Here is a 172231-nt window from a genome sequence, read left to right as displayed (position 1 = left end):
CCGGCCCGCGTGCCCGGCCCCCGTGCCCGGCCCCCGTGCCCGGCCCCCGTGCCCGGCCCCCGTGCCCGGCCCCCGTGCCCGGCCCCCGTGCCCGCCCCGCTGTCGCCCTCGCCCGCCGAAGCGTGCCGCCCGAAATGAAGGGTTGCCCCCTGAGGTGGAGGGTTGCCCCCTGAGAATTTGAGGGGGCAACCCTCCACCTCAGGGGTTATCCCCGCAGGCGGAGGGTTCGCAGCTAACCGGCCGGGACGGGGGGAACCGGCCGGGACGGGGCGGGACCGCGCACGACCGGCATCGGCACCTGACCCGAGCTTGCCCCCTCAAGTAGCCCGAGCTTGCTCCCCGAGTTACCCGAGCTTGCCCCCTCAGCTGGAGGGTTGGCCCCTCAAAATCTCAGGGGGCAACCCTCCACCTCCGGGGCTATCCCCGCAGATGGAGGGTTCGCAGCCGGCCGGCCAGCCGGGCGGGTCCGTGCGGGCCTGGGCATCGTCGTCGGCGACTGACCCGAGCTTGGCCCCGAGTTACCCGAGCTTGCCCCCTCAGGTGGAGGGTTAGCCCCTGAGAATTTGAGGGGGCAACCCTCCACCTCAGGGGATGACCCCCGCGAGTGGAGGGTTCGCAGGCGGGTCGGGGCGGGGCGTGGGGGCAGGTGGGGTGCAGGGTGGAGCGGGCCAGGCGGGGTGGGTGGTGTGCGGGTGCAGGTTGGCGGGCGGGTGCGGCGAGTGCGGGTGCGGCGAGTGCAGGTGTGAGTGTGAGTGCAGGTTGAGTGCGGGTGTGAGTGTGGGTGCGGGTGGTGTGGGTGTGGTGTGGGTGCGGGGTGGGTGGTGTTCGGGGGGATAGGCGATACCGTTGCTGGGGACGAGCGAGGAGGCAGTCATGGTGATGGACGCACTGCGCGGCTACGTACAACTGGCGAATGGGTTGACCGAGGTCACCAAGCAGAAGGCCCAGACGGCTGCGAAAGCGTTGCTGCAGCAGACCGGGGCGGACACGCTGACCACCAGGGTGACCGACCTGGCCGACGAGATCGTTGCCACCAGCAAGAGCAACCGTCAGCTGCTGCAGGCGATCGTGTCGAACGAGGTCGAGGGTGCGGTGGCGCGGCTCGGGTTCGTCCGGGCCGAGGAGGTCGCGGCGCTGACCCGGCGGGTGAAGACGCTGGAGACCGAGCTCGCCGAGGTGCAGGTACCTGTGCCCGCAGCGGCTGGGATGCCGGTGGAGCATGAGGTGCTGGACGCGACCGTGGTCGACGACGCGGCGGAGGCCCCGCACGAGGCGCCCGCGCAGCCGGGCCGGCCGGAGAAGGCGACCGCGAAGAAGGCTGCGGCCAAGAAGACGGCTGGTAAGAAGGCGGCCGCTCCGGTGAAGAAGGCGGCTGCGAAGAAGGCGGTGAAGGCGCCGGCCAAGAAGGCGGCCGCGAAGAAGGTTGCCGCGCAGAAGACGGCGAAGAGGGTCTGACGTGAGCGAGCATCCTGGCGAGCAGTTCCCGTCGGAGGTCGATCCGGACGTGGAGCCTGGGTTCGACCCGTACCGGTCGGAGGAGGCGCCCGCCGACCCCGACTACGACACCGAACCAGGCAGCCAAAGCCAGTCCGAGGGTCACGCCCAGTCCGACAGTCACGGCCAGGCCGAGGGGCACGGGCAGGCTGAGGCCGGGGAGCGGTTGGACCCGGCTGAGGTGGAGTTCGGCCCGGAGTTCGCGCGAGCCCCCGGCGAGGAGCACGAGCACTCCTTCGAGACAGGTGCGGCGGAGGCACAGCACGAAGGCTCGGCGGAGGCGCAGCACGAAGGTGGTGCGGCGGTGGCGCAGCACGAGGGCGAGTTGGCGGACGTGCAGGGGGAGTTCGGTGCTCCGGAGGCGGAGCAGCACGACCAGCGCCTGCACGACGACCAGCAGCGTCAGCAGGACGACGAGCTGCGCCGGCACGACCAGCACGACGTGCACGAGCAGCACGAGCAGCCGCAGCACGACCTGCACGAGCAGCACGAGGAGCCGCAGCACGACGAGCACGACGAGCACGGCGAGTCGCGGCATGGGCAGTATGAGCAGGGTGATGTGGAGCAGGGGGAGGGTGGGCATCCGTTGGTTGAGGAGACTATGGCTCGGCTGGAGGGGCTTCGGGAGCGGGCTGTGGGGGAGCATGCAGAGGTGTACGCCGATCTGCATGAGCGGCTTCAGAGTGCTTTGGTCGAGGCGGATTCCGAGCCGGGCGACCGGGGCTGACGGAAGTACGAGAGCACGCACTGGTGGCCAAGGGAGTCAAGCGATCGCGGCTCGATGCCGAGCTGGTACGGCGTGGACTGGCGCGCTCGCGTGAACATGCGAGCGAGCTGATCGCGGCGGGCAAGGTGAAGGTGTCCGGAACCGTGGCGGGGAAGCCCGCGACCGGTGTCGGCGCGGACGCTCCGATCGTCGTGGACACGTCCGAGCACGCGGACCCGGGGTACGCGAGCCGTGGCGCGCACAAGCTGATCGGTGCGCTCGAAGCGTTCCCGGGCGTGCAGGTGAAGGGCCGCCGTACGCTCGACGCCGGCGCGTCCACCGGCGGGTTCACGGACGTACTGCTCCGCAACGACGCCGCGCACGTGATCGCGGTCGATGTCGGGTACGGGCAACTGGTCTGGGCGTTGCAGACCGATCAACGCGTAACAGTGATGGACCGTACGAACGTCCGTACGCTCACGCTCGACGACATCGGTGCCGAACCGGTCGATCTGGTCGTCAGCGATCTGAGTTTCATCAGCCTCAAACTCGTACTGCCGGCGCTGATCGGGGTCGTGAAACCGGACGGCGATTTGATGCTGATGGTGAAACCGCAGTTCGAGGTGGGCAAGGAGCGGCTCGGCAAGGGCGGGGTCGTACGGGAACCGGAGTTGCGGGCGGATGCGGTTCGCGGCGTGGCCGCCAAAGCGACCGAGCTGGGCTGGGGAATCGCCGGGGTCGCGGCCAGCCCGCTGCCCGGTCCGTCCGGAAATGTCGAATACTTCCTGTGGATACGCCGGGAAGCACCCGCCCTCGATGAGACGATGCTGCAGACTGCGATCGAGACTGGACCGCAATGACCTGCGATCGAGGCTGGACCGCAGTGACCTGCGATCGAGTGTGGACGTCAAGGACCGGGAGGCAGCGTGGTTGAGCACGAGCCGCGGCGCGTGCTGCTGGTCACGCACACCGGCCGGGAGCAGGCCGTCGAGGTGGCGCGGGACGCGCACCGGCTGCTCACCGGTGCCGGGATGCAGGTCCGGCTGCTCGGTGGTGAGGCCGAGGAGCTCAAGCTGGACCCGGTCGAGATCGTCGACGACCCGGAGAAGGCGGCGAACGACGTCGAGCTGATCATGGTGCTCGGCGGCGACGGTTCGATCCTGCGCGGCGCCGAGCTGGCCCGCCCGCACGGGACGCCGGTGCTCGGGGTGAACCTCGGCCACGTCGGCTTCCTGGCCGAGGCCGAGGTGGACGACCTGGAGCGGATCGTCCAGGTGGTGGTGGATCGCAGTTACACGGTCGAGGAGCGGATGACGCTGGCCGTGGAGGTACGGCTGAACGGCGAACCGATCTTCGAGACCTGGGCGCTGAACGAGGCGAGTGTCGAGAAGGCGGCCCGGGAGAAGATGCTCGAGGTGCTGGTCGAGGTGGACGACCGGCCGCTGTCCCGCTGGGGCTGCGACGGGGTGGTGGTCGCGACGCCGACCGGAAGCACCGCGTACGCGTTCTCCGCCGGTGGGCCGATCGTCTGGCCGGAGGTCGAGGCGATCTTGCTGGTGCCGCTGAGCGCGCACGCGTTGTTCTCCCGGCCGATCGTGGTGGCGCCGACGTCGCGGCTGTCGATCGAGCTGGTGCCGTCCTGGCACGGCCGCGGTGTGCTCTGGTGTGACGGCCGGCGGATGGTCGAGGTGCCGCCCGGTGCCGAGATCGAGGTCCGCCGCGGCGCCACGCCGGTCCGGCTGGCCCGGGCGCACGAGAAGCCGTTCACGGATCGCCTGGTGGCGAAGTTCGACCTTCCCGTTCTCGGCTGGCGCGGCGCCGCCGAGCGCAAACGCAACGGCAACGGAAACGGAAACTGACCATGCTCTCGGAGATCCGCATCACCGGGCTGGGCGTGATCGAGGACGCGACACTGGACCTCGACCCGGGCTTCACCGCCGTCACCGGGGAGACCGGTGCCGGTAAGACGATGGTCGTGACGGGCGTGAACATGCTGCTCGGCGGCCGCGCGGACAGTGGTCTGGTGCGGCACGGGACGCGGCGGGCGCGGGTCGAAGGCCGGGCCAGCGCCGTGCCGCGATCGATCGTGCAGCAGGCCGAGGATCGTGGCGGCGAGCTGGACGACGACGAACTGCTGATCGCGCGCGAGCTGTCGTCGGAGGGCCGGTCGCGGGCGTTCCTGGGCGGCGCGTCGGTGCCGGTGTCGGTGCTCGGCGAGGTGTCCGGCGACCTGGTCGCGATCCACGGGCAGGCGGATCAATGGCGGCTGCTGCAGCCGGCCCGGCAGCGCGAGACGCTCGATACCTTTGCCGGTAAGGCGGTTCTCGTTCCGCTGCAGGAGTACGCGGCCGCGTACAAACGGCATCGCGCCGTCGAAGCCGAGCTGACCGAGCTGACCACCCGCGAGCGCGAACGGCTGGCCGAGGCGGATCTGCTGCGCTTCGGTCTGGACGAGGTCGCGAAGGCGGAGCCACTGTCCGGCGAGGACACCGACCTTGCCTCCGAGGAAGCGCGCCTCGCGTACGCGGACGGTCTGCGTACGGCGGCCACCAACGCCGCGGGGGCCCTTGCTTCGGAGGATCTCGACGCGACCAGGCCGGGCGACGTACTCGGACTGCTCGCCCTGGCCAAGCAGGTCCTGGACGGGGAACGCGAACACGACCCGAAGATCGCCGAGCTGGCCGACCGGGCCGGCGAACTCGGCTACCTGGCAGCCGATCTCGCCGGCGAACTGTCCGCGTACGCGACCGATGTGGACACCGATCCGGCCCGGCTGGCGGTGGTGAGTGAACGGCGCGCGTTGCTGAACACGCTGATCCGCAAGTACGGCGACGCGCAGGGCACTGTCGACGAGGTACTGGAATGGGCGAAGCGATCGGCGGCGCGGCTTGCCGAGCTGGACGGCAGTGACGAGCGGGTCGAGCAGCTCACCGCCGAGCTGGCCGAGCTGGACGTGACGCTGACGGAGCTCGGCCGGAAGATGCGGGACGCGCGGATCGAGGCGGCCGAGCGACTCGGTGTCGCGGTGTCGGCGGAACTCACCGGTTTGGCGATGCCGCACGCGACGCTGTCGGTCGAGGTGCACGAGACCGCGGCCGGCCCGTTCGGGATCGACGAGGTCGAGTTCTGCTTCGCGGCGAACCCGGGCAGCCCGGCCCGTCCGTTGCAGAAGGCGGCGTCCGGCGGTGAGTTGTCCCGGGTGATGCTCGCGCTCGAGGTGATCCTGTCCGACACGCATCCCGTGCCCACGTTGGTGTTCGACGAGATCGACGCCGGGATCGGTGGCCGGGCGGCGGTCGAGGTCGGGAAGCGGCTGGCCAAGCTGGCGCAGAAGGCGCAGGTGATCGTGGTGACGCACCTGCCGCAGGTGGCCGCGTTCGCGGACCGTCATGCGGTGGTGCTGAAGAGTGACGACGGATCGGTCACCACCAGCGGCCTGGTCGCCCTGGACGACGACGCCCGGCTGAAGGAACTGTCCCGGATGATGGCCGGCCTGGAGAACTCCGACGCCGCGCAGGCACACGCCGAGGAACTGCTCGCGCTCGCGGCCGAACGCCACCTCAAACCGAAGCGCAAGAAACGCTGACGTCAGCCGCGCTTGATCCCGCCGGATTTGCCGGAGTCGACCCTGCTCCCGGTAACGGGTCGCTCCGAGTTGCCGGCAGGCCGCTCGGAGCCCTCGGAGCTTGCGATCTTCTTCTCCGTCAACGCGATTTTGGCCTCGATGCCCCCGGGGAAGCTCGCGATCAGGGCGGCCTTCCCCGACTCCGCTTCAGGCAGGTTCAGGTCCCGAGCCGCGGCGGCGGCCTCTTGATCGCTCATCAGGTCGACGCTTTCGACATATCGCTGGGCGATCTCTTCGGGTGATGTCTCGGTAGTTTGCTCGGGCCTCGGTGGTCCGGCGGCTGCTGTTTTCGGGTCGGCCAAACCGGTTAATGCGGCCCGCATGGCGCGGATCTCGTCTTGGGACATCGGCGGCGGAGTATCGGTCATCGGACTGCTCCAAGTCGTCGGTGACGTGAGAAACGACCCTAGTGGTCGACGGGTTCGCGCCTGCAGGTTGTCGTCCGAAAGGATGAATTGACGCACAGTCACCGTTGATTCGGTGCGTGAAGGCGGGCCTGGGCGGGTAAATGAGCCAGGAAGGCGCTCTTGACATGGCAGGATGAGGGTGCGATGAAACTGCCCAGCCTGCGGAGAGCACGACCCACTGAACTGCCCGGTGTCACCGGCGTGGTCCGGCTGGATCGGCGTACCAAGAATCTCACCAAACGCCTCAAACCGGGCGAGATCGCGGTCATCGACCACGTCGATCTCGACCGGGTCAGCGCCGAGGCGCTGGTCGACTGCAAGGTCGCCGGGGTGGTGAACGTCGCCGACTCGATCAGCGGCCGCTACCCCAACCTCGGTCCCGAGATCCTGGTCGAGGCCGGGATTCCGCTGGTCGACGGCGTCGGCCGCGAAGTCTTCTCGATCCTGCACGAGGGCGAGCGGGTCCGCCTGGACGAAGGCACCCTGTATCGCGGCCAGGAAGTGGTCGCGAAGGGCATGGACCAGGACAGCCAGTCGGTCGCCGAGCTGATGGACGACGCCCGCTCGGGGCTGTCCACGCAGCTCGAGGCGTTCACCGCGAACACCCTGGAGTACCTGCGGCGGGAGAAGGACCTGCTGCTGGACGGCGTCGGCGTACCCGAGATCCACACGCCGATGGAGGCCAAGCACGTTCTGATCGTGGTTCGCGGGTACGACTATCGCGACGACCTGGTCGCCCTGAAGCCGTACATCCGCGAGTACCGGCCGGTGCTGATCGGTGTCGACGGCGGCGCGGACGCCCTGGTCGAGAACGGCTACGTACCGGACCTGATCGTCGGCGACATGGACTCGGTCAAGGACGAGACGCTGAAGAGTGGCGCCGAGGTGGTCGTGCATGCGTACCGCGACGGCCGCGCGCCCGGTTCGGAGCGGCTGGAGCGGCTGGGCGTCGAGTCGATCGAGTTCCCGGCCACCGGCACCAGCGAGGACGTGGCGATGCTGCTGGCCGACTCCAAGGGTGCCTCGCTGATCGTCGCGGTCGGCACTCACAACTCGCTGGTGGAGTTCCTGGACAAGGGACGCTCCGGGATGGCGAGCACCTTCATCACCCGGTTGCGGGTCGGTGCCAAGCTGGTGGACGCCAAGGGCGTCGGCCGGCTGTACCGCAGCCGGGTCTCGACGTTCCAGGTTGTCGCGCTGATCGTGGCCGGCCTGTTCGCGGTCGGGATGGCGATGATCGCCATTGGCGCCGACGACGTGCTGTGGTCGATCCTGCGGGCGCGCTGGAGCGACTTCGTCTACTGGATCCGGGAGCTCTTCACGTGATCGACTTTCGCTATCACATCGTCTCGATCGTGGCGATCTTCTTCGCCCTGGGCGCCGGTGTGGTGCTCGGCGCCGGCCCGCTGAAGGGCACCGGCAGCGAACTGGTCGCGGCCCAGGCCGACAAGGACCGGCAGCAGCTCGCCGACGCGCGGGCCGAGCTGGTCCAGGTGAAGGCGCTGGACAAGTACCGCGACGACTACGTCGCCAAGGTGACGGCCGGGCTGACCGACGGCAAGCTGAACAACAAGAAGATCACCCTCGTCACCATGCCCAGCGCGGACAGCGACCTGAGCGACTCGGTCCAGAACGAGCTGGAGAAGGCCGGCGGCACGGTCTCCACCAAGGTGTCGCTGGACTCGAAGCTGTTCGACACGGGGCAGCGGCAGCTGGTCGAGTCTCTGGTCCAGCAGCTGGTCTCCCCGGATCTGAACTTCCCGGCGAACAGCACGACGTACCAGCGGGCCGGGCTGTTGCTGGCCCGCGGCGTCGCGGCCAAGGAAGAGGGCAAGAGCGCGGACGCGGACTCCACCAAGGTGATCAGCGGGTTGACCGGCGCGAAGCTGCTGTCGCTGAAGCCGTCGCCGGTGAAGGACCGGTCCAGCCTGATCGTGGTGATCGCGGCCGACCCGCCGTCGCCGGCGCCGGACACGTCCTCGTACACCGACGCGGTCGACTTCATCAAGGGCCTGGACCTGGGCAGTGGCGGGGTCGTGGTGGCGGGTACGCCGGCCAGCGCGGGTGACGGCGGACTGCTCAAGGCCTTGCGGAGTGACTCCGACGCCACCAAGATCGTTTCTTCGGTGGACGTGGCCGATCTTCCCGCCGGCCAGATGACAGTTGTCTTCGCGCTGGCCGAACAGGTCACCGGCAAGGCGGGGCAGTACGGCGCGATCAACGCGAAGAACGGCGTCGCGCCGGCAGCCGTACAGACGAAGGACAACTGACGTGGGAATTCTCAGCGCCGCCCTTTCGGCGGCCGCGACCGCGGGCCTGGAACGGGCCGCGGAACAGCTCCCGAAGGAGAACCGGGAGCCGTTCGAGCGGACCAACCACCGCGGTGAAACGGTGACGCTGCTGGAAGGGCCGGTCGCGGTCCTCGGCGCGCTCGCCGGGGTCGCCGCCTCCCGGGGCAACGGCAAGGTGAAGGCGGCAGCGCTGGTCGCCGGTGCGGTCTCCGGTGCGGTCGGCGCGTACGACGACCTGCGCGGAACCACCCAGGCGAAGGGATTCCGCGGCCATCTCAGTGCGCTGAAGCGTGGTGAGGTGACCAGCGGTGCGGTGAAGATCCTCGGGGTCGGCGCGGCCGGCCTGGCCGCGGCGGCGATGTTGCCGCGCAAGTCGCGTGGAGTGAAGGCGGTTGCCGGAGTCGTCGCCGATGGCGTTCTGATCGCCGGCACTGCGAACCTGACCAACCTGCTGGACCTGCGCCCGGGTCGCGCGCTGAAGGCCGTCACCGCGCTGAACGCTCCGCTCGCGGTCGTCAGCGGGCCTGCCGGTGCTGTCGTCGGTGCCGCCGCCGCGTCCGCGCCCGCCGACTTGGGCGAACGCGCGATGCTCGGCGACTGTGGCGCGAACGGTCTCGGCGCCATCACCGGCACCGCGCTGGCCGCATCGCTGCCGCGCCCGCTGAAAACCCTCGCCCTGGCCGCTGTTGTAGCCCTGAACCTGGCCAGCGAAAAAGTCAGCTTCACCAAGGTGATCGCCGAAACTCCGGCCCTGGACAAGATCGACCAGTGGGGCCGACGACCGAAGTGACAAAGAGGGCATGTGGAGTTCCTGCGCCTACTGCGCGGCACTCGACGGGCACCTCGCCGCGCTGGAGCGAAGGGAACGATGAAACCACATCGACCCCTCCGCTCCAGCACGCCGAGGCACTCCGCCGAGCACCTGCTCGCTACGGCGCAGGAACTCCACATGCCCTCTAGGGGCGGTCGGCTCGCCCGGGCGGCGCTGCTTGTCGCGGTAGTTACCGTCTTTGCGCGGGTTGTGGGTTTCGGCCGGTGGCTGGTGTTTTCGAAGACTGTGGGTGCCGGTTGTCTGGCGGAGGCGTACACGACGGCGAACCAGCTGCCGAACATCCTGTTCGAAGTTGTTGCCGGTGGGGCGCTGGCTGGTGCTGTGATTCCGGTGCTGGCCGGTCCGGTGTCGCGGGGCGATCGGGCGGCGCAAGGGCGGATCGTCGGGGCGTTGCTGTCTTGGTCGTTCGTTCTGTTGGCACCGGTTGCCGTACTGGCGTGGGTGCTGGCCGGGCAGTACACCGACACGATGCTGGACCCGGGTGCGGAGTGCGCCGGGTCGGCCGCGACCGCTACACGGATGCTGGTGATCTTCGTACCGCAGGTGTTCGGCTACGCCGTCGCAGTGATTGCTACGGCCGTTCTCCAGTCCCACAAGCGTTTCGCGGCCGGTGCACTAGCCCCGCTGATCTCCAGCCTCGTCGTCGTCGGTACGTACCTGGTCTTCGCAGCAGTAGCCTCCAACGCCGACACCGCGAACCGTGGTGCCACCGACCTGCTCGCCTGGGGTACTACGGCCGGTGTACTCGCCCTAGCACTCACAGTCCTGGTACCGATGCTCTTCCTGCGCCTGCCGATCAAACCCACCCTGCGCTTGGACCCAGGAGTCGGCCCAGTACTCCGACGGCTCGCACTAGCCGGCCTGGCAGTACTAGTAGCGCAGCAACTCACCTTCATCGTCACCACGTACTTGGCGAACCACCGCGGCGTCGCCGGCAGCATCGCCATCTACACGTGGGCGAACGCGGTCTACCTCCTTCCGTACGCCGTGCTTGCAGTTCCGATCACCACAGCGGTGTTCCCGCGGCTGGCGTCGGCGTTCGAGTCAGGGGAGCGGTTCGACTACTACGCCGCCACCTCCACCCGCGCCGTACTGCTGGCTGGTGGTGCTGGAGCAGCCCTGCTGGTCGGTACGGCCGTACCGGTCGCGAGGATCTTCGCGTACGACCATGGCGCCGTACAGGAAGCCAAAGCCACCTCACTGGGCAATGGACTAATCGCCTTCGCACCAGCAGCTATCGGGTTCGCCGTACTCATGCATGTCGGCCGAGTCCTGTACGCGCGGCACTGTGGTCGTGAGGTGGCTGTAGTGACATCAGCAGCCTGGGTAGTAGTAGCACTGGCTGGTGTGGTGCTGACGTCGTACTGGGATGCCGTACCGGCACTAGCAGCTGCCATGTCGGTTGGCATGGTCCTCGGTGCGGTAGTCCTACTCGGCGTACTGCGAAGGGAAGCAGGACCTGGTGTACTCGCGGGGTCCGGTCGTGCGACGCTTGCCGGGTTGGCCGGCGCCGTACTAGCCGGAGCCGCGGGCTGGGCGGTCGCCCTACCGGCCGGAAACGGCGGTGTGGGCAAGGCACTCGTGTTCGCGGTCCTCTCCGGCCTGGTCACCGTCGTCGTGTACGCCGGTGTCGCCATGGCCCTGGACCGGAACGACACCCGTGCCCTACTACGACGGGAGACGCAATGAGGATCGGGCTGCTGCTCGCGGAGTCGCGGGGCGGGATCGGGCAGCATGTCGCCTCGCTCGTGCCCCGGTTCGTCAGTGCCGGGCATGAGGTGGTCGTGAGTGCTCCGCCGGGAACGGCAGAGCACTTCGACTTTGCGCCGGCGACTGTGGTCACACAGGCCGCTGGGCTGCGAGGGTCCGACATCATCCACGCGCACGGTTACCGCGCGGGCATGACCGCGCTGCGGGACCGGTCGCGGCTGCGCCCCTTGGTGGTCAGTTGGCACAACGCAGTGATCGCACCGGGTCCGCGGGGTCTCGTGATGCGGATGGGGCAGCGGCTGGTTGCCAAGGGCGCCGACCTGACACTGGGCGCTTCCAGCGATCTGGTGGAGCTGGCGAAGAGCCTTGGCGCCCGGAACGCGCAGCTGGCCCCCGTAGCGGCTCCGGCGATGTCACGGGCGCGCGCGGCGCGTGCTGACGTACGCCACGAGCTCGGGCTGGGCAATCAGCCTGTCGTACTCACCGTTGGCCGGCTGGCCCCGCAGAAGGACTATCCGACGTTGCTGTCGGTCGCCGCGCGCGTACACGAGTCAACCCCGAACGCAGTGTTCCTGGTGGTCGGTGACGGTCCGTTGCGGGACAACCTGCAGGCGCGGATCGACGCGGAGCAGTTGCCGGTCCGGCTGCTCGGTCACCGCAGCGATGTGGCTGAGCTGCTCGGGGCGGCCGATGTGTTCCTGCTCACATCACATTGGGAGGCGCGGGCGCTGGTCGTGCAAGAGGCGATGCAGGTCGGCGTACCGGTGGTGGCGACCGCGGTCGGCGGCGTCCCCGAGCTGGTCGACGACAGCGCTGTGCTGGCCTTTCCCGGTGACTCGGACGGGCTCGCGGACGGCGTCCGGGCGGTGCTGGCCGAGCCGGAGACAGCGAACGCTATGCGGACACGTGGCCGGGAGCTGGCCGCCAGATGGATGGACGAGGACGCGGTGGCGAAGAATCTGCTCGACATCTACGCGGGTCTCGTCGCGACCGGTGCTTGACAAGAGGTAGGCTGGAGGCCCGTGGACAGGGCTACGAATTCCCAGCAGACCAAGCACGTATTCGTCACCGGTGGCGTGGCCTCCAGTCTCGGCAAGGGGCTGACGGCGTCCAGCCTCGGCAGTCTGCTGACGGCGCGGGGCATCCGGGTCACCATGCAGAAACTGGATCCGTATCTGAACGTCGATCCAGGCACCATGAACCCGTTCCAGCACGGCGAGGTGTTCGTCACCAACGACGGCGCCGAGACCGACCTGGACATCGGCCACTACGAGCGCTTCCTGGACCGCGATCTCTCCCAGGTCGCGAACGTCACCACCGGCCAGGTGTACTCGAGCGTGATCGCCAAGGAGCGGCGCGGTGAGTACCTGGGCGACACCGTCCAGGTGATCCCGCACATCACCAACGAGATCAAGGAACGGATGCTCGCGATGGCGGGCGCCGATGTCGACGTCGTGCTGCACGAGATCGGCGGCACGGTCGGTGACATCGAGTCGCTGCCGTTCCTGGAGGCGGCCCGGCAGGTCCGGCACGATGTCGGCCGGGACAACGTGTTCTTCCTGCACATCTCGCTGGTGCCGTACATGGCGCCGAGCGGTGAGCTGAAGACCAAGCCGACCCAGCACTCGGTGGCCGCGCTGCGCTCGATCGGTATCCAGCCGGACGCGATCGTCTGCCGCGCCGACCGGCCGATCCCGGACAGCGTGAAGCGGAAGATCTCGCTGATGTGCGACGTCGACGTCGAGGCCGTGGTGGCCGCCGTGGATGCGCCGTCGATCTACGACATCCCGAAGGTGGTGCACGCCGAGGGCCTGGACGCGTACGTCGTGCGCCGGCTGAACCTGCAGTTCCGCGATGTGGACTGGACCCGCTGGGACGAGCTGCTGCGGGTCGTACACCACCCGAAGGACGAGGTCACGGTCGCGCTGGTCGGCAAGTACATCGACCTGCCGGACGCGTACCTCTCGGTCGCCGAGGCGCTGCGCGCGGGCGGGTTCGACAACGACGCCCGGGTGAACCTGCGCTGGATCGCCTCCGACGAGTGCGCCACGCCCGAGGCGGCAGCCCGGCTGCTGGGTGACGTGGACGCGATCTGCATCCCGGGTGGGTTCGGGGTGCGGGGGATCGAGGGCAAGATCGGCGCCATCCGGTACGCGCGCGAGCAGGGCGTACCGATCCTGGGACTGTGTCTTGGCCTGCAGTGCATGGTGATCGAGGTGGCGCGGGACCTGGCCGGGCTGGACCAGGCGGGTTCCACCGAGTTCGACCCGGACGCCGAGCAGCCCGTGATCGCGACGATGGAGGAGCAGAAGCACATCGTCGACGGCGCGGGTGACCTGGGCGGCACGATGCGGCTCGGCCTGTACCCGGCCAACCTGGCCGACGGATCGATCGTCCGCGAGCTGTACGGTGCGCCGTCGGTGCAGGAGCGGCACCGGCACCGCTACGAGGTCAACAACGCGTACCGGGACAAGCTGGAGACCGCCGGGCTGGTGTTCAGCGGGCTGTCGCCGGACAACGAGCTGGTCGAGTTCATCGAGCTGGACCGGTCCGTACACCCGTACTTCGTCGCCACCCAGGCGCACCCGGAGCTGCGATCCCGGCCGACCAAGCCGCACCCGCTATTCTCCGGCCTGGTCGCTGCCGCGCTCGACCGGCAGCGCGAGTCCCGGCTGCCGGTCGAGGACCCGAAGCCGGCCAAGAAGCCCGCAACTACTGAGAAAGCCGCGGAGAAGCCTGCTGCCAAGGCTGAGGCGGTCAAGGCTCGATGAGCGACCATCCTGAGCTGCGGTTCGGTGCCGGGCTGGCGGATCAGCCCGAGCACTGGCCGGTCTCCGCGTCGCAGGTGGTGCATGAGACCGGCCGGGTGATCTCGGTACGGCGCGACACGATCGAGCCGCCGGGTGGGGATTCGTTCGTACGGGATGTGGTTGTGCATCCCGGTGCTGTCGGAGTGGTTGCACTCGACCAGGACAATCGCATGCTGCTCGTACGCCAGTACCGGCATCCGGTCGGCTACAAGCTGCTGGAGGCGCCGGCTGGGCTGCTTGATGTGCAGGGCGAGCAGTACCGGCTGGGCGCGGAGCGGGAGCTGTGGGAGGAGACGGCTACCAAGGCTGCTGACTGGCGGGTTCTGGTAGACGCGTTCACTTCGCCGGGGCTGACCAACGAAGCGGTGCGGATCTTCCTGGCTCGGGACCTGTCGCCTGCTGATGAGGCGTTCGAGCGGGTACACGAGGAAGCGGAGATGGAGACGGTCTGGGCTCCGCTGATCGACGTGGTCGGGGCAGTGCTCGCCGGGCACCTGCAGAACCCGATCCTGGTGATGGGTTCGCTGGCCGCGTGGACCGCGCTGAACGGTCCGGGCTTCGACACCCTCCGCCCCGCCGACGCCCCCTGGCCGGCCAAGGACCTGACCTAGGTCTATCTCATCGTTACCTGCCATGCGGACCAGCTGCCCCGCGGGCTCGCTATCGTCCTTTCACGGTCGGTGACGAGGCAGAGGAGATCGGGTCGTGAGCGAATGGCAGCCGTCGGCTGAGGCGCAGCGGGACATCGAGAAGCTCGTACTGCGGGTCATTGACTGGGGCGAGCTGCCCGTACTCAGGAACTTCGCGGAGGTGTCGTTCGACTCGGAGGCCCCGCCGCAGGGTGCGGTACGGCCGGACGCTTCGATGGTCTTCCCCGAGTGGGTCGGGCAGGCGTTCGAGCCGCCGCAGCAGGCCGCGGAGCTCCGGCGGGCGGCTCACGCGATCACCTTGACCGCGCTGAACAAGCGGATCGAGAAGCTGCCGGAGGGCGAGACGGATGGGCCGGCCCGGCTTCGGCTCGACGAGGTCGATCGTGCCGCCGACCAGTTCGTGAACGACGGGCTGCGGGAGGCGTACTGGGCCGCCAACGGTGACCGGATCTGCCTCCGGCTGAAACCCGAACTCGGCCCCGAGCTGCTGGATGTACCCGACCTTCCGGCCGTCCGGGACGGTGCGCCTGGGCCGGTCGCTCGGGACGCGGCGCTGGCGCTCGCGAGCAGCTACGGGGAAGCGCGAGGTGAATGGCCGGACCTTGCCGTCCGCGAGCTGCTTGAAGCGCCGCGGGACGAGGTGTTCGAAACCGTCGTCGATGGCAAGCTCGCGGCCCAGCTTCGGGACGGCTACACGCCGGAGACGCGGGAAGCACTGTCCGAGCTGCGGGGACGGCTGTCGGCCGAGCTTCGCACCGGATTCGAGCAGCTGTCCCGGGAGCCGGAGCTCGCCCCCGGTACGGCCCACGCGCGCGTCGCCGAGCTGATGAAACCGATCGACGAGTCGGCCCAGACCGTGCGGCTGGCGTTCACAGCAAGGTCCGCGCAGCAGTCGAGCCAGCCGGCAGCAACCGCCGACGCCAAGCCGCGAGACAACAACAAACACCGCTGGACCGGCTTCGGCCGCTGATGCACCCGCAGCGGGTGCATGAACGCCGGCGCCGCTCGAACCACCTGCGGTCGCCCCACGCCACCCGCCGACGCGGTGCGGCGCTGCCTTCGCCGTCAGCTGAGGTGGGCGGTGCCGCCCTCCTGGGCGAGGGTGGTTGCCACCTGGCGGGCGTTGGTGGTGTGTTCGGAGCTTGGGATCGGCGGCAGGATCTCGTTCCAGGCGGCGATCATCGCGCCGCGGAGTTGCATCATGCCGAGGGGGCGGGCGAGGAAGTGGACGTGGAAGTGCTCGCTGCCGTCACCCCAGCGGTTGAAGTGGGTCCGGGCGACGCTGTCGAGGCCCTGGATCGCCTTCGCGACTCGCTGGATGATCACCCCGAGCGTCGCGGTCAGGTCCGGCGGGAGATTGTCCAAGCGGTAGTGCTCCCGCGAGACGAGCATCGCGACCATCGGCACCCCCGCTCGTCTCGCTGCGCGCCCGCAAGATCCACTGCTCGTCGGACCAGATCGCGTTCCCGTACGGGCTGTCGCAGATCCCGCAACCCGCACCGCCCTCGCCGTCGCGGGGCGGTTCGGGAAGCACCGGCTCGGCCAGCGGTACCACCTGCAGTTCACCTTCGAAGGGAAAGAACGGTCCACCGAGAAGTGGTTCGGCGGAGACTCGCTCGCCGTACGGGAGCCGGCGGTGGTACTCGGAAGGCAGATCGGTCATGACCGCACTCTGCCCAGTACGTGGCAGCTGGACAAGCGGCACGGACGTTTCGGGTGTCGTTTCAGCCGTTGACGGGCTGGTGGGGGAGCGGTCACGCTGCGAGGAATCGATTTCCCGCAGGTAGAGCCCGTGAGGTGGACGATGGAGCCGAGGCGGCGGACCGTGGTGCTGGGTGGACTGGGAGTCGCGGCCGGAGTACTGACCGGCGTACCGACGCTGAGTGCGGCTGCGAGCACGGCAGCGCTCACGTGGGTCGGCGCGGGCCCGTTCAAGCATGTGTACGATCCGACGCCGGGCGGCCCGCCGTACGAGTACCTGAACGACCATTGCGTGATCCAGGGCCGCGACGGCACCTGGCACCTGTACGGGATCATCGGCAACTCCGCACCGCCCGGTAGCTTCCCTGGTGGCAACGCGGAGATCCACTTCGCGCATGCGACCGCTCCGGCGCTGGACGGCCCGTGGACCACCCAGCCGTACGCGCTGAGTGTCGACCCGAACTACTTCAACGAAGAGCACCTCTGGGCACCGCATGTCATCGAGAACGCCGGTACGTACTACATGTTCTACGCAGCCGGCGGTAGCGGCTGTGCGATCAACTTGGCGACGTCCACGGACCTGTTCAACTGGACGCGGATTCCACAGGGCCCGGTGTTCCGCGGCCTGGTCGCCCGTGACCCGTTCGTCACGCGCATCGGCAACCAGTGGGTCATGTACTACTGCGAGCTGGCCAACTGGCAGTCGAACCACATCGTCGCAGCACGTACCAGCACGGACCTGATCCACTGGAGTGCACCGCGCACTGTCTTCACGGACCCGAGTACTGACTCCAACGCATCAGTCACCGAGTCCCCGGTGGTGGTGCAGCGCGACGGCACCTACTACCTGTTCATCGGGCCGCGCTTCGGGTACGTCGGTACGGATGTGTTCCGCAGCACCGACCCGTTCAACTTCCAGCTCGCCGGCTACGCCGGTCACGTACCCGCACATGCCATAGAGGTTGTTGGTGATCGCGTCACCGGTGCAGGGTCGTTCCAGCACGGCATCTACCTCGCGGACCTGCAGTGGCGCAGTACGCCGCCGGTCTGGCACAGCCCGGACAACCCTGCTGCCGGAGTGAATCCACAGGGCGCCATAGAACTGTTTGCGCTCGACAACAACCACCGGATCGTCAGACGCGTACTACCTGGCGACTGGGAGTTGTTCAGCGATGAAGTGAGTACGGTGCCAACAGTCGGCCGCAACACCGACGGGCGGTTGGAACTGTTCACAGTCGCCAAGGACCAGGGCCTGCTCCATCGTGTCCAGCGAGCTGACGGTACCTGGGGTGACTGGGAGGTGTTCGGTGGCGCAGCCGGTGCAGCACCGGCCTTGTCACGCAACGCTGATGGCCGCCTGGAGGTGTTCGCACTCGGACCAGCCGGCGCGTACATCACGCACCGCTGGCAGAACGGTGGCGGCTCGTCGAGCTGGAGTGACTGGGAGAGCTTCGGTGGAGCGGCCGGAGCGCCGCCGGTAGTAGGCGTCAACGCCGACGGCCGGATGGAGGTCTTCGCACTCGGTCCGGGCGGGGCGTACGTTGCGCACCGCTGGCAGAACGTACCGAACGGTGGATGGAGCTCCTGGGACACTGGCTTCGGCGGTCCGGCGGCCGCACTCAGTACGGTCAACCGCGACGGGCGCGGGCTGCTCAACGTGTTCGCACTCGCACCGGTGAGTACAGGCGTACACAGGCGAGTCCAGGCAGTACCCAGTGGTGGCTGGGCTGGTTGGCAGCAGGCCGACTCGTGGGCGGATGCGTCCGCACGTACTGCGGTGAACGCGGACGGGCGGTTGGAGATGTTCTGCATCCCGCCTGGCGGTGCACAGATCACCCACCGCTGGCAGACCACTCCAACCAGCGGTGCATGGAGCAACAGCGAGGTGTTCGACTCACAGCCGGTTGCGGCAAGTCCGACTGTCATCGTGGACGCTAGCGGTCGCCAGCACGTCTTCGCCGTTTCACCAGACGGCGTGCTGCGCGAACGTGTCCAGCTAGCGCCCAGCAGTGGCTGGGGCCCTTGGCAAACGTTGCCAGGAGCCCCTGTCCTGCTGCTACCGGTCGGACACCCCAGCTAACCGAGCACAGTTGCCAAAGCCTCGTACCCGGGCAGTAGGTCCATCCCCTCCTTGCCCAGTTGCTGGATCGCGACGTGGTCCGCGCCGGCCTCCAGGTGCGCACGTAGACCGTCCGCGACGTCGACCGCGGAACCATGCAGTACCAGCGCGTCGACCAGCCGGTCGCTACCGCCGTTGGCGAGGTCGTCAGGACCGAACCCGAACCGCTCGAAGTTCCTGGTGTAGTTGCTCAGCTGCAGGTACGACGCCAGCCGGTCCCGCGCCGTCGCCCGGGCGATCTCCGGATCGGTCTCCAGCACCACCATCTGCTCCGGCGCCAGCAGCACCCCGCCGCCGAGAATCCGGCGAGCCTCCTTGGTGTGCTCGGGAACGGTCAGGTACGGCAGCGCGCCGGCCGTCCGCGACCCGGCCAGGTGCATGACCTTCGGCCCGAGCGCGGCCAGTGCCCGGCGGTCCTCCGGTACCTTCGCGTCATCGAGGTCGTCCAGGTACCGCACGATCGTCTCGTACGGCGACCGGTAGTCGTCGTTGCGCTCCCGGTGCCCGATCCCGACGCCGAGCAGGAACCGGCCCGGGTGCTCGTCCTCGAGCCGGTGGTACGACGCCGCCACTTCGGCCGCCGGCGACTTCCAGATGTTCACGATGCTGGTGCCGACGGCAATCGAGTTCGTTGCGGCCAGCAACACCTCGGCGTCGCGCAGGCCGGTGTCCGGCGATGCGCCCAGCCACAGCGCGCCGTACCCCGCCTGCTCCAGCCCCGCCGCCAGCTCCGGACCGAAGTGCTGCGGTCCGTGCCAGACCCCGAACCGTCCCAGTTCCACCGCCACGCCTGCTCCTCTCGTCGACGACCCACACAGCGGGCGCCCCGGGGCGGACGGGTGCCACTACCCAGCATCCCTGACCACTACGACCACCCGTCAATGATCCCTGCCGCGTCAAAGGGCGTCCCCACCAGACCATTCGGCCGAGTGGTCTGGCGGGCTGGGCGGGCCCGAAGCGCTCTCAGGCTTGGTACCGGACCACCTTGACCGCGGGATCGGTCTCGATCCGGACTCGCACGGTCGGTGGCGCCGACACCTCGAGCTCGACGGTGCCCGAACTGCCGCGGGACCAAGCGGCCCGAATCGTTCCGCGGGGCGAGTCGAAGGTGACCGCGGCATCGTTCACGGTGTCCAGCAGCAGCGGCCGGACGACGATCTCCGCCCAGCCGGCCGAGTCCGGTGCCTGCCGGAGCCCGGCGACATCGCCGAGGATCCAGTCGTCGATCACGCCGAGCATGAAGTGGTTCTGCGAGCCGGGCAGGTGGCCCGCGGCCGGACCCGCCCACATCTCGGTCAGCGCGGTGGCGCCGGATTCGACTTGCCCGCCGTAGCCCGGCGCATCGGTCCGGCGGATCATCGCGTCCAGAAGCGCCGCGTTCCCGCTGTCCGTCAGCGCGCGGATGAGGGCCGGCAGGGCGATCTCGCCGACGGTGACAGCCCCGCCCGCGCGGTCGACGGCAGCCAGCAGGCCTTGGGCGATGCTCTCGCGCTCGGCATCGTCGATTCCCTCGGCAGTCCAGGTGAGTGCCCAGCAGGCCTGGCTTCCGGTACCCCATTGCCCGCGACCGTCCCGGAACGCCGAGCTGAACCGCGCCCAGGTCTCGTCGGCACGACGGTGCCAGTCCGTGGCCAGTGCTGTCTCGCCGAGAACGGCCGCCGCGCGTGCCGCCGTACGCAGGGAGGTCGCCCAGCCATGAGTGGCGACCAGATCGCGTGGCGTGCTGTCGTCGAGCTCGATCCAGTCGCCGAGGCCGAAGTCCAGCAACCCGTCGGCTGTCGCTCGCGACCCGAGGTGGTGCAGGTAACGCCCCATCGCCGGCAGGGCGCGTCGCAGTACCGCCGTGTCCGCATAGTGCCGGTAGAGCTGCCACGGAACCTCGATGATCGCCCGGCCCCAGTTCGGATCGTCACGGAAGGCAGTCGAGTCGCCCTTGTGCACGTCGAAGTCGAAGACGATCAGTTCAGGAGCGGTACTCGGGATCAGGCCGGCGCCGGTCTGCGCCTCGATCATGTGCCGGACGGCGTCGGCGAGGTGCGCCTGGACGTCGTAGTTGCGCGCCAGCGGGCCGAAACACAGATACAGCTGCTCGAGCCAGCCGAGCTTCTCGCGGTGCGGGCAGTCGGTGAAGACCGAGTACATGTTGCCCTGCACCGCACGGTCGATCATCCGGTGCAGCCGATCGAGGAAGCGATCGCTGGTGGCGAAACTCCCGGCTGCCGGGTTGTCCGTGCGCAGGACCTCGAATCGGACCGCTGAATCGGGTTCCTGCTCCGACAGGCCCTCGACGTGCCAGTACCGTGCACCGTGATAGACGAAGGCCGGGTGCCAGCTCGCGGTGGTTGCCGCCGGCACCGTGCTGTCCCAGATCGGGCCCCCGGTCGTCACCTGCTGGGGCAAGCCGTCGGAGCCGAGCAACTCGCCCGGCCGGAGCGTGACCGGTGCACCGGGAACGGCAGCCCGCAGGTCGAGCCGTGGCCGGCCGGCCAGGTTCACGCCGAAGTCGATCACCCGGCTGCCGTCGGCGTGCCGCGTAACCGAAGCCGGCCGGACCAGCTCGACCACCCGAATCGGCGGTGCGGACCGCCAGAAGATCCGCTGGTCCCCGGTCGCGACCTCGGCCGCGGGCGACCAGTCGCCGGCTGCTTGCGGGTCGTGATCCTCGCCGCCGAACCAGTGCGCCGTCCGCGTCGGCCCCAGCCTTGCCCGCCAGTGGCTGCCGGAACAGATCGACTGGAGCCGGCCGTCGGCATCGACGAGGTCGAGCCGCGCTCGCGCGTACGGCACATGCCCGGCGGTGAACTTCGTGTACCGGCCGGGGAGCCGAGGCACCCAGGCGATACCGCCACCGAGGCTGAGCCGCAGTTCGTTGCGTCCGGTCCTGATGCGGCCGGTGACGTCCCAGGCGGACGCCGGTACCGAACGGTGCAGAGCGGAGTACCCAGGCTCGAGCTCGGCGTCGATCGCCGGCCGGCCGTTGATCAGCGGCACGACGACCCCCGCGCCGCTCAGATACAGTCGCGCGCTGACGATTTCCGCCGCGACGGTGAACGCGGTCTCGACTTCCGGCAGCGAGGCCGGCCCGGTCCGCGCCGGGTCGAGCCAGGCGGCGTGAGTGATCGCGGCTGAGTCCCACTCCGAGGCGTCCCAGAGTGCGGCCTCGACGGACGCACACACGCTCGGCACCGGCGTGCCGCCGTCGATCGCCGCGACGACGCGCCACCACACCCGCTGCCGGGACCGCAGCGGTTCCACTGGCCAGTCGGCCGTGTGCGCATCGGCCGGCAGGGCGCCGTCGTACAGGTCCGGGAGTCCGTTCGGCTCGGACCCTAGCTGCAGCCGGAGCGAACCAGGCCGCTGACTGCCACGGAACTTCCAGCTGAGGCGGGGTGAGGGATCCGGGACACCGAACGGATCGATGCGGCCAGCAGCGCGCAAGCCGACCGCGACCGGAAGGCGCCGGTTGTCGCGATCCGCGATCATCGGGCCGGCTCCGCCCACACCGTCGAGGCGACCAACCGGATGCCGTCCACCGAGCACAGCGGGGCCGTGGCGTCATTCTTGCGGGACCTGGCCACCGCCGGGAGGTACACCGGTGCCTGCGGGAACAACGGCAGTACCCTCAAGACCAGTTCGGAATCGGCCCGTACCGCCAGGGCGGACAGATCCAGGCTCCACGACGAGCCGTCCCAGAAACGGTCCGCGACCGGAGCGCCGTCCAGCCACAGCTGGGCCGCGTCGCCCGTCCAGTCCACCTGAAGTTCCACCAGATCGCCGTACTCGCCCAACCAGCTGGGCAGCCGCAGAGTCCACTCGGCGGCGTTGGCCAGGAAGTCCTCGTCACGGGGGGCCGATGCCCGCCGGTCGCGGAATCCGTACGTCCGGTAGGTCAGGTCCGGCTTACGGTCGAGCCGCGCCTCGACCGTACCGATTCTCGGCGGTGGACCGATGAGTTCGACCGGTACGGACACGAAACTCCGCAGCGCCGGCTCGTAGCGCTGCACCGCCGGCGGCTCGCTCGCCCGAAGGCGCAGCCTGCCGTCCGCCTCGATCCACAGCGGCGCCTTGCTCAGCAGCAGCTGACGCTCGTCGGGCCGGTCGCTGACCCAGGCGTCATCGGCGTACTCCGCGGCCAGCACCAGGACGTCGATGCTCGCCTCGTCCCGCGCGACCTCGACGACGAAGCCGCGGTTGTCGTCCAGTGCCTGGCCGTCCGCGGCACCGAGGACAGCCTCGTCCGTCAACGCCAGCTGAGGATCGATGCCGCGATCCGCCGTCAGCACCAGCGTCGATCGCGGACCGTCGAGCACGGTCAGCGGCGACGCCGTGGCCCACCGCACGCGGACACCGCCGACCTCCAGGTGTACCGGCCAGCGGGTCACCGTCCCGGCCGGAATGTCCACCGGCACCGGCGGGAAGCTGACGGTTTCGTCGCGGAGCCGGATCTCGAACTGGGCCCCGCGATAGTCGTCGAGCGGGATGTCGGGCTGGTGCCAGCCGATGAAGACGAAGCCGCTCGATCCGTCACTGCGGAGCGCCCAGCGCAAGGTCGTCGCGTCCTCGACTCCGCTCGGAACGAGCTCTGGGAACGACGGCGGCATCTGTGCCAGGGACGAACCGAACGCGGCGAGGGCGGCGTGCTGACGCCGCAACGGCCCCAGGCTCGGCGCGATGCGTCCGGATGCTCCGATCGGCGCATGGAAGTCGTAGTCGAATCTTGGCAGGTCGTTCGGATAGCCGGTCGCATGGCTCTCCTGCAGGCCTTCCGATCCCGGCGGATTGGTGCCGCCGGCAAACATGTAGTACCCCTGCCAGGCCGAACCGCTGCCGAGCGCGTTGCCGGAGATCGCCGCGACGTCGAGCGCGGACGGCCACGGCCGGCGGTGATAGGACCCGGCCATGCCGCCGCCGAGTTCGCAGGTCACGATCGGGAACACCGACGAGGTCGGGGCCGCGCCGTCGGTCACCGAATGCGTACCTTGCTGCGCCCGGACGTCCGCGCCCAGCATCGTGTCGTCCCAGTGGCTGGAGAAGAAGAAGTGCGCGCGGAAACTGTCGTCCCACGGCGCATCGTGTTCCATCCAGAAACCGTCCGGGTAACCGCCGTACACCGGAATGACTTCCTGGCCGGGCAATTGCGCGCTGCCCCAGGCCGATGAGGTCCACAGCGGGGCCGAGAGCCCTGCCTCTCGCAACATCCGCTTCAGGGTGTGGATGTGGTGCGGGCGGTCGACGAGCTCGTTCTCGATCTGGATCGAGACGACCGCCCCGCGCGGGCCACAGTACGGTCCGGCGACCTTTCCGAGGACACCGAACCACTCCTGGACGAGGTCCAGGTACCGCGGATCATCGGTCCGCAGGGTGGCGCCGGAATGCTGGACCCAGTCCGGGAATCCGCCGTAGCGGGCCTCACCGTGAGACCACGGCCCGACCCGCAGGATGACGCCCAGGCCGATTTCGTCGGCCAGCCGGAGGAAAGCGGCGAGATCGCGATTGCCGTCGAACCGCAGCTGCCCGCGTTCCTCCTCGTGGTGGTTCCAGTAGATGTAGGTCGACACCTCGGTGGCTCCGGCCGCGCGCAGCAGCCGAAGCCGCTCGTTCCAGCGCTCTCGGGGAGTGCGGCTGAAGTGCAACTCGGCCGCGACGGGGATCGAGGGCTTACCGTCGACCAGCATCCATCGGCTGGTGACCCGGTAGCGGTCGTGCTGGTCGATCTCGTTGCTCATCGCCGGCAGCAAGTCAGGCTGCTGCCAGTCAGCCGCAGTGGCCCGGAGCGGCTCGCGGTCACGGTTCACGATGACTCCTCAGTGGTTTGGGGGAGCGGATGGTGAGCTGATCACTTGACGGAGCCCAAGGTCATGCCCTCGACGATGCGCCGGCCGAGGACGACGTACACGACGATGGTCGGCACGACCACGATCACGATGCCGGCGAAGAGTCCGCCCCAGTTCGAGGTGTACTGCATCGTGCTGTACAGCCCGAGCAGCGCCCGCGGCAACGTGCCCTGTTTGTCGTCGGTGATGAAGACCAGGGCGAGCAGGGTCTCGTTCCACAGACCGAGGCCGGTGAGCAGCATCGCGGTGGTGAGCCCGGGCCGGGCCAGCGGCCACATGATCTGGCGAAAGGTCCGGAACGGCCCGGCGCCGTCGAGCGCGGCCGCCTCTTCCAGTTCGGTCGGCAGCGACCGGAAGAAGCCGGTCAGCAGGAAGACGGCGAACGGCAAGGACGTCGCGACGTACAAGATGTAGAGGCTGATCCGGCTGTCCCACCAGCCGAAGGTCTGGTACGCGGCGTTGCTGATCGCGTTCATGAAGACGAACAGCGGAACGATGATGATCTGCAGCGGGATGCCGAGCCCCATCGCGAACAGCGTGGTGACCGGCCCGGCGCTGCGCATCCCGGTCCGCGAGAGCGGGTACGCCGCGAGTGCCGCGAGCCCGACCACGGACACCGAACCCAGACCGACGAGCAGGACCGAGTTGAAGAACCCGGCTCCCAGCTTCGACGTCACCCACGCGTTGACGTAGTTGCCGAAGGACCAGACTTCCGGCAGCGCGAACGGCTTGGTGAACACCGCGGACCCGCCGCGGAACGACCCGAGGACCACCCAGCCGAGCAGTGCGACGTTGAACGCGGCCCAGCCCACGACGAAGGCGACGCCGAGCGACCAAAGCACCCGGGGAACGACCGCGGTACGGACAACTCCAGCAGATCTGGTCATCTCAGAACTCCAAGGCTTCGCGACGCATGAAGCGCCGGACGGCCACCACCAGGACAAGCGTCATCAGGACCATCACCACGGCCATTGCGGAACCGAGCCCCATGTCGTACTGCGCCGGCGCGCCTCCGGTGGTCGTCAGGAACACCTCGATGGTCATCGTGCGCGCCTGTGGTGGGGGATTCGCACCGGTGCCGACGAGACCGTAGACGAACTCGAAGATGCGGATCGCGCTGATCATCCAGAGCACCGCGGTGACCGACACCAGGTCCCAGGTGAGCGGCAGGGTGACGTGCAGGAAGGCCCGGAACCGGCCGGCGCCGTCGAGCGCCGCCTGCTCGTAGTAGTAGCCGGGAATCCGGCCGATGGCCGACGCCATCAGCATCACGTAGTACCCGGTCGATCCCCAGATCGTGGCGATCAGGATCATCTTGAAGATCCAGTCCGGGGTCAGCCAGAGCTGGGCAGCCGATCCGAGGCCGGCCAGCCGCAACGTCGCGTTCAGCAATCCGTCCGGCGACAGCAGCAGCCCCAAACCGATGCCGACGGCAATCGGCGACAGCAGGTGCGGCACGAACATGATCGTCCGCAGCACCGGGCCGAGCTTCAGCTCCCGCAGGATCGAGGAGATCAGGAAGGAACAGGCGAAGACGCCGACACCACAGACGATCAGGATGGTGATCGTGTTGGTGAACGCCATCCGGAAGCTCTCGTCGCGCCACATCCGCCGGTAGTTCCCGAACCCGACGAAGACCTGCGGATCACCCATCCCGCGCCACTTCACGAAGCTCACCCAGACCCCGTACAGCGCCGGCACTACGAAGAAGCCGACATAGAACAGCAAGGCGGGGGTGATGAAGGGCCAGTAGATCTTCCGGCGCCCCTGCTCGGCGGGCGAACCGCCGGACCGGACTCGCGCCCGCGGGGCCAATCCCGCGGGACTCGCCATCACTCGACTCATCAGGCCGCGATCCTTCTAGTTGTTCTTGTGGTAGTCGGCGGTTCGCTTCGCGAGGTCCGCCCGGAAGCCGGCCGCGTCGGTCTTGCCCTCGAAGAAGGCGACGACGGCCGGCTGCCAGACGTCGGTGACCCATTTCGGCATCGTGTTGTACAACCCGTCGTTGGTGCCGAAGAAGGCCGTGGCGTTCGCGAACTCCTTGGCGTAGCCGGCCAGGTCCGGTGGCGGGGTGACGTCGGTCCGGGCCGGCATGCTCTTCGCGACGGTGGCGATCCGGGAGAGCTGCTTCTTCGCCAGGAAGTACGCGATGAACTTGTCCGCCGCCTCCTTGTGCAGAGCCTTCTGCGGTACGGCGAAACCGATCGGCCCGGCATCGACCACGCCGGTGCCCTTGTCCTGATCCGAGATGGCCGGAAACGGGAAGGACCGGAACTCGATCAGCTTGCGCACGTCCTTGTGCTGCGAGGTCAGCGACGTCGTCGCTTCTGTCGGCAGCCAGCTGCCCATCAGGATCAGATCGGTCTTGCTGGTCTGATCGGCCCAGGCGCTCTGCTGCGTCGGGAACTTCGTACCGTTGAAGCCGGGTGGGAAGTATCCGCCCTTGATCAGCTGTTGAATCGCTTCAGTCCCACGCTTCCACGCGGGAGTTTCGAAGCCTTGGCCGGACGGGTCCTTGGCGGCGTTGGCGATCGTGCCCGGGCCGCCGGTCCGCATCAGGGCCCACAGCACCCAGTACGCGTCGTAGTCGGCGATGTCACCGTCGAGCGCCACCGGCGTACGCCCGGCCGCCTTCAGCTTGTCGAGAGCTTTGATGAACTCGGCCCAGGTCTTCGGTGGATGCAGGCTGAGCTCGGGCGTGACCTTCTGGTTGTACCAAACCGACGACCCGACCAGGCTGTACGGCGCCAGCCGCGGGCCGTCCGTCCCGGAGACCTCTTTCAGCATCGGCTTGATCAGGGAGTCGCCGACGGTGATGTTCTCGCCCGGGATTTCGGACTTGTAGACGTCGGTCAGGTTCTGCAGATTCGCACTGCCGTAGGAAGTCAGCAGGTCGGTGCCACCGTCCACCAGGTCCGGTGGGTTGCCCGCGGTCAGCCGCGGTATCACCTGCTTGCCGACTTCACGGCCGACCCACTGCGCGTCGACCTGGATGCCGGTTTCGGCGCTGAAGCTGTCGAGTGCCGCCTTGATCGCCTTCTGCTGGCCCTCGCCCTCGGTCCACATCGACCAGTAGACGAGTTTGCCCGCGGCACCGGACTTGGCGTCCTTCGCGCCGCCGCAGCCGGCCAGCCCGACGGCCCCCAGGGCGAGCGCGAGCGCTCCGGATACCGCTCTCAACCTCGTGATGCGCATGGCGAATCCCTTCTCTGAAGGTGCTCCGGCTGCCGACCGGGCATGGGCAGTTTTTGTCCAGTGATGCACAGGAGAGCGTTTTGAAACGTTTTAATCACCGCTTTTGAACAGGTTATTCAGCGCGGCTCTCTCCGGTCAAGAACTTGGCCCGAAAGCGGTCAAGAACCTGGCCCGAAATCGGACGGCCCGCGCGGCAAGGATTCCTGCGCTGTCAGCGGGTCTTTCGATCAGACCATCCGGCCGGGTGGTATGGCCTCTTCGGGCATACACTCGGCAACGACCTGGCAACCACCCCTCGAGCGCCGGGCCGCGGACACAACGACGTGAGCCGCACACCTGGATCGGGAAAGAAGGGCGAGTTGTGAAGGTCGGAGTTCCGAAGGAAGTCAAGAACCACGAGTACCGGGTGGCGATCACCCCGTCCGGCGTGCACGAGTTCGTGCGGACCGGGCACGAGGTTCTGATCGAGCAGGGGGCCGGTGCCGGCTCGCTGATCCCGGACCAGGAGTTCGTCGCCGCGGGGGCGCGGATCGTGCCGGACGCGGATGACGTCTGGGCGGACGCGGAACTGGTGCTGAAGGTGAAGGAGCCGGTGGCGGAGGAGTACCACCGGATGCGCAAGGACCAGGTCCTGTTCACGTACCTGCACCTGGCCGCAAGCCGGGACTGCACCGACGCGCTGCTGCGCTCCGGAATCACCGGCATCGCCTACGAGACCGTGCAGCTTCCGGACGGTTCGCTTCCGTTGCTCGCGCCGATGAGTGAGGTGGCCGGCCGGCTGGCACCGCAGTCCGGTGCGTACCACCTGATGGCGCAGGGCGGCGGCCGTGGCGTGCTGCTCGGCGGTGTCTCCGGCGTACACCCGGCTCGCGTGGTCATTCTTGGCGCCGGCGTGTCCGGGATGAACGCGGCCGCCATCGCGCTCGGGATGCAGGCGCAGGTGCAGCTGTTCGACCGCAACATCGCCCGGCTCCGGCTCGCCGACCAGATCTACCAGGGTCACCTGCTGACGATCGCCTCGAACGCGTACGAGATCGAGCGCGCCGTACTGGAAGCGGATCTGGTCATCGGCGCCGTGCTGGTGGTCGGGGCGAAGGCGCCGAAGCTGGTCACCAACGACATGGTCCGCCGGATGAAGCCGGGCAGTGTGCTGGTCGACATCGCGATCGACCAGGGCGGCTGCTTCGAGGACTCACGCCCGACCACACACGCCGACCCCGTGTACGCGGTGCACAACTCGCTGTTCTACTGCGTCGCGAACATGCCCGGCGCGGTGCCGAACACGTCCACGTACGCGCTCACCAACGTGACGCTGCCGTACGCGATCGAGCTGGCGAACCTGGGCTGGCGGGAGGCGCTGAAGCAGGACCACAGCCTGGCGCTCGGGCTGAACACGTTCGACGGCCACGTCACGTACGGTCCGGTCGCCGAGGCGCACGACCTGTCGCAGCTGAAGCTGGACGAGGTGCTGGTCTGAGCATCGCCCGTGCGGTTGGCGCTTACCTTGACCACCTGACGGTGGAACGCGGCCTGGCCGCCAACACGCTGGCGTCGTACCGGCGCGACCTGCGCCGGTACACCGGCTTCCTCCGTGAAGTGGGGATCGACGAGCTCGGTCCGATCACCGAGGCGGTCATCAGCGACTTCCTGATGCGGCTGCGGGAGGGCGACGCGGACCACCCGCCACTGACCGCGTCCAGCGCTGGGCGGACAGTGGTCGCGGTGCGTGGATTCCACAAGTTCTGCGTCCGCGAAGGGCTGACCGCGGTGGACCCTGCCGCGGCCGTGAAGCCCCCTACGCCGCCGCAGCGACTGCCCAAGGCCCTCTCGGTCGATGAGGTCACGCGAATCCTCGCAGCGGCCGCTGGTGCCGAGTCAGAGCCCGCTGTGCTCGCCACCCGCGACGCGGCCCTGCTGGAGTTCCTGTACGGCACCGGTGCGCGAATCTCCGAAGCGGTCGGGCTGGACGTCGACGACATCGATCTGGACGCCGGGGCGGTGCTCCTGCGCGGCAAGGGCAGCAAAGAGCGGGTCGTACCCGTCGGTTCGTACGCGCGGGAGGCGTTGTCGGCGTACCAGGTCCGTGGCCGGCCTGATCTGGTGTCGCGCGGGCGCGGGACGGCTGCCCTGTTCCTCAATGCGCGCGGTGGGCGGTTGTCGCGGCAGAGTGCATGGACTGTGTTGCGCAGGGCGGCCGGGCGAGCAGGGATCGCGAAAGAGATCTCTCCGCACACGCTGCGTCACTCGTACGCGACGCACCTGCTCGACGGCGGTGCTGATGTCCGGGTGGTGCAGGAGCTGCTTGGGCATGCATCGGTGACGACCACACAGGTGTACACGCTGGTCACTGTCGACAAGCTGCGGGAGGTGTACGCAACGTCGCATCCGCGGGCGCTCTGACCCCTGCGGCCGGAAATACTCGGTGGGTGCCGACCATGCCCCGGGAGTTCATCGACGTCCTGACCAACCGCTTGGCTGACTACAGCGGCCGAGACTGGCGGGAGGTCCGCTCCGTCGTTCGGGACGCGGACGACCGCCTGGCTGTCCGGATGGCCGACCTGATGCTGGACGACGTACGTCAGCATGTCGGGGAGGCACATCGTGAGTACCAGAGCGCTAGGCGACGGTTCGTTGACGCTGTTGGTCCGGAGCTTCGGGCTGTTTCGCCTGGGGTTGGTACCCGGGTGCAGCAGCTGCAGCAGGCGCGAGCTGATGCGGAGCGGGTGTTCGCGATCGCTGTTGATGTTGCTGATCCGGTGGCTGTTGCGGTGGAGGCACCACGGGCCAAGGAAGTGCAGCGGGCGGCACAGGTCGCCGAGGCGCGCGCGGTACTGCGAGGGCTGATACCGGACCGGATGCCGACGGAAGAGCAGGTCGGTGAGTGGCTGACTCAAGCTGAGCAGGGTGGTGACCGTCGGGAGTTCGTTGCCGGTGTCGGGAGTGCTCTGCTGGAGGCGGCCGGGGACGAGAACTACGAGCCGCGTACCAACTCGCCGTCAGCGCGTCGAACGTTGGGGGACGGTGTAGCGCGGGCGTGGGTCCGGCAACGGCTGCCTGAGGTCACGGCCGCGCTTGGCCGGCCGATGGAGCCGGGTGACGAGGACCAGCTGCCGTACGGGTTCCAGGGTGAGATGGCTGACGGGCTGGCCCAGGCGATCAGCGAGCGGACCGGGCGTCCGCACGACGAGGTGCTGGACCGGCTCTGTGCGGCCGGCGACCTGAGCTTGGGGCAAGAAGACGACCAGTGGACGGTCGCCCGTCAGCTACTGGTCCCCGACGCCGCCCTGGAACAAGTCGGCGAACGGGAGCGGGCCCGCGCGACCGCACAGGTCCGCTACCGGATGCTGGACACGTTCATGGAGCACTACGGCTACCCCGACGAACCAGCAACCCTTTCCCCACACCAGGTAGGCGCCGAAATAGCCACCGCAGCCACCACCCGAGCCGAAGAATGGCACATCCACCTCCCCGAACCACCCACCCAACCCGAGCCCACAACCCAGCCCACCCCAGCCCAGACAGCACCGGAGCCGACCGGACTGGAGCCGACAGCACCGGAGCAGGCAGCACCGGAGCAGGCGGTGCCGACTGGGCAGGATCCCGCCCTCGACGCGGCAGTCAAAGCCGCCTTCGTCCCCGGCACCACCCAGCCAACCGGCCGCCCGGCGGCGAACACCCAACCGGCACCGGGAACGTCGGCGCCGGGAACCCCGGCGCGGCCGGCGGCCCGGCAGCCGGGTACGCGGCCCGGGGAGCGCCCCGGCTCCACCCCAGGCCCCCGCGGAGCCTGACGCACCAAGACAACCCGAGCGGCCCGGCCAATGATTCAGCGGCAGCTCGACAGGAGGTGTGGGTCCGGCGCGCACACCCGCACGCTCAGGCGGGCGGGTGGCTGCCCGTAGTGGGCGTATACGTACTGTCGAGCTGCTGAGGGTGGACCCCCGTGCTGGGGGTTGGGGACGGTGTGCGATTATCTGGTGACGGTTGGTTACTCCGGGAGGGTGAGCGGCCTCGTTCGGAGCTTTGTCGACAAACCACCCGACCCCGGTGCGGAGTGGCTGGTTGAGAGTGCTTGAATGCACGCTTACAGTCGCTGGGATCGCCCGTATCGGTTGAAAGGTTTGACGAGTCATGAACGAGTCGACATTCCCGGGCACCGAGAACGAGATGGGCCGCCTGCCGGAGCAGTTTTCCGCCCCGGAGCAGGTCCAGCCGATCAGCGCGCCACCCAGCCCGACCAGCAACCCAGGGATCAGCCCGGAACGACCGGCCCAGCCGCCGGCCCGGGCCCTGCCCGACAACTATGCGGAGATGCCGAAGCCGACGGCCAAGCTCACCGCGGAGGACCTCGCACCCGTGAACGACCCCAACGGTCCGCGTCACAAGATCGGACCGACCGGCCGGCCGCTGCCGGACCTACCGGAACCGTTGCCGCCGACCAAGACCGGACCGGCGCAGGTCATCGCGATGTGCAACCAGAAGGGCGGCGTCGGCAAGACCACCACGACGATCAACCTCGGCGCGGCGATCGCCGAGACCGGTCGCAAGGTGCTGCTGATCGACTTCGACCCGCAGGGGTCCGCGTCGATCGGCCTCGGCGTCCAGCCGCACGACCTCGAGCTGTCGGTGTACAACCTGCTGATGCAGCGCGACATCACCGCCGACGAGGTGATCCAGCCGACCCGGGTGGAGAACCTCGACCTGCTGCCGGCCAACATCGACCTGTCCGCCGCCGAAGTGCAACTGGTCCAGGAGGTCGCCCGCGAGTACACGCTGCAGCGCGTCCTGGACCCGATCATCCCGCTCTACGACGTGATCCTGATCGACTGCGCCCCGTCGCTCGGTCTGCTCACGGTGAACGCGCTGACCGCGTCGAACGGCATCGTGGTACCGCTGGAGTGTGAGTTCTTCGCGCTCCGCGGGCTGGCGATGCTGACCGACACGATCGCCAAGGTCCAGGACCGGCTGAACCCGAAGCTGGAGATCGTCGGCATCCTCGGCACCATGTTCGACGGGCGTACGACGCACGCCCGGGAGGTACTGGACCGGGTGGTCCAGGCCTTCGACGAACGCGTCTTCCACACCGTCATCCGGCGTACCGTGAAATTCCCCGAGACGACTGTCGTCGGCGAACCGATCACCACGTACGCCCCGTCATCGAGCGCGGCCTCCCAGTACCGCGATCTCGCCAAGGAGGTGCTGGCGCGTTGTCCCGCCGGGTGAGCCTGCCAGGTGCCAGTGAACTCTTCGGGGGTGCGGCACCGAAGCAGACCCAACCCGAGAAGCGCACCACCACTGACGGGCCGGCGACCACCGTCCGGTCCCGTACGGCCGTCGTCGACGAACGTAAGTCAAGTGGTCGAATTCGGCACGACACGAAGATCACCGTGTACGTGACCGAAGAAGAGCTGATCGGTTTGGAGAAGACCAGACTCGCGCTCCGCGAGGAGCACGGCCTGAACGCCGACCGGGGCCGGATCGTCCGGGAGGCGATCGACGTGCTGCTCGCCGACTTCGTCGACCACGGACCGGACTCGGTGCTGGTACGGCGGCTGAAGGCGTCGGAGTGACGGTGTCCTCGGACCCGCCCGCCGGCGCCGAGGAGCTCCCGGCAGTTGCCGAGGGCAAGGGGTTCAGTGTCCATCTGGTCAACTTCGAGGGTCCGTTCGACCTGCTGCTGCAGCTGATCAGCAAGCACAAGCTGGACATCACCGAGATCGCGCTGTCGGTCATCACCGACGACTTCATCGCGCACATCAAGGCGCTCGGCTCCGAGTGGGACCTCGACCAGACGTCGGAGTTCCTGCTGATCGCGGCCACGCTGCTCGACCTGAAGGCGGCGCGGTTGCTGCCCAAGGGCGAGGTCGAGGACGACGAGGACCTGGCGTTGCTGGAGGCGCGCGACCTGCTGTTCGCGCGGCTGCTGCAGTACCGGGCGTTCAAGCAGATCGCGGCGCTGGTCAAGGACCGGATGGAGCACGAGTCGCGGCGGTTCCCGCGGGCGGTCGGCGTCGAGCCGCGGTTCGCGGAGCTGTTGCCGGAGGTGCTGCTCGGGATCGATCCGGCCGAGTTGGCGGCGCTGGCCGCGAAGGCGATGGCGCCCAGGAACGACGTACCCCCGGGGGTGTCGCTGGCGCACCTGCACGCGCCGGCCGTCACGGTCCGCGAACAGGCCGAGGTGATTGTCGACCGCCTCCGCCGGCAGCGCAGCGCGACCTTCCGGTCCCTTGTCGCTGATTCACCTGACACTGTCACTACTGTTTGCCGGTTCTTGGCGCTGCTCGAGCTGTTTCGCGAGGCGGCTGTGACGTTCGACCAGGTGACGCCGCTGGGCGAGCTGACCATCCGCTGGACCGGCACCGACGAAGGGGCGATCGCGGTCAGCGACGAGTTCGACGAACTCCTCAAACCGGCTGACGAGTCCGGCGAAGCCCCCCAGGTCTCCGACGACCAAGACTTCCTGGAACCAGGCGAAAGCCACACCGCCCCCGAAGACGATTCCCCGCCAGAAGGCTCGGCGGCACACAGCAGCCGAACAGACGAACCCCGAGCAGACGCCGGCCGTGCAGACGATCCCTCAGCAGGCGCCGGCCGTGCAGACGAACTCCGAGCAGGCGCCGCTGCGGCAAACGTCACTGCAGCGGACTTCACCGCATCCACCCCCGGCCCATCCAGCCCCGGCCCATCCACCACCGACCCAGCCAACTCCGAGACGGCGGACCAGTGACCAACCCCGACCCCACCCCCACACCCGCCGCCCCGGACGAGACAGCCGCGCCAACCACCACCCCCGACGCGACACACACGTCGTCAACCGCCCCCGACGAGGCAGCCGCGCCGACCGCCACCTCCGACGCGACGGACACGTCGTCAACCACCCCGGACGAGACAGTTCTGTCGGCGAGCGCCGCGCCCGGCGAGATAGCTCCGTCGGCAAGCGGCGCGACGGACGAGGCGGGTGAGTTGTCTGGCGATGGGGTGACCGGGGACTCGCCGAACACCTCCGCTGACACCACCGGAGCAAGCGACGCAGGCACCGACGACCTGGCTGAAGCGCCCGACACGGGCGCGGGGGATGAGGTTGAGGGGGCGGCTGTTGTGGAGGGGGAGGGGCAGACTGCTCTGGTGGTGGGGGATGAGGGGGTTGTTGATGACGGGACGATGCGGCGGGCGCTTGAAGCTATTTTGATGGTTACGGATGAGCCGTTGCCGGTGTTGACGTTGGCGCGGGCGGTGGGGCGGCCGGTGGGGGATGTGGCGGAGGCGCTGGCGGGGTTGTCGGCTGAGTACACCGAGCAGGGGCGTGGGTTTGACCTGCGTGAGGTGGGCGGTGGCTGGCGGTACTACACCCGCGCCGAAGCCGCGGCGTACGTCGAACGCTTTGTCCTCGACGGGCAGCAGGCGCGGCTGACCCAGGCGGCGCTGGAGACGCTCGCGGTGGTCGCGTACAAGCAGCCGGTCAGCCGCGCGCGGGTCTCGGCGATCCGGGGCGTGAACGTCGACGGGGTGATGCGTACGCTCGTCGCCCGCGGTCTGGTCGAAGAAGCCGGTGCTGATACCGAATCCCAGGCGACGTTGTACCGCACCAGCACGTACTTCCTGGAACGGATGGGAATGCAGTCCCTCGACGACCTTCCGGAACTCGCTCCGTATCTGCCCGAAATGGACGACATAGAAGAAGAACTGGCCGCCCAAGCACTGCCTGAAGCACCTGCGGACGTCGAGTCCGATCAGACCGAGCCGGACCAGACTGGCGAACAACCGACGCTCACCTCCGAGAGCCCTTCGGCTGAAGGTTCCGACGAGACCCCTGATGACGCACTCGGTGATCCGGCCGGTGAAGCAGCGGGTGATGCAGCTGGTGAAGGGGGAGGGGATGTCCCCCAGGGCGCTGGTTCTGACGGCGATGGCGTCGGTGAAGGCGATGACGCCGCGGCCGGCGGTGGGCTCGCGGACGAGGGCGCGGATTGCGTACGCGGTGACGGCGCGGATGATGTTGCCGAGGACGAGATCGCCGGTGAGGACGGACCCGATGCCGAGCCGGACGCTGGTGTGAGCGACCGCGGGATCGACGGGGATCTGGTTGCTGGGGAGCCGACCGGTGGTGAGGTTGGGGATGCGGTGAGCGTCGCGGAGGACGAGCACAGCGCGGGGCGTACTGCCGGGGTTGATGGGGATTTGATCGAGTCGGCTGGGCGGGTGGATGGGGTGCGGGATGGGGGATGAGGCGCGTGGTTCGGGTGACGGGGTTCGGTTGCAGAAGGTGCTGGCTCGGGCGGGGGTGGCTTCGCGGCGGAATGCGGAGTTGCTGATCGAGGAAGGGCGCGTCGAGGTCGACGGGCGGGTGGTGACCGAGTTCGGGGTGCGGGTCGATCCTGAGGTTGCGGTGATCCGGGTCGACGGGGAGCGGATTCCGCCGGTCAGTGCGAACGTTTACCTGGTACTCAACAAACCACGTGGTGTCGTCACCACGATGTCCGATCCGCAAGGACGCCCGTGCATCACCGACTATGTACAGGATCGCCCGGAGCGGCTGTTCCACATCGGCCGGCTGGACACCGATACGGAAGGGTTGTTGCTGCTCACCAATCACGGTGAGTTCGCGCACCGCCTGGCGCACCCGTCGTACGAGGTGTCCAAAACGTACGTCGCCGAGGTGGACGGCAACGTGAAACCGGCCGCCCTGCGCCGCCTGCTGGACGGCGTCGACCTGGAAGACGGTCCAGCCCGCGCCGACACGGTGAAGGTCGTCTCCACGGTCCCGGGGCGTACGTTGATCGAGATGTCCTTGCACGAGGGCCGCAACCGGATCGTACGCCGGATGTTCGACGCGGTCGGCCACCCGGTGAAGCGGCTGACCCGCACCGCGATCGGCCCCGTACGCCGCGGCAACCTCCACACCGGCGAACTGCGCGACCTCGACCCGAAAGAACTCGGCCAACTGCTGGACTTGGTCGATCTCTGAAACGCTAGCCCCTCAGATGACGGGTTGCCCCCTGAGAATCCGAGGGGGCAACCCGCCATCTGAGGGGCCAACCTACGGCTGCAGGGTGGCTTCCTCGGGGACGACGACCTGGTCGATCATCGTTTGGATGCGGTCGGCCGGGAGTGCTACGGCCATGGCCCAGAAGTAGATGATCAGGCTGAAGACGGCTACCGCGAGGATGTCCCACCAGAGCGGGAACCACGGGTGCTTGAGTGGCCCGAAGTCGCTCAGGTACACGATCAGGCCCATCCCGACCAGGTACACCGGCAGCCACTGCGCGGCGCGGAGGTCGAGTTGCGGGGTGATCGGGTTCAGCTTGAACACCCGGTTGCCGATCAGGATGACGTACCCGATCAGGATCGCGATGCCGAGCTTCCAGTCGGTGTCCCAGCCCGACCACAGGATCAGCAGGTTGGCGACCACGAACGCCAGCGGCGACAGCCAGGTCGCACCGGGCAGCCGGTACGGGCGGTGCGCGGCGGGCAGCCGGTTCCGGAACACGCCGAGGGACAACGGCGCACCGGCGTACATCAGCACGCTCGCGCTGGTGATCAACCCGACCAGCGACCGCCAGCTCGGGAACGGCAGGAAGCAGACGCAGCCGATGACGAACGCGGCGATCAGCCCGACCCACGGTACGCCGCGGCGGTTGGTCCGCTCGAACACCGACGGTACGTACCCGTTGCGGCTCAGCCCGTACGAGACCCGCGAACTGCCCGTGATGTAGATCAGGCCGGTACCACCTGGCGAGATGATCGCGTCCAGGTAGAGGATCGTCGCCAGCCAGCCGAGACTTGCCAGCGTCGCGACCTGTGCGAACGGCCCGGTCAGCGTGGTGAACGCGGCGGTCGCCCAGGTGCCCTTGACCTGGTCGGCCGGCAGTGCGGCCAGGAACACGACCTGCAGCAGGATGTAGATGATCGCGCCGATCACGATCGACCCGATCACCGCCCGCGGGATGTCGCGTTTCGGGTTGCTGCTCTCACCGGCCAGCTGGTCGGCCTGCTCGAACCCGAGCAGGGCGAAGATGATGCCGCTGGTCGACACCGCGCCCAGGATGCCCTTGGCCCCGTACGGGTTGAAGCCGTCGGCCGCGGTGAAGTTGCTGCCGTGGAACTGGGCGATCGCCAGTACGAAGATGGTCAGCAGGGGAATGCCCACCTTCCACCAGGTCGCCACACTGTTGGTCCGGGCCAGCAACCGGATGCTGAGGAAGTTGATCGCCGTGATGGCCGCCATCAGGACGACCGCGACGACGATGCCGCTCCCGGTCAGGACGTGCTGGCCGTTCTTCGTCACCAGCCAGCCGTGACCGAACGAGTAGTGCTGGCCGTAGGTGATCATCGCGAGCACCTCGATCGGCGCCACGGTCGCGGCCTGCAGCCAGGAGAACCAGCCGAACGAGGCGCCGGCGGCACCACCGAACGCGTAGTGCGGGAAGCGCGCGGTGCCGCCGGAGACCGGGTACATCCCGCCCAGCTCGGCGTGCGTCAGCGCCAGGATGGTGATCGCGACACCACCGATGACCCACGAGATGATCGCCGCGGGTCCTGCGGTCGCCAGGGCGCCTTGCGCACCGAACAACCAGCCGGAGCCGATGATCGATCCCTCCGACGCCCAGATCAGCCCGACGAAACCGATGTCGCGCTTCAGTCCGGGCCGGCTCTGCTGTGCGGAGGGTTGTGCAGCGGAAATGGCCATATCCGCACCATCGCGCGGGGCGGCCGGTGGTGCAGTAACGCTGTCTGGAGACCTCACCCCCTGCTAGCAGGTACGGCCCGGTACCGCTGGTGGGCAGTGGATTTTGCGGCCTGCTGCGAGGACGCGACCGGGTCTGGGAACGCATCCTGGCGGGGAGGACAACCCTGCGGCGATCATGAAGGACGCACCGATGCGAACATCATCCAGAGCAGTCGCGCTCACCGGGACCACCCTGGCACTCCTGGCCGGTCTTGTTGCCTGCGGCAACAGCAACAACAACTCGTCGTCGAGTGGCGGCAGTAGCGCGCCACCGGCGAACACGAAGGTCGGCATCCTGCTTCCGGACACGGCGTCCTCGCCGCGCTGGGTGTCCGCGGACCCGAACGAACTCCGCAAGCAGTGCACGGACAACAAGCTGACGTGTTACATCGACAACGCCAACGGCGGCGCGACCACCATGCAGTCGCAGGCCCAGGCGCTGATCAACAAAGGTGTCGGCGTGCTGCTGGTGACGAACCTCGACTCCGGCTCCGGCAAGGCGATCGAGTCGCTGGCCAAGCAGCACAACGTGGTCACGATCGACTACGACCGGCTCACCGCCGGTGGGTCCGCGGCGTACTACGTCTCGTTCGACAACGTGAAGGTCGGTGAGGACCAGGGCAAGGCGCTGACGTCCTGTCCGCAGGTCACGGGCAAGTCGGCGGTCGGGTACGTCGACATCGACGGCGCGCCGACCGACAACAACGCCACCCTGTTCGCGCAGGGGTACAACTCGGTGCTGTCGAAGCAGACCGGCTGGACCAAGCTGGCCGAGCAGACCGGCAACTGGGATCCGGCGACCGCGCAGACCGTGTTCACCACCATGCTCGGCCAGCACCCGACCCTCGGCGCGGTGATGGTGGCGAACGACACCATGGCGCAGTCGGTGATCAACGTACTGAAGTCGCAGAACCTGGCCGGCAAGGTGGCGGTGTCCGGACAGGACGCGACCGCGGGCGGTCTGGGCAACGTGATGGAAGGCACCCAGTGCTTCACGATCTACAAGCCGGTCGCCGGTGAGGCGGACGTCGCGATCAAGCTGGCCGGCGAGATCCTGTCCGGCCAGAAGCCGACCGCTCCGGCGACGATCAAGGACCCGACGACCGGGCGCGAGGTTCCTTCGTACCTGGCGTCGCCGACCGTGATCACGAAGAAGAACGTGGCGCTGCCGGTGACGGACGGGTACGAGACCGCGGCGTCGGTGTGTCCGACGCCCGCGCTGCGCAAGCTGTGCACCGAGAACGGTATCCACACGCCGTGAGAACGCTCGAACTGCAGGGCATCGGCAAGTCGTTCGGTCCGGTCGTGGCGCTGAAGTCGGTGGACTTCGGCGCCGAGGCCGGTGACGTGACCGCTCTGGTCGGGGACAACGGGGCGGGCAAGTCGACGCTGGTCAAGTGCATCGGTGGCATCCACCGGATCGACACCGGCGAGGTCCTGATCGACGGTACGGCGCAGCACCTGCACGAACCGCGGGACGCGGCGCATCTCGGGATCGAGATCGTCCACCAGGACCTGGCGTTGTGCGACAACCTCGATGTCGTCGGCAACATGTTCCTCGGTCGGGAACGCGTCGGCCGGCTGCACACGCTGGACGAGAACGCGATGGAGCAGATGGCCCGCGAGACCCTGACGTCGCTGTCGGTCCGGACGGTCCGTTCGGTCCGGCAGAAGGTGGCCAGCCTGTCCGGTGGCCAGCGGCAGACGGTCGCGATCGCCAAGTCCGTGCTGTGGAGTTCGAAGATCGTGATCCTGGACGAGCCGACCGCGGCCCTCGGGGTGGCGCAGACCGAACAGGTGCTGGAACTGGTCCGCCGGCTCGCCGATCGCGGCGTGGCGGTGGTGCTGGTGTCGCACAACATGAACGACGTGATGCAGGTCGCCGACTCGATCGCAGTGCTGTTCCTGGGCCGGATGGCCACCCAGGTCCGGCGGTCCGACGTGACCCAGACGCAGGTCGTCGAGCTGATCACCTCCGGCCGGTCGGGTGACCTCGGTCTGCCGGGGGCCGAGTCGATCGGAGCATCGGCGTGAACGCGGTCCTGACCGAGAAGGCACCCCAGCATCAGCCGGCCCCGAGTGCGCTGGCCGAGTACCTCCGGGAGTACGTGGCGCGGCTGCGCGGCGGCGAGCTGGGCTCGGCGCCGGCGGTGGTCGGGCTGATCGTGATCACGGCGTTCTTCGCGATCGTGCACCAGGGCTTCCTGAGCGCGTACAACCTCGAGGCGCTGGTGATCCAGGCGGCGCCGATCATCGTGATGGCGATGGGCCTGGTCTTCGTCCTGCTGCTGGGCGAGATCGACCTGTCCGCGGGGACGACCGGCGGGTTGTGCTCGGCGATCATGGCGGTGCTGCTGCTGCGGCACGGCTGGCTCTGGTGGCTGGCGATCCTGGCTGCGCTGGCCGCGGGGCTGGCGATCGGCTTCGTGATGGGGTGGCTGCGGTCAAGGGCGGGCATCCCGTCCTTCGTGATCACGCTGGCGACCTTCCTCGCGTTCCAGGGGGCGACCCTGATCCTGGTCGGTGGTCAAGGCTCGGTGATCCTGCCGGCCGGGTCGCCGCTGATCAACCTGGAGAACAGCTTCGTGCCGTTGTGGCTGGGCTGGACCCTGCTCGGCGTGTTCGTCCTGGGGTATGCCGCGGTGAAACTGGGTGATGCGCAGGCCCGGCGCCGTAACGGACTGACCGCGACCCCGGTCGTGGTGATCGTTTCGAAGGTGCTCGGGGTGGCTGTTCTCGGGGCCGCGTTCACCTACGAGATGGGGAAGAACCGGAACCTGATCACCAACGCGTTCTTCAGCAGCAAGGCACAGGGCGAGCCGTGGGTGGTCGTCCTGCTGATGGTGTTGTTCGTGGTCTGGCATTTCGTGCTCAGCCGGACCCGGTACGGGCGGCATGTCTATGCCGTCGGGGGGAACGAGGAGGCGTCGCGGCGCGGTGGGGTCGCGGTCTCGCGGATCCGGATCTCGGTGTTCGTGATCTGCTCCGGGATGGCGGCCGTGTCCGGCCTCGTCGCGGCGTCCCTCCTGCAGTCGGTGCAGTCGAACGCCGGCGCCGGCAACACGCTGCTGCTGGCGGTCGGTGCCGCGGTGATCGGCGGTACCTCGCTGTTCGGCGGCCGTGGGCGGATGATCGACGCCGTACTCGGTGGCCTGGTGGTCGCGGTGATCATCAACGGGATGAGTGACCTGATCCAGGGTTCGAACTCGTCCGGCTACGAGTGGGTCGTCACCGGTGCCGTACTGCTGCTGGCGGCCGGGTTCGACGCGGTGGTCCGGCGCGGCAAGACTCTCTGATCAGCTGCCGGCTGGGGGTCAGTCGCCGGGGTCAGCCGTTGGTGAGCAACCGGCGGATGGCTCCGGCGGACAGGCTTGTCTTGGCGACGAAACCGATCGCGGGACTGGCGGCGATCAGGTCCGCGTAGTCCTGCTCGGCGTGACTGGAGATCAGGATCATCGGCGCCGACGTACCGGCCGCGTACAACCTGGTGATCAGCTCGAAACCGCTCTCACCGCCGAGGTCGATGTCGACGAGGACGACGTCCGGCCGCAGGTGCTGGACCAGGTCGGTGGCTTCGGCGGTACTGGTCGCCGTACCGACCACGGTCACGCCTTCGCGTACCAGCAGCCCGCGTGCCGCGTTCAGGAAGCGGCGGCTGTCGTCGACGATCACGCACCGCATGGCACCAGCATCGCAGCGCTTGGCGCCTCGTACATTCCTGCTGCCTGTACTGCTGCTGCAGTACCCGCGGTACTACAGTGCGATCGGCAACGAGACGGACAGCGTGGTGCCTTGTCCGGAAGGGCTTTCGACCACCAGCGTGCCGCCGAGCGCGGCCACCCGGTCGTCGAGTCCGACCAGCCCGGAGCCCTTCGCCGGGTCCGCGCCGCCGGTCCCGTCATCGCGTACGGACAACAGCAATCGATCAGTCGTCAAACGCACAACGACGTGGACGACGGACGCATCGGCGTGCTTTGCCGTGTTGGTGAGTGCTTCGGACACGACGTAGTACGCGGCGGCCTCGATCGGTGCCGGGAGCCGGGCGCCGACGTCGATCCGGACCTCGACCGGCACCTTGGACCGGCGCGCGAGCATCCGCACGGCCGGTCCGATCCCGCCTTGGGACAGGATCGCGGGATGGATGCCGCGGGCAAGCTCCCGGACCTCGTCGAGGGTCGCGGTCAGGCCGTTGGCGACGTCGTCCAGTTCCTCGGCCTGTCCGTTCAGGCTGCCGGCCTGGATCGCGCGGACGTCCAGCGCCAGCGAGACCAGCCGCTGCTGGATGCCGTCGTGCAGGTCGCGTTCGATCCGCCGCCGGGTCTCGTCGGACGACCGGACGATCCGGGCCCGGGACGCGGCCAGGTCGGCACTCGCCGCCCCGAGCGAACCGGCCATCGTGTTGAACGTCCGCTCCAGCGTACGGATCTCGCCGACGCCGGTCTCGGGGACCCGGACGGCGAGGTCGCCCGCGGCCAGCCGGTTCGCCATCTCGGCCGTGACCCGGACCGGGCGGACGATCGCGCGGGTCAGGTACACCGCGAAGCCGAGCACGAGGACGACGGTGCCGGCCAGCCCCATCACCGCTGCCACCACTGCCCGGTTGGCGATCATGTCGGTCTTCTGCTGCTGGGTCGTGGACAACTGCTGCTCGGACCTGATCAAGGTGTCCAGCACCGAACCGATGGCCGCGATCCGGTTGGTGCCCTCGGCCGTCACCGCCACGGACCTCGCCGAGTCTGGGTCCTGCCGGGCCGCTTCGATCGCAGGCAGCGAGTAGTCCAGCAGGTACGACGTGATGCGCTGGTTGGCCTCGTGCGCCTGGGCGACCTGGTCGGGGTTGTCGGCCACCAGCCGTTCCAGCGTCGACGTCTGTGCAGGCAGCTGAACCGCCGCGTCGCGCCACGGCTGCAGGAGCTTCTCCTGGCCGGTGATGACGAAGTCACGCTGTCCGGTGGCCAGATCGCTCACCAGGCTCTCCACCTGATGCGCGTTGGCGAGCACGATTCCGGTGTGCTGAGTCTGCTGCTCCGAGGTACGCAGCCCCTGCACCGAGATCAGCAGCACCACAAACCCCGATCCGACGAGCACCATCAGCAGCCCGCTCGCGGTCACCACTCGCCGCGAGACTCCGCCTCTTGCCCCGAAGCTGACGGTCACTGGCGTCCGCCTAGGAACATCAGCACGGCCAGTACGCGCCGGTGGTCGTCGTCGGTCTCCGGGAGGTCCAGCTTGGTGAGAATGCTACGGACGTGCTTCTCCACTGTTCCTTCGGTAACCCACAAGCGGCGAGCCACACCGGCGTTGGAGCGACCCTCCGCGACTAGCGACAGCACCTGTCGCTCGCGCTCGCTCAGTGCGGACAGCGGGTCGTTGCGGTGTTGCGTGTCGACCAGTTCCTGCACCACCGCCGGATCGACCACCGAGCCACCTCGTGCAACACGGCGCAGACTCTCCAGGAACTCCTCGACATCCGTGACCCGGCTCTTGAGCAGGTACCCCACACCATGCCCGGCCCCCATCAGTTGCAGGGCATGCTCCACCTCTACGTGCGCCGACAGCAGTAGTACCGCTGTCTCTGGGTACTCGCGGCGGATCACGTCCGCGGTGTCGAGTCCTTCGGTGGCATGTCCTGGTGGCATCCGGATGTCGACGATGACCAGGTCAGGCGCCTGTTCGCGGACCATCTCCAGCAGTTCGGGGCCGTCGCCTGCCGTACCGAGCACGCTGAAACCGGACCGGTCCAACAGGCTGGCCAGACCTTCACGCAGCAGTACGTCGTCGTCCGCTATCGCCACTCGGGTCCGGCTCACGTCCTACCCCCGCAGTGCAAGTTCCGCATGCCTGATGAATTCCAGTGTGGCACCGGATGTCCACCAGGCAATGACGGTCACTTGCTGTACAGCTTCGGTGCCTTTGGGTTCAGAAAGAACTCGCGGATCAGGCGCCGTACGGTGTGGCTCGCGTGTGGTGCAGTACCGACCAGCTTGGTGCGGGCGGCCGTAGTCATCAGGCCGGCGTGCTGCAGTTGCGGAGCGAAGGCGGCGTAGTCGGTCCAGATCCAGTGGTTCGCACGCGAGAGCTGTACACGGCGCACTGGTCCACCATGCGCCATCAGAGCAGACCAGGTCCGGTCAAACCGTGCATCCCGGAAGCCGTCCGTACCTGCTAGCAGCAGTGGTTTCTCGGTACCGTGCTGGGCGATCGGGTAGAGCTCACCGTCCAGCGTGTCCAGGTAGCCCTCCAAGTTGATCGCCGCTCGTACCAGCGGGTGCTCCAGCGCCACCGCAGCTGTCGCACCGCCGGCTGAGTGTCCGTAGCAACCCACCCGGCGGAGGTCGATCGGTAGGTGCAAATCGGACAGGTGGTCGAGTACGAACCGCAGGTCCGCGAAGCGCGTGTCCATCATGATGCGGGACTGCACTGGGTCCGTCTGTACATCCGGTGCGATCTCGATGACCCGCAGCCGCCCGTCCGGGAACACGACCTCGCTGGCTTCACCAGGGTGGTCGACTGTCACGACTATGAAGCCGTGACTGGCCAGGTCTTCGGCCACTGATGTGCCGATGGTGCGTGGGTCTGCTCCGCCTGGGCTGTAGAGCAGCGTGGGCCGGCGGCCGGGTGCAGCGGGTGCATCTACGTACGAGTGGGTCAGTGTGGCTGCCCAGTTCACTCCACTGGTTGGGAGCTCCGGGTGGAGCAGTCCGGCGTCCAAGCCCTTGAACACCTCCGCCCCGGCTGGTGCGAGTTGGGGACCGCGACAGTGGCCGCGTACGCCTGATGCTGGGTAGAAGACGGTGAGTGCGAGCTCTCGGGTCGCGGCACCGTTCCACGGGTCCTTGCGGTCGGTGTCGGTAAGTGCGCGGGTGGTGGTACCGACACGCCAGGGACCGGTCGGAGCCGGTAGCCGCAGCTTCAGATCAGTGGTCGCGGCCGAGGCCTGCAGGGGAATGGCGGCGGCCACTGCGCCGGCGGTTGTGGTGAGGAAGGTGCGTCGTCTCATGTGCCGACGCTGACAGGCTCCGGCGGCTCGGTCAGCAGGTGTGACCGCATCTCCACCTGGAGTTCAAGCCCCGGGTGGAGAGCATCAAAGGGGTAACGCCGGGGACGGCGCGCCTGAGACAGGGGACGGTTGTCGGAGGGGCGCCGTAGTGTGGGTGATGTGAACCGGCGAATCTTCGGTCTGGAGAACGAGTACGGCGTCACCTGTACGTTCCGCGGGCAGCGGCGACTGACCCCGGACGAGGTGGCGCGGTATCTGTTTCGGCGGGTCGTGTCCTGGGGGCGGAGCAGCAACGTGTTCCTCCGCAACGGGGCCCGGCTCTACCTCGACGTGGGCTCCCACCCGGAGTACGCGACCGGTGAGTGCGACTCGGTCACCGACCTGATCGCGCACGACAAGGCCGGTGAGCGGATCCTCGAGGGACTGCTGGTCGACGCGCAGAAGCGGCTGCACGACGAAGGCATCTTCGGCGACGTCTACCTGTTCAAGAACAACACCGACTCGGCCGGCAACAGCTACGGCTGCCACGAGAACTACCTGGTCTCGCGGCACGGCGACTTCGCCAAGCTCGCCGACGTGCTGATCCCGTTCCTGGTCACCCGGCAGCTGATCTGCGGCGCCGGCAAGGTGCTGCAGACGCCGCGCGGTGCCGTGTACTCGGTGTCGCAGCGGGCCGAGCACATCTGGGAAGGGGTCTCCAGCGCGACCACCCGGTCCCGGCCGATCATCAACACCCGCGACGAGCCGCACGCGGACGCCGAGCGGTTCCGCCGGCTGCACGTGATCGTCGGCGACTCGAACATGTCCGAGACCACCATGCTGCTCAAGGTGGCCAGCACCGACTTGGTGCTGCGGATGATCGAGGCCGGCATCGTGATGCGCGACCTGACCCTGGACAACCCGATCCGGGCGATCCGCGAGATCAGCCACGACATGACCGGCCGCCGCGAGGTCCGGCTGGCGAACGGGCGCGAGGCGTCGGCGCTGGACATCCAGACCGAGTACCTGACCAAGGCGCGCGACTTCGTCGACCGCCGCGAGCTGGGCACACCGGCCGTCGAGCGGGCGCTGTCGTTGTGGGAGCGGACGCTGAAGGCGATCGAGTCCGGCGACCTGACCGGGATCGAGCGCGAGATCGACTGGGTGATCAAGTACCGGCTGATCGAGCGGTACCGCGCGCAGAACAACCTCGGCCTGGCGTCGCCGCGGGTGGCGCAGCTCGACCTGGCGTACCACGACATCCACCGGCCGCGCGGGCTGTACTACCTGCTCGAGCGGAAGGGCGCCGTCACGCGGGTCGTCGACGACCTGCGGGTGTTCGAGGCCAAGTCGGTGCCGCCACAGACGACGCGGGCACGGCTGCGCGGCGAGTTCATCAAGCGCGCCCAGGAGCGCCGTCGCGACTTCACCGTCGACTGGGTCCACCTCAAACTGAACGACCAGGCCCAGCGCACCGTCCTCTGCAAGGACCCCTTCAAGTCCCACGACGAACGAGTCGAAAAGCTCATCTCCAGCATGTAGGGCGTACGGGTTAGCCCATCTGACGGGGACCGCGGACAGCTGGTCAGCTGTTTACGGTCCCCGTGGTCTGTTCGCGGTCCGGCAACTCGTCGCGGTCACTGTGTGCTGCCCTTTGGGTGGGAGGGGTGTCCGGTTGTGGCCAGGGTGATTGCAAGTGCACGTAGGGCGACGTCTTGTCGCAGTTGTGCGCATTGGCGAATACTCGATTGCAGGCCCGGCGGATCAGTTCAGGGGATCCGCCGGATGACATGAAACGATTCATTCTCCGGAAGGACGTCAACCATGACCTTGGAACCGACCGAGGCAGGCCGCTCGGACGCGCTGAGTCGCCGGAAGCTCCTGCAGCTGACCGGGGCAGGCGCAGGGGCGATGGCACTGGGTTCGCTGACCGCCGCCACCGCGTACGCAGGCGGAGCCGACGCACCTACTACCGGCGGAGCCGACCCCACCACCGCCAGCACTACCGCCCGGACAGGGCCGGCCGGGCCCACGCCGGAGCTGCTCAGCGGATCGACCTTCCCGGTCGGGCTGTGGGTGCCGCCGCCGGCGGAGCAGACGACGCTTGCGCGCTACCGGGAGGTGACCGACGCGGGGTTCACCTTCGCGACCTCCGTCGAGCAGCCGCAGACCGCGGAGTTTCAGGGCCGGGTGCTGCGGCTCGCCGAGCAGGCCGGGCTCAGCTGGCTCGCCACCGACGAACGACTCGTCAACATCTACAACCAGCAGCCGCCGGAGCAGTGGGGCCGGGTGGTCGACTCGGTGGTCGCGGACTACCGGCGGTACCCGGCGTGGGCCGGCTTCTACCTGTGGGACGAGCCCAACGCCGGCGTCTTCCCCAACCTCGGAAAGGTGGCCGCGCAGATCCGCCGCGCCGCGCCGACGAAGCTGCCGTACGTCAACCTGTTCCCGACCTATGCGAACGCGCAGCAGCTGGGCGCGCCGACGTACGAGGCCTATCTCGATCGCTACGTCGACGAGGCCGACCCGCAGTACATCTCCTACGACCACTACTCCGTGCTGAAGCCGGATGGCACCACCCCGGACTTCTTCATCAACCTGGCGGCGGTCCGGAACAAGTCCCTGGCCAGCGGGCTGCCGACCTGGGCGTTCATCCTCAGCTGCGAGCACAACCGGTACCGGTTGCCGAGCGAGGCCGATCTGTTCTGGCAGATCAACGTGAACCTCGCGTACGGGGCGAAGGGCATCCAGTACTTCACGTACTGGACGCCGAAGTACGACGAGTACATCGAGGCGCTGATCAGCAAGGCCGGCGAGCGTACGCCGCTCTACTACTCGGCGCAGAAGATCAACCGTACTCATCTGGCCACCGTCGGCGCCGAACTGCTGCCGCTGGTTTCGGAGACTGTCACGCACGCGAACGAGCCGGACCTGCCGGCCGGTGCGGCGGGCTTCACCGCGGACGCCTGGATCGCCGGCGCCCAGGGTTCGGCTGTCATCGTGAGCCGGTTCCGTGCCGGACACGGCAACCAACCCCACCGCTGGCTACTGGTGACGAACCGCAGCTACTCCGCGGCGGCGACCTCATCCCTGACCTTGGGCGCCGGTGTGCGAGCGGCTGAGTTCAAGCCGGCGTCACGCGAATACACCCCTGTCCGTACGAGCGGAGGCAACCTTCCGGTGCAGCTGGCTCCTGGCATGGCGAGGCTCTTCCGCCTGACGAAGCCGCGCTGACCGCGTTCGAGCCTGCCGGCGCAATCGTGACGCGCGCCGGCAGGTGACTGTACGTGGTGTGACGCAACGGTGACGCGACCGCCCAGCCTCCCGGTTGAACCCGCAAGCTAGGCTGGCCCGCGTTGTTGACCGGAGAGGCAAGCGGCGCATCGCGCGCCGGGATGGTTCGAGGTGCTGGTTCGTGCGCAAGTTGTTGAGTCTGGCCGTGGTCGCGGCGCTGGGGGCGTCCCTGGTGGCGTGCGGGTCGAGCAAGAAGGACGATTTCGGCGCCGCCGGGATCAAGGTGACCGCGGACTTCGGGCAGAAGCCGACCATCACGCACCGCGACGGTGACCCGGACACGCAGCTCGTCTCCGAGGTGCTGAAGCAGGGCGACGGGCCCGAGGTGAAGAAGGGCGAGCTGCTCACCGCGAACTACATCGGCCAGATCTGGCGCGACGGCAAGGTCTTCGACAACTCGTACGACCGCGGCGCGCCGTCGTCGTTCCCGATCGGCGTCGGTGGCGTCATCTCCGGCTGGGACGAGGGCCTGGTCGGCAAGAAGATCGGCAGCCGGGTGCTGCTCTCGATCCCGTCCGACAAGGGCTACAAGTCGGCCGGCAACGAGAAGGCCGGGATCAAGGGCGACGACACGCTGATCTTCGTCGTCGACCTGGTCGGCGCGGCCGCGAACAACACGCCGCTGGACGCGAACCCGGTGACCCCGTCGACCCCGACCAAGATCAAGGTCAGCGGCCCGCTGAACGCCGAGCCGAAGGTGACCGTGGACGCCGGCACCAAGCCGCCGGCGAAGCCGGGCAAGCCGGTCGTGTTCGCGCTCGGCAAGGGCAAGCCGATCGAGAAGGGCAGCCAGCTGGTCGGCCGCTACGTCGTGTACGACTACGCCGGCAAGAAGCAGGCCAGCACCTGGGACGGTCAGCCGGCCGCCAACGGTCAGCCCGCGCAGCCGGGCGCCCCGACCGACCAGCTCCAGGTCGGCCCGAGCCCGACCGGTCAGACCGGCTCGCTGGACGGCCTGGCCGGCATCCCGGTCGGCAGCCGCGTCCTGGTCGAGCTCCCGCCGTCGAAGGACCAGGCCGGCAAGGCGATCAACGCCTTCGCCGTGATCGACATCCTGAACGCGTTCCCGGCCCCGAAGCAGACCGGGCAGTAACTCCGAACACCCCGAAGGACCGGCTCCACGACAGGAGCCGGTCCTTTGGTCTGTCTCAGCGGGTGCGCCGGACGGCGCGGTGGCTGAACCAGCGGTTGGCGTCGGGCTGGAAGCTGAGCAGGATCGCGGTGATCACCGCGGTGAGGTGTACGCAGCGGATGACCGCGAAGGCGATGAACGACGCGGACCAGTGCACGGTGCCGAAGTCGCCGTTGTGCAGTAGCCAGTCGACCGGCCCGACCAGCAACGAGGCGATCCCGACCGTACCGAGCAGTCCGGCCAGCAACCAACGGGCCCATGCCACACCGGGCCGGAAATACCGGTCGACGACGACGAACAGTCCGCCGTACACGATCGCGCGGAAGGCGAGCTGGAAGAGCAGTCCGAAGACCGGTGTGCCGTCACCGATCGCTCCGAGCGCACCGAGAACCGATTCGGCCACCCCGGCGCCGATGGCGGTGAACCAGAGCGTGATCGCGCCGCGTACGGCCAGCGGGGGCTCTGGCCGGACTACGTCGTGGATCGTCAGGTGGCGGTGCTTGGTGCTGGTCATACCACTACTGTCGCCGCGCGCGCCCCCCAGATCAGGAGTGCTGCGACCCCACTCCAGGTAGAGCTGGATCTACCGCTCAGCCGGGCCGAACCTACCGCTCGAGGCTGGTCGAGCGGCGCTGCGGGCGAGGTGCGGCGGTTTGCTGGGGGATGGTTTCCGGGGTGGTGCGCGCGAGGATCGACTGGTTGGCGGCGACGTGCTCGTTGAAGGCGCGTTGGCCGGCTACGTACGCCATCACGTCGATGTCCTCGGGGAGTTTGACGGCTGCGTCGAAGATGCGGGCGTGGGCGGTGACCAGCAGGGTCCGGATCATCGCGTCGCCGCCGCGGACGTACTCCGGTCCCTGGTACAGGTAGTACTCGGCAGTGGTGAAGGCGAGTTGCGCGTCCGGATCGTCGACCAGGTCGGTGCGTCCGGCCGCGCGCTGGTTTTCCAGGTCGGCGAGCAGTCCGAACGCCTCACGTTGCAGAACAGAGCGGTCGGCGTCGAGGCCGGTGAGAGTGCAGTAGAAGCCGTCGACGGGTTTGGTCATCCCGTACTCACGGGCAGCCGCGCCGCCGCGGAGTAGCAGATTGCCGGGCATGGTGGCGCCGTCCGGCAGCGTGACCCGGTTCTGGAGCACTTCGAAGGCCGGCGCTTCATAGGCGAACCGGTTCTCGATCAGCTCGCCCAGCCGTGCGGACTGGCGGCTGGCGGGCGTCTCGGTGCCGGGTAGCAGCTCCCCGCGCTCGGGACGCATCTGGCTGCCTTCGCTGAGCAGTCCGCGCCCGAAGGAGTCCCGGATGGTGTCGTCCGCGATGCGCCGGCGGAACCATTCGGGCTCGGAGTTCGGACGTCTTCCTTCCGGCCGGTTGGCCAGCTCGTAGCGCCATTGCGCCAGGTCCCGGTAGAGCTGCAGGAACGCCATCGGCCGCATCGCCGGCTGCAGCCCGTCGAGGGTGCTGCCCAGCCGGCCGAGCGCTTGATTGGCCGCCGCGGCCTGGAGGTCGGCGAAGCGGGCCTGCTGGTCCCACTCGGCCGGATTGTTCGCCCGCTTGATCCGGGTCGGCATCGGGAAGCTGGCCGCGGTGATGATCATGGGCGGTCGATCAGGGCGGCTGCGTGGCGGCCGGCTGCGGCGGCGGCCTCGAAGTACGCGCGGTCTTCGTCCAGGCTGCGGCCCATCGTGGAGAGTTTCACTGGAGCCTCGCGCATCGCCTCGTACAAGCCGTCCACTCCGACGCGTACTACCCGGTGCCGCAGCTTCAGCGGCTCGGCAGCGTCCCGTACCGCGTCACCGAAGTCGCCAGGCAGGTCCGGTACGACGATGTCGGCCGGCTGCAGTGCCACCCGCCCGTACGCGGTCAGACTGTGGTGGGAGATCCCACGGTGGCGTGGACGTGGATCCGCCTCGGAGATGCGCAGTGATGCGACCGCGCGGCCGCCCAGGGTGCCAACCGCGTTGACCGCCTCGCCGGACTGCACTCCTGAGAAGCCCCAGCGCGTACCAGTACCCAGATTGCCCGGCCCCTGGGTGATGACAACAACCTCAGCCGCCAGTACCTGTACCGCGGTCAGCAGCCCGGTGTGCACAGTCACTGCCTCACGGTCGCCGCCGTACGCCTGGCCAACCGTGACTGTCCCGCTGAGCCAACCAGCGTCCCGCAGCGTCGCCACACTGCGGGAGAACGCTAGCGGCAGTGCACCGCCATCCGTCATCACATAGACGACCCGCGTACCCGGCCTGGCTTCGTACACGCCGGCAAGGACAGCTGGGAGAGCGGAGTGCAGATCTGCCACAACCACGGGCGTACCGAACAGGTCATCCGCATCACGCAGTACGTCATGGTCCGGCGAGTCCTGTTCGTCAGCACCGAGCACCATCGCCTGCAGCGGCGTGTACCGCGCCTTCACCAGGTGACCGTGCTCCGGCGGGTCCTCCGGAAGCCGGTCCGGTACGGCCACCACCAACGCGTACCCACCGGTGCCGAGACCGCGGTCCAGCGCGCCGACGTTGAGCAGCACTCGGTCACCGGCCACCGGCGTACCCACCAGCTCCGGGTACGCCAGGGCGCGTACGCTCTGCGCACCGACCGTCACGGTCAGTTCGACCGCCCCGGACCAGCTCCGTCCGACCGAATCCACCACACCGTCACGCCAACGAATCACACCGAGACCCTAGGGCATCTCGACCCGGGTCGAACCCGTGTTCGAAGTTTCCGTACGGAAAGGCGGGTTTTGGCCGCTCTGAGGCCGTAAGGTGGTCGGGTGTCGGCGCGGAAGAGTGAGCGGCTGCTCAACGTGGTCATCTGCCTCCTGGTCGCGCGCACCTATGTGACCAAGGAGCGGATTCGCGAGGTCGTCGAGGGGTACGCGGGCCAGACCGACGACGCCTTCGAGAAGATGTTCGAGCGGGACAAGGACGAGCTCCGCGACCTCGGCATCCCGATCGAGATGGGCACGATCGACAAGTTCTTCTCCGACGAGGTCGGCTACCGCATCCGCCGGGACGTGTTCGAGCTGCCCGAGGTGCAGCTGGAACCGGACGAGGCGGCCGTGCTGGGCGTCGCCGCGCGAGTCTGGCAGCATGCCGGTCTGTCCGAGGCGACCACCTCTGCGGTGCTCAAGTTGAAGGCAGCCGGCATCCAGACCGACCAGTCCGCGCTGAGCGCGATCGAGCCACACGTCGGCGCGTCCGAGCCGGCTTTCGACCCACTCTGGGCCGCAGTGGTGGCTCGGCAGGCGGTCCGGTTCCAGCACGTGCGCAGTGGCGCGTCGGAGCCGACCACGCGGACGCTGGAGCCCTGGGGGATCGTGTCCTGGCACGGGCGCTGGTACGTGGTCGGTCGCGACCGCGACCGGCAGGCGACGCGCATGTTCCGGATGTCGCGCATCGGTGGGGCCGTGAAGACAGTGGGGGAGCCGGGCGCGTTCGCGGTCCCCGAAGGCACCGATCTGCGCTCGCTGGTCACGGAGCTGGCTCCGCCGCGCCCGACCTCCGAGGCGAAGGTAAGGGCGCGTACGGGGTCCTGTGTGAGCCTGCGCCGCCGCGCCAACGCCATCGAGGCGTACGAGGAAGGCTGGGACCTGCTGCACGTGCCGTACGCGGACTCGTCCGTGCTGGCGGAGGAGATCGCGTCGTACGGGCCTGATGCGGTTGTCGAAGGACCAGGGGACGTACTGGACGGAGTGCTGTGGCGGTTGCGGACGGTGGCAGGCGCATGAGCAATGCACGTGACCAGGTGCAGCGTCTGCTGGCCCTGGTGCCGTACTTGCGGGAGAACGACGGCGCCCGGGTCGAGGATGTCGCGAAGGAGTTCGGCGTCCGGCCGAAGCAGATCATCGCCGACCTGAAGGTGCTGTGGTTCTGCGGTCTGCCCGGCGCGCAGATGGGCGATCTGATCGAGATCGACATCGAGGCCGCCGAGGGCGACGGCGTCATCCACATCAACAACGCCGACTACCTGGCCCGGCCGTTGCGGCTCGCCGCCGACGAGGCACTGGCGCTGCTGACCGCGCTGCGTACGCTGCGCGAGGTGACCGCCGACGCCGACCGGAACGCGGTCGACCGGGCAATTGCCAAGCTGGAGCGCGCGGCCGGCGAGGCCGCTGCGGCGAGCGAGGGCGCGGCTGCGCACGTACACGTCGAGCCGGCCCCGCCGGAGATCGCCGAGACAGTGAACCGCGGCCTGGCGACGAAGCGCCGGCTGCACCTGACGTACGACGTGCCGTCGCGTGACGAGACCACCGAGCGCGACGTGGACCCGATGCGGCTCGTCGTGTCGGACGGGCGTACGTATCTGGAGGCATGGTGCCGCCTGGCCGAGGATGTACGGCTGTTCCGCCTGGACCGCATCGCCGCGGTCAAGCTGCTCGACCTGCCCAGCGAGCCGTCACCTGACGCCACGCCGCGCGACCTGTCGAACGGCATGTTCCAGCCGTCCGAGCAGGACCTCCTGGCCACGCTCCGGCTGGCCCCACCCGCCCGCTGGGTCGCCGAGTACTACCCGAACGAGTCGGTCGAAGAAGGCCCGGAAAACTCGCTCATCGTCAAGCTCCGCGTCGCCGACACCGCCTGGCTACAACGCCTGGTCCTCCGCCTCGGCGGCGCCGCCACCGTCCTCGACCCACCCGGCCTCACCACCCAGATAGCAGCTACAGCCCGCGAGGCACTGTCCGCGTACGACGACTAGCCCTGGCTGAGCTGTTTCTCCAAGGGGGAGCGGAAGCGCGGTGTTACGCGTACGCCGGCCAGCCACGTGGTCCAGCGGGCCGCCTCTGCCTCGACCATGGACTTGGCGTCCGCGCCGACGTCCTCCAGCAACTGGTAGCGGACCTCGCCGGACTCCGGCTGGCCCCAGCCGCCGATGATCTGCCCGTTGAACCAGATGGACGGACCGATGTTGCCGGTGGTGTCGAACAGCTTCGGCTTGTGCGTACCTAGGTACCAGTCGCGGTCCTTCCATCCCATCGGCGTCGGGTCCAGCGCGGGCAGGAACGCAACCCACGGCTCCACCGGTACCTCAGGCGCTTCGTCGCCTGGCAGTACGTAGCCCACCTGTCCGTCCAGATCGACCTCTACTGCTTCTACCGCCACCAGGGCCTTCTTGGTCTGTCCACCAGTCCAGCCGGACCACCACTGCAGGTCAGCTGCCGTTCCCGGGCCAAAGGACGCCAGCCAGGCGCGTGCAAGTAGTACCCGCGCCTCTTCCGCCATCGGCTTGTTGCCGAGGCCGCCGGCCAGCCAGTCCTCCGCCGGCGACCACTGGTGCTGGCCACTCAGCCAGGTACCCATCGGCCTGCCGCGGACGATCCGCCCGTCCGCGGCCAGCTGGAACAGCACGCGGCTCGTTACGTACGGCTGCGCGGCGTACGTCTTCCCAGTAGCAATGCTCAGCCGCGTACGCAGCCGTGGCTCGTCCGCAGAGAGCTCCTGTGCAGTCGCAGACCCACGGAGCGCCAGTGCGGTCGCTGTGGACTCCTCTACCGCAGCCAGCCATCTCCCGGACGCTTCCGCATCATCCGCGATCCCAGCCTCGGTCAGGTGCTTCACCAAGAGCTTCCGCTGCTTCACCGCGATGTCGTCCGTACACGCCGCCTGCACCACGGGCGCGAACGGCGTCGGTACTACGAACACCGTCCGCCGCATGCCGAGCATCCGGATCAGCGTACGGTCGTCGTAAAGTGCACGCTCCGTACCCGCAACGTCACTCCCTGGCACCCGTGCGGCCACGCTCAGATGTACCGTCGCCGGATCGGTGGCGTGCAGTGCCACCAGCGCAGTCGCCGCCTCGACCGGATCGGCCGCCTGGCAGCCCGCCCCGAGCAGATGCCGCCGGCCGAGCCGCGCCCGCCGTTCCCCGACCCCGATCCGCACCATCCATGACCCCTTGCCTCGCCCCAGCACCGCTGCCGCAGCGGCTGATTCTCCCGCCGGGACACCCTGGCGGACACTCGGTTTTACCATCACGTTCCGGCACCGTTGTCCACAGAGACATACCGCGGGCCGTGGGGGACCGGCTGGAACCAGCTAGGCTCCTGGGTATGTACTGGTTCCTGCTCTTCCTCGCGGTGGTGGCGGTGTGGCTCCTGGTCCTCGCCCTGCTCGCGCTGAAGTTGTGGGGTCAGGGCAAGGCACTGACGCGTGAGTTGGTCGCCGCCCAGTCCAAGCTGGCAGCAGCGCAGTCCACGGCCGGGTCTGGACAGACCCGTGAAGACGGCTGATTCCCGGCGTAGTATGCGGCCACGAACTCAGGCTTGAGCCCCGAGTTGATGGTGGCAGTGTTTGATGGTGAAAGGGAGATCGACATGGCAGCACCGCTCCTCGGTATGCCCCAGGGCGCAGAGTGGCTCGTCATCCTCGCGATCGTCGTGCTGCTGTTCGGATCGGCCAAGCTGCCGGCCCTGGTGAAGCAGCTGGGCAAGTCGAAGAAGATCTGGGAAGAAGAGGTCGGCCCCCGGAAGAAGGACGGGGAACTGACCGAGGAGGCCTCGCAGCCGCCGGCCCAGGTCCAGCAGCCGGTCCAGCAGGCCCAGCCGGCGCAGCAGAACCAGGCCAACGGCCAGGCGCCGGGCGACGGCCTGCCGCCGACGCACACGGCCAACTGAACAGAACGCCCCACCTGTGTCGATGGTGAAGTTCGGGCGGCGGAAGGACAAGCAGGAGCGCCGCCCGAGGGACCCAGAGGGTCGGATGACCCTGCGCGAGCACATCGTCGAGCTCCGGAACCGGTTGCTCATCAGTGTGCTCGCGATAGTGGTGTGCACGGTCGCGGCCTGGTTCGTGTACAACCACGCGCTCGCCATCCTCAAGGACCCGTTCGAGACCGCGGTCCGGCCGATCGCGGAGAGCCGGGGCCTGAAACCGCAGCTCACCTTCCAGGGCGTCGGCGACCCGCTGACGTTCAAGCTCAAGGTGTCGGCGCTGCTCGGTCTGGTGGCGGCCGGCCCGATCTGGCTGTACCAGCTCTGGGCGTTCATCGCACCCGGCCTGCACCGCAGCGAGAAGAAATGGGCGTACCTGTTCGCCGCCATCGCCACCCCGCTGTTCGCCACCGGGATCGCGCTCGGCTACTGGACGCTGCCCAAGGGCATCTCGATCCTGCTGGGCTTCACGCCGGACCAGGTGCAGAACCTGGTCGAGCTCGGCAAGTACCTCGACTTCGTCATCCGTACGCTGCTGGTGTTCGGGATCGCGTTCCTGATCCCGCTGGTGGTCGTGCTGCTGAACATGGTCGGTGTGGTGCCGGCCAGTGCGCTGGGCAAGTTCCGGCCGTACATCATCCTGGTGATCTTCGTCTTCGCCGCGGTGGCGACGCCGTCCGGTGACCCGTTCACGATGTGTCTGCTGGCGATCCCGATGACGGTGCTGTTCCTGGCCTCCGAGGTGATCGCGCGGCTGAACGACCGGCGCCGCGCCCGCCGCAACGAAGAGCTGCTGGCCGACTGACGTGAGCAGCCGGATCGCGCTGGTGGTCAACCCCACCAGCGGCCGGGGCCTGGGTGCCCGGATCGCGCCGCTGGTGCGGGAGCGGCTGGCCGCGGCCGGCCTGACCGTCGACGTCCACACCACCACCTGCGCCGAGGACGTCGGCCGGATCGCCACCGAGGTGGTCGCCTCCGGAGCCGACGCGGTCACGCTGATCGGCGGCGACGGCACCATCCATCTGGGCGCCCAGGTGCTGGCGAACTCGGGCATGCCGTTCGGCGTGATCCCGGCCGGCACCGGCAACGACTTCGCCCGCGGCCTCGGCCTCCCGCTCAAGGACCCGGCCGCCGCGGCCGACTTGGTGGTGGCCGGCCGGACCCGCACCATCGACCTCGCGGTCGCGAAGGACGAGTTCATCACCACGGTGGTGGCCGGCGGGTTCGACTCGCTCGTCAACAAGCGCGCGAACGCGATGTCCTGGCCGAAGGGCAACGCCCGGTACACGGTCGCCACCCTGGCCGAGCTGCGGACCTTCACCCCGCTCGAGTACGTGGTCACCGTCGACGGCACGGTGATCGAGACCAAGGCGATGCTGGTCGCGGTCGGTACCGGCGCGACGTACGGCGGCGGACTGCAGATCTGCGCCGGCGCCGAGCTCGACGACGGGCTGCTGGACGTGACGATCATCGAGCCGGTGTCCCGGCTGACGCTGCTGCAGATGTTCCCGAAGCTGTCCAAGGGCACGCACGTCGGGCACCCGAAGTTGCGGACCCTGCGCGGCCGATCGGTCCGGATCGAGGCAGCCGGCATCACCGCGTACGCCGATGGTGAGCCGCTGGGCGCGCTGCCGGTCGACATCGGCATCGCCCCGGGCGCGCTGACCGTCTTCGCCTGAACCTCTCGACTGAACCCCTCTCGCCTGGCCTGTCGCTCGAACCGGCCGTGGTGGTGTTCGGAAGTGTTCTCCGGGCCGGCCGCCGGGTTGGGATGAAACATTCATGGCCGAGGTATTTCCAGGTGTGTTCCTGGTCTGATAGGAAAGCTTCCTAACAGTTCATTCCCCTCGGACGCCCCTCGGAGGACGTAATGGAGAACCACCCCACCCGCCGGACCGCACTGCTGCTCGGCCTGTCCCTCGCCGCCGTCCCGGCGGCCGGCCTGGCCGTCTCCCGGTTCGCGCCGGCCGACGCCGCGGTCGGCAAGCTGACCGCGACCGGACTGACTGCGACCGGCCTGGCTGCGACCGGTCTGGACGATCCCGCGAAGAAGGAGATCGCGATGGAGATCGTCTGCAGCGCGGAGAACTCGTCGCTGGACTGGAAGGCGCAGTACAAGTACATCGAGGACATCGACGACGGCCGCGGCTACACCGCGGGCATCATCGGGTTCTGCTCCGGTACGGGTGACATGCTCGACCTGGTCGAGTTGTACGCGAACCGGAAGCCGAACAACGTACTGCAGAAGTATCTGCCCGCCTTGCGCAAGGTGAACGGCACCGACTCGCACAAGGGTCTCGACCCGAACTACACCAAGGACTGGAAGGCCGCCGCCAAGGATTCGGCCTTCCAGCAGTGCCAGAACGACGAGCGCGACCGGGTGTACTTCAACCCGGCGGTGAAGCAGGGCAAGTCCGACGGTCTGCGCGCGCTCGGGCAGTTCTGCTACTACGACGCGATCGTGATGCACGGCGACGGTGGCGACCCGACCAGCTTCGGCGGGATCCGCAAGCGTGCGCTGGGCAAGGCGAAGCCGCCGTCGCAGGGCGGAAACGAGACCACGTACCTGAACGCGTTCCTGGACGCGCGGGTGTGGGCGATGAAACAGGAGGAGGCGCACAGCGACACCAGCCGGGTGGACACCGCGCAGCGGGTCTGGCTGCGCAACGGCAACTTCGACCTGAAGACGCCGCTGGACTGGAAGGTGTACGGGGACCCGTACCACATCGGCTAGCTGCTGGTCTTCGGGTCGGTGGCGGTTTTCGGCTCGGTGCGGTCTGTTCGGTGATCGGTTTCGGCGCGCTGTCGCAGCATCGACAGCGATGTGGCCAAGTGTTCGATCACTCCGGCGGGCAGCACCGAGCCGATCCACGTCCGCAGCTCGGCCTCGACTGTCGGGGTGGCCGCGGCGAGGATCTCGGCGCCGGCCGGCGTCAGCTCGAGCAGGGACGAACGGCGGTCGTCGGGGTTCGCGATGCGCTGAATCCGGCCGGCCGCCTCCAGCCGGTCGACCGCTTTGCTGGTCGCGCCGACCGTGATCGCCACCTCGCGGGCGAGATCGAACACCCGCGCGGTGTCCCGGGACGCGATGAAGCGAAGGAACTCGAACTGCCCGAGCGGAAGGTCGTGCTCGGCCTTCAGCCGGGCGTCCAGCACGTTGTAGAGCCGGGTTTCGAGCCGGACCAGGTCCGTGAACAATGCTGTGAGATCAGTCACGGAATTAGATTCCTAGGAATGTAGTTGGAGAGAAGCATATTCCTTGGAATCTATCAGCTGGGAGCCGGACGATGAGTGTTGAACAACGAGCGGCAGCACGCGGCATGCTGCAGAAGGGCGAGACCGGCTTGCCGGCGGAAGCGCAGCGGGCCGGGTTCGACGAGTTGTTCGCCGAGCGGCCGCTGGGCGCGGACGTGACGCTCGCCGAAAGGACGCTGGGCGGCGTACGCGCGCTGGACGTCCGAGTCGAGGGCGCGAACTCCGCAGGCGTGATCCTCTACCTGCACGGCGGGGGCTATGTGGTCGGGTCCGCACGAACCGGAGCGAACTTGGCGGCGCCGTTGTCGCGTCTCAGCGGTGTCCCGGCCGTGTCGCTGGACTACCGGTTGGCGCCGGAGCATCAGTTCCCGGCTGGTATCCACGATGCGCTGGCTGCGTACCGGGAACTGGTCGACAGCGGGCAGAACGTGGTGATCGCCGCCGACTCGGCCGGTGGCGGACTGGCGCTGGCGACACTGCTGTCCGCGAGGGCGGAAGGGCTGCCGATGCCTGCGGGAGTGGTGCTGTTTTCGCCGTGGGCCGATGCGGCGTTGACCGGGCCGAGCATCGATACGCGGGGTGAGTACGACCCGCTGTTCAACCGGCCGATCATGGAGGAGTACGCCGCGATGTACTTGGGCGGAGCCGATGCGGCGGACGAGCTGGCCAGTCCGCTCGGTGCGGACCTGAAGGGGCTGCCGCCGCTGCTGGTCCAGGTGGGCTCGGCGGAGGTCCTGCTGGATGACGCGCTGCGTCTGGTGGCTCGTGCCGCTGAGCAGGAGGTGGACGTCAGCCTGGATGTGGTGGCGGGTGCGCCGCATGTGTTCCAGTACTTCGCGGGCTTCCTGCCGGAGGCCGATGAGGCGCTGGAGCGCGCCGCGACGTTCATCAAGCACCGGTTGGCGTCTGTTTTGTAGGTGGCTTCGCATAGATTGGGGCGCATGAGCACCCCGTCCGAGAAATATGCCGTGTTCCGCTCGGACCAGGAGCATCCCGCCGTGAAGGAGTTCCGGGGGCTCTACGACTTCGAGCTGGACGAGTTCCAGCTCCGCGCCTGTGCCGCCCTCGAGGACGGGCACCAGGTGCTGGTCGCAGCGCCCACCGGCTCCGGGAAGACGCTGGTCGGTGAGTTCGCCGTCCACCTGGCGCTGGAGCGCGGCCAGAAGTGCTTCTACACGACTCCGATCAAGGCGCTGAGCAACCAGAAGTACGGCGACCTGGTCAGCCGGTACGGCGCCGACAAGGTCGGACTGCTCACGGGCGACAACTCGGTGAACTCCGAGGCACCGATCGTGGTGATGACCACCGAGGTGCTGCGGAACATGCTGTACGCCGGATCGCAGACGCTGCTCGGTCTCTCGTACGTCGTGATGGACGAGGTGCACTACCTGGCCGACCGCTCCCGCGGTGCGGTGTGGGAAGAGGTGCTGATCCACCTGCCGGACTCGGTGTCGGTGGTCTCGCTGTCCGCGACGGTGAGCAACGCGGAGGAGTTCGGCGACTGGCTGGAGACTGTGCGCGGCAACACCGTGGTCGTGCTGGAGGAGAAGCGGCCGGTGCCGCTGTTCCAGCACGTGATGGTCGGGAAGCGGCTGCACGATCTGTTCGCCGGCGAGGCGCCGACCGCTCGGGTCGGCGCGCCGTCGCAGTCGGGCAACCCGTCTCGGTCAGGGAATCCGTCTCGGTCGGGGAATCCGGCGAAATCGGGGAATCCGGCGAAGTCGGGCGACAAGGCTGATCTCAAGGACCTGGTCAACCCGCAGCTGGTCCGGATCGCGCGGGACGACAACCGGATCTTCCGGGACGATTCGCGCAAGCCCCGGCGGCGCCGTGACCTGCCGAAGGGCCGGCCCGCCAAAACGCACTTCACGCCGTACCGGTCGGATGTGGTCGAGGAGCTGGACGCCGGGGCGTTGCTGCCGGCGATCTACTTCATCTTCTCCCGCAAGGGCTGTGAGGACGCGGTCGTGCAGTGCCTGCGGTCCGGGCTGCGATTGACCAAGCCGTCCGAGCGGGACGAGATCAAGCGGGTGGTCGCCGAGCGTACGGCCGATCTCCCCGACGAGGACCTCGGCGTCCTCGGGTACCACGACTTCGCCGAGGCGCTGTCGCGCGGGATCGCGGCGCACCACGCCGGCATGCTCGCCGCCTTCAAGGAGGTCGTCGAGGAACTGTTCGCGCGCGGCCTGATCAAGGTGGTCTTCGCCACCGAGACGCTTGCCCTGGGCATCAACATGCCGGCGCGTACGGTCGTACTGGAGAAGCTGTCCAAGTGGAACGGCGAGGCGCACGTCGACATCACGCCGGGCGAGTACACGCAGCTCACCGGCCGGGCCGGGCGGCGCGGTATCGACGTCGAAGGGCATGCGGTCGTGCTCTGGCAGCCCGGCTTCGATCCGCGGGAGGTCGCGGGGCTCGCGTCGACCCGTACGTATCCGCTGCGGTCGTCGTTCTCGCCGTCGTACAACATGGCCGTGAACCTCGTCCGCCAGGTCGGGCGGACGCGGGCGCGGGACATGCTCGAGTTGTCGTTCGCGCAGTTCCAGTCCGACCAGGCCGTGGTCGGGCTCGCGCGGCAGGTGCAGCGGAACACCGAGGCGCTGGAGGGGTACAAGGAGTCGATCGACTGTCACCTCGGCGATTTCCTCGAGTACGCCGCACTGCGCCGCCGGATCGGCGACCGCGAGGCGTCCGGATCGAAGCGACGCAAACTCGACCGCCGGATCGAGGCGCAGGAGTCGATCGAGAAGCTGCGCACCGGTGACATCATCCGGATTCCGGCCGGGCGGAGCGCGGGTTGGGCCTTGGTGCTCGATCCGGGTATGCGGTCCGAGCGGGAAGGGCCGCGGCCGACCGTACTGACGCTGGACCGGCAGGTGCGGAAGCTGTCGATGGTCGATTTCCCGGCGCCGGTCGAGTCGATCGGGGTGCTGCGGATTCCGAAGAAGTTCAATCCGCGTAATCCGCAACAGCGGCGCGAGCTGGCTCAAGTACTGCGGACCCGGACCGACCTGCTCGGCGAGGACGGACCGCCGTCGTCGCGGACGCGCAGCCGGGACGCGGTCAGTCACGCGGACGATCCGGAGCTGCAGGAGATGCGGGCGCAGTTGCGCGCCCATCCGTGCCACGGCTGCTCGGACCGGGAAGACCATGCGCGCTGGGCGGAGCGGTACTTCAGGCTGGACCGCGAGAACCGCGACGTACAGCGGAAGATCGAGCAGCGGACGAACACCATCGCCCGCCAGTTCGACCGGGTCTGCCAAGTGCTGGACGCGCTGCACTACCTCGACGGTGACAAGACCACCGAAGCCGGCGACCGGCTGTCCCGCATCTACACCGAGCTCGACCTGGTCGCGGCCGAATGCCTGCGCGTGGGCGTGTTCGACGACCTCACCGTGCCCGAGCTGGCCGCCTGCCTGGCCGCGTTGGTGTACGAGTCCCGGTCGAAGGATGAGCCGACTTCACCCCGGCTGCCGCGCGGTGACGTACGCATCGCACTGGAACGCATGGGAACGATCTGGCGCGACCTGTCCGGCCTCGAACGCGACATGCGCGTCGACTTCCTCCGTTCCATGGACCTCAACTTCTGCTGGCCGGCTTTCCGCTGGGCCTCCGGCGCCTCCCTCGCCGAAATCCTCTACGAATCCGACCTCGCCGCCGGCGACTTTGTCCGCTGGGTCAAACAACTCATAGACCTCACCGAACAAATAGCCGACGCCGCCGGCCCCACCCCCCTCCGCACCACCGCCCGCGCAGTAGTAACCGAAATCCGCCGAGGCGTAATCGCCTACGCCACCGTCGTCGACTAACAGCCCCACCTCCGACCAAAGGACACCGCTCCGCGGCGGCAGTCTTTCGGCCGCCTCCGGCGGCGCGCGCAACCGCGCTTTCGTGCACCGTCCGGCCGTCGACAACTGTGCAACCGAGGGAGGTACGACGGTGAGTTCGCGAGGTGAGGTGCCGGTTCGACAGCTTGGACAAGCCCTCGAAGACGCCGAGGTTATTTGGGAGTACCACCAGCTGGGGCACGAATTGACGCCCGTTGATGCGGCTGTCGGGCTCGGAAGCCATGACCTGGGTGTTGCTGACTATGCGGCCGAGTTGTACCGCAGGGAGTATTTTCCGGTCCTTGTCTTCAGTGGTGGGAACAGTCCGACGACGAAAGACCGGTTCCCCCGTGGTGAGGCAGTGCACTACAAGGAGCGGGCCCTGTCACTGGGTGTTCCAGAAGGTGCGATCTTGACGGAAACGGCTGCCGCGAATACAGGCCAGAACATCGCGTTGTCGCGGGACGTACTCGAGAACAACGGTGTCACACCTCAGCGCGTGATGCTGATCTCGAAGCCGTACATGGAACGGCGGGCGTACGCGACTTGCCGGAAACTGTGGCCGGGCGTCGAGGTTGTTTGCGCGTCCGAGCCCTTGAAGTTCGACGACTACATTTCGAGCATCGGGGACGCGAAATTGGTGGTCGACATGGTGGTTGGTGACTTGCAGCGTGTGGTCGAGTATCCGAAGCGAGGCTTTGCGGTGGAGCAAGAGGTTCCGGTGGACGTGCTGGCTGCGTTTGAGCGTCTGGTTGATGCGGGCTTCACCTCGCGGCTGATGGACTAGGCCGTAGGTCTACGGGCTGTAGTCGGTTGGGGACAGGGTTGGGGTGTCGGTGGGAGTAGACCTCTTGGGTGAAAGACTTTCGGGTGTTGACCCCGGTTTGAGGAGACGTGTTCGTGGAGTTGCGGCGGCGGGACTTTGGGAAGTTGGCGTTGGCTACGGGTGGGGTGGCCGCGGTGGGGACGGGGGTGGGGTACAAGCTCAGTCGGCCGGCTGATGCGGCGTCCACCTGGAAGACGACGGGGACGGCGGTGTCTTCGCTGGCTGGGTTCGACAGTCAGATGAAGTCGTTCATGCAGGCGCGGGGGATCACCGGTGGGCAGGTCGCGGTGACGTACAAGGGGCGGCTGGTGCTGGCCCGTGGGTACAGCACGTCGACCGCGCTGACCGTCCAGCCGACATCCTTGTTCCGCGTTGCCAGCGTGTCGAAGTCGTTCACTGCCGCCGCGATCCTGAAATTGGTCCAGGACGGCAAGCTGACGATGGGGACGAAGGTGACCAGCGTCCTCGACATCAAGCCGCCGGCCGGGCAGACCCGGGACTCGCGCTGGACGTCGATCACGATGTGGAACCTGCTGCAGCATCTCGGCGGCTGGGACAGTGCGCTGTCGGGGGACCCGCTGTTCAAGGACGCCACGATTTCCAAGGCGCTCGGCGTACCGATGGAGCTGCACCACGCCGACCTGATCAAGTACATGGCCGGCCAGAAGCTCAATTACGCGCCGGGTACGAAGGTCGCCTACTCGAACTTCGGGTACCTGCTGGCCGGCCGCGTGATCGAGAAGGTCAGCGGGATGAGCTACCAGACGTACGTGCAGCAGAAGCTGCTCGCCCCGTTGAAGATCAAGCGGATGGCGTCCGCCTGGACCATCGCGAAGCACACCGGCGAGATCTCGTACGAGTCGCAGTACAAGGGCAAGACCGTACTGAACAACTCCGGTGCGACCGTCGCGGCGCCGTACGGGACGTTCAGCATGGGGCTGCACGACGCGAACGGCGGCTGGCTCGCCAGTGCGCCGGACCTGGTGCGCTGGGCGAAGATGTTCGACGCCTCGTCCAGCGTGCTGAACAGCACGTCGTTGGGCCGCGTCTGGGCGAAGCCGTCGACCGGAGTCTCCAACGGCTGGTACTACGGTCTCGGCTGGGCGGTACGCCCGGTGTCCGGCGGTACCGGCCGCAACATGTGGCACTTCGGCAGTCTGCCCGGCAACTACAGCCTGCTGGTGCGTACGTACAACGGCCTCAGCTGGGCGGCGCTCTTCAATCGGCGCGATGACGCGAGCGGCAAGTCGTACACCGACATCGACGGCGCGCTGTGGACCGCGGCCAACGGCGTGAAGAGCTGGCCGACCCACGACCTGTTCTCCAAGTACTTTTGACAGATCTAGAACATCAGCGCGCGGAAGTGCGGGTTGTCGATCTGCGCCTCGCCGGCCATCTCGGCGAGGACTTCGCGCAGGGTGTCGATCGCTTCGTCGCCGAGGCGGCGGCGGAGGCGGCGTTCGTAGCTGTGGTGAAAACGGCGGGCGGTGCTCAGCGCCGCCTCGCCGCGCGCCGTCAGGTGTAGCAGCCGGGCGCGCGCGTCGCTCGGGTCCGTGCGGCGCTCGACGTACCCGCGGCGTTCCAGGTCGTCGATGATCTGGCCGGCGCCCTGTTTGCTGATTTCGAGGCGCTCGGCGAGTGCGCTGACCGTGGTCGGTCCGTCGCCGAGCGTACGAAACACGAAGCCGTCCGACCGGCCCTGGTCGTCGTACCCCTGACTGGCCGTGTACGCGCGCAGCTCGCGGACGAACTCCTGGTCCGCGAGCAGCAGCAGTATGCCCAGATCCGGCTTGCCCGATCGTGTCATGCCAGTCATGATAGTCAAGCTGACTTGGTCAAGTCAGCTTGTCTAAATTGGGAGGGCGACAATGCAGGTGATTCATGCGGCCGACGCGCCGCGGTTCCGGCTGCCGGGGGTCGAGTTCACCGGACTGGCCGCGCCGAGCCGGGGTTCGGCCGGGTTGTGTACCTGGCGGCTGACCGTCGACGCCGGGCATGGGGGCGACGCGCCGCACACGCTCGACCGGGACGAGATCTTCATGGTGATCAGCGGCACCGTCCAGCTCAGCCCGGACGGCGACAAACTCGGCCCGGGCGACGCGGTGGTGGTTCAGGCCGGGGAGCCGATCGCGCTCACCAACCTCGGTGACGGCCCGGCGGAGCTGTACGTGGCGATCACCGCCGGCTTCACCGGATACCTGGCCGACGGCACCGCGATCCAGCCTCCCTGGGCGCAGTAGCGCGTACGCGCTAGGTTGAGGGGAGGATCGAGTTCGGGAGGGGTGGACGGCGTGGACGGTGTGGACAGGGTGCCGGAGATCGTGCAGTTCGGGGCGCGGCCGTACGTCGCGCTGCGGGGCAAGGTCGCGATGGACGGGATCAGTGCGTTCGCGGACCGGTTGCGGGAGGTGATCGACTGGCTCGCGGCCAGGGAGATCGCGCCGAACGACGCGCCTTTCTTCAAGTACGACGAAGTGGACATGGAGTCCGAGCTGGTGATGGAGATCGGATTCCCGGTCGACGACGTACACACCGGCGAGGGCGAGATTGTCACGGGCGTGATCCCGGCCGGGCGGTACGTGACCGTCACGCACCACGGCCACCCGGACGGCCTGCGGGACGCGACCCACGACCTGCTGGTCTGGGCGGACGAGCAGGGCCTGGAGTGGGACGCCGACGGCGACCGCTGGGTGGCGCGGCTGGAGGTCTACCGCTCCGACCCGCGCGAGGTCCCGGACCTGAACGACTGGGACACCGACCTCCAATTCAAGCTGAAGGATTAAGGGCGTGGGATCGGGAGACACGCCCTAGTGCCGACCGTTCTCGCGGGGGTCGCGCGGCTGGGTCCGGAGCGGATTCGGGCGGTGGCGTCGCCGTTGATCGAGTTGGGGTGTGCGCTGCACGTTCTGGCTGAGCCGGAGCACCACGATCGGGTCGCGTGGGCGGATGCGGCGCCGCTGTCGCCTGCGTTGCGTACGGAGTTGGCGCAATGGAGCTGGACCGTACGTGCGGTGCGGGCGACGTTCTTCGCGACGTCGGCCGCTACCGGCGTACCAGCTTGGGCTGATGAACTTGCCGGCTTGCGGTCGCGCCCGCCGGAGGAGGTGGCGGCCGAGCTGGTACGGCCGTTGCGCGGGCGTCCGTTGAACAGCCGATCGGTTGATACGGATGCCGTACTGCACTGGGCTCGAAGTCGCGGGCGTTCCGTGGCGGCGCTGGTCGAGTCGTTGCTGACTGATCCTGCTGAGCCGGTGCGGCGGTTCGTCGATTTGCTGGATGCGTGCTGGCAGGAGTGGTTCGGGGCGGTGTGGGAGGAGTCGCGGGACGCGTTGGCGGCGCGGGGTCGGCACGATCGCGATTTGGCGCTGCGCGATGGTGCGGGGGCGATGTTGCGGTCGTTGGACGGGTCGATCGGCGTACGGGATCACGACAGCGTGGTGATCGAGAAGGTCCAGAGCAAGCGGATCGATGTCAGTACGCGCTCGCTTTTGCTTGTCCCGAGCAACTACATCGCGCCGCATCTGTTCATCGGGGAGATTCCTGGGGCGCCGGTGACGATCATTTATCCGGTCGATGGGCGTACGGCGGTGGTGCCGACCGCGCAGCAGATCCGGGCGCGGCTGGATGCTCTTGCGTCGCCGGATCGGTTGCAGGTGTGCCGGGCGGTGGCGAGCGAGCCGCGTACGGCGGGCGAGATCGCGGCGCTGTGGGGGCTGCAGTCGACGCAGGTCACTCGCCATTTGCGGGCGCTCACCCGAGCCGGTCTGGTCACCGCCGAACGCCAGGGCCGCTTCGTCGCCTACCGCTTGAACAACCAGGCCCTAACCGCCCTGGGAACAGACCTGCTGACACTGATCATGCGCTGACAGTTGGTCGGGGAGAGAGAAGGAAGGGAAAGAAGGGAGGGGAAAAGGGGTGATCAGGCGCTGACAGCTGTTGGTTCGGGTCGGAGGAGGGTGCGGAGGGAGCGGGCTGCGGTGAAGCCGGCGCGGTTGGCGCCGATGGTGCTGGCGGAGGGGCCGTAGCCGACCAGGTGGAGGTGGGGGTCGGCGGCGGTTGCGGTGCCGTTCATGCGGATGCCGCCGGATGGTTCGCGGAGGTGCAGCGGCGCGAGGTGCGCGAGGTCAGCGCGGAATCCGGTCGCCCAGAGAATGGTGTCGACCTTCAGCACCCGCCCGCCGCCGGCATTCGCTGAACCCAGCTCCGAGGACCATTCGACGCCTTCAGGGATGATGCGGGTGAACATCGGGAGTCTGGTGTACACGCCGCGCTCCGCCGCCTCCTGTTCTTGCGGCCGTAGATGCAGCCCGGTCACGCTGACCACGCTGCGAGGCGGCAGACCGGCACGGACCCGTTCCTCGACCCGTGCGACCACCTGCCGCCCGTACTCAGGCGTGAAATCCTCCCCAGTACGCCACTCCGGTGGCCGGCGAGTGACCCAAGTTGTCGAAGCAACCGCGGAGATCTCCGCCAGCAACTGCACCGCCGACGCCCCACCGCCGACAACCAGCACCTGTTGCCCGGCCAGCTCGGCCGCACCCCGATAATCGGCCGTATGCAACTGCCGCCCGCGGAAGGTCTCGATCCCCGGATACCAAGGAATGAACGGACGATCCCATGTACCGGTCGCATTCACCAGCGCGGCAGTCTCGTACGCGCCGACTGAAGTCTGCACCAAGAACCCGCCATCGATCCGTCGCACACTCTCCACCGATACGGGCCGCACTACGGGCAACTCGAACCGCCGCTCGTAGTCCGCGAAGTACCCCGGTACGAACGCATTCGCCCGCTCCGGACCAGCGCTCACGGGCACCGGCACACCGGGCAGGTTCGCGATCCCGTGCACGTCGTGCATCGTCAGCGAGTTCCACCGGTGCTGCCACGCTCCACCCGGCGCAGGGTTCCGATCCAGCACGACCACCTCGTCGTACGCCCGGAACCCCATCCGCACCAGGTGATACGCGGCCGACAACCCCGCCTGCCCAGCACCGATCACGACAACGTCAAGCACACCACCCTCAACACCGAACCACTGCCAACTCTTCCCCGCCTTGAGAAGCCACCGCGCGTTTTCAGGCCGCGGAAACGCGCGGTGGGTTCTCAAAGCCGGGGATGCTTACGCGCGCCGCTGGCCGGACTTGCCGCCGAGCACGGACGCGATCAGGGTGATGACCACGGCGGCGGCGAGCGCGATCAGGCCGCCGGTGGTGAGGGTGCGGTCGGCGATCGGTAGTGACGGAAGGGACATCCGGTGCAGTACGTCGTACTGCGAGCCGGCCAGCCAGCCGATGCCCGCGACGATCGCGGTGACGATGACCCCGATCAGCCAGACGCCGAACCCGTGCCGTACGCCGCCGGTACGCGCCAACCGCCCCGCGACGTACCCACCGTTGTAGTAGGCGATCGCCAGGATCAGCAGCAGCACCGCGCCGGACGCGATCCCGATCGTCCCGGCGGTGCCGGCGTTGCCGGTGACGTCGTTCCAGTTGAAGGTCGCCGCGTAGTCGACCGCCGCCGCGATCGCGCCGACGATTCCGGTCAGTAGGGCGACCAGTCCGATCGCTACGAGCCAGCCGAAGAACGTCGCGCCCCGGGCGCCACGGTCCTCCACGAGCTCAGTCGGTAGTACAGGGCGCTCATCGGCGTGTACTTCGGCCGGGCGCCGATCGACAATCGTGTCTTCCTGAGTCATGTCAGCTTCTCCTCACCGGACAAGCCCCGTGTACCTCCCCGGTACCCGGCGGGAAACCACCCCGGCCCTGCTCAGAGCAGTTCGTCGATCCGATCGTGGTACCGGCGGCCCGACTTGCCGCCGATGATCGCCGCCAGCAGCGTGAACAGCAGGAGAGCGCCGGCAGCGGCCGCGGCACCGAGGGTGAGGGTGCTGTTGGAGAGCGCCACGTCCGGCCGGTTGAGCTCGCCGACCAGGTCGTACTGGTGGTCCAGCAGGAAGCCGGTGCCGCCGGCGATCGCGCCGACCAGGAGCGCGATCACCCACACCCCGAAGCCCTGCCGGCCGCCGTCGAACCGTGCCAGCCGGCCGGCCACGTATCCACCGGCGTAGAAGGCGATCGTGAGCATCAGGATGCCGACGCCGGCCGCGGTGAGCGAGGCCGCGCCGGGCTGTGCCTTCGCGTCGGCGGTGCTGTAGTCGAGGATCTGGGCGGTACCGAACGCGGCAGCGGACACCGCCGCGAGCAGCAGCACCGACATCGCGATCGCGATCAGCCAGCCGAAGAACGCCGCCCCGAACTTGAACCCGCGGTACGACAGCAACTCCGGCTCGAGGTCAGCGTCCTGCTGCGGCGGGTTCGGCCGCACCGGACCGCGCACCGCGCCTGACTCGTCCAGGCCCGACTCGTCCGGGTCGATCGCGATCGTGCTCATCGCCCGGCTCGCCGCCGCCCGCGCCTCTTCGTAACGCTGCGTGCTGGTGGCATCACCAACGGGCGTCACCATGGTCGCGTCACCGGCAGGCGTGGTCATGGTGGCGGTGCTGCCGGGTTCGCCGGGGTACTGCTGGCTCATGTCCGCAGGCTCCTCACTGGTCGGGCTTCGCGCGATCCCTACCCGTCCGGGGCCCGGCTGACACGGGCGAGGAACGGATTTAACCGGCTCCTGGGCTGGTATCACCGACCGTCGCCGGGTAGCGGCGCGGAGTGAAGACCAGCGGGCCGGCCGGGCGGGGCACGGTTCGGGTCTGGGACGAGCCGACCAGCAGCAGGCAGCGCATGTCAACCGTTGCCGGGTCGAGTTCGGCCAGTGTTGTCACGGTGATCGCTTCCGCCGGCCCACCGACATCCCGCCCGACGACGACCGGCGTTTCCGGGGCGCGGTGCTCCAGTAGCAGGTCCCGGGTCGCGGCGACCTGCCAGGTCCGGGACTTCGACGCCGGGTTGTAGATCGCGATGGCGAGGTCTGCCGCGGCGGCTGCGGTCAGCCGCTGGGCGATCACGTCCCACGGCTTGAGCCGGTCCGACAGCGACAACACGCAGTAGTCATGCCCGAGCGGCGCCCCGACGCGGCTGGCGACGGCCTGTGCGGCGGTCATCCCAGGCAGTACGCGGACGGTGACCTCGGCGTACTCCGGGGCCGACGCCACTTCCGTGACCGCACTGGCCATCGCGAACACGCCCGGATCGCCGGACGACACGACCACCACGGCTGAACCTTTGCGGGCCAGGTCGAGCGCGAACGCGGCCCGCTCCGACTCGACCCGGTTGTCCGAGCCGTGCTTGCGCTGCCGGGCGCGGTCCGGGAGCCGGTCGACGTACGTGGTGTAGCCGATCACGTCGTCGGCACCGGCGATCGCGGCGCGGACCTCCGGCGTCATCCACTCCGGCCCGGCCGGTCCGAGACCCACAACGGTGACCGATCCCTCTGCCACGGAGCGTGGTGCCGGCGGCGTGAAGGTGTTGTTGATCGGGCTGGGCAGCAGGGCGAGCGAGAAGTACGGGACCTCGTCCGGGTCGACGTCCGCGAGTGGGGCGGTGCGCTGGGCGTCGGTGGTCGCGCGTTCGACGTACCAGGCCTCGTCGGCCCGGCCGGCCAGTTCGAAGGCTTCGCGGACATTGCCGAACGTACGCCCGAGCTTCATCACCGCGGCCGCGTCGGTCGAGCGCAGGCGGTCCGCGAGTACGTCCGGCGGGAGCGTGCCGGGCAGCACGGTGAGGATCTCGTCGCGCTCGCACAACGGCCGGCCGAGGACCGCGGCGGCGGCGCTGACGGAGGTCACGCCGGGGACGACCTCGCACGGGTACCGGTCGGCGAGGCGTTTGTGCATGTGCATGTACGAGCCGTAGAACAGCGGATCGCCTTCCGCGAGCACGACCACGTCACGTCCCGCGTCGAGATGCGCGGCCAGGCGGGCGGCGCAGTCGGCGTAGAAGTCGTCCATCGCGCCTTGGTAACCACCGGGATGGTCGGTGGTCTCGGTGGTCAGCGGGTAGACGAGGTGCTCCTCGACCTGCCCAGGCGTCAGGTACGGGGCCGCGACCGATCGCGCGATACTGCGTCCGTGGCGCGCACTGTGGAACGCGATCACGTCCGCGGCGCCGATCAACCGCGCCGCCTTGACCGTCACCAACTCCGGGTCACCGGGGCCGAGCCCGACGCCCCACAACCGGCCGCTCACTCTTCCTCACTCGCGATCGCGTTGATGGCGGCGGCCGTGATCGCACTGCCGCCGCGGCGCCCGCGAACGACCAGGTACTCCAGGCCGAGTTGGTTCGCGGCGAGGGCCTCCTTGGACTCGGCGGCGCCGATGAAGCCGACCGGGATGCCGAGGACCGCAGCTGGGCGGGGTGCGCCGGCGGCGATCAACTCGAGCAGCCGGAAGAGTGTGGTCGGAGCGTTGCCGATGGCAACAACCGAGCCTTCGAGGTGGTCGAGCCAGAGGTCGACGGCGGCGGCGCTGCGGGTGGTTCGGTGCTGCTGCGCGAGGGCCGGGGTGCGAGGGTCCTGCAGTGTGCAGATCACTTCGTTGTCCGCCGGCAGCCGACGGCGGGTGACCCCGGCGGCGACCATCTGTGCGTCACAGAGGATCGGCGCGCCGTTCTGCAGCGCGGCGCGAGCGTTCTTCACCACGGTGGGCGACCAGGCCAGATCGGCGACCAGGTCGGTCATCCCGCACGCGTGAATCATCCGAACGGCTACTTGTGCCACGTCCGCCGGCAGCCCGTCCAGCGCCGCCTCGCTCCGGATCGTCGCAAACGACCGGCGATAGATCTCCGCGCCGTCCCGCACGTACTCGTCACTCACAACCGTTCCCCGTTCACCAGGTATCCGTCGGGTCCAGCAAGCACATCCACAAAGTCTCCAGCGGGTTTGCCGCAGCGTCGCTCACAGCCGGACAGGTGTACGCGCCGGCCGCGCCGCGTGAGCTGGGGGAGTAGGCGGGCGGCATCGCCCCGGACATCCGCCAGCGCCTTCGCGCACCCCGGTTGACCGGCACAGGCCGTGACACCTTCCCAGACCGAGTCCGGTGCGATCACCAACCCCACGTCCACCAGCCCGGCGTCATCCGGCCGCACGTCCTCTAGTCCAGTGCGGTCCGTAGGAACCACTACCGAGCGCCAGGGCGTCACCCTCACTTCACCGCCGACCTGGCTGAGCGCAGCGGCCTGCTCCTGCGTCAAACTCCCCAGCGGCACCGTCACAACCAGAGCCGCGCCGTGCACCCCAGCCGTCAGCCGCGTGGACTCGACTGGCGGCAGCTCCTCCGCCTCCAGCCCCAGCCGCTCGAGTATGAGCTGCGCGCCGTCCGGTACCTCCGCGATCCGCCACTCCTGGTCGCGGACAGCCAGAAACGCCTCCGCAGCAGCCAGCATCAGGTCAGGTACGTCGGTCCACTGCACCCGCACAGCACGAGCCCCGAGGATCAGCAGGGCAGTCCGGTCGTCCAATGCGCGCACGGCGACATCGGCGCGTACGTCGGCCAGATCGCCCCGCCCGTCATCCAGTGCGAACAGGAACCGTCCAGGTAGTGCAGCCAGCGCAGGGCGGTCGCACAGTGCCTGGTCAAGTGCAGTCGCTACCGGGAGTACGTCGTACGCCGACTGTCCGTCCAGGCCGGAGAGCGGTGAGGCCAGGATGTTCCGCACGCGTTCGTGGGGGAGGGATGGGAGCAGTCCGGCCGCGTAGAGCCGATCCGAGAGCTCTCGCGGACCGTCAGGACCTAGTGCACGGAGCTGTACGTTGCCGCGCGAGGTGAGTTCCAGACGTCCATCACCTAGGTCAGCGGCGGCTAGTCGTAGTACGTCCAGCTGCGAGCAGGTCAGCCGGCCTCCTGGTACCCGCACCCGTGCGAGCCCGCCATCAACCGCCTGGTGCACTGCCAGCACACCAGGGCATCGGTCGGCCTCTGTTCTCGCCACAGCGGTGATGCTACGTGCCCGGAACCTGCTGTGTTCTGGACCACAGCAGGACCGCGACCGCCAGCACCGCACAGACTCCACCGGCCACCATCACGACCTGCACCGACCACGCGTCCACCACGAGCCCACCAAGCAGTGCGCCGGCCGACAGCACCGCCTGGAAGGAGGAGGTGAACCACACCGTCGCTGCCTCAGGCGACTCCGGTGTAGCCCGCGCGAACATGCTCATCGAACAGACCGGTACGCCGCCGTACCCGAGTCCCCAAACGACCAGCAACAACAACGCACCGCCCGTACTGCGCCCAACGACCGGCATCAGCAACGTCGCAGTGGCGATCAGCGCCGCGCAGGTGGTGAACGTGCTGATCAGCCGCCGCCCCGCGTACAGACCAGCGACGACGTTGCCGATCAGCCCGGCCGCACCGTAGACCAGCAGGAACAGCCCAATCAGCTCCGGGCGTACTACGTCGCGCAAGAACGGTGTGACGTACGTGTACGTGGCGAAATGCGCCGTGACGACCAGGCAAGTGACGATGAGCGCATTGCGGCTGCCACGAAGCGCCTTGCCGAGTACGGATGCCCGGGTGACCTGGAGCGGCGGTAGCGGTTGCACCGTCGTACGGAGCGCCACGAGGGCGATGACCGCGAGTACACCAAGGGCAGCGAACGACGTACGCCAGCCGACGAGCTCACCGACGAACGTCCCAGCCGGTACGCCGAGCACTGAACCGAGCGGCACTGCGGAGAAGATGACAGCAGTCGCCCGCGTCGCCGCCCGCTCCGGGACCAGTCGGCCGGCTAGACCGGCGCCGATCGACCAGAAACCTCCGATGGTCAGTCCGACGAGGAACCTGGCGATCAGCTCGAACCAGAAGACCGGTGCGACGGCTGCAAGGAAGCCGGCGGCGGCCAGCAGGACCATGAGTGCGCAGAGCATCAGCCGGCGGTCCAGACGGGCTGTCGCGAGGGTGACGACCGGTGCGGCGACTGCCGCGACCAGGCCGGGCATGGTCATCAGCCAGCCGGTCCGGCCGGGGGTGAGCGCGAAGTCGGCGCCGATCGGGGTGAGCAGGCCGATCGGAAGGATCTCGGTGGTGACGATCGCGAAGATGCCCAGCGTCACCGCGCCCACCCCGAACCAGCGAACGGCCGGCGGTGTCAGAACTGTCATGCCTCCAGGCAACCGCCCGAGGCCGCCACCGGCTCGCGGTTTCGCGACACTGCGATCGGCGGCGACCAACGCGTCGCTTTTCCGCGAACTGATCGACGGCGGCCGTGGCGAGTGACCCGTTACGAACCTAGACCCGCCCAGAAGTCGCACTGGTGTTCAGTGCTGAGGTTGACCGGGTGGATGCCACTCTGGTCGGTCGGTGCGAGTGACAGGCCGCTGATCGACCGCTGGCCGGTGGGGGACCAGTGCGGGCGGTCCGGGCCGTTCGGGTTGCCGGTGCGGGCGAACGTCGTCCAATAGTCGATCATCTGGTTCGACAGCTTCTGCTGCGTCGCGGACAGCGGTACGTCGTACCCACCCAGCCGGAACAGGTACGGCAGTTCGGTGGCATGTGCGGCGCCCTGACCAGGCCCTGCGATCGGTGAGTGCTTGTCGGCGAACTCATACGCGTACACCGGCACTCGGCCGGCCGCGTGCTGATCTGTCGCGACCTGGGTGCACGACCAGATCCGGTCCGTCGTGACCGCGCTCCACGCCGCGGTCGGTGACGCGTACCGGGACAGCGGATAGTGCTGCAGGACCTTGGCGGCCTTCTTCGGACCGACCATGTCCGCGACGAGCTTCGGGTAGTCCTTGATCTCGCCGAACGCGGGCATCCAGCCGTCTGCCTCGTCGTGGTTGTTCCCGGAGATGATCGGCACCCGGTGGAACAGACCGGCCTTCATCGCCTTGGCCGGGCTGTACGGCGCCACCGCGGTACCGCCGTACCCGATCTGGGTGAACTGGAGCATGTCGTCAACCAGCGCGCCGGCCTTCGCGGACCGGAGGCACTGGAGCGTCGACTGACCCGGCTTGCAGCCCAGCTCCGTCTTCTTGCCTGCGGCCCACTCCTTGCCGTTCGCCTCTACCCGGCTGACCGGAACGAACGGCGAGTCCGCCTGCTGACCCGGGTACTGGCTGTTGTCGGCCCAGTTGAACGCGCAGGAGCCGCTCTGCATGATCGCCTTCGAGAACAGCCCGGTGGCGGTCGGAGAGGTCAGTTGGGCGCACACGCTCATGCCACCGGCGGACTCACCCGCGACCGTCACGTTCCGCGGGTCACCGCCGAACGCGCGGGCGTTGCGCTGCACCCAGCGCAGTGCCGCCTGCTGGTCCTGCAGGCCGAATGTGCCGGAGCCCGGCAGCCCTGGGTACCCGAAGAAGCCGAAGATGCCGAGCCGGTAGTTGACCGTCACCACCACCACGTCACCGCGGGCGGCGAACTTGGACGCCTCGTAGCTGCTGCCGGCGCCGGAGAAGAATCCGCCACCGGGAATCCACACCACGACCGCCCGGGGCTTGACGGACGGCTTGGCGGGCGTCGTCACGTTCAAGTACAGGCAGTCCTCGGCGTCCGACCCCTTCGGCGCCTCGGGGTTCGGTTGCTGCGGGCAAACATTCCCGAGCGCGGACGCCCGTACACCACTCCACGCCCGCGCGGCCTGCGGCGCCTTCCACCGCAAGGCCCCGACCGGCGGCGCCGCATAAGGAATCCCGTCGTACACAAGGGATTTCCCGACAGCCTTACCCGCCACCAGCCCTTTATCAGTAAGCACAGGTCCCGGCTGTGCGACACCCGGTTGCGCGGCCTCGCCGGCCCCGGCCCCCACCACCAACAACCCAACCGGAACCACCACGGCCGCGACCATCGCCAACAGTCTCTTAGTCATACCCCGCAGCCTCGCCCACCCGAACCACCCCCCGCGTCGACCCGACGGCCAGAACAACTACACCTTTGGTATAGGTCGTCGCAGGAGGTAGGTGTCCATGATCCAGCCTTTGCGGGTTCGGGCTTCGGTGCGGGTCTTTTCGATTTGGGGGGCGACTTCGTGGAGGGGGCCGGAGATCAGGAGTTCGTCGGGGGTGCCCAGGTAGGCGCCCCAGTAGATGGTGGCGTCCTGGTCGAGGTGTTCGGTGAAGGCGGTTTGGGCGTCGAGCATGACGACGACGTCGTCCGCGTCGGCCGGCCAGCCGGCGGCGAGGCGGCGGCCGGTGGTGATGTGGATCGGGCGGCCGACCTGGTTCAGGCCGACGCGGTGCCGGGCGGCCAGGGTGGAGACGCTGCTGATGCCGGGGATCACCTCGATCTCGAAGCTCAGTTCGCCGCGGGCCAGAATGTCGTCCAGGATCGCCAGCGTGCTGTCGTACAGGGAAGGATCGCCCCAGACCAGGAACGCGCCGACCTGGTCCGCGCCGAGCTCGGACGCGATCAGCTCCGCGCAGACATCGGCCCGGCGCCGCCGCCAGTCGTCGACGGCTTCGACGTACGCGGGCGTACTGCGGTCCCGCTCCGGGTCCTTGCCGAAGACGACCCGATGGTCCTTCGTCGCGTACCGGCGCAGGATCTCCGCGCGGAGGTCGACCAGCTCCTGCTTGACCTCGCCCTTGTCCAGGACGAAGAACACATCGACCCGCTGCAGCGCCGACACCGCCTGCATGGTGACCTGCTCGGGATCACCAGCACCGATCCCGGCCACAATGATCTCGCGCACTACTCCCGCCACTCCCGCTCGAACGGCAACCGCCACGCGCGTGGCGCGATCAGCTGGTGAATGGCGTTCGGACCCCACGTCCCGGCCTGGTACGGCTTGACCGGCGGCGGGTCCTCGAGCAGTGGCGCGGAACGGTCCCAGAGCGACTCGATGCCCTCGGCCGTGGTGAACAGGGTGTGGTCACCGCGCATCGCGTCAAGGATCAGCCGCTCGTACGCCTCCAGTACGTCCGCCGCGCCCGCGGTCTCCTGGGTGGAGAACTGCATCGACAGCTTCTCCAGCCGCATCCCCGGGCCGGGGCGCTTGCCGTAGAACGACAGCGACACCCGGGACGAGTCGGCCAGGTCGAAGGTCAGGTGGTCCGGTCCCTCGGAGCCGACGCCGGAGCCGGCCGGGAACATCGTCTTCGGCGCCTCCTTGAAGGCGATCGAGATGATCCGCTGTCCCTCGGCCATCTTCTTGCCGGTGCGCAGGTAGAACGGCACGCCGGCCCAGCGCCAGTTGTCGATTTCCACTTTCAGAGCGATGAACGTCTCGGTGTCCGAGTCCGGCGCGACACCGTCCTCGCTCCGGTACCCGGAGTACTGCCCGCGGACCACGCAGGTGGGGTCGAGCGGCAGCATCGAGCGGAAGACCTTGTTCTTCTCCTCCGAGATCGCCCGCGGTTCCAGCGCGGTCGGCGGCTCCATCGCGACGAACGACATCACCTGCATCAGGTGCGTGACGACCATGTCCTTGAACGCGCCGGTCGGCTCGTAGAAGGTGGCGCGCTGGTCCAGGCCGAGCGACTCCGGGATGTCGATCTGGACGTGATCGATGAAGTTCCGGTTCCAGATCGGCTCGAACAGGCCGTTCGCGAACCGGAACGCGAGGATGTTCAGCGCCGCTTCCTTGCCGAGGAAGTGGTCGATCCGGAAGATCTGCGACTCGTCGAAGGTCTCGTGCACGAAGTCGTTCAGCTCGATCGCGCTGGCCAGGTCGTCGCCGAACGGTTTCTCCATCACCACCCGGGCGCGCTCGACCAGGCCGGCGTCGCGCAGCATCGCGATCACCGCCTGGGCCGCCTTCGGTGGCACCGAGAGGTAGTGCAGCCGGCGGGTGTCCGGGCCGAGCAGTTCCTCGGCGGCCTTGACCGCGGTCGCCAGCGCCTCCGGCCCGGCCGTCACCGGCACGTAGTCGATCCGCTCCGCGAACTGCGCCCACTCGTCGTCGCTGATCTTGTGCGTACCGAACGTCTCGACCGCCTTCCGGGCCCGCTCCCGGAACTCGTCGGCGGTCAGGTCCTCGGTGGCCGTGCCGATGATCCGCACGTCCGGCGCGAACTTGGACTGCTGCAGGTACGCCAGCCCGGGCAGCAGTTTGCGCTTGGCCAGGTCACCGGTCGCCCCGAACAGCACGATCACATGCGGCGCCAGCGGCTCCAGATCCCGCCGCGACGGCCGCGACCCGGGCGCCGGGTACGCAATGGTCTGTATACGGTCAGGCACAAGTTCCTCCCGAGAGCCACCGAACTACCAACACCGGCAGTCTAGGCACTCGACCGTGAACTACTCGTGTACGTCGTAGCGCGGTGTGATGTTCAACAACTCCGAGAGGTCCGTACCGGTCGCGATCTCCTCCGGAGCCATGCCCCGCCGGAACAGCCGGGCCCCGGCCGGCAGGCCGCCGAGCGTCAGCGTGCCGGCGTGCAACCGCAGCCAAGTGCCCTCGCGGATGCCCAGCACCGGCACATCGTTCTCCTCCAGGAACTCGGTGATCCGCTTCTCCCGGGTCTCGCCCTGGTGCGTGGACGTCGGGTCCGGGTCGAGATAGTGCGGGTTGAGCTGGAACGGCACGAGGCCGAGCGTCTCGAAGGACGGCGGCTGCACGATTGGCATGTCGTTGCTGGTACGCATCGTCGGTCCGGCCAGGTTCGTCCCCGCACTCGACCCGATGTACGGAGCCCCGCCCCGAACGCGCGACCGGATGACCGCGAGCTCACCGCTCTCGTGCAGCGTCTTCACCAGCCGGAACGTGTTCCCGCCGCCGACGAACACCGCCTGCGCCGATTCCAGCGCCGACGCCGAGGAGTGCGCTCCGGTGACACGTACGCCGAGGGGCTCCAACGCGGACCGCACAGTCGCGGTGTACCCGTCGTGATCGGCCAGCGCGTACGGCACGAACACCACGTCGTCGATGCCCTTCAGCACTTCGCGAAGGGCATCGAGCGCGTGCGCCAGGAACGGCTGTCCGTGCGTGGCGGAGTTCGAAAGCAGAAGCAGTTCCACAGAGGTCCCCAAGGGTCAGCGGCGGCGGGCCGCGGGTGTGCGGTGGGCGAGCAGGTTGCTCAGTTCTTCGGTTGCCTCCAGCAACCGCGGGACCTGGTCCCGGATGTCGCCGGGCAGGTCCTCGTTCTTGCCCTCGGCGACGGTCAGCGAGCCGATCGGGCGGCGGCCGAGCCGGACCGGCGCCGCGATCGCGCGGGTGGCCGCGTCGTACTCGCCGTCGGAGAACGCCCAACCGGTCTGCACGGTCTCCTCGAAGCTGCGCTCCAGCGCGGCCTCGTCCACCTCGGTCAGGTCGGTGAACCGCGCGAACGGCCGTCCGGACAGCAGCGCCCGCCGCTCATTGCGGTCCAGAAAGGCGAAGTACGCACGCGAGGTCGCGCCGGCATGGGCGGGGTAGAGGTCGCCGACCAGCGGGTGACTGCGCAGCGGACCGCCGCCACCGTCGACGGCCGCGATGCAGCGGACGTGGAAACCGTCCGGGATGGTGAACGTGGTGGTCCGGTCGGTGTCGCGGGCGAGCCGTTCGAGGACGCCATCGGCGAGCGCGGCGAGACCGCCGGTGCGTTCCCAGAGCGCCGCCATCCGCCACATCGTCGGGCCCAGGCTGTACCGGCGGGTGATCGGATCCGGCCGCAGGAACCCGCGGAACGCGAGCGCCGCGAGCAGGCGCTGCGCCGAGGACTTGTCGACCCCGAGCTCGTCGGACAGCTCCATCACGCCCCAGTCCCGGCGCCGCTCGGAGTACGAGATCAGCACCTGCAGCGCTCGGTCGACCGTCTGCAACGGTGATTGTGCGTCGTCGTTCACACCTGAACCGTAGCCGCCCCGGCCCGATTATTGAATTGGTCTCTCAGATAACGGGAAGTCGTTGCAGCCAGCGCAGGTTACCCCCGAATGTCTTCGGCATGAACCTCGTCCTGCGTCGCGTGGCCGCGATGGTGCCCGCGCTGATCGGCGTCGTGGTGTGCATCTTCGTGCTCACCCGGGTGCTGCCGGGCGATCCGGCCCGGACGCTGGCCGGCGACCAGGCCGACCCGAGTGTGGTGGCGAAGATCCGGACCGAGATGGGTCTGGACAAGCCGCTGCACGTCCAGCTGGTCCAGTACTTCTCCGACCTCCTGCACGGCAACCTCGGCTACGCCTGGCACACCGGTCACAGCGTGGCCTCCGACTTCGCCTCCCGGCTGCCCGCGACCGTGGAGCTCGCCCTGGTCGCGCTGGTGATCGCGCTGCTCGCGGGCGTACCGCTCGGTGTGGTGAGCGCGACCCGCCGGGACCGGCCGGTCGACCATGCCGGGCGGGTGTTCTCGCTGCTCGGTGCGTCGATGCCGCTGTTCTGGCTTGGCCTGATGGTGATCGTGGTCTTCTACAACAAGCTCGGCGTGGCGCCGGCGCCGCTCGGGCGGGTGTCCGAGGGCGTCAACCCGCCGACCGACATCACCGGGCTGTACATCGTCGATTCGCTGATGACCGGTGACATGGTGGCGCTGCGGTCGTCGCTGTCGCACATCATCTGGCCGGCGCTCTGCCTGGCCACGGGCAGTACCGCGATCATCGCGCGGATGACGCGGTCCGCGATGCTCGAGGTGATCGGTCAGGACTACGTCCGTACGGCGGTGTCGAAGGGACTGAAACCCTCGGTCGTCACGCTCAAGCACGCGCTGCGGAACGCGGCTCCGGTCATCGTCACCATCTCCGGGCTGCAGTTCGGGCAGTTGATGGGCGGCGCGGTGATCACCGAGACCGTGTTCACCTGGCCGGGCATCGGCTCGTACGTCGTGCAGTCCGTACTGGCCACCGACTACGCGCCGGTCCAGGCGTTCACGCTGGTCGCGGCCGTCGTGTACCTGGCGGCGAACCTGCTGGTCGACCTGGTCAACGCCCGTCTGGACCCGAGGATCGCCGATGCCTGAGACAGCTCTTGAACCCCAAACAGCCGAGTCGGCCCAGTCAGCGCAACCGGCTGTGAAACCGCAGACCACCTTGCGGCTGCTGCTCCGGAACAAGCTGGCGGTCGTCGGGCTGGTGTTCATCGCGCTCTGGACGCTCGGTGCCGTGTTCGCGGACCTGCTCCCGTACGGCGCGACCCAGCCCGGCGCCGGCGGGCTGCTCCAGGGCCCGACCCTCGCGCACCCGTTCGGTACGGACAACTTTGGTCGCGACCTGCTCTCCCGGGTGCTGGCCGGCGGCCGGATCTCGCTCTGGACCGGGCTGATCGCGATCGCCATCTCGCTGCTGATCGGCGTACCGCTGGGTGCTTTCGCCGGGTTCGTTCGCGGCCGGGCCGGCGGGCTGGTGATGCGGCTGATGGACATGCTGCTGGCCTTCCCGTCGCTGGTGCTGGCGATGGCGATCGCGGCCGCGATGGGGCCCGGGATGGTCAGCGCGATGGTTGCCGTCGGCATCGTCGGGATCCCGGAGTTCGCCCGGATCGTGCACGGGCAGACGCTGTCGCTGCGGGAGCGCGACTTCGTCGAGGCCGGGCACGCGATCGGCCTGCCCGCGCGCAGCATCCTGATCCGGCACATCGTGCCGAACGCGCTGGCGCCGATCCTGGTCCGCGCCACCCTCGGCATGGGGTACGCGATCCTGACCGCCGCCTCGCTCAGCTTCATCGGCCTCGGCGCCCAGCCGCCGGACCCGGAGTGGGGCGTCCTGATCTCCGACGGCCGCGGCTACATCATCAGCGGCGAGTGGTGGATGACCACGTTCCCCGGCCTCGCGATCGCCACCTCGATCCTCGGCTTCAACCTGCTCGGCGACGGTCTCCGCGATGTCCTGGACCCGCGCCTGAGGACCAGCAAATGAGAAGGAGACCCCGCATGAAGCGGACAATTCTCGCCTTCGCGGCGGTGACGGCACTGGCGGTTTCGGGGTGTGCCGCGAACGCGAACAGCGGCGGCAGCGGCAAGCCGGACGCCGGCGACACCCTGGTCGCCGCGTACTCCGAAGGCGGCAAGACGCTCGACCCGGCCGAGGCGAACGACGTCACCTCGGACACCTTCGTGGTGGCCGCGTACGACCAGCTGGTCACCTACGGGCGGACCACCGACGGTGCGCAGCCGAAGGCGAAGACCGACGAGATCGTGCCGATGCTGGCCAAGTCCTGGAAGGCGAGCGCGGACAACACCTCGTACACCTTCACGTTGCGCGACGACGCGAAGTTCCAGGACGGCGCGGCGGTGACCGCGGACGCGGTGGTGAAGTCGTTCGCGCACATCAAGGCGTCCAGCTCGGCCAGCTTTCTGTACAAGATGGCCGGCATCGCCAAGGTGACGAAGACCGGCGAGCACACCGTAAAGATCGACCTGACGGCGCCGAACCACCTGTTCCTGCAGATCCTGCCGATGTACTCGTTCTCGATCATCGACATGGACAAGGTGACCCAGAACGGTGGCGCCAAGTGGCTCGCCAACAACACCGCGGGCTCCGGGCCGTACCAGATCACCAAGTGGGACCCGTCCACCGAGGCGACGATGGCGCGCAACGAGTCGTACTGGGGTGCCAAGCCGAAGTTGCGCCAGGTGGACGTGAAGTTCATCGCCGAGGCGTCGAACCGGGTGCAGTTGCTGCGCAAGGGCGAGGTCGGGCTGGCGCTCGAGGTGCCGCCGAAGGACGTGCAGTCGCTGAAGGGCTCCGACGGGGTCGTGATCGACTCGCGGGCAAGCAACAAGATCTTGTTCTTCGCGATGAACAACAAGATCAAGCCGTTCGACGACCCGCGGGTCCGGCAGGCGGTCTCGTACGCGATCCCGTACGACAAGCTGCTGAACGACGTGATGAAGGGTGAGGCGTCCCCGATGAAGTCGGCGGTGGCCAGTTCCACGCCGGGCTTCAGCGACGCCGGGTACACCTACAGCCACGACCTGGACAAGGCCCGCGCGCTGCTCGCCGAGGCCGGGCTGTCGAAGGGCTTCAGCTTCGACTTCACGCTCGGCTCCGGGTTCGACGACTGGAACGACGACGCGGTGCTGATCCAGGCCGAGCTGGCCAAGATCGGCGTCAAGATGAACATCAAGAAGATGGCCCGGCCGCAGTTCCTGGAGGCGCTCGACACCCGGAAGGTGCAGTCGTACATCACCCGCTGGACGTCGTTCGTGAACGATCCCGGCTACCACCTCGGTCTGCTGCTGACCACGCAGGGCTCGAGCAACTACGCCAACTTCTCCGACCCGGTGGTGGACAAGTCCTGGCAACAGGCCGCGACCGAGCCGGATGTTGCCAAGCGCAACAAGTTGTACGGGACGGCGCAGCAGGAAATCAACACCAAGGCACCGTGGGCGTACCTGTACGAGTACAACATCGTCGTCGCGCACCGGGCCGGGCTCGACGGGTACACCTCGTATCCGGACGGCATCGTCCGCTTCTTCCAGCTGAGCGTGACCAAATGAGCTGGGAGCAGCAGGTTCTCGACGAGATCGAACGGACTGCCGACGACCTGATCGAGCTGGCCGGTGATCTGATCCGGATTCCGAGCGAGAACCCGCCGGGTGACTGCACCGAGGTCGGTGAGTTCATCGCGGCCGTACTGCGGAAGGCCGGCGTGGACGTCGACGTGCACGACGCCGGGCAGGGACGCCTCAGCATCGTGTCCCACCAAGGTCCGGCGGGTGACCGTCACCTGGTGCTGGCCGGTCACTCGGATGTCGTACCGGTGGGTGATGTGAGTCGCTGGAGCTTCCCGCCGTTCGCCGGTGACGTGGTGGACGGGTACCTGCGCGGCCGGGGCGCCAGCGACATGAAGGCCGGTCTCGCCGGGATCATCCATGCGTACGTGGTGATGCACCGGCTCGGCGTACCGCTCAATGGGCGGCTGTCGCTCGCTGCCGTACCGGATGAGGAAGCAGGCGGACCGCTCGGTGCGGACTGGCTGCTCGACCAGGGCGTACTGGACGGTGCGACCGGTGCGGTAATCGCGGAACCGGCCGAGCGTACGCACCCCACCATCGGGCAGAAGGGCAGCAACTGGTTCCGGCTGACTGTTTCTGGCCGGCCTGGTCACGGCAGCCTGCAGCCGCTGCACGGTACCAATGCGAACTTGCAGGCTGCGAAGGCGATTGTCGCGCTGCAGGGGCTGTGGGAGATGGTCCCGGACGCACCGGCTGACGTCCGTGAGCTGATCGCACTGTCGCAGCGGTTCGCCGAAGAGCGGGAAGGGTACGCGCCGGGGATCGGTGCGGTGTTCGACCACGTGACGATCAACGTCGGGAAGATCACCGGCGGCTCGGCGACCAACGTGGTAGCCGACAAGTGCGTCGTCGAGATCGACACCCGCGTACCGATCGGACTGAGCCGGGCGCAGGTGCTGGCCCGCGTGGACGAACTGCTAGCTGCTGCTGGGGTTGAGGCGACTGTGGAGCCACTCGGGTTCCGCAGTGAGCCGAACTGGACGCTGCCGGACGACCCAATCGTGGTGGAGCTGGTCAGCGCACTACGGGAGCTCACCGGTGAACCAGCTGAGGGCGTACTGCAATGGGCGTCCTCTGATGCGCGTACGTTCCGCAGCCATGGCATTCCGGTACTGCAGTACGGACCGGCTGAGCTGGCGACGATCCACGGCTTCGACGAGCGTGCACCGGTTGCTGATGTCGTACTGGCCGCCAAGACGTATGCACTGACGACGCTGCGGTACCTCGGGGTCCGTGATGAGTGACCTGCTCAAGCTGACCGACCTGACCGTACGGATCGACACCTCGCGCGGCCCGATCACACCGGTCCGTGACGTCAGCCTGAGCATCCCGCGGGGCAAGATGCTCGGCCTGGTGGGGGAGTCCGGCAGCGGCAAGAGCGTTACCGCGATGACGATCACCAGGCTGCTGCCACGGCGGTCCGTCCATGTGACCGGTGGACGGATCGAGTTCGACGGGCGGGACCTCACCAACCTGTCGGACCGGTCGCTGCGGGCGGTCCGTGGCAAGGAGATCGCCACGATCTTCCAGGAGCCGATGACTGCGCTGAACCCGGTGCTGACGATCGCGGACCAGGTCATGGAGCCGCTGCGCGTACACCTCGGGCTGTCCCGTCGCCAGGCGGCGGACCGGGCCGCCGAACTGCTCGACATGGTCGGTATCCGCGACACTGCCCGAGTACTGCGTGACTACCCGCACCAGCTGTCCGGAGGGATGCGGCAGCGGGTGATGATCGCTATGGCGATGTCCTGTGAGCCGAAGCTGCTCATCGCGGACGAACCGACTACCGCGCTGGATGTCACCACTCAGTTGCAGATCCTCGAGCTGGTGATGGACCTGCAGCAGAAGCACGGTACGTCGGTGCTGCTGATCACTCACGACCTCGGAGTCGTCGCACAGACCTGTGACGAGGTCACCGTCATGCACAACGGTCAGGTGCAGGAGACCGCACCGGTAGAGCAGCTGTTCGAGTCACCGCAGGCGGACTACACCAAGCGGCTGCTGAGCTTCCTGCCGTCCAGCCGGGAGCGGGTGCGGGATGCACGCCCTGCCGATGAGACACCGTTGCTGGAGGTGTCCGAGCTGGTCAAGGTGTTCCCAGGGCGCCGGCGCCGCGGACGGCGTACCGAAGCTGTTGCTGCGGTGAACGGCGTGAGCTTCAGCGTCGCGCCGGGACGGACGCTCGCCATCGTGGGGGAGTCCGGCTCTGGTAAGTCCACCACCGGACGGGCGCTGCTCAGGCTGCACGAGCCGACCTCCGGAGCGGTGCGGTTCGACGGGGTTGATCTACTCGGGCTTTCTGATGCAGAACTGCGGGCGATGCGGTCCCGGATGCAGATCGTGTTCCAGGACACGTACGCGTCGCTGGACCCGCGTTGGACCATCGAACGCACACTTGCCGAACCGCTGCGACTGCACACCGACCTGGATACCACCGGGATTCGGGATCGGCTGGTCGAGGTGATGGAGCTGGTCGGACTGGAAGCCGATCACCTGCAGCGGTTCCCGCATGAGTTCTCCGGTGGGCAGCGTCAGCGGATCGGCATTGCCCGTGCGTTGCTGTTGAACCCGTCGCTGGTGGTGTGCGACGAGCCAGTGTCCGCGTTGGACGTGTCTGTGCAGGCACAGGTGCTTGAGCTGTTGAAGGACCTGCAGGACCGGCTCGGTCTGGCGTACGTGTTCATCTCGCACGACCTGTCAGTAGTACGGCTGATTGCCGATGACGTACTGGTGATGAGCCAGGGCAAGGTCGTTGAGCACGGGACAGTGGAAGAGGTGTTCGCGGCGCCGACCCACCCGTACACGAAAGCCCTACTGGCAGCGGTGCCGTCGCCTGACCCGCGTGCGCGGCTGGACCGCGCCCGGCGGCGCGAGCTGGTCGAGGCCGGTACCAAGGAGGCTGTCGCGTGACGGTTCTTGGTGTGGTGACTATTGGGCAGTCGCCGCGGAGCGACATGTTCCCGGAGCTACTGCAGTGGTTGCCGTCGTCGCTAGAGGTACGGGAGCGCGGTGCGCTGGATGGTCTGAGTACTGCGGAGATCGCGGCGCTCGCACCTGTACCTGGCGACGAGACACTGACTACGCGGCTGCGGGACGGTTCGTCGGTAGTGATCGGCCGGGCCGGCATCTTGGTACGGCTGCAGGCGGCGATCGACATACTCGAAGCAGGCGGCGCTGATGTCGTACTGCTCGTCTGCACTGGGGACTTCCCGCCGTTCCGGCACAGCCGGCCGCTACTGCTTGCTGGGCCGCTACTGACCGCGGGGCTGACCGCTCTGGCCGGTGACTCGCTTGTCGGCGTGGTGTGTCCGCTGGCGGAGCAGGAGCAGCAGTCGTACGAGAAGTTCGCGCACTTGGACCAGAAGATCAAGGTGGCTTGGGCCACGCCGTACCAGCCGGGGCTGACCGAGCTGGAGAGCGCAGCACGTCAGTTGGCTGCGGAGGGCGCGCAGCTCGTGGTGCTCGACTGCATGGGTTACACGCAGGAGCACCGGGCCGCCGCCGCGGCTGCGTCCGGTCTACCGGTGGTGCTTTCGCGCTCCGTCGTCGCCCGCCTCACCGCAGAACTCTGCTGAGCAATCCCACTTATTCGAGGAGACACATATGCCATGGCGTGAAGTGCTTGACCTCTATGACCTACTGGATGATGCGTCGGCGTCCGGTGAGTCGGTGGCGGCCTGGCTGCGTAAGCAGGGCGTCGACGATGTCAGCGTGACGACTGTGCAGGGCGACAAGGGCAGCACCGACTTCGTTCGGGCAGTCATCCCGGGTAGCCGCGGCCGGCTCGCGGGTGGTGACGTACCGACCCTGGGCGTGATCGGCCGGCTCGGTGGGCTCGGCGCGCGCCCGGAGCGGATCGGGTTCGTGTCCGACGGCGACGGCGCGCTGGTGGCGCTCGCGGTCGCGGGCAAGCTCGGCTCGATGACGCGCCGCGGTGACCAGCTGCCCGGTGACGTGATCGTGGCGACGCATGTCTGCCCGGACGCGCCGACCCGGCCGCACGACCCGGTGCCATTCATGGACTCGCCGGTGGACGTCGGCGCGATGAACGAGCACGAGGTCGAGGCGGCGATGGAGGCGGTGCTGTCGGTCGACACCACCAAGGGCAACCGGATCGTCAACCACCACGGGTTCGCGATCTCGCCGACGGTCAAGGAAGGCTGGATTCTCCGGGTCAGCGAGGACCTGCTCGAGCTCGCGTCCCAGGTGACCGGGCGGCTGCCGGCCGTGCTGCCGCTGACGATGCAGGACATCACGCCGTACGGTAACGACGTGTACCACGTGAACTCGATCCTGCAGCCGTGTACTGCTACCGCTGCGCCGGTGGTCGGTGTCGCGATCACCACCGAGACCGCGGTACCGGGCTGTGGCACCGGCGCGACCGACCTGGCCAGTGTCGAGTCGGCCGCCCGGTTCTGTGTCGAGGCCGCGAAGAGCTACGGCGCCGGCACCTGTGAACTGTTCGACCCGGCCGACTTCGACCGGCTGACCAGCCGCTACGGCTCGATGCGGCGCTTGCAGACGATGGGTGCCTAAGAAGTTTGCCAGAGTCCCAGGACGTTGCCCTCCGGATCCTTGAAGTACGCGGCGAAGCCCATGTCGCCGACCGGCATCTTCTCGCCGACCCGCTCGCCGCCGAGACTCTCGATCGCCTTCCAGGCGGCGTCGATGTCCGGTACGTCCACGGTCAGCACCGGCCGGCTCAGCTGGTCGGTGCGCTGGAACATCCCGCCGTTGATGAAGCCGGGCTCGGACGGCATCGACTGCTCGTTCACCGGGCCGGTCGACACCATCGTGTAGTTCATCTCGGGCATCTCCATCAGGTTCCACCCGAAGGCCTCGCGGTAGAACGTCCGCGCTCGCTCACCGTCGTCGTACGGCACCTCGAAGTGCACGATTCGGCCTGTCATCGCCTGTCCCTCCCCGCCCGCGTTTCGCCGGTTCCTTCCACTCGACGCTAGACCTGCGAGGATGGCCAGGTGAAGTACCTGCTGATGATCTGTGGAGACGAATCGGCCGCGGAGCACGCCAATGACGGCTGCGGCGGCTGGACCGAGGAGATGGAGAACCGGGGTGTCGTGGTCGGCGGCGCCGGGCTGCGGCCGCCGGACGAGGCAACCACCTTGCGGGTGCGCGACGACCAGCTGCTGCTCACCGACGGGCCGTTCGCCGAGACGAAGGAGCAGATCGGCGGCTTCGTGCTGATCGACTGCGCCGATCTGGACGAGGCGATCGAGATCGCGGCCAAACATCCCGCGGCCGGCTACGGCACCATCGAGATCCGCCCACTGCTGGAACTGCCACCAGGCGTCGCGTGACGTTCGAGGACATCTACCGGGCGGAGTGGGGCCAGGTGGTCGCCACCCTGATCCGGTTGACGGGGGACTGGGAGCTGGCCGAGGAATGCGCCCAGGAGGCGTTCGCTGCCGCGCTGGAGCGGTGGCCGCGGGACGGCGTTCCGGATCGGCCCGGTGCCTGGCTGACCACGGCCGCGCGGAACCGGGCGATCGACTGGCTACGGCGCGAGGCAGTAGGTACGCAGAAGCTCCGGGAGCTCGCCGCGACTCCGGCTGAGTCCGGGCCGCCGCACGAGGTGCGGGACGACCGGCTGCGATTGATGTTCACGTGCTGCCATCCGGCACTGGCGATGGAAGCACGGGTGGCGTTGACGCTAAGGACGCTGGCTGGTTTGACTACGGCCGAGATCGCGCGGGCGTTTCTCGTACCGGAATCGACTATGTCGAAGCGATTGACCCGGGCGAAGCAGAAGATCCAGCACGCCGGCATCCCGTACCGGGTGCCGCCGGCGCATCTCCTGCCGGAGCGGACTCCTGCGGTACTGGCTGTGCTGTACCTGCTGTTCAACGAGGGGTACTCGGATGTCGTACGGTCCGCTCTGAGTGGTGAAGCGATCAGACTGGCCCGGCTGCTCGTCCAGTTGATGCCGGCCGAACCAGAGGCGGCTGGACTGCTCGCACTGATGCTCCTGCACGATGCACGTCGCGACACCCGGCTCACACCGGACGGTGTGCTCGTCACGCTGGAAGACCAGGACCGTACGCGCTGGGACCACGACCAGATCGCTGAGGGTGTCGACGTACTCGACTCTGCTCTTGGCCGTAGTGCACCGGGCCCGTACCAGGTACAGGCGGCTATCGCCGCGTGTCACGCGACCGCACCGACGGCCGCTGACACTGACTGGTCGCAGATCGCTGCCCTGTACGCCCAGCTCCCACAGACACCGGTTGTGGCGCTCAACCGTGCTGTTGCCATCGGTATGGCCGACGGGCCGGCTGTAGGGCTCCGCGTGGTCGATCAGCTCGCTGCTGGACCATTAACTGGCTACCGCCTGCTCCCAGCGACCCGTGCGGACTTCCTGCGCCGGCTGGAGCGCTGGTCCGAAGCGGCAGCCGCGTACGGGGAAGCCATCGCGCTCGCGACAACAGACGCCGAGCGCGGGTACTTGGAAAAAAGATTGCAAGAGGTGTCTGTCCGGGGCTGACCTCGTTCGTCGGTGGGGTATGACGGACATCAGAGAAGCAGTGGCAGGTGAGCGGACCGAGCTGGCGGAACTGCTCGCCGCACTGCCCGAACCGGACTGGGACAAGCCCACGCTGTGCGACGGCTGGCGGGTCCGGGAGGTCATCGCGCACATCACCATGCAGTACCGGATCTCCGGGCCGCGGTTCTTCGCCGGGCTGATGAAGGCCGGCGGCAAGTTCAACCGGTACGCCGACCGGCAGGCGCGGCAGGACGCCGCCGAGCTGTCGGCGGCCGAGCTGGTGGACTGTCTGCGGCAGAACGTGCGGCACCCGTGGAAACCACCGGGCGGCGGCTACGAGGGCGCGTTGTCGCACGACGTGATCCACGGCCTCGACGTGACCGTTGCGCTGGGCATCGACCGCCAGGTACCGCCGGACCGGCTGCGGTTCATCCTCGGCGCGATGAAGCCGCGGCTGGTCAAGTACTTCGGTGTGGACCTGTCCGGCGTACGTCTGCGCGCCACGGACCTCGACTGGTCGTACGGCGAGGGGCGCGCACTGACCGGAACCGCACAGGACCTCCTGCTGGTCGTGAGCGGCCGTACGCTGCCACCAGACCACCTGTTCGGACCGGACGCCGAGCGCTTCACCGAGGGAGTACGCCGATGATCATCAGCCTGCCGATCGCGGACCGGCCGCGTTCGTACGCCTTTTACCAGGAGGCGCTCGGCCTGAAGCCGGTCGGCGACGAACTCCACGAGGACGGCCTCCCGGAGCCGCTGCAGTTCGCTCTGGGGGAGGGGGTCAACCTGATGCTCATCCCGACCGGCGGGTTCGGCTGGGTGCTCGGCGACCAGCCTGCCGCGCCTCCTGGGCAGAGCGAGTGCATTCTCAGCCTGCATGTCGACAGCACCGACGCTGTCGACGCACTGGCCGCCAAAGCGGTGGCCGCCGGGGCAGTGCAGGTGACCGCGCCCACCCGGAAGCCATGGGCGTACCTGGCCACCTTCACCGACCCGGACGGGCATCTGTGGATGGTGGAGACCGCTTAGAGCACGCGGGTGTGGAGCTTGGCTACTGAGGAGGTGGACTGGCGGCTGCCGGCTGGGTGCCAGCGGAAGAGGCGGCCGCCGTAGCGCAGCCACTCCACCCGGCCGTTGTTACCGCGGACGAAGTTGGCGCGAGTGTGGGTGGGAGTGCCGTCTGGCGCGAGTGCCAGTACGTAGTCCTTGCGGTAGAAGGCGAACCGGCTCCCCACCTGTCCACCCAGGCTCACCGTCAGCTGCCCGTCGTCAGCAGCGAGGTCCAGTGTGATGTCCTCCGGTTTGCCGTCAAAGCCGATCTGCTGGGCCACGTACGTACCCACGTACTCCGCCAGGCGACGCGGCGGAAGCGACTGCGGTACTGCGGGCAGGTTGTTGAGGCCTGCGAACTCCTGCAGAGCCCAGTCATCGGCAAACAGCTCCGCCACCAGCGCGGGACCGCTCTCCGAGTTGGTGAGCAGCGTGATCGCGAAGTCCCGCTGCGGTACGAACAGGAACCCGGAGTGCTGCCCTGACCAGTCACCACCGTGCTGTACGACCAGCGGGCCCTGCGCTGTCGGCCGCAGCATCCAGCTGACGCCGACACCATTCAGCTCGACGAACAGCGTGCCGCCAGGCCCTGGGTGCGACTGCATGGCCAGTCGGCCGCGCTCACTCAGCAGCTGGGGGAGTGCGCGGTGCCCAAGGTGGTACCGCGCGTACCGGAGCTGGTCCCGGGGGCTGGAGATGAGACCACCGGCCGCATGCAAGCCCCGGGGGACTCGGTCGAAGGACGGCTCCACCACCGGCTTGCCGTTCACGATGTTGTGCGACGCGGCGACGCTGAAGCCGGTCAGTTCGCTCCGGAAGTACCGGCTGTGCGCCAGGCCCAGTGGGTCGATCACCAGTTCGCGGACGGCGGTCTCGTACGGCTTCCCGTACACCACCTCGAGAATCCGCCCGGCCACGCCGATCGCCGCGTTGTTGTACGAGAACACCTTCCCGAGCGGTGTGAGCTGCGGGACCTTCGTCATGTCCGCGATGTACTTCGCCAGCGCCTGGTCGCCGTCACCGGTGTCCTCGAAGTAGTCGCCCTGCCAGCCGGCCGAGTGGTTCAGCAGCTGGCGTACGGTGACGCGCGCCGCGACCGAAGCATCCTGCGTCGCGAACTCCGGCAGGTACGCGCGCACCGGCCGATCCAGGCTGATCCGGCCGCGCTCGACCAGCCGCATGATCGCGGTGGCGGTGAACGTCTTGGTGGTCGACCCGATCCGGAACACCGTGTCGGCGGAGACGGGTTCCTTGGTGTCCACGCTGGTCACGCCGAACCCGCGAACGTACTCGCGGCCGCGGTACCAAACCCCCAGCCCCACCCCGGGAATGGCGTACTTCGCCATCCCCGCCTCGATCTTGTCGGCCAGGCGCCCGATCCCCACAGGCTCACGCAACCCACGAGCGGACGCGGGCAACGCCGGCGCCGTGGGCAGCGCGGCAAGGGGGACGGCAACAGCAGCAGACTTCAGCACGGCACGACGAGTGAGCGACACGTCAGATCTCCTAGGGCGAAGTAAATGCTTCCAGTGCCGCTATTATTACCACCAATGGTATCAATGACATACCCTGAAAGATCCCTGATGGAGTGCCTGATGGAGGAGTCGCAGACCCCGGTGCTGGACGTCCTGCTGCACCCGGTCCGCTTGCGCATCGTGCAGCGCGTGCTCGGTCGCGAGGTGACCACGACCGACCTGAAACGCGACCTGCCGGACATCCCGGCCACCACGCTCTACCGCCACGTCGCCGCCCTGATCGACGCCGGCTACCTGACTGTGCTCCGCGAACGGAAGATCCGCGGCACCACCGAACGCACCCTGGGCCTCGACAAGACCAAGGGCCACATGGACCAGCACGAGGCCCGCGCCATGACGCCCGACCAGCACCGCCAGCTGTTCCTGATGATGCTCACCAGACTCGCCGCCGACTTCGACCGGGTCATCGAATCCGGCGACCTCTACCCCCGCATGGACCACCTCGGCTACCTGCAACTGGCCCTCTACCTGACCCCCGAAGACATGACCACCTTCCGCACCGAGTTCCACGCCCTCGTAGAGCCCTACCTCCAAGACGCCCCCGGCCGCGCCCGAGTAGCCCTGACCCTCTTCGCCCTCCCCGACAGCTGACGGTTCTTCGCGGCCGGGGTGTGCGAGACTGGAACCGCCGGTATCAGGGCAGTGATCGTTGTCCTGGTGATCTTGCTGAACCGTCTGGGAGTCCTGCGCGGCCACCGACTCACCACGTCTCCCTGGCGGGTCGGTCTGGGCCTCGCCCTGCTCGTTCTCGGGTTCTGCATCTGGGCCCGCGTGCACATCGGCCGCAACTGGGGCACCCCGATGACACAGAAGAACGAACCGGAACTGGTCACCAGCGGCCCTTATCGCCTGGTCCGCCACCCGATCTACTCAGGCATCCTGGTCGCCGCCATCGGCACCGCAGTGGCACTGAGCTGGACCTGGCTGACCATCGTCGCACTGGCCGCCATCTACTTCATCTACAGCGCCACCGTCGAAGAGCGCTACCTGACCGAACAATTCCCCGACGCCTACCCACCCTACAAACGCACAACCAAGATGCTAGTCCCCTTCACCCTCTAACAGACCACACACCCCAGCACCACCCACACCCCAACAAGCACATCCCGCGCCTACCCCACCAAAGAACACCCAGGGCGCAGCCCAACAAAGAACATCCCGGCCAAGCACACGGCGTGGGGGGTCCGGGGGGCGAAGCCCCGCCGGGCGGGGCCTGGGGGTTGCACCCCCAGAAAACACAACGAGCGATCCAAGTGCGAGCACCACCCGCACACAGATCGCCCAGATCGCTCGCGCCCCCGGCAGGATTCGAACCTGCGCACCCGCCTCCGGAGGGCGGTGCTCTATCCCCTGAGCTACGGGGGCTCAGGAACGAGCAGAACAGTAGCAGGAAGTTCGGTGAATGCCCGAATCGGGGCGGTGACCGGCGCGCTCCAGGTTCACCCTGAGTGAACCCTGGACCCTCGGTGCGTCGGGATCGGTTCGGTGCCGGGTGTCGTCATAGTGGACGTAAGGCTCACGGTGGAAAGGAAACGGAACTCATGGCTAGCTCTCTGGTCCGCCCGTCCAACAACCGCTGGATCGGTGGTGTCTGTGCCGGACTCGCTCGCCGGTTCGGTATCTCCGCGAACACGATGCGGCTGATCTTCGTCGTCAGCTGTCTGCTGCCCGGCCCACAGTTCCTCATCTACATCGCCCTGTGGATCATCATGCCGTCGGAGCGCTGACCGGCGCCCGGCCGCAGTACTGGCTGACCCCGGCGGCGGGCCGCGCCGGTGCCACATGGCAACCTGCTGTGCATGCGAGCAGGCAAGTGGCACCGGGCGGGGCCGGCGACGGCCGCCCTCCTGCTCGCAACCGCCCTGGCCAGCGCCTGCGGCGTCACCCCTGCCCAACCAGCGACCGCCGACTTGCGCACGACCCCACCGCCTTGGGACGCCCCTCGCGACGCGGTCTCCTACATCGACAAGGCCGGCTTCGAGCGCCTCCCGCTCGACTTCTCCGGCCCGTCCCCGTACACCCTCACCATCTCGGTCACGGTCGACGGCAAACCCGTCCAAGTACCAGCAGGCATCGGCGTAGACCGCCTGCGCGCGGAGCAGGCCGCCGTACACACCCACACCACCGACGGCGTGATCTGGGTCGAGTCGAAGTCCGCTTCCGACCGCCCCACCCTCGCCCAGTTCTTCACCCTCTGGGGCCTCCGCTACACCCCAACCTGCCTCGCCAACGCCTGCACCACCCTCACCATCACCACCAACAACACCCCATCCCCCTGGAACACCCCGCTGCTTCCCAACAGCCACCTGACCGTCACCGTACGCAGCCAGGGCTGAGCGACTGCTATCATTGATAGCGAGGGAGGTGGTCCGGGATGGCGTCGATCATCGTGCGCAATCTGGATGACAAGGTGAAGCATCGTCTCCGGGTCCGGGCGGCCCGGCACGGCCGCTCGATGGAGGCGGAGGCCCGGGCCATCATCGTCGAGGCCATCGGTACCGACGAGGACGAGCCGAACATTCTGCAGCGGTTGCACGAGCGGTTCAGTGAGCTCGGTGGTGTCGAGCTGGACATCCCGCCGCGCAGCCGTACGCACCGGGACGTTGACTTCGACTGATGATCGTGTTCGACACGAACGTAGCTTCCGAGTTGATGAAGGCAGCGCCGGATCCGGCCGTGACGAGCTGGTACGCCACGCACAGCTCGATGGGCTTGTACACAACGGCCATCACCGTCGCCGAGATCCGGTACGGGATCGCGCGGCTGCCGTCCGGCCGGCGGAGAACCGTGCTGTCGGAGGCGGCCGCCGAGATCTTCGCGGAGTTCGCCGATTCGATCCTGCCGTTCGACGCGGCGGCAGCGGAGGTGTACCCGGAGGTGGTGATCGGCCGCGAGCGGGCCGGCCTCCCGATCGACGAGGCCGATGCTCAGATCGCGGCGATCTGCCGGTTGGCGGACGCCGCTCTGGCGACTCGCAACACCAAGGACTTCGTCGGCACGGGACTCGAACTGGTCAACCCCTGGGAGTGACGGCCGTACCGGGCTGTGGATGGGGAGTCAAGGGAATGGGTGGGGGCCCATTAGGCTGAGGCGGTGACTCCGGAACAGCTCGCTGAGAAGATCTTGCAGGCCCTGGCTGCGCTCGCCGACGACGGGACCATCACCGTCGAGGGTGGGCTGCCGCGCGAGCTGAAGGTCGAGCGGCCCAAGAACCCCGAGCACGGGGACTACGCAACCAACGTCGCGATGCAGCTCGGGAAGCGCGCGGGGCTGAATCCGCGGCAGTTCGCCGAGCTGCTGGCGGTCAAGCTCCGCGACGACGAGGCGATCACCGCGGTGGAGATCGCCGGGCCGGGGTTCATCAACCTGCGGGTCGCGGCCGATGCCCAGGGCAAGGTCGCGCAGTCGATCCTGGCGGCCGGCGTGGCGTACGGGACGTCCGACAGCCTGCACGGCCGGACCATCAATCTCGAGTTCATCTCGGCGAACCCGACCGGTCCGCTGCACCTCGGCCACACCCGCTGGGCCGCTGTCGGCGACGCGCTGGCGCGGGTGCTGACCGCGGCCGGCGCGAGCGTGAAGCGCGAGTTCTACATCAACGACCGCGGCAACCAGATGGACAAGTTCGGCGCCAGCCTGCGGGCCGCCGCGCACGGTCAGCCGATTCCCGAGGACGGGTACCACGGTGAGTACATCCTGGACCTGGCGAAGCGGATCGTCGCCGAGGTGCCGGGGATCACGGAGCTGCCGGCCGACGAGCAGCCGGTCGCGTTCCGCGAAGCCGGGTACGAGCGGCAGCTGAAGGAGCAGCAGGACCAGCTGGAGCACTTCCGGACCAAGTTCGACGTCTGGTTCTCGGAGCGCAGCCTGCACGAGCAGGACGGCGTACCGCACGCGATCCAGAAGCTCCGCGAGCAAGGCCACCTGTACGACGCCGACGACGCGCTCTGGATGCGGACCACGGACTTCTCCGACGACAAGGACCGGGTCCTGATCCGTACGAACGGCGAGCCGACGTACTTCGCCTCCGACGCCGCGTACTACGTGAACAAGCGCGAGCGTGGTTTCGAAACCTGCATCTACTTGCTCGGCGCCGACCACCACGGGTACGTGAACCGGCTGAAGGCGATCGCCGCCTGTGCTGGTGACGACCCCGAGCACAACATCGAGATCCTCATTGGTCAGCTCGTGAAGATCCTCAAGGGCGGCCAGGAGATGCGGCTGTCGAAGCGGGCCGGCACGATCGTCACGCTCGCCGAGCTGGTCGAGGAGGGCGGCGTCGACGCGCTCCGCTACACGCTCTGCCGCTACCCGGCCGACTCCCCGCTGACGCTGGACATCGAGGAGATGACCAAGCAGGCCAGCGAGAACCCGGTCTTCTACGTCCAGTACGCGCATGCCCGCCTCGCCTCGATCCTGCGGAACGCGGACGATCTCGGCATCAAGCTGGACGAGTTCGATCCGGGGCTGCTGGACCATGAGCGCGAGGGCGATCTGCTCCGCGCGCTGGCCGAGTTCCCGCGCGTCGTCGCCACCGCCGCCGAGCTCCGCGAGCCGCACCGGATCGCGCGCTACCTGGAGGACACCGCGTCGGCGTTCCACAAGTTCTACGACAGCTGCCGCGTGCTGCCGCGCGGCGACGAGGAGGTGGAGCCGGTGCACAAGGCTCGCCTGACCCTGGTCTCCGCGACCCGGACCGTGCTCGCCAACGGGCTCGACCTGCTCGGCGTCTCCGCTCCGGAGCGGATGTGAGGGCGCACGAGGCGGGCGCGCTGCACGCCGACCTCGGCCACCGGGCACCGCCCTGGCTGCGCGCTCCCCGCGACCCCAACGAGCTGGTCCCTTCGCTCTGGTCGATGAACGCGAAGAAGGACGCCGAAGGCGCGCTCGTGGTCGGCGGGGTCGACGTCCGCGATCTCGTCGCCGAGCACGGCAGCCCGGCCTACGTACTGGACGAGGACGACTTCCGGGCCCGCGCCCGCGCCTTCAAGCACGCGTTCAAGGGCGTCGACGTGTACTACGCGGGCAAGGCCTTTCTCTGTACGACCGTCGTCCGCTGGGTGATGGAAGAGGGCCTGAACCTCGACATCTGCAGCGGCGGCGAGCTGGCCGTCGCGCTCCGGGCCGGCGCGGATCCGAAGCGGCTCGGGTTCCACGGCAACAACAAGTCCGAGGCCGAGCTGGGCCGGGCGCTGGACGCCGGCGTCGGCCGGATCGTGGTCGACTCGCAGTTCGAGATCACCCGGCTGATCGAGCTGGCCAAGGAGCGTGGCGTGGTCGCGCCGGTGATGGTCCGGGTCACGGCCGGCGTCGAGGCGCACACCCACGCGTACATCGCGACCGCGCACGAGGACCAGAAGTTCGGCTTCTCGATCACCTCCGGCGCGGCCTTCGAAGCCGTTGCCCGGATCAACGAAGCGCCGGAGCTCGAGCTGCTCGGCCTGCACTCGCACATCGGTTCGCAGATCTTCGACTCGTCCGGGTTCGAGGTGGCCGCGAAGCGCGTGATCGCCTTGCACGCAAGGGTTTCCGAGGAGATCGGCGTGGACATGCCGGAGCTCGACCTGGGCGGCGGGTTCGGCATCGCGTACACCACCCAGGACGACCCGTCGGACCCGGCCCAGCTGGCCACCGAGATGGGCAAGATCGTCGAGCACGAGTGCCACGAGCACGACATCCCGGTCCCGCAAGTGTCGGTCGAGCCCGGTCGCGCGATCGTCGGCCCGGCGATGTGCACGGTGTACTCGGTCGGCACCGTCAAGGAGGTCGAGCTGGACGCCGGCGCGGCCCGGACGTACGTGTCCGTGGACGGCGGGATGAGCGACAACATCCGCACCGCGCTGTACGACGCCGACTACTCCTGCACGCTCGCGAACCGGTACTCGTCCACCGAGCCGACGCTGGCCCGGGTGGTCGGGAAGCACTGCGAGGCCGGTGACATCGTGGTCAAGGACGAGTTCCTGCCCGCCGACGTCCGGCCCGGCGACCTGATCGCGGTCCCCGGCACCGGCGCGTACTGCCGGTCGATGGCGAGCAACTACAACCACGTACCGCGGCCGCCGGTGATCGCGGTCAAGGACGGCCGAGCGCGGAAGTCGGAGGCCAAGCGGTCTTAGGAAGACAACTCACAAGACCAACTCCTTGGCTCACAGAACGACATGGCTACGATCCGACTTAGCCGCTCAAGGTCGGCCTGCTCGGTTGTGGTGTGGTCGGCACCGAAGTGGTGCGGATCCTGACCGAGCAGGCGGATCATCTCGCGGCCCGGGTCGGGGCCCGGCTGGAGATCGCCGGGATCGCCGTCCGCCGGGCCGGGCGGGCCCGCGACATCGCGGTCGACCCGGCGCTGGTGACGACCGACGCGCAGGCGCTGGTGTCCCGCGGTGACCTCGACCTGGTGATCGAGGTGATCGGTGGGATCGAGCCCGCCCGCGGCCTGATCCTGACCGCGCTGGAGCACGGCGCCTCGGTCGTGACGGCGAACAAGGCCCTGCTCGCCGAGGACGGCCCGACGCTCTTCGCGGCCGCGGAGAAGTACCAGCGCGACCTGTACTTCGAGGCCGCCGTGGCCGGCGCGATCCCGATCCTGCGGCCGCTGCGCGAGTCGCTCGCCGGTGACGACGTGATCCGGGTGATGGGCATCGTCAACGGCACCACGAACTACATCCTGGACAAGATGGACAGCACCGGCGCCGGCTTCGACGAGTCGCTCGAAGAGGCGCAGGCGCTCGGGTACGCCGAGGCCGACCCGACCGCGGACATCGAGGGGTTCGACGCGGCCGCGAAGGCGGCGCTGCTGGCCAGCCTGGCGTTCCACACCCGGGTCTCGATCGCCGACGTGCACCGGGAGGGCATCACCGAGGTGACCGCGACCGACATCACCTCCGCCCGGGAGATGGGCTGTGTGGTGAAGTCGCTGGCGATCTGCGAGCTGGACGAGCGGACCGACTCGGTCAGCGCCCGGGTGTACCCGGCGATGATCCCGCTGACGCATCCGCTGGCCAACGTCCGGGACGCGTACAACGCCGTCTTCGTGGAAAGCAAAGCGGCCGGGCAGCTGATGTTCTATGGTCGTGGTGCCGGCGGCGCCCCGACGGCCAGTGCTGTCCTCGGGGATCTGGTGTCCGCCGCGCGCAACCGGCTCAAGGGTGTGCCGGGGGTCGGCGAGTCGTCGTACACCCAGCGGGCCGTGCGGCCGATGGGCGAGGCGATGACCCGCTACCACGTGTCGCTGGACGTGGCCGACAAGGCCGGTGTGCTGGCGGCGGTGGCCCACGCGTTCTCCGAGCACGACGTGTCGATCCAGACCGTCCGTCAGGAGGGCCGGGGCAGTGACGCGCAGCTGGTGGTGGTCACCCACACCGCGACCGATGCCGCGTTGTCCGCGACCGTGGAGTCCTTGCGGGACATGGACATCGTCCGTGAAGTCAGCAGTGTGATGCGGGTAGAAGGCGAGTAATTCAATGGTGCACCAGTGGCGCGGCGTGATCGAGGAATACAGAGACCGGCTTCCCGTCTCGGCGGACACGCCGGTGGTCACGCTCGGCGAGGGCGGCACGCCGCTGGTGGCCGCGCAGTGGCTGAGCGAGCAGACCGGCTGCGAGGTCTGGCTGAAGGTCGAGGGCAACAACCCGACCGGCTCGTTCAAGGACCGCGGCATGACGGTGGCGATCTCGCTCGCGGCGCAGGCCGGCGACAAGGCGGTGGTGTGCGCGTCGACCGGAAACACCTCCGCGTCGGCCGCCGCGTACGCCGTACGCGCCGGAATGCTCCCGTTGGTGCTGATCCCCGCTGGGCGGATCGCGAAGGGCAAGCTCGCGCAGGCCGTCGTGCACGGCGCCAAGCTGGTGCAGATCGACGGCAGCTTCGACGACTGCCTGCGGATCGTGCGGGAGCTCGGCAAGAACTATCCGGTCGCCCTGGTGAACTCGGTGAACCCGGTCCGGCTGGAAGGGCAGAAGACCGCGGCGTTCGAGGTGTGCGACGCGCTCGGCGATGCTCCGGACCTGCATCTGCTTCCGGTCGGCAACGCCGGCAACATCGCGGCGTACTGGAAGGGTTACCAGGAGTACGCCAAGGACAAGCTGGCTACCCGTACTCCGAAGATGTGGGGGTTCCAGGCGGCCGGCGCGGCGCCGATCGTGCGGGGCGCGATCGTCGAGCGGCCGGACACGCTGGCGACCGCGATCCGGGTCGGCAACCCGGCCTCCTGGACGCTGGCCGAGGCCGCGCGGGACGAGTCCGGCGGGCGGATCGAGAGCGTCACCGACGAGCAGATCATGGCCGCGCAGGGTGAGCTGGCCGCGCGCGAAGGGGTGTTCGTCGAGCCGGCGTCCGCGGCCGGGGTCGCCGGTCTGCTGCACGCCAAGGCGCAGGGCTGGCTGCCGGGCGGCTCGACGGTGGTGATCACCGTCACCGGCCACGGCCTGAAGGACATCGACACCGCGCTCGACCACGCGGCCGTCGACAAGTCCCCGGTCACCCCCGCCGACACCGACGCCGTCGCGCGCGTCGCCGGTCTGTCCTGAGATGCCGGCAGCGGAAATGGACGGCCAGGAAGCAGACGGGCGCCGGCGGCCGTGTGACCAGGTACGGGTCCGGGTGCCCGCGACGAGTGCGAACCTCGGCCCCGGCTTCGATGCCTTCGGTCTCGCGCTGACGCTGTACGACGACCTGGTCGTGACCCCAGGTGGATCCGGGATCACCGTTCAGGTCACGGGCGAGGGCGAAAACGACGTACCACTGGACGAAACGCACCTCGTGGTGCGATCGATCCGGGCCGGGCTCGAGGCGCTGGATGCCCCGGTGCCCGGCTTCACCCTTCGCTGCGAGAACCGGATTCCGCACGGCCGCGGACTCGGCTCGTCCTCGGCCGCAATCGTCGGCGGACTGGCGGCGGCGTACGCGTTGGCGGGCGTCCCGCTCGACCGCGATCGCCTCGTCGTCCTGGCGAACGAGCTCGAAGGCCACCCCGACAACGTCGCGGCCGCTGCCCTTGGCGGTTTCACCATCGCCTGGACCGAAAGCGGAGTGCCGAATCCAGGTGGCCGCGCGATCAAGCTGGAGCCGGCCGGAATCGCCGCGATCGCTTATGTACCTGACAATCGGGTGCTCACCAAGGAGGCGCGCGGGCTCCTTCCGGGCGTTGTTTCCCACACCGACGCGGCGGCCAACGCCGGAAAGGCCGCCTTGCTGGTCGCGGCGCTGACCGGGCACCCCGAGCTGTTGCTGACGGCGACCGAGGACCTGCTGCACCAGGAGTACCGCGAGCCGGCCATGCCGGAGAGCCTCGCGCTGGTGCACAAGCTGCGCGGGAGTGGTCTGGCCGCGATCATCAGCGGCGCCGGGCCGACGGTCGCCGTGCTCGCCCAGCCGGATGGCAAAACCGCAGGTCAGGGCGCTGGTTCCGGTGGCCGGGCGGTGTCGTTCCGGGGTGCGCCGGAGGCACCGGACGGTTGGACCAGGTACGAGCTGGGGATCGATCCAGTCGGCGTACAGGTCTGGTCGATGGAAGCCGGCTGAGGCGGGGAATGCCGCGCGGCTGACACGCGTTGTACCCCTCGGGTCGGCAGAAGGACCTGTAGTGGTGCTAGTCTCGACTCACCCGATCCCCTCCAGGTGATCGGTGAACTCTCGTCACGATCCGGGCTGTGCTCCCGGCACCCTGTGTTGTGTGGCGACCCTCCTGTGGATGTGACCTTGCGCCGCCTGCGTCGGAGATGTCCGGGGGGACTCAGATCGAGCGAGAGCCTCTTGTATCCCACGTGCCCGTTGTGTGGTCGTGGGTGAAATTCGGTCGGTGAGCCTTTCGGACGCCGACGATCCGTGTGGGAAGGACCTCACGTGACAGAAACTGTTGAAGCCTCCAGCGGAGCAGACGCCGCGGCCGGTACCGCGTCGCGTCGCCGGAAAGCTGGTGGCGGCCTCGAGGGCATGCTGCTCCCCGAGCTGAAGCAGCTCGCCGGGACGCTCGGCATCAAGGGCACCGGCGCGCTGCGCAAGGGCCAGCTGATCGAGGCGATCAAGGCCGCTCAGGGCGGCGGTTCCGGCGGTTCCGCCGGGGCTTCCGCGGGCGGTGCGACCGGGGGTTCCCGGGCGAAGGCTCCGGCCGGCCGGCCGACGCAGCCGACGCTCGACGAGGCCGCCGAGTCCACGAACTCCGCGCCGGCCAAGTCCGCCGCCGCGAAGTCGGCGCCGGCCAAGCGCGAAGGTGGCAGCCGCCGGACCCGCGCCGCGGCCCAGAAGGACGCCGGGACCGACGTACCGCCGTCCGATGCCGCGCAGCCGGCCGCTGGCGCCGCTGGCACCACCGCCTCCGCTGTTGGCGAGGCTTCTGTGGTGAAGGCGCAGGGTGCGCAGGCGGAGAACGCCGCGCAGAACGGCGCGGGTGCACAGCATGGCGCTGCTGCCCAGAACAGCACCCTGAACGCGCAGGGCAGCACGTCCGCGCAGAACGGTGCCGCTGAGCGCGCCGAGACGCGTACGGACGACCGGGCCGATGACCGCGGTGACAACCAGAACCGCAACCGTGCCCGCGACAACAGCCGCGACAGCCGGGGCGATCAGCGGAGCCGCGACAACCAGAGCCGGGACGCGAGCCGGGACGGTCAGCGCGACAACCGTGACGGCGGTCGTGAAAGTGGCCGTGACAGCGGTCGTGAGAGTGGTCGTGACAACAACCGGGACAACCGCGGCGACAACCAGCGGAGCCGGGCCGACCAGAACGCGGACCGCACCTCGGACCGCAACACCGACCGGAGCTCGGACCGCAACACTGACCGGAGCTCGGACCGGGGCACCGACCGGGGCAACAGCCGGAACGACGACCGGGGCGAGGAAGGCGAGGGCCGCCGGCGGCGTCGCCGGGGGCGCGACCGGGACCGGAACCGCGACGGCCAGACCGGCAACCGCGACGGCCGGGACGGTCGCGACGGCCGGGACGGTGGCCGGGACCGCGACAACAGCCGGAGCCGTGGCCGCGGCGAGCGGTACGACACCGAGCCGACGATCAGCGAGGACGACGTCCTCGTCCCCGCGGCCGGCATCCTGGACGTCCTCGACAACTACGCGTTCGTCCGGACCAGCGGCTACCTGCCCGGCCCGAACGACGTGTACGTCGCGCTCTCGATGGTCAAGCGCTACGGCCTCCGCAAGGGTGACGCGATCACCGGCGCGGTGAAGCAGCCGCAGGAGGGCGAGCGCAAGGAGAAGTTCAACCCGCTGGTCCGGATCGACACCGTCAACGGTGCGGACCCGGAGATCGCCAAGCAGCGGCAGGACTTCAACAAGCTCACCCCGCTGTACGCGACCGAGCGGCTCCGGCTGGAGACCGAACCGGGCATCCTGACCACCCGGATCGTCGACATCGTCAGCCCGATCGGCAAGGGCCAGCGCGGCCTGATCGTCTCGCCGCCGAAGGCCGGTAAGACGATGGTGCTGCAGGCGCTCGCGAACGCGATCACCACGAACAACCCCGAAGTACACCTGATGGTCGTGCTGGTGGACGAGCGGCCCGAAGAGGTCACCGACATGCAGCGTACGGTCAAGGGTGAGGTCATCGCCTCCACCTTCGACCGGCCGGCCGACGACCACACCACGGTCGCGGAGCTGGCGATCGAGCGGGCGAAGCGGCTGGTGGAGCTCGGGCATGACGTGGTCGTGCTGCTCGACTCGATCACCCGGCTCGGACGCGCGTACAACATCGCGGCGCCGGCCAGCGGGCGGATCCTGTCCGGTGGGGTGGACTCGTCCGCGCTGTACCCGCCGAAGCGGTTCTTCGGTGCGGCCCGGAACATCGAGGACGGCGGCTCGCTGACCATCCTCGCCACCGCGCTGATCGAGACCGGCTCGAAGATGGACGAGGTGATCTTCGAGGAGTTCAAGGGCACCGGCAACATGGAGCTCCGGCTGCGCCGCGAGTTCGCCGACCGGCGGATCTTCCCGGCCATCGACGTGGTCGCCTCCGGCACGCGCCGCGAGGAACTGCTGATGTCCAAGGACGAGACCCAGGTGGTCTGGAAGCTGCGCCGCGTACTGTCCGCCCTGGACGGCCAGGCGGCACTCGAACTCCTGATCGGCAAGCTCAAGGAGAGCAAGTCGAACATCGAGTTCCTGCTGCAGGTGAACAAGACAACCCCGTCCACCGGTGGTACCACCCACAGCACCACCAACGGCGACTGAGAAAAGACGGTTGGGGTGGGGTGGTCAACAAAACCACCCCGTCCACCGGCACGACGCACAGCACCACCAACGGCGACTGAGAAAAGACGGTTGGGGTGGGGTGGTCAACAAAACCACCCCGTCCACCGGTACGACGCACAGCACCACCAACGGCGACTGAGCCACGCCCCACCGCCGTGCCATTTCAGAGGTTCACCTGTGAGATTGCGCCTTAGTGCCCCGCATGCGGGGCAGTAAGGGGCGGTTTTGGGGGTTAACCACTGAAATGGCGGTGGGGGCCGGATTTCCGGTGGGGTGGCGGGGCATGGCAGACTGGATAGCTGGTTCCGGTTCACGTTCGTACCGTGCGGACGACCCGGGGCACCTGAACCTAGGAGACTGTTTTGAAGAGCGACATCCACCCGACGTACGTGGAGACCACGGTGACCTGCACCTGTGGCGCCACGTTCACCACGCACTCGACCGCGGAGAACGGTGTGATTCACGCCGACGTGTGCTCGCAGTGCCACCCCTTCTACACCGGTAAGCAGAAGATCCTCGACACCGGTGGCCGGGTCGCCCGCTTCGAGAAGCGGTACGCGAAGAAGTAGTTGTCGAAAGCTCTGGGCGAGGTGTGCCTGCGGACTGCGCAGGCCACCTCGCTTTCGCGTGTCGTGCGGCGCGCTTCGCTTGCCGCGAGCGGGGGCTCCGCCACCCGCACCCCCTTTGCGCGGGGCTGACGTGATTCGATGATCACTGGTGTGGTGAAGGGAGGAGTGCGAAATGTTCGAGGCGGTGCAGTCGCTCAAGGCGGAGTATGCCGAGTTGGAGCGGCAGATGGCCCAGCCGGAGTTGCACTCCGACCAGGCCAATGCCCGGCGGGTCGGTAAGCGGTACGCCGCGCTGGCGCCGGTGGTGCGGACGTACGACGAGTGGCTGCAGACCGGCGACGACATCGAGGCCGCGCGTGAGCTGGCGGCCGAGGACCCGGCGTTCGCGGAGGAGGCCACTCGGCTGAGCGGCCGGCGCGAGGAGCTGGCGGAGCGGTTGCAGACGCTGCTCGTACCGCGTGACCCCAACGACGACAAGGACGCGATCCTCGAGATCAAGGCCGGCGAAGGCGGCGACGAGTCCGCGCTGTTCGCGGGCGATCTGCTCCGGATGTACCTCAAGTACGCCGAGACGCAAGCCTGGAAGACCGAGGTACTGGACTCGGCCGAGTCCGACCTGGGCGGGTACAAGTCGATCACCGTCGCGGTGAAGGCGAAAGGTACGCCGGAGCCGGGCGAAGCGCCGTATGCGAAGCTGAAGTTCGAAGGCGGCGTACACCGGGTGCAGCGGGTGCCGGTGACTGAGTCGCAGGGCCGGATTCACACGTCGGCGGCCGGGGTGCTGGTGCTGCCGGAGGCCGAGGACGTCGACGTCGAGATCGACCTGAACGACCTGCGGATCGACGTGTTCCGGTCGTCCGGTCCGGGTGGGCAGAGTGTGAACACGACCGACTCCGCGGTCCGGATCACCCACCTCCCGACCGGCATCGTGGTTTCGATGCAGAACGAGAAGTCCCAGCTGCAGAACCGGGAACAGGCGATGCGCGTGCTGCGGTCGCGGTTGCTGGCGGCGGCGCAGGAGGCGGCCGATCAGGAGGCGTCGGATGCGCGGCGGTCGCAGATTCGTACCGTGGACCGGTCGGAGCGGGTGCGTACGTACAACTTCCCGGAGAACCGGTTCTCGGATCACCGGGTGGGGTACAAGGCGCACAACCTCGATCAGGTCCTTGGCGGGGAGCTGGAGCCGGTCATCAAAGCACTCACAGACGCCGACCTGGCAGCCCGCCTCGAGGCCGTAGAAGCCCAGTGAACGCAGAAGAGCCTGGTGTACGGGTGGTTGTGGCTCAAGGGGTTGAGCGGTTGCGGGGGGCTGGGGTGGCTTCGCCGGAGTTTGATGCGGGGGAGTTGATGGCGTTTGTGACCGGGTCCAGCCGGTTGCAGCTTGCGGAGCCTACGGCTGAGCAGCGGGTTCGGTATGAGGAGCTGATCGAGCGGCGGGCGGGGCGGGAGCCGTTGCAGCATCTGACCGGGACGGCTGCGTTCCGGTACCGGGAGCTGGCGGTCGGCCCGGGGGTGTTCGTGCCGCGACCGGAGACCGAGGTGATGGTCGGGTGGATCCTCGACCGGATCGCCGGCGTGAAGAACCCCCTGGTGGTGGACCTGTGTACGGGGTCCGGCGCCATCGCGGGGGCGGTCGCGACGGAGCGGCCGGACAGTACGGTGCACGCGGTCGAGCTTTCACCGGAAGCCGTCACCTGGGCCCGGCGGAACCTGGCCGGTACCGGCGCGATCCTGCACGAGGGCGACATCGACGGCTGCCTGCCGGAGCTCGACGGCCGGGTGGATGCGGTGATCTCCAACCCGCCGTACATCCCGCTGACCGCGTGGGAGTCGGTCACGGCCGAAGTACGCGACCATGACCCGGCACTCGCGCTGTGGTCCGGTGACGACGGGCTCGACGAGATCAAGGTGGTGGCCGCGACGGCCGGGCGGTTGCTGGCACCCGGCGGCTGGTTCGCCTGCGAACACGCCGACGTCCAGGGCGAATCAGCCCCCGCAGTCTTCACCGCCACCACCCACTTCACCGAGGTCCGCGACCACCAAGACCTCTCCGCCCGCAACAGATTCACCACCGGCCGCCGCATCTGACCCTCAGCCACCTGCACCTCGGCGCTGCCGGGAGCCCGCCCCGCCCGGGTCCTACTGGCGTCCGGGGTGCTGCGAGCCTGTGGTCCGGCCGCGAGAGGTCCCGTCGGTGGGCCTGCCGCCGTGCTCGGTGCCGCGCGGTTTCACGCCGTCCTTCATGTTGTTCGCGGCCCGCCCCTCGTCCGCCAGCTTCCGCAGCTGCGCCCTCTCCTCCGGTGTCACCTTGTTGCGCTCAGACATCTGGTCCTCCTCAGTAGTCACTGTGAACGAACCTGGGACGACCCGGCCACGCACCTGGTTCCAACGTTTGACTTCCGCTCCTGCCTGCTACCCGTTCTGGGTGACGTAGCTGTCGATTTCGGTGAGGAGGGCGTCCTTCACGGAGTCCTCGGCGAAGGACTCGCGGACGGCGGTTTTCGCGAATTCGCCGGCGCCGGCCGGGTCCAGGTCGAGTAGGCGGGACGCGACCACGTACTCGTTGGTCAGGTCGGTGCCGAACATCGGCGGGTCGTCGGAGTTGATCGTGACCACCAAACCGGCGTCGACCATCGCGCGCAGTGGGTGTACGTCGTACGAGTCGACCGCGCGGGTGGCGATGTTCGACGTCGGGCTGACCTCCAGCGGGATCCGGTGCTCGCCCAGGTAGTCGACCAGGGCCGGGTCCTGCATCGCCGACGTACCGTGACCGATCCGCTCGGCCTTCAGCACCCGGACCGCGTCCCAGATCGTCTGCGGGCCGGTCGTCTCGCCCGCGTGCGGCACGCTGTGCAGTCCGGCCGCGATCGCCGCCTCGAAGTGCGGCTGGAACTGCGGGCGCGGTACGCCGATCTCCGGCCCGCCGAGGCCGAACCCGACCAGCCCCTCCGGGCGGATCTTGGTGGCGATCCGCAACGTCTCGTCCGCGCCGGGGATGCCGTCCTCGCCGGAGATGTCGAAGATCCAGCGCAGCACCAGGCCGAAGTCCTTCTCGGCCGCGATCCGCGCGTCCTCGATCGCCTCGCAGAACGCCTCGGCCGCGATCCCGCGGATCACCGAGGTGTACGGCGTGACGGTCAGCTCGGCGTACCGGAGGTTCTGCTGCCCGGCCATCTCGCGGGCGATCTCGTACGTGAGCAGGCGGACGTCCTCGGGCGTCTTGATCAGCTCGACGACACTCAGGTAGATCTCGATGAAGTGGGCGAAGTCGCTGAACTTGAAGTACTCGGTCAGCGCACCCGGATCGGCCGGTACCGGCGACCCGGGATGCCGCGCGGCCAGCTCGGCGACGATCCGCGGCGACGCGGACCCGACGTGGTGGACATGCAGCTCGGCCTTCGGCAAACCGGCGAGAAATTCACGCGTCACAGTCATGGCCGGGATCTTAGAGAGGCTTCGGGCGCTCCGTCCGGAAAGCTGACAATCGAATGTCATGGTCGGCCCGGTTGGAGTCGCGGCCGGAGTGAGTGGCACGATTCACTCCGTGAGTGAGCGCTTCGATTTCACCGGGGACGAACTGGCACCTGCGTACCGTGCGGCGGTCGACGCCATCGAGGCCGGGGACCTCGTGGTGCTGCCGACCGACACCGTGTACGGGCTGGCTGCCGATGCCTTCAAAGCAGACGCCGTGCAGCGGCTGCTCGACGCCAAGGGCCGCGGCCGCGACATGCCGCCGCCGGTGCTGATCTCGGTGGTGGAGTCGCTGGACGCGCTCGCCACCGACGTACCCGACAGCGGGCGGAAGCTGGCGCAGGAGTTCTGGCCCGGCCCGCTGACGCTGATCTGCCACGCGCAGACGTCGCTGCTGTGGGACCTCGGGGAATCGCAGGGCACGGTCGCTCTGCGGGTGCCGGATCACGAGCAGACCCGCGAGCTGCTGTCGCGCACGGGCCCACTCGCCGTCAGCTCGGCCAACAAGTCGGGCCGGCCGGCCGCGCTGGACGTGTACGACGCGGAAGAGCAACTGGCCGAGTCGGTCGCGGTGTACTTGGACGGCGGTGAGGTCAGCGGCGCCCAACCGTCCACCATCGTCGACATCACCGGCGAAACCCCGCGGGTCGTACGCGTCGGCGCCCTGTCCCTGGAGCAGCTCCGAGCCGTCGTCCCCGAAGTAACCACAGACGACGAACCCACGCCGCCCGAGCCCAAGCCGGATGGGGAAACGGCAGCTGGTGCCGAGGCGACGACAGCTGACGCTGGAGAGCCGGCGACCGCCCCGGAAAAGCCGGCGGCGGATGACGCGACGGCGGCGGGTGCTGGTGATGGGGCGGGGACTGGTGGGGAGGAGAAGTTGGGGGAGAAGCCAACTGATCAGCGTGGGCGGGCGTCTAATGGGGAGAAGACCGACTCTGATGTGAGGCCTGCGGACTAGTGCGTGAGTACCTGCTGGTCCTGTTCGTGGCGATGGCCACGACTTTTCTGCTGACCGGTGTGGCTCGGCAGATTGCGGTGCGTTACGGCGCGGTCGCCAAGGTGCGGTCGCGGGATGTGCACAAGGTCCCGATCCCGTACTTCGGTGGCCTGTCCATCCTCGGTGGCCTGATCGCCGGTTTCGCGGTCGCCTCCAACCTGCCGTTCCTCGGCAACAGCCTGCAGGTCGCCCACGACGCCCGCGCGATCCTGGCCGGCGGCGTGGTGATCTGCGCGGTCGGCGTGATCGACGACCTGTACGAGCTGGACGCAGTCACCAAACTCGCCGGCGAAGTCCTCGCGGTCGGCGTGATGGTTGTCCAGGGCATCCAGCTGTACTGGCTCCCGCTACCCGGCGGCGTGATCTCCCCGTCACCCGCACTACTCGCGGTCCTGACGGCCGGCATCCTCCTGGCTTGCTGCAACGCGGTGAACTTCGTCGACGGCCTCGACGGCCTGGCCGCGGGCGTGACCGCGATCGGTGCCACCGCCTTCTTCACGTACTCGTACCTGCTCAACGTGCACGAGAACCTCGACCGCGCCACCACCTCCACCCTGATCACGGTCGCGCTGGCCGGCGCCTGCCTCGGTTTCCTCCCGCACAACTTCTTCCCCGCCCGGGTCTTCATGGGCGATTCCGGCGCCCTGCTGATCGGGCTGATGCTGGCCGCGTCGACGATCAGCCTGACCGGGCAGATGGACCCGAACGCGGTCCCGTACGAGGTCGGCGGCTCCAGCCTGCTGCCCGCGCTGCTCCCGCTGGTCCTGCCGATCGCCATCCTCGCGATCCCCGCGCTGGACCTCACCCTGGCGTACATCCGCCGCACCAAGGCCGGCCGCTCACCGTTCGCCGCGGACAAGCAGCACCTGCACCACCGCCTGATGCAACGCGGACATTCCCACCGCCGCGCGGTCCTGCTGATGTACCTCTGGACCGCCCTGATCGCGTACGGCGTGGTCGTCCTCGGCCTCGCCCTCTACTGGTGGACCGCCCTGATCGTCCTCGTCGTGGGCGTCACCGCGGTAGCCCTCACCACCGGCCTCCCACGCCGAAACCGCAAACCCCTCGCCAAGGTCTGAGCCCCGACCCGTACAAACGTTTGTCTGGGTGATTTGTACTGATTGTCGCTTCCCGGTCCCGCTCTGTAGTGGAAAAGTCACGCATGTCAGAAAACTACAGGGGAAAGTGGATGACAATGCAGCGAGTAATGATTCGGGCAATTGCGGCGACCGCTATCGGCGCCGCCGCGGCGGGTGGATTGTCAATGGCGGCCTGGGGTACGACGGAATCGGCGCAGGCTTGCGCGCATTACGTCGCGCCGCCGGATTCGAACGGCAACAATGTCTGGGTCAGCGGTAGCCGGCGCGGCTGTACCGGCAACGTCCGGCTGACGATCAACTTGTTCAAGAGCTACTGGGGCGTCGACGGTGTGGTGGCAACGGGCACCGGGACCGGCACGAACTTCGAGGTGACCGCCAAGGGCGCCTGTGCCGATCTCGGTCACCAAAAAGAGGTCTACGGCAAGTTGAAGGATTCCTCCGGCGGCACCTGGCAAGGGGTCAAGCAGAAGGAGTGCTGAGGCCGTGACGGCGCCCGGCGGCAAGCTTCGGGCCTGCCGCCGGGCGTCCTCCGCTGTGGGAGGGGATCGAGATGTCCAGCAAGTCCTGGCCGGCTTCCGCCCTGCTGGCGGGCGCGACGCTGTTGCCGACCGCGCTCCTGACCAGCCGGATGATGTCCGGGCTGCGCTACGCATCCTGGGCGGAGACGGCCCGCGTACTGTCCACGACACTGATCGTGATTCTGCCGAGCGTGGCGCTGGCAGTGCTGCTTCTGGCGACCCGGCAAACCCAGCGCAGGGCTGTCGCCGCGGTGCTGGCCGGCTGGCTCGTCGGTGCCGCCCCGGCGTTGTTCTGGACGATCCGTACGGCCGGTGACGCCCCGCCGCTGCTCTTCCTGCTCGTACCGATCGCCTGGCTGGCAGCGGTCGCGACAACCGCCGCCCTCCTGGTCCGCGCGATCCGCCGGCGTACCGCGATAGTTGCCGCCGGCATCTTCTGGCTGATCCTGATCGGCGCGGACCTTGGCACCGGCAGGGATTCCCGCTGGCTTTCGTTTCTGCCGTTCAGCGGAATGTCGGGCCATCCGTCCGGTGAAGTCGCGCTGAATTCCTGGCTCGCCGGAATGCGATTGTTCGTTGCCGCCGCGATGGTGGTTTCGGCCGTATTCCTGGCCTACCCGAAGCGCAGAACCGTCGGCTGGGCGGCGGTCGGTGTGATTGTCGCCTCGATTGCCTTTCCGGTGCCGGTATACGCCGCCGCCACGCCACACATTGCCTGCCTGGACGGGCGTACGCGGGTGTGTCTGCTGACCGAGCATCGCAGCGACCTGCCCGCGGTCAAGGCGATGGTGGATCGCGTGGCCGCCGAGGCGGGTCCGGAGCTGTTCCCGTTCACGCTGGCGAGCGAGACCGCCGTGAACAGCCCGGCCGCGGTGCAACTCGCGGTCGGCCCGGAGCGTACGGGTTCGCTCGCCCGTGACGTGGCCGGCGAACTCGCGGGCAAGATCGCCCGGATCGACCGCTGCGCACCCACTCCGGGGCAGCGCGTCGACCCCGCGTACCGGCTGGTGGCGTTCTGGTTCGTCGAGCGGATGGGGCTTCCGCTGGACGACTACGCCCGCGATCCGGAGCTCGAGCCCAGGCTCGCGGCTTGGCGCGGGCATCCGGCCGAAGTCACGGCCGCCCTCCGTACGCTGACCGCACGGCTCGACGGCTGCACCTTGACGATCGACGAGCTCCCGGCCGGCCCACCGGCGGCCGGCTAGCAGAACGAGCACTCCGGGGACCAGACCAGTGGGAGTCGTGGCCTACCGATAAGGTGTTCGTGTACAGCGGGCCGGGGTGTGCGTTCCTGTCGCGTTTGCTGACAATGAAGACTTTGTGCTAGTTTTCACAAGCACCAGCAAGGCATCAGTAAAGAACAGCGACACCCCTGACCCCGCCCAACCCGACGAGCTGGCCGCGAGACCAGTTTCGCCAGCAGGACGGAACCACCAGATGGCTCCCATGGCCCACAGCCCCGAAATCGCCGGCCAAGCTACCAAGCACCCGGCGCTGGCAATGCTGCGTGGCGCTCTGGTCGCAGCCGTCGTCGTCGGCGTCAACGCCGCCGCGGTCTCGACCGTCGCCGCCGGCCTCAAGGGCCTGTGGGGCGCGCTGCTCGGGCTGCTGATGGTGATCATCTTCTCCGGCGTCGGCCTGCTCGCGCTGCACCTGTCCCGGCGGACGTCGCCGACCACCCAGCTCGCGGTCGCGATGGCCTCCTACACCGGCCGGATCGCGATTTTCGGCGGCCTGCTGGCGATCGCGCTGAACTCCGACGCCCTGGCCCAGAACGTGAATCTGACCGCGCTGGGGATCTGCGCGATGGTGGTCGTGATGGGCTGGATGGCCGGCGAGATCTGGGCCTGGTCCCGGCTCCGGGTGCCGATCTACGACCTGGACAAAGAAGTGACGGCATGAGCACCGCCGGTAACGATTCCCCTGCTGTGGTGGAGATTACGGGGGCCGATGTGACCGGATCTGTCGCCAACTGGTACGTTGCGGGTGCCAATGAGCGAGAACCAGGATCCGAAGCCATCACCCCCCAATTCGGGCGACGGCTGGCGGGTCCTGTCCTACTTGATCGGCGGTGTCGTGGTGTACGGCGGCATCGGCTTCGGGTTGGACCGGCTCTTCGGCACCCAGTTTCTGCTTCCGGTGGGCATCGTGCTCGGTGCCGCGCTCACCATCCTGATGCTGCATTTCCGGTACGGGTCGCGGTCCTGACCTCAGGTCCCAGCTTTACCGGGTCTGATGTTGTTGACCGCCATGCCCTGAGCCGCCCTGCCCTTTGCCACAAGGCGTCCGACTTGAGCACGACGCGAGAGGAGACCCGGTGACCGCCGGCGTTCCGACCGAGTTCATCGCACCCGGTCCACAGAACTTCAACACCCCGCCGATCATCGACGGCGTGGACTGGTTCACCAAGCCCGTACTGGTGGCCGCGCTGTCCGTCGTCGTCATCGTCTGGTTCTTCTGGGGTGCGTCCCGCAAGGCGGCGATCGTGCCGACCAAGCTGCAGTTCGCCGGCGAGCTCGGCTACAACTTCGTCCGGAACTCGATCGCCCGGGACGCGATCGGCAGCCAGGAGCACATGAAGTACGTGCCGTACTTGTGCGGCCTGTTCTTCTTCATCCTGCTGAACAATGTCGCGGCCAGCATCCCGCTGATCCAGTTCCCGACCTTCAGCCACGCCGGCTGGGCCTATGTCGCGGCGATCATGAGCTGGGTCATCTACAACGCGGTCGGGATCCGGAAGCACGGCCCCTGGGGCTACTTCAAGCACCAGACGATGCCGGCCGGCGTACCGGGCTGGCTGATGCCGCTGATGATCCCGATCGAGTTCATCTCGAACATCCTGGTCCGGCCGATCTCGCTGAGCCTGCGGTTGTTCGCGAACATGTTCGCCGGTCACATCCTGCTGCTGGTGTTCGTGCTCGGTGGCGAGTACATGGTGTTCGAGTCCGGGAAGATCTTCCTCGGCGGCGTCGGCATCGTCACCTTCATCATGGGCATCGCGATCGCCGGGCTGGAGCTGTTCGTGCAGTGCATCCAGGCGTACATCTTCGTGGTGCTGACCGCGCAGTACATCGGCAGCGCCATCGCCGACGACCACTGATCCGCCGTATCACCCATAGACCCGTAGTAAACGGAAACCCGGATAGCCCCTATCCGTACCGAAAGGAACCACCGAAATGAGCAACCTGGCGCTCGCCATCACCGGTGACATCGCCGTTCTGGGCTACGGCCTCGCTGCCATCGGCCCGGGCGTTGGTGTCGGTCTGATCTTCGCCGCCGTCATCAACGGCACCGCGCGGCAGCCGGAGGCGCAGAGCAAGCTGCAGTCGATCGCGTGGATCGGCTTCGGTGTCACCGAGGTTCTGGCGATCATCGGTATCGCGCTCGCGTTCGTGTTCAAGGGTCACGCCTGATCCAACCCCCCTGACTGACAGGACTCAGAGATGCTGACGAAAGTTCTCCCGCTGGCGGCAGCCGCGGGTGGCGAGGATGTCAACCCGCTGCTGCCGCACACTGCCGAGATCATCTTCGGCTTCGTCTTCCTGATCCTGCTGGCCATCGCCTTCGCCAAGGTGGTCGTCCCGAAGTTCGAGAAGGCGTACGCCGACCGGACCGCGGCGATCGAAGGCGGGATGAACGAGGCCAAGCAGGCCCAGGCCGAGGCGAAGGCGGCTTTGGAGAAGTACAACGCGCAGCTGGCGGAGGCTCGCCAGGAAGCTGCGAAGATCCGCGAGGACGCCCGCGAGCAGGGTGCGGTGATCATCGCGGAGATGCGTGAGCAGGCGAACGCCGAGGCCGAGCGGATCGTCACCCACGCGCGCACCCAGATCGACGCCGAGCGGAGCCAGGCGGTCGCCTCGCTGCGCGGCGAGGTCGGGCAGATGGCGACCACGCTGGCCGGCCGGATCGTCGGTGAGTCGCTGGAGGACGAGGCCCGGCAGCGGCGTACGGTCGAGCGCTTCCTGGCCGACCTGGAGGCGTCGGAGTCGGCGCGCCAGGCCGTCGGAACGGACGGCTGATGCGCGGCGCGTCGAACGAGTCACTCGCCCGGGCCGAGCAGGCCCTGGCGAGTGCGACGCCGGTCGAGGGACTGGGCGGCGAGCTGTTCTCGATCGCCCGGCTGCTGGACGGCAGCGGCGCGCTCCGGCGCGCGCTGACCGACCCGGCGCGCCCGTCGGCTGCCAAGGCAGGGCTGGCGCAGCAGCTGTTCGGCGGCAAGATCTCGGCGACCGCGCTCGAGGTGCTGTCCGCCGCGGTGACCGGCCGCTGGGTCAGCGGCCGGGACCTGGGCGACGCGCTGGACCAGCTCAGCGTCCAGGCCGAGGTGGCCTACGCCGACACCCGGCGGACGCTGGACGAGGTCGAGGACCAGCTCTTCCGGCTGGACCGGGTGGTCGTCGCCGAGCGGGCGCTGGCCGACAAGCTCGGCGACCGGGCGATCCCGGTGGAACGCCGCCAGGAGCTGATCCGTGGACTGCTGCAGGGCAAGGCCGACGCCACCACGGTGCGGCTGGCCGAGCGGGCCGTCGACGGCCGCGGCCGGAGCTTCGCGGGCTCGCTGCGGGTGTACCAGGTCGCCGCGGCGGCCCGGCGCAACGCGAGCATCGCGACCGTACGGGTCGCCGGTGACCTGACCGAGGCCGAGCGCGACCGGCTCGCCGCGGCCCTGGGCCGGCAGTACGGCCGGGAGATCCAGCTGAACGTGATCGTCGACCCGAATGTGGTCGGCGGCGTCCGGGTGGACATCGGCGACGAAGTGATCGACGGAACCATCGCGGCCAAGCTCGACGAGGCGCAACGGCGCATCGCGGGTTGACGGCCCTTAACGACAGAAGCGGCGCTAAGGGTCCGGAAAAGCCTTTAGAGCCACGACAGGCCAGCAAGGTCAAAGGAAGCAGGAAACGCAATGGCTGAGCTCACGATCAGGCCGGAGGAGATCCGGGACGCCCTGGATCGGTTCGTCACCGACTACCAGCCCGACGAGGTGGCTGCCGAAGAGGTCGGTACCGTCGTCGACGCCGGTGACGGCATCGCGCACGTCGAGGGCCTGCCCTCGGTGATGACCAACGAGCTGCTCGAGTTCGAGGACGGCACCCGCGGCATCGCGCTGAACCTCGACGTCCGCGAGATCGGTGTCGCCGTCCTCGGTGAGTTCGACGGGATCGAGGAGGGCCAGCAGGTCCGCCGCACCGGCCAGGTGCTCTCGGTACCGGTCGGCGAGGGCTACCTCGGCCGCGTGATCGACCCGCTGGGCAAGCCGATCGACGGCCTCGGCGAGATCAAGGACCTCGAGGGCAACCGCGCGCTGGAGCTGCAGGCGGCCGGCGTGATGGACCGCCAGGAGGTCCGGCAGCCGCTGCAGACCGGCATCAAGGCGATCGACGGCATGATCCCGATCGGCCGCGGCCAGCGGCAGCTGATCATCGGCGACCGCAAGACCGGCAAGACCGCGATCGCGGTGGACACGATCATCAACCAGAAGGCCAACTGGGACTCCGGTGACCCGGAGAAGCAGATGCGCTGCATCTACGTGGCGATCGGCCAGAAGGGCTCGACGATCGCCGCCGTCCGCGGTGCGCTCGAAGAGGCCGGCGCGATGGAGTACACCACCATCGTCGCCTCCCCGGCGTCCGACCCGGCCGGCTTCAAGTACGTCGCGCCGTACACCGGCTCGGCGATCGGCCAGCACTGGATGTACCAGGGCAAGCACGTGCTGATCGTGTTCGACGACCTGACCAAGCAGGCCGAGGCGTACCGCGCGATGTCGCTGCTGCTGCGCCGCCCGCCGGGCCGCGAGGCGTACCCGGGTGACGTCTTCTACCTGCACAGCCGGCTGCTCGAGCGTTGCGCGAAGCTGTCGAACGAGCTCGGCGCGGGCTCGATGACCGGCCTGCCGGTGATCGAGACCAAGGCGAACGACGTCTCGGCCTTCATCCCGACCAACGTCATCTCGATCACCGACGGCCAGATCTTCCTGCAGTCCGACCTGTTCAACGCCAACATCCGGCCGGCTATCGACGTCGGTATCTCGGTCTCCCGGGTCGGTACGGCCGCGCAGATCAAGGGCATGAAGAAGGTCGCCGGAACGCTGAAGCTCGACCTCGCGCAGTTCCGCGCGATGGAGGCGTTCGCGATGTTCGCGTCCGACCTGGACGCCACCTCGCGCCGGCAGCTCGACCGTGGTCAGCGGCTGGTCCAGCTGCTCCGTCAGCCGCAGTACTCGCCGTACCCGGTCGAGGACCAGATCATCTCGATCTGGGCCGGGACCACCGGGCACTTCGACGACGTACCGGTGAACGACGTGCTCCGGTTCGAGCGCGACTTCCTGGACTACCTGCGCCGGGAGAGCAAGGTGCTCAGCGCGATCCGCGAGTCCGGTCAGTTCGGTGACGACGAGGCGCAGGCGGCGACCGACGCGCTGAAGGCGTTCAAGCCGACCTTCCAGACCTCCGAGGGCACGCTGCTCGGCACCGAGCCGGAAGCCGAGGCGATGGACGAAGAGGACGTCGAGCAGGAGCAGATCGTCAAGCAGAAGCGGGGCTGATCCACCGTGCCAGCCAACCTGCGGGAGCTTCGTGATCGGAAGGCCTCGGTCACGACGATCAAGAAGCTCACCCGCGCGATGGAGCTGATCGCGGCGTCCCGGATCGTCAAGGCGCAGCAACGCGCCCAGGCGGCCGGTCCGTACGCGCGTGAGCTCACCCGTGCCGTGTCGGCGGTGGCGACGTTCTCGAACGTCGACCACCCGCTGACCACCGAGAAGCCGAACCCGACCCGGGCCGCGGTCTTGCTGATCACCTCCGACCGCGGTCAGGCCGGTGCGTACTCGGCGAACGTGATCCGGGAAGGCGAACGGCTGAACCAGCTGCTCCGCGAGGACGGCAAAGAGGTCGTTCCGTACCTCAGCGGCCGGAAGGGAATCGCGTACTACACCTTCCGGCAGCGCGAGGTCGCGCAGTCGTGGAGCGGTGACTCCGACAACCCGAGCTTCGCTCAGGCCCGGGAGATCGCCGACGCGCTGATCGAGCGGTTCCTGACCCCGGCCGAGGAGGGCGGCGTGGACGAGATCCACATCGTCTTCACCCGGTTCGTGTCGATGCTGACCCAGCGCGCGGACGTGATCCGGCTGCTGCCGCTGGAGGTCGTCGAGGGCGAAGAGGCACCGGCGGCCGACGACGTGCTGCCGCTGTACGAGTTCGAGCCGTCGGCCGAAGAGGTACTCGACGGGCTGCTGCCGAAGTACGTCGCCAGCCGAATCCACTACTGCATGCTGCAGGCGGCCGCTTCCGAGCTGGCCAACCGGCAGCGGGCGATGAAGTCCGCGACGGACAACGCGCAGGACCTGATCGAGAAGCTGACGCGGGACCTGAACCAGGCCCGCCAGGCGCAAATTACCCAGGAAATCAGCGAGATCGTCGGTGGCGCCACGGCGCTCGCCGATGCGAACGCCGGGAGCGAGTGAGAGAGATGACTGCCACGGTTACCGAGAAGAACAACGAGGCCGCCGCCCCGGGCGTCGGTCGCGTCGCCCGGGTGATCGGCCCGGTCGTCGACGTCGAGTTCGCGGCCGACGTGATCCCCGACATGTACAACGCGCTCGAGGTGGACATCACCCTGGGCGACAGCACCCAGACGATCACCCTCGAGGTGGCGCTGCACGTCGGCGACAACATCGTCCGGGCGATCTCGATGAAGCCGACCGACGGCCTGGTCCGCGGCGCCGAGGTGCGCGACACCGGCGCGGCCATCTCCGTGCCGGTCGGTGACGTCACCAAGGGCCGGGTCTGGTCCGTGACCGGCAAGTGCCTGAACCAGGACGAGTCCGAGTTCGAGATCACCGAGCGCTGGCCGATCCACCGCAAGGCGCCGGCCTTCGACCAGCTCGAGTCCAAGACCGAGATGCTGGAGACCGGCATCAAGGTGCTGGACCTGCTCACGCCGTACGTCCAGGGTGGCAAGATCGGCCTGTTCGGCGGTGCGGGTGTCGGCAAGACCGTCATGATCCAGGAGATGATCTACCGGATCGCCCACAACTTCGGTGGCACCTCGGTGTTCGCCGGCGTCGGGGAGCGTACCCGTGAGGGCAACGACCTGATCAACGAGATGGAAGAGGCCGGGGTCTTCAAGGACACCGCGCTGGTCTTCGGTCAGATGGACGAGCCGCCGGGCACCCGGCTGCGGGTGGCGCTGTCGGCGCTGACGATGGCGGAGTACTTCCGCGACGTCAAGGAGCAGGACGTACTGCTCTTCATCGACAACATCTTCCGCTTCACCCAGGCCGGTTCCGAGGTGTCCACGCTGCTCGGCCGGATGCCGTCGGCCGTCGGTTACCAGCCGAACCTCGCCGACGAGATGGGCGTGCTGCAGGAGCGGATCACGTCGACCCGCGGTCACTCGATCACCTCGATGCAGGCGATCTACGTACCGGCCGACGACTACACCGACCCGGCGCCGGCCACCACGTTCGCGCACCTGGACGCGACCACCGAGCTGTCGCGTGACATCGCGTCGCGTGGTCTGTACCCGGCCGTCGACCCGCTGACCTCGACGTCGCGGATCCTCGACCCGCAGTACATCGGCCAGGAGCACTACGACGTGGCCGTCCGGGTGAAGCAGATCCTGCAGAAGAACAAGGAACTGCAGGACATCATCGCCATCCTCGGTGTCGACGAGCTCACCGAAGAGGACAAGATCACCGTCGCGCGGGCGCGCCGGATCGAGCAGTTCCTGTCCCAGAACACCTACATGGCGGAGAAGTTCACCAACGTCCCGGGCTCCACCGTGCCGCTGAAGGACACCATCGAGTCCTTCAAGAAGATCACCGAAGGCGAGTGCGACCACATCGCCGAGCAGGCGTTCTTCAACGTCGGTTCGCTCGACGACGTCGAGCGCAAGTGGGCCGAGCTGCAGAAGGAAAGCTGATGGCTGACCACTTGGAGGTGGCGCTGGTCGCCGCCGAGCGGACGGTCTGGCAGGGGCAGGCGAAGATCGTCATCGCCCGGACCACGGACGGCGACGTCGGGATCCTGCCCGGCCACGCGCCGCTGCTGGGCCTGCTGCAGGGCGGTACTGTCCAGGTGCGGACCGTCGACGACGAGTACTTCGTCGCGGCCGCGCCGGACGGCTTCATCTCGGTGGCGAACGACCGGGTCTCGATCCTGGCCGAGAACGCCGAGATGGGTCACGACATCGACCTCGAAGAGGCGCGCCGGGACCTCGAGCAGGCGCTGGCCGCCGGGCTCGACACCGACGCGGACACCGACGAGGTGCGACTCGCCGAGGCAAGGGTCCGGGCCGCGGAGCAGACTGCTTAAGCGGACCTGCCATAATCGAATATCGTCACTGACAGTACGGTTCTCCGGGGTGCCCGGGTGAGTACCGAAGATCGGGCACCGGAAATGAGGTCGGCAAGGTATGAGGACAGCCCTCGATGTCGTCGGGGTCTGTCTGCTTGCCGCCGTGCTGTTCATCGTGCTGGTCGCGTTCCGCCGTCGCTGGTTGTCCAGGGACGGCGGAACTTTTGATTGCAGCCTGCAACTCGCGCAGAAGGAACACGGCCGCGGCTGGGCCCTCGGCCTGGCCCGCTACGTCGGCGACGACCTGCAGTGGTTCCGCGTCTTCAGCCTGGCCTGGTGGCCCAAGCTGGTCGTCAACCGCCGCCAGCTCGAAGGCGTCACCACCCGCCGCCCGATGGGCAACGAGCCCCTGGTCACGTACGCGGGCCACGTCATCGTCGACGCCAAACTCCACGACCGCACGGTGCACTTCGCGATGACCGAAGAAGCCCTCACCGGCGTCCTCGCCTGGATGGAATCGGCCCCGCCGAGCACCCAGACGTACCTGTAGCGCGTACCTGTTGCGCACAGCGTGGTCAGAGGCCGGCGGCGTTGACGATCAGGGCCAGCTGGACCCGGTTTTCGGCGTCGGTTTTGGTGAAGATGGTGCCTACGTAGCCTTTGACCGTGGGGACGGTGATGGCGAGGGCGGTGGCGATCTCGGCGTTGGACTTGCCGTCGGCGACGGCTTTGGCGACCTGGAGTTCGCGGGTGCTCAGGTGGCGGAGCCGGGCCCGGGCGGTCGCGATGGCGTCGGCGGTGCCGGTGGCTTCGGCGGTGCCGGCGATCAGGGTGAGTACGCGGCGGGCGATCTCGGGGGAGAGCAGGCTCTCGCCGGCGTGCGCGGCGCGGATGGCACGGACGATGTCGTCGGGCGGCGCGTGCTTCAGCAGGTACCCGACGGCGCCGGCCCGGATAGACTGCTCGATCAGGTCGTCGTCGTTGAAGGTGGTCAGCACGATGACGGCCGGGGTTTCGCCGCGGGCGCGGAGCTCGCGGGTGGCGGTGATGCCGTCGATCCGCTTCATCCGCAGGTCCATCAGGACGACATCCGGCCGGTGGGCGGCGACCGCGGCGGGTACTTCGCTGCCGTCGGCTGCTTCGCCGACGACCTGGATGCCGGACACGCCGTCCAGCATCGCTTGCAGCCCCATCCGCACCAGCGCGTCGTCGTCGACCAGCACCACCCGCGTCTCGGTTCCTACGGCGTCCACTACAGGGTCCACGGCAGCCTCCCGATGATGACGAACTGGTTGCCGACCGTCTCGACCGAGAAGTCGCCGCCGACCAGCGAAGCCCGCTCACCGAGACCACGCAGGCCGGTGCCGCCGCCGGGGATGGCAGCGGGGACGGCAGCGGGCTCGCCGCGGAGGAAGGTGCTCACGGTCACCACGAGCTCGGCCGCCCGGGCGCGTACCAGCACGCGGACCGGCGAATCCGGTGCGTGCTTGCGGGCGTTGGTCAGCCCTTCCTGGACGATCCGGTACGCGGTAGCTTCGACCGCCAGATTCTCCGGAAGGCCCGTGCGTACGCCGTCGCCGGGCGGCTCGAATCGGATGTCGGACCCGCCCAGCCGGACCTCGTCGATCAGCGGCGCGAGGTCGTCGAGGCCAACGGCCGGCGTCAGCAAGGTGGCTCCGTCGGTGCCGTCCCGGAGGATGCCGATCACCTCCTGGAGTTCGTTCAGGGCTTGATGCGTGGTCTGCCGGATCACGCCGGCGATCTGGCGGGTCTTGTCCGGCGAGAGGTCGGAGCGGAACTCGAGCGCACCCGCCTGGACACTGAGCAGGGACAGGCGGTGGGCGAGTACGTCGTGCATCTCCCGCGCGATCCGGCGCCGCTCCTGGTCCCGGGCGTTCGCGGCGAGCAGGTGCTGGCGGAGCTCGAGGTCCTTGGTGTGCTGCAGGACGGTCCGCAAATAGTTGCGCTGGGCACCGACCATGAGACCCCAACCGACCACGCCCAGGTTGATCAGGCTGCCGAGCAAGAGCTGCGTACTGTAGCTGTAGCCGCCGGCGTCCGGCACGATCAGCGGGAAGATTCCGGTCGCGAGCACAGCGGCGACGGTGAGCACGGCGACGGCTCGGCGCGGGAGCCGGATCGCGGCCGTGAAGAGCGCGACCAGGGCGGCGCCGGCTGCCGACGCTGCGACCGCGGAGGCGGCGACACCGAGGATCGCGACCGGAAGTACGGCGGTCCGGCGCAGGTACAGGGCGGCGCAGGCGACAGCTCCGATCAGTACGTCGGTCGCCAGTCCGGCCGTACTCCGTCCGTCGACCGAGGAGACCAGGATCAGCGCACCGAACCCGGCCGCGCACCCGGCCAGCGCGAGGTCGATCAGCCGTTGCTGACGCGCTGACCGGCCGGCGGCAGCGCCCGTCGAGGCGTACGTCAGTACGTGCCAGCGTTGACTCATCCCGATCACTCTAGCCACCCATAACTCGGCACGGACCCTTCTCAGGTCGGGTCAGTCGCCCTACCAGAGTCGGTGTCGCGATCGTCCGGGCCCGGGCAGGCTGCGGTACGTCCCGATGTACCACCTGACCGATCGGATGGACCGTTGATCGACTCCGACCTTCCACGCTCGGCGATGCAGCATCCGCTGCGCGTCGTGGAGCTGACCAAGTCGTACGGCGTGGCGCCGACCGAGGTGACCGCGCTGGCCGGCGTGACGACCGAGTTCGCCGCGGCCACCTTCACGTCGATCATGGGGCCGTCCGGATCGGGCAAGAGCACATTGTTGCAGTGCGCGTCCGGGCTGGACCGGCCGACCAGCGGCACCGTGTACGTCGACGGAACCGAGCTGCTGCAGGGCAGCGAGGCCGAGATCACCCGGTTCCGGCGGGCCCGGATCGGGTTCGTCTTCCAGCAGTACAACCTGTTGCCGACGCTGACCGCCCTGCAGAACGTGATCCTGCCGATGCGGCTCGCGGGCAAGAAGGTCGACCGGCGGCGCTGCATCGAGCTGCTCACCGAGGTCGGGCTCCGGGACCGGATCGATCACCGCCCGGCGGAGCTTTCGGGCGGTCAGCAGCAGCGCGTCGCGATCGCCCGGGCTTTGGCTTCGCGGCCGTCGGTGGTGTTCGCCGATGAACCGACCGGTGCCCTCGACGGCGCCAGCGCCCGCGAGGTACTGGCCGTGCTCCGGGTAGCGGTCGACGTGCACCGGCAGACCGTGGTGATGGTGACGCACGATCCGGTCGCGGCCTCGTACGCAGACTCGGTGGTCTTCCTGGCCGACGGCCGGATCGTCGGCACGATGACCGAACCGACCGCGCCGCGGGTCGCCGAGCAGATGCTGCGGCTGGACCCGGCGTCATGACAATGCTCGGACTCGCGCTCCGCTCGGTGCGCTACCGCCTCGGCGGTTTCGTGGCGACCTTCGTCAACGTGTTCCTCGGCGCGATGACGCTGATGGCCTTCGCGTCCCTGTACGACAGCGCCGCCGGGCCGGGCGTTTCGGCGGCCGACAAGACCTCGCTGACGACCATCTCGGGGGTGGTCGGCGGTTGGGGGCTGGTGATCGTCGCGTTCGGCGTCGCGTCGACCATGTCGCTGTCGGTGCGGCAGCGGCAGGCTGAGCTCGCCCTGCTGAAGGCGGCCGGCGCGACGCCGGCGCAGGTTGGCCTGATGGTCATCGGCGAGGGCGTACTGGTGTCCGTCGCCGCGTGCCTGGTCGCGATCGTGCCCGCGATCCTGGTCGGCAGCGCGCTGCTCGCCGCACTCGTGTCCAGTGGGCAGATCGCCGAGAGCGTGTCCTTCCGGTTCGGTGCGGTGGCGCTGGGCGGCGGGCTGGCCGTGACCTTGATCGCGAGTGTGCTGGCCACGGTCGTGACGTCGCGCCGGGCCGGCCGGGTCAGTGCCCGCGAGGCCCTCGTCCAGGCGAGCATCGAGCCGCCCCGGTTGGGCCGCCGACGGGTGATCCTCGGCCTCGTACTCCTCGTGGTCGGCGTCAGTTGTGCCGTCACCACGACGACGGTCGCCGATGCCGAAGGATTTCTGACCATGAGTCTCGCGGGTCAGTCCGGGATCGCCACCGCGATCGGTCTCGCGTTGCTCAGCCCGGCGTTGCTCAGAGCCGCCGTCGCGCTCGTTCAGGGCCCGATCGGCCTGTTCTCCGGGGCGCCTGGCGAGCTCGCGGCGTCGAACGTGCGGCAACGGACGAAGCCGATCGCCGCGATCACGATGCCGGTGATCGTCTTCACCAGCGTGGCGATCGAAACCTTCTACATCCAGGAGATCCAGAACGCCGCGAACAAGGCGATCGGCCTGCAGCTGAGCCTGGACGACAAGGGCGTCCAGACGCTGAACTTCGTCATCGTCGCGATGATCGCCGCGTTCGCGGGCATCATCGTGGTGAACAACTGTGTCGCCACGATGATCGCGCGGCGCCGTGAGTTCGGCCTCGCACGGTTGCTCGGCGCCACTCGTACCCAGGTCCTTGGCATGGTCGCCGTCGAGTCGGTGATCGCGCTGGTCGCCGGAGTCGTGCTGGGTACGGTCGCGGCCGCGCTCGCCGTCGGCGCGTACTTGGCGGCGCGATCCGATGCCCTGACAACCGGTCCAGGTGCCGGGATCTACCTCGGTGTCGTCGCGACAATCACCGTCCTGACCATCGGCGCCAGCCTGCTCGCCACCCGTACCGCCCTGGCCGCACCCGCCGTCGAGGCCACCGCCCGGTGACCCGCCCCGGCCCCGGAAGACTGATGACCCGCCCCCGCCCCGGAGGAATGATGATCCGTCGTGCCGCTGCCCTGCTACTGACCGCTGCCGTGCTCGCGTTCCAGCCGATCGGCAGCGCGCAAGCGGACCCTGAGCCCGGCGACACGGGCAAGCTGGTTCTGGTGCTCGACTCGTCGGGCTCGATGAAGGAGCCGGCCGGTGACGGTACGACGAAGATCGTCGCCGCGCGGACCGCACTGAGCCGGGTGGTCGCCAAACTGCCGGAGACCGCGCCGGTGGGCCTGCGCGTGTACGGCGCGACGGTGTTCAAGCGCGGTCAGGCCGGCGCGTGTACGGACACTCAGCTCACGGTGCCGATCGGTACGAGCAATCGACCGCTCTTGCAGTCGGCGATCGCCAAGTACAAACCGTACGGCGAGACCCCGATCGGGTACTCGTTGCAGCAGGCCGCGAAGGATCTCGGGCCGACCGGGCAGCGCACGATCGTACTGGTGTCGGACGGCGAGGCGACCTGCGCGCCCGAGCCGTGTGCGGTGGCGAAGGAGATCGCCAAGCAGGGGATCGACCTGAAGATCGACGTGGTCGGGTTCCGGGTGGCGGCGAAGGCGCGCAGCCAGCTGCAGTGCGTGGCGCGGGAGGGCCGCGGCGACTACTACGACGCCGATTCGACGGTCGATCTCGAGGCCGGGCTGGAACGGCTGTCGACGCGGGCGTTCCGTCCGTTCCGGATCTCGGGGACGCCGATCCAGGGCACCGCGGCGCCGGAGGGAGCGCCGACGGTTGCCCCGGGCCACTTCTCGGACAGCTTCGATCTGCTGGACCAGCCGAAGCACTATCTGATCGACCGGAAGGTGGCCGGCTCGACCGTACGCGCCGGGCTCAGTTTCCGGCGGCCGGCCGGGGCGACGAGCCTGGTCATTCAGACCAAGATCACCTTGATGACTCCGGCCGGCGAGGTCTGCGAATCGGGCCGGCCGCGGGTCCAGAACGGTGACCAGGGATTCGCGACCGGTACGGCGTCGAGCTGGCCGAACCTCAAGCGGAAGGACGACGCGTGCTTCACGGCCGACCAGCTGGTCCTGGTCGTTGACCCGGGCAAGGACTTCCGGGAGATCGCGAACGTGCCTTTCGAGTTGCGCATCGAGGAGGAGGCGCCGGTCGAAGAGACGAAGACCTTGCCGGCCAAGGCAGATGATCCGGTCTGGGTGCCGATGCCGGGTACGGCTCCGCGCGACATCGTTCCCGGATCGAGCTTCCCGGACGCGCCGCTGCTGCAGGCCGGCAGCTACCGGACCACGTTGTTGCCCGGTGAGGTTCAGCTCTACAAGATCAAGGCGGATTGGGGTCAGCGGATCCAGGCGCAGGTCACGGTTCCGAAGATCACCGGGGCTGCCGGTGACCTGATCGGCATCCGGTACGTCGACACGGCGGTGATCTCGCCGGCCGGAGCCGAGGCGTACGCCGTCTCGCCGGTGAACGCGCCGGGTGGACCGGGCGGCAAGCGCGGCGTACTGACCGCGAGTCGTGGTGTCACACAGGCGATCACGACCAAGGAGATCCGGTACCTGAACCGCGACGGGGCTACCAGTCAGGACACCGGTACATCGACGCCGGGCGAGTACTATCTGGTCGTTTCGATGACCCGCAAGGCTGATGACACGAGCTTCACGATCCCGATGACGCTGACCGTCGGCGTCCAGGGTGTCGCGGGCACCGGCAAACCGACGTACGCAGCCGCGCCGCCTGAATCACCTGGCACCGCGTCCCCCTCGTCACCGGACACCGTGACGCCGTCCCCGGGCAGCACCCCCGAGCCGTCACGCCCCAGCGAGCGAACGGAAGCCGGCGGGCCGATCGAGGACGAGGACACCACCTCCGCCGACGACGTCCCCCTCGGCCTGATCGCCGGCCTCGGCGGCGGCGCCCTGGTACTGATCCTCGTCGGCTTCCTGTCCGTCCACCTACTCCGCCGAAAGACGCCATAGGCAACATCCCCCGCCGTCGAAGGACGGCGCCCTCCGTCGAGGGTCGGTGTGCGCATGTCCCAGTGCACATACCCACCGCCACACCCACCGCGGCACCATCGCCGTGCCCACCGCGATACCAGCGCCGCGCCCACCGCCGCCGGACGCGCGCACCCACCGCCCCATCCACCGCGTGCGCAAACCCGGCTGCCCGCGCCATTGGGTACCGAAGGGCGGGTAGTCATGGTCGACTCCTCCGGACGCTGAGCGTGCGGCACTCGCGTTCGGCGGTCCCTGATCGAACCACTACCCGTTCTTCGGTACCGGTCAGCCGGTCAACAGCCGGGATGACTTCAACACACGGTGACCCCGGGCCGAGTACGCCACAACCTCCACCCACACCACCACACCAGCCGCACCACCACAGCCGCCGTTACGCGCACCACCACCGCATCCGCCAACGCCCCAAACGTGTTCCAGCCAGCGAAAGTCGGTGGAGGATTTGTTGGCTGGTGTGCCACGATTTCGGGCGTGAAGAGTTTCTTTTTCCGACTGGGCTAGCTTCCGCTGGTCCTGGTGTGGCGTTCTGCCCTTGGCCGGCGACGCGGGAGTAGCTGCTTGGTTGCTTCCGGGGTCTTGCCGGGAGATTCTTCATGTCTTCTGCACTGGTATTGGTGCGGGCTGTTTCGGGTTTGGAATGGGTGGTGGCCGAGGAGGTCGCCGCTGCGGGGCATCGGGTGGTGGAGGTGTCCAAGCGGCAGGTCGTCGTCGAGGGGATGATCGAGAGGCCGCCGCGGGTGGCTGACGACTTGTTCGTCGTGCAGGGCAGCGCGCCGGATCCCGGGCGGCCGAAGAACGGGCTGGTCGGCGCGGTGCGGGCTGCTTTGCGGTCGGCGCCGGAGCCGGGTGGGGCGTTCGCGGTTTCGGCTTCGTTTGTGGGGGAGCGGAACTTCAATCGGTACGACGTCGAGGATCTGGTCGGGGAGCGGATCGCACGGTTGGTGGGTGGGCAGTACCACTCGCGGCGCGGTGGGGTCGTGCCGCCGGATGATCGGGCCGAGTGGCGGGTTGTACTGGATGGAAAGACGCTGTGGATCGCGCTCAGGCCGTACGCGGTTCCGTTGCATCGGCGGGTGTGGCGGCAGCGGACCGTACCGGGGAGTCTGCATCCGCCGGTGGCGGCCGCGATGGCACGGCTTGCGCGGCTGGCACCCGGGCAGGGCGTACTCGACCCGTTCTGCGGTGCCGGCACGGTGTTGCTGGAAGCGCAGTCGCTTGAGCCCGGTGCGAGCTACGTGGGCGTCGACCGGGAGCGTGCGGCGATTGCGGCGGCACGAGTAAATGGTGCGCGGTTGGGTGGGTCGGGGATCAGTTGGCGGGTGGGTGACTCGCGGCGAACTCCCGCCGGCCGGCTGCGGGCGCGCCCTGCAACGGACCCCGTCGGTGGGTCGTTCGATCGGATCGTGAGCAATCCGCCGTGGGGTGTACGGGTGGACGCGGCGGACTTGCCGGCGGCTCTGCGGCGGTGGCGGGACGTGCTGCGGCCGGGTGGGTTGGTGGTGGCGCTGTTGATGGCTGAGCAGGTGCCGCGGGGATGGCGGGTGCTCGACCGGTACGAGGTGGCGGTCGCCGGGCGGCACCCGGTGATTGTCATCGCCGACCGGATCAGGTGATTGCCGTTCCGGCGACGACCGGATCCGGTGATTGTTGTTGCCGGGGTGTCTCGCTCTTGACATGCGCGCGTAACGTTCGTAGGTTCCTGCGCATACGTAAGAGCACCGCCTTCCAAGCTCATATCTGACTGCTCATACGTATGAACGTGCAGCCGCTCTAGTCTGGGGTGAGAGATATGCGCAGTCGCCGGCAGGTGCTCTTGGTGCTCGGTGCGGTGGTGCTCGCGGGATGTTCAGGTCCCGCGGTGAAGCCGGCCGGTGGTGGCGGGGCGGAGGCCTCGATCACCTACGCGAAGACCGACGGGGGTACGACGTTCGTCCGCAACTACAACGTGATGGGCCCGGCGACCGACAAGGCGCCGAACGCGGAGCTGGTGTACGAACCGCTGATGCGCGTCGACTACGCAAACGGCGGTGTGGTGAAGCCGTGGCTCGCGCAGAGCTGGGCGTTCTCCGACCAGGGCAAACTGCTCACGATCAAGCTCCGCACCGACGCGACCTGGTCGGACGGCAAGAAGTTCACCGCCGACGACGCCGTGTACTCGCTCCGGCTGCCGATCGACAAGCCGGACTTCAGCATCGCGGGGGTGACCTACAAATCGGTCGCGAAGGTCGACGACAGCACCGTCAAAGTCACCTTCCCCGAGCCGTCGTACGCGACTCTCAACCAGTTCGCGAACATCCTGCTGCCGATGGTCCCGAAGCACATCTGGTCGACCCAGAACCTGAACACCTGGACGAACCCGGACCCCGTAGGCACTGGACCGTTCACGGTCAAGGAGTTCAAGCCGCAGCAGATCACCCTGGCCGCGCGGTCGGACTACTGGGGCGGCAAGTTGCCGATGACAACGTTCAAGATCGTCCCGACCGCCGGTGACGCACTCAAGGCGCAGCTGCTCAAGGGCGAGCTCGACTGGGCGTCGGCCAGCTGGGCGAACGGCGAGAAGGAGTACGTCGCCAAGGACCCGGACAAGCACCTCTACCAGCTGTACTCCAACGGTGGCGCGATGTCGGTGCTCTTCAACACCGCCAAAGCACCCTTCGACGACGTGCACGTACGCCGCGCGCTCGCGCTGACGGTCGACCGCACCGCCGTCGTGACCACGCTCCAGCGACCGGGCACCGAGGCCGGGCCGACCGGGCTTTCCGAGCAGCTGTTCAGCGACTGGCTGGACCCGGCGTACAAGGGCAAGGTGCAGAAGGTCGACGCCGACGCCGCCAAGGCCGAGCTCGCGAAGGGCGGCTGGACGGTCGACAACGGTGCGCTGGTCAAGGACGGCAAGCGGTACACGCCGAGCATCCTGTTCAACGCCGACTGGGGCTGGGGCAGCTACGCCGACATCCTAATCAACAGCTGGAAGCAGACCCTGGGGCTGACCGTGAAGAGCGCCGGCCAGCCGAGCGCCGGGTACTACGACAAGCAGAACCTCGGCCAGTTCGACGTGGCTGCCGCGTCCACCGGCGGGGCCAGCGTGTACGGCGTGTACCGCTTCCTGTCCAGCCAGTACCTGACGCCGATCGGCAAGTCGGCCACCTTGAACCAGGGCCGCTGGAACGACCCCGAGTCCGACAAGCTGATCGCCGCGATGCAGCGGACCGAGGACGTCGAGGAGTTGAAGGCGCTCGGCAAGCAGCTGCAGAAGATCGTCGTGGACAAGGTCCCGTTCAGCCCGATCTACAACAACTTCTACTTCATCGACATCAACTCGACCCGGTGGACCGGCTGGCCGACGCCGGAGAAGTTCGAGAGCATCCCGTTCGCCGGGATGGGACCGGACACGATCATGACGCTGCTGAAGCTGCAGCGCCGGGGCAACTGATGGTCCGGTGGGCCTTCCTGGCCCGGCGGCTCGGGTTCTACCTGGCCGCCGCGGCGGCCGCGATCGTGCTGAACTTCCTGCTCCCGCGGCTGATGCCGGGCGACCCGTCGTCGGCGATCGTGGAGGAGCTGGAGCGGGTCAGCGGCCAGCAGGTGCCGGCCGAGACGCTGATGTCGATCCGGGCCATCTTCGGCAACCCGCACGCGAACCTGCTCCAGCAGTTCGGCGACTATGTGCGGCAGCTCGCGCACGGTGACCTCGGCGTTTCGGTGGTCAACTTCCCGGTCCCGGTCGCCGACCTGGTCAGCCAGGCGATGCCGTGGACGTTGCTCCTCGTCGGCGCGACCACAGTCACCGCGTTCGCGATCGGTACGTTGCTCGGCGTCGTCGCCGGCTGGAAGGCAGGCAGCCGCTTCGACGCGATCCTGACCCCGTTCACCACCTTCCTGTCAAGCGTCCCGTACTTCTGGGTCGCCTTGCTCGCGCTCTGGGTGTTCGGCTTCGTCCTCGGCTGGACCCCACTGTCCGGCGGGTACGACGCCGATCTGCCACAGGGCTTCACCTTCGCGTACGTGTTGAGCGTGCTGCATCACGGGATCTTGCCCGCGGCAACCATCGTCTTCTCGGCCTTCGGCGGCTGGCTGCTCGGGATGCGGAACATGACGGTCACCACCGTCCGCGAGGACTACGTCCTGCTCGCGCAGGCGAAGGGCCTGTCGCCCGGCCGGGTGATGCTCAGGTACGCGGCCCGGAACGCGATGCTGCCGAGCTTCACCGGCTTCGCGATGGCGCTCGGTCATGTCGTCGGCGGCGCGCTGCTGACCGAGATCGTGTTCAGCTATCCCGGCATCGGTTACCTGATGTACGAGGCGCTGCAGAAGCGCGACTACCCGATGATGCAGGGCGTCTTCCTGCTGATCACGCTCACTGTCCTGCTGGCGAACCTGATCGCGGACCTGATGTACGTACTGCTCGATCCGCGGATCCGGGCGAGGGGATGACCATGCTCAAGAGCTGGAAGGTCCGTTTCGGCCTCGGTGTACTCGTCTTCTTCGTACTGCTCGCGATCATCGGCCCGCTGCTCCCCTTGGACCCGCGGGCGAACGACTTCAGCGCGATCTCCCAGCCGCCGAGCGCGAAGCACCTGTTCGGCACGACCCAGTTCGGTCAGGACGTCCTCGCGCAGACCGTCGCGGGCGCCCGCGGCTCGATGCTGGTCGGCATCCTGGCCGCGTTGATCGGTACGCTGATCGCGGTCCTGGTCGGCGTACCGGCCGGGTACTTCGGCCGCGCGGTCGACAACGGCCTGAACTTCCTCACCAACTTGTTCCTGGTGATGCCCGTCCTGCCGCTGATCCTGATCGTCGCGGGTTATGTACAAGGCACCGGTCCATGGGTGATCGCCCTGATCATCGGCCTGTTCGGCTGGTCCGGCGGCGCGCGTACGCTCCGGGCGCAGGCGCTCAGTCTGAGCAGCCGTGATTTCGTGCTGGCGATGCGGATGGTCGGCGAACCGCATCGGCGGCTGATCTTCTTCGAGGTGCTTCCGCATCTGACCGGCTGGATCTCGGCGATGTTCCTGCACGGCATGATCGGCGGGGTGATGGCCGAGGCCGGTCTCGCGTTCCTTGGCATCACCGACTCCGGGTCGATCAGCTGGGGCACGATGATCCAGGCGGCACAGCAGCAGAGTGCCGTACTGCGCGGGTTCTGGTGGTGGTTCGTACCGCCCGGGTTGTGCATCGCCCTGATCGGTACCGCCGCGACGATGGTCAACTTCGGCGTCGACGAGGTGTCCAACCCGAAACTGCGGATGGCCCGGCGCTCGGTCGTCGTCCGGACCCGGAAGGTGGTCGAAGCATGAGCGTGCTGACCGTGGACGGCTTGACCGTCGACTACCTGACCGGCGATCGGCCGGTGCGGGCCTGTGACGACGTGTCCTTCGAGTTGCAGCGGGGTGAGATCCTCGGGGTGGCGGGGGAGTCGGGGTCGGGCAAGTCGACGTTGATCACCGCGCTGACCCGCCTGCAGCGTCCGCCGGCGGTGACCACGGCCGGCCGGATCGAGTTCAACGGCACGGATCTGGTGACTTTGAGCGCCGATGAGTTGCGCAAGCTGCGCTGGACCTCGCTGGCGATCGTGCTGCAGAGCGCGATGGACGCACTGAATCCGGTGATGCGTGTCGGCGCCCAGTTCGTCGACGTACTGCGCGCGCACGACAAGTCCATGAGTCGCAAGGACGCCTGGGCTCGCGCGGCCGAGCTGCTCGGCATGGTCGGGATCTCCGCCGACCGCGTCCGCAGTTATCCGCACGAGCTGTCCGGCGGGATGCGGCAGCGGGCGAGCATCGCGCTCGCGCTGGCCTGTGGTCCCGAGCTGGTAGTGATGGACGAACCAACGACCGCGGTCGACGTGGTGATGCAGCGGCAGATCCTGGCCCAGGTACTGCGGCTGCGCCGCGAGCTCGGTTTCGCGGTCGTCTTCGTCACCCACGACCTGTCCTTGTTGCTGGAGCTCGCCGACCGGATCGCGATCATGTACGGCGGCCGGATCGTCGAGATCGGTACCGCCGAGTCGCTCTACGGCAAGCCGCGCCACCCGTACACCCGCGGTCTGCGTGATTCGTTCCCGCCGCTGCGCTCGCCGCTCCGCAAGCTCAGCGGCATCCCGGGCAGCCCACCGGACCTGCGCGACCCGCCGCCGGGCTGTGCGTTCCATCCCCGCTGCCCGGATCGTTTCGACGGTTGCGACCAGCAACGACCGGATTTGCTGACCATCGAGGAGCATGCCGTCGCCTGCCGGCTGTACCCGTCGGGAGAGGATCGAGTATGAGCCAACCCGTTCTGGAGGCCCGCGGGGTCTCGAAGCACTTCCCGGCCGGCCGGTCGACGGTCCGCGCGGTAGAGGACGCGACGCTCGCGCTGCAGCCCGGCCGCATCGTGGCGCTGGTCGGCGAGAGCGGCAGTGGAAAGACGACGCTCGCGCGGCTGCTGGCCCGGTTCTACCCGCCGACCGAGGGCGAGATCCGGTTGCGCGGTGAGCTGGTCAAGGGCAGCCCCCGGGCGTACTACCGCGATGTTCAGCTGATCTTCCAGGACCCGTTCGGTTCGCTGAATCCGCTGCACCGCGTGCGCTACAACCTGGAGCGTGCGGTCAAACTGCATCACGACGTACGCACCAAGGAGGAGTTGGAGCGGCGAGTGGTGGAGCTGCTGGAGCGGGTCAGTCTGACTCCCGTTGAGCAGTATGTCGACAAGTTCCCGCACGAGCTGTCCGGCGGGCAGCGGCAGCGAGTGGTGATCGCGCGGGCGCTGGCGGTCGAGCCGAAGGTACTTCTCGGTGACGAGCCGATCTCGATGCTGGACGTGTCGATCCGGCTGGAGATGCTCAACCTGCTCGATCGGTTGCGTACGGAGGACGGCCTCGCGCTGCTGTACATCACGCACGACATCGCCAGCGCGCGCTACCTGTGCGACGACATCGTGGTGATGTACGCGGGCCAGATGATCGAAGGTGGTCCGAAGGAAGACGTGATCGCCGATCCGCTGCATCCGTACACACAGCTGCTGATCGACTCGTCACCCGATCCGGAGCGGGACCGTACGGACCGCGCCGCGCTCTTCGACGCGGAGGATCTGGGCGAACCGCCGAGCCTGATCGACCCGCCGGCCGGGTGCCGGTTCCATCCAAGATGTCCGGTCGCGATGGACGTCTGCCGGACCGAGGCACCACCCCGGACCGAACTACCCGGCGGGCGCTGGACGCACTGCTGGTTGCAGGAGGACCGATGAAAGCACCACGTCAGTCCGATGTCGCCCGGCTCGCCGGGGTGTCCCAGTCCGCGGTGTCGCGGGTGGTGAGCGGCGAGATCGACCGGATTCCACTGGAGACCCGGGACCGGATCCTCGCGGCAGTGAAGGAGCTCGGGTACGTCCCGAACGCGGCCGCGCGGAATCTCCGGAACAAGCGCAACCGGCTGCTCGGCGTACACACCTTTGAGTCGGTGTTCCCGCACGCGCGCGAGGACTTCTACTTCGAGTTCCTGCTCGGGATCGAGGAGCGGGCCGAGGAGATCGGGTACGACCTGGTGCTCTTCACCTCGACCGGTACGAGTGACGGTCGCCGCCGGATCTACCGGGACGGTACGAACCGGCTGAACCTTGCCGACGGCACCGTTCTGCTCGGTGCCGCGACCGACCGGGAAGAGCTGGCCCGGTTGTGGCACGACGGCTATCTGTTCGTCCACATCGGCCGCCGGGAGGTGCCGGGCGCGGAGATTCCGTGCATCATCCCGGACTATGTGACGGCCGCCGACCGGATCGTGGCGTCGCTGGCCGAACGCGGGCATCGGCACTTGGCGTACCTGCACTCGGGCATCGATCAGGAGGCGTACGCGGATCGCCGGACCGGCTACCGGGCCGCGGTCGAACGGCTCGGACTGCAGGACCGCTCGCCGGGTCACCGCGGCGAGCCCGGACTGACCGACGAGTGGCTGGACGAGCTGGCCACCGGACCGGAGACGGCGGTGGTGGCCGAGAACATCGGCCAGGCCGAGGACCTGCGGAACCGGCTGGCCGCGCGCGGGCTGACGATTCCGGCGGATCTGTCGGTGGCGGTGCTGGAGGGATCGGGTGACGAGCCCGGGCACCGCTGGGACTGCCTGGTGATCCCGCGCAAGGAGATCGGCCGGATCGCGATCGACGCCCTGGTGGCGCGGGTCGAGGACCCGGACGCGGAACCGGTCAGCCAACTGGTGGCCTGCGACCTGGTGGCCGGCGAAACCGTCGCCGCGCCCCTTATTAAGGAGTAAACGGGTGGAACTGGATACTGATGTCCTGGTCGTCGGCGGTGGCTTGGGTGGGGTGGCCGCGGCGCTGGCGGCGGTCAAGCTGGGCCACCGCGTCGTCCTGACCGAGCCGACCGATTGGCTGGGTGGGCAGCTGACCAGCCAGCTCGTGCCGCCGGACGAGCACCCGTGGATCGAGGAGTACGCGCCGACCGGGTACGCCGACCTGCGTACCCGGATCCGGGCGTACTACCGGCGCAACTACCCGCTCCGCCCCGAAGTCGCTGCCGATCCGCTGCTCGATCCGGGCCTCGGCGTGGTCAGCCGGTTCTGCCACGAACCACGGGTCGCCGCGGCCGTACTGGACGAGCTGGTCGCACCGTGGCGCGCGTCCGGCCGGCTCCGCGTGTACTTGGAGCACGAGCCGATCGCGGCGTCGACCAACGGCGACGAGATCGATGCGGTCACGCTGCGGGACCTGCGTGCCGGTCATGAGCTGACGGTTTCGGCCGCGTACGTCGTGGACGCGACCGAGCTCGGTGACCTGCTGGAGCTTGCGAATGTCGAGCATGTGATCGGTGCGGAAGGCCGCGACCAGACCGGTGAACTGCACGCGCCCGAGGTCGCGAATCCCCTTGATCAGCAGGCGTTCTCGTGGTGCTTCGCGCTGGAGCATCGCGCGGGGGAGGACCACACCATCGACAAGCCGGCCGGGTACGAGCACTGGCGGAACACGGTCGCACCGTTCTGGCCGGGACCGCAGTTGTCCTGGACGGATGTCGTACCGGTGACGTTGGAGCGGCGGGAGTGGAAGCTGTTCGAGCCGAACCCGGATCAGCGCGCACCGTTCTCGATCTGGCGGTACCGGCAGATCCTTGCCAGTAGCAACTTTGTCGACAAGGCGATCCCGGACGCGACGGTGGTGAACTGGCCGCAGCTCGACTACTGGGAGCAGCCGCTGCTCGGCGGTCCGGACCCCGAGGTCGCGCTGGCCGCGAGCCGGGACCTGTCGCTGTCCTTCCTGTACTGGATGCAGACCGAGGCCGGCTATCCCGGGCTGCGCCTGCGGCCGGACCTCACCGGTACTGCGGACGGTCTCGCGAAGACGCCGTACATCCGCGAGGCGCGGCGGATCCAGGCCGAGTTCACCGTGCTGGAGCAGCATGTCGGCGTCGAAGCACGGCCGGAGGGTTCGGGCAGTGAGGTGTTCGCGGACACCGTCGGCCTCGGCCGGTACCGGATCGACCTGCACCCGAGTACAGCCGGGCGTACCTATGTCGACATCGAGGCGTACCCGTTCCAGATTCCGCTCGGCGCGCTGATCCCGGTCCGGGTGAACAACCTGCTGCCGGCGAACAAGAACATCGGGACGACGCACATCACCAATGGTTGCTACCGCCTGCACCCGGTCGAATGGAGTATCGGCGAGGCGGTTGGCGCACTGGTCGGGTTCTGCCTGACCGAAGGCCTGTCACCACGCAAGGTCCGTAACGATCCCACCCACCTGGCCGACTACCAGCGCCTGCTGGCGGACACCCTCAAGATCCCGCTGGCCTGGCCGGAAGAGATCCGCACCTATCGTGACTGAAGGGATGTAGCCGTGTTCCGAAAGTCTTTGGCCGCCCTGTGTACTGCGCTGTTGTTCTCCGCCGCGTCACTGGTGAACGCGTCCGCGCAGACCACCGCCCTCCCCGCCCTGCACACCGAAGGCAATCGCATCAAGAACAGCGCCGGCACCGATGTCACCCTCAAGGGTGTCTCCGTGATCGCCCCTGAACAGAACAGCGTCTGCACCGACTGCAACTCGAAACCGATCAACGACCTGATCGACATGACGGTGTCGAACGGCTGGAACTCCAAGGTCCTGCGGCTGCTCGTCACCGAGGCGATCGGCAAGGACCTGAACGCGTACGACGCCAAGTACATCAAGCCGTACGTCGATCATGCCGTGGCCAAGGGCCTGTACGTGATCATCGACCTGCACCTGGTCCGCAACTACGGCGACGCGGCCGGTGCGGTACCGCAAGCTGATGTGAAGGGGTTCTGGGACTTCATCGCGCCCCGGTACGCGAACAACCCGAACGTACTGTTCGAGGTGTTCAACGAGCCGATCGCGCCGGACAACTGGGCCACCTGGAAGTCGTACATCCAGCCGGTGGTGGATTCGATCCGATCGGTTGCTTCGAACGTCATCCTGATGGGCAGCCCGTCCTGGAGCACGCGGCTGAACGGTGCCGTCAGCAACCCGATCACCGGCGGCAACATCGCGTACGTCTACCACCTGTACCCGAACCAGGGTCCGGCGACGGCGGCGAACCTCGATCCCAAGTTCGGTACGGCCGCCGCGACGCTGCCGGTCGTACTGACCGAGTTCGGCTGGGATCCGGCGCCCTCGGCCAACCAGGTCACGGCCGGGACCACGTCCGGCTGGGGACTGCCGCTCCGCCAGTATCTGGACGCCCGTCCACAGATCGGATGGATCGGCTGGGTGTTCGACAACTTCTGGGCGCCGGTGATGTTCGACAAGAACTGGAACCTGCTGTCGGGGGAGTACGAGGCCGCGTTCATCAGGGACTGGCTGGCCGGGGCGCCCGCGACCTCACCGTGCTCCGACCACCTCGCCCGCGGCGCGACCGCGACCGCTTCGTCTTCGTACGACGCGAACTCGGGCGCGGCGAAGGCGGTCGACGGGTCGTGTACGGACAGTGGTCGCTGGATGTCGGCGGTCGGCGACACCACGCCCGTACTCACGCTGAACCTGGGAGCGTACAAAGACGTCAATCAGGTGGATGTGTACAGCGGGTATGGGTACCCGAACGTTGCCACCGGCACGGTACTGACCGCGTTCAAGGTTGAAGGCCACACGTCGGCGGGCTGGGTCCAGCTCGGTAGCGTGAGTGCCAATACCCGGTCCTTGGTCTCGATGGCCGGTCCGTCCGGGACAATTGACCAGATCCGCCTGACCGTCACCGACCCGTCGAACACCACCCCGGACATCGCGAGAGTGTACGAGGTGGCCGCCCACTGAACTACTTGAGGAGGAGGAACACTGACTTCCCGACCGCGACGGATCATCGCCGCGCTGATCGCCGGTGTGTTGGTGTTCCCCCTGGTCCCGGCGGTCACGTCGCGGCCGGTGAAGCTGCAGGTCCTGTCGAGTCGCGCGGACGCCGTCACCGGCGGTGACGCGCTGATCCACCTCGACGTGCCGAACCCGGACGACCAGGTCCGGGTGATGCTGAACGGCAAGGACGTGTCATCGGCGTTCACCGACGACGAGACCGGCATGACCGGGCTGGTCGAAAACCTCCGCCTCGGCACGAACGAACTTCGTGCCGAGGCCGGAGGCCGGCGGACGACGCTGGAGGTCCGCAATCACCCGCGTGAGGGCCCGATCTTCTCCGGGCCGCACGAGCAGCCGTTCCAGTGCGAAACCACGAAGTTCAAGCTCCCGGTGGTCGGCGGCACGCTCGGCCCGCCGGAGGACGCCGCGTGTACGGTGCCGGGGCGGGTCGACTACTTCTACCGGACCAAGGCGCGGAAGTGGGCGAAATGGCCGGCCGGCACCCGTTCGTACCCGCGCGATCTGGCCGAGACGGACTCCGGCGATCCGTTCATCGTCCGGATGGAGACCGGCAGCGCGAACCGGGCGGTCGTCCAGACCAGCATGCTGCACGACCCCCTGCGCGACCCGGTGCCGACGCCGACGCACCGGTCTGCGAGCTGGAACGGCCGCGCGATCTTCACCCTGGGTGGCGGCTGCGCCGGCGGGTGGTACCGGTCCGGGTCGATGACCGGCGGGGTGACCGACCCGGTGTTGCTCGGCCGCGGGTACGCGCTGATGTCGTCGTCGCTGAACGTCTTCGGGCAGAACTGCAACGACGTGATCGCGGCCGAGTCGGCGACGATGACGAAAGAGTTCTTCATCGAGCATTACGGCCGGCCGGAGTTCACCATCGGGTTCGGCTGCTCCGGCGGCTCGTACCAGGCACATCAGATCACCGACAACTATCCGGGCATCTTCGACGGGATCATCGTCGGGTGCTCGTTTCCGGACGTCGGGTTCGGCACGGTGTCGTTCATCAGCGATTCGTGGTTGCTGGATTCGTACTTCCGGGCGCGAAGTACGGTCCAGTGGACGCAGGAGCAGAAGCGCCGGGTGGCGGGGTTCGCTTCGTACGCGACGCTGCCGAGTATGGCGCTGAGTGCGCGGCGGATCGATCCGCGGCGGAACTGCGGGATCGTCCCGGTGGGATTGCGGTACGACCCGGTGCGGAAGCCGGACGGGGTTCGGTGCGATGTGTACGACCACGCGATCAATCAGTACGGCGCTGATCCGCTGACCGGGTTCGCGCGGCGGCCGTTGGACAACGTCGGCGTGCAGTACGGGCTGAAGGTGCTGCGGTCCGGGGGGATCACGCCGGGACAGTTCCTTGATTTGAACGACCGGATCGGCGGATTCGATGCCGATGCCAACCTTGTGCCCGGGCGTACGGTCGCCGATCCGGAGGCGGTGCGGGCGGCGTACCGGACCGGGCGGTTGAACAGCGGTGGCGGCGGGTTGAAGGATGTGCCGATCATCGACTACCGGGCGTACTCCGACAATGCGCCGTGGGGCGACATCCACGTGCGGTACCAGACGTTGTCGATGCGTGCGCGCTTGCAGAAGGCGAACGGTACGGCGGTCAACCAGGTGAGTTTGCTGGAGGATCTGCGGTACGGGTTGTTCAGTACCGGGAGTCCGCTGTTGCGGCATGCGGTCGATGCGATGGACGCGTGGCTGACCCAACTGACGGCGGATGCGACCAGCCGGCCGCAGATCGACAAGATCATCGCGGCCCACCCTTCCGGTTTGTCCGAAGGCTGCCGCGGCCCCGACGGCTTCATCAAGCAGCCGCTGGACCGCAACCCGTCGTCACGGTGCGAACGGCTGTATCCGTCAGCGTCCTTCCCGCGCGAGGTGGCCGGGGGAGGCGTCGCGGCCGACGTCGTCAAATGCGAACTGCGACCGCTCCGCCGCTGGGACTACCCAGGATTTACGGACGCCCAATGGGCAAAACTGCGCTCGATCTTTCCCGATGGCGTCTGCGACTGGTCCAAACCAGGCGTCGATCAGCAACCACTCGGCGGGACCTGGCTCAGCTACCAAAGCACGCCGTAGCCAACCGACGCTCCCGCGTTGACTGTCTGTCACAGCGGTTGGTAACGGTTCCAGATTTGGCCCAGGACGCACCGGCAAGCGGTTGCCGATTCCCTCACGACACGACAATATCGAACAAAGGGGAACGGAAAACGCTCTCCACCAGTGAGGGCGACGGCAACCATCCAGGGAGTCTCGCGTGGCTCGAATCGATGCAATCCACGACCGGTCAACCCCGACACAAGCTGCCGCCGGCCCGGGCGCGGATCCACCGGGTACCTCGCGCGGCCGGACGCTCAACTGGTGGGCGCGGGCTCGCCGGGACAAGATCCTGCTGCTGATGGCCCTGCCCGGCCTGGTGCTGCTGCTCGCGTTCCACTACCTCCCGCTACTCGGCAACCTGATCGCCTTCCAGGAGTATCTCCCGTTCGTCCCGCTCGGCCGCAGCGCCTGGGTCGGCTGGGACAACTTCGCCGTCATCTTCAACGGTGACGCCGAGTTCCTGAACGCACTGAAGAACACGCTGCTGATCACCCTGGTGCAGGTCATCTTCGTGTTCCCGGCGCCGATCGCGCTCGCGCTCCTGCTGAACAGCCTGCTGTCGGAGCGCATCAAGCGGATCGTCCAGTCCGTCCTGTACCTGCCGCACTTCCTGTCCTGGGTGATCGTGGTGGCGATCTTCCAGCAGATCCTCGGCGGCAGCGGGCTGATCAACAACTTCCTCCGTGAACACGGCATGAGCACGATCGACTTCCTCGGCAACCCGGACGGCTTCATCGCGCTGCTCACCAGTCAGGTGATCTGGAAGGACACCGGGTGGGGCACGATCCTCTTCCTCGCCGCCCTCACCCAGATCGACCAGGGGCTGTACGAGGCCGCCCGCGTCGACGGCGCGTCCCGCTGGCGGCAACTGTGGCACGTCACCGTCCCCGGCATTCGCGGACTGATCATCCTGCTGCTGATCCTGCGCCTCGGCGACTCGCTGACCGTCGGCTTCGAGCAGATCATCCTGCAACAGAACCTGGTCGGCAGACCCGCCAGCGAAGTGCTCGACACGTACGTCTACAACAACGGCGTCCTGGCCGGCCAATGGGGCGTTTCCGCCGCGGTCGGTTTGGTCAAGGGCCTGTTCGGCGTCGCCCTCGTACTGGGCGCCAACAAAGTGGCCCATCTCTTCGGCGAGGCGGGAGTGTACAAGAAATGAGTATGATCGACGAAGCTCCCGGAATGTCCTCCCGGGTATTGAAGGCTGTTGTGCTGATTGTTTGTTGTGCCTTGGTGATCGTGCCGTTTCTCGGCGTGATTTCGACCAGTATCGCGAGCCAGCAACACGTCACGAACTCCGGCGGATTCGTCCTGTGGCCGGACGGTCTCAACCTCGACGCGTACAAGTCCATCTTCAACGGCGGCGTCGTGCAGCGAGCGCTCGGCGTCAGCGTACTGATCGCCGTCGGCGGCACCTTGATCAGTCTCGCCGGGTCCACGATGCTCGCGTACGCGCTCAGCCGGCAAGGCTCGTTCCTGCAGCGACCGATCCTGATGATCGTCCTGTTCAGCTTGCTCTTCAGCCCGGGCCTGATCCCGAACTACCTGGTGGTCAAGGAATTCGGCCTCCTCGACTCGCTTCTGGCGCTGATCCTCCCGACCGCGATCAGCGGCTTCAACGTCATCGTGCTGCGCTCGTTCTTCATGAGCATCCCGGACTCGGTGCTCGATTCCGCCCGGGTCGACGGCGCCGGCGACTTCCGCATCTTCTGGTCTATCGTTCTACCTCTGTCGCGGGCGGTACTCGCGGTCGTCGGACTGTTCTACGCGGTCGGGTACTGGAACGCGTTCTTCAACGCGATGCTGTATATCAACGACACCGCGAAATGGCCGCTGCAACTCGTACTGCGGACTTATGTGGTGAACAACACCGAGCTGAGCAGCGGCGATCTCGGCGGTGCTTCGGCCGACCAATTGCCGCCGCAGGAATCGATTCAAATGGCGATTCTGGTGGTTTCGCTGGTGCCGATCCTGATCGTGTACCCGTTCCTGCAGCGGCATTTCGCCAAGGGCATGATGACCGGCGCGGTGAAGGGGTGACGAGATGATCAGCAGAAGAACGCTTCTCGGCGGATCGCTGGCCGCGGCCGCCACCGCCGGCGGATTGAGCGGTTGCTCCACGGTGACCCGATCAACCGATATCGCTGCCTTGAACAAGCCGGTGGCGCTGCCGACGTACAAACGATTCGCCGGCCCGAAACCGGATCTGCCGCGGGTGCATCCGCTGATGCCGGACTGCTTCTACAAGTTCCCGGCGCACCCGGCGAAGGTGACGGACGGGATACCCGGCGACGGCACCACGGTGACCGGTTCGGCACCCACCTCGAACCCGATCCCGCCCACCGCCGATCGCAACCCGTACTGGCAGGAACTCAATCGCCGCCTCGGTTCGCCGCTGGAACTGAACATCACCGCGGCGGGCGACTACACGAACAAGTTCGCCACCTCGGTCGCCGGTGACACGCTGGGCGATCTGTTCAACGTGGACGGTGCCTTCGCGTACCTGCCGCAGTTCCTCGAGGCGCGGGCGCAGGACCTGACCGAGTACCTGTCCGGGGATGCGATCCTCGAGTACCCGTTCCTGGCCAATGCGCCGGCCGACTCGTGGCGCGGCTGCGTATTCTCCGGCGGCATCCGCGCCGTCCCGATCCAGCGCGGCGTGATGTCGTCGAACACACTGCTGGCTCGGCAGGACATCCTCGACCAGCTGGGCGTCGAGCTCGGCTCACCGACGCCGGACGATCTGATGAAGATCGGGAAGGCGGTCACCGATGCGAAGAAGAACCGGTGGGCCTTCGCCGTACCGCCCACCGCCGCGTTGAGCGCGATGCTCGGCCTGCCGAACATCTGGGAGGTGCGGGACGGAAAGCTGGTGCACAGCCGGGAACTGCCCGAGCACAAACAGATGCTGTCGATCACCCGCCAGATGGTGGCGGCCGGCCTGATCCATCCGGACGGCGTCGCGAAGAACAACCAGAAGGTGTGGTTCACCCAGGGCTCGGCGGTGCTGACCCAGGACACGTACTCGTCGATCCAAAGCTTCTACCGGCGGGCCACCTCGCCGGCGTTCAGCGTCTCGCTGCCGGTGCCACGGAGCTCGGACGGCAAGGTCGGCCGGGTGCTGCTCGGGTCGCCGAACAACTCGATCGCGGCGATCCGGCCGAGTTCGCCGGAGCGTACGAAGACGTTGCTCCGCGTACTGAACTGGTTCGCGGCGCCGTTCGGCACGGAGGAGTACTTGTTCCGCAAGTTCGGCCTGCCCGGCCGGCACTACACGCTGAACGGGACCGATCCACAGCTCACCAAGGACGGCGGCAGCGAGGTCTGTTTGGGTGAGTTCCCGATCCAGTACCTGGCCGATGGTCCGTACCCGGCGTACTTCCCCGGTCATCCGGACGCGGTCGACATGGCGTACGACCATCTCAAGACCGTGCTCCCGACAGCGATCCTGCAGCCGACGTACGGTCTGTACTCGCCGACGCAATCCACCAAGGGGAAGATCCTCGACGTCCGGATGGACTCGCTGACCAAGGACATCCAACTCGGCCGGGCTCCACTGAGCGCCTGGGACGACGCGGTCGCCGACTACCGCAAGTCCGGCGCCGACGCCATCCGCCACGAACTGGAACAAGCACTGGCGGTCCAAGGCCGAAAGTAGATACTCGGCAGCTCGACAGTACGTATGCCTCTACTGCGCCCGCGGCGCCCGCCTGGCGCCGCTCAAATCGCACCGCAGTGGTCGTCTACGTACTGTCGAGCTGCCGCCGAATCAGGCGGTAAGCAACAATGGGTCGCGATGACGCTGACTGAGCTGGTGCCCGACACGACCGAGCCTGACGACCTGTACGACGCGTTCGCGCGTTGGGTGGGGGAGCAGGGCATCTCGTTGTACCCGGCGCAGGAAGAAGCGTTGATCGAGGTGATGACCGGGTCGAACGTGATTCTCTCCACGCCGACCGGGTCCGGGAAGAGCCTGGTCGCGACCGGCGCGCACTTCGCCGCGCTCGCGCACGGCCGGCGGACCTTCTACACCGCGCCGATCAAGGCGCTGGTGTCGGAGAAGTTCTTCGCGCTGTGCGACGTGTTCGGCGCGGACAAGGTCGGCATGCTGACCGGTGACGCCGCGGTGAACGCCGGCGCGCCGATCATCTGCTGCACGGCCGAGGTCCTCGCCAACATCGCGCTCCGGGAAGGCTCGGCCGCCGACGTCGGTCAGGTCGTGATGGACGAGTTCCACTTCTACTCCGAGCCGGACCGCGGCTGGGCCTGGCAGGTCCCGCTGCTCGAGCTGCCGGCCGCGCAGTTCGTGCTGATGTCCGCGACCCTCGGTGACGTCGAGCGGTTCAAGATCGATCTGTCCCGCCGTACCGGCCGCCCGACCGCGATCGTCGCGTCCGGTGAACGCCCGGTCCCGCTGGTCTACAAGTACGTCACCACCGCCCTGCACGAGACGCTCGAAGAATTGCTTACCACCCATCAGGCCCCGGTGTACGTCGTGCACTTCACCCAGGCCGCCGCGCTGGAACGTGCGCAGGCCCTGATGAGCATCAACGTCTCCTCGAAGGAGGAGAAGGAGAAACTGAACGAGCTGATCGGAAACTTCCGCTTCAGCAAGGGCTTCGGGCGGACGCTGCAACGGTTGGTGAAGCACGGCATCGGTGTGCACCACGCCGGCATGCTGCCCAAGTACCGGCGCCTGGTCGAGCAACTCGCACAAGCCGGTCTGCTCAAGGTCATCTGCGGCACCGACACGCTCGGCGTCGGCATCAACGTCCCGATCCGTACGGTCGTGCTGACCGCGCTGAGCAAGTACGACGGCCGTCGCCAGCGGATCCTGAAAGCACGCGAGTTCCACCAGATCGCGGGCCGGGCCGGGCGGGCCGGGTACGACACCTCCGGCACCGTGGTCGTACAGGCGCCGGATCACGTGGTGGAGAACGTGAAGGCGCTCGCCAAGGCCGGTGACGATCCGAAGAAGCAGCGCAAGGTCCAGCGGAAGAAGCCGCCGGAAGGTTTCGTCACCTGGGGCGAGGACACGTTCGACCGGCTGGTCGCGGCCGAGCCGGAGGCGCTGCAGTCCCGGATGCGGGTCAGCCACGCGATGCTGCTGAACGTCATCGCCCGCGACGGCAACGCGTTCGCGAGCATGCGGCACCTGCTCCGCGACAACCACGAGGACGCCCGTGCGCAGGTGCGGCTGATCCGGCGCGCGATCCAGATCTACCGCACTCTCGTCACCGCCGGTGTGGTCGAACGTCTCGACGAGCCCGACGAGAACGGCCGGATCTTCCGCCTCACGGTCGACCTGCAGAAGGACTTCAGCCTGAACCAGCCGTTGTCCACCTTCGCCCTTGCGGCGCTCGATCTGCTCGATCCGGCCGACCCCTCGTACGCGCTGGATGTGGTGTCGATCATCGAGGCCACGCTGGAGGACCCGCGCGCCGTGCTCTGGGCGCAGGAGCACCACGCCAAGGGCGAGGCGGTGAACGCGATGAAGGCCCAGGGCATCGAGTACGACGAGCGGATGGAGTTGCTGGAGGACGTCAGCTGGCCGAAGCCGCTGCAGGAGTTGCTCGAGGCAACGTTCGAGATGTACCGGCAGACGCATCCGTGGATCGCGGATACCGGGCTGTCGCCGAAGGCAGTGGTCCGGGACATGTTCGAACGGGCGATGACGTTCGGCGAGTTCATCGGGTACTACGGGCTGGCGCGCTCGGAGGGCATCGTGCTGCGGTACCTGAGCGACGCGTACAAGGCGCTCCGGCAGACCGTACCGCCGGACAAGGTGGACGAGGACCTGGCCGACCTGATCGAGTGGCTCGGCGAGGTCGTCCGGCAGACCGACTCCAGCCTGCTCGACGAGTGGGAGGAACTGACCAACCCGACCACCGAGGAGGTCGTCGCCGCGGTACCGGTCGGCCCGCGCCGGATCACCTTGAACACCAGGGCTTTCCGCGTACTGGTCCGAAACGCGATGTTCCGCCGGGTCGAACTGCTCGCGCTGCACCGCTGGGCCGAGCTCGGCCAACTCGACACCGACGCCGGCTGGGACGCCGCCCGCTGGGCCGAGGCCGGCACCGCGTACTACGCCGAACACGAGACGCTCAACACCGGCCCGGCCGCCCGCGGCCCGGCGCTCTTCCTGGTCGAAGAGCACCCGGGCTACTGGGAAGTGCAGCAAATCATCGACGACCCCGACGGCAACCACGACTGGCGCATCACCGCAACAGTCGACCTCGACGCGTCAGACGATGCGGCCGAACTAGTACTCGAAATGGTGTCGTTCAAACCACTCTGACGATCAGGCCGGCCAGGTTACGTCGACTTCGGTTTCGGCTGCATAGTCCACTCCGGGGACGTCGAAGCCGTACAAGCGGCGTACCTCGGCGAGGAACCAGGCCGCGTCCGTGACCTCGCCGATGTTGTCCTTGGTGGCCGATTCCCAGACCGCGCGAACGTTGGCCTGTACCTCGTCGGTCAGCTCCCAGCGGTCAAGGCGGATGCGGCCTTCCTCGTCAAGGTCGAGGGGCGCCGCGCCGGTGAGCTGATCCCACAACGCGATCGACTGCTCGACCGGCGTCTGCAGGCCCGCCACCTTGTGCAGGATGCTGACGTACAGCCCGATGCCGGGGATCGCCGACGACGCCTGCGTCACGGCAGCACCGTTCACGGACGTCCGCGCCGTCACCCCATCCGCGGCCAGCTTCAGCGCGGTCTGCTCAAGGTCCGCCTTCGCGGCACCGATCGACCCCTGCCGGTACAGCGGACCAGTCAATTCAGACCCGATGTACGTCAGCGCAACTGTGTTGAACCCAGGCTTGAGCAGTTCGCGCTCCTGCAGCGCCGTGACCCAGCGTGCCCAGTCCTCGCCGCCCATCACCTTCACGGTCTGCGCGATCTCGTCGTCGGTCGCGACCTCGATCCCGACCTCCTGCAGCACCGGAGCGCCGTCCTCGAACGCGAGGCTCTTCGTGGTGTGCTCCGCGCCGATCGCCTTCAGCACCGACTGGTACGTCTCGCCGTTCCGCGGGTCCACCCGGCGCGGCGCCGCCACGCTGTAGATCAGGTGATCGATCCCGCCGAGCCGCTCGGCGACGAGGTCCAGCACCTCGTCCTTCGTGGTGTCCGCGAACGCGTCCGCGTTGACGAAGCTCCACGACCGGCCGAGCTCCGCGGCCAGTGCGGCCGTCTCCGCGGTCCGGTACCACCCGGCGGTCGCCGTCCGCCGAGCCGTCGGCGCCTTCTCGAAACAAACCCCGATCCCGTCGACCCCGTACCGTGCCAGTCCGGCGATCGTCGAGGCCAGTCCGTACCCGGAGCTCGATCCGACTACCAGTGCGGTCCGCCGTTCCGCCGTACGCGATGGCACCTCGGCGGCCAGGTCCCGCACAATCCGCGCACACCCCGCCGGATGCGAGTCAAGGAACAGGAAGCCACGCCCCAGAGGCTTGATCACACGCTCAGTCATGCGCAGACCCTAACCCGACCGCTGCGCTGGCGGGTTATGTGATTGCTGGCGTGCTGCAACAGGTCAGCGGTGAAACAACCCGCCAGCGGGGCGCCTAATTCCAGTACAGCTCCGCGTCGTCGGGCTCGACGACCACGTCGGCGCCGAGGCGGCGGAGGTTGCCGGCGAAGTCGGTGTAGCCGCGGTGGACGTGGTGGGCGGCTGAGACCAGGGTCTCGCCTTCGGCGGCGAGGCCGGCCAGTACCAGCGCGGCGCCGGCGCGGATGTCCGAGGCGACCACCGGGGCGCCGGACAGCCGCGGGACGCCGCGGACGACCGCGTGATGCCCGTCGGTCTGGATCTGCGCGCCGAGCCGGGTCAGCTCCTGCGCGAACGTGAACCGGCCCTCGAACAGGTTCTCCGTGACCATCGCCGCGCCGTCGCTGAGCGCGTTCATCGCGATCACGAACGCCTGCAGATCGGTCGCGAAACCGGGGTACGGCAGCGTGACCACGTCCACCGGCTTCGGCCGGTCGTGCATCCGGACCCGGAAGCCCGGGTTCAGCACGGTGATCTCCGCGCCGGCCTTGTGCAGCTTGTCGAGCGGCAGTTCGAGGTGCTCCGCGTGCCCGTTCGAGACCGTCACGTCACCCTTGGTGATGGCCGCCGCGAATGCCCAGCTGCCGGACACGATCCGGTCCGGGACCACGGTGTGGTCGACCGGGTTCAGCAGCCCGTCCACGCCGGTGATCTCGATCCGCGGCGACCCGGCGCCGTCGATCAGCGCGCCCATCTCGACCAGCATCGCCGCGATGTCCTGGATCTCCGGCTCGCGGGCGGCGTTCTCGATGATCGTCGTACCCTTCGCGAGCACCGACGCCATCATGATCGTCTCGGTCGCGCCGACGCTCGGGAAGTCCAGCCAGACCTCGGCGCCGTGCAGCCCCTGCGGCGCCTCGGCGATCACGAAACCGTGCTCGATGTGCACCTTCGCGCCCATCGCCTCCAGGCCCGCGACGTGCATGTTCAGCCCGCGGGAGCCGATGTTGTCGCCGCCGGGCAACGCCACCTCGGCCTGACCACAGCGGGCCAGCAACGGCCCGAGCACCGAAATCGACGCCCGCAGCTTGCGTACGAGGTCGTAGTCGCACTGGTGTTTGACCTCGGCCGGCACCGAGATCGTCGCCAGCCGCCCGTCCGGGTCCACCTTCACCGAGCAGCCGAGCGTGTCCAGCAGTTGCGCCATGAACGTGACGTCGAGAATGCCCGGCACCTGCCGCAGCGTCGTCGTACCTTCCGCCAGCAGTGCCGCCGCCATCAACTTGAGCACGCTGTTCTTCGCTCCGGCCACCTCGACAGCGCCGTCGAGCCGTGCCTCACCCGCGATCCGAAACCGTTCCACTGGTCGACTGTAGCGTTTGACCGGCCTGGGGTTTGCGTAGAGTCCCTGGCATGGCTGTGAACTTGACGCGGATCTACACCCGCACCGGAGACGCCGGCGAGACCCGCTTGGGCGACAACTCGACCACTTCGAAGACCGATCCGCGGCTGGCCGCGTACGGCGAGGTGGACGAAGCGAACTCCGCGATCGGCGTCGCGATCGCGGCCGGGCACCTGAACACCTCGATCGTGGTGCTGCTGACCCGGATCCAGAACGACCTGTTCGACGTCGGCGCGGACCTGTGCAACCCGATCACGCCCGACCCGGAGTACCCACCGCTGCGGATCACCCAGGAGTACATCGACCGGCTCGAGGGCTGGTGCGACGAGTACAACAGTCGTTTGACCAAGCTGCGGTCGTTCATCCTGCCCGGCGGGACCGAGGGCGCCGCGTACCTGAACGTGGCTCGGGCGGTCGTCCGGCGCTCGGAGCGGGCCGGCTGGGCCGCCGTCGAAGCGCACGGCCCGTCCGTCAACCTGCTGGCGATCACATACCTGAACCGCCTGTCCGACCTGCTGTTCATCCTCGGCCGGGTGGCGAACCTGTCCTCCGGCGGCGACGTCCTCTGGGTGCCGGGCGGCGAACGCTAGCCGATCCGCCAGCTACTAGCCGATTTCCCAGCTACTAGCCTATTTCCCAGCTGAAGGGCATCCGCAGTACTCCTGCCGGTGGCAGGCCCAGTGCGCTGTAGAGGCCGGTGGTCAGGCCGTCCAGCGAGAGCGGCGCCGCGGTGACGGCCAGATCATCGGTCGTCACCGGCGCCCGGAGCTGACTGAGCAGATTGCGGTGCGGTACGGACGTGACGCCGATCTCGTCGCGGTCCAGACCAGCCCGGTTGCAGGCGAGCGTCAGCGCATGCTGGAACCCACCGAGCTCGTCGACCAGCTTGTGACTGTGTGCGTCGGCGCCGGTCCACACGCGGCCGCGCGCGAGTGCTTCCAGTTGCTCTTCGGGCAGTCCGCGGTCCTGCGCCGCCTTGGCGACGAAGTCCTTGTAGATGCGGTCCAGCGTCTCCTCCAGCCGCGCCCACTGCTCGTCGGTGAACTCCTCCTGCGCGGAGAACATCTGCGCGTTCGCACCTTCGGATACCGCTTCGCGGGAGATCCCGATCCGGCCTAGTGCGTCCCGTACGACGCCCTTGCCGGTCAGCACGCCGATCGAAGTCGGATCGTAGCCATGTCGTTCTGTGAGCCAAGGAGTTGGTCTTGTGAGTTGTCTTCCTAAGACCGCTTGGCCTCCGACTTCACAGGTCGTCCGGTCGACCGCAAGCGCAGTACCTCGTTGCGGATGGCGTCTGACGCGACGTACGAGCCACCGGGGCTGTCCACGCGCAGCACCACCGCTTTGACGTGGTCGTTGTCGGTCACAGCGCGCAGTGCGGCGCCGATGGTGTCGGAGCCGGAGCCAGGTCCACCCATCGGGCTGTTGGAGTTGCGGCCCACTGAGATGCCACCGGTCACGCGGACCACGGCTACGAGTGGTTTCTGCGGCCAGGGGAACGTCTTGCGCAGCTCATCGACGGTACGCGGGCCGCGCCGGATGTAGCGCTCAGCCAGCAAGCGGTCGTCGTACTGAAGCTGCTTCTCCAACTCGTCGTACACGTCGGAGCGGTAGCCGAGTCGATCGACCAGTCCGGCATCCAGACCGTCCTGCGCGGGCAGGGGCGCGCTGTCGACGAGCTCCCGCACCCGTGCGGTGTCCAGCCGGCGGCGTACCGCGATGCCTTCCACGATCTGCTCGTACGCCGACTCAGCCAGCCGGGACGCCATCTCCCGCGCTGGTGCGGTCATCTCCTTCTCGGTGAAGGTGTCTGCCGCCGTCTTGTACTCACGCCGCTTGCCGAACTGGGGGATGACCCCGGCCTTGTCGAGCGCACCGCGGACGAAAACGGCCTGCACGGTCACACCGGTGATGGCCAGGTCACCGGACGGCTGCAGCCAGATCTCGTCGAACGCCGTGGCCAGGTAGTAGGGGACCGTGCCCTGACCGGCCTCACCGAACGACTCGGTCCAGGCCACTGCCGGTTTGCCTGACGTCCGGAAGTCGGCCACCGCCTCGCGGAGCTCCTGCACCTGTGCGAGTGACAGGCGGTGTGCGCCGAGGTGGGCGACGACGCCGACCACCGAGTCGTCGCGCGAGCCCTTTCGCAGTGCGCCGACCAGCTCGCGCAGCGTCGGCAGGTGGCGGGCACGGAAGGCCGCCACTGGTGAAGCGGGCGGCGTCTCGAGTACGCCGCGGGTCAGGTCCAGCTCAAGCAGAGTCCCCATACTCAGACCCTAGACGCTGGGGAAAAGCGCTGTCCCTTCGCAGCTCTCAGGAGGTTGCGGTGTTAGCTGCTGGGTCAGGGGGCGTCGAGGAGGCCGCGGGCGGCTGCCTCGTCCTGGGGCCAGACGTAGACGGTCCAGCCGTCGTCGGTGCGGGCGGCGGTCGCCTTGATCCGGAACGCTGCCAGCCGGGACACCAGGACCCGGGCGTCGTTGTAGCTGGGCACGGTGCGTACGTCGATCAGCAGGCCGAAGGAGTCCCGCGCGGCCGGCCGCGTGTCCACCCGGCGGACAAGTGAGCCGCCTTTCGCTTTGGAGAAGGCCCAGCGGCACAGCAGCACCATCGAGCCGGCCAGCGCGATGGTCACCACCGGGAACCAGAAGTACTCCTCCGCGAACACACTGCTCATTGTCGCGCGAAGACTGTGTCCACGCCGGTCCGGTGCCGCCGGAAGTGCGTCGTCACCCGAAGTAAAAGTTCGTGAGGTCTTGGCAACCTTCCGTGTCTGCAGGGAGTCTTTAGGGACAAGACGCTGCCACGCGGCCGATCACTCGGGGGCCGCCGGAAGAGCGGAGGGCCCGGACATGCTCGCACCGACCCAGCACCAGACGACCCACCACCAGACCCACCATCAGTCTGACAACGTGGTACATCTGACCGGCATCCTGGACGTCCGCTCAGTGGGCGACGTTCGGCAAACGCTCAACCATCTGATCGACACCTCGGACGGGGACGTGATCGTCGACCTGGAGGCCGTCGACGCGGTCGACGCGACCGGCCTCGGCCTGCTGGTCGCCACCCATCGCCGCACTCAGCTCCTCGGCCGCCAGCTCGTGCTCTGGCACCCGATGCCGTCGGTGGTCCGCATCCTCGCGGTCACCCGCCTGCACCGGGTCCTCAAGGTCGAGCGCACGCCGCTGCCGATGACGGCCTGAGGATCGTTTCGTGTGATCCACGCCCCTGGTGACTCGGGTCACGAGGGGCGGACTCACAAGGGCACAGAGTCCTACTCTCGGGTACATGGCTGCTTCGGATGGAGTCACCGAGAAGGATCGACCGTGGGTGATGCGAACCTACGCGGGTCACTCGTCCGCGGCGGAGTCGAACGCGCTGTTCCGGCGGAACCTGGCCAAGGGACAGACCGGCCTGTCGGTCGCGTTCGACCTGCCGACGCAGACCGGGTACGACGCGGATCATCCGCTGGCGAAGGGCGAGGTCGGCAAGGTCGGCGTACCGGTCGCGCACCTGGGTGACGTCCGCGCGCTCTTCGACCAGATCCCGCTGGCGCGGATGAACACGTCGATGACGATCAACGCGACCGCGATGTGGCTGCTCGCGCTCTACCAGGTCGCTGCCGAGGAGCAGGGCGCGCGTCCGGACGAGCTGACCGGTACGACGCAGAACGACATCGTCAAGGAGTACCTGTCCCGCGGCACGTACGCGTTCCCGCCCGAGGCGTCGCTCCGGCTCACGACGGACGTGATCGCGTACACGGTCGCTCGGATGCCCAAGTGGAATCCGATCAACATCTGCAGCTACCACCTGCAGGAGGCCGGCGCGACCCCCGTACAGGAGCTGGCGTTCGCGCTGTCCACGGCGACCGCCGTACTGGACAGGGTGCGCGACGCGGGTCAGGTGCCGCCGGAGCGGTTCGGTGAAGTGGTGCAGCGGATCTCGTTCTTCGTGAACGCCGGTGTGCGTTTCATCGAGGAAACGTGCAAGATGCGCGCGTTCGTCCAGCTCTGGGACGAGTTGACGCTGCAGCGGTATGGCGTGACCGATGCGAAAGCACGGCGGCTGCGGTACGGCGTCCAGGTCAACTCTCTCGGTCTGACCGAGGCGCAGCCGGAGAACAACGTGCAGCGGATCGTCCTGGAGATGCTGGGCGTGACGCTGTCCAAGAACGCGCGCGCCCGGGCCGTACAACTCCCGGCCTGGAACGAGGCGCTCGGGCTGCCGCGGCCGTGGGACCAGCAGTGGTCGCTGCGGATGCAGCAGGTGCTTGCGTACGAGTCCGATCTGCTGGAGTACGACGACATCTTCGACGGATCGCATGTGATCGAGGCGAAGGTGTCCGCGCTGGTCGACGGGGCGCGCGAGGAGATCGACCGGGTGCAGGCGATGGGTGGTGCGGTCGCGGCTGTTGAGAGCGGGTACCTCAAGCAGGCGCTGGTCGCGTCGCATGCGGAGCGGCGGCAGCGGATCGAGTCCGGCGAGCAGATTGTCGTCGGCGTGAACCGGTTCGACACCACCGAACCGTCACCGCTGACTGCCGATCTCGATACGGCGATCCAGACTGTGGATCCGGCGGCCGAATCCGCTGCGCTGGAGTCGTTGCGAGAATGGCATACCAAACGAGATGCGGCTGCTGTCGACGCTGCCCTCGCCAAGTTGCGGGCGACCGCGAAGACGGCGGACAACTTGATGCCCGCGACCCTGGAGTGCGCCCGGGCCGGTGTGACGACGGGGGAGTGGGCGGGCGTACTGCGGGAGATGTACGGCGAATACCGCGCGCCGACCGGGGTGTCCGGATCGGTCGGTATCGCGGCTGGTGGCGCGGATCTCGCGGCGGTCCGCGCGAAGGTCAAGGCGACGTCGGAAGAGCTCGGTGGGCGGCTGCGGTTGCTGGTCGGAAAGCCCGGGCTTGATGGTCACTCCAACGGTGCGGAGCAGGTCGCGGTCCGGGCTCGGGATGTGGGGTTCGAGGTGGTATACCAAGGCATCCGGCTGACGCCGGAGCAGATCGTCGCCGCCGCCGTCGCCGAGGACGTGCATTGCGTCGGGCTGTCGATTCTTTCCGGATCGCACATGGAGCTCGTACCGCAGGTGGTCGACGGCCTGCGTACTGCCGGGCTGGAGGATGTGCCGGTGGTTGTCGGCGGGATCGTGCCGGAGGGGGACGCGAAGGCGCTGCTCGCCGCCGGGGTGGCCGCGGTGTACACGCCCAAGGACTACGACTTGACCGGGATGATGTCCGATGTCGTGGACGTGATCCGGGCGGCGAACAGGCTGTAGGTATCCGTCGGCGCTGGGTTCCGCCGGCTTGGGATCCGCGGGTGTTGTTTCGGTTGGCGTGGTAGAAGGGTTGTATGACTCAGCTGACGCGCACGTTGTCCAACGGCACCGAGCTCCCGCTGTTCGGGCTGGGGGTTTGGCAGGTCGACGACGGAGCCGAATGCGAACGTGCTGTCACGTGGGCGCTCGAGGCCGGGTACCGGCTGATCGACACCGCGCAGGCGTACCAGAACGAGGCAAGCGTCGGCCGGGCGATCCGGGACAGTGGTATACCACGCGAGGAAATCTTCCTGACCACCAAGTTCTATCCGGGTGGGAAGGACGCGCGGGTCGAGGCAGAGAAGAGCCTCGAGCGGCTCGGTACGCCGTACCTCGACCTGTACCTGATCCACTGGCCGCAGGGCGGACCGACCTGGGCCTGGCCGGGGATGCAGGCGGCGGCCGAGGCCGGCCTGACCAAGGGCATCGGCATCTCGAACTTCGGCGCCGACGAGATCCAGGAGCTGTCGAAGGTCGCGGAGATCCAGCCGGCGGTGAACCAGATTCAGTTCAGCCCGTTCGAGTACCGGCGGGCGCTCGTCTCCGCTTGTGAAGACGCAGGCATCGTTGCGCAGGCGTACAGCCCGCTGGGGACCGGCAAGCACCTCGGTGATCCGGTAGTAGCCAGGATTGCCGAAGCCACCGGTCACACGCCCGCGCAGGTGCTGATCCGGTGGGCGATGCAGAAGGGGCTGTCGGTGATCCCGAAGTCGACGCATCAGCCGCGGATCCTGGAGAACTACAACGTGTTCGACTTCGAGCTGGACGCTGCCGCGGTGGCTGATCTCGACGGGCTCGACACGACCGGTGAGACCGCGGACGCGTTGTCGCGCAGCAACAAGTGGTGGTCCTGAGCTACTTCAGGATGTCCGCCAGCACCGCGGCCTGGCTGATCTCGGCCTGTTTGGTTGCGGTGAGCAACGTCAGCTTGCCCTTGGCCAGTTTCTTGAGCTGTTCAAGGGCTTGCGCGCGTTCTGGCTGCTGAAGTTCCTCCCGGTACCGGCGGGCGAACTCGTCGTACCGGATCGTGTCCGTACCACTCGCGTAACTCGTTGGACGGGGCAACTTCTTTGCACCACTCGTCCAGATGGGCCTGCTCCTTGCTGATTCCACGCGGCCATAGGCGATCGACCAGTACGCGCTTGCCGTCGGTGTCGTCGGCGGAGTCGTAGATCCGCCGCACTCGTACCACCATCGGGGTCACCTCCTGGGTTTCTACGGTAGCGGCCCTTGGTTGTCGTAACCGCGGTGGCTGTCGTCGCCGCCGTGGCTGTCGTGGCCGTCGTAGCGGAGGAGTTGTGGGGTCCAGAGGGCGAGGAGGGCGAGCAGGACAACGAGGAGGAGTCCGCTCACGAAGGTGGTGATGCTGACGCCGTAGTGCTCGGCGAAGGCGCCCAACGCGAGGGAGGCCACCGGCATGATGCCGATCGCGAGTTCCTGGACGCCGAGGGCGCGGCCGTGCAGGGATTCGTTGGTGGTCATCAGGAGCAGCGTGGTCTGCAGGACACCGAACGCAGCGCTCATCACGCCGATCGCGGCCATCAGTACGAACGACGCGATCGGGCTGTGCGACAACCCGAAGACGGCCCAGAGCGTTCCCCAGATCGCGGTACCGACGACGAACATGCCGCCCTTGAACCGGAAGTCGCCGAGCCACGCGATCACCAGCGAGCCGGTGAGTCCGCCGACGCCGGTACAGGTCAGCAGCCAGCCGAGGCCGGCCGCGTCGAGGCCGAGCGACTCCTGCGCGAAGACCGGCATGAACGACTGGGCGATCGGCCAGATCAACGTGTTCGCCGCCAGCGTGACGAGCAGAACCGTCGAGGCCAGCCGGTTCCGGGCGATCTCGCGGAGGCCGCTGGTGACCATCCGGACCGCGGATCCGGTGTGCCCGCCGACGACCCGCCCGTACTGGCGCAACGGCAGCAGCGTGACGAGCGAAATGGCATACCAAAATGTGGAGACCCACAATGCGGCCGGTGCGCCGAGGCCGCTGATCATCAGGCCGCCGAGCGCGGGGCCGATCACCTGCGTCATGTTCAGCGCCATCGAGTTCAGCGCGTTGGCGTTGCTGATGTTCTGCCGGCCGACCAGGTCCATCACCAGCGAGGCGCGGGCCGGTTGTGAGGGCGACTGGGCCAGCCCGATCGCGAGTCCGCCCACGACGAGCACCCAGTACGGTGCCCGGCCGAGCGATGCCAGCGTCGCCACGGTGCTGACCGCCACCAACGCCCACGAGGCCGCGATGATCAGCAGCCGAACCCGGTTGTGCCGGTCCGCGTACGCTCCGGCGAACGGTCCCAGCAAGAGCGGTGCGAGTCGTACGGCGGTGTACACGGCGACCAGGAAGTCGGAATGCGTGGTCTCGTACGCGAGCCAGCCGAGGACGAGCGTCTGCGTCCAGACCCCACCGAAGAAGAACAGATTCGACAACCAGAACAGGCGAAACGGCCGGTTGTCGCGCAACGAGCCCAGGGTCCTCTCGACGACCGTGGCAGTCCCGGTACTCACACCTGGAGGACGCCGTCGCGGACGACGACCTCTCCGCCGGCGATGACGAATTCACGCCGCGGCGCGCGGACCAGGACGTCGGGAACGTTCTCGGCGTCGATCAGTACGATGTCGGCGCGGGCGCCCGGTGTCAGGCCGTGCACCTCGCGGTGTACGAACGGCGCGGCGGCCGTGGTCGCGAGCTCGATCGCGTACGTGAGGTCGGCGTCTTCGCGCAGACCGTGCAGCCGGGAGAAACCACGGGCGATCTGCAGCAGATCACCGTCACCGTACGGGGACCAGAGGTCGCGGATGCCGTCCGTACCCAGTCCGATCGCGACACCGGCGGTCCGCATCTCGCGCCAGGGCAGCGGCGCCGAGTTGACCGGCGCGACCGTCGTCCAGGAAACCCCGGCCTCGCCCAATTGGTATACCATTTCCGCCCGCCGCTGCGGCGCCAGCTCACCGAGCGCGAACCCGTGCGACACATTCACCCGCCCGGCCAGTCCGCCGGCCGTCGTCCGCTCGGCGATCAGCTCGTACTGGAACGCCCCGAGGTCGCCGCGGTCGTGCAGGTGAATGTCGATGCCGACGTTACGCCGGACCGCGATCTCGAAGAGCGCGTCCAGCTGGCCGACCGGGTCGCGATCGATCGACGCCGGATCGAGCCCGCCGATACTCGTCGCCCCTTCGGCCGCTACCTGATCGAGGAGCTCCAGTACGCCCGGCCGCCGTAGTACACCGTCCTGCGGGAATGCGACGATCTCCACGTCGACAGCACCGTTCAGAGCGGCGGCAGCCTCGTGCACATTGGCGATTCCGCGCAGTCCGACGCCAAGATCCACGTCCACGTGCGTACGCGTCGCGGTCGTCCCGTGGCGCAGGAACTCGCGAAGGACAGCCTTCGTACCGTCCACGCTCGGGATTCCGTACTTGTCGCGCTCGGCTCGCTCATGCGCGATCCGGCCCTGGGTGGTCGGCTCCCCGCCGTACGAAACCCACGGCTGGCCCCACCAGCTCTTGTCCACATGCGCATGGGCGTTGATGAACCCCGGCAAGGCCAGCAACCCACGGCCGTCAAGCCACTCCACGCCCTCGCCGCGGACGGCACTCCCGGCCGCCACGACTTCGGTGATCACGCCATCCGCAACCACCAGGTCGACCAACGCCCCACCCTGGCCCCGGACCCCACCAACTACCAAGCTACGCATGCCGGTAATGGTATACCAAATTGATCTGGGCTCACTCTGCAGGCGGCAATTCGGTATACCACCCGGTAGTGATCGGGTAAGAAGGGGCCGGGGCGAGCTGGTGGGTGTCAGGGCAACCCGCGAGTGTCCCGGAAGAGGGACTGGGAGTGCCGAAGGTGTTCCCCGGCCAGCCATTCCGCGTGCTCGGCTTCGCGGTTGGCGATCGCGGTGAACAACTCATGATGCTGCCCCGCGACGGCCATCAGATCGTCGTGCTGAGTGAGCAACCACCGCATCCTGCTCCGCAGCGGCCGTTCGATCTCGATCAGCAGCTCGTTCGACGCGAGCTCCATGACGATCTCGTGAAAGTCGGCCGCCTTCCGCCGCGCCACCACCGCGTCCCCGGCCCGCGCCGCGACCAGCTGATCGTCCAGCGTGCGCCGCAACCGATCGAGCCCCTCCCGCGTACGCCGCTCCGCCGCCAACCGGAAGGCCAACGGCTCCAACGCCGTCCGCACTTCGGTAAGATCGGCGATATCGGAGTCGGTGAAGGTCCGGACCACGGCCCAGGACCGCGGCCGCAGCGTGACCAGCCCTTCGGCAACCAGAACCTTGAGCGCCTCCCGGACCGGCACCCGGCTGACCTCCAGGGCCGCTGCCAGCTCCCGCTCGACCAGCTTCTCCCCAGGCCGGCGCGCCCCGTCGAGAATCTCGTCCCGCAACCGCCGCGCCACCCGCTCGGCCTCAGATTCCCGCACGTCGCTCATCCACACTCCAGGTTTGGTATACCAACCAGCCCCAGCATGCCGCACGACCCCCACCACCCCAAACCAGTCATCCACAGGCCCACCCACCCACCCACCAGACCGGCACCACCCGCCCACCCACCAGACCGGCACCAACCGCCGGACATGCTGCGCCCACCCCGGCTACCGCGCGGCCACCCACTCACCCCGGCTACCGCGCGCCCCACCTCGACCTCCCGGCTACCGCGCGGCCACCCGGCTACCGCGCGGCCGACCCGACCGGCCCGACCGCCCCGGCCGTCGTGGATGCGTCGGATGCGTGTGGTGGGGTTCAGGGTTCGAGCAGGCCGGCGCGGATGGCGTACCGGGTGAGATCGAGCCGATCCCGGAGCCCGAGTTTCTGCAGGATGTTTGAGCGGTGCCGCTCGACCGTCTTGATGCTGATCGTGAGCAGCTCGGCGATCTCCTTCGACGAGTTGCCTTCAGCAACCAGCTTGAGGATCTCCTCCTCGCGCACGGTCAGGATCTGCTGCGGCAGATCAGCACCCTGCCGAACGCGCTCCAGGTAGCTGCGGACCAGCCGCTTCATCGCACCCGGGTACAGGAACGGCTCGCCCCGCATCGTCGCCCGGCACGCTTCGACCAGGTCGCGGTCGAGCACCGATTTCAGGACGTACCCGGACGCGCCCGCCTTCAACGCCTGGAAGAAGTACTGCTCGTTGTCGTACATGGTGAGCATCAGCACTCGTACGTCCGGCTTGACGATCGACAACTCCCGCGCCGCCTGCAACCCGGTCATCCGCGGCATCGCGATGTCGAGAATCGCCAGATCCACCTCCTGGCTCCGGCACAACGCGACCGCCTCACTCCCGTCATCCGCCTCCGCGACCACCTCAAGATCCGGCTCCCCGTCAAGAATCAGCCGCACGCCCCGCCGAACCAACGCATGATCATCCGCCAGCAAAATCCGAGTCACCCGCATCACAAACCCCCACCCCCGCCAGCCCCGCCCCCGCCAACCCGGCCCCCAGCAGCCCCATCCGCCCGCCCGCTCGTCTTTTGGACCGGCACCGTCAGGCTCACTTCGGTGCCGCCTGCCGCCCGGGGTTCGATTTCGAGCGTCGCACCGATCAGCAGGGCCCGTTCACGCATCCCGCGAATGCCGGCCCCTTCATGCGCCAGCCCGGTCCCACGCCCGTCATCCGCGATCCGCAGCACAACACCCCCGGCGTACGTGACCAACGACAGCTCGATCCGCCTCGCCCCGGCGTGCCGCGCGACATTCGTCAAACTCTCCTGCGCGACGCGATACAGCACCAACTCGGTCTGCTCATCCAGCACCGGCAACCCGGCCTCGAACCGCCGATCAATCACCAGCCCGGTGTGATCCGACACCTCAGTCGCCAGCGCCGTCAGCGCACTGATCAGCCCAAGATCCTCCAGTACGCCGGGCCGCAGCCGGTGCGCGAGCCGCCGTACCTCGTCCAAACTCGCCCGCGTCGTCTCCTGCGCCTGCGCCAACTCGCCACGCAGCCCAGGATCAGGCGCACGATCCGCCGCACGTTTGAGATCCATCAGCACCGCGGTCAGGCTTTGTCCCACCTCGTCGTGCAGTTCGCGCGCGATCCGCCGCCGCTCGGACTCCTGCGCGGACAACGCCCGCGCCGCACTCGTCGCGCGCTCGCGTTCGAGCCGGTCGAGCATGTCGTTGAAGGCATGCAGCAGGTCCGGTATACCACCGTGCCCGCTGACCGGAAGCCGTTGCCCAGGCCGCAGTACGTCGACGGTGGACATGCGCCGGTTCAGCCGGGCCAGCGGCGCCAGACCGACCCGCAGCAGCGCGGCGTTGGCGACCAGCATCACCACCAGGCCGCCGAGCAGTACGGACGCCTCGGTGAACAGCACCGGTACCGACACCGTGACCGGCGCCCACAGCAGCAACGCGGTCGCTCCGCCGAGCACGAGCGCGTTCAGGCCGAAGATCCGCCAGAACAACGACACCAGCATTCCTTCCCTCGGGTCCTCGGACGCGTACCTTCACGCTGTCCTCGGACGTGTACTTCACACCAATCGTGCGCCATCGGGCGTCATGGTGCGGCCCGGCGAGCGCTCCGGCATACCAAGATGGGGGTCAGTCCCGATAGGAAACCGCTGACCCACCGGCCATGGTGTGGTCATGAACACCCAAGAGACCTCGACGCTCGGCTCCGGCGGTCAGCCCGGAGCGCACCGCGTCCACGAGACTCTGCAACGTCTGCAGCATGAGCGCAACACTCGGCTGGCCCAGCTGAACGCGATGGAAGCCGACAAGCCGAACGCCAACGAGGACCTGGTCACCGCGCAAACCACCGCGATCCGCCTGGTCCTGAAGGAGATCGACGCCGCCGTCGAACGCGTCTCGGACGGTACCTACGGCACCTGCCAGGGCTGCGCGGCGCGCATCCCCGTCGGCCGGCTGGAAATCCTGCCGTACGTGCGCTTCTGCGTGGGCTGCCAGCAGCAGGCGGTCTAGTGCCCTGCGCTGGGCGCCACCGCGCCAAGTGAGGAGGAGCGTGAACAGCCAGACCCGCAAGTCGCGCAACGGCGGTATACCAAAAATCGAACTGGCCGGCCTGAGAGCCATCCTGCTCGACCAACGCACCTTCCGCCGCGAACAACTGGCCCAAATCCGCCAACGTCCCAAACCAACCCCCACCACCTCGCACCCCTCGACACCGAACGCTGGCGCTTCCCGTGCCGGCCGGGTCGAGGGTGCCGGCGCGGGCCGGGCCGAGGTCGAGGACTGTCTGGTCGTCGCGGCGCGAGACGTACTGGCCGACGTCGAGGCGGCACTGGACCGGATGGACACCGGGCACTACGGCGAATGCCGTGAATGCCGAGGCGGAATCGCACTCTCACGCCTGCGCATCTGCCCACAAACCCTGTACTGCGGCGAATGCCACCGGGCCCGTGAAACAGCCGACCGATGAACCCACAACAGCCCACCTCGCAGCCGACAGCCGACCGCTCCTGGTGGCGCACCCTCCCACCGACCACCCACTCAAACCACCCGCGCACCTTGGCGAGTGAGATGCGGCCCGCGTGGTGGCGGGTGCTGCCGATGGGAGACCGGTTGGTATCCGGGATTGCGATCGACCTCGGCAGTGCGCGGACCCGGATCTGGACCACCGAGCACGGTCTGACCGCCGACGTCCCAACGCGCGTACCGGGCACCTCCGGCCGAGGTGGTTTGGTATGCCGAGGCGAGATCGTCAACGCCGCCGCAACCGCCAGTCTTCTTACCACCTTGCTCGGCCGCGAGACCGCCACCCCAGCCACCCACCGGTTGACGGTGGTTGCTGTCGTGCCGGTGTTGGGTGGGGAGCGGCAGCGGCGGGGGATGCGGGCGGCGTTGGAGGTGCTGGGGCCGGCGGCTGTGGTGATGCTGGATGGCGTCAAGGCGGTTGCGTTCGGGGCGCGGGCCGGGGTTGCTGACCCGTTGCTGGTGGTTGATGTGGGTGCTCAGTTGATCGAGGTTGCGTTGCTGACCGACGGGTCCGTGGTCGAGGCGCGGAGTACGCCGTTGGGTGTGGATGACCTGTCCGCGGCGGAGGTTGTCGAGGAGGTGGCGGACGCAGTACTCGGGCTGTTGCAGGGTGACTGCTGCGGCCAGGTAGTCGATGCGCTCGATCGCGGCGTACTGCTTGCTGGTGGCGGTGCGCTGCGCCCGGAGATCACGTACAAACTGTCCCGCCGGATCGGCGCCACCGTGCGTCCCGCCCCGGCCCCCCACACCGCCGCCGTCCGCGGCGCCGCCACGGCCCTGCAAGCCAACCACCGCCACCCCGGCACCCACAACGCCTGAACTGCAGGGTCCGTCAGCCGGCGGACTTGGCTTTGATCACGTCTTCCACCGACTGGGGGATGGTGGTTTCGAAGTCCAGGAGTTTCGCCCAGGTGGGGGTGATGGTGATGAGGGTCATCTCGTCGTAGAGGGACTTCACGCCGGCCTCCCAGGCGGGGTACTGGGCGTCGGTCATGACCTTGTGGCCGGCGCGGAGGTAGCCCTCGGGGATGCCGGGGTGGAGGGTGAGTTCGGCGGTGCCGCGGATCAGCAGGACCTTGGGCGGGAAGGCGCCGGTGTCGATGGTGAGGGCGACCTTCGGGTTCTTGCGGAGGGCGGCGACCTTGGCGGACTTGGGGAGGGTGGCCATCAGGATCTGTTCGCCTTCGGTCCAGAAGCCGATCGGAATCACCCGCGGGTCGCCGTCGAGCGCGTCGTAGGCGAGCCGGGCGGGTTCGGGGCCGTTCAGGAGCTGCTGGGCGTACGGCTTGGCAAGGATCTCGGCGATCTGCTGCTTGTCCATTTTGGTATCCCATTTCGGTTCGAGGTGGTTGCTCAGCAGGGGGACGGAGCAGGCGCGCGGTTCTCGACATCGATTAGGTTGGCGGATCGTGGAAAGTTTTGAATTCGGTTCAGGTTCGGTCCAGGTCGCCGATGACGGTGCGGTCGCGCAGGTGCTGCACCCGGACGGCCGGCGCGTCCTGCTCGACGAAGGTGTCGTACACGACAGTCTGCACGCGTGGGGCAAGGGTTTCGTCATCACCGATCGCGGTACGTACCGGTTCGACAACCCGGCGTTCACGCGCTGGCGCAGCAGCGGGATCGACCTGCTGTACCGGTTCGGCGAGCTGGAGTTGCGGGTCGGCCGCCGTTTCGGTGAGCGGTGGACGGAGACGTACGAGCTGCGCAACACCGCCGATGCGCCGGTCGAGGTCGGGTCGATCGCGATCAGTACGCCGTACCGCGACGTGTATGCGTCCAGCCGCGAGAGCCTCACCGGATCAGTGCACGCGCACGTCTGGACGGGCGGCGCGGACGCCTGGGTCTGGGCGGTGCCGATGGACGGCAGCGGGCCGGGTCTGGGCCTGCAGCTCACGGAGGGCGAGCTCTGGGCGTACTCGGTCGAGTCCCGCGAGCCAGGCACCAGCAGCAACATCCGCGGGCACATCTACCTGCATGTCACCGACCAGGCCCGCGCCCCGCACGCCATGGGCGGCCAGCCGGCGATCACCCTCGAACCGGGCGCGACCTACCGGTGGACCTGGCAGCTCGCCTGGTATACCAAACTTCCCGACTTCCACGCCGATCGCCAACCGTTGATCGAGGCAACAAAACTGGCGACCGAGGTCGGCGGAACGCTCCAGCTCACCGGCATCGACCCGCGCGAACTCAGCAGCGACGAGCCCGGCCTCCACCACGTCGAAGCCACCGACGGTACGCGGACCGCCCGCGTCGCCGTCCTGTTCCACGAGCCGCTCCGGGTGATCGCGGAACGCCGCGCGCGATTCATCCTTGATCATCAACGCCGCCCCGAGTTGGACGGCAGCCGCAAGTACGCGTTCGTGCCGTACGACAACGACAGCGGCCTCACCGTACTGTCCAGCGCCTGGCGTGACTGGTCGGATGCCCGCGAGCGGATCGGGATGGCGATTCTCCTGCAGGAGGTACGCGATCGCGGCTGGGGCGATCGTGCCGAGCTGGACGAGGCCCTCGCGGGGTACGAGCAGTTCGTCCGCGATCATCTGCTCGACGACGCGGGCACGATCCAGGACGACAGCATCCACCAGAACGCCGTCCGCCTCTACAACTTCCCGTGGTTCGCGCGGTTCCTGCTCGGGCAGGGCGACCGGGACGGCGCGACGCGGATCCTCGATCGGTACTACGAGCTCGGCGGCGATCACTTCCTCGCGTTCGACCTCGGTCCGCTGCTGAGTGAGCTCGGTCTGCACGACCATCTCGTCCGGCATGCCAAAACCTTCATCGGGTACGGGGACGAGCTGCCGCCGCATGAGGTGAATTATGAGCAGAGCATGGTGGCGCCGCTGCTCGAGCTCCTGGTTTCGGCATACCAAATCGCGCCGGACGAAATCGACGGCGCCGAGCTCGCCCGGCGGCTGCCGTGGCTGACCGCCTTCGCGGCGGATCAGCCCGACGTGCGCCTCCGGCATGTCGCACTCCGGCACTGGGACGGGTACTGGTTCGGCCGGCTGCGCTTGTGGGGCGATGTCTTCCCGCACTACTGGTCCGCGTTGAGCGCGGTCGTGTACGCCGCCTGGCCGCGCGAGCTGGTCGAACCGGAGCTGGCCGAGTGGCTCGATGCTGCGGAGGACGCGATCCTTCGCGCGAATCTGGTCAGCTTCGCCGCGGACGGTTCGGCGACGTGCGCTTTCGTCTACCCGAGTTGCGTGAACGGGCAGCCGGCCCACGTCGCCGACCCACTGGCGAACGACCAGGACTGGGCCCTCGTCTACGCCCTCCGCCGCCTCTGACGGTCCTGGCTAGCTCAACGTCGGCAGTAGCTCGCGGAGGTGGGTCATCACGTGGTCGTGCACGCTGGTGCCGTACGAGATGCGCGTCGCCCCGGCCGCCGCGAGCTCGGCCGGGGCCGGTCCGCCGACCTTGGCGTGCGCATTGATGGGCCCGCCAACGGCCTCGGCCACTTCGGCGATTTGGTATACCGGAGCGAGGATCGGGTACACGCAATCAGCCCCGGCCCGCCGGTACTCCCGCCCCCGGGCGATCGCCGCCGCGACCGGGTCCTCGACCCGCCGGACGAAGGTGTCCACCCGGGCGTTGATCACCAGCTCGGCGCCTGCGGCCGCGCGTACTTCGGCGAGGTAATCGGCCTGTTGTGAAACGTCGACCAGCTCACCGCCGACCGAATCCTCCAGATTGCAGCCGACCGCGCCCGTCTCGAGCAACCGCTCCGCGAACTCCTTCGGTGCCAACCCGTATCCGGACTCCAGATCGGCCGTCACTGGTATACCAACCGCGCGGACGATCTGCGCGACGGCGGCGAACATCTGCTCCGGTGGGGTCAGCTGCCCGTCGTCGTACCCGAGCACCCGGGCGACCGCCCCGCTGCTGGTGGCAACAGCGGGGAAGCCGGCTTCGGCGACCAGGCGGGCGCTGACCGGATCCCAGGCGTTCGGCAGGATCAGCGGCGTGCCGCCGTGGTGCAGTGCCCTGAACAGTTCCGCAGTCATCGGCCGGCTCAGCTCGGGTTGTAGTGGCCGGGCTCCATCTTTCCGGTCACCCCGACCCGGGTCCACATGTTGATCGTGATGATCAGCGCGATCAGCCGGGCCAGGTCCTTCTCGTCGAACGCCTGCGCGGCCACCTCGTACACGTCGTCCGGCACGTGGTCCACGCTCACCAGCGTGATCGCCTCGGTCAGCTGAAGCGCGGCCTTCTCCTGCTCGGTGTAGAACTTCTTAGCCTCCCGCCAGACCGGCAGCAGGGTGATCCGCTGCTGCTGGTCCGCGCCCAGTTGCAGCAGGTCGAGGGAGTGCATGTCGGTGCAGTACGCGCAGCCGTTGATCTGCGAGGCCCGGATCCGGACCAGGTGCGCCAGCTTCGGGTCGAGACCGGTGTCGGACACCCGGTCCAGCTCGATCATCGCCTGGTAGAAGTCCGGTGCAAGGTTGGCGAGCTTCACTCGCCGCGTTGTCGATGTGCTCATGTCTTCAACTTAGGCCGCAACCGGCCCAGACGCCTGGTCCACTTCCAAGAAGAATCCACGGGCCAATTTACTAGCCGGGTCGTGAATGACTTTCGGCCGAGAGTTGACCTTGGAGTTCGGTACAGGGTTGAGGATGGGGTATGCGAACCGGTGAGCTGGCCGGACAGGCCGGGGTGAACGCTGAGACATTGCGCTACTACGAGCGTCGCGGTCTGCTGGAGCGGCCGCCGCGGACCTCGGGTGGGTACCGTGATTACCCGGCGTCGACGGTGGAGTTGCTGCGCTTCGTGAAGCGGGCGAAAGAGCTTGGGTTCACGCTGGACGACATCGAGGAACTGGTACACCTCGACGCGGGCGGTCCGGACAGTTGCGATGCCGCGCTGACGCTCGCCGAAACGCGCAAGGCCGATCTGGAGGCCCGGATCGCGGACCTGGAGCGGATGCGCGACTCGCTGTCCGAGCTCGTCGACACCTGCGCACTCCCACGCGACCAGCGCCGCTGCGTACTACTCGAGGCCCTCGCGGCGGTGGAACCACAGTGAAGCCAGGCGGTGGAGTCACGGTGAAGCTGGAGGTGCTCCACGTCCCCGATTGCCCGAACCTCGCGCCGCTGCTGACCCGCCTCGGCGAGCTCACCGACGTACCCGTCACCACCCGGGAAGTCCGCACCGACGCGGATGCAGCCGCGGCCGACATGGCCGGCTCACCCACGCTGCTCGTGAACGGCACCGACCCATTCGCGTCCGCGGCCGGCTGCACCCTGTCGTGCCGGCTGTACCGCGACGACTCCGGCCGCGTCGTCACGATCCCGACCGCCGCGCAACTACAGACCGCACTGGCCGCAGCAGTTGACGTCAGGGCAGGTGACGGTCGATTCGGCGGAGGATCGGCCCCACGAGAGGTAGGCGATGCCAACCGTGGGTGATCACCCACGCGCGAGAGGTGCGAACGGCCGCCCGCAGACGAGCGGCTGCCGATACCCGCTGCTGGTCTTCGCGCTCCGCGGCGCGGCGGCGGAGGAATCGGGCGCACTGGAAGCACACGCCCACCTCGGGATGCGAACCCAGCCGCACCAAGTCCCGCTCGGCGAACTCGTTGCCGCAACACCAGCACGTCGCCTGTGCTGTCGTCGTCTCACTCACGTCCGCGCCTCCTGGTATACCACCAGCATGCCGTCACCCTGGTCCGGAGTCGATAGGGCATAAAGTCCAGGGCATGGAGGAGGCGACTTCGGCGGGTGCGGATCTGCATCTGGAGCTCGGTGCGACGCGTGGGCGCAGTGATCTCGTGCAGGCGTTGCACGCGTCGATCCGTAGTGGGCGGCTCACCGCGGGTACGCGGTTGCCCTCGTCGCGGTCGCTCGCGAAGGATCTTGGAATCGCGCGAAACACAGTCGCGGACGCGTACGGGCAACTCGTCGCGGAAGGCTGGCTGACCGCGCGGCAGGGCTCCGGCACAGTAGTGGCGAATCGCGCCGCCGTACCGCCCGCGCCTGCCGTTTCGTTGCCGGAGGCCCGTAGTTTTCGGTACGACCTGACGCCGGGCGCTCCGGACCTGGCCACCTTTCCGCGGACCGAATGGCTGGCGGCGACGCGGAAGGCGCTGACCGCGGCGCCGAACGAGGCGTTCGGGCTGGGCGATCCGCGCGGACGGATCGAGTTGCGGCGGATGCTGGCCGACTACCTGGCGCGGGCGCGCGGCGTACGGGCCGATCCGGAGCGGATCCTGATTTGCTCCGGGTACGTGCAGGCGCTGAGCTTGCTGAGCGAAGTGATCAAATCCGGCGGCGGTACGACGATGGCGGTCGAGGAATTCGGGTACGGGCTGCACCGCGACGTGATCCGGGCGCGCGGGCTGGATGCGGTTGCCGTACCGGTGGATGAGCTCGGGGCGCAGACGGAACACTTGACCGGGCAGGGCGTACTGCTGACGCCGGCACACCAGATGCCGACGGGCGTACCGCTCGCGCCGGAGCGACGGACGGCCGCGGTGGAGTGGGCGCGCGAGTCCGGGGCGGTGCTGATCGAGGACGACTACGACGGGGAGTTCCGGTACGACCGGCAGGCCGTTGGTGCTTTGCAGGCGCTTGATCCGGAGCGCGTTGTTTACACGGGTACCGCAAGTAAGAGTCTCGCGCCGGGGTTGCGGCTGGCGTGGATGGTACTTCCGCAACGGCTGATCGAGCCGGTGGTCGCGGCGAAACGTACCGCGGACTTCCAAACTGCGACGATCGAGCAACTGGTTCTCGCCGAATTCATTGCCTCAGGCCACTATGACCGGCACGTCCGCCGCTCCCGCCTGCACTACCGCCGCCGCCGCGACCGCCTGGTCGAACTCCTCGCCGTCCGCGCCCCCACCGTCGAGGTCGCCGGCATCTCCGCCGGCCTGCACGTCCTCCTCGACGTCCCCGGCGACGCCGAAGACATCACCACCCGAGCCGCCCGCCAAGGCCTGGGCCTCGCCACCCTCACCACCTACCACTTCGCCCCCACCCCAGCCACCCGCCAAGCGGTCATCGTCGGCTACGCCACCCCACCCGACCACGCCTACCCCGGCGCCCTGGACCTCCTCTGCCAAATCCTGGACGCCTAACAATGAGGATGATGTGAGTGAACCCCGCAGCGGTTGTCCTGACTCGCCCTCTAACTGACTTTGGGTCTTGAACTGGATCTGTCGGTCGACCGGCTGCGGGACTTACTTGCACTCACCGGGCCAGGGGTGTTGGTGACTTCATAGGAGCCCGTGCCAGCAGACACCCATCGCGACACCCATACCGCCGCGGTGATCGATCCCGTCGGTCGGCTCTTGGATCACCGCACGTTCCCAGCAGCCCCGGCCGGCTACCGGCAGTTGCTGGCCTGGCTGCAGTCGTTCGGGACGGTTCAGCGGATCGGTGTCGAGGGCACCGGCGCCTACGGGAACGGCCTGACGAACTACCTGACCAGCCAAGGCATGAGCGTGATCGAGGTCGACCGGCCCGATCGCAAACCCGCCGCTCAGCCGGCAAGTCCGATCCGATCGACGCCGAAGCAGCTGCCCGCGCGGCAGCCTCCGGAACCCGGACCGGGACACCCAAAACCCGCACCGGAGAACCCACAAGGACAGGGGCGGGGGGCTACGGGGTGTCTGTTGCGACTGTGCCGGTCAGTTGGAGGACCTCGTCGGCGCAGCCCCAGGAGAGGGTGATGCCGGAGCCGCCGTGGCCGTAGCAGTGGATGATGGGTTGGCCGGTTTGGGTGCGTACCAGTTCGCAGCGGATCGTGGGGCGGGCTGGGCGGAGGCCGACACGTTGGCGGATGATCTTGGCGTTGTGGAGCTGGGGGACGAGTTCGGCGGCGCGGGTGAGGATCTGGCGGGTGGTTTCGGGGTCGACGGCCAGGTTCCAGTCGCCGGGCTGGCTGGTGCCGCCGACGATCACATCGTGCTCGCGCGGCACCACGTACGTCAGCTCTTCCGGTGAACGGTCCGCGATCAACCATTCGCTCAGACCGCACGGTTCGACGCTCAGCACCTGGCCGCGTACCGGCGTGACGGTCGGGTCGCCGGCGGTCAGGCGGGCGCCCAGGCCGGTACAGTTCACGACGAGGTCGGCTCCGGTGGGCAGCGCGGACAGGGCCGCGCGGGAGAGTGTGCCGCCGGCCTGTTCGAGGCGTTTCACCAACGCCGGCAGGTACATCGGCATGTCGACCACCGGCGCGGTGAACGACCAGCCGTCCGCGAACCCGGCGGGCGGTGACGCGACGCGGGTGAGGTCGGGGAGTACGTCGGCCCAGCGCGGGTCCGGCGTACGCTCAGTCAGAAGCTCACGGCCGCGCCGCAAGCGCACCGATGACTCGTGCTCGGCCAGCTTGGCGAATTCCTCGTACGTTGCGCGAGACCAGGCGGCGACGCGGTCCTCGGGCGCGGACAGGTAGGGGTACCAGACCGCTGCTGCTACCGAGGACGTCGTCTCCAGGGGCAGATCGCGGGCGAGCACCGCCACGTCGTACCCGCCCTCGGCGAGCCGGATGGCACAGCTCAGCCCGATCACGCCCGCACCCACCACGATCACGCGCATTCACACAGTGTTACCCACCACTCCCAATCACGCCACCAGAGGGCTAGTGCGAGGTTCGGTGGAAGGAAGACAGGGCAGGTGGTGGAGGCGGTCCCAATCACGCCATCGGTGGGGGTGGTGCGGGGTTCGGTGGAAGGAAGACAAGGCAGGTAGTTGGGCGGTCCCAATCACGTCACCAGAGGGCTGGTGCGGGGACCATCGCGTCGGCAGGGGGGTGGTGCGGGGGTCAGGGGAGGGTGATGGACAGGGAGTAGAGGCGGGTGGTTTGGGTTGGGCCGTTGTTGTCGTCGGACAGGAGGTAGAGCTGGCGGTGGCCGCCGGGGAGGTGGGGGCCGAGG

Annotated in this window: 162 protein-coding genes, 1 tRNA gene and 1 pseudogene (1 of these 164 running past the window's edge); 111 read left to right on the top strand and 53 right to left on the bottom strand. The window is 68.2% G+C overall.

The genetic code is table 11. The features are described from left to right. The first annotated feature begins 873 nt into the window (after nucleotides 1–873). From ABD260_RS16780 to recN, 5 genes are all read left to right on the top strand, one after another. On the top strand, nucleotides 874–1455 hold the full coding sequence (locus ABD260_RS16780; protein ID WP_344234478.1) for a polyhydroxyalkanoate synthesis protein PhaF: 582 nt from the start codon (nucleotides 874–876) through the stop codon (nucleotides 1453–1455). A 1-nt stretch (nucleotide 1456) separates the two neighbouring features. Further along, a complete protein-coding gene (locus ABD260_RS16775) occupies nucleotides 1457–2221 on the top strand; it encodes a hypothetical protein (protein WP_344234477.1) in 765 nt (254 codons plus the stop codon). Nucleotides 2222–2241: 20 nt separating this feature from the next. After that, nucleotides 2242–3060: a TlyA family RNA methyltransferase gene (locus tag ABD260_RS16770; protein ID WP_344234488.1), complete on the top strand. Its 819-nt coding sequence runs from the start codon at nucleotides 2242–2244 to the stop codon at nucleotides 3058–3060. 66 nt (nucleotides 3061–3126) lie between these two features. Then, the gene (locus ABD260_RS16765; protein WP_344234476.1) at nucleotides 3127–4059 is read left to right on the top strand and encodes an NAD kinase; all 933 of its coding nucleotides are present in this window, start codon (nucleotides 3127–3129) and stop codon (nucleotides 4057–4059) included. A 2-nt stretch (nucleotides 4060–4061) separates the two neighbouring features. Continuing rightward, nucleotides 4062–5786 carry a DNA repair protein RecN gene (gene recN / locus ABD260_RS16760; RefSeq protein WP_344234475.1) on the top strand — a complete coding sequence of 575 codons (1725 nt, stop codon included), beginning with the start codon at nucleotides 4062–4064 and terminating at the stop codon, nucleotides 5784–5786. Nucleotides 5787–5788: 2 nt separating this feature from the next. On the opposite strand, the gene ABD260_RS16755 is transcribed toward recN, so the two are convergent. Next, on the bottom strand, nucleotides 5789–6193 hold the full coding sequence (locus ABD260_RS16755; RefSeq protein ID WP_344234474.1) for a hypothetical protein: 405 nt from the start codon (nucleotides 6191–6193) through the stop codon (nucleotides 5789–5791). A 183-nt stretch (nucleotides 6194–6376) separates the two neighbouring features. Here ABD260_RS16755 and steA point away from each other — a divergent pair, with 183 nt between their 5' ends. From steA to ABD260_RS16715, 8 genes are all read left to right on the top strand, one after another. Continuing rightward, nucleotides 6377–7558: a putative cytokinetic ring protein SteA gene (gene steA / locus ABD260_RS16750; RefSeq protein WP_344234473.1), complete on the top strand. Its 1182-nt coding sequence runs from the start codon at nucleotides 6377–6379 to the stop codon at nucleotides 7556–7558. Further along, nucleotides 7555–8502, top strand: coding sequence for a copper transporter (locus tag ABD260_RS16745; protein ID WP_344234472.1), 948 nt, complete (start codon nucleotides 7555–7557; stop codon nucleotides 8500–8502). Before steA ends, ABD260_RS16745 begins: the two co-directional genes overlap by 4 nt. Nucleotide 8503: 1 nt before the next feature. After that, entirely contained in the window at nucleotides 8504–9313 is an 810-nt protein-coding gene (locus ABD260_RS16740; RefSeq protein WP_344234471.1) for a hypothetical protein, read from the top strand. A gap of 252 nt (nucleotides 9314–9565) precedes the next feature. Beyond that, nucleotides 9566–11044: a murein biosynthesis integral membrane protein MurJ gene (murJ, locus tag ABD260_RS16735; RefSeq protein WP_344234470.1), complete on the top strand. Its 1479-nt coding sequence runs from the start codon at nucleotides 9566–9568 to the stop codon at nucleotides 11042–11044. Beyond that, complete coding sequence (locus tag ABD260_RS16730) at nucleotides 11041–12066, top strand: glycosyltransferase family 4 protein (protein ID WP_344234469.1); 1026 nt, start codon at nucleotides 11041–11043, stop codon at nucleotides 12064–12066. The genes murJ and ABD260_RS16730 overlap by 4 nt, the downstream gene beginning before the upstream one ends. A 21-nt stretch (nucleotides 12067–12087) precedes the next feature. Then, a complete protein-coding gene (gene pyrG / locus ABD260_RS16725; RefSeq protein WP_344234467.1) occupies nucleotides 12088–13836 on the top strand; it encodes a CTP synthase in 1749 nt (582 codons plus the stop codon). After that, the gene (locus ABD260_RS16720; RefSeq protein WP_344234466.1) at nucleotides 13833–14486 is read left to right on the top strand and encodes an NUDIX domain-containing protein; all 654 of its coding nucleotides are present in this window, start codon (nucleotides 13833–13835) and stop codon (nucleotides 14484–14486) included. Before pyrG ends, ABD260_RS16720 begins: the two co-directional genes overlap by 4 nt. A gap of 94 nt (nucleotides 14487–14580) precedes the next feature. Further along, on the top strand, nucleotides 14581–15495 hold the full coding sequence (locus ABD260_RS16715; protein WP_344234465.1) for a hypothetical protein: 915 nt from the start codon (nucleotides 14581–14583) through the stop codon (nucleotides 15493–15495). A gap of 95 nt (nucleotides 15496–15590) precedes the next feature. Here ABD260_RS16715 and ABD260_RS16710 read toward each other — a convergent pair whose 3' ends face one another. Then, the gene (locus ABD260_RS16710; protein ID WP_344234464.1) at nucleotides 15591–15932 is read right to left on the bottom strand and encodes an HIT family protein; all 342 of its coding nucleotides are present in this window, start codon (nucleotides 15930–15932) and stop codon (nucleotides 15591–15593) included. Between the two features lie 397 nt (nucleotides 15933–16329). On the opposite strand from ABD260_RS16710, the gene ABD260_RS16705 reads away from it, so the two are divergent. Next, on the top strand, nucleotides 16330–18306 hold the full coding sequence (locus tag ABD260_RS16705; protein WP_344234463.1) for a DUF8189 domain-containing protein: 1977 nt from the start codon (nucleotides 16330–16332) through the stop codon (nucleotides 18304–18306). On the opposite strand, the gene ABD260_RS16700 is transcribed toward ABD260_RS16705, so the two are convergent. The 6 genes from ABD260_RS16700 to ABD260_RS16675 form a co-directional block, all read right to left on the bottom strand. Further along, nucleotides 18303–19133, bottom strand: a complete 831-nt coding sequence (locus ABD260_RS16700; protein ID WP_344234461.1) for an LLM class F420-dependent oxidoreductase — start codon at nucleotides 19131–19133, stop codon at nucleotides 18303–18305. The genes ABD260_RS16705 and ABD260_RS16700 overlap by 4 nt on opposite strands. 175 nt (nucleotides 19134–19308) lie before the next feature. Next, nucleotides 19309–21828 (bottom strand): family 78 glycoside hydrolase catalytic domain, encoded by a 2520-nt coding sequence (locus ABD260_RS16695; RefSeq protein WP_344234460.1) that lies wholly within the window; start codon nucleotides 21826–21828, stop codon nucleotides 19309–19311. Next, complete coding sequence (locus ABD260_RS16690; protein ID WP_344234459.1) at nucleotides 21825–24140, bottom strand: beta-galactosidase; 2316 nt, start codon at nucleotides 24138–24140, stop codon at nucleotides 21825–21827. The genes ABD260_RS16695 and ABD260_RS16690 overlap by 4 nt, the downstream gene beginning before the upstream one ends. Nucleotides 24141–24181: 41 nt before the next feature. Next, on the bottom strand, nucleotides 24182–25066 hold the full coding sequence (locus ABD260_RS16685; protein ID WP_344234458.1) for a carbohydrate ABC transporter permease: 885 nt from the start codon (nucleotides 25064–25066) through the stop codon (nucleotides 24182–24184). 1 nt (nucleotide 25067) lies between these two features. Continuing rightward, nucleotides 25068–26024 (bottom strand): carbohydrate ABC transporter permease, encoded by a 957-nt coding sequence (locus ABD260_RS16680; protein WP_344234457.1) that lies wholly within the window; start codon nucleotides 26022–26024, stop codon nucleotides 25068–25070. A 15-nt stretch (nucleotides 26025–26039) separates the two neighbouring features. Next, nucleotides 26040–27374 (bottom strand): ABC transporter substrate-binding protein, encoded by a 1335-nt coding sequence (locus ABD260_RS16675; protein ID WP_344234456.1) that lies wholly within the window; start codon nucleotides 27372–27374, stop codon nucleotides 26040–26042. 361 nt (nucleotides 27375–27735) lie between these two features. On the opposite strand from ABD260_RS16675, the gene ald reads away from it, so the two are divergent. The 8 genes from ald (at nucleotide 27736) to ABD260_RS16635 (ending at nucleotide 36339) form a co-directional block, all read left to right on the top strand. Beyond that, nucleotides 27736–28851, top strand: a complete 1116-nt coding sequence (gene ald, locus ABD260_RS16670) for an alanine dehydrogenase (RefSeq protein WP_344234455.1) — start codon at nucleotides 27736–27738, stop codon at nucleotides 28849–28851. After that, the gene (xerD, locus tag ABD260_RS16665) at nucleotides 28848–29774 is read left to right on the top strand and encodes a site-specific tyrosine recombinase XerD (RefSeq protein WP_344234486.1); all 927 of its coding nucleotides are present in this window, start codon (nucleotides 28848–28850) and stop codon (nucleotides 29772–29774) included. The genes ald and xerD overlap by 4 nt, the downstream gene beginning before the upstream one ends. Nucleotides 29775–29800: 26 nt before the next feature. Further along, complete coding sequence (locus ABD260_RS16660) at nucleotides 29801–31165, top strand: hypothetical protein (RefSeq protein ID WP_344234454.1); 1365 nt, start codon at nucleotides 29801–29803, stop codon at nucleotides 31163–31165. Nucleotides 31166–31505: 340 nt separating this feature from the next. Then, a complete protein-coding gene (locus ABD260_RS16655; RefSeq protein ID WP_344234453.1) occupies nucleotides 31506–32597 on the top strand; it encodes a ParA family protein in 1092 nt (363 codons plus the stop codon). Next, nucleotides 32582–32944, top strand: a complete 363-nt coding sequence (locus tag ABD260_RS16650) for a hypothetical protein (RefSeq protein WP_344234452.1) — start codon at nucleotides 32582–32584, stop codon at nucleotides 32942–32944. Before ABD260_RS16655 ends, ABD260_RS16650 begins: the two co-directional genes overlap by 16 nt. 2 nt (nucleotides 32945–32946) lie before the next feature. Continuing rightward, on the top strand, nucleotides 32947–34101 hold the full coding sequence (locus ABD260_RS16645) for a segregation and condensation protein A (protein ID WP_344234451.1): 1155 nt from the start codon (nucleotides 32947–32949) through the stop codon (nucleotides 34099–34101). Beyond that, nucleotides 34098–35600: an SMC-Scp complex subunit ScpB gene (gene scpB, locus ABD260_RS16640; RefSeq protein WP_344234450.1), complete on the top strand. Its 1503-nt coding sequence runs from the start codon at nucleotides 34098–34100 to the stop codon at nucleotides 35598–35600. The genes ABD260_RS16645 and scpB overlap by 4 nt, the downstream gene beginning before the upstream one ends. Next, on the top strand, nucleotides 35590–36339 hold the full coding sequence (locus ABD260_RS16635) for a pseudouridine synthase (RefSeq protein ID WP_344234449.1): 750 nt from the start codon (nucleotides 35590–35592) through the stop codon (nucleotides 36337–36339). The genes scpB and ABD260_RS16635 overlap by 11 nt, the downstream gene beginning before the upstream one ends. 72 nt (nucleotides 36340–36411) lie before the next feature. Here ABD260_RS16635 and ABD260_RS16630 read toward each other — a convergent pair whose 3' ends face one another. Further along, nucleotides 36412–38061 carry an APC family permease gene (locus ABD260_RS16630; RefSeq protein WP_344234448.1) on the bottom strand — a complete coding sequence of 550 codons (1650 nt, stop codon included), beginning with the start codon at nucleotides 38059–38061 and terminating at the stop codon, nucleotides 36412–36414. 190 nt (nucleotides 38062–38251) lie between these two features. Here ABD260_RS16630 and ABD260_RS16625 point away from each other — a divergent pair, with 190 nt between their 5' ends. Genes ABD260_RS16625 through ABD260_RS16615 form a run of 3 tightly spaced genes read left to right on the top strand, consistent with a single transcriptional unit; the run spans nucleotide 38252 to nucleotide 41396 of the window. Further along, the gene (locus tag ABD260_RS16625; RefSeq protein ID WP_344234447.1) at nucleotides 38252–39361 is read left to right on the top strand and encodes a sugar ABC transporter substrate-binding protein; all 1110 of its coding nucleotides are present in this window, start codon (nucleotides 38252–38254) and stop codon (nucleotides 39359–39361) included. Then, nucleotides 39358–40134, top strand: coding sequence for an ATP-binding cassette domain-containing protein (locus tag ABD260_RS16620; RefSeq protein ID WP_344234446.1), 777 nt, complete (start codon nucleotides 39358–39360; stop codon nucleotides 40132–40134). The genes ABD260_RS16625 and ABD260_RS16620 overlap by 4 nt, the downstream gene beginning before the upstream one ends. Further along, on the top strand, nucleotides 40131–41396 hold the full coding sequence (locus tag ABD260_RS16615; RefSeq protein ID WP_344234445.1) for a sugar ABC transporter permease: 1266 nt from the start codon (nucleotides 40131–40133) through the stop codon (nucleotides 41394–41396). The genes ABD260_RS16620 and ABD260_RS16615 overlap by 4 nt, the downstream gene beginning before the upstream one ends. Nucleotides 41397–41427: 31 nt before the next feature. Here the strand turns inward: ABD260_RS16615 and ABD260_RS16610 are convergent, their stop codons facing one another. The 4 genes from ABD260_RS16610 to ABD260_RS16595 form a co-directional block, all read right to left on the bottom strand. Next, complete coding sequence (locus tag ABD260_RS16610; RefSeq protein ID WP_344234444.1) at nucleotides 41428–41781, bottom strand: response regulator transcription factor; 354 nt, start codon at nucleotides 41779–41781, stop codon at nucleotides 41428–41430. Nucleotides 41782–41853: 72 nt separating this feature from the next. Next, nucleotides 41854–43215, bottom strand: coding sequence for a sensor histidine kinase (locus ABD260_RS16605; RefSeq protein WP_344234443.1), 1362 nt, complete (start codon nucleotides 43213–43215; stop codon nucleotides 41854–41856). A 38-nt stretch (nucleotides 43216–43253) separates the two neighbouring features. Further along, complete coding sequence (locus ABD260_RS16600; RefSeq protein WP_344234442.1) at nucleotides 43254–43910, bottom strand: response regulator; 657 nt, start codon at nucleotides 43908–43910, stop codon at nucleotides 43254–43256. A gap of 77 nt (nucleotides 43911–43987) precedes the next feature. Beyond that, nucleotides 43988–45100 (bottom strand): alpha/beta hydrolase, encoded by a 1113-nt coding sequence (locus ABD260_RS16595; RefSeq protein WP_344234441.1) that lies wholly within the window; start codon nucleotides 45098–45100, stop codon nucleotides 43988–43990. Nucleotides 45101–45259: 159 nt separating this feature from the next. On the opposite strand from ABD260_RS16595, the gene pafA reads away from it, so the two are divergent. The 3 genes from pafA to ABD260_RS16580 all read left to right on the top strand — a co-directional run bounded on the left by pafA (nucleotide 45260) and on the right by ABD260_RS16580 (nucleotide 49466). Further along, entirely contained in the window at nucleotides 45260–46621 is a 1362-nt protein-coding gene (pafA, locus tag ABD260_RS16590; protein WP_344234440.1) for a Pup--protein ligase, read from the top strand. Nucleotides 46622–46903: 282 nt separating this feature from the next. Then, on the top strand, nucleotides 46904–48313 hold the full coding sequence (locus tag ABD260_RS16585) for a hypothetical protein (RefSeq protein ID WP_344234439.1): 1410 nt from the start codon (nucleotides 46904–46906) through the stop codon (nucleotides 48311–48313). A 181-nt stretch (nucleotides 48314–48494) separates the two neighbouring features. After that, nucleotides 48495–49466: an FKBP-type peptidyl-prolyl cis-trans isomerase gene (locus ABD260_RS16580; RefSeq protein ID WP_344234438.1), complete on the top strand. Its 972-nt coding sequence runs from the start codon at nucleotides 48495–48497 to the stop codon at nucleotides 49464–49466. A gap of 55 nt (nucleotides 49467–49521) precedes the next feature. Here the strand turns inward: ABD260_RS16580 and ABD260_RS16575 are convergent, their stop codons facing one another. From ABD260_RS16575 to ABD260_RS16565, 3 genes are all read right to left on the bottom strand, one after another. Beyond that, complete coding sequence (locus ABD260_RS16575) at nucleotides 49522–50019, bottom strand: hypothetical protein (RefSeq protein WP_344234436.1); 498 nt, start codon at nucleotides 50017–50019, stop codon at nucleotides 49522–49524. 91 nt (nucleotides 50020–50110) lie between these two features. Then, the gene (locus tag ABD260_RS16570; protein WP_344234434.1) at nucleotides 50111–51097 is read right to left on the bottom strand and encodes a hypothetical protein; all 987 of its coding nucleotides are present in this window, start codon (nucleotides 51095–51097) and stop codon (nucleotides 50111–50113) included. Further along, complete coding sequence (locus tag ABD260_RS16565; RefSeq protein ID WP_344234433.1) at nucleotides 51094–52167, bottom strand: DUF3866 family protein; 1074 nt, start codon at nucleotides 52165–52167, stop codon at nucleotides 51094–51096. Before ABD260_RS16565 ends, ABD260_RS16570 begins: the two co-directional genes overlap by 4 nt. 99 nt (nucleotides 52168–52266) lie before the next feature. On the opposite strand from ABD260_RS16565, the gene ABD260_RS16560 reads away from it, so the two are divergent. Next, nucleotides 52267–53223 carry a helix-turn-helix transcriptional regulator gene (locus tag ABD260_RS16560; protein WP_344234431.1) on the top strand — a complete coding sequence of 319 codons (957 nt, stop codon included), beginning with the start codon at nucleotides 52267–52269 and terminating at the stop codon, nucleotides 53221–53223. Then, nucleotides 53220–54191 (top strand): helix-turn-helix transcriptional regulator, encoded by a 972-nt coding sequence (locus ABD260_RS16555; protein WP_344234430.1) that lies wholly within the window; start codon nucleotides 53220–53222, stop codon nucleotides 54189–54191. The genes ABD260_RS16560 and ABD260_RS16555 overlap by 4 nt, the downstream gene beginning before the upstream one ends. Here the strand turns inward: ABD260_RS16555 and ABD260_RS16550 are convergent. After that, entirely contained in the window at nucleotides 54188–55378 is a 1191-nt protein-coding gene (locus tag ABD260_RS16550) for a winged helix DNA-binding domain-containing protein (RefSeq protein ID WP_344234428.1), read from the bottom strand. The genes ABD260_RS16555 and ABD260_RS16550 overlap by 4 nt on opposite strands. A 164-nt stretch (nucleotides 55379–55542) precedes the next feature. Between ABD260_RS16550 and ABD260_RS16545 the strand changes: the two genes are divergently transcribed. The 5 genes from ABD260_RS16545 (at nucleotide 55543) to ABD260_RS16525 (ending at nucleotide 58876) form a co-directional block, all read left to right on the top strand. Further along, nucleotides 55543–55722, top strand: a complete 180-nt coding sequence (locus tag ABD260_RS16545; RefSeq protein ID WP_344234427.1) for a hypothetical protein — start codon at nucleotides 55543–55545, stop codon at nucleotides 55720–55722. An 84-nt stretch (nucleotides 55723–55806) separates the two neighbouring features. Continuing rightward, a complete protein-coding gene (locus ABD260_RS16540) occupies nucleotides 55807–56106 on the top strand; it encodes a twin-arginine translocase TatA/TatE family subunit (protein ID WP_344234426.1) in 300 nt (99 codons plus the stop codon). Between the two features lie 22 nt (nucleotides 56107–56128). After that, nucleotides 56129–56947, top strand: a complete 819-nt coding sequence (gene tatC, locus ABD260_RS16535; RefSeq protein ID WP_344234425.1) for a twin-arginine translocase subunit TatC — start codon at nucleotides 56129–56131, stop codon at nucleotides 56945–56947. Between the two features lies 1 nt (nucleotide 56948). Further along, nucleotides 56949–57821 (top strand): diacylglycerol/lipid kinase family protein, encoded by an 873-nt coding sequence (locus tag ABD260_RS16530; protein ID WP_344234424.1) that lies wholly within the window; start codon nucleotides 56949–56951, stop codon nucleotides 57819–57821. Between the two features lie 191 nt (nucleotides 57822–58012). Then, nucleotides 58013–58876 (top strand): chitosanase, encoded by an 864-nt coding sequence (locus ABD260_RS16525; protein WP_344234423.1) that lies wholly within the window; start codon nucleotides 58013–58015, stop codon nucleotides 58874–58876. On the opposite strand, the gene ABD260_RS16520 is transcribed toward ABD260_RS16525, so the two are convergent. Then, nucleotides 58873–59358, bottom strand: coding sequence for a MarR family winged helix-turn-helix transcriptional regulator (locus ABD260_RS16520; RefSeq protein WP_344234422.1), 486 nt, complete (start codon nucleotides 59356–59358; stop codon nucleotides 58873–58875). The genes ABD260_RS16525 and ABD260_RS16520 overlap by 4 nt on opposite strands. A gap of 71 nt (nucleotides 59359–59429) precedes the next feature. Between ABD260_RS16520 and ABD260_RS16515 the strand changes: the two genes are divergently transcribed. From ABD260_RS16515 to ABD260_RS16500, 4 genes are all read left to right on the top strand, one after another. Then, a complete protein-coding gene (locus ABD260_RS16515) occupies nucleotides 59430–60314 on the top strand; it encodes an alpha/beta hydrolase (protein WP_344234421.1) in 885 nt (294 codons plus the stop codon). A 24-nt stretch (nucleotides 60315–60338) separates the two neighbouring features. Continuing rightward, complete coding sequence (locus ABD260_RS16510) at nucleotides 60339–63206, top strand: DEAD/DEAH box helicase (protein WP_344234420.1); 2868 nt, start codon at nucleotides 60339–60341, stop codon at nucleotides 63204–63206. A gap of 130 nt (nucleotides 63207–63336) precedes the next feature. After that, the gene (locus tag ABD260_RS16505) at nucleotides 63337–64011 is read left to right on the top strand and encodes a YdcF family protein (RefSeq protein WP_344234419.1); all 675 of its coding nucleotides are present in this window, start codon (nucleotides 63337–63339) and stop codon (nucleotides 64009–64011) included. Nucleotides 64012–64184: 173 nt separating this feature from the next. Beyond that, on the top strand, nucleotides 64185–65387 hold the full coding sequence (locus tag ABD260_RS16500; protein ID WP_344234418.1) for a serine hydrolase domain-containing protein: 1203 nt from the start codon (nucleotides 64185–64187) through the stop codon (nucleotides 65385–65387). 5 nt (nucleotides 65388–65392) lie between these two features. Here the strand turns inward: ABD260_RS16500 and ABD260_RS16495 are convergent, their stop codons facing one another. After that, nucleotides 65393–65857 carry a MarR family winged helix-turn-helix transcriptional regulator gene (locus ABD260_RS16495; protein WP_344234417.1) on the bottom strand — a complete coding sequence of 155 codons (465 nt, stop codon included), beginning with the start codon at nucleotides 65855–65857 and terminating at the stop codon, nucleotides 65393–65395. Between the two features lie 61 nt (nucleotides 65858–65918). Here ABD260_RS16495 and ABD260_RS16490 point away from each other — a divergent pair, with 61 nt between their 5' ends. From ABD260_RS16490 to ABD260_RS16480, 3 genes are read left to right on the top strand one after another with little or no spacing between them, the layout of a single operon-like run. Continuing rightward, nucleotides 65919–66290 carry a cupin domain-containing protein gene (locus ABD260_RS16490; RefSeq protein ID WP_344234416.1) on the top strand — a complete coding sequence of 124 codons (372 nt, stop codon included), beginning with the start codon at nucleotides 65919–65921 and terminating at the stop codon, nucleotides 66288–66290. Between the two features lie 51 nt (nucleotides 66291–66341). Further along, entirely contained in the window at nucleotides 66342–66833 is a 492-nt protein-coding gene (locus tag ABD260_RS16485; RefSeq protein WP_344234415.1) for a GyrI-like domain-containing protein, read from the top strand. Between the two features lie 27 nt (nucleotides 66834–66860). Then, complete coding sequence (locus tag ABD260_RS16480) at nucleotides 66861–67916, top strand: ArsR/SmtB family transcription factor (protein WP_344234414.1); 1056 nt, start codon at nucleotides 66861–66863, stop codon at nucleotides 67914–67916. Nucleotides 67917–67969: 53 nt separating this feature from the next. On the opposite strand, the gene ABD260_RS16475 is transcribed toward ABD260_RS16480, so the two are convergent. The 12 genes from ABD260_RS16475 to ABD260_RS16420 form a co-directional block, all read right to left on the bottom strand. Then, nucleotides 67970–69061 (bottom strand): FAD-dependent oxidoreductase, encoded by a 1092-nt coding sequence (locus tag ABD260_RS16475; protein ID WP_344234413.1) that lies wholly within the window; start codon nucleotides 69059–69061, stop codon nucleotides 67970–67972. Between the two features lie 105 nt (nucleotides 69062–69166). Continuing rightward, complete coding sequence (locus tag ABD260_RS16470) at nucleotides 69167–69742, bottom strand: hypothetical protein (RefSeq protein WP_344234412.1); 576 nt, start codon at nucleotides 69740–69742, stop codon at nucleotides 69167–69169. A gap of 71 nt (nucleotides 69743–69813) precedes the next feature. Continuing rightward, a complete protein-coding gene (locus ABD260_RS16465) occupies nucleotides 69814–70578 on the bottom strand; it encodes a hypothetical protein (RefSeq protein ID WP_344234411.1) in 765 nt (254 codons plus the stop codon). Nucleotides 70579–70657: 79 nt separating this feature from the next. Continuing rightward, nucleotides 70658–72184, bottom strand: a complete 1527-nt coding sequence (locus tag ABD260_RS16460) for a precorrin-2 C(20)-methyltransferase (RefSeq protein ID WP_344234410.1) — start codon at nucleotides 72182–72184, stop codon at nucleotides 70658–70660. Further along, the gene (locus tag ABD260_RS16455) at nucleotides 72181–72810 is read right to left on the bottom strand and encodes a precorrin-8X methylmutase (RefSeq protein ID WP_344234409.1); all 630 of its coding nucleotides are present in this window, start codon (nucleotides 72808–72810) and stop codon (nucleotides 72181–72183) included. Before ABD260_RS16455 ends, ABD260_RS16460 begins: the two co-directional genes overlap by 4 nt. After that, nucleotides 72807–73925, bottom strand: a complete 1119-nt coding sequence (locus tag ABD260_RS16450; RefSeq protein ID WP_344234408.1) for a precorrin-3B synthase — start codon at nucleotides 73923–73925, stop codon at nucleotides 72807–72809. The genes ABD260_RS16455 and ABD260_RS16450 overlap by 4 nt, the downstream gene beginning before the upstream one ends. 10 nt (nucleotides 73926–73935) lie before the next feature. Beyond that, nucleotides 73936–75096 (bottom strand): MFS transporter, encoded by a 1161-nt coding sequence (locus ABD260_RS16445; RefSeq protein WP_344234407.1) that lies wholly within the window; start codon nucleotides 75094–75096, stop codon nucleotides 73936–73938. A gap of 119 nt (nucleotides 75097–75215) precedes the next feature. Then, nucleotides 75216–76805, bottom strand: coding sequence for a carboxylesterase/lipase family protein (locus ABD260_RS16440; RefSeq protein ID WP_344234406.1), 1590 nt, complete (start codon nucleotides 76803–76805; stop codon nucleotides 75216–75218). Between the two features lie 57 nt (nucleotides 76806–76862). After that, complete coding sequence (cobF, locus tag ABD260_RS16435) at nucleotides 76863–77627, bottom strand: precorrin-6A synthase (deacetylating) (protein ID WP_344234405.1); 765 nt, start codon at nucleotides 77625–77627, stop codon at nucleotides 76863–76865. Next, nucleotides 77627–79114 (bottom strand): glucose-6-phosphate dehydrogenase, encoded by a 1488-nt coding sequence (gene zwf, locus ABD260_RS16430; RefSeq protein WP_344234404.1) that lies wholly within the window; start codon nucleotides 79112–79114, stop codon nucleotides 77627–77629. The genes cobF and zwf overlap by 1 nt, the downstream gene beginning before the upstream one ends. 60 nt (nucleotides 79115–79174) lie before the next feature. Further along, nucleotides 79175–79894, bottom strand: a complete 720-nt coding sequence (gene pepE / locus ABD260_RS16425; protein WP_344234403.1) for a dipeptidase PepE — start codon at nucleotides 79892–79894, stop codon at nucleotides 79175–79177. Between the two features lie 15 nt (nucleotides 79895–79909). Then, a complete protein-coding gene (locus ABD260_RS16420) occupies nucleotides 79910–80701 on the bottom strand; it encodes an IclR family transcriptional regulator (protein ID WP_344234402.1) in 792 nt (263 codons plus the stop codon). 98 nt (nucleotides 80702–80799) lie between these two features. Here ABD260_RS16420 and ABD260_RS16415 point away from each other — a divergent pair, with 98 nt between their 5' ends. Genes ABD260_RS16415 through ABD260_RS16385 form a run of 7 tightly spaced genes read left to right on the top strand, consistent with a single transcriptional unit; the run spans nucleotide 80800 to nucleotide 88839 of the window. Then, nucleotides 80800–81807 (top strand): ABC transporter permease, encoded by a 1008-nt coding sequence (locus tag ABD260_RS16415; protein WP_344234401.1) that lies wholly within the window; start codon nucleotides 80800–80802, stop codon nucleotides 81805–81807. Continuing rightward, nucleotides 81800–82702 (top strand): ABC transporter permease, encoded by a 903-nt coding sequence (locus ABD260_RS16410; RefSeq protein WP_344234400.1) that lies wholly within the window; start codon nucleotides 81800–81802, stop codon nucleotides 82700–82702. Before ABD260_RS16415 ends, ABD260_RS16410 begins: the two co-directional genes overlap by 8 nt. 14 nt (nucleotides 82703–82716) lie before the next feature. Continuing rightward, on the top strand, nucleotides 82717–84285 hold the full coding sequence (locus ABD260_RS16405; protein ID WP_344234399.1) for an ABC transporter substrate-binding protein: 1569 nt from the start codon (nucleotides 82717–82719) through the stop codon (nucleotides 84283–84285). Continuing rightward, the gene (locus ABD260_RS16400) at nucleotides 84282–85547 is read left to right on the top strand and encodes a M20 family metallopeptidase (RefSeq protein WP_344234398.1); all 1266 of its coding nucleotides are present in this window, start codon (nucleotides 84282–84284) and stop codon (nucleotides 85545–85547) included. The genes ABD260_RS16405 and ABD260_RS16400 overlap by 4 nt, the downstream gene beginning before the upstream one ends. Further along, the gene (locus tag ABD260_RS16395) at nucleotides 85540–87213 is read left to right on the top strand and encodes an ABC transporter ATP-binding protein (protein ID WP_344234397.1); all 1674 of its coding nucleotides are present in this window, start codon (nucleotides 85540–85542) and stop codon (nucleotides 87211–87213) included. Before ABD260_RS16400 ends, ABD260_RS16395 begins: the two co-directional genes overlap by 8 nt. Next, entirely contained in the window at nucleotides 87210–87878 is a 669-nt protein-coding gene (locus tag ABD260_RS16390) for an AroM family protein (protein ID WP_344234396.1), read from the top strand. Before ABD260_RS16395 ends, ABD260_RS16390 begins: the two co-directional genes overlap by 4 nt. A 28-nt stretch (nucleotides 87879–87906) precedes the next feature. Beyond that, nucleotides 87907–88839: a DUF1177 domain-containing protein gene (locus tag ABD260_RS16385; protein WP_344234395.1), complete on the top strand. Its 933-nt coding sequence runs from the start codon at nucleotides 87907–87909 to the stop codon at nucleotides 88837–88839. Here ABD260_RS16385 and ABD260_RS16380 read toward each other — a convergent pair. Beyond that, a complete protein-coding gene (locus tag ABD260_RS16380) occupies nucleotides 88836–89213 on the bottom strand; it encodes a VOC family protein (RefSeq protein ID WP_344234394.1) in 378 nt (125 codons plus the stop codon). The genes ABD260_RS16385 and ABD260_RS16380 overlap by 4 nt on opposite strands. A gap of 69 nt (nucleotides 89214–89282) precedes the next feature. Here ABD260_RS16380 and ABD260_RS16375 point away from each other — a divergent pair, with 69 nt between their 5' ends. From ABD260_RS16375 to ABD260_RS16360, 4 genes are read left to right on the top strand one after another with little or no spacing between them, the layout of a single operon-like run. Continuing rightward, complete coding sequence (locus tag ABD260_RS16375; protein WP_344234393.1) at nucleotides 89283–89621, top strand: YciI family protein; 339 nt, start codon at nucleotides 89283–89285, stop codon at nucleotides 89619–89621. Next, nucleotides 89618–90805: an RNA polymerase sigma factor gene (locus tag ABD260_RS16370; RefSeq protein WP_344234392.1), complete on the top strand. Its 1188-nt coding sequence runs from the start codon at nucleotides 89618–89620 to the stop codon at nucleotides 90803–90805. Before ABD260_RS16375 ends, ABD260_RS16370 begins: the two co-directional genes overlap by 4 nt. Before the next feature lie 19 nt (nucleotides 90806–90824). Beyond that, nucleotides 90825–91454: a maleylpyruvate isomerase family mycothiol-dependent enzyme gene (locus ABD260_RS16365; RefSeq protein ID WP_344234391.1), complete on the top strand. Its 630-nt coding sequence runs from the start codon at nucleotides 90825–90827 to the stop codon at nucleotides 91452–91454. Further along, a complete protein-coding gene (locus ABD260_RS16360) occupies nucleotides 91451–91837 on the top strand; it encodes a VOC family protein (RefSeq protein ID WP_344234390.1) in 387 nt (128 codons plus the stop codon). Before ABD260_RS16365 ends, ABD260_RS16360 begins: the two co-directional genes overlap by 4 nt. Here ABD260_RS16360 and ABD260_RS16355 read toward each other — a convergent pair. Then, nucleotides 91834–93354 (bottom strand): serine hydrolase, encoded by a 1521-nt coding sequence (locus ABD260_RS16355; protein ID WP_344234389.1) that lies wholly within the window; start codon nucleotides 93352–93354, stop codon nucleotides 91834–91836. The genes ABD260_RS16360 and ABD260_RS16355 overlap by 4 nt on opposite strands. A gap of 99 nt (nucleotides 93355–93453) precedes the next feature. On the opposite strand from ABD260_RS16355, the gene ABD260_RS16350 reads away from it, so the two are divergent. Together ABD260_RS16350 and ABD260_RS16345 are read left to right on the top strand one after the other, a co-directional pair. Next, entirely contained in the window at nucleotides 93454–93984 is a 531-nt protein-coding gene (locus ABD260_RS16350; RefSeq protein ID WP_344234388.1) for a helix-turn-helix domain-containing protein, read from the top strand. 66 nt (nucleotides 93985–94050) lie between these two features. Continuing rightward, nucleotides 94051–94455 carry a methyltransferase family protein gene (locus ABD260_RS16345; protein WP_344234387.1) on the top strand — a complete coding sequence of 135 codons (405 nt, stop codon included), beginning with the start codon at nucleotides 94051–94053 and terminating at the stop codon, nucleotides 94453–94455. Nucleotides 94456–94686: 231 nt separating this feature from the next. Here the strand turns inward: ABD260_RS16345 and ABD260_RS16340 are convergent. Next, nucleotides 94687–94758 (bottom strand) — tRNA-Arg (locus ABD260_RS16340). A gap of 176 nt (nucleotides 94759–94934) precedes the next feature. On the opposite strand from ABD260_RS16340, the gene ABD260_RS16335 reads away from it, so the two are divergent. The 12 genes from ABD260_RS16335 to prmC all read left to right on the top strand — a co-directional run bounded on the left by ABD260_RS16335 (nucleotide 94935) and on the right by prmC (nucleotide 108251). Further along, a complete protein-coding gene (locus tag ABD260_RS16335) occupies nucleotides 94935–95120 on the top strand; it encodes a PspC domain-containing protein (protein ID WP_344234386.1) in 186 nt (61 codons plus the stop codon). Between the two features lie 72 nt (nucleotides 95121–95192). Next, nucleotides 95193–95729: a hypothetical protein gene (locus ABD260_RS16330; protein ID WP_344234385.1), complete on the top strand. Its 537-nt coding sequence runs from the start codon at nucleotides 95193–95195 to the stop codon at nucleotides 95727–95729. Between the two features lie 38 nt (nucleotides 95730–95767). Next, the gene (locus ABD260_RS16325; protein ID WP_344234384.1) at nucleotides 95768–96010 is read left to right on the top strand and encodes a FitA-like ribbon-helix-helix domain-containing protein; all 243 of its coding nucleotides are present in this window, start codon (nucleotides 95768–95770) and stop codon (nucleotides 96008–96010) included. Beyond that, nucleotides 96010–96423 carry a type II toxin-antitoxin system VapC family toxin gene (locus ABD260_RS16320; protein WP_344234383.1) on the top strand — a complete coding sequence of 138 codons (414 nt, stop codon included), beginning with the start codon at nucleotides 96010–96012 and terminating at the stop codon, nucleotides 96421–96423. The genes ABD260_RS16325 and ABD260_RS16320 overlap by 1 nt, the downstream gene beginning before the upstream one ends. A 63-nt stretch (nucleotides 96424–96486) precedes the next feature. Beyond that, nucleotides 96487–98145 carry an arginine--tRNA ligase gene (gene argS / locus ABD260_RS16315; RefSeq protein WP_344234382.1) on the top strand — a complete coding sequence of 553 codons (1659 nt, stop codon included), beginning with the start codon at nucleotides 96487–96489 and terminating at the stop codon, nucleotides 98143–98145. A gap of 1456 nt (nucleotides 98146–99601) precedes the next feature. Beyond that, nucleotides 99602–100852 (top strand): homoserine dehydrogenase, encoded by a 1251-nt coding sequence (locus tag ABD260_RS16305; RefSeq protein WP_425553349.1) that lies wholly within the window; start codon nucleotides 99602–99604, stop codon nucleotides 100850–100852. Nucleotides 100853–100856: 4 nt separating this feature from the next. Further along, entirely contained in the window at nucleotides 100857–101921 is a 1065-nt protein-coding gene (gene thrC, locus ABD260_RS16300; RefSeq protein ID WP_344234380.1) for a threonine synthase, read from the top strand. Nucleotide 101922: 1 nt separating this feature from the next. Then, nucleotides 101923–102915 (top strand): homoserine kinase, encoded by a 993-nt coding sequence (thrB, locus tag ABD260_RS16295; protein WP_344234379.1) that lies wholly within the window; start codon nucleotides 101923–101925, stop codon nucleotides 102913–102915. 321 nt (nucleotides 102916–103236) lie between these two features. Continuing rightward, a complete protein-coding gene (gene rho, locus ABD260_RS16290; RefSeq protein ID WP_344234378.1) occupies nucleotides 103237–105573 on the top strand; it encodes a transcription termination factor Rho in 2337 nt (778 codons plus the stop codon). A gap of 383 nt (nucleotides 105574–105956) precedes the next feature. Continuing rightward, nucleotides 105957–106163 carry a 50S ribosomal protein L31 gene (rpmE, locus tag ABD260_RS16285; protein WP_167207944.1) on the top strand — a complete coding sequence of 69 codons (207 nt, stop codon included), beginning with the start codon at nucleotides 105957–105959 and terminating at the stop codon, nucleotides 106161–106163. A 172-nt stretch (nucleotides 106164–106335) separates the two neighbouring features. Continuing rightward, entirely contained in the window at nucleotides 106336–107412 is a 1077-nt protein-coding gene (gene prfA, locus ABD260_RS16280) for a peptide chain release factor 1 (protein WP_344234377.1), read from the top strand. Continuing rightward, complete coding sequence (gene prmC / locus ABD260_RS16275; protein ID WP_425553348.1) at nucleotides 107409–108251, top strand: peptide chain release factor N(5)-glutamine methyltransferase; 843 nt, start codon at nucleotides 107409–107411, stop codon at nucleotides 108249–108251. Before prfA ends, prmC begins: the two co-directional genes overlap by 4 nt. Nucleotides 108252–108302: 51 nt before the next feature. Here the strand turns inward: prmC and ABD260_RS16270 are convergent, their stop codons facing one another. Then, entirely contained in the window at nucleotides 108303–108488 is a 186-nt protein-coding gene (locus ABD260_RS16270; protein WP_344234375.1) for a hypothetical protein, read from the bottom strand. A gap of 87 nt (nucleotides 108489–108575) precedes the next feature. Further along, on the bottom strand, nucleotides 108576–109598 hold the full coding sequence (locus ABD260_RS16265) for an adenosine deaminase (RefSeq protein ID WP_344234374.1): 1023 nt from the start codon (nucleotides 109596–109598) through the stop codon (nucleotides 108576–108578). Between the two features lie 109 nt (nucleotides 109599–109707). On the opposite strand from ABD260_RS16265, the gene ABD260_RS16260 reads away from it, so the two are divergent. The 15 genes from ABD260_RS16260 to ABD260_RS16190 all read left to right on the top strand — a co-directional run bounded on the left by ABD260_RS16260 (nucleotide 109708) and on the right by ABD260_RS16190 (nucleotide 122098). Further along, on the top strand, nucleotides 109708–110595 hold the full coding sequence (locus ABD260_RS16260) for an L-threonylcarbamoyladenylate synthase (protein WP_344234373.1): 888 nt from the start codon (nucleotides 109708–109710) through the stop codon (nucleotides 110593–110595). Further along, nucleotides 110595–111713 carry a glycosyltransferase family 4 protein gene (locus ABD260_RS16255; RefSeq protein ID WP_344234372.1) on the top strand — a complete coding sequence of 373 codons (1119 nt, stop codon included), beginning with the start codon at nucleotides 110595–110597 and terminating at the stop codon, nucleotides 111711–111713. The genes ABD260_RS16260 and ABD260_RS16255 overlap by 1 nt, the downstream gene beginning before the upstream one ends. Before the next feature lie 83 nt (nucleotides 111714–111796). Further along, nucleotides 111797–112213 (top strand): hypothetical protein, encoded by a 417-nt coding sequence (locus tag ABD260_RS16250; protein ID WP_344234371.1) that lies wholly within the window; start codon nucleotides 111797–111799, stop codon nucleotides 112211–112213. A gap of 71 nt (nucleotides 112214–112284) precedes the next feature. Next, nucleotides 112285–113457: a hypothetical protein gene (locus ABD260_RS16245; protein ID WP_344234369.1), complete on the top strand. Its 1173-nt coding sequence runs from the start codon at nucleotides 112285–112287 to the stop codon at nucleotides 113455–113457. Nucleotides 113458–113689: 232 nt separating this feature from the next. Further along, nucleotides 113690–114154, top strand: coding sequence for a Cg1360 family ATP-synthase-associated protein (locus ABD260_RS16240; protein WP_344234368.1), 465 nt, complete (start codon nucleotides 113690–113692; stop codon nucleotides 114152–114154). A 90-nt stretch (nucleotides 114155–114244) separates the two neighbouring features. Then, nucleotides 114245–114460, top strand: coding sequence for a hypothetical protein (locus tag ABD260_RS16235; RefSeq protein WP_344234367.1), 216 nt, complete (start codon nucleotides 114245–114247; stop codon nucleotides 114458–114460). 109 nt (nucleotides 114461–114569) lie between these two features. Next, entirely contained in the window at nucleotides 114570–115352 is a 783-nt protein-coding gene (gene atpB, locus ABD260_RS16230) for a F0F1 ATP synthase subunit A (protein ID WP_344234366.1), read from the top strand. Nucleotides 115353–115428: 76 nt separating this feature from the next. Next, complete coding sequence (gene atpE, locus ABD260_RS16225) at nucleotides 115429–115665, top strand: ATP synthase F0 subunit C (protein WP_184830444.1); 237 nt, start codon at nucleotides 115429–115431, stop codon at nucleotides 115663–115665. Nucleotides 115666–115695: 30 nt separating this feature from the next. Continuing rightward, the gene (locus ABD260_RS16220) at nucleotides 115696–116271 is read left to right on the top strand and encodes a F0F1 ATP synthase subunit B (RefSeq protein ID WP_344234365.1); all 576 of its coding nucleotides are present in this window, start codon (nucleotides 115696–115698) and stop codon (nucleotides 116269–116271) included. After that, nucleotides 116271–117068, top strand: a complete 798-nt coding sequence (locus ABD260_RS16215) for a F0F1 ATP synthase subunit delta (protein WP_344234364.1) — start codon at nucleotides 116271–116273, stop codon at nucleotides 117066–117068. Before ABD260_RS16220 ends, ABD260_RS16215 begins: the two co-directional genes overlap by 1 nt. 90 nt (nucleotides 117069–117158) lie before the next feature. Continuing rightward, nucleotides 117159–118796 carry a F0F1 ATP synthase subunit alpha gene (gene atpA / locus ABD260_RS16210; protein ID WP_344234362.1) on the top strand — a complete coding sequence of 546 codons (1638 nt, stop codon included), beginning with the start codon at nucleotides 117159–117161 and terminating at the stop codon, nucleotides 118794–118796. A 6-nt stretch (nucleotides 118797–118802) separates the two neighbouring features. Next, nucleotides 118803–119714: a F0F1 ATP synthase subunit gamma gene (locus tag ABD260_RS16205; protein WP_344234361.1), complete on the top strand. Its 912-nt coding sequence runs from the start codon at nucleotides 118803–118805 to the stop codon at nucleotides 119712–119714. 5 nt (nucleotides 119715–119719) lie between these two features. Continuing rightward, nucleotides 119720–121174 carry a F0F1 ATP synthase subunit beta gene (gene atpD, locus ABD260_RS16200; RefSeq protein ID WP_344234360.1) on the top strand — a complete coding sequence of 485 codons (1455 nt, stop codon included), beginning with the start codon at nucleotides 119720–119722 and terminating at the stop codon, nucleotides 121172–121174. Beyond that, complete coding sequence (locus ABD260_RS16195) at nucleotides 121174–121566, top strand: F0F1 ATP synthase subunit epsilon (RefSeq protein WP_344234359.1); 393 nt, start codon at nucleotides 121174–121176, stop codon at nucleotides 121564–121566. The genes atpD and ABD260_RS16195 overlap by 1 nt, the downstream gene beginning before the upstream one ends. 100 nt (nucleotides 121567–121666) lie before the next feature. Beyond that, nucleotides 121667–122098, top strand: coding sequence for a DUF2550 domain-containing protein (locus ABD260_RS16190; RefSeq protein WP_344234358.1), 432 nt, complete (start codon nucleotides 121667–121669; stop codon nucleotides 122096–122098). A 25-nt stretch (nucleotides 122099–122123) separates the two neighbouring features. Here the strand turns inward: ABD260_RS16190 and ABD260_RS16185 are convergent, their stop codons facing one another. Next, on the bottom strand, nucleotides 122124–122813 hold the full coding sequence (locus ABD260_RS16185; protein WP_344234357.1) for a response regulator transcription factor: 690 nt from the start codon (nucleotides 122811–122813) through the stop codon (nucleotides 122124–122126). Further along, nucleotides 122801–124003, bottom strand: a complete 1203-nt coding sequence (locus ABD260_RS16180; RefSeq protein ID WP_344234356.1) for a sensor histidine kinase — start codon at nucleotides 124001–124003, stop codon at nucleotides 122801–122803. The genes ABD260_RS16185 and ABD260_RS16180 overlap by 13 nt, the downstream gene beginning before the upstream one ends. 144 nt (nucleotides 124004–124147) lie before the next feature. Here ABD260_RS16180 and ABD260_RS16175 point away from each other — a divergent pair, with 144 nt between their 5' ends. The 17 genes from ABD260_RS16175 (at nucleotide 124148) to ABD260_RS16095 (ending at nucleotide 147996) form a co-directional block, all read left to right on the top strand. Continuing rightward, nucleotides 124148–124909: an ABC transporter ATP-binding protein gene (locus ABD260_RS16175; protein WP_344234355.1), complete on the top strand. Its 762-nt coding sequence runs from the start codon at nucleotides 124148–124150 to the stop codon at nucleotides 124907–124909. Beyond that, on the top strand, nucleotides 124906–126270 hold the full coding sequence (locus tag ABD260_RS16170; protein ID WP_344234354.1) for an ABC transporter permease: 1365 nt from the start codon (nucleotides 124906–124908) through the stop codon (nucleotides 126268–126270). Before ABD260_RS16175 ends, ABD260_RS16170 begins: the two co-directional genes overlap by 4 nt. A 50-nt stretch (nucleotides 126271–126320) precedes the next feature. Then, complete coding sequence (locus ABD260_RS16165; protein ID WP_344234352.1) at nucleotides 126321–128255, top strand: vWA domain-containing protein; 1935 nt, start codon at nucleotides 126321–126323, stop codon at nucleotides 128253–128255. A 632-nt stretch (nucleotides 128256–128887) separates the two neighbouring features. Then, nucleotides 128888–129907 carry a methyltransferase domain-containing protein gene (locus tag ABD260_RS16160; protein ID WP_344234351.1) on the top strand — a complete coding sequence of 340 codons (1020 nt, stop codon included), beginning with the start codon at nucleotides 128888–128890 and terminating at the stop codon, nucleotides 129905–129907. A gap of 176 nt (nucleotides 129908–130083) precedes the next feature. Further along, complete coding sequence (locus ABD260_RS16155) at nucleotides 130084–131727, top strand: ABC transporter substrate-binding protein (protein WP_344234350.1); 1644 nt, start codon at nucleotides 130084–130086, stop codon at nucleotides 131725–131727. Beyond that, a complete protein-coding gene (locus ABD260_RS16150; RefSeq protein ID WP_344234349.1) occupies nucleotides 131727–132728 on the top strand; it encodes an ABC transporter permease in 1002 nt (333 codons plus the stop codon). The genes ABD260_RS16155 and ABD260_RS16150 overlap by 1 nt, the downstream gene beginning before the upstream one ends. Continuing rightward, nucleotides 132725–133591, top strand: coding sequence for an ABC transporter permease (locus tag ABD260_RS16145; RefSeq protein WP_344234348.1), 867 nt, complete (start codon nucleotides 132725–132727; stop codon nucleotides 133589–133591). The genes ABD260_RS16150 and ABD260_RS16145 overlap by 4 nt, the downstream gene beginning before the upstream one ends. Next, nucleotides 133588–134559, top strand: a complete 972-nt coding sequence (locus ABD260_RS16140) for an ABC transporter ATP-binding protein (RefSeq protein WP_344234347.1) — start codon at nucleotides 133588–133590, stop codon at nucleotides 134557–134559. The genes ABD260_RS16145 and ABD260_RS16140 overlap by 4 nt, the downstream gene beginning before the upstream one ends. After that, the gene (locus tag ABD260_RS16135) at nucleotides 134556–135518 is read left to right on the top strand and encodes an ABC transporter ATP-binding protein (RefSeq protein WP_344234346.1); all 963 of its coding nucleotides are present in this window, start codon (nucleotides 134556–134558) and stop codon (nucleotides 135516–135518) included. The genes ABD260_RS16140 and ABD260_RS16135 overlap by 4 nt, the downstream gene beginning before the upstream one ends. Beyond that, nucleotides 135515–136537 (top strand): LacI family DNA-binding transcriptional regulator, encoded by a 1023-nt coding sequence (locus tag ABD260_RS16130; RefSeq protein WP_344234345.1) that lies wholly within the window; start codon nucleotides 135515–135517, stop codon nucleotides 136535–136537. The genes ABD260_RS16135 and ABD260_RS16130 overlap by 4 nt, the downstream gene beginning before the upstream one ends. A 4-nt stretch (nucleotides 136538–136541) precedes the next feature. Continuing rightward, on the top strand, nucleotides 136542–138101 hold the full coding sequence (locus ABD260_RS16125; RefSeq protein WP_344234344.1) for an FAD-dependent oxidoreductase: 1560 nt from the start codon (nucleotides 136542–136544) through the stop codon (nucleotides 138099–138101). 12 nt (nucleotides 138102–138113) lie between these two features. Beyond that, on the top strand, nucleotides 138114–139541 hold the full coding sequence (locus ABD260_RS16120) for a cellulase family glycosylhydrolase (protein WP_344234343.1): 1428 nt from the start codon (nucleotides 138114–138116) through the stop codon (nucleotides 139539–139541). Nucleotides 139542–139613: 72 nt separating this feature from the next. Next, a complete protein-coding gene (locus ABD260_RS16115; protein ID WP_344234342.1) occupies nucleotides 139614–141674 on the top strand; it encodes a DUF6351 family protein in 2061 nt (686 codons plus the stop codon). Nucleotides 141675–141852: 178 nt separating this feature from the next. Then, a complete protein-coding gene (locus ABD260_RS16110) occupies nucleotides 141853–142857 on the top strand; it encodes an ABC transporter permease (protein WP_344234341.1) in 1005 nt (334 codons plus the stop codon). Then, nucleotides 142854–143738, top strand: a complete 885-nt coding sequence (locus tag ABD260_RS16105) for a carbohydrate ABC transporter permease (protein WP_344234340.1) — start codon at nucleotides 142854–142856, stop codon at nucleotides 143736–143738. Before ABD260_RS16110 ends, ABD260_RS16105 begins: the two co-directional genes overlap by 4 nt. Nucleotides 143739–143742: 4 nt before the next feature. After that, complete coding sequence (locus tag ABD260_RS16100; RefSeq protein ID WP_344234339.1) at nucleotides 143743–145356, top strand: type 2 periplasmic-binding domain-containing protein; 1614 nt, start codon at nucleotides 143743–143745, stop codon at nucleotides 145354–145356. Nucleotides 145357–145494: 138 nt separating this feature from the next. Next, nucleotides 145495–147996: a DEAD/DEAH box helicase gene (locus ABD260_RS16095; RefSeq protein ID WP_344234338.1), complete on the top strand. Its 2502-nt coding sequence runs from the start codon at nucleotides 145495–145497 to the stop codon at nucleotides 147994–147996. Between the two features lie 3 nt (nucleotides 147997–147999). Here the strand turns inward: ABD260_RS16095 and fabV are convergent, their stop codons facing one another. Both fabV and murA read right to left on the bottom strand, forming a co-directional pair. Further along, a complete protein-coding gene (fabV, locus tag ABD260_RS16090) occupies nucleotides 148000–149166 on the bottom strand; it encodes an enoyl-[acyl-carrier-protein] reductase FabV (protein WP_344234337.1) in 1167 nt (388 codons plus the stop codon). Nucleotides 149167–149260: 94 nt separating this feature from the next. Next, entirely contained in the window at nucleotides 149261–150547 is a 1287-nt protein-coding gene (gene murA / locus ABD260_RS16085; RefSeq protein ID WP_344234336.1) for a UDP-N-acetylglucosamine 1-carboxyvinyltransferase, read from the bottom strand. A 50-nt stretch (nucleotides 150548–150597) separates the two neighbouring features. Here murA and ABD260_RS16080 point away from each other — a divergent pair, with 50 nt between their 5' ends. Then, complete coding sequence (locus ABD260_RS16080; RefSeq protein WP_344234335.1) at nucleotides 150598–151176, top strand: cob(I)yrinic acid a,c-diamide adenosyltransferase; 579 nt, start codon at nucleotides 150598–150600, stop codon at nucleotides 151174–151176. A 34-nt stretch (nucleotides 151177–151210) separates the two neighbouring features. Here ABD260_RS16080 and ABD260_RS16075 read toward each other — a convergent pair whose 3' ends face one another. Then, on the bottom strand, nucleotides 151211–151738 hold the full coding sequence (locus ABD260_RS16075) for a S49 family peptidase (protein ID WP_344234334.1): 528 nt from the start codon (nucleotides 151736–151738) through the stop codon (nucleotides 151211–151213). A 1189-nt stretch (nucleotides 151739–152927) separates the two neighbouring features. Further along, nucleotides 152928–153260: a hypothetical protein gene (locus tag ABD260_RS16065; protein ID WP_344234332.1), complete on the bottom strand. Its 333-nt coding sequence runs from the start codon at nucleotides 153258–153260 to the stop codon at nucleotides 152928–152930. 175 nt (nucleotides 153261–153435) lie between these two features. Here ABD260_RS16065 and ABD260_RS16060 point away from each other — a divergent pair, with 175 nt between their 5' ends. The 3 genes from ABD260_RS16060 (at nucleotide 153436) to ABD260_RS16050 (ending at nucleotide 156759) form a co-directional block, all read left to right on the top strand. Next, nucleotides 153436–153786: an STAS domain-containing protein gene (locus tag ABD260_RS16060; protein ID WP_344234331.1), complete on the top strand. Its 351-nt coding sequence runs from the start codon at nucleotides 153436–153438 to the stop codon at nucleotides 153784–153786. A gap of 85 nt (nucleotides 153787–153871) precedes the next feature. Continuing rightward, the gene (locus ABD260_RS16055; RefSeq protein WP_344234330.1) at nucleotides 153872–155866 is read left to right on the top strand and encodes a methylmalonyl-CoA mutase family protein; all 1995 of its coding nucleotides are present in this window, start codon (nucleotides 153872–153874) and stop codon (nucleotides 155864–155866) included. 74 nt (nucleotides 155867–155940) lie between these two features. Beyond that, nucleotides 155941–156759: an aldo/keto reductase gene (locus ABD260_RS16050; protein WP_344234329.1), complete on the top strand. Its 819-nt coding sequence runs from the start codon at nucleotides 155941–155943 to the stop codon at nucleotides 156757–156759. Nucleotide 156760: 1 nt separating this feature from the next. Here ABD260_RS16050 and ABD260_RS37595 read toward each other — a convergent pair. The 6 genes and pseudogenes from ABD260_RS37595 to ABD260_RS16020 form a co-directional block, all read right to left on the bottom strand. Further along, nucleotides 156761–157100: pseudogene (locus ABD260_RS37595) on the bottom strand (DUF488 domain-containing protein). Nucleotides 157101–157120: 20 nt separating this feature from the next. Then, nucleotides 157121–158416: an MFS transporter gene (locus ABD260_RS16040; RefSeq protein WP_344234327.1), complete on the bottom strand. Its 1296-nt coding sequence runs from the start codon at nucleotides 158414–158416 to the stop codon at nucleotides 157121–157123. Further along, entirely contained in the window at nucleotides 158413–159606 is a 1194-nt protein-coding gene (locus ABD260_RS16035) for an amidohydrolase (protein ID WP_344234326.1), read from the bottom strand. The genes ABD260_RS16040 and ABD260_RS16035 overlap by 4 nt, the downstream gene beginning before the upstream one ends. Nucleotides 159607–159713: 107 nt before the next feature. After that, nucleotides 159714–160352, bottom strand: a complete 639-nt coding sequence (locus ABD260_RS16030) for a GntR family transcriptional regulator (RefSeq protein ID WP_344234325.1) — start codon at nucleotides 160350–160352, stop codon at nucleotides 159714–159716. 310 nt (nucleotides 160353–160662) lie between these two features. Then, a complete protein-coding gene (locus ABD260_RS16025; protein WP_344234483.1) occupies nucleotides 160663–161313 on the bottom strand; it encodes a response regulator in 651 nt (216 codons plus the stop codon). Further along, on the bottom strand, nucleotides 161313–162332 hold the full coding sequence (locus ABD260_RS16020; RefSeq protein ID WP_344234324.1) for a HAMP domain-containing sensor histidine kinase: 1020 nt from the start codon (nucleotides 162330–162332) through the stop codon (nucleotides 161313–161315). Before ABD260_RS16020 ends, ABD260_RS16025 begins: the two co-directional genes overlap by 1 nt. A gap of 175 nt (nucleotides 162333–162507) precedes the next feature. On the opposite strand from ABD260_RS16020, the gene ABD260_RS16015 reads away from it, so the two are divergent. From ABD260_RS16015 to ABD260_RS16005, 3 genes are all read left to right on the top strand, one after another. After that, a complete protein-coding gene (locus tag ABD260_RS16015) occupies nucleotides 162508–162843 on the top strand; it encodes a TraR/DksA family transcriptional regulator (RefSeq protein ID WP_344234323.1) in 336 nt (111 codons plus the stop codon). Nucleotides 162844–162883: 40 nt separating this feature from the next. After that, entirely contained in the window at nucleotides 162884–163300 is a 417-nt protein-coding gene (locus ABD260_RS16010) for a TraR/DksA family transcriptional regulator (RefSeq protein WP_344234322.1), read from the top strand. A gap of 131 nt (nucleotides 163301–163431) precedes the next feature. Next, nucleotides 163432–164175, top strand: a complete 744-nt coding sequence (locus tag ABD260_RS16005; RefSeq protein ID WP_344234321.1) for a rod shape-determining protein — start codon at nucleotides 163432–163434, stop codon at nucleotides 164173–164175. A 13-nt stretch (nucleotides 164176–164188) separates the two neighbouring features. Here ABD260_RS16005 and ABD260_RS16000 read toward each other — a convergent pair whose 3' ends face one another. After that, nucleotides 164189–164677, bottom strand: a complete 489-nt coding sequence (locus ABD260_RS16000; protein WP_344234320.1) for a pyridoxamine 5'-phosphate oxidase family protein — start codon at nucleotides 164675–164677, stop codon at nucleotides 164189–164191. 88 nt (nucleotides 164678–164765) lie between these two features. Here ABD260_RS16000 and ABD260_RS15995 point away from each other — a divergent pair, with 88 nt between their 5' ends. Beyond that, entirely contained in the window at nucleotides 164766–166643 is a 1878-nt protein-coding gene (locus ABD260_RS15995) for a hypothetical protein (RefSeq protein WP_344234319.1), read from the top strand. A gap of 9 nt (nucleotides 166644–166652) precedes the next feature. On the opposite strand, the gene ABD260_RS15990 is transcribed toward ABD260_RS15995, so the two are convergent. Then, the gene (locus ABD260_RS15990; protein ID WP_344234317.1) at nucleotides 166653–167360 is read right to left on the bottom strand and encodes an isocitrate lyase/PEP mutase family protein; all 708 of its coding nucleotides are present in this window, start codon (nucleotides 167358–167360) and stop codon (nucleotides 166653–166655) included. Between the two features lie 8 nt (nucleotides 167361–167368). Beyond that, nucleotides 167369–167836 carry a carboxymuconolactone decarboxylase family protein gene (locus tag ABD260_RS15985; protein WP_344234316.1) on the bottom strand — a complete coding sequence of 156 codons (468 nt, stop codon included), beginning with the start codon at nucleotides 167834–167836 and terminating at the stop codon, nucleotides 167369–167371. 140 nt (nucleotides 167837–167976) lie between these two features. Here ABD260_RS15985 and ABD260_RS15980 point away from each other — a divergent pair, with 140 nt between their 5' ends. The 4 genes from ABD260_RS15980 (at nucleotide 167977) to ABD260_RS37590 (ending at nucleotide 171022) form a co-directional block, all read left to right on the top strand. Then, nucleotides 167977–168378 (top strand): MerR family transcriptional regulator, encoded by a 402-nt coding sequence (locus ABD260_RS15980; RefSeq protein ID WP_344234315.1) that lies wholly within the window; start codon nucleotides 167977–167979, stop codon nucleotides 168376–168378. A gap of 20 nt (nucleotides 168379–168398) precedes the next feature. Further along, complete coding sequence (locus tag ABD260_RS15975) at nucleotides 168399–168761, top strand: hypothetical protein (protein ID WP_344234313.1); 363 nt, start codon at nucleotides 168399–168401, stop codon at nucleotides 168759–168761. Between the two features lie 290 nt (nucleotides 168762–169051). Further along, nucleotides 169052–170428, top strand: coding sequence for a MocR-like pyridoxine biosynthesis transcription factor PdxR (gene pdxR / locus ABD260_RS15970; protein WP_344234312.1), 1377 nt, complete (start codon nucleotides 169052–169054; stop codon nucleotides 170426–170428). Nucleotides 170429–170578: 150 nt separating this feature from the next. Continuing rightward, nucleotides 170579–171022: an IS110 family transposase gene (locus tag ABD260_RS37590; RefSeq protein ID WP_425553347.1), complete on the top strand. Its 444-nt coding sequence runs from the start codon at nucleotides 170579–170581 to the stop codon at nucleotides 171020–171022. Here ABD260_RS37590 and ABD260_RS15965 read toward each other — a convergent pair. Together ABD260_RS15965 and ABD260_RS15960 are read right to left on the bottom strand one after the other, a co-directional pair. After that, complete coding sequence (locus tag ABD260_RS15965; protein ID WP_344234311.1) at nucleotides 170952–171893, bottom strand: FAD-dependent oxidoreductase; 942 nt, start codon at nucleotides 171891–171893, stop codon at nucleotides 170952–170954. The genes ABD260_RS37590 and ABD260_RS15965 overlap by 71 nt on opposite strands. 226 nt (nucleotides 171894–172119) lie before the next feature. Continuing rightward, nucleotides 172120–172231, bottom strand: the final stretch of a protein-coding gene (locus ABD260_RS15960) for an esterase-like activity of phytase family protein (RefSeq protein ID WP_344234309.1). It continues 1001 nt past the right edge of the window; 112 of the gene's 1113 nt are visible here — the last part of the coding sequence; the start codon falls outside the window, past its right edge — the gene reads right to left on this strand; it ends in the stop codon at nucleotides 172120–172122.

Origin of the sequence: Kribbella hippodromi (genome assembly GCF_039531045.1) — a bacterium.
Taxonomy (GTDB): Bacteria; Actinomycetota; Actinomycetes; order Propionibacteriales; family Kribbellaceae; genus Kribbella; species Kribbella hippodromi.
The sequence above is the reverse complement of the archived record's forward strand: the minus strand, read 5'-3'. Positions and strand labels throughout refer to the sequence as shown.

Bases quoted from the DNA above. Each gene is read 5' to 3' on its own strand.
- ABD260_RS16170 (WP_344234354.1), top strand. From the start codon at position 124,906: ATGACAATGCTCGGACTCGCGCTCCGCTCGGTGCGCTACCGCCTCGGC.
- ABD260_RS16245 (WP_344234369.1), top strand. From the start codon at position 112,285: ATGTCCAGCAAGTCCTGGCCGGCTTCCGCCCTGCTGGCGGGCGCGACG.
- ABD260_RS16220 (WP_344234365.1), top strand. From the start codon at position 115,696: ATGCTGACGAAAGTTCTCCCGCTGGCGGCAGCCGCGGGTGGCGAGGAT.
- steA (WP_344234473.1), top strand. From the start codon at position 6,377: ATGAAACTGCCCAGCCTGCGGAGAGCACGACCCACTGAACTGCCCGGT.
- ABD260_RS16265 (WP_344234374.1), bottom strand. From the start codon at position 109,598: ATGACTGTGACGCGTGAATTTCTCGCCGGTTTGCCGAAGGCCGAGCTG.
- ABD260_RS16695 (WP_344234460.1), bottom strand. From the start codon at position 21,828: ATGATCGCGGATCGCGACAACCGGCGCCTTCCGGTCGCGGTCGGCTTG.
- ABD260_RS16400 (WP_344234398.1), top strand. From the start codon at position 84,282: ATGAGCTGGGAGCAGCAGGTTCTCGACGAGATCGAACGGACTGCCGAC.
- ABD260_RS15985 (WP_344234316.1), bottom strand. From the start codon at position 167,836: ATGAGCACATCGACAACGCGGCGAGTGAAGCTCGCCAACCTTGCACCG.
- atpE (WP_184830444.1), top strand. From the start codon at position 115,429: ATGAGCAACCTGGCGCTCGCCATCACCGGTGACATCGCCGTTCTGGGC.
- ABD260_RS16100 (WP_344234339.1), top strand. From the start codon at position 143,743: ATGATCAGCAGAAGAACGCTTCTCGGCGGATCGCTGGCCGCGGCCGCC.
- ABD260_RS16730 (WP_344234469.1), top strand. From the start codon at position 11,041: ATGAGGATCGGGCTGCTGCTCGCGGAGTCGCGGGGCGGGATCGGGCAG.
- ABD260_RS16655 (WP_344234453.1), top strand. From the start codon at position 31,506: ATGAACGAGTCGACATTCCCGGGCACCGAGAACGAGATGGGCCGCCTG.
- ABD260_RS16035 (WP_344234326.1), bottom strand. From the start codon at position 159,606: ATGCGTAGCTTGGTAGTTGGTGGGGTCCGGGGCCAGGGTGGGGCGTTG.
- ABD260_RS16000 (WP_344234320.1), bottom strand. From the start codon at position 164,677: ATGGACAAGCAGCAGATCGCCGAGATCCTTGCCAAGCCGTACGCCCAG.
- ABD260_RS16510 (WP_344234420.1), top strand. From the start codon at position 60,339: ATGAGCACCCCGTCCGAGAAATATGCCGTGTTCCGCTCGGACCAGGAG.
- ABD260_RS16625 (WP_344234447.1), top strand. From the start codon at position 38,252: ATGCGAACATCATCCAGAGCAGTCGCGCTCACCGGGACCACCCTGGCA.
- ABD260_RS16465 (WP_344234411.1), bottom strand. From the start codon at position 70,578: ATGAGCCAGCAGTACCCCGGCGAACCCGGCAGCACCGCCACCATGACC.
- ABD260_RS16490 (WP_344234416.1), top strand. From the start codon at position 65,919: ATGCAGGTGATTCATGCGGCCGACGCGCCGCGGTTCCGGCTGCCGGGG.
- ABD260_RS16415 (WP_344234401.1), top strand. From the start codon at position 80,800: ATGAACCTCGTCCTGCGTCGCGTGGCCGCGATGGTGCCCGCGCTGATC.
- ABD260_RS16780 (WP_344234478.1), top strand. From the start codon at position 874: ATGGTGATGGACGCACTGCGCGGCTACGTACAACTGGCGAATGGGTTG.
- ABD260_RS16135 (WP_344234346.1), top strand. From the start codon at position 134,556: ATGAGCCAACCCGTTCTGGAGGCCCGCGGGGTCTCGAAGCACTTCCCG.
- ABD260_RS16380 (WP_344234394.1), bottom strand. From the start codon at position 89,213: ATGACAGGCCGAATCGTGCACTTCGAGGTGCCGTACGACGACGGTGAG.
- ABD260_RS16575 (WP_344234436.1), bottom strand. From the start codon at position 50,019: ATGACCAGCACCAAGCACCGCCACCTGACGATCCACGACGTAGTCCGG.
- ABD260_RS16545 (WP_344234427.1), top strand. From the start codon at position 55,543: ATGTACTGGTTCCTGCTCTTCCTCGCGGTGGTGGCGGTGTGGCTCCTG.
- ABD260_RS16470 (WP_344234412.1), bottom strand. From the start codon at position 69,742: ATGACTCAGGAAGACACGATTGTCGATCGGCGCCCGGCCGAAGTACAC.
- ABD260_RS16610 (WP_344234444.1), bottom strand. From the start codon at position 41,781: ATGCGGTGCGTGATCGTCGACGACAGCCGCCGCTTCCTGAACGCGGCA.
- ABD260_RS16630 (WP_344234448.1), bottom strand. From the start codon at position 38,061: ATGGCCATTTCCGCTGCACAACCCTCCGCACAGCAGAGCCGGCCCGGA.
- thrB (WP_344234379.1), top strand. From the start codon at position 101,923: ATGCCGGCAGCGGAAATGGACGGCCAGGAAGCAGACGGGCGCCGGCGG.
- ABD260_RS15980 (WP_344234315.1), top strand. From the start codon at position 167,977: ATGCGAACCGGTGAGCTGGCCGGACAGGCCGGGGTGAACGCTGAGACA.
- atpD (WP_344234360.1), top strand. From the start codon at position 119,720: ATGACTGCCACGGTTACCGAGAAGAACAACGAGGCCGCCGCCCCGGGC.
- ABD260_RS16155 (WP_344234350.1), top strand. From the start codon at position 130,084: ATGCGCAGTCGCCGGCAGGTGCTCTTGGTGCTCGGTGCGGTGGTGCTC.
- ABD260_RS16060 (WP_344234331.1), top strand. From the start codon at position 153,436: ATGCTCGCACCGACCCAGCACCAGACGACCCACCACCAGACCCACCAT.
- ABD260_RS16555 (WP_344234430.1), top strand. From the start codon at position 53,220: ATGAGCAATGCACGTGACCAGGTGCAGCGTCTGCTGGCCCTGGTGCCG.
- ABD260_RS16350 (WP_344234388.1), top strand. From the start codon at position 93,454: ATGGAGGAGTCGCAGACCCCGGTGCTGGACGTCCTGCTGCACCCGGTC.
- ABD260_RS16005 (WP_344234321.1), top strand. From the start codon at position 163,432: ATGGGAGACCGGTTGGTATCCGGGATTGCGATCGACCTCGGCAGTGCG.
- ABD260_RS16445 (WP_344234407.1), bottom strand. From the start codon at position 75,096: ATGACAGTTCTGACACCGCCGGCCGTTCGCTGGTTCGGGGTGGGCGCG.
- ABD260_RS16190 (WP_344234358.1), top strand. From the start codon at position 121,667: ATGAGGACAGCCCTCGATGTCGTCGGGGTCTGTCTGCTTGCCGCCGTG.
- ABD260_RS16705 (WP_344234463.1), top strand. From the start codon at position 16,330: ATGGAGCCGAGGCGGCGGACCGTGGTGCTGGGTGGACTGGGAGTCGCG.
- ABD260_RS16515 (WP_344234421.1), top strand. From the start codon at position 59,430: ATGAGTGTTGAACAACGAGCGGCAGCACGCGGCATGCTGCAGAAGGGC.
- ABD260_RS16550 (WP_344234428.1), bottom strand. From the start codon at position 55,378: ATGGTGCGGATCGGGGTCGGGGAACGGCGGGCGCGGCTCGGCCGGCGG.
- ABD260_RS16140 (WP_344234347.1), top strand. From the start codon at position 133,588: ATGAGCGTGCTGACCGTGGACGGCTTGACCGTCGACTACCTGACCGGC.
- ABD260_RS16635 (WP_344234449.1), top strand. From the start codon at position 35,590: ATGGGGGATGAGGCGCGTGGTTCGGGTGACGGGGTTCGGTTGCAGAAG.
- ABD260_RS16015 (WP_344234323.1), top strand. From the start codon at position 162,508: ATGAACACCCAAGAGACCTCGACGCTCGGCTCCGGCGGTCAGCCCGGA.
- ABD260_RS16495 (WP_344234417.1), bottom strand. From the start codon at position 65,857: ATGACACGATCGGGCAAGCCGGATCTGGGCATACTGCTGCTGCTCGCG.
- ABD260_RS16105 (WP_344234340.1), top strand. From the start codon at position 142,854: ATGAGTATGATCGACGAAGCTCCCGGAATGTCCTCCCGGGTATTGAAG.
- ABD260_RS16065 (WP_344234332.1), bottom strand. From the start codon at position 153,260: ATGAGCAGTGTGTTCGCGGAGGAGTACTTCTGGTTCCCGGTGGTGACC.
- ABD260_RS16080 (WP_344234335.1), top strand. From the start codon at position 150,598: ATGGCTGTGAACTTGACGCGGATCTACACCCGCACCGGAGACGCCGGC.
- pdxR (WP_344234312.1), top strand. From the start codon at position 169,052: ATGGAGGAGGCGACTTCGGCGGGTGCGGATCTGCATCTGGAGCTCGGT.
- ABD260_RS16720 (WP_344234466.1), top strand. From the start codon at position 13,833: ATGAGCGACCATCCTGAGCTGCGGTTCGGTGCCGGGCTGGCGGATCAG.
- ABD260_RS16030 (WP_344234325.1), bottom strand. From the start codon at position 160,352: ATGAGCGACGTGCGGGAATCTGAGGCCGAGCGGGTGGCGCGGCGGTTG.
- ABD260_RS16570 (WP_344234434.1), bottom strand. From the start codon at position 51,097: ATGATCATCACCGCGGCCAGCTTCCCGATGCCGACCCGGATCAAGCGG.
- recN (WP_344234475.1), top strand. From the start codon at position 4,062: ATGCTCTCGGAGATCCGCATCACCGGGCTGGGCGTGATCGAGGACGCG.
- ABD260_RS16320 (WP_344234383.1), top strand. From the start codon at position 96,010: ATGATCGTGTTCGACACGAACGTAGCTTCCGAGTTGATGAAGGCAGCG.
- ABD260_RS15965 (WP_344234311.1), bottom strand. From the start codon at position 171,893: ATGCGCGTGATCGTGGTGGGTGCGGGCGTGATCGGGCTGAGCTGTGCC.
- atpA (WP_344234362.1), top strand. From the start codon at position 117,159: ATGGCTGAGCTCACGATCAGGCCGGAGGAGATCCGGGACGCCCTGGAT.
- ABD260_RS16160 (WP_344234351.1), top strand. From the start codon at position 128,888: ATGTCTTCTGCACTGGTATTGGTGCGGGCTGTTTCGGGTTTGGAATGG.
- ABD260_RS16150 (WP_344234349.1), top strand. From the start codon at position 131,727: ATGGTCCGGTGGGCCTTCCTGGCCCGGCGGCTCGGGTTCTACCTGGCC.
- thrC (WP_344234380.1), top strand. From the start codon at position 100,857: ATGGTGCACCAGTGGCGCGGCGTGATCGAGGAATACAGAGACCGGCTT.
- ABD260_RS16325 (WP_344234384.1), top strand. From the start codon at position 95,768: ATGGCGTCGATCATCGTGCGCAATCTGGATGACAAGGTGAAGCATCGT.
- ABD260_RS16680 (WP_344234457.1), bottom strand. From the start codon at position 26,024: ATGAGTCGAGTGATGGCGAGTCCCGCGGGATTGGCCCCGCGGGCGCGA.
- ABD260_RS16250 (WP_344234371.1), top strand. From the start codon at position 111,797: ATGTCAGAAAACTACAGGGGAAAGTGGATGACAATGCAGCGAGTAATG.
- ABD260_RS16395 (WP_344234397.1), top strand. From the start codon at position 85,540: ATGAGTGACCTGCTCAAGCTGACCGACCTGACCGTACGGATCGACACC.
- ABD260_RS16195 (WP_344234359.1), top strand. From the start codon at position 121,174: ATGGCTGACCACTTGGAGGTGGCGCTGGTCGCCGCCGAGCGGACGGTC.
- ABD260_RS16385 (WP_344234395.1), top strand. From the start codon at position 87,907: ATGCCATGGCGTGAAGTGCTTGACCTCTATGACCTACTGGATGATGCG.
- ABD260_RS16585 (WP_344234439.1), top strand. From the start codon at position 46,904: ATGACCTTGGAACCGACCGAGGCAGGCCGCTCGGACGCGCTGAGTCGC.
- ABD260_RS16365 (WP_344234391.1), top strand. From the start codon at position 90,825: ATGACGGACATCAGAGAAGCAGTGGCAGGTGAGCGGACCGAGCTGGCG.
- ABD260_RS16235 (WP_344234367.1), top strand. From the start codon at position 114,245: ATGAGCGAGAACCAGGATCCGAAGCCATCACCCCCCAATTCGGGCGAC.
- ABD260_RS16025 (WP_344234483.1), bottom strand. From the start codon at position 161,313: ATGCGGGTGACTCGGATTTTGCTGGCGGATGATCATGCGTTGGTTCGG.
- ABD260_RS16145 (WP_344234348.1), top strand. From the start codon at position 132,725: ATGACCATGCTCAAGAGCTGGAAGGTCCGTTTCGGCCTCGGTGTACTC.
- ABD260_RS16755 (WP_344234474.1), bottom strand. From the start codon at position 6,193: ATGACCGATACTCCGCCGCCGATGTCCCAAGACGAGATCCGCGCCATG.
- fabV (WP_344234337.1), bottom strand. From the start codon at position 149,166: ATGACTGAGCGTGTGATCAAGCCTCTGGGGCGTGGCTTCCTGTTCCTT.
- ABD260_RS16240 (WP_344234368.1), top strand. From the start codon at position 113,690: ATGGCTCCCATGGCCCACAGCCCCGAAATCGCCGGCCAAGCTACCAAG.
- ABD260_RS16335 (WP_344234386.1), top strand. From the start codon at position 94,935: ATGGCTAGCTCTCTGGTCCGCCCGTCCAACAACCGCTGGATCGGTGGT.
- ABD260_RS16405 (WP_344234399.1), top strand. From the start codon at position 82,717: ATGAAGCGGACAATTCTCGCCTTCGCGGCGGTGACGGCACTGGCGGTT.
- ABD260_RS16180 (WP_344234356.1), bottom strand. From the start codon at position 124,003: ATGAGTCAACGCTGGCACGTACTGACGTACGCCTCGACGGGCGCTGCC.
- ABD260_RS16215 (WP_344234364.1), top strand. From the start codon at position 116,271: ATGCGCGGCGCGTCGAACGAGTCACTCGCCCGGGCCGAGCAGGCCCTG.
- ABD260_RS16595 (WP_344234441.1), bottom strand. From the start codon at position 45,100: ATGAGACGACGCACCTTCCTCACCACAACCGCCGGCGCAGTGGCCGCC.
- ABD260_RS16130 (WP_344234345.1), top strand. From the start codon at position 135,515: ATGAAAGCACCACGTCAGTCCGATGTCGCCCGGCTCGCCGGGGTGTCC.
- ABD260_RS16525 (WP_344234423.1), top strand. From the start codon at position 58,013: ATGGAGAACCACCCCACCCGCCGGACCGCACTGCTGCTCGGCCTGTCC.
- ABD260_RS16055 (WP_344234330.1), top strand. From the start codon at position 153,872: ATGGCTGCTTCGGATGGAGTCACCGAGAAGGATCGACCGTGGGTGATG.
- prfA (WP_344234377.1), top strand. From the start codon at position 106,336: ATGTTCGAGGCGGTGCAGTCGCTCAAGGCGGAGTATGCCGAGTTGGAG.
- ABD260_RS16050 (WP_344234329.1), top strand. From the start codon at position 155,941: ATGACTCAGCTGACGCGCACGTTGTCCAACGGCACCGAGCTCCCGCTG.
- ABD260_RS16330 (WP_344234385.1), top strand. From the start codon at position 95,193: ATGCGAGCAGGCAAGTGGCACCGGGCGGGGCCGGCGACGGCCGCCCTC.
- ABD260_RS16540 (WP_344234426.1), top strand. From the start codon at position 55,807: ATGGCAGCACCGCTCCTCGGTATGCCCCAGGGCGCAGAGTGGCTCGTC.
- ABD260_RS16685 (WP_344234458.1), bottom strand. From the start codon at position 25,066: ATGACCAGATCTGCTGGAGTTGTCCGTACCGCGGTCGTTCCCCGGGTG.
- ABD260_RS16095 (WP_344234338.1), top strand. From the start codon at position 145,495: ATGACGCTGACTGAGCTGGTGCCCGACACGACCGAGCCTGACGACCTG.
- ABD260_RS16270 (WP_344234375.1), bottom strand. From the start codon at position 108,488: ATGTCTGAGCGCAACAAGGTGACACCGGAGGAGAGGGCGCAGCTGCGG.
- ABD260_RS16165 (WP_344234352.1), top strand. From the start codon at position 126,321: ATGATCCGTCGTGCCGCTGCCCTGCTACTGACCGCTGCCGTGCTCGCG.
- tatC (WP_344234425.1), top strand. From the start codon at position 56,129: ATGGTGAAGTTCGGGCGGCGGAAGGACAAGCAGGAGCGCCGCCCGAGG.
- ABD260_RS16440 (WP_344234406.1), bottom strand. From the start codon at position 76,805: ATGACTAAGAGACTGTTGGCGATGGTCGCGGCCGTGGTGGTTCCGGTT.
- ABD260_RS16410 (WP_344234400.1), top strand. From the start codon at position 81,800: ATGCCTGAGACAGCTCTTGAACCCCAAACAGCCGAGTCGGCCCAGTCA.
- ABD260_RS15990 (WP_344234317.1), bottom strand. From the start codon at position 167,360: ATGACTGCGGAACTGTTCAGGGCACTGCACCACGGCGGCACGCCGCTG.
- ABD260_RS16360 (WP_344234390.1), top strand. From the start codon at position 91,451: ATGATCATCAGCCTGCCGATCGCGGACCGGCCGCGTTCGTACGCCTTT.
- ABD260_RS16675 (WP_344234456.1), bottom strand. From the start codon at position 27,374: ATGCGCATCACGAGGTTGAGAGCGGTATCCGGAGCGCTCGCGCTCGCC.